Annotated in this window: 218 protein-coding genes, 1 tRNA gene, 1 rRNA gene and 1 riboswitch; of the genes, 100 read left to right on the plus strand and 120 right to left on the minus strand. The window is 65.7% G+C overall.

Going from position 1 to position 225470, the window contains the following annotated elements; genetic code table 11:
* Positions 1-162 precede the first annotated feature (162 nt).
* Positions 163-277, plus strand: a 5S ribosomal RNA gene (gene rrf, locus ACODTW_RS08185).
* A 97-nt stretch (positions 278-374) separates the two neighbouring features.
* Positions 375-451 (plus strand) — tRNA-Met (locus ACODTW_RS08190).
* A 118-nt stretch (positions 452-569) separates the two neighbouring features.
* Here the strand turns inward: ACODTW_RS08190 and ACODTW_RS08195 are convergent.
* Positions 570-1730: a cytochrome P450 gene (locus tag ACODTW_RS08195; protein ID WP_488945479.1), complete on the minus strand. Its 1161-nt coding sequence runs from the start codon at positions 1728-1730 to the stop codon at positions 570-572.
* A gap of 145 nt (positions 1731-1875) precedes the next feature.
* On the opposite strand from ACODTW_RS08195, the gene ACODTW_RS08200 reads away from it, so the two are divergent.
* The gene (locus ACODTW_RS08200) at positions 1876-2331 is read left to right on the plus strand and encodes an Lrp/AsnC family transcriptional regulator (RefSeq protein WP_488945480.1); all 456 of its coding nucleotides are present in this window, start codon (positions 1876-1878) and stop codon (positions 2329-2331) included.
* Between the two features lie 82 nt (positions 2332-2413).
* Here ACODTW_RS08200 and ACODTW_RS08205 read toward each other — a convergent pair whose 3' ends face one another.
* The 9 genes from ACODTW_RS08205 to ACODTW_RS08245 all read right to left on the minus strand — a co-directional run bounded on the left by ACODTW_RS08205 (position 2414) and on the right by ACODTW_RS08245 (position 12822).
* The gene (locus ACODTW_RS08205; RefSeq protein WP_488945481.1) at positions 2414-3994 is read right to left on the minus strand and encodes an HD domain-containing phosphohydrolase; all 1581 of its coding nucleotides are present in this window, start codon (positions 3992-3994) and stop codon (positions 2414-2416) included.
* Positions 3991-5577, minus strand: a complete 1587-nt coding sequence (locus tag ACODTW_RS08210) for an HD domain-containing phosphohydrolase (protein ID WP_488945482.1) — start codon at positions 5575-5577, stop codon at positions 3991-3993. The genes ACODTW_RS08205 and ACODTW_RS08210 overlap by 4 nt, the downstream gene beginning before the upstream one ends.
* 158 nt (positions 5578-5735) lie before the next feature.
* Complete coding sequence (locus ACODTW_RS08215; RefSeq protein ID WP_488945483.1) at positions 5736-6923, minus strand: ABC transporter permease; 1188 nt, start codon at positions 6921-6923, stop codon at positions 5736-5738.
* 16 nt (positions 6924-6939) lie between these two features.
* Complete coding sequence (locus ACODTW_RS08220) at positions 6940-8097, minus strand: ABC transporter permease (protein ID WP_488945484.1); 1158 nt, start codon at positions 8095-8097, stop codon at positions 6940-6942.
* Entirely contained in the window at positions 8094-8783 is a 690-nt protein-coding gene (locus ACODTW_RS08225; protein WP_488945485.1) for an ABC transporter ATP-binding protein, read from the minus strand. The genes ACODTW_RS08220 and ACODTW_RS08225 overlap by 4 nt, the downstream gene beginning before the upstream one ends.
* Before the next feature lie 69 nt (positions 8784-8852).
* Positions 8853-9890, minus strand: a complete 1038-nt coding sequence (locus ACODTW_RS08230) for an efflux RND transporter periplasmic adaptor subunit (RefSeq protein ID WP_488945486.1) — start codon at positions 9888-9890, stop codon at positions 8853-8855.
* A gap of 306 nt (positions 9891-10196) precedes the next feature.
* On the minus strand, positions 10197-10655 hold the full coding sequence (locus tag ACODTW_RS08235) for a GNAT family N-acetyltransferase (RefSeq protein ID WP_488945487.1): 459 nt from the start codon (positions 10653-10655) through the stop codon (positions 10197-10199).
* 119 nt (positions 10656-10774) lie between these two features.
* Positions 10775-12349: an ABC transporter substrate-binding protein gene (locus ACODTW_RS08240; protein WP_488945488.1), complete on the minus strand. Its 1575-nt coding sequence runs from the start codon at positions 12347-12349 to the stop codon at positions 10775-10777.
* A gap of 5 nt (positions 12350-12354) precedes the next feature.
* The gene (locus ACODTW_RS08245) at positions 12355-12822 is read right to left on the minus strand and encodes a GNAT family N-acetyltransferase (RefSeq protein WP_488945489.1); all 468 of its coding nucleotides are present in this window, start codon (positions 12820-12822) and stop codon (positions 12355-12357) included.
* A 285-nt stretch (positions 12823-13107) separates the two neighbouring features.
* Between ACODTW_RS08245 and ACODTW_RS08250 the strand changes: the two genes are divergently transcribed.
* Both ACODTW_RS08250 and ACODTW_RS08255 read left to right on the plus strand, forming a co-directional pair.
* Positions 13108-13776, plus strand: coding sequence for a glutathione S-transferase family protein (locus ACODTW_RS08250; RefSeq protein WP_488945490.1), 669 nt, complete (start codon positions 13108-13110; stop codon positions 13774-13776).
* A 101-nt stretch (positions 13777-13877) separates the two neighbouring features.
* On the plus strand, positions 13878-14579 hold the full coding sequence (locus ACODTW_RS08255; RefSeq protein WP_488945491.1) for a hypothetical protein: 702 nt from the start codon (positions 13878-13880) through the stop codon (positions 14577-14579).
* A 105-nt stretch (positions 14580-14684) separates the two neighbouring features.
* On the opposite strand, the gene ACODTW_RS08260 is transcribed toward ACODTW_RS08255, so the two are convergent.
* Entirely contained in the window at positions 14685-15971 is a 1287-nt protein-coding gene (locus ACODTW_RS08260) for a DUF445 domain-containing protein (RefSeq protein WP_488945492.1), read from the minus strand.
* 41 nt (positions 15972-16012) lie between these two features.
* Positions 16013-16936 carry an SDR family oxidoreductase gene (locus ACODTW_RS08265; RefSeq protein ID WP_488945493.1) on the minus strand — a complete coding sequence of 308 codons (924 nt, stop codon included), beginning with the start codon at positions 16934-16936 and terminating at the stop codon, positions 16013-16015.
* Positions 16937-16987: 51 nt separating this feature from the next.
* Here ACODTW_RS08265 and ACODTW_RS08270 point away from each other — a divergent pair, with 51 nt between their 5' ends.
* Complete coding sequence (locus ACODTW_RS08270) at positions 16988-17800, plus strand: hypothetical protein (protein WP_488945494.1); 813 nt, start codon at positions 16988-16990, stop codon at positions 17798-17800.
* Between the two features lie 27 nt (positions 17801-17827).
* On the opposite strand, the gene ACODTW_RS08275 is transcribed toward ACODTW_RS08270, so the two are convergent.
* Positions 17828-18553, minus strand: a complete 726-nt coding sequence (locus ACODTW_RS08275) for a proteasome-type protease (protein WP_488945495.1) — start codon at positions 18551-18553, stop codon at positions 17828-17830.
* 344 nt (positions 18554-18897) lie between these two features.
* Between ACODTW_RS08275 and ACODTW_RS08280 the strand changes: the two genes are divergently transcribed.
* On the plus strand, positions 18898-19761 hold the full coding sequence (locus ACODTW_RS08280; RefSeq protein WP_488945496.1) for a phasin family protein: 864 nt from the start codon (positions 18898-18900) through the stop codon (positions 19759-19761).
* A gap of 101 nt (positions 19762-19862) precedes the next feature.
* On the opposite strand, the gene dapB is transcribed toward ACODTW_RS08280, so the two are convergent.
* Complete coding sequence (gene dapB, locus ACODTW_RS08285; RefSeq protein WP_488945497.1) at positions 19863-20660, minus strand: 4-hydroxy-tetrahydrodipicolinate reductase; 798 nt, start codon at positions 20658-20660, stop codon at positions 19863-19865.
* Positions 20661-20721: 61 nt separating this feature from the next.
* Positions 20722-21645, minus strand: a complete 924-nt coding sequence (locus ACODTW_RS08290; protein ID WP_488945498.1) for a zinc ABC transporter substrate-binding protein — start codon at positions 21643-21645, stop codon at positions 20722-20724.
* Positions 21646-21777: 132 nt separating this feature from the next.
* Here ACODTW_RS08290 and znuC point away from each other — a divergent pair, with 132 nt between their 5' ends.
* The 6 genes from znuC to ACODTW_RS08320 all read left to right on the plus strand — a co-directional run bounded on the left by znuC (position 21778) and on the right by ACODTW_RS08320 (position 26403).
* On the plus strand, positions 21778-22620 hold the full coding sequence (gene znuC, locus ACODTW_RS08295; protein WP_488945499.1) for a zinc ABC transporter ATP-binding protein ZnuC: 843 nt from the start codon (positions 21778-21780) through the stop codon (positions 22618-22620).
* The gene (locus ACODTW_RS08300; protein ID WP_488945500.1) at positions 22620-23429 is read left to right on the plus strand and encodes a CPBP family intramembrane glutamic endopeptidase; all 810 of its coding nucleotides are present in this window, start codon (positions 22620-22622) and stop codon (positions 23427-23429) included. Before znuC ends, ACODTW_RS08300 begins: the two co-directional genes overlap by 1 nt.
* Complete coding sequence (locus tag ACODTW_RS08305) at positions 23422-24207, plus strand: metal ABC transporter permease (protein ID WP_488945501.1); 786 nt, start codon at positions 23422-23424, stop codon at positions 24205-24207. Before ACODTW_RS08300 ends, ACODTW_RS08305 begins: the two co-directional genes overlap by 8 nt.
* Positions 24208-24575: 368 nt before the next feature.
* The gene (locus tag ACODTW_RS08310) at positions 24576-25271 is read left to right on the plus strand and encodes an RNA polymerase sigma factor (protein ID WP_488945502.1); all 696 of its coding nucleotides are present in this window, start codon (positions 24576-24578) and stop codon (positions 25269-25271) included.
* On the plus strand, positions 25268-25795 hold the full coding sequence (locus ACODTW_RS08315; RefSeq protein ID WP_488945503.1) for a hypothetical protein: 528 nt from the start codon (positions 25268-25270) through the stop codon (positions 25793-25795). Before ACODTW_RS08310 ends, ACODTW_RS08315 begins: the two co-directional genes overlap by 4 nt.
* Entirely contained in the window at positions 25792-26403 is a 612-nt protein-coding gene (locus tag ACODTW_RS08320; RefSeq protein ID WP_488945504.1) for a periplasmic heavy metal sensor, read from the plus strand. The genes ACODTW_RS08315 and ACODTW_RS08320 overlap by 4 nt, the downstream gene beginning before the upstream one ends.
* Before the next feature lie 94 nt (positions 26404-26497).
* On the opposite strand, the gene ACODTW_RS08325 is transcribed toward ACODTW_RS08320, so the two are convergent.
* From ACODTW_RS08325 to ccmA, 3 genes are all read right to left on the minus strand, one after another.
* Positions 26498-27919, minus strand: a complete 1422-nt coding sequence (locus ACODTW_RS08325; protein WP_488945505.1) for a peptidoglycan DD-metalloendopeptidase family protein — start codon at positions 27917-27919, stop codon at positions 26498-26500.
* Between the two features lie 204 nt (positions 27920-28123).
* Positions 28124-28789, minus strand: a complete 666-nt coding sequence (gene ccmB, locus ACODTW_RS08330; RefSeq protein ID WP_488945506.1) for a heme exporter protein CcmB — start codon at positions 28787-28789, stop codon at positions 28124-28126.
* Positions 28786-29502, minus strand: a complete 717-nt coding sequence (gene ccmA, locus ACODTW_RS08335) for a heme ABC exporter ATP-binding protein CcmA (protein ID WP_488945507.1) — start codon at positions 29500-29502, stop codon at positions 28786-28788. Before ccmA ends, ccmB begins: the two co-directional genes overlap by 4 nt.
* Positions 29503-29771: 269 nt before the next feature.
* Between ccmA and ACODTW_RS08340 the strand changes: the two genes are divergently transcribed.
* The 5 genes from ACODTW_RS08340 (at position 29772) to ACODTW_RS08360 (ending at position 33871) form a co-directional block, all read left to right on the plus strand.
* Positions 29772-30161: a hypothetical protein gene (locus ACODTW_RS08340; protein ID WP_488945508.1), complete on the plus strand. Its 390-nt coding sequence runs from the start codon at positions 29772-29774 to the stop codon at positions 30159-30161.
* Between the two features lie 117 nt (positions 30162-30278).
* Positions 30279-31406: a type III PLP-dependent enzyme gene (locus ACODTW_RS08345; RefSeq protein WP_488945509.1), complete on the plus strand. Its 1128-nt coding sequence runs from the start codon at positions 30279-30281 to the stop codon at positions 31404-31406.
* 287 nt (positions 31407-31693) lie between these two features.
* Positions 31694-32389, plus strand: a complete 696-nt coding sequence (locus tag ACODTW_RS08350) for a TorF family putative porin (RefSeq protein WP_488945510.1) — start codon at positions 31694-31696, stop codon at positions 32387-32389.
* A gap of 320 nt (positions 32390-32709) precedes the next feature.
* Positions 32710-33138 carry a flagellar basal body rod protein FlgC gene (locus ACODTW_RS08355; RefSeq protein ID WP_488945511.1) on the plus strand — a complete coding sequence of 143 codons (429 nt, stop codon included), beginning with the start codon at positions 32710-32712 and terminating at the stop codon, positions 33136-33138.
* A 121-nt stretch (positions 33139-33259) separates the two neighbouring features.
* Positions 33260-33871 (plus strand): hypothetical protein, encoded by a 612-nt coding sequence (locus tag ACODTW_RS08360; protein WP_488945512.1) that lies wholly within the window; start codon positions 33260-33262, stop codon positions 33869-33871.
* A 10-nt stretch (positions 33872-33881) separates the two neighbouring features.
* Here ACODTW_RS08360 and ACODTW_RS08365 read toward each other — a convergent pair whose 3' ends face one another.
* The 6 genes from ACODTW_RS08365 to rpmB all read right to left on the minus strand — a co-directional run bounded on the left by ACODTW_RS08365 (position 33882) and on the right by rpmB (position 38088).
* Positions 33882-34772 carry a diguanylate cyclase gene (locus tag ACODTW_RS08365; protein ID WP_488945513.1) on the minus strand — a complete coding sequence of 297 codons (891 nt, stop codon included), beginning with the start codon at positions 34770-34772 and terminating at the stop codon, positions 33882-33884.
* Entirely contained in the window at positions 34769-35998 is a 1230-nt protein-coding gene (gene tgt / locus ACODTW_RS08370; RefSeq protein WP_488945514.1) for a tRNA guanosine(34) transglycosylase Tgt, read from the minus strand. The genes ACODTW_RS08365 and tgt overlap by 4 nt, the downstream gene beginning before the upstream one ends.
* Positions 35999-36043: 45 nt before the next feature.
* On the minus strand, positions 36044-36442 hold the full coding sequence (locus tag ACODTW_RS08375) for a type II toxin-antitoxin system VapC family toxin (RefSeq protein ID WP_488945515.1): 399 nt from the start codon (positions 36440-36442) through the stop codon (positions 36044-36046).
* On the minus strand, positions 36439-36834 hold the full coding sequence (locus ACODTW_RS08380) for a helix-turn-helix domain-containing protein (RefSeq protein ID WP_488945516.1): 396 nt from the start codon (positions 36832-36834) through the stop codon (positions 36439-36441). The genes ACODTW_RS08375 and ACODTW_RS08380 overlap by 4 nt, the downstream gene beginning before the upstream one ends.
* A 36-nt stretch (positions 36835-36870) precedes the next feature.
* Positions 36871-37653 (minus strand): queuosine precursor transporter, encoded by a 783-nt coding sequence (locus ACODTW_RS08385; protein ID WP_488945517.1) that lies wholly within the window; start codon positions 37651-37653, stop codon positions 36871-36873.
* A 138-nt stretch (positions 37654-37791) separates the two neighbouring features.
* Positions 37792-38088 carry a 50S ribosomal protein L28 gene (gene rpmB / locus ACODTW_RS08390; RefSeq protein ID WP_054166970.1) on the minus strand — a complete coding sequence of 99 codons (297 nt, stop codon included), beginning with the start codon at positions 38086-38088 and terminating at the stop codon, positions 37792-37794.
* Positions 38089-38351: 263 nt separating this feature from the next.
* Between rpmB and ACODTW_RS08395 the strand changes: the two genes are divergently transcribed.
* From ACODTW_RS08395 to ACODTW_RS08410, 4 genes are read left to right on the plus strand one after another with little or no spacing between them, the layout of a single operon-like run.
* Positions 38352-38597 carry a hypothetical protein gene (locus ACODTW_RS08395; protein WP_488945518.1) on the plus strand — a complete coding sequence of 82 codons (246 nt, stop codon included), beginning with the start codon at positions 38352-38354 and terminating at the stop codon, positions 38595-38597.
* 31 nt (positions 38598-38628) lie between these two features.
* Complete coding sequence (locus ACODTW_RS08400; RefSeq protein WP_488945519.1) at positions 38629-39111, plus strand: tRNA (cytidine(34)-2'-O)-methyltransferase; 483 nt, start codon at positions 38629-38631, stop codon at positions 39109-39111.
* 36 nt (positions 39112-39147) lie between these two features.
* Complete coding sequence (hemF, locus tag ACODTW_RS08405; RefSeq protein ID WP_488945520.1) at positions 39148-40047, plus strand: oxygen-dependent coproporphyrinogen oxidase; 900 nt, start codon at positions 39148-39150, stop codon at positions 40045-40047.
* A 14-nt stretch (positions 40048-40061) separates the two neighbouring features.
* Complete coding sequence (locus ACODTW_RS08410; protein ID WP_488945521.1) at positions 40062-40679, plus strand: histidine phosphatase family protein; 618 nt, start codon at positions 40062-40064, stop codon at positions 40677-40679.
* A gap of 15 nt (positions 40680-40694) precedes the next feature.
* Here ACODTW_RS08410 and ACODTW_RS08415 read toward each other — a convergent pair whose 3' ends face one another.
* From ACODTW_RS08415 to ACODTW_RS08425, 3 genes are all read right to left on the minus strand, one after another.
* The gene (locus ACODTW_RS08415) at positions 40695-41348 is read right to left on the minus strand and encodes a TerC family protein (RefSeq protein WP_488945522.1); all 654 of its coding nucleotides are present in this window, start codon (positions 41346-41348) and stop codon (positions 40695-40697) included.
* Positions 41349-41718: 370 nt separating this feature from the next.
* Entirely contained in the window at positions 41719-42051 is a 333-nt protein-coding gene (locus ACODTW_RS08420) for a hypothetical protein (protein ID WP_488945523.1), read from the minus strand.
* A 211-nt stretch (positions 42052-42262) separates the two neighbouring features.
* A complete protein-coding gene (locus ACODTW_RS08425; RefSeq protein WP_488945524.1) occupies positions 42263-42736 on the minus strand; it encodes a DUF721 domain-containing protein in 474 nt (157 codons plus the stop codon).
* Positions 42737-42764: 28 nt separating this feature from the next.
* On the opposite strand from ACODTW_RS08425, the gene mutY reads away from it, so the two are divergent.
* Together mutY and ACODTW_RS08435 are read left to right on the plus strand one after the other, a co-directional pair.
* Entirely contained in the window at positions 42765-43841 is a 1077-nt protein-coding gene (mutY, locus tag ACODTW_RS08430) for an A/G-specific adenine glycosylase (protein ID WP_488945525.1), read from the plus strand.
* A 37-nt stretch (positions 43842-43878) separates the two neighbouring features.
* On the plus strand, positions 43879-44562 hold the full coding sequence (locus tag ACODTW_RS08435; RefSeq protein ID WP_488945526.1) for a DUF1194 domain-containing protein: 684 nt from the start codon (positions 43879-43881) through the stop codon (positions 44560-44562).
* Positions 44563-44598: 36 nt separating this feature from the next.
* Here the strand turns inward: ACODTW_RS08435 and ACODTW_RS08440 are convergent, their stop codons facing one another.
* The 3 genes from ACODTW_RS08440 to ACODTW_RS08450 all read right to left on the minus strand — a co-directional run bounded on the left by ACODTW_RS08440 (position 44599) and on the right by ACODTW_RS08450 (position 48172).
* A complete protein-coding gene (locus ACODTW_RS08440; protein ID WP_488945527.1) occupies positions 44599-45567 on the minus strand; it encodes an FAD:protein FMN transferase in 969 nt (322 codons plus the stop codon).
* Complete coding sequence (locus ACODTW_RS08445) at positions 45557-47653, minus strand: 4Fe-4S binding protein (RefSeq protein ID WP_488945528.1); 2097 nt, start codon at positions 47651-47653, stop codon at positions 45557-45559. The genes ACODTW_RS08440 and ACODTW_RS08445 overlap by 11 nt, the downstream gene beginning before the upstream one ends.
* Before the next feature lie 78 nt (positions 47654-47731).
* Entirely contained in the window at positions 47732-48172 is a 441-nt protein-coding gene (locus ACODTW_RS08450; protein ID WP_488945529.1) for a pseudoazurin, read from the minus strand.
* 212 nt (positions 48173-48384) lie between these two features.
* Here ACODTW_RS08450 and adh point away from each other — a divergent pair, with 212 nt between their 5' ends.
* Positions 48385-49905 carry an aldehyde dehydrogenase gene (gene adh, locus ACODTW_RS08455; protein ID WP_488945530.1) on the plus strand — a complete coding sequence of 507 codons (1521 nt, stop codon included), beginning with the start codon at positions 48385-48387 and terminating at the stop codon, positions 49903-49905.
* A 143-nt stretch (positions 49906-50048) separates the two neighbouring features.
* Positions 50049-50438, plus strand: coding sequence for a DUF779 domain-containing protein (locus tag ACODTW_RS08460; RefSeq protein WP_488945767.1), 390 nt, complete (start codon positions 50049-50051; stop codon positions 50436-50438).
* Positions 50439-50991: 553 nt separating this feature from the next.
* On the opposite strand, the gene acnA is transcribed toward ACODTW_RS08460, so the two are convergent.
* The 3 genes from acnA to ACODTW_RS08475 form a co-directional block, all read right to left on the minus strand.
* Positions 50992-53700, minus strand: coding sequence for an aconitate hydratase AcnA (gene acnA / locus ACODTW_RS08465; protein ID WP_488945531.1), 2709 nt, complete (start codon positions 53698-53700; stop codon positions 50992-50994).
* 209 nt (positions 53701-53909) lie between these two features.
* Positions 53910-54245, minus strand: a complete 336-nt coding sequence (locus ACODTW_RS08470; protein ID WP_488945532.1) for a HigA family addiction module antitoxin — start codon at positions 54243-54245, stop codon at positions 53910-53912.
* 9 nt (positions 54246-54254) lie between these two features.
* Positions 54255-54545, minus strand: a complete 291-nt coding sequence (locus ACODTW_RS08475; protein ID WP_488945533.1) for a type II toxin-antitoxin system RelE/ParE family toxin — start codon at positions 54543-54545, stop codon at positions 54255-54257.
* A 275-nt stretch (positions 54546-54820) separates the two neighbouring features.
* On the opposite strand from ACODTW_RS08475, the gene oppB reads away from it, so the two are divergent.
* The 7 genes from oppB to ACODTW_RS08510 all read left to right on the plus strand — a co-directional run bounded on the left by oppB (position 54821) and on the right by ACODTW_RS08510 (position 61158).
* Complete coding sequence (gene oppB, locus ACODTW_RS08480) at positions 54821-55744, plus strand: oligopeptide ABC transporter permease OppB (protein ID WP_488945534.1); 924 nt, start codon at positions 54821-54823, stop codon at positions 55742-55744.
* 66 nt (positions 55745-55810) lie between these two features.
* Positions 55811-57649 carry a M2 family metallopeptidase gene (locus ACODTW_RS08485; RefSeq protein WP_488945535.1) on the plus strand — a complete coding sequence of 613 codons (1839 nt, stop codon included), beginning with the start codon at positions 55811-55813 and terminating at the stop codon, positions 57647-57649.
* Between the two features lie 25 nt (positions 57650-57674).
* Entirely contained in the window at positions 57675-57911 is a 237-nt protein-coding gene (locus ACODTW_RS08490; protein ID WP_488945536.1) for a hypothetical protein, read from the plus strand.
* Positions 57912-57915: 4 nt separating this feature from the next.
* Positions 57916-58176, plus strand: a complete 261-nt coding sequence (locus ACODTW_RS08495; RefSeq protein ID WP_488945537.1) for a DUF2442 domain-containing protein — start codon at positions 57916-57918, stop codon at positions 58174-58176.
* A 25-nt stretch (positions 58177-58201) separates the two neighbouring features.
* Positions 58202-59116, plus strand: a complete 915-nt coding sequence (locus ACODTW_RS08500; RefSeq protein WP_488945538.1) for an ABC transporter permease subunit — start codon at positions 58202-58204, stop codon at positions 59114-59116.
* A 12-nt stretch (positions 59117-59128) separates the two neighbouring features.
* Positions 59129-60139 (plus strand): ABC transporter ATP-binding protein, encoded by a 1011-nt coding sequence (locus tag ACODTW_RS08505; protein ID WP_488945539.1) that lies wholly within the window; start codon positions 59129-59131, stop codon positions 60137-60139.
* Between the two features lie 17 nt (positions 60140-60156).
* Positions 60157-61158 (plus strand): ABC transporter ATP-binding protein, encoded by a 1002-nt coding sequence (locus ACODTW_RS08510; RefSeq protein WP_488945540.1) that lies wholly within the window; start codon positions 60157-60159, stop codon positions 61156-61158.
* Between the two features lie 194 nt (positions 61159-61352).
* Here ACODTW_RS08510 and ACODTW_RS08515 read toward each other — a convergent pair whose 3' ends face one another.
* Genes ACODTW_RS08515 through def form a run of 4 tightly spaced genes read right to left on the minus strand, consistent with a single transcriptional unit; the run spans position 61353 to position 64545 of the window.
* On the minus strand, positions 61353-62387 hold the full coding sequence (locus tag ACODTW_RS08515; protein WP_488945541.1) for a COX15/CtaA family protein: 1035 nt from the start codon (positions 62385-62387) through the stop codon (positions 61353-61355).
* 59 nt (positions 62388-62446) lie between these two features.
* The gene (locus ACODTW_RS08520) at positions 62447-63070 is read right to left on the minus strand and encodes a thiamine phosphate synthase (protein ID WP_488945542.1); all 624 of its coding nucleotides are present in this window, start codon (positions 63068-63070) and stop codon (positions 62447-62449) included.
* Positions 63070-63990 carry a methionyl-tRNA formyltransferase gene (gene fmt, locus ACODTW_RS08525; protein ID WP_488945543.1) on the minus strand — a complete coding sequence of 307 codons (921 nt, stop codon included), beginning with the start codon at positions 63988-63990 and terminating at the stop codon, positions 63070-63072. Before fmt ends, ACODTW_RS08520 begins: the two co-directional genes overlap by 1 nt.
* Before the next feature lie 48 nt (positions 63991-64038).
* Entirely contained in the window at positions 64039-64545 is a 507-nt protein-coding gene (gene def / locus ACODTW_RS08530; RefSeq protein ID WP_488945544.1) for a peptide deformylase, read from the minus strand.
* A 163-nt stretch (positions 64546-64708) separates the two neighbouring features.
* A riboswitch (TPP riboswitch) is annotated at positions 64709-64809 on the plus strand.
* Here def and thiO point away from each other — a divergent pair.
* The 3 genes from thiO (at position 64803) to ACODTW_RS08545 (ending at position 66938) form a co-directional block, all read left to right on the plus strand.
* Positions 64803-65951 carry a glycine oxidase ThiO gene (thiO, locus tag ACODTW_RS08535; protein ID WP_488945545.1) on the plus strand — a complete coding sequence of 383 codons (1149 nt, stop codon included), beginning with the start codon at positions 64803-64805 and terminating at the stop codon, positions 65949-65951. Its footprint overlaps the riboswitch before it by 7 nt.
* Before the next feature lie 12 nt (positions 65952-65963).
* Entirely contained in the window at positions 65964-66164 is a 201-nt protein-coding gene (gene thiS / locus ACODTW_RS08540; protein WP_488945546.1) for a sulfur carrier protein ThiS, read from the plus strand.
* Positions 66165-66167: 3 nt separating this feature from the next.
* Positions 66168-66938, plus strand: a complete 771-nt coding sequence (locus ACODTW_RS08545; protein ID WP_488945547.1) for a thiazole synthase — start codon at positions 66168-66170, stop codon at positions 66936-66938.
* Positions 66939-67057: 119 nt separating this feature from the next.
* Here ACODTW_RS08545 and ACODTW_RS08550 read toward each other — a convergent pair whose 3' ends face one another.
* The 4 genes from ACODTW_RS08550 to ACODTW_RS08565 all read right to left on the minus strand — a co-directional run bounded on the left by ACODTW_RS08550 (position 67058) and on the right by ACODTW_RS08565 (position 70760).
* Complete coding sequence (locus ACODTW_RS08550; protein ID WP_488945548.1) at positions 67058-68260, minus strand: BaiN/RdsA family NAD(P)/FAD-dependent oxidoreductase; 1203 nt, start codon at positions 68258-68260, stop codon at positions 67058-67060.
* Positions 68261-68291: 31 nt separating this feature from the next.
* Positions 68292-69710, minus strand: a complete 1419-nt coding sequence (locus ACODTW_RS08555) for a pentapeptide repeat-containing protein (RefSeq protein ID WP_488945549.1) — start codon at positions 69708-69710, stop codon at positions 68292-68294.
* A gap of 132 nt (positions 69711-69842) precedes the next feature.
* Positions 69843-70262, minus strand: a complete 420-nt coding sequence (arfB, locus tag ACODTW_RS08560; protein WP_488945550.1) for an alternative ribosome rescue aminoacyl-tRNA hydrolase ArfB — start codon at positions 70260-70262, stop codon at positions 69843-69845.
* Between the two features lie 66 nt (positions 70263-70328).
* Positions 70329-70760, minus strand: a complete 432-nt coding sequence (locus ACODTW_RS08565; RefSeq protein WP_488945551.1) for a hypothetical protein — start codon at positions 70758-70760, stop codon at positions 70329-70331.
* 250 nt (positions 70761-71010) lie between these two features.
* On the opposite strand from ACODTW_RS08565, the gene ACODTW_RS08570 reads away from it, so the two are divergent.
* From ACODTW_RS08570 to ACODTW_RS08590, 5 genes are all read left to right on the plus strand, one after another.
* Positions 71011-71559, plus strand: a complete 549-nt coding sequence (locus ACODTW_RS08570; RefSeq protein ID WP_488945552.1) for a DUF1579 family protein — start codon at positions 71011-71013, stop codon at positions 71557-71559.
* Between the two features lie 151 nt (positions 71560-71710).
* Positions 71711-73138, plus strand: a complete 1428-nt coding sequence (locus tag ACODTW_RS08575) for a homospermidine synthase (RefSeq protein WP_488945553.1) — start codon at positions 71711-71713, stop codon at positions 73136-73138.
* 110 nt (positions 73139-73248) lie between these two features.
* Positions 73249-73944: a hypothetical protein gene (locus ACODTW_RS08580; protein ID WP_488945554.1), complete on the plus strand. Its 696-nt coding sequence runs from the start codon at positions 73249-73251 to the stop codon at positions 73942-73944.
* 139 nt (positions 73945-74083) lie between these two features.
* Positions 74084-74374 carry a type II toxin-antitoxin system TacA family antitoxin gene (locus tag ACODTW_RS08585; RefSeq protein ID WP_488945555.1) on the plus strand — a complete coding sequence of 97 codons (291 nt, stop codon included), beginning with the start codon at positions 74084-74086 and terminating at the stop codon, positions 74372-74374.
* Between the two features lie 2 nt (positions 74375-74376).
* Complete coding sequence (locus tag ACODTW_RS08590) at positions 74377-74901, plus strand: GNAT family N-acetyltransferase (protein ID WP_488945556.1); 525 nt, start codon at positions 74377-74379, stop codon at positions 74899-74901.
* 7 nt (positions 74902-74908) lie between these two features.
* Here the strand turns inward: ACODTW_RS08590 and ACODTW_RS08595 are convergent, their stop codons facing one another.
* Complete coding sequence (locus ACODTW_RS08595) at positions 74909-75538, minus strand: TetR/AcrR family transcriptional regulator (RefSeq protein WP_488945557.1); 630 nt, start codon at positions 75536-75538, stop codon at positions 74909-74911.
* Positions 75539-75644: 106 nt separating this feature from the next.
* Here ACODTW_RS08595 and ACODTW_RS08600 point away from each other — a divergent pair, with 106 nt between their 5' ends.
* Together ACODTW_RS08600 and ACODTW_RS08605 are read left to right on the plus strand one after the other, a co-directional pair.
* A complete protein-coding gene (locus ACODTW_RS08600) occupies positions 75645-76199 on the plus strand; it encodes an Mpo1 family 2-hydroxy fatty acid dioxygenase (RefSeq protein WP_488945558.1) in 555 nt (184 codons plus the stop codon).
* Between the two features lie 7 nt (positions 76200-76206).
* Positions 76207-77214, plus strand: a complete 1008-nt coding sequence (locus tag ACODTW_RS08605; protein ID WP_488945559.1) for a 2-dehydropantoate 2-reductase — start codon at positions 76207-76209, stop codon at positions 77212-77214.
* 58 nt (positions 77215-77272) lie between these two features.
* Here the strand turns inward: ACODTW_RS08605 and secB are convergent, their stop codons facing one another.
* The 4 genes from secB to ACODTW_RS08625 form a co-directional block, all read right to left on the minus strand.
* Positions 77273-77785: a protein-export chaperone SecB gene (gene secB, locus ACODTW_RS08610; RefSeq protein ID WP_488945560.1), complete on the minus strand. Its 513-nt coding sequence runs from the start codon at positions 77783-77785 to the stop codon at positions 77273-77275.
* Positions 77786-77873: 88 nt separating this feature from the next.
* A complete protein-coding gene (locus ACODTW_RS08615; protein ID WP_488945561.1) occupies positions 77874-78440 on the minus strand; it encodes a hypothetical protein in 567 nt (188 codons plus the stop codon).
* A gap of 103 nt (positions 78441-78543) precedes the next feature.
* Positions 78544-78849 (minus strand): type II toxin-antitoxin system RelE/ParE family toxin, encoded by a 306-nt coding sequence (locus ACODTW_RS08620; protein ID WP_488945562.1) that lies wholly within the window; start codon positions 78847-78849, stop codon positions 78544-78546.
* Between the two features lie 3 nt (positions 78850-78852).
* Entirely contained in the window at positions 78853-79080 is a 228-nt protein-coding gene (locus ACODTW_RS08625; protein WP_488945563.1) for a hypothetical protein, read from the minus strand.
* Positions 79081-79232: 152 nt separating this feature from the next.
* On the opposite strand from ACODTW_RS08625, the gene polA reads away from it, so the two are divergent.
* From polA to thpR, 3 genes are all read left to right on the plus strand, one after another.
* Positions 79233-82142, plus strand: coding sequence for a DNA polymerase I (gene polA, locus ACODTW_RS08630; protein WP_488945564.1), 2910 nt, complete (start codon positions 79233-79235; stop codon positions 82140-82142).
* Positions 82143-82221: 79 nt separating this feature from the next.
* Positions 82222-83262: an aldo/keto reductase gene (locus ACODTW_RS08635; RefSeq protein ID WP_488945565.1), complete on the plus strand. Its 1041-nt coding sequence runs from the start codon at positions 82222-82224 to the stop codon at positions 83260-83262.
* The gene (thpR, locus tag ACODTW_RS08640) at positions 83234-83830 is read left to right on the plus strand and encodes an RNA 2',3'-cyclic phosphodiesterase (RefSeq protein WP_488945566.1); all 597 of its coding nucleotides are present in this window, start codon (positions 83234-83236) and stop codon (positions 83828-83830) included. Before ACODTW_RS08635 ends, thpR begins: the two co-directional genes overlap by 29 nt.
* Positions 83831-83836: 6 nt before the next feature.
* Here thpR and ACODTW_RS08645 read toward each other — a convergent pair whose 3' ends face one another.
* A complete protein-coding gene (locus tag ACODTW_RS08645; protein ID WP_488945567.1) occupies positions 83837-85297 on the minus strand; it encodes a methyl-accepting chemotaxis protein in 1461 nt (486 codons plus the stop codon).
* A gap of 38 nt (positions 85298-85335) precedes the next feature.
* Positions 85336-85599 carry a hypothetical protein gene (locus tag ACODTW_RS08650; protein ID WP_488945568.1) on the minus strand — a complete coding sequence of 88 codons (264 nt, stop codon included), beginning with the start codon at positions 85597-85599 and terminating at the stop codon, positions 85336-85338.
* Between the two features lie 338 nt (positions 85600-85937).
* Here ACODTW_RS08650 and rlmN point away from each other — a divergent pair, with 338 nt between their 5' ends.
* Positions 85938-87140: a dual-specificity RNA methyltransferase RlmN gene (rlmN, locus tag ACODTW_RS08655; RefSeq protein WP_488945569.1), complete on the plus strand. Its 1203-nt coding sequence runs from the start codon at positions 85938-85940 to the stop codon at positions 87138-87140.
* A 203-nt stretch (positions 87141-87343) separates the two neighbouring features.
* Here rlmN and ACODTW_RS08660 read toward each other — a convergent pair whose 3' ends face one another.
* The 3 genes from ACODTW_RS08660 to ACODTW_RS08670 form a co-directional block, all read right to left on the minus strand.
* The gene (locus ACODTW_RS08660; protein WP_488945570.1) at positions 87344-90484 is read right to left on the minus strand and encodes an efflux RND transporter permease subunit; all 3141 of its coding nucleotides are present in this window, start codon (positions 90482-90484) and stop codon (positions 87344-87346) included.
* A 112-nt stretch (positions 90485-90596) separates the two neighbouring features.
* A complete protein-coding gene (locus ACODTW_RS08665) occupies positions 90597-91694 on the minus strand; it encodes an efflux RND transporter periplasmic adaptor subunit (RefSeq protein WP_488945571.1) in 1098 nt (365 codons plus the stop codon).
* A gap of 364 nt (positions 91695-92058) precedes the next feature.
* Positions 92059-92382 carry a hypothetical protein gene (locus tag ACODTW_RS08670; RefSeq protein ID WP_488945572.1) on the minus strand — a complete coding sequence of 108 codons (324 nt, stop codon included), beginning with the start codon at positions 92380-92382 and terminating at the stop codon, positions 92059-92061.
* Positions 92383-92638: 256 nt separating this feature from the next.
* Between ACODTW_RS08670 and ACODTW_RS08675 the strand changes: the two genes are divergently transcribed.
* Entirely contained in the window at positions 92639-93472 is an 834-nt protein-coding gene (locus ACODTW_RS08675; protein WP_488945573.1) for a CAP domain-containing protein, read from the plus strand.
* Positions 93473-93626: 154 nt separating this feature from the next.
* Here ACODTW_RS08675 and ACODTW_RS08680 read toward each other — a convergent pair whose 3' ends face one another.
* Positions 93627-93815 (minus strand): zinc-finger domain-containing protein, encoded by a 189-nt coding sequence (locus ACODTW_RS08680; protein ID WP_488945574.1) that lies wholly within the window; start codon positions 93813-93815, stop codon positions 93627-93629.
* 206 nt (positions 93816-94021) lie between these two features.
* On the opposite strand from ACODTW_RS08680, the gene ACODTW_RS08685 reads away from it, so the two are divergent.
* The 6 genes from ACODTW_RS08685 to ACODTW_RS08710 all read left to right on the plus strand — a co-directional run bounded on the left by ACODTW_RS08685 (position 94022) and on the right by ACODTW_RS08710 (position 99402).
* Positions 94022-95002 (plus strand): ABC transporter ATP-binding protein, encoded by a 981-nt coding sequence (locus ACODTW_RS08685; RefSeq protein WP_488945575.1) that lies wholly within the window; start codon positions 94022-94024, stop codon positions 95000-95002.
* A 4-nt stretch (positions 95003-95006) separates the two neighbouring features.
* Entirely contained in the window at positions 95007-95873 is an 867-nt protein-coding gene (locus tag ACODTW_RS08690) for a ChbG/HpnK family deacetylase (RefSeq protein WP_488945576.1), read from the plus strand.
* A 106-nt stretch (positions 95874-95979) separates the two neighbouring features.
* Positions 95980-96516: a hypothetical protein gene (locus ACODTW_RS08695; RefSeq protein ID WP_488945577.1), complete on the plus strand. Its 537-nt coding sequence runs from the start codon at positions 95980-95982 to the stop codon at positions 96514-96516.
* Between the two features lie 5 nt (positions 96517-96521).
* A complete protein-coding gene (locus ACODTW_RS08700; protein WP_488945578.1) occupies positions 96522-97043 on the plus strand; it encodes a hypothetical protein in 522 nt (173 codons plus the stop codon).
* A gap of 59 nt (positions 97044-97102) precedes the next feature.
* Complete coding sequence (locus tag ACODTW_RS08705) at positions 97103-98566, plus strand: coniferyl aldehyde dehydrogenase (protein ID WP_488945579.1); 1464 nt, start codon at positions 97103-97105, stop codon at positions 98564-98566.
* A 56-nt stretch (positions 98567-98622) separates the two neighbouring features.
* Entirely contained in the window at positions 98623-99402 is a 780-nt protein-coding gene (locus ACODTW_RS08710; RefSeq protein ID WP_488945580.1) for an N-formylglutamate amidohydrolase, read from the plus strand.
* On the opposite strand, the gene ACODTW_RS08715 is transcribed toward ACODTW_RS08710, so the two are convergent.
* Entirely contained in the window at positions 99403-99579 is a 177-nt protein-coding gene (locus tag ACODTW_RS08715; RefSeq protein WP_488945581.1) for a hypothetical protein, read from the minus strand. It abuts the gene before it with no gap.
* Between the two features lie 194 nt (positions 99580-99773).
* Here ACODTW_RS08715 and ACODTW_RS08720 point away from each other — a divergent pair, with 194 nt between their 5' ends.
* Both ACODTW_RS08720 and ACODTW_RS08725 read left to right on the plus strand, forming a co-directional pair.
* Positions 99774-100082 (plus strand): DUF1244 domain-containing protein, encoded by a 309-nt coding sequence (locus tag ACODTW_RS08720; RefSeq protein WP_488945582.1) that lies wholly within the window; start codon positions 99774-99776, stop codon positions 100080-100082.
* 357 nt (positions 100083-100439) lie between these two features.
* Positions 100440-102659: a TonB-dependent receptor gene (locus ACODTW_RS08725; RefSeq protein ID WP_488945583.1), complete on the plus strand. Its 2220-nt coding sequence runs from the start codon at positions 100440-100442 to the stop codon at positions 102657-102659.
* Positions 102660-102771: 112 nt separating this feature from the next.
* Here ACODTW_RS08725 and rnd read toward each other — a convergent pair whose 3' ends face one another.
* Complete coding sequence (gene rnd, locus ACODTW_RS08730) at positions 102772-103926, minus strand: ribonuclease D (RefSeq protein ID WP_488945584.1); 1155 nt, start codon at positions 103924-103926, stop codon at positions 102772-102774.
* Positions 103927-104066: 140 nt separating this feature from the next.
* Here rnd and ACODTW_RS08735 point away from each other — a divergent pair, with 140 nt between their 5' ends.
* The 3 genes from ACODTW_RS08735 (at position 104067) to ACODTW_RS08745 (ending at position 107725) form a co-directional block, all read left to right on the plus strand.
* Positions 104067-104861 (plus strand): substrate-binding periplasmic protein, encoded by a 795-nt coding sequence (locus ACODTW_RS08735; protein ID WP_488945585.1) that lies wholly within the window; start codon positions 104067-104069, stop codon positions 104859-104861.
* A gap of 124 nt (positions 104862-104985) precedes the next feature.
* The gene (gene aspS / locus ACODTW_RS08740) at positions 104986-106797 is read left to right on the plus strand and encodes an aspartate--tRNA ligase (RefSeq protein ID WP_488945586.1); all 1812 of its coding nucleotides are present in this window, start codon (positions 104986-104988) and stop codon (positions 106795-106797) included.
* Between the two features lie 133 nt (positions 106798-106930).
* Entirely contained in the window at positions 106931-107725 is a 795-nt protein-coding gene (locus ACODTW_RS08745; protein WP_488945587.1) for a MerR family transcriptional regulator, read from the plus strand.
* 18 nt (positions 107726-107743) lie between these two features.
* On the opposite strand, the gene ACODTW_RS08750 is transcribed toward ACODTW_RS08745, so the two are convergent.
* The 4 genes from ACODTW_RS08750 to ACODTW_RS08765 are packed head-to-tail and all read right to left on the minus strand — an operon-like array spanning position 107744 to position 111135.
* Positions 107744-108262, minus strand: a complete 519-nt coding sequence (locus tag ACODTW_RS08750) for a phosphoglycerate mutase family protein (RefSeq protein ID WP_488945588.1) — start codon at positions 108260-108262, stop codon at positions 107744-107746.
* Complete coding sequence (xerD, locus tag ACODTW_RS08755) at positions 108259-109257, minus strand: site-specific tyrosine recombinase XerD (RefSeq protein WP_488945589.1); 999 nt, start codon at positions 109255-109257, stop codon at positions 108259-108261. Before xerD ends, ACODTW_RS08750 begins: the two co-directional genes overlap by 4 nt.
* A gap of 2 nt (positions 109258-109259) precedes the next feature.
* Positions 109260-111014 (minus strand): hypothetical protein, encoded by a 1755-nt coding sequence (locus ACODTW_RS08760; RefSeq protein ID WP_488945590.1) that lies wholly within the window; start codon positions 111012-111014, stop codon positions 109260-109262.
* Positions 110998-111135: a hypothetical protein gene (locus tag ACODTW_RS08765; protein ID WP_488945591.1), complete on the minus strand. Its 138-nt coding sequence runs from the start codon at positions 111133-111135 to the stop codon at positions 110998-111000. Before ACODTW_RS08765 ends, ACODTW_RS08760 begins: the two co-directional genes overlap by 17 nt.
* Before the next feature lie 271 nt (positions 111136-111406).
* Here ACODTW_RS08765 and ACODTW_RS08770 point away from each other — a divergent pair, with 271 nt between their 5' ends.
* Positions 111407-111967: a shikimate kinase gene (locus ACODTW_RS08770; RefSeq protein WP_488945592.1), complete on the plus strand. Its 561-nt coding sequence runs from the start codon at positions 111407-111409 to the stop codon at positions 111965-111967.
* A gap of 22 nt (positions 111968-111989) precedes the next feature.
* Positions 111990-113105, plus strand: a complete 1116-nt coding sequence (aroB, locus tag ACODTW_RS08775; protein ID WP_488945593.1) for a 3-dehydroquinate synthase — start codon at positions 111990-111992, stop codon at positions 113103-113105.
* Positions 113106-113124: 19 nt separating this feature from the next.
* On the opposite strand, the gene ACODTW_RS08780 is transcribed toward aroB, so the two are convergent.
* The gene (locus ACODTW_RS08780) at positions 113125-113766 is read right to left on the minus strand and encodes a CoA pyrophosphatase (RefSeq protein ID WP_488945594.1); all 642 of its coding nucleotides are present in this window, start codon (positions 113764-113766) and stop codon (positions 113125-113127) included.
* 16 nt (positions 113767-113782) lie between these two features.
* The gene (locus tag ACODTW_RS08785) at positions 113783-114400 is read right to left on the minus strand and encodes a DUF1285 domain-containing protein (protein WP_488945595.1); all 618 of its coding nucleotides are present in this window, start codon (positions 114398-114400) and stop codon (positions 113783-113785) included.
* A 132-nt stretch (positions 114401-114532) separates the two neighbouring features.
* On the opposite strand from ACODTW_RS08785, the gene ACODTW_RS08790 reads away from it, so the two are divergent.
* The 4 genes from ACODTW_RS08790 to ACODTW_RS08805 are packed head-to-tail and all read left to right on the plus strand — an operon-like array spanning position 114533 to position 121302.
* Positions 114533-115549, plus strand: a complete 1017-nt coding sequence (locus ACODTW_RS08790; RefSeq protein ID WP_488945768.1) for an AAA family ATPase — start codon at positions 114533-114535, stop codon at positions 115547-115549.
* A 17-nt stretch (positions 115550-115566) separates the two neighbouring features.
* On the plus strand, positions 115567-116472 hold the full coding sequence (locus tag ACODTW_RS08795; RefSeq protein WP_488945596.1) for a DUF58 domain-containing protein: 906 nt from the start codon (positions 115567-115569) through the stop codon (positions 116470-116472).
* Positions 116473-116476: 4 nt separating this feature from the next.
* A complete protein-coding gene (locus ACODTW_RS08800) occupies positions 116477-119221 on the plus strand; it encodes a DUF4159 domain-containing protein (protein WP_488945597.1) in 2745 nt (914 codons plus the stop codon).
* A complete protein-coding gene (locus tag ACODTW_RS08805) occupies positions 119218-121302 on the plus strand; it encodes a hypothetical protein (protein ID WP_488945598.1) in 2085 nt (694 codons plus the stop codon). The genes ACODTW_RS08800 and ACODTW_RS08805 overlap by 4 nt, the downstream gene beginning before the upstream one ends.
* Positions 121303-121365: 63 nt before the next feature.
* Here the strand turns inward: ACODTW_RS08805 and ACODTW_RS08810 are convergent, their stop codons facing one another.
* A complete protein-coding gene (locus ACODTW_RS08810; protein WP_488945599.1) occupies positions 121366-121917 on the minus strand; it encodes a DUF1003 domain-containing protein in 552 nt (183 codons plus the stop codon).
* Positions 121918-122168: 251 nt separating this feature from the next.
* Positions 122169-123638 carry a DegQ family serine endoprotease gene (locus tag ACODTW_RS08815; RefSeq protein ID WP_488945600.1) on the minus strand — a complete coding sequence of 490 codons (1470 nt, stop codon included), beginning with the start codon at positions 123636-123638 and terminating at the stop codon, positions 122169-122171.
* A 790-nt stretch (positions 123639-124428) separates the two neighbouring features.
* Here ACODTW_RS08815 and ACODTW_RS08820 point away from each other — a divergent pair.
* Both ACODTW_RS08820 and ACODTW_RS08825 read left to right on the plus strand, forming a co-directional pair.
* Positions 124429-125106, plus strand: coding sequence for a winged helix-turn-helix domain-containing protein (locus ACODTW_RS08820; protein WP_488945601.1), 678 nt, complete (start codon positions 124429-124431; stop codon positions 125104-125106).
* The gene (locus tag ACODTW_RS08825; RefSeq protein ID WP_488945602.1) at positions 125099-126493 is read left to right on the plus strand and encodes a sensor histidine kinase; all 1395 of its coding nucleotides are present in this window, start codon (positions 125099-125101) and stop codon (positions 126491-126493) included. Before ACODTW_RS08820 ends, ACODTW_RS08825 begins: the two co-directional genes overlap by 8 nt.
* Before the next feature lie 50 nt (positions 126494-126543).
* On the opposite strand, the gene ACODTW_RS08830 is transcribed toward ACODTW_RS08825, so the two are convergent.
* Entirely contained in the window at positions 126544-127287 is a 744-nt protein-coding gene (locus ACODTW_RS08830) for a hypothetical protein (RefSeq protein WP_488945603.1), read from the minus strand.
* Positions 127288-127623: 336 nt separating this feature from the next.
* On the opposite strand from ACODTW_RS08830, the gene ACODTW_RS08835 reads away from it, so the two are divergent.
* From ACODTW_RS08835 to ACODTW_RS08875, 9 genes are all read left to right on the plus strand, one after another.
* Positions 127624-128442: a phage capsid protein gene (locus tag ACODTW_RS08835; RefSeq protein ID WP_488945604.1), complete on the plus strand. Its 819-nt coding sequence runs from the start codon at positions 127624-127626 to the stop codon at positions 128440-128442.
* Positions 128443-128703: 261 nt separating this feature from the next.
* Positions 128704-128973, plus strand: a complete 270-nt coding sequence (locus ACODTW_RS08840; protein ID WP_488945605.1) for a hypothetical protein — start codon at positions 128704-128706, stop codon at positions 128971-128973.
* 57 nt (positions 128974-129030) lie between these two features.
* Positions 129031-129603 (plus strand): phage connector family protein, encoded by a 573-nt coding sequence (locus tag ACODTW_RS08845; protein WP_488945606.1) that lies wholly within the window; start codon positions 129031-129033, stop codon positions 129601-129603.
* Positions 129600-131495, plus strand: coding sequence for a phage tail protein (locus tag ACODTW_RS08850; protein ID WP_488945607.1), 1896 nt, complete (start codon positions 129600-129602; stop codon positions 131493-131495). The genes ACODTW_RS08845 and ACODTW_RS08850 overlap by 4 nt, the downstream gene beginning before the upstream one ends.
* Positions 131495-132019 (plus strand): hypothetical protein, encoded by a 525-nt coding sequence (locus ACODTW_RS08855; protein ID WP_488945608.1) that lies wholly within the window; start codon positions 131495-131497, stop codon positions 132017-132019. Before ACODTW_RS08850 ends, ACODTW_RS08855 begins: the two co-directional genes overlap by 1 nt.
* Positions 132020-132224: 205 nt before the next feature.
* Positions 132225-134591, plus strand: coding sequence for a glycosyl hydrolase family 28-related protein (locus ACODTW_RS08860; RefSeq protein ID WP_488945609.1), 2367 nt, complete (start codon positions 132225-132227; stop codon positions 134589-134591).
* The gene (gene terL / locus ACODTW_RS08865) at positions 134591-136051 is read left to right on the plus strand and encodes a phage terminase large subunit (RefSeq protein WP_488945610.1); all 1461 of its coding nucleotides are present in this window, start codon (positions 134591-134593) and stop codon (positions 136049-136051) included. The genes ACODTW_RS08860 and terL overlap by 1 nt, the downstream gene beginning before the upstream one ends.
* Before the next feature lie 258 nt (positions 136052-136309).
* Entirely contained in the window at positions 136310-136621 is a 312-nt protein-coding gene (locus ACODTW_RS08870; RefSeq protein ID WP_488945611.1) for a hypothetical protein, read from the plus strand.
* The gene (locus tag ACODTW_RS08875) at positions 136618-137055 is read left to right on the plus strand and encodes a cell wall hydrolase (RefSeq protein ID WP_488945612.1); all 438 of its coding nucleotides are present in this window, start codon (positions 136618-136620) and stop codon (positions 137053-137055) included. Before ACODTW_RS08870 ends, ACODTW_RS08875 begins: the two co-directional genes overlap by 4 nt.
* Before the next feature lie 319 nt (positions 137056-137374).
* Here ACODTW_RS08875 and ACODTW_RS08880 read toward each other — a convergent pair whose 3' ends face one another.
* Positions 137375-137596: a hypothetical protein gene (locus ACODTW_RS08880; RefSeq protein ID WP_488945613.1), complete on the minus strand. Its 222-nt coding sequence runs from the start codon at positions 137594-137596 to the stop codon at positions 137375-137377.
* A 406-nt stretch (positions 137597-138002) separates the two neighbouring features.
* Here ACODTW_RS08880 and ACODTW_RS08885 point away from each other — a divergent pair, with 406 nt between their 5' ends.
* The 3 genes from ACODTW_RS08885 (at position 138003) to ACODTW_RS08895 (ending at position 140782) form a co-directional block, all read left to right on the plus strand.
* Positions 138003-138362 (plus strand): DUF952 domain-containing protein, encoded by a 360-nt coding sequence (locus ACODTW_RS08885; RefSeq protein ID WP_488945614.1) that lies wholly within the window; start codon positions 138003-138005, stop codon positions 138360-138362.
* Positions 138359-139417, plus strand: a complete 1059-nt coding sequence (locus ACODTW_RS08890) for a quinone-dependent dihydroorotate dehydrogenase (RefSeq protein WP_488945615.1) — start codon at positions 138359-138361, stop codon at positions 139415-139417. The genes ACODTW_RS08885 and ACODTW_RS08890 overlap by 4 nt, the downstream gene beginning before the upstream one ends.
* Positions 139418-139573: 156 nt before the next feature.
* Positions 139574-140782 carry an EAL domain-containing protein gene (locus tag ACODTW_RS08895; protein WP_488945616.1) on the plus strand — a complete coding sequence of 403 codons (1209 nt, stop codon included), beginning with the start codon at positions 139574-139576 and terminating at the stop codon, positions 140780-140782.
* Positions 140783-140825: 43 nt separating this feature from the next.
* Here the strand turns inward: ACODTW_RS08895 and ACODTW_RS08900 are convergent, their stop codons facing one another.
* The 5 genes from ACODTW_RS08900 to ACODTW_RS08920 are packed head-to-tail and all read right to left on the minus strand — an operon-like array spanning position 140826 to position 144341.
* Positions 140826-141737 (minus strand): peptidylprolyl isomerase, encoded by a 912-nt coding sequence (locus ACODTW_RS08900; RefSeq protein WP_488945617.1) that lies wholly within the window; start codon positions 141735-141737, stop codon positions 140826-140828.
* Positions 141738-141797: 60 nt separating this feature from the next.
* Entirely contained in the window at positions 141798-143057 is a 1260-nt protein-coding gene (locus tag ACODTW_RS08905; RefSeq protein ID WP_488945618.1) for a hypothetical protein, read from the minus strand.
* Positions 143054-143446 carry a helix-turn-helix domain-containing protein gene (locus ACODTW_RS08910; protein WP_488945619.1) on the minus strand — a complete coding sequence of 131 codons (393 nt, stop codon included), beginning with the start codon at positions 143444-143446 and terminating at the stop codon, positions 143054-143056. The genes ACODTW_RS08905 and ACODTW_RS08910 overlap by 4 nt, the downstream gene beginning before the upstream one ends.
* Complete coding sequence (locus tag ACODTW_RS08915) at positions 143443-143676, minus strand: type II toxin-antitoxin system RelE family toxin (RefSeq protein ID WP_488945620.1); 234 nt, start codon at positions 143674-143676, stop codon at positions 143443-143445. Before ACODTW_RS08915 ends, ACODTW_RS08910 begins: the two co-directional genes overlap by 4 nt.
* A gap of 56 nt (positions 143677-143732) precedes the next feature.
* A complete protein-coding gene (locus tag ACODTW_RS08920) occupies positions 143733-144341 on the minus strand; it encodes a TetR/AcrR family transcriptional regulator (protein WP_488945621.1) in 609 nt (202 codons plus the stop codon).
* Between the two features lie 247 nt (positions 144342-144588).
* On the opposite strand from ACODTW_RS08920, the gene ACODTW_RS08925 reads away from it, so the two are divergent.
* The 7 genes from ACODTW_RS08925 (at position 144589) to ACODTW_RS08955 (ending at position 156592) form a co-directional block, all read left to right on the plus strand.
* Positions 144589-147528, plus strand: coding sequence for a 2-oxoglutarate dehydrogenase E1 component (locus tag ACODTW_RS08925; protein WP_488945622.1), 2940 nt, complete (start codon positions 144589-144591; stop codon positions 147526-147528).
* Positions 147529-147580: 52 nt separating this feature from the next.
* The gene (gene odhB / locus ACODTW_RS08930; RefSeq protein WP_488945623.1) at positions 147581-148804 is read left to right on the plus strand and encodes a 2-oxoglutarate dehydrogenase complex dihydrolipoyllysine-residue succinyltransferase; all 1224 of its coding nucleotides are present in this window, start codon (positions 147581-147583) and stop codon (positions 148802-148804) included.
* A gap of 138 nt (positions 148805-148942) precedes the next feature.
* The gene (locus tag ACODTW_RS08935; RefSeq protein WP_488945624.1) at positions 148943-151234 is read left to right on the plus strand and encodes an ATP-binding protein; all 2292 of its coding nucleotides are present in this window, start codon (positions 148943-148945) and stop codon (positions 151232-151234) included.
* Positions 151235-151427: 193 nt separating this feature from the next.
* Complete coding sequence (locus ACODTW_RS08940; protein WP_488945625.1) at positions 151428-152087, plus strand: OmpW/AlkL family protein; 660 nt, start codon at positions 151428-151430, stop codon at positions 152085-152087.
* Positions 152088-152251: 164 nt separating this feature from the next.
* Positions 152252-153374, plus strand: a protein-coding gene (prfB, locus tag ACODTW_RS08945) for a peptide chain release factor 2 (protein WP_488945626.1) whose coding sequence is annotated in 2 segments (ribosomal slippage) — positions 152252-152320 and positions 152322-153374 — 1122 coding nt in all. Because the reading frame shifts where the segments join, the coding sequence is not laid out codon by codon here.
* A gap of 183 nt (positions 153375-153557) precedes the next feature.
* On the plus strand, positions 153558-155183 hold the full coding sequence (locus tag ACODTW_RS08950) for a PAS domain-containing sensor histidine kinase (RefSeq protein WP_488945627.1): 1626 nt from the start codon (positions 153558-153560) through the stop codon (positions 155181-155183).
* Positions 155184-156100: 917 nt separating this feature from the next.
* Complete coding sequence (locus ACODTW_RS08955) at positions 156101-156592, plus strand: helix-turn-helix domain-containing protein (RefSeq protein ID WP_488945628.1); 492 nt, start codon at positions 156101-156103, stop codon at positions 156590-156592.
* Positions 156593-156622: 30 nt separating this feature from the next.
* Here ACODTW_RS08955 and ACODTW_RS08960 read toward each other — a convergent pair whose 3' ends face one another.
* From ACODTW_RS08960 to ACODTW_RS08995, 8 genes are all read right to left on the minus strand, one after another.
* Positions 156623-159718 carry a hypothetical protein gene (locus ACODTW_RS08960; protein WP_488945629.1) on the minus strand — a complete coding sequence of 1032 codons (3096 nt, stop codon included), beginning with the start codon at positions 159716-159718 and terminating at the stop codon, positions 156623-156625.
* Between the two features lie 3 nt (positions 159719-159721).
* Positions 159722-160864 carry a P-loop NTPase family protein gene (locus ACODTW_RS08965; RefSeq protein ID WP_488945630.1) on the minus strand — a complete coding sequence of 381 codons (1143 nt, stop codon included), beginning with the start codon at positions 160862-160864 and terminating at the stop codon, positions 159722-159724.
* 204 nt (positions 160865-161068) lie between these two features.
* Complete coding sequence (gene sucD, locus ACODTW_RS08970; protein WP_488945631.1) at positions 161069-161941, minus strand: succinate--CoA ligase subunit alpha; 873 nt, start codon at positions 161939-161941, stop codon at positions 161069-161071.
* A gap of 1 nt (position 161942) precedes the next feature.
* Positions 161943-163139 (minus strand): ADP-forming succinate--CoA ligase subunit beta, encoded by a 1197-nt coding sequence (gene sucC / locus ACODTW_RS08975; RefSeq protein ID WP_488945632.1) that lies wholly within the window; start codon positions 163137-163139, stop codon positions 161943-161945.
* A gap of 406 nt (positions 163140-163545) precedes the next feature.
* Entirely contained in the window at positions 163546-163860 is a 315-nt protein-coding gene (locus tag ACODTW_RS08980) for a hypothetical protein (RefSeq protein ID WP_488945633.1), read from the minus strand.
* Between the two features lie 357 nt (positions 163861-164217).
* Positions 164218-164532 carry a hypothetical protein gene (locus ACODTW_RS08985; protein WP_488945634.1) on the minus strand — a complete coding sequence of 105 codons (315 nt, stop codon included), beginning with the start codon at positions 164530-164532 and terminating at the stop codon, positions 164218-164220.
* Between the two features lie 634 nt (positions 164533-165166).
* Positions 165167-166132, minus strand: coding sequence for a malate dehydrogenase (mdh, locus tag ACODTW_RS08990; protein ID WP_488945635.1), 966 nt, complete (start codon positions 166130-166132; stop codon positions 165167-165169).
* 405 nt (positions 166133-166537) lie between these two features.
* Positions 166538-166993, minus strand: a complete 456-nt coding sequence (locus ACODTW_RS08995) for a nuclear transport factor 2 family protein (protein WP_488945636.1) — start codon at positions 166991-166993, stop codon at positions 166538-166540.
* 110 nt (positions 166994-167103) lie between these two features.
* On the opposite strand from ACODTW_RS08995, the gene ACODTW_RS09000 reads away from it, so the two are divergent.
* Entirely contained in the window at positions 167104-167970 is an 867-nt protein-coding gene (locus tag ACODTW_RS09000; RefSeq protein WP_488945637.1) for a helix-turn-helix transcriptional regulator, read from the plus strand.
* Between the two features lie 3 nt (positions 167971-167973).
* Here ACODTW_RS09000 and ACODTW_RS09005 read toward each other — a convergent pair whose 3' ends face one another.
* From ACODTW_RS09005 to ACODTW_RS09015, 3 genes are read right to left on the minus strand one after another with little or no spacing between them, the layout of a single operon-like run.
* Positions 167974-168240, minus strand: a complete 267-nt coding sequence (locus ACODTW_RS09005) for a hypothetical protein (protein ID WP_488945638.1) — start codon at positions 168238-168240, stop codon at positions 167974-167976.
* 38 nt (positions 168241-168278) lie between these two features.
* The gene (locus ACODTW_RS09010; protein ID WP_488945639.1) at positions 168279-168545 is read right to left on the minus strand and encodes a hypothetical protein; all 267 of its coding nucleotides are present in this window, start codon (positions 168543-168545) and stop codon (positions 168279-168281) included.
* 60 nt (positions 168546-168605) lie between these two features.
* A complete protein-coding gene (locus ACODTW_RS09015) occupies positions 168606-168944 on the minus strand; it encodes a hypothetical protein (RefSeq protein ID WP_488945640.1) in 339 nt (112 codons plus the stop codon).
* Between the two features lie 107 nt (positions 168945-169051).
* On the opposite strand from ACODTW_RS09015, the gene ACODTW_RS09020 reads away from it, so the two are divergent.
* Entirely contained in the window at positions 169052-169642 is a 591-nt protein-coding gene (locus tag ACODTW_RS09020) for a TetR/AcrR family transcriptional regulator (protein ID WP_488945641.1), read from the plus strand.
* A gap of 9 nt (positions 169643-169651) precedes the next feature.
* On the opposite strand, the gene ACODTW_RS09025 is transcribed toward ACODTW_RS09020, so the two are convergent.
* The 3 genes from ACODTW_RS09025 to leuD all read right to left on the minus strand — a co-directional run bounded on the left by ACODTW_RS09025 (position 169652) and on the right by leuD (position 172013).
* Positions 169652-170041, minus strand: coding sequence for a GNAT family N-acetyltransferase (locus tag ACODTW_RS09025; RefSeq protein ID WP_488945642.1), 390 nt, complete (start codon positions 170039-170041; stop codon positions 169652-169654).
* A gap of 109 nt (positions 170042-170150) precedes the next feature.
* Positions 170151-171272 carry a 3-isopropylmalate dehydrogenase gene (leuB, locus tag ACODTW_RS09030; RefSeq protein WP_488945643.1) on the minus strand — a complete coding sequence of 374 codons (1122 nt, stop codon included), beginning with the start codon at positions 171270-171272 and terminating at the stop codon, positions 170151-170153.
* Positions 171273-171401: 129 nt separating this feature from the next.
* On the minus strand, positions 171402-172013 hold the full coding sequence (leuD, locus tag ACODTW_RS09035) for a 3-isopropylmalate dehydratase small subunit (RefSeq protein ID WP_488945644.1): 612 nt from the start codon (positions 172011-172013) through the stop codon (positions 171402-171404).
* Between the two features lie 199 nt (positions 172014-172212).
* On the opposite strand from leuD, the gene ACODTW_RS09040 reads away from it, so the two are divergent.
* Positions 172213-172587: a VOC family protein gene (locus ACODTW_RS09040; protein ID WP_488945645.1), complete on the plus strand. Its 375-nt coding sequence runs from the start codon at positions 172213-172215 to the stop codon at positions 172585-172587.
* A gap of 292 nt (positions 172588-172879) precedes the next feature.
* Here the strand turns inward: ACODTW_RS09040 and ACODTW_RS09045 are convergent, their stop codons facing one another.
* From ACODTW_RS09045 to ACODTW_RS09065, 5 genes are all read right to left on the minus strand, one after another.
* Entirely contained in the window at positions 172880-173851 is a 972-nt protein-coding gene (locus ACODTW_RS09045) for a tripartite tricarboxylate transporter substrate-binding protein (RefSeq protein ID WP_488945646.1), read from the minus strand.
* A 59-nt stretch (positions 173852-173910) separates the two neighbouring features.
* Positions 173911-175419 carry a tripartite tricarboxylate transporter permease gene (locus tag ACODTW_RS09050; RefSeq protein ID WP_488945647.1) on the minus strand — a complete coding sequence of 503 codons (1509 nt, stop codon included), beginning with the start codon at positions 175417-175419 and terminating at the stop codon, positions 173911-173913.
* A 3-nt stretch (positions 175420-175422) separates the two neighbouring features.
* A complete protein-coding gene (locus ACODTW_RS09055) occupies positions 175423-175869 on the minus strand; it encodes a tripartite tricarboxylate transporter TctB family protein (protein ID WP_488945648.1) in 447 nt (148 codons plus the stop codon).
* Positions 175870-176062: 193 nt separating this feature from the next.
* Positions 176063-176965, minus strand: coding sequence for a type 2 periplasmic-binding domain-containing protein (locus ACODTW_RS09060; protein WP_488945649.1), 903 nt, complete (start codon positions 176963-176965; stop codon positions 176063-176065).
* A 102-nt stretch (positions 176966-177067) separates the two neighbouring features.
* Positions 177068-177967: a LysR family transcriptional regulator gene (locus ACODTW_RS09065; RefSeq protein WP_488945650.1), complete on the minus strand. Its 900-nt coding sequence runs from the start codon at positions 177965-177967 to the stop codon at positions 177068-177070.
* A 114-nt stretch (positions 177968-178081) separates the two neighbouring features.
* Here ACODTW_RS09065 and ACODTW_RS09070 point away from each other — a divergent pair, with 114 nt between their 5' ends.
* Positions 178082-178672 (plus strand): HD domain-containing protein, encoded by a 591-nt coding sequence (locus ACODTW_RS09070; RefSeq protein ID WP_488945651.1) that lies wholly within the window; start codon positions 178082-178084, stop codon positions 178670-178672.
* On the opposite strand, the gene ACODTW_RS09075 is transcribed toward ACODTW_RS09070, so the two are convergent.
* Together ACODTW_RS09075 and ACODTW_RS09080 are read right to left on the minus strand one after the other, a co-directional pair.
* Positions 178669-179181, minus strand: a complete 513-nt coding sequence (locus tag ACODTW_RS09075) for a DUF2059 domain-containing protein (protein ID WP_488945652.1) — start codon at positions 179179-179181, stop codon at positions 178669-178671. The two genes, ACODTW_RS09070 and ACODTW_RS09075, sit on opposite strands and share 4 nt — an antisense overlap.
* A 71-nt stretch (positions 179182-179252) precedes the next feature.
* Positions 179253-180296, minus strand: coding sequence for an ABC transporter substrate-binding protein (locus ACODTW_RS09080; protein ID WP_488945653.1), 1044 nt, complete (start codon positions 180294-180296; stop codon positions 179253-179255).
* A 242-nt stretch (positions 180297-180538) separates the two neighbouring features.
* Between ACODTW_RS09080 and ACODTW_RS09085 the strand changes: the two genes are divergently transcribed.
* Entirely contained in the window at positions 180539-181675 is a 1137-nt protein-coding gene (locus ACODTW_RS09085) for an acyltransferase family protein (protein WP_488945654.1), read from the plus strand.
* A 41-nt stretch (positions 181676-181716) separates the two neighbouring features.
* Here ACODTW_RS09085 and ACODTW_RS09090 read toward each other — a convergent pair whose 3' ends face one another.
* The 15 genes from ACODTW_RS09090 to ACODTW_RS09160 form a co-directional block, all read right to left on the minus strand.
* The gene (locus ACODTW_RS09090) at positions 181717-183558 is read right to left on the minus strand and encodes a DUF885 domain-containing protein (protein ID WP_488945655.1); all 1842 of its coding nucleotides are present in this window, start codon (positions 183556-183558) and stop codon (positions 181717-181719) included.
* 97 nt (positions 183559-183655) lie between these two features.
* On the minus strand, positions 183656-184060 hold the full coding sequence (locus tag ACODTW_RS09095) for a hypothetical protein (protein WP_488945656.1): 405 nt from the start codon (positions 184058-184060) through the stop codon (positions 183656-183658).
* Positions 184061-184119: 59 nt separating this feature from the next.
* Entirely contained in the window at positions 184120-184938 is an 819-nt protein-coding gene (locus ACODTW_RS09100; RefSeq protein ID WP_488945657.1) for a ferritin-like domain-containing protein, read from the minus strand.
* Entirely contained in the window at positions 184935-185102 is a 168-nt protein-coding gene (locus tag ACODTW_RS09105; protein ID WP_488945658.1) for a hypothetical protein, read from the minus strand. Before ACODTW_RS09105 ends, ACODTW_RS09100 begins: the two co-directional genes overlap by 4 nt.
* 352 nt (positions 185103-185454) lie before the next feature.
* A complete protein-coding gene (locus ACODTW_RS09110) occupies positions 185455-185799 on the minus strand; it encodes a HesB/IscA family protein (protein ID WP_488945659.1) in 345 nt (114 codons plus the stop codon).
* 16 nt (positions 185800-185815) lie between these two features.
* On the minus strand, positions 185816-186205 hold the full coding sequence (locus ACODTW_RS09115) for an SUF system Fe-S cluster assembly protein (RefSeq protein WP_488945660.1): 390 nt from the start codon (positions 186203-186205) through the stop codon (positions 185816-185818).
* A 15-nt stretch (positions 186206-186220) separates the two neighbouring features.
* Positions 186221-186703 (minus strand): Fe-S cluster assembly sulfur transfer protein SufU, encoded by a 483-nt coding sequence (gene sufU / locus ACODTW_RS09120; RefSeq protein WP_488945661.1) that lies wholly within the window; start codon positions 186701-186703, stop codon positions 186221-186223.
* 10 nt (positions 186704-186713) lie between these two features.
* Positions 186714-187985 (minus strand): aminotransferase class V-fold PLP-dependent enzyme, encoded by a 1272-nt coding sequence (locus ACODTW_RS09125; protein WP_488945662.1) that lies wholly within the window; start codon positions 187983-187985, stop codon positions 186714-186716.
* Positions 187985-188878 (minus strand): GNAT family N-acetyltransferase, encoded by an 894-nt coding sequence (locus ACODTW_RS09130; RefSeq protein WP_488945663.1) that lies wholly within the window; start codon positions 188876-188878, stop codon positions 187985-187987. The genes ACODTW_RS09125 and ACODTW_RS09130 overlap by 1 nt, the downstream gene beginning before the upstream one ends.
* A gap of 3 nt (positions 188879-188881) precedes the next feature.
* Positions 188882-190156: a Fe-S cluster assembly protein SufD gene (gene sufD, locus ACODTW_RS09135; RefSeq protein ID WP_488945664.1), complete on the minus strand. Its 1275-nt coding sequence runs from the start codon at positions 190154-190156 to the stop codon at positions 188882-188884.
* Positions 190156-191037 (minus strand): GNAT family N-acetyltransferase, encoded by an 882-nt coding sequence (locus ACODTW_RS09140; protein ID WP_488945665.1) that lies wholly within the window; start codon positions 191035-191037, stop codon positions 190156-190158. The genes sufD and ACODTW_RS09140 overlap by 1 nt, the downstream gene beginning before the upstream one ends.
* 6 nt (positions 191038-191043) lie before the next feature.
* Positions 191044-191802: a Fe-S cluster assembly ATPase SufC gene (gene sufC, locus ACODTW_RS09145; protein WP_488945666.1), complete on the minus strand. Its 759-nt coding sequence runs from the start codon at positions 191800-191802 to the stop codon at positions 191044-191046.
* Positions 191803-191904: 102 nt separating this feature from the next.
* Positions 191905-192201: a GIY-YIG nuclease family protein gene (locus tag ACODTW_RS09150; RefSeq protein WP_488945667.1), complete on the minus strand. Its 297-nt coding sequence runs from the start codon at positions 192199-192201 to the stop codon at positions 191905-191907.
* A gap of 108 nt (positions 192202-192309) precedes the next feature.
* The gene (gene sufB / locus ACODTW_RS09155; protein WP_488945668.1) at positions 192310-193791 is read right to left on the minus strand and encodes a Fe-S cluster assembly protein SufB; all 1482 of its coding nucleotides are present in this window, start codon (positions 193789-193791) and stop codon (positions 192310-192312) included.
* Positions 193792-193830: 39 nt separating this feature from the next.
* Positions 193831-194283, minus strand: a complete 453-nt coding sequence (locus tag ACODTW_RS09160; RefSeq protein WP_488945669.1) for an SUF system Fe-S cluster assembly regulator — start codon at positions 194281-194283, stop codon at positions 193831-193833.
* A gap of 763 nt (positions 194284-195046) precedes the next feature.
* Between ACODTW_RS09160 and ACODTW_RS09165 the strand changes: the two genes are divergently transcribed.
* Complete coding sequence (locus ACODTW_RS09165) at positions 195047-195460, plus strand: helix-turn-helix domain-containing protein (RefSeq protein ID WP_488945670.1); 414 nt, start codon at positions 195047-195049, stop codon at positions 195458-195460.
* Here ACODTW_RS09165 and ACODTW_RS09170 read toward each other — a convergent pair.
* The 3 genes from ACODTW_RS09170 to rho all read right to left on the minus strand — a co-directional run bounded on the left by ACODTW_RS09170 (position 195438) and on the right by rho (position 199128).
* Positions 195438-197237: a M3 family oligoendopeptidase gene (locus ACODTW_RS09170; RefSeq protein WP_488945671.1), complete on the minus strand. Its 1800-nt coding sequence runs from the start codon at positions 197235-197237 to the stop codon at positions 195438-195440. The genes ACODTW_RS09165 and ACODTW_RS09170 overlap by 23 nt on opposite strands.
* Before the next feature lie 97 nt (positions 197238-197334).
* Positions 197335-197541: a hypothetical protein gene (locus tag ACODTW_RS09175; protein ID WP_488945672.1), complete on the minus strand. Its 207-nt coding sequence runs from the start codon at positions 197539-197541 to the stop codon at positions 197335-197337.
* A gap of 321 nt (positions 197542-197862) precedes the next feature.
* Positions 197863-199128, minus strand: a complete 1266-nt coding sequence (gene rho / locus ACODTW_RS09180; protein ID WP_488945673.1) for a transcription termination factor Rho — start codon at positions 199126-199128, stop codon at positions 197863-197865.
* 512 nt (positions 199129-199640) lie between these two features.
* On the opposite strand from rho, the gene ACODTW_RS09185 reads away from it, so the two are divergent.
* The 3 genes from ACODTW_RS09185 to ACODTW_RS09195 all read left to right on the plus strand — a co-directional run bounded on the left by ACODTW_RS09185 (position 199641) and on the right by ACODTW_RS09195 (position 201257).
* Positions 199641-200261: a response regulator gene (locus ACODTW_RS09185; protein WP_488945674.1), complete on the plus strand. Its 621-nt coding sequence runs from the start codon at positions 199641-199643 to the stop codon at positions 200259-200261.
* Entirely contained in the window at positions 200251-200781 is a 531-nt protein-coding gene (locus ACODTW_RS09190) for a hypothetical protein (protein ID WP_488945675.1), read from the plus strand. The genes ACODTW_RS09185 and ACODTW_RS09190 overlap by 11 nt, the downstream gene beginning before the upstream one ends.
* 176 nt (positions 200782-200957) lie before the next feature.
* Positions 200958-201257 (plus strand): hypothetical protein, encoded by a 300-nt coding sequence (locus tag ACODTW_RS09195; protein WP_488945676.1) that lies wholly within the window; start codon positions 200958-200960, stop codon positions 201255-201257.
* Between the two features lie 44 nt (positions 201258-201301).
* On the opposite strand, the gene ACODTW_RS09200 is transcribed toward ACODTW_RS09195, so the two are convergent.
* A complete protein-coding gene (locus ACODTW_RS09200) occupies positions 201302-202105 on the minus strand; it encodes a polyphosphate kinase 2 family protein (protein ID WP_488945677.1) in 804 nt (267 codons plus the stop codon).
* A gap of 372 nt (positions 202106-202477) precedes the next feature.
* Between ACODTW_RS09200 and ACODTW_RS09205 the strand changes: the two genes are divergently transcribed.
* On the plus strand, positions 202478-204658 hold the full coding sequence (locus tag ACODTW_RS09205) for a M3 family metallopeptidase (protein WP_488945769.1): 2181 nt from the start codon (positions 202478-202480) through the stop codon (positions 204656-204658).
* Positions 204659-204772: 114 nt separating this feature from the next.
* On the opposite strand, the gene ACODTW_RS09210 is transcribed toward ACODTW_RS09205, so the two are convergent.
* The 3 genes from ACODTW_RS09210 to ACODTW_RS09220 form a co-directional block, all read right to left on the minus strand.
* Positions 204773-206800 (minus strand): M24 family metallopeptidase, encoded by a 2028-nt coding sequence (locus tag ACODTW_RS09210; protein WP_488945678.1) that lies wholly within the window; start codon positions 206798-206800, stop codon positions 204773-204775.
* A gap of 337 nt (positions 206801-207137) precedes the next feature.
* Entirely contained in the window at positions 207138-207470 is a 333-nt protein-coding gene (locus ACODTW_RS09215) for a YnfA family protein (RefSeq protein ID WP_488945679.1), read from the minus strand.
* A 7-nt stretch (positions 207471-207477) separates the two neighbouring features.
* Positions 207478-208353, minus strand: a complete 876-nt coding sequence (locus ACODTW_RS09220) for a 50S ribosomal protein L11 methyltransferase (protein WP_488945680.1) — start codon at positions 208351-208353, stop codon at positions 207478-207480.
* 297 nt (positions 208354-208650) lie between these two features.
* Here ACODTW_RS09220 and ACODTW_RS09225 point away from each other — a divergent pair, with 297 nt between their 5' ends.
* On the plus strand, positions 208651-210918 hold the full coding sequence (locus tag ACODTW_RS09225; protein ID WP_488945681.1) for a TonB-dependent receptor: 2268 nt from the start codon (positions 208651-208653) through the stop codon (positions 210916-210918).
* 383 nt (positions 210919-211301) lie between these two features.
* Positions 211302-212414, plus strand: a complete 1113-nt coding sequence (locus ACODTW_RS09230) for an alkaline phosphatase D family protein (RefSeq protein ID WP_488945682.1) — start codon at positions 211302-211304, stop codon at positions 212412-212414.
* 289 nt (positions 212415-212703) lie between these two features.
* Here ACODTW_RS09230 and ACODTW_RS09235 read toward each other — a convergent pair whose 3' ends face one another.
* The 4 genes from ACODTW_RS09235 to ACODTW_RS09250 are packed head-to-tail and all read right to left on the minus strand — an operon-like array spanning position 212704 to position 217275.
* Positions 212704-214788 carry a TonB-dependent receptor gene (locus ACODTW_RS09235; protein ID WP_488945683.1) on the minus strand — a complete coding sequence of 695 codons (2085 nt, stop codon included), beginning with the start codon at positions 214786-214788 and terminating at the stop codon, positions 212704-212706.
* Positions 214789-214817: 29 nt separating this feature from the next.
* Positions 214818-215555: an ATP-binding cassette domain-containing protein gene (locus ACODTW_RS09240; protein WP_488945684.1), complete on the minus strand. Its 738-nt coding sequence runs from the start codon at positions 215553-215555 to the stop codon at positions 214818-214820.
* Complete coding sequence (locus ACODTW_RS09245; RefSeq protein WP_488945685.1) at positions 215548-216288, minus strand: ABC transporter permease; 741 nt, start codon at positions 216286-216288, stop codon at positions 215548-215550. The genes ACODTW_RS09240 and ACODTW_RS09245 overlap by 8 nt, the downstream gene beginning before the upstream one ends.
* 3 nt (positions 216289-216291) lie before the next feature.
* Complete coding sequence (locus ACODTW_RS09250; RefSeq protein WP_488945686.1) at positions 216292-217275, minus strand: ABC transporter substrate-binding protein; 984 nt, start codon at positions 217273-217275, stop codon at positions 216292-216294.
* A gap of 350 nt (positions 217276-217625) precedes the next feature.
* Between ACODTW_RS09250 and ACODTW_RS09255 the strand changes: the two genes are divergently transcribed.
* A complete protein-coding gene (locus tag ACODTW_RS09255; protein ID WP_488945687.1) occupies positions 217626-219008 on the plus strand; it encodes a porin in 1383 nt (460 codons plus the stop codon).
* Between the two features lie 248 nt (positions 219009-219256).
* Here ACODTW_RS09255 and ACODTW_RS09260 read toward each other — a convergent pair whose 3' ends face one another.
* Together ACODTW_RS09260 and ACODTW_RS09265 are read right to left on the minus strand one after the other, a co-directional pair.
* A complete protein-coding gene (locus ACODTW_RS09260) occupies positions 219257-219943 on the minus strand; it encodes a response regulator (RefSeq protein WP_488945688.1) in 687 nt (228 codons plus the stop codon).
* 370 nt (positions 219944-220313) lie between these two features.
* Positions 220314-222059, minus strand: a complete 1746-nt coding sequence (locus ACODTW_RS09265; protein WP_488945689.1) for a methanol/ethanol family PQQ-dependent dehydrogenase — start codon at positions 222057-222059, stop codon at positions 220314-220316.
* A 367-nt stretch (positions 222060-222426) separates the two neighbouring features.
* Between ACODTW_RS09265 and ACODTW_RS09270 the strand changes: the two genes are divergently transcribed.
* Positions 222427-223833 carry a diguanylate cyclase gene (locus ACODTW_RS09270; protein ID WP_488945690.1) on the plus strand — a complete coding sequence of 469 codons (1407 nt, stop codon included), beginning with the start codon at positions 222427-222429 and terminating at the stop codon, positions 223831-223833.
* A gap of 3 nt (positions 223834-223836) precedes the next feature.
* Here the strand turns inward: ACODTW_RS09270 and ACODTW_RS09275 are convergent, their stop codons facing one another.
* Together ACODTW_RS09275 and pedF are read right to left on the minus strand one after the other, a co-directional pair.
* Entirely contained in the window at positions 223837-224685 is an 849-nt protein-coding gene (locus ACODTW_RS09275; RefSeq protein ID WP_488945691.1) for a substrate-binding periplasmic protein, read from the minus strand.
* 126 nt (positions 224686-224811) lie between these two features.
* On the minus strand, positions 224812-225234 hold the full coding sequence (gene pedF, locus ACODTW_RS09280; protein ID WP_488945692.1) for a cytochrome c-550 PedF: 423 nt from the start codon (positions 225232-225234) through the stop codon (positions 224812-224814).
* Positions 225235-225470: the final 236 nt, after the last annotated feature.

A 225470-nucleotide genomic window follows, 5' to 3' on the forward strand; every position in this document is an offset into this window, starting at 1 on the left:
CGCAGCAATGCGTGAAGCTTAGCCTTACTAATCGCTCGTCCGGCTTGATCCACTTACCATCCACAAGATGGTGCCGCTCACGCGCAGCGGCAAACCCACACACATCAATCACTACATCAGCACACCATCACACCTCACAAAACCAACCCTGTTACGCGCCGACCTGGTGGTCATAGCGAGGGCCCCCCACCCGATCCCATCCCGAACTCGGCCGTGAAACCCCTCTGCGCCAATGGTACTTTGTCTCAAGACACGGGAGAGTAGGTCGCCGCCAGGTCCGCCCGTAACAGGTATAAACTTCACGAAATCCAACAACACAAACGCCGCCCACATTGGGCGGCGTTCCCTTTTCCACCGGCTCAACGCCGGTCTGACGCGGGGTGGAGCAGCCCGGTAGCTCGTCAGGCTCATAACCTGAAGGCCGCAGGTTCAAATCCTGCCCCCGCATCCAACAAAACGCCGCCAGATCAATGGTCTAGCGGCGTTTTGCCTTTCCGGGACGCGTACGCACCGCAAGGCGTGGAAGCACAGTTGGATACGCGGGTTGGGCAAATGCCACCCTTTGCGGGTCAGGGCACGCGCCAGGACAGGGTCAGTTGCCGCGGCTGACGAAACTCATAACCTTCGGGTGGCGTGGTCGCATCATTATCGACCGACAGTGACGGCAACATCTCCAGCAAGCGGGCCAGCGCGATGCGCGCCTCTGCCTGCGCCAGCCGGAAACCCAGGCACAGGTGTGCCCCCGTGGCGAAACCCAGATGCGCCGAAGGATTCCGCCGGTTGATATTGAAACAAGCCGGCTCAGGGAAGACCGACGGGTCATGATTGGCCGCCGCCAGCATGCAATTGACGATCGCCCCTTCCGGCAGGGCGATGCCCTTATAGATCGTATCCGTGACGACATGACGCGTGGCTGACTGCACCGGCCCCAGCCAGCGCATGGTTTCGTCCAGGACGCGGGGGATCAGGCCCGGATCGGCGCGTACATGGTCAAAGATCAAGGGGTGCTGCGACAGGGCCCACAGGCTGTTCAGGATCAGCGCTTCGACCGTCGAAATGCCACCGAAGAAGATGATGGACAGGTTCCGCCTTATCTCCTCATCGTCCAGCGCGCGCGCAGCCTCGCTGGACAGAATCTCGGCCAGGACAGAGGACCCGGTCCCGGCCCGGGCCGCCGCCATCTCCCCGGCCAGATAATCGTGCAATTCGGTCACGTTGCCCTGTGCCCGCGCCTCGATATCCGGATCGCGGCCGAAGTTGGCCAGCGCCGCCTCGAAACTGTCGTACCAGGCGCGTAGGCGCGGCTCGGCGGCGATATCAAGACCAAAGCACAGCAGGATGGTCTGGATGGGCAGCCGGCTGGCCAGGGCACTGCGCAGTTCCACGCGGCCCGCGGCGGCGAAGCCGGCGATCAGCGCCACCGTCGCGGCGTCGATTTCCGTTTCCAGACGCTGACGGATATTGGGCGGCATGAAGATGGGTTGCAGGGCACGGCGATAGCGGCGCTGATCGGCACCTTCGGATGTCAGCATCTGTGTGCCGAAGGTGCGCTGGATGATGGAATGGTCGGAAACGGTGGTGAAACGCGCCGTGTCCATGATGATGTCCCGCACATCCTCATACCGGGTGGCCATCCACATGCCGAGCCCCGGGACCCAGACCAAAGGCGCCTGTTCCCGGCAGGCCGCATAGAAGGGATAGGGATTGCGCGCCAAGTCTTCCAGCTCCATCCGGGCCCTCCCGCATTTCCGATGTCATTGACTGCTCTGAAGGATATCGTCGGACCTGCGGGGGAAGTCACCCGATTGCAGACAGAAAGACCTATTCTGTGACACAATTAGTCAGAAATAGGCTGAATCGTGATGGAGAGAGCCGATGATCGATGCGGAGGGGCGCAAAATCCTTCAGGAACTGCTGAAGGACGGACGCGTGTCGAATGTCGATCTGTCGAAACGGGTGACCATGTCCGAATCCTCCTGCCTGCGCCGCACCCGCGCACTGGAAGAGGATGGTGTGATTGCGGGTTACCGCGCCGTGGTGCGACCGGAAAAGCTGGGCTATGCGGTGTCGGCCTTCGTCCTGGTCAATCTGGATCAACGGGTGGAGACGCAGACCCAGGCCTTTCAGAATCTGGTCGGGCGCGACCCGCGCATCGCCGGTGGCGCCGCCATCACGGGCGCCCATGATGTCATCCTGCATGTACATGTACGCGACATGGATGATCTCAGCCACCTGACCATGGACACCATCCTGCAACTGCCCAGCGTGCGGGATATCTCCACCTGCATCGTCATGCGGGAGCTGAAGGAAGACAAGGGGCCGCGGCTATAGCCGGCAGCCGGCCGGAGACAGACGCCCCGGCGGAACCGATTCGGCCGGCCGCATCGGTGCCTCCAATCACGGCGCCTTGATTTCAGCCGGCGGCACGACGTCCGGGCTGCATGAGGTTGGGGGTGAAGCCGTTCTTCTCGACCACACGACAGCAGGCGTCCACGGCCTGGGGGTCGAGTTTGCTGCCGCTAAGGCGGCGGATCTCTGCCAAGGCCTCATTCAATCCCATTGCGGGGCGGTAAGGGCGATCGGAAGAGATGGACTCGACGATGTCGGCCACGGTCAGGATACGGGCCTCCAACAGGATCTCCGATCCTTTCAGACCGTGGGGATAGCCCGATCCGTCCAGATATTCATGGTGTTGCCGGGCAATCTCGGCGATGGGCCAGGGGAATGGCACCTTGCTCAGCAACTGGTAGCCCACTTCCGGATGCCGCTTGATCAGCGCGAATTCCGCCTTGTTGAGCCGGGCCGGCTTGGTCAGGATTTCTGCGGGCACTTCGATCTTGCCGAGATCATGCACCGCCGCCGCCAGACCCAGTGCATGCAGACGCTCCGCATCCAGGCCCATTTCCCGCCCGATGGCCACGGCCAGCATGCTGACATGCTTCTGATGGCCGGCGGTATAGGGATCGCGCTGTTCAAGGACGCCGGCAATGGCCCCCAGCGCATCTTCCAGCGCCTGCCGCAGCGCGGCTTCCTGTTCGGCCTGCTGTTGAAGAAATAGCTGGTTGGCCTTGGCTGTGCGTCGGGATTCCACACCAAACATCAGCGTGGCGGCGAATTCCTGGAACAGGTCCATCTCTTCATGCCCGAAGGCATCGGCCGTGGCGCTGTAGATGCTCATCACGCCGACAACCTGGCCATCCAGGACCAGGGGCATGCCCAATGACGATGCGATGCCGTAACAATCCGCCCGCGTCCGCCAGGGCAGGAAACGCGGATCGGTCGAGGCATGGTTGTTGACCACCGGATGGCGTTCCCGCGCGGCCCGGCCTGCCGGACCATCGCCCAGGGGGCCGGGCGCCCAGGAGACGCGCAGCCCATCCGTATATGCCTTGGCAGAGCCGGCACTGGCCACGACGCGCAAGGTCCGCTCCGCGTCAAATTCGCACCAGCCGATCCAGCACAGGGGATATTCATTCCCCATGGTCACGGCCTCGCACACCGTCTGGAGCAGCTCTTCCTCCGTGCCGGCCTGGACCACGGCACCGCTGGCGCGATGCAGGGCCGCCAATGTCCATTCCCGGCGGCGCAGCCTTTCGGTCACGTCACGTTCCGCCGTGATGTCGTCGAAACTGACGACGACGCCGACGGTGTTGCCTTCCTGGTCGCGCAGCGGCCGTTTGCTGGTGCGCAGCCAGGCAGGCTTACCCTCCCGCACATAGGGTTCCTCGAACACCACGTCCAGCCCTTCGGCCATGACGCGGATGTCGTCGGCACGATAGCGGCTGGCCAGATGAGCGGGGTACAGGTCCTCGTCCCGTTTGCCGACGATGGTGTCGATCGGCAGCCCCAGATCCCGCGCCACGGCCTGGTTGCAGGCGAGATAGACGGAATTGAGGTCCTTGATGATGATGCGCTGGGGAATGTCATTCAGGACGGCGCTCAGCAGCACATGGTCTGGAAGACCGTCAACGCCGGAAAGGGGCTTTTCGCTCATCGGCCGCCATCCATGGGAATGAATTCGGGGTAGCCTTCCTGCTCTATCAGCCCGACACAGGCCTGCACGACGGTGGCGTCGTAACAGGTACCGGACAGCCGGCGCAGCTCGCCCACCGCATAGGCCTGGTCATGGGCCCGACGGAAGGGGCGGTGGGACAGCATGGCCACCAGACTATCGGCGACCCGCAGGATCCGGGCCTCCAGCAGGATGTCCTCTCCCGTCAGTCCCTGGGGATAGCCGCTGCCATCCACATTTTCATGATGCTGGCGGACGATATCGGCCACGGCCCACGGCAGCTGGACATCGCGCAGGATTTCGAAGCCCGCCTCTGGATGCAGTTTCACCAGTTCGAACTCCTCGCTGGTCAGGGCCCGGGGACGGTTCAGGATTTCGGCGGGGGTCTGGATCTGCCCGACATTCTGGACAGTCGCCGCCAGCCACAAACCCCGCAACCGTTCCGATCCCAGGCCCAGCAGACGGCCCAGCCGCATCGACAGGTCGCGCACATGCCGGGCATGGGACCGCGCCATGAGATCGCGTGAGTTCAAGGCGGCGGCAAGAACATCGATGGTCTGTTCCAGGGCCCGGGTCAGGGCCGCGTTCTTCGCTGACAGTTCCTGTTCCGCCCGTCGACGCTCCGTGATGTCGCGCATGAAGGCGATGATATAGTCACCCGACGCGTCATAAACAGCATTCACCTCCACCGGCCAGATTTCGCCGCTGGCTGTCCGGTGATCGGTTTCATAGATCATGTGGCCCACCGCCTTGATCCCGGCCGCCTGGGTCAGCCAGTGCGTGGGCGACGGGTCCGGCTTCAGGTCCCAGAGATGCAGTGACTTGATCGCCTGAAGGCTGTAGCCCGCGCGGCGGGCATAGGCCTCGCTGGCATCCAGGATCGAGCCGTCGGCCCCGATCTTCACGATGAATTCGACCGGGCTGGTGGCCAGGCCGTGCTCCAGCGCCAGACGTTCCAGTTCCACAACGGCACGGGCCTGCTGGCCGATCTGCCGGTCCAGCTGCAGGGCCATCAGCCAGCCGAACAGCAAGGTGGCGCTCAACTGCACGGCAAAGATCGTTGGGCCCAGGGTGGTAAGCAGATTAAAACCGGTCACGCCGGGGGCGACGAACAGCATTTCCCCCGCTGTCACCGTGCCTGTGACCGTGCCCATGATGAAAAGCGGCCAGAAGCCCTGGGGCAGGCCCGGCACAATCCACCGGGATACGGCAATGGCCGCCAGAAGATTGCAGGCGATGTTGGCCATATCGGCCGTGGGGACGGTGTCGCCGGATGCCAGGCGTACCAGGATGGCCGTCACGGCGGTCAGCAGGCCGTAGCGGGCGCCCCCGAACAGGACGGTCAGGCCTATTGCCGCACCGCGCAGATCCAGCGCGGCCATGGCGGGTCCATCGATATGGTAGGACATGGCGCCGATCGTCAGCAGGACCGTCAGCACATCGCGCAGTACGGCCCGCGCGGGCACTGCCACGTAATTTTCGATCAGGCGGTCGGAGGCCAGATAGAAGACAAACAATGTCAGAGTGATGCCACCCCCGGAAAGAATGGCCGTGAACAATTCCATGATAGAGCCCCGGTCCCCATGCCCCGGCGGAAAAGAGGCAACGCAATTATGTGTTTATCGATCCTTTACGATGATTAACAGCTAAGCAAAAGCATATGCCCCGCCAGTGGCGGCCCGGACACGACCGGCGGGGCATGGTCGGACCCGATCAGGCGACCTCAGGCCTGACTGAAGGCTGCGGCAATGGGCAGTCGGGCGGCCCGCAAGGCCGGGAAGAAGCCCCCGATCAACCCGACCAGCAGGGCCAGGATGATGCCCTGCATCACCAGGGCCGGCGTCAGGCTGAAGCTGAACACGATCTGGGTGAAACCTTCGCCCAGGGTCGAGGTGCTGAACCCGTCGAACAGCAGATAGGTGATGACGGCACCGAACAGGCCGCCGATCATCGACAGGACCAGGCTTTCCAGCAGGGTGGCGATGAAGGAAGGGAAGCCGCCGAAGCCCAGGCAGCGCAGGGTGGCAATCTCCCGCGAGCGGGACGCGACGGAGCTGTACATGGTGTTGAGCGCCCCGGCCAGTGCGCCCAGCGCCATGGCAATGGCCAAAGGCCAGCCGGCATTCCGGATCAGCTTGATCGTGTTCGACGACTGGCCGGCGAAGAAGCCCTTTTCCGACGCGACGGACAGTTTCAGGCGCGGCTCGTTCTCCACATAGGTGCGCAGGGCGTCGATCGCGTCCTTGTTCTCCAGCCGCACGCGCACGGTCTGGAAGCTGTTGCCACGGCGGAACATGCTCTGCACCACCGTCACATCGCCCCACAGCTCGCTTTCGAACACGGCGCCATGCATGGAGAAGGTGCCGACGACCGTCCAGGTGGCCGTGCCCAGCTTCACCTCCTTGCCCAGTTCGAACCCGGCGAATTCGCGTGTCAGGCCTTCGCCCACCACGATCTCGTTGCTGCCGGGGGCAAACATGCGGCCCTGGGTGATGACCAGCCCGTCGCGCAGGCCCGGCCCGTCGGCACCGATGCCGCGCATGGGCAGGTTGGCCTTCAGCCCCGTCGACCGCTTGATGCCGTCGACGATGACATAGAGTTCGGCGGACAGCAGCGGATTGCCGTCGGGCTTGCGCACGATGCCCGGTGCCTCGCCGATCAGGCGTACCTGATCCAGCATGAGCACGGAGTTGATCTCCTGCTGCGAACCGTCGCGCAGCAGGATGGCGATATTGTCGGAGCCCGACCCGCTGATGGTCCGCTGGAAGCCCGCGGCCATGGCCAGGAAGGACAGCAGCACGCCCACGACCAGGGCCACGGCCACGATGGTGGACAGGGATGGCAGCAGCCGCTGTGGCAGGCTTTTCAGGTTGATGGTGGTGACGGCGACGATCTGGTTCAGGATGCGCATGGCGTGATCCCCCCTCTCACTGCCGCCCCAGGGCGGTGACGATGTTGAGCCGCAATGCGTTCCAGGCCGGCACCAGACCGGTGACCAGACCCAGCCCCAGCATGATGGCGATGCCCAGCAGCAGATAGGGCAGGCTCAGTTCCAGGCCTGGTATGCCGATGGATTTCTTCAGGACGGAAAGCAGCACGGCAGCCAGCCCCAGGGCAGGCAGGGCGCCCAGCGCCGACAGCATGACCGATTCCCCCAGCACCAGCTTGAAGATGCGGCCTGACGGGAACCCCAGCGTCTTCATCACGCCGATCTCCCGCGTGCGCTCGCGCACCGCCATGACCATGGTGTTGCCGACGATCATCAGGATGGTGACGAAGGCGGCTCCCACCACCATGGTGATGATCAGGCTGATATTGCCCAACTGGGCCGCGAAGGCCTGGCTGAAGGCCTTTTCCGTGTCGGTGGACGTCTCCGCCGGGGAATTGGCGAACATCTCATCGATGGTCTTGGCGATCTTCATGTTCAGCGATTTGTCCGCCGTTTCCAGGATGACATAGCCGATGGTGTTCTGGCCAAAGGTCACGGACTCGCTGAAATACTCATAATGGAACAGGGCGAAGTCGGTATTCGCCTCCTCCCGTGCCGGTTCCATGATGCCGGCGATGGTGAATTCCCAGGACTGCTTGCCCGTGTTCTTGTTGGTGTAGATGTTGGAATTCAACGGGATGCGGTCGCCGACCTTCCAGCCGTTCTTTTCCGCGAACTTGCGCCCGACCAGCAGGCCCGTGCGGTCGGCCAGGAAGGCAGCGCGCTGTTCCGCCGGCAGCCTGATGTCGCTGGCATAGACGTCCAGATAGGATTCCGCATCGATGGCGAAGGTCATCACCAGGTTCTTGGGATCCTGGTAATAGCCGCCGAACCAGTTGGCGTGGCTGGCGCGCACCACCCCCTCCACCCCGCGGATGCGGCTGATATAGGCCAGTGGCATGGGCTGGGTGAAATTGATCTTGTTGACGGTGACCAGCCGGTTTTCCCCGGCAGAGCCGCCGATATTGTCGAAGCCGTTCTGGATGCCGGCCAGCACACCGAAGATCAGGAAGGCGAAAAAGATCGCCACGATCATCAGGATGGCCCGCAGCTTCTTGGAGAACAGGTTCGCCAGGATCAGGGAGAAGTCGGTCATGCCGCCACCTCCTGTTCCACGAACCGGCCCTTGTCCAGATGCAGGACGCGGTTGGCATACCGGGCGGCTTCCGGATCGTGGGTGACCATGATGATGGTCTTGCCCAACTCGCGGTTCAGCAATTGCAGCATCGACAGGATTTCGTCCGCGGTCTTGCGGTCCAGGTCGCCCGTCGGCTCGTCGCAGAGCAGCATGGCGGGGTCGGCGACGATGGCGCGGGCGATGGCCACGCGTTGCTGCTGACCGCCCGACATTTCGCTGGGGAAGTGCCGGGCGCGGTCGGCCAGGCCGACGATCTTCAGCGCCGCTTCCACCCGTTTGCGCCGGTCGCCGGCCCCCAGCCGGGTCAGCAGCAGCGGCAGCTCGACATTGCGGGCCGCGTTCAGCATGGGCATCAGGTTGTAGAACTGGAAGATGAAGCCGACATTGGCGGCCCGCCAGGCCGACAATTGCCCCTCGCTCATCTTGTCCAGCCGCTGCCCGGCAAAGCTCAGTTCGCCCGCCGTGGGCCGGTCGATGCCGCCCAGCAGGTTCAGCAAGGTGGTCTTGCCCGACCCGCTGGGACCCATGATGGCGATGAAGTCCCCCGTCTCGATCTGCATGTCGAGATGGTCGAAGATCGTGATCGTCTCACGCCCCTTCACGAAGCGTTTGGCGGCTTTCTTGATGGTGATCAGTGCGGTCATGGCTGCTGTTCCCCCAATTGCCGGCCATTCCCGGGCCGGGATCGCTGTTCGGTATTGCCGCGGCCCTGATCAGCCGGCGGGCTTGGCGTCCAGGAAGGTGACCTTGGCCCCCATGTCGGGCAAGACGCGGCCGTCGCGCTCGGCCAGCGCGATGCGGACCTTGATCGTGGCCTTGTCCCGGTTGGCGCGCGGCACCACGGCGATGACGCTGGCCGGGATTTTCCAGTCGGGATAGGCGTCCAGGATGGCCTCTACCTTCTGCCCGGCGCGGACGCGGCCGATATTGGCCTCATTCACATCCACTTCGATCTCCAGGCTGGCCATGTCGACCAGGGTACAGACGCCGGTACGGGTGAAGCCGCCGGATGACATGGGGGAGATGATCTCCCCCGGCTGGGCATTTTTGTCGATGACGACGCCATCGAAGGGCGCGCGGATGATATGGCGGTCCACCGTCTCCGTCTGCCGGTCGACGGAGATCCGGGCGATCTCCACGTCGGCCCTGGCGCCCTTGATCTGGGCGCGCAGGGTTTCGGCGCGCGCCTGGGCGCGGGTCAATTCCGCTTCCGACGCGTTGGCGGCCTTGGACAGGGAGGAGGTGCGCTGCAGCACCCGTTCGGCATCCTTCAGGTCGGCGCCCAGGCCCTCGATATGGGCCTGGGCGGAGGCGACGCGGGCCTTGGCCAGATCCAGATCGATGCTGGCGAGCGTGGAATCGAGCCGTGCCAGTTCCTGGCCCTTGGTTACCACCATGCCTTCATCCACCAGCACATCCTGCACCCGGCCCGTCAGCTCAGCCGATACGGTGGCGGTGCGGCGGGCAACGACATAGCCCGACGCGACCAGACCGCCTGCGGGGCGCGGGGCCGCCACCGCCGGCATGCCGGTCCCGGCCGGGCCGGTATTGCCGGCGGTGGCCGACGTGGCGGGCGGCAGGGCCGGAGGTGCCATGAACTGCGTGACGATCACGGCGACGACGGCACCGACGCCGACCAGTGCCAGCAGGCTTACCGTCCACAGTCGGGCAGGGCGCGGTGGTGACACTTCCGTCATCGCCGTGCGGTCGATCTTCAGCGAATTCAGCAGGTCCCGTTTATCGTCCATCATATCCCGTCCAATATTCCATCCGGCGCCTTGGCCATCGCCGGCATCCCCCGGAATGGCAGGCGCGCCGGTCGGGGCATCAGGATGGAGCGGATTGGATTTTTGGAAAGGGGCCGCGGATTGCACCTGTCAATACGCGAAACCGGCACCGGCCTTCGTGAAACCTGCATCTCCATCCTGGCAGCCCCCCGGCTCCCCGGATGCGGCGACCCTAACATGGTTAGCGCTATTTAACAAAACCATGCGCCGGCCCGGAACGATCGCAAGCCAACTTTCGCGCAATCACTGGGATGGCAGGGTGAATGAAACTCAGCCCGATATTTTCATCGTGTAGCGGACAAGCGAATCAGGTGCGCCGATGACCTTGTCGTAAAGGGCACGGGCAGCAGTATTGTTCTGCCATGTTGTCCAATAGACACGCGACCAGCCATTTTCCCGGGCCATGTCGAAAATTCGGTTCAGCATGGCCATGCCGATGCCGCGGCGCCGATATTCCGGCGCGATGAACATATCTTCCAGATAGCAGAAGGGCTGCAGCGACCAGGTATTGGCGTGAAGGATCAGGTGGCAGAAACCAACCCCCTGCCCTTCGGCATTGCGGGCAATCAGCCCGCGCATGGTGGAGGCCGGATCCAGCATCCGGGCCCAGACGATATCCGTGGTCAGCGGCGCGACATTCACGTCGTAGCGGGTCAGGTACCGGGCCCAATGGCGACGCCAGTCCGCCTCATCCTCAGGGACGGGTGGGGCGATGGTGTATTCCGCCATGGCCACTTGCTCCCTTGATCGCTTCGGAAATTCGGAACGCGAATACTGCTAACATGTGATATTACCGGCTGTCACTACCCGTTATGAGGGAATTGTCGGGTGGCTACAGGGACCTAACGTTATTTGCTGTCGGGGAATATCTCCATCGCCAGTGTCAGGCCATCCACCCGCCCGCCAAAGTGCAGGCCCTGACGGATTGCCCACATCCGACCGGCATGGGCCAGGGGGATCAAGGCCACTTCCTGGTTGGCCAGCAGTGCCAGGCGTCGGATCAGGACGCTGCGTTCGGCCGCGTCGGGGGCCTGCTGCTGAAGCTGCGCGATCAGTTCGTCGGCTTGGGCATTGCTGAAGGCACCGCGATTATAGCTGCCTGGGCCGGTCGATGCCTTGCCGCTGGCCAGCAGGTTCCGGGTCAGCGTGACGAAGTCGCCGGCGAACAGATTGATGGACCCGACATAAAGCTGGAAATCACCGGTGCTGATCCGCTGCACCAGCTGACTTTCCGGCATCGTGACGACGCTGGCCCTCACCCCGACCTGTTGCAGATACCGGGCGATGGCCTGGGCGAAGCGTGCCGCGTAATCCTGCACCAGGATGGTTGTGTCGAAGCCATCGGCGTACCCGGCCGCGCGCAGGAGACGCCGGGCCTGATCGGGATCGAACGGATTATCGATCAGATCCGGCTGATAGCCCTCCATCCCGGCTGGCATCAGCTGTGAGGTCGGCAGGGCGCCGATGGTCAGCGTACGCTCGATGATGGCCGTGCGGTCGATCGCCAGCGACAGGGCCCGCCGCACCCTTGCGCCGGCCAGTGGATTGGCGCTGCCATCGGGGTTCGGCCGCTGGTTCAGCTGCAGCTGGAACGTGCGGGAAATGGGGCCGACCACCAGTTCGATGTCGTCGCGCCCCCGCAAGTAGGCGGCATTCTCCGCCGGCACCATGTCGATAACATCTACCGTGCCGAAGGCCAGGGCACGGCTGCGCCGGGTCGTATCCTGGATTTCCAGGATCTCGACCTGGCTCCACGGTGCCGGTGGTCCCCAATAGCGGGAAAACCGAGTCAGCAGGGCCTTTTCCCCGGCCTGGAAGCGGGTCAGGCGGTAAGGCCCCGTCCCGTCGGCCTGTCCAGGGTCGGTAAAGGGCTGCTGGCTTGTGTCATCACCGCAGCCTGCTGCATTGAACCGTCCCGTCCAGCCCGGCGGCGCATCCATGATCCAGATGCCGACCAGTTGACGCGGCACATCCATGGCCGCCAACTGGGACCGGATCCGCAGGCGATGCGTGCCGATGGCCTCCACGGTCGAGAACTGGCGGACGCTGGCGGCCAGGGGAGAGGACGGCATGCGCAGGATACGGCACAGGCTGTAGACAACGTCATTGGCCTCCAGCCGTCCACCCCGGTGGAACTGCACGCCGTGGCGCAGGTCGAACAGCCAGCTGCCATCGGCCTGTGCGGTCCAGGTGACGGCCAGCCCCGGCTCCAGGTCCAGGTTCGGACGGCGCCCCACCAGCCCTTCATAGATATGGGCCATCAGGTTGCGTGTGGACAGATTGCTGGTGGGGTGGGGATCGACGTAAAGCCCGATGCTCTCCAGTCCCATATGCAGTGTCGCCGGTTCCGATGCGGCCGGCAGCGTCCATCCGGCCAGCGCGGCCAGACATGACAGCAGCAGCAGGAGGCGCCGGTAACCCAATGCGGTCAGTCCCGTTTATTCAGCGGGATTGTGTAACGGACGAAACCGTCGGCACCGCCCGTGACCTTGTCATACAGCATACGGGCCGTGGCATTCGTGCCTTCCGTATGCCAGAAGACTCGGTTCCAGCCGGCGGTGCGGCCCAGTTCCTCCAGATGCCGGATCAGGCTGCGACCCACCCCGCGGCCCCGCGCGGTCTGCGTCGTGAACAGGTCTTCCAGATAGCAGACGGGATCGGCCGACCAGGTGTGGGGATGCAGAACGTAATGGCACAGACCCAGAAGCGTGCCGTCTGCCCCTTCGGCCACCAGACCATTGACGGGAAAGGCCGGGTCCAGGACCCGGGCCCAGAGGGTGGCGGTCACGCGGGCGGGCACCTCTGCCTTGTAGAAGGCGCAGTAATCTGTCCAGAGCCCCAGCCATGCCTGGTGATCCCCCGGCTGGGCCGCGCGTACACGCACAGCATCCGTCATCACATTCTTCCCTCGACAGGGGCCATTGCCGGCCATCACAGGCTCTATCGCATCCTTGCCCGTCACTGTCCATGCGCGTTCCGGTGGCGGGCTTTATCAGCGCGGGTGCCGGTACCGCGCCGGCGTGGGCGGAGCGTCGGAAAACCGGTTGTTCCCAAGCCTCTGCGGTCATTTGTTTCCGCCGGACCCGCTTGTCAGACCCCGGTCCCCTGTGGCACAGCTTTGCAGGCCGGGACCGGCCGCCAGGGGCGTGGCGGCGGCCTGGGCTGCGGGATCGGAAAACTGATGCGGACACTCTTTCACCACCCCCTTTCGGCCTTTTCGCGCAAGGTGCGGGTGGCGCTGGCGGAAAAGCGGCTCGACTTCGCGCTGGAGATCGAAAAGCCCTGGGAGCGGCGGGAAGAGTTCATGCTGCTGAACCCGGCCGGGGAGGTGCCTGTGCTGGTGGAGGGTGATGGCGCCGTCATCGCCGATCAGGTGGCCATCTGCGAATATCTGGAAGATGCCTATCCCGCCCATACGCTGCTGGGCCGCGATGTGCTGCAACGGGCGGAGGTCCGCCGCGTCGTCGCCTGGTTCGACGTGAAGTTCAAGGCCGAGGTGACGGACCTGCTGGTGGGCGAGAAGCTGTTCAAGCGCTTTTCCGGGCAGGGCACGCCGCAGGCCCAGTCCATCCGCGCCGGTCTGGCCAATATCCATTATCATCTGGATTATATCGGCTGGCTGGCCGAACGGCGTACCTGGCTGGCCGGTGACCAGTTCAGCTGGGCCGACATCGCAGCCGCCGCGCAATTGTCCGCCGTGGATTATCTGGGTGACGTGCCCTGGGACGATCATCCGGAGGCCAAGGATTTCTATGCCCGCGTGAAGAGCCGGCCCAGCTTCCGGCCCCTGCTGGCGGACCATCAGCCAGGATTGCCGCCGCCCAAGCATTACGCCGACCTGGATTTCTGATCCTTACCCCATTCTTGTCGCAATTCGGCCGCACCCCGCGGGGTAGGATGAAATTGCAGACGGGGGGATATCTACCCCCTGACAAGAATGGAGAAAATCCCATGCGCCGGTCGTTGGCCATTGCCTGTCTTATCCCCTTCCTGGCCGCCGCCACCCCGTCGGTGTCGGCCCAGGTCGCCCCGCCGCCCGTGACGGACAGCGTGTCGCTGTCGCTGTCGGTGGAAGATTGGGTGAAGACGGAGACGGCCCTGGTCACCCTGGTGGTGGATATCGCCGGCAATGGCAATGGTGGCACCGTGCGCGGCGACACGCTGAAGGCCGTGGCCGGCATCGCCGACAAGGCCGAATGGCGCATCATTGCCATGGTTCCGCAAAGCGACAGCGCCGGGCTGGAACGCTGGCAGGCACAGCTCCAGACCCGCCTGCCGGAAAGCCAGCTGGCCTCCCTGAACGACCGCGCCAAGAAGGCCAGCCGGCCGGGACTGCAGGTGCGGGTGGGCGACATCGCCTTCGACCCGACCCTGGCGGAGACGGAGGCGACCCGTGCCGCCCTGCGCGACAAGCTCTATGCCCAGGTGAATGCTGAACTGAAGCGGCTGAACGCGGCTTTCCCCGGCCGCACCTATCGTGTCGGCCGCATCGACTTCACCGAACAGGGCATTCGTGACATCACGGTCACCGGCGCCCGCGCCAAGCCGATGATGATGGAAGCCGCCGCCCCGATGGCCGATGCCTTGCCGGGCGTGCAGGACAAGCTGATTGTCGGTGCCCGCGTCACCCTGTCGGTCTTCGCGGCGCCATAACCGGGGCGGCGGGCCTTTGCGCCGCTGTTTTCGTCCCCACCAAACCAGCCCCTTGTCAGCAGATTGCCAACCTGCCGGCAAGGGCGCCGCCCGCACGACCGGACCCTATTGGAGCAGGGTGGCCAGCCCGCTGTTCAGCGCGTAAAGCACCCCGCCGATGGCGGCGCCCAGCAGCGTGCCGTTGATGCGGATGAACTGCAGGTCGCGCCCGACCCGCAGTTCCAGGCGCTGGGTGAAGGCATCCACATCCTGTTTCTTCAGGGTGCTGGCCACGAATTCACGGATGGCCTGACGCCAGCGGGGCAAGGCGGCTGTGAAGGCCTGTTCCACGGCCTGGTTCAGCCGGTCGCGGACGGGCGGCTCCTGCATGGCCTCTGCCAGCGATTCGGCGATGCCGTGCAGGGCGCTGCGAATATGGCCATCGGGCCGGTCCAGGTCGGCCAGCGCGGCATCGCGCAGCCCGGCCAGAAGATCATGCAGCAAGGGCCCGGCCGCCCTCGGCCCGACGAACTGACGCAATGCCTCCAGCAGCCGCTGGGCCAGCTCGCTGCCTTCCGCGATTTCGTCGGGCAGGGCGCGCAGCCAGTCGCGCAGCTCCTTGCCGGCCGGCGCATAGGCGCTGCGCAGGTCGAACAGATGGCCCAGGATGGCTTCGTTGATGGTGTCGGCCATGGATTTGTCGATGGAAGACGGCATCCACCAGCGCGATTTCCCCGCCACGGCCGCTTCCACCCGGCCGCGCTGGTTATGGACGAAATGGATCAGCCGGTCCGCCACCTCCTGCAACAGCGGTTGCAGCGCGCTGCTGTCCACGAAATGGCGCAGCGCACCCGCCAGGGCGGGGCGCAGGTCGGCCTGGGCCAGGCCCGCCGCCAGCGCCCGGCCCAGCGCGTCGGCCAGGGGCGTGTCGCCCTGCCGGTTCAGCAGGCCGGGCAGCATGCCTGCCACCAGATCCACCAGCTTGTCCCGGTCAGCGGGATCGGCCAGCAGGCCGGCAATGCGGGCCGCCGGGTCCATGCGCCGCACCTGTTCCACCAGCATGGAAGGTTCCAGGAATTCCCGGTCGATATAGGCGGCGATGCCGTCGGCGATGCGGTCGCGGTTGCGCGGCACCAGGGCCGTGTGCGGGATGGGCAGGCCCAGCGGCCGGCGGAACAGGGCCGTGACCGCGAACCAGTCGGCCAGGCCCCCCACCATGCCGGCCTCTGCCACGGCGCGCAGGGCCGGGGCGATGCTGGCGGGCAGGAAAGGGGCGTGGCTCAACGCCCAGCCGCCGGCTGCCAGCGCCAGGCACGAACCGGCCAGCCAGCGATGCCGGCTGAGATCGGCAGACAGAACGGCGTCCTCATCGGGCACGGCGGCGGGGGGCGGGGTAGGGATGGTGTCGCTCATCCCGCCAGTCTAGCAAGCGCCCCGGAATCCGGCGCGGGGATTTACCGGGCGGTTACAGGATCGATACCATTTGTCTCCGCCGCCAGCTGCGCTGCCAGCCCCTCGCGATAGCTCGGATAGCGCAGGCTGTAGCCAAGATCCTGTTTCAACCTGTCGTTCCGCACCCGCCGGCTGTCGGCATAGAAGCTGGCAGCCATGGGCGACAGGGTCGCGGCATCGAAAGGTTCCAGGGGCGGCGGTGGTACGCCCAGCAGGCCGGCCGCGTAGGCCACCACATCCGCCGCGGGCGCGGGTTCGTCATCCACGACATTGCAGGCCGTGCCCGGATGCGGTCGGGCCATGGAGGCCAGCAGCGCCCCGCCGATATCATCGGCATGAATGCGGCAGAAGACCTGCCCCGGCTTGTCGATGCGCCGGGCCGTACCCGCGCGCAGGGCGTCGATGGCGCTGCGCCCGGGGCCATAGATGCCGGGCAGGCGGAAGATGTGGACGGGGACGGCCCGGTCGCGCCACAGCGACAGCCATCCCGCTTCCGCGCTGACCCGGCGGAGCCCCCGGGTGCCGGTGGTGGCCAGCGGCGATGTCTCGTCCACCCAGCTGCCGTCACTGTTGCCATAGACGCCTGTCGTCGACAGATAGCCGACCCAGCGCAGCAGATGCGCCCGCGCCGCAATGTCGGTCCCGTGCATGTCCAGAACCGGGTCGCCTTCCGCATCCGGCGGCACGGACGACAGCAGGTAGTCCGTGCCGTCCAGGGCTGCGGCGATGTCCTGCAAAGGCTGGCCGCGGTCGAACGTGAAAGCGTCGATCCCCTGCGCCCGCAAAGCCGCCGCCTTGTCGGCGCCCCTTACCGTGCCGGCCACCCGCCAGCCCGCGCCGCGCAGACGGCTGGCCAGGCGCAGGGCCGTGTAACCCAGGCCGAAGATGAACAGGCGCCCGGCGGGCGCGGAAGGCGGGTCGATCATGAAACTTTTGACACTTGCCAGCGTGAAGCGGATGGGGATTTGTAGCGCGTCATGAACCAGCCGCTCAATGCCGCATGCGCTGTCGCCCTGACAGCCCTCGCCCTTCTGGTCCTGCCGCCGCTGGCGCAGGCCGAAGATGGACCCATTTTCGCCAGCCGCACCCATTGCGTGGAACGGGCGGAAGCCCTGCCTGATTTTGCCCTGGCCGAAGCCAAGCTGTGGGAACGCCAGGGCGGGGGTGCCGATGCGCGCCTCTGTCAGGCGCTGGCCCAGATGCTGCGGGGCGATTGGGAGACGGCCGCCCCCCTGCTGGAAGCGTCCGCCACCGAACTGACGCGCGAACCGCTGGTCGCCCGCGCCAACCTGTGGAGCCGGGCGGCAACGGCCTGGTCCAACATCCACAAGAATGACAAGGCAGAGGCTGCCATCGGGCAGGCCCTTGCCCTGACGCCCAAGGACCCGCAGCTGCTGCTGGATCGGGCCATCCTGCGGGCGGGCGCGGAGCGGTACTGGGATGCCGTGGCCGACCTGAACAAGGTGATCGAACATGCGCCCAAGCTGACGGAGGCCTGGCTGCTGCGTGCGCAGGCCTACCATGTGCTGGCCCAGGATTCGAAATCCATGTCCGACGTGGTCCAGGCCCTGCAGCTGTCGCCGCAGAACAGTGAAGCGCTGCTGCTGCGCGGCAATCTCTATGCCGCCAAAAGCGACATGGTCCATGCCAAGCAGGATTGGGAAAGTGTGCGCCGTGTGGCCGCTGGATCGCCGGCCGCTGGCGTCGCGCTGGAGAATCTGAACGCCCTGGACCGGGCCCAGACCGAACAGAAGCGCGAGACCAAAAAGAAGGAGATACCGCCCCGCTGATCAGGGCGGTATCTCCCCACCGTTTCATCACTTCGGCAGCAGCGTGTCCATCCATGGCCCGTTGGGCAGGCGGTTGGCCAGATCGGTGATGTGCTTGTTCCACCAATGGCGCTGTTCGACCAGGTGGTCATAATCGAACTGATCCTCCCGCCATTTGCGGTCGGCCGTGTGATAGGTCAGCAGGTCGATCGGATAGCCCACATCGGCGGAGCTGTAGCGCGTGCTGTCGAAGGACAGATAGGCCAGCTTCAGCGCCATGGTCATGCTGGTATCGTGCTTCAGGGCGCGGTCCAGGATGGGCTTGCCATAGGTGGTGGCGCCGATGGACAGATAGGGCGTGCGCTCGTCCACCTCGATCCAGTTGCCCTCCGGATAGATCAGGAACATGGTCGGTTCCTCATCCTTGGACAATTGGCCGCCGATGATGGCGTGCAGGTTGAACTTCAGGTGCGAGTCTTCCAGCGCTGCCTTGTCCTCAGCCGCGACGGTACGCAGACAGGCGGCAAAGGCGTTGGCCGCGTCCAGCATGGTGGCAAAGGGCTTGGCCTTCTTGGCCGCCATCTCCCGTCGCAGATAGGCCAGCGTCTTGTCGCGCACGCTGCGCAGACCCGACGTCATGACGAAGAACTGTTCCTTGCCGTTCTTGATCAGCGTCACCTTGCGGGCGGCGGTGACCTGCGTGCCGGCCGTGATGCGGCCGTCGGCAAGGGCGATCAGCCCGTCCTTGATCTTGATTCCCAGACAATAGGTCATGGTGGTCCTGGCGCTGGCGGTTGCGGGCGGAAAGGGCCGGCATCCTGTCATCGGGCCGGGTGTTTTGAAAGCCCCAGGGCTGCAATCCCGCCGCGACCACACGACATGTGGAACGCTGCGCGCCCTATCCGTAAGGACAGGTGATATTCGTGTTGCACTGCACAAAAGCGCCTTGACTCTGGTCCATCGTACCGATATAAATCCACCAATGCTGCATTGCAGCACGACCCGGTGGAAAGGGATGGCGGCAGGGTCCGTCACCCATTGGGTCCAGAAATAGCGGCGACCGGTGCCGGGGCTGCGCCTAGCGGACCGGCAACGACAGAGCGCGAAGGAGATAGCAGATGGCAACACGCACGCCGAAAGGGACCGTGACGCGCCCGACATCGACCAAGGCTGTCGTGAAGAAGGCGGCATCCGTTCCCCCGGCCATTGAAGCCGCGGCCATTGAAACCGCACCGGAAGCGGCAGTGCCGGTTGACGCGGCCCCGGCCGTGACGATCCCGGTGGAGGTGCCGGCCCCTGTGGCTGATGTGCCCGTTCCGGTTGCTGTGGCCCCGGTAGAGCCGGTGATCGAGACGCCCGCCGTTGAAGTGCCGGTGGCCGAACCTGTGGCCGAAGCCGTGACGCCCGCCCCCGTGGCGGAGGCGCCGGTGCCGGCGGAAGTTCCCGCGGCCAAGCGCGCCGCCCCGGCGCCCAAGAAATCAGCGGTCCCCCCGGCCGCTGTTCCCGCCACCCCGGCCCCTGCGGCTGCGGCGGTGGCCAAGTCCGCCCCGGAAGTGCCCGTGGCGAAGAATGTTGAACAGGCTATCGCCCAGACCAAGGAAAAGGTGGAAAAGATGAGCAAGCAGGTTTTCGCCACGTTCGAAGATGTCGTCGGCTTCCAGAAGGACAATGTGGAGGCTTTCGTGGCTTCCTCCACGATCCTGACCAAGGGCTTTGAAGCCCTGTCGAAGGAACTGGTTGCCTTCACCCAGGCCCAGTACGAACAGTCCGTCTCCACCGCCAAGGCCCTGATGGCCGTCAAGTCGGTGAAGGAACTGGTCGATCTGCAGACCGAATTCGCCAAGACCTCCTTCGACGCCCTGGTTGCGGAGGCTACCAAGGTCTCCGAAACCGGCATCAAGGTCGCCAACCAGGCCGCCGAGCCGATCACGGCCCGCGTGAACGCCACGGTGGAAAAGCTGTCCAAGCTGAAGGCCGCCTGATCGGCGCCTTCCCCTTGACGGAATGACAAACGGGGTGCCGGCGACGGCGCCCCGTTTCGTTTTTGGGGCCCGGGGTTGTTTACCCCGGGCCCCGGCCCCGGTCACAGCCCCAGCACGTCATCCATGGAATAGAGCCCCGGCGCCTTGCCGCCGGCCCACAGGGCGGCGCGGACGGCGCCGCGGGCGAAGATGGCCCGGCTGCCGGCCTTGTGCGACAGTTCCAGCCGTTCGGCCTCCGTCGCGAAGATGACGGTATGGTCGCCCACCACATCGCCGCCGCGCAGGGTGGCGAAACCGATATCGCCGCGGGTGCGCGCGCCCGTGTGGCCGTCGCGCACGGCATCCTTCACCTCGGCCAGAATGACGCCGCGCCCGTCGGCGGCGGCGCGACCCAATGCCAAGGCGGTGCCGCTGGGCGCGTCGACCTTGTGCTTGTGGTGCATTTCCAGGATTTCGATATCCCAGTCGGGGCCCAGCGTGGCCGCCACCTTGCGCACCAGCCCGGCCAGCAGGGTGACGCCCAGGCTGAAATTGGCGGACACGACCAGGGGGGCCTTGGCGGCGGCTTCGGCCAGCCTTGCATGGTCGTCGGCGGACAGGCCCGTTGTGCCTACGATCAGGGCCGTGCCATGGGCGGCGGCCAGCTCGGCATGGGCCAGCGTCGCGGCGGGGGCGGTGAAATCGATGACGGCATCGCTGGCGGCGAACAGGGCGGCGGCATCATCGGTGATGGCGATGCCCAGCGGGTCGGCGCCCACCAGGGTGCCCAGGTCGCGGCCGATGGTGGCGGCACCCGGCCGTTCAGTGGCGCCGGCCAGGGTCGCCCCCTCTGTCGCCAGCACCTCGCGGATCAGCATCTGCCCCATGCGGCCACCGCCGCCCACGATCCCGATACGCATCGCCCACTCCCGGCCGCTATTGCACAATGGTCAGCAGCGATAGCACGGGTTGCGCCCCGGATCAGCCCCCGGAAAGGCAATCCACCAGTGAGCGCAGGTTGAAGCGCATCAAAGCAGGGTACAGATCAGGCCCGTCCGGGATGTTGGCTCCTTCCGGGTCCAGCACGCCCGTACGCGCCCCCGTACCCTCGGCCAGGGTGTGGACCAGCGCCGGCTCGAACTGCGGTTCGGCGAAGATGCAGGTGGCTCCCACCTCCTTCACGCGGCGGCGCAGTTCCGTCAGGCGGGCGGCCCCCGGTGGCTGGTCCGGGGTGACGGTGATGGTCCCGGCCGCATGCAGCCCGTACCGGTCCTCCAGATAATGATAGGCGTCATGGAAGGTGACGAAGGGGCGTGTGCGCAGCGGCTCCAGCGCCACCATCATCTCCGTGTCCAGCCGGGTCAGCATGTCGTGCTGGGCCGCGGCATTGGCATGGTAGGTGGCGGCATGGGCCGGGTCCAGGCGCGACAAGGTTTCGGCCAACGCGTCGGTAATGCGCATGGCGTTGCGCGGGTCCAGCCAGACATGCCCATCAACCGACAGATCGCCGCCAATGGCCTGACCGTGATCATGCCAATCATCCCAGGCCCCGCCCGCGCGCGTCGGCAGCAGGGGCAGGCCCGGCAGGCGCATCACCGTCATCACCTCTGCTGCCGTGGCCAGGGTGGTCAGCGGCTTTTCCAGGAAGGTCTCCAGCGCCGGACCGGTCCACACTACCAGCTGCGCACCCGCCAACGCCTTGGCATCCGACGGTCGCAGGGCAAAGGCGTGCGGACTGGCCGCCCCCCGCACCAGCAGATAGGGTTCTCCCACCCCCCGCATGACCCCGGCGGCCAGCGAATGCAGCGGCTTCACCGACACGACCACTTGCGGCGGTGCGGTGGCGGCTGCCGGCAAGGGCAGGCCGAGAACCAACAGGGCCAGGATCAGGAGGCGGCGGAACATGGGGAGGAGCCTTGACGCGATGAGAGCCCTGCAGATGTGTTATAATGTAACATTTGTCAAGGCGGGCAGCATGGCGTAAACCCTGCGGCAGGCGCAGGCCAGACCGCCAGTGCTATTATGGGAGCCCTGCCATTGTCCGCCGTCCTGCTGAAAGCCGAGGGGTTAAGCCTGTCGCGCGGCGACCGCACCGTGCTGGACAATGTCGGCCTGACGGTGGGGGCGGGGGAGATCGTCACCCTGATCGGGCCCAACGGGGCGGGCAAGACCAGTCTGGTCAAGCTGTGCCTGGGGCTGATCCAGCCTGATGCCGGCCGCATCGAACGACGTCCGGACCTGCGCATCGGCTATATGCCGCAGCGTCTGGCCGTGGACCCGGCGCTGCCCCTGCGGGTCGACCGCTTTCTGTCGCTCTGGTCGAAGATCGACCGGGCGGAGATGCTGGCGGCCCTGACGGAGGTTGGGGCTGCCCATGCCATCGACCGGGCCATCCAGACCCTGTCGGGGGGCGAACTGCAACGTGTGCTGCTGGCGCGTGCGCTGCTGCGCCGCCCGGACCTGCTGGTCCTGGATGAACCGGTGCAGGCGGTGGATGTGCATGGGCAGATCGCCCTGTTCGAACTGATCGGGGATATCCGCAACCGGCGTGGTTGCGGCGTGCTGCTGGTCAGCCACGACCTGCATCTGGTCATGGCGCGCACCGATACGGTGATCTGCCTGAACCGGCATGTCTGCTGCCAGGGCAAGCCGGACGACGTGTCGCGCCACCCTGAATATGTCGCCCTGTTCGGCCGCCACGCGGAAGCGCTGGCCATCTACCACCACAGTCACGATCATGCGCATGCCGACGATGGTTGTGTGGTGGCCCCGGGGCAGGAGCACACGCCGCACAGCCGTCACCATGATTGCGGCCATGACCATCATCAGCATGGCCATCACGACCATGGCGGAGGCCATCACGATCATGGTGCCGGCTGATGGTTCCCCTGGCCACCCTGGCCGGATTCGTCCTGCTGGCCTATGGCCTGTCCTGGGTGCTCTGGCTGCCGCTGGTGCTGGAGCCCGCGCCGGATGGCGGCGCGCGCGCTCTGGTCTGGCACTGGGCGGGCAGCATGGGGCCGTGTCTGGCGGCGCTGTTCGTTTCGGCCCGCCGGGGGCGTGCGGCCCTGCGGGAATGGGCGCAGGGACTGATACGCTGGCGGGTGTCACTGCCGCTGCTGGCGGCCGTGCTGCTGGGGCCGCTGCTGGCGCTGGGCGTGGCTCAACTGGCGGCAGGGCCGCTCGGTGGACCGGCGCCGGACGTGGTGGGCATGGTCCGCTGGCCGGAATGGCCCTTTGCGACGCCGTGGCTGTTCCCGCTGGGCCTGCTGCTCTTCGTCGGTGTCGGGGAGGAGGCGGGATGGCGCGGATTTCTGCTGCCAGCCTTGCTGCCCCGTCTGGGCTTTCGCGGGGCGGTGACCGTCGTGGCCGTGATCTGGGCAGTCTGGCATCTGCCCTTGTTCTGCTTCCGGCCTACGCTGGCGGCCATGGATGCGGCCGGAATCGCCGGCTGGGCCTTCAGCATCCTGGTTGGATCGGTGCTGACCGGCTGGATCTGGGTCCGCTCGCATGGATCATTGTGGCCCGTCATCATCCTGCACACCACGCTGGACCTGGCCTTCACGGCCGCCGCGGCGACCCCTGTCAGCAATATGGTGATCGGCATGGGGCTGACCTTGCTGGCCGTGCTCTGCCTGCGGCGGATTCCATCTGCATCAAAATCACTGCCTGGGGGACGCCATGGATGATTTCCTGATCCGGGCGCTGGCCGCCGGCATCGGTCTGGCCCTGGTGGCGGGGCCGTTGGGCTGTGTCGTGGTCTGGCGGCGCATGGCCTATTTCGGTGACACGCTGTCCCATTCGGCCCTGCTGGGCGTAGCGCTGGGCTTCCTGGCCGGGATCGGCGCCAGTGCCGGCATCATCATCGTCTGTCTGGCCATCGCTGTCGCCCTGACCTTGTTGCAGGAACAAAGGCGACTGGCCAGCGACACGCTGCTGGGCATCATCTCCCATTCCACCCTCAGTCTGGGACTGGTGGCCGTCGCGGTGCTGGGCTCTGTCCGCGTCGACCTGCTTTCGTATCTGTTCGGCGACATCCTGGCGGTGGACACGGGCGCGCTCTACGCCATCTGGGGCGGGGGCGCTGTGGTGCTGGCGCTGCTGGCCTGGATATGGCGGCCCTTGCTGGCCCTGACGGTGGACGAGGATCTGGCGCGTGTGGAAGGTGTGCCCGTTCGCTGGGTGCGCCTGGGCTTCACGATGCTGATCGCGGCCACCATCGCGCTGGCCATGAAGGTCGTGGGCATCCTGTTGGTCACGTCCCTGTTGATCATCCCGGCGGCCACGGCCAGGCGTTTTGTGCGCACGCCGGAGGGGATGGCCGGTCTGGCGGCCTTGTGCGGGGTCGGGGCCGTGGCGGCAGGGCTGGCCGCCTCCATGATGGCCGACCTGCCCACGGGGCCGGCCGTGGTGGCGGCCGGTGCGGTGCTGTTCCTGCTCAGCCATCTGCTGCCGGCCCGCGCCTGATCCTTGGTCGCGCCAGAAAACAAAACCCCCGCCGTCCGGACAGGAGCGGCGGGGGCAAGGCGACTCTGGAGAGAGGAACAATAGGGACCACCTCCGGTCCCGGCCGCCGCCTGAAGGGGCGGGGTGGCGGGGGCCGGTGGGCCGGAGGTGGCGACCCTTGCATCGCCGGGACCTGGGCCGGATGGGGCGTCCGTTGCCGGGACCCTGCACCGAAGCCATTGGGGTGGGATGCGGCATTCGGTGGCGATATGGCTTATACGCAACAGGCAAGTGAATCCTGTTCGCCGTCGCAAATATTTTTTCCATGCCCTGCAAATTCGGGCGGAAACCGGGCGACAGTCCCATAGGCCTTTTCGCGTGGAAGGGGCATGCTGGCGACGAAGCGGCTCCCGTCACCGCTGGACCTGCCGGGGCGTGACGCCCGGCAATCCAGTGCCGCCGGACGGGATCGACAGGATGAAAAGCAGGTGACCGTGACCCGGATGCCGGCTGCGGAACAGGTATTGGACGACGACACGCTGCTGGCGCGCATTGCCGATGGCGATCGTGGAGCCTTCACGGTGCTGGCCATGCGGCACAGCGCCCGTGCCCTGTCCGTTGCCCAGCGTATCCTGGGTGGTGCGGCGGAAGCCGATGAAGTCGTGCAGGAGGCCTGGGTCAAGGTCTGGACCAAGGCCGGCCAATGGCAGGCAGGCGGATCGGCCCGGTTTTCAACCTGGCTGCACCGGGTGGTGGTCAATCTCTGTATCGACCGCCGCCGCCGCCAGGGGTTCGAGGCGCTGGACGATGCGCCGGACGTGGCCGATCCGGCGCCTGCCGCCGGTACGCTGATCGCCCGGCGGCAATTGTCCGAAACCATGAAGGCGGCTCTGGCCGAGCTGCCGGAACGGCAAAGGGCAGCCGTGGCCCTGTGCTATTACGAGGAAATGAGTGCCGCCGAGGCCGGGCGGGTCATGGAACTGTCAGTACCGGCCGTGGAATCACTGCTGGCCCGTGCCCGCCGCGCCCTGCGCGGCCGGCTGACCGCCCTGGGGATTACGGGCGTGGGGGAGGATGAGGAATGAAACAGTCTGATGAGCGGACAGCGGGGATGGAGGCCATGGGGATGGCCGCCTTCCTGACGCTGCTGGAGCAATACGGCGCCGAACCGCGCCGCTGGCCCGACGCGCTGCGCGCGCCGGCCGGGAAACTGCTGGAAATGTCGTTGGAAGCCAGGGCGGAACAGCAACGTGCCGCCATTCTGGACGCGATGCTGGACAGGGCGGACGCTCCCGCTGTCAGCGAGGCGCGGGTCGCCCGCGTCGTTGCCGGCGCGCTGGCCGATCTGCCGGTCCCGGGCCTGGTGCGCCGGCGCGCCCCTTTTTCGCTACGACCAGGTGGGTGGCTGGCGCCGCTGGCAGCGTTCTGGCCGCGGGCGGCGGGGCTTGCGGCCTGTACCGCGGCCGGCGTGCTTGTCGGCACCATCACCCCGGCCAACACGGCCGCCCATTATTCGGAAGCAGGCGCCGACGTTACCGCGACGGCCGGCGTGGCTGATCTGCCCAGCGCCCTGCTGACCCCGTCGCCGATCGAGAGCCTGTTCCAATGAACCGCGACCGTGTGATCAAGACCGCGCTTCTGGCGTCGGTCGGCCTGAACCTGTTCCTGGCGGGAACCATCGTGCCGCGCTGGTTGTCGCCCAAACCACCCCATGAACGGCCCATGGCCGGACCGGAGGGCTTTGGTCCCGGCGGTGGCGGGGGGGCCTTCTTCGCCATGCGTCGCATGATTGATGATCTTCCGCCCGCAGATGCGGCCATCCTGAAGGAACATTTCGGCAGCGATGTGGATAAGCTGCGCGAGATGGGCAAATCATTACGGGATCGGATTGATCGCCTGCGCGATCTGGTGAAGGCCGATCCGTTCGACCCTGCCGCCCTGCGGGCGGAGATGGAGAAGGCGGCGGCTGATCGCGACGCCTTCGAACGCAGCCAGATGGAATCGGTGATCGAAGCGCTGGGCAAGCTGTCGCCGGAGGGGCGCAAGCGTCTGGCGGAGATGCCGCCGCCGCGCCTGATGGGGGAACGGCACGGGATGGGGCCGGGTGGTCCCGGCGGTATCCCCATGGACCCCGATCGCGGCCCCATGAACATCCCGTCCGACGGACCGCCGCCGGGGCCCGGCGGCGATGCCCCGCCGGAAGGCCCGCCGCGCTGAACCGGCAGGACCCGGGCTGACGGGAGATCAAAATGCAAAGCGGCGGGTCCGATGGCCCGCCGCTTTTCCTTTTATCCCAACGATAAACGGGGTTTCAGCCCTCGCACACCCGGCGGCCGCGTTCCATGAAGCGCAGCGGGTCCACGGGCCGTCCTTCCAGCATCACTTCGTAGTGCAGATGCACGCCCGACGCGCGGCCGCTGTCACCCACCAGGCCGACATTGCGGCCGGGCTCCAGCATGTCGCCCTTCTTCACCAGCACCTTCTTCAGGTGTGCGTAGCGGGTATGGACGCCAAAGCCATGGTCGATCTCGACCATGTGGCCATACCCCTCGTCATAGGTGACGGCGACCACCCGGCCGCTGGCGGGCAGGGCGACGGGCGAGCCTTCCCGCGTCACCAGATCCAGGCCGGTATGCCCCGCCCACTGATTGTTGAACGGGTCCAGCCGGCTGCCGAATCCGGAGGAGACATAGAAATTGTCGACCGGCGGCGAAAGCGGCAGATAGTTCTTCAGCGCCCGCAGCTTGGCCTGACGCTCCAGCCGCGACTCCAGTTGGGTCAGCGCCACGCGCGCTTCCGGTGGCAGGCCGGCTACAGGCAATTCCGGCAGCCCGATCAGGGGACCGCCGACACCGCGCGGCAGGGTATCCACCGCCCCCAGCACCTTTTCCAGATTGATGCCGGTATCGCGCAATTCACCTTCGATGGCGCCGATCCGCAGGTCGGCATGCTCCGACAGGCGGGTCAGCAGGGCGACCTGCGCCGTGGCGACGTTGCTCATCTTCTGTTCGTTGCCGGCCAGCTCGGCGGCCATCTGGTCGCGTTCTGCCCGCGCGGTTTCCGCCTCCCCCTGCCAGCGCAGCGACTGGGCCTGCGCCTCCGACAGGGCGTGGGCCAGACCCTCGCCCGCCAGGGCCAGGGCCGGGGGCTGGTCCGGGCTGGTGGTCGCCCCGTCGATGGCCAGCGTCAGGGCCGAGATCGCGGCCTGGGCACGGCGGGTGGCCACGTCCTGGCTGACATCGGTGACCATCTGCAGCGATTCCTGGGCGGCGCGCAGATGGCTTCCGGCCTCATCTGCGCCGATGCGCAGGGGGGCCAGTTCGTTGCGCACCGCGGCCAATACCTGACGCGGGGTGCGGCTGGGGTCCTTTTCCGCCTGGACCAGGGCGTCCAGGGCGGCCTTGATCCGGGCGCGCGATTCCGTCTCTTCCGCCAGGGCCGAATCGAGCGCGCCGCGGGCATTGTCCAGGTCGGCGGCGACACGGGACAGTTGCTCCCGGCTTTCGGTCAGCTGCTGTGCCAGGGCCTGGGCCCCCTGGTCGACCTGGAAGATGCTGCTACGGCTGTTGGACAGGGCCGCCGCCGTGATGATCCAGCCCAGGCTGGCCAGCGCCATGCCGGCCAGTGCCGCGCCAAGCAGCAGCGGCCGCTGGCTCGTCGCCAGCGTCATGGACCGGACATTGTCATCATCGACAATGATGACCTGATGGCTGCGGCGGAGAAATTTCAGCAAGTAGCCTCCCGTCAGTGCCGATGGGCCCGGTTTGCCGACGGGAAACCCGTCATGGCCGGCCTTTTGGCGGCGCCTTCGTCCGCGGTGCCGACACTGTCGCCGGCAGATTGGATTTTAGGCAAACACCACCCGGAAGGGCAAGGAAGGAATCGCCAACGATGTATGCCAAAAGGATATTCAACCGCCCAGATGCAGCAGGCGGCTTCAATCCAGGGCGGCACGCAGCGCGGCCGAGGCGGCCCAGGGCGACAGGGGCAGGGCCGCGGCCAGCAGGCCCGACAGCAGCAGCAGATGCGGCCGGGCTGCCTGACCCGTCAGCGTGGCATCAATGGCCGCGGCGGCGAAGATCAGGGCGGGGATATAGAGCGGCAGCACCAGCAAGGGCAGCAGGACGCCACCGCGCCGCGCGCCCAGGGTCAGGGCGGCACCGATGCCGCCGATCAGGCTCAACAGCGGGGTAACCAGCAGCAATGTGCCCAGCAGGATGGGGAAGCCGTCGGCCGGCAGGTTCAGGAACAGGGCCAGCAGCGGGGCGGCCAGGATCAGCGGCAGGCCCGTCACCACCCAATGGGCCAGAATCTTGGCTGCCGCCACGGCTTCCAGTGGCAATGCGGACAGGGACAGCAGTTCCAGTGACCCGTCTTCCAGATCCGACTGGAACAGCCGGTCCAGCGACAGCAGCGAGGCCAGCAGGGCCGCGACCAGGATGACGCCGGGGGCGATCCGGGCCAGCACGCCCGGTTCCGGCCCGATGCCGAACGGGAACATGATGACGCAGAGCACGAAGAACAGCACGACCATGGCGGCGTCCGACCCCTGGCGCAATGCCAGGCGCAGGTCGCGGCGCAGCAGCCGCAGGAAACCGCTCATTCCCCGGCCCCCGCCGCCATGGCGGCTTCTTCCTCCGTCTCGTCGTCGTCGGTGGCACCGAACGCGCCCAGGTTCAGGGTGACGGCACCCGGCAGGTCCATATCGCTGTGGGTGGACAGCACGACCATCCCGCCCGTGGCCCGGTGCGCCGCGATCAAGCCCTCCAGCCGCGACAGCGAATCACGGTCCAGCGCCGTCGCCGGTTCATCCAGCAGCCAGAGCGGGGCCACGCTGGCCGGGACCAGGGCCAGGCGGGCCAGGTTGATGCGCTTCTTCTGGCCGGCGGAAAGGTAGCGGCCCGGCATGTCGGCCACATGCGACATGGCGACGGCGCCCAGCGCCCGTTCCGACCGGCCATCGCTATCCGGCAGCCCGTCCATGCCCGCCCAGACCGCCAGATTTTCCAAGGCCGTCAGGGTCGGCTTGACCGCGTCCAGATGTCCGGCATAGCGCAGCCGGGAGCGGTGCGCGTCGGGGTCATCGGCGATGTCGGCCCCGTCCCAGAGCAGTTGACCCGAAAAGGGCCGTGACAGGCCGGCCAGCAGGCGCAGCAGGCTGGACTTCCCCGACCCGTTCGGTCCGACCAGGACAAGGGCGCCGCCCGGCGGCAGCATGAATTCCAGATCGGCGAATACCACCCTTTCGCCGCGCAGACAGGTCAGGCGGCGGGCGACAAGGCCCTGCGGGGCATGCGGGGACAGGCCGTTGGTCACGTTGGTCGGCTCCGATGGCTGGCGGACGCATGGGCGGGCACGATGCCAGAACCGACGGCAAAAGGGGTGATAAAATGCAGTGAAAGGCGCCCTATGTCGCGCCGACAAAGAAACGGCCACCGCGGGGGCTGTTGCGGTGGCCGTAATTCATCGGTCCGGGGCAGGACCGATCGGAACGGGCAAACCTCTCCGGTGGGGCCTGGGAGATCTGCCGAGACGGGGTGTCTCATACGTCTCGATGTTCCCAGGGACGAAGATGGAAAGTCCGCATGGCCAAAGTCGTGCGGGAAAGTGGCAAAATTTTGATTTGTGCCGCATGCGCGCCGCCTATGCGGAATTTCACGATCCGGAAACAAAAAACCGCTTTCTCCCTCGGGGCTTCGGCCCTATATAGCGCCAATCGCAGCGCACGTGCCTATGGCCCCCACACCCGCCCGATGGTCATTTTCAAGACTGGGCGGAGCCGTCAACCCGGTGGGGTTATGCAACGACGTAAAGCGTATCCTCGTCCGTCCCTTAAACAAGGCGGCGAATTGGAGGCTACGATGGATGTTGTTGTTGTCGGAGGGCCGGCCGCGCCCTTCGTGTCTTTTCATTCGATTGGCCGCGCCCCCTGCCATGGGGTGGCGGTTGCTCCTGGCGTCATGACCAGTATCTGACCCGCCTGGGCCGGCCGCGTTAGGCGGCACGCTTGGGCGGAACCGGACCCTATGGGTCCGGCAGAGAGCCATTCACCCTGTTGCATCACCCGCTTTCATGCCGCCTCGGAGTCATCGATGACCGAGAAGATCACCCGATTCTTCGCTGAACAGACCCCCGCTACCCCGTGTCTGGTCGTAGATCTGGACGTCGTTGCCGATAATTACGGCAAGCTGGCGACCGCCATGCCCGACAGCCGCATCTTCTATGCCGTGAAGGCCAACCCGGCGCCGGAGATTCTGCGCCTGCTGGCGTCCAACGGCTCCTGCTTCGACACGGCCTCGGTGCCGGAGATCGAATATTGCCTGGAAGCCGGAGCCTCTCCCGACCGCATCTCCTTCGGCAACACCATCAAGAAGGCCGCCGACATCCGCACGGCGCACAAGCTGGGCGTGGACCTGTTCGCCTTCGACAGCATCGAGGAACTGGAGAAGATCGCCGAGTGCGCCCCCGGTGCGCGCGTCTTCTGCCGCATCCTGACCTCGGGCGAGGGTGCCGACTGGCCGCTGTCGCGAAAGTTCGGCTGCGAGCCTTCCATGGCCCGCGACCTGCTGGTCCAGGCGGCATCCATGAATGTCGTGCCCTATGGCGTTTCGTTCCATGTCGGCAGCCAGCAGCGCGACCTGCGCCAGTGGGACATCGCCCTGTCCACCGCAGCGGAGATTTTCCGCCATTGCGAGGAAAAGGGCGTGATGCTGAGCATGGTCAATATGGGCGGCGGCTTCCCCACCCGCTACCTGAAGGACGTGCCCACCAGCCAGGCCTATGGCGAGGCCATCAATGACAGCCTGCGCCGTCATTTCGGCAATCGCCTGCCGGAGACCATCATCGAGCCGGGTCGCGGCATGGTCGGCAATGCCGGCATCATCCAGTCGGAAGTCGTGCTGATCTCCCGCAAGTCGGCCAATGATGACAAGCGCTGGGTCTATCTGGATATCGGCAAGTTCGGCGGTCTGGCCGAGACCATGGACGAGGCCATCCAGTATCCGATCCAGACCGAGCGGGAAGGCCCGGCCGAACCGGTGATCCTGGCCGGCCCGACCTGCGACAGCGCCGACGTGCTGTATGAAAAGGCGGAATATCATCTGCCGACCTCGCTGAAGATCGGCGACAAGGTGACGATCATGGCCACGGGCGCCTACACGACCACCTATTCGGCGGTCAATTTCAACGGGTTCGCCCCGCTGAAGGCCTATTACATCTAAGCTTCTATCGAACCGTCATCCATCGGATCGAGATGCAAGCCGCCCTGAAAAGGGCGGCTTGTGGCTTTTCTGTGGCCAGATGATGGAAAATTAAGCAGTTTTCAGGTCACTGCGTATTTATTTTGCAACAGTCGGGGGGATTGTTGCAAAGCAGCATGCGCGGCTTCTAGGCGTTGCGGTTGAAAATCCCCATAATCGGTCCTTGGAAGGGCCTGTCGCGTTTCTGGCATCAATATTGCTGAACGTGGTGCGGACCTTAACCATAAATGCCTCATAAGGAGTGGTTCATGCGTTTCTCCCGGTTGCTCGCCTCCACCGCGATTGTCGCCACCATGCTGGGCGCCACCGCCGTTGCGCAGGCCGCTGACGCGCCCTTCACCTTCTCCGGTACGGCCGCCATCACCAGCGACTATGTCTTCCGCGGCTACAGCCAGACCCAGGAAGACCCGGCGTTCCAGGCCGGCCTGACCGCCAGCCACGAAAGCGGCTTCTTCGCCTCCGTCTGGGGCTCGAATGTCGATCTGGGTTCCGACGCTGATGTCGAGGTCGATCTGGCCGTTGGCTTCACCAACTCGGTCGAAAACCTGACCTACACCGTCGGTGGCTATTACTACACCTATCCGGGTTCGGACGGTGCCGCCGACTTCAACTATTTCGAAGGCGGCCTGGATCTGGCCTATGCCATCGACAAGGTCACCCTGACGGGCAAGATCTACTATTCGCCGGAGTTCTACGGCGCCGCCGGCGGCGATGCCTGGTACTTCAACGGCGGCGCTTCGGTCGCTGTGACGGAAACGGTCTCCATCTATGGCAATATCGGCTATCAGGATCTGGAGAACGGTTCCAACTACAAGGATTACACGGCTGGCGTGGCTGTGAAGCTGGAGCCGTTCACGCTGGATGTGAAGTATGTGGATACGAGCGTGAAGGGCGACACCCTGGCCGACGATCGCTTCGTTGCCTCGCTGACCTACGCTTTCTGATAAGGGCGGGCATCTGCCCGTTCGATCAATCATCACGGTCCGGGTTGCGGCCGGCTCCCATCATGGGGGCCGGCCGTTGCCTTTTATACCAATTTCCGGTGAGCCGGACTCATCGGGAATTGGTACGGCGGCGACTGCCACAGCACCGCGCATGCGGCGTAGTCGAGCCGCCGGATGGCGGCGCTGGCGATTGAAGCCCGGTGATCGGTTGCGATCACCGGGACACGGGTATCAGGGGCAGTCTATCCTTTCCGCCGCTTGCGCGGGGCTGTCGGCTGATGGAAGATGGACAGCGTGCCCGGAGAAGGAGCCGGCCTTTCATGTCGATCAGCAGCACCTCCATTGCGCTGTCCGGCGCCCTGGCCCAGACCCAGCGGCTGGCCGGTTCAGCGAACAATGTTGCCAATATACGCAGCACCGGGGCCATCCCGGCGGCCGATGGCAGCGTGCAGCCAGGGCAGAAGCAGGCCTATCAGCCGGTCAGCACGGGCCAGAGCAGTGTGACCGGCGCCAATGGGCAGGGACAGGGAACGCGCGTGGTGTCGAAGCCGACGACGCCCGCCTATCTGCCCGAATATCAGCCGGACAGCACGGACGCCAACGACCAGGGCCTGATCGCGGCCCCCAATGTCGACATCACCCGGGAAAGCGTGGATCAGGTTGCCTCCCTGCGGGCTTTCCAAGCCAATCTGGCCACCATCCGCACCCAGGATGAACTGGAACGCAGTGCCATCGATACGCTGGCCTGATTCCGTTCCTTTCCAGCCTTGCCCCGCAGCCGGCGCAGAGGCAGGATGCCCGCCATGAAACCGCCATGGCGCGACGGCATCCTGAAGCCATTCGCGTCGATGACAGATCAGGATCACGCCCATGTTGCGCCGTTCGCTGCTGACCCTTGCCCTGGCCGCTCCGCTTGCCCTCGCCCTGGCGGCCCCGCTGGCTATCGTTACGCCAGCGCAGGCGCAACCGGCCGGCACCGATATCAGTGTGGGTGAACCCATCGTGCTGGATGTCGCCAGCATTGAGGTGCAGGCCGATTATGTGCCGCCGATGAAGGCGCCGAATGTCGATCATCTGATCGCCCTGACCCCGTCGGATGCCGTGCGCCTGTGGGCGACCAAGCGCCTGAAGGCCGGCGGCAGCCAGGGCCGCGCCCGAATCATCATCAAGGATGCGTCGGTCAAGGAACAGGAACTGGACCGGACGACGGGCATCAAGGGCTGGTTCACCAAGGACCAGTCGCAGAAATATGAAGGCAAGATCCAGGTCGATATCGTCATTGACGGCACGTCACGCGGATTCTCCGGCAGCGTCTCGGCCGCCGTCGCCCGTGCCACCACGGTGGCGGAGGATGTGACCCTGGCCGAACGCGAAAAGACCATGACGCAGCTGGTCCGCGATCTGGCGGCCGATCTGGATGTCGAACTGGACAAGAGCATCCGGGCCAACCTGTTCCCGGTGATCATCATCCAGGCACAGTAACGCCTGTTCTTCACGCAGCCGGTGGGGCCCACGCCTCCACCCGGTTGCGCCCGCCATGTTTGGCGGTATAGAGCGCCTGATCCGCGCGGTCGACAAGCTGGTCCACGCTCAACCCCGTCACCGCTTCCGCCGCGCCGAAGCTGGCCGTGACATGCAGCACCTGTCCATCGGCCAGCTGTACCGGCGTGGCGGCCAGATCGGCGCGCAGCCGCTCCAGCACGGCCAGCGCTTCGGGCAGGGCCGTGTCCTTCAACAGGATCAGGATTTCCTCGCCCCCCATGCGGAAGGCCTCGTCCATGGCGCGGATACCGCTGTTCAGGCAACCGGCCGCGGCCACCAGCACGCGGTCGCCCGCTTCGTGCCCATAGGTGTCATTGACCGACTTGAACTTGTCCAGATCGCACAGGGCGACACAGAAGGGCTGGCCCGTCCGGGCGAAGCGCGCCAGTTCGCGCGCGACCTCCTCGCTCAGGCCCGTGCGATTGCGCAGGCCCGTCAGCGGATCAATGCCGCTGCCGGCCACCGACAGCGCCTTCTCGATGCGGCGGCATTGCTGGATGAATTCGTCGAATCGCTCCAGCACGGCATCATAGGACCGGTAATTCGGCGGGTCCCCCTCCGCCGCGCGCATCAGCAACAGCCGGCCCATGCGGTGCAATTGGTCGTGCAGCTGCACCAGCCGGTCAAAGGCTGGCTGGTGCGCCATGCTGCCGGACTTCACCCGCCGGACCCAGGTGGCGAATCCGGGCGGCTCCGGCGCCGCCTCGGGCCCCGACCGTCCGCTCTCCCGCGCGAACAGGGCGGCGCGGTGCCATTGCGTCAGCCAGCGCAGATGCTCGTCCACCACGGCCGACAGGCCGGCATTCGTGGTGGACGCGGCATTGTCGCCGGCCTCGCTCATGCCGCGGTCCCTTCCTGGTCGCCGGGCTGCCACACCCATTTGCGCCGCGCCTCGGCCAGGGTGCCGGTGACGATGGCGGCGCGGATGTCGCGCATCAGGCGGTTCATGGTGTGGACATTGTGCATGGTCAGCAGCTGCATGCCCAGCATCTCCTCCGCCTTCAACAGATGGTGGATATAGCCACGACTGGCCGTGCGGCAAGCAAAGCAGCCGCATTCAGCGTCGATGGGGCCGTCATCATCCTTGAAGCGGGCATTGCGCATGTTCAACCGCTCCCCTTTCACGCCGGGCGCCAGGGCCCAGCCATGGCGGGCGATTCGCGTGGGGCTGACACAGTCGAACGTGTCGATGCCCAACGCCACCCCCTGGAAAATATCGACGATGCCGCCGATGCCCAGCAGATGCACGGGCCGGTCGGGATGGACATGGGCCATGGCCATGGCCACCACATCATGCATCTGTTCGCGCGTGGCCCCCAGGCAGCCGCCCACGGCCGTGGCGAAGAAATCGCGGCTGGCCGTGTATTCCGCACTCTCCTTGCGCAGATCCTCATACACCCCGCCCTGCACGATGCCGTACATGGCCTGGGGCAGGCCGTTGGCGGAGATACCGCCGAAAGAGCGGAAGGCCGCCAGGGACCGGTCGCCCCAGCGGTGCGACATCTTCATGGAACGGGCCGTGTATTTGCGGTCGACATGGAAAGGCGTGCATTCATCCAGTTGCACGACGAAGTCCGGGCCCAGCTTGCGCTGGATATCGATGGACTTTTCCGGGGTCAGGAACAGTTTCTCCCCGCTGGTATAGGACCGGAAGGTGGCCCCTTCCTCCGTGATCTTCAGCAGGGTCTTTTCCCGCGTCGTCGTGCGCCTTCCCTTCACCTCGTCCGCCACCGACCCATGGCCCATGGCGAAGATCTGGTAACCGCCGCTGTCGGTCAGCATCGGCCCGTGCCAGTTCATCATCTTGTGCAGGCCGCCCAGCTTCGCCACCAGATCGGCACCCGGCTGGATCATCAGGTGATAGGTATTGGCCAGGATGATGTCGGTCTTCTCCTCCCGCATCTGCTCCGTGGTCATGCCTTTGATGGCCGCCTTGGTGCCGCAGAAGATGAAATTCGGCGTCTGGATGGCGCCATGCGGCGTGGACAAGGTGCCGATACGGGCCTTGCTGCCGGCCGGGTCGCGATGCGTGATGTCGAAGGAAAAGCCGGGATAGGTGGAAGACATTTCGACGGACGTACTTTCAGGATTGGGGCAGTGCCGCACCGGCCATCAGGCGGGCAGGGCCGTTTGCATATCGGTATTGGCGAAATCCGCGCCTTTGTACAGAAGCGGCAGCGAATGGCTGGCCGCCAGCGCGTAGCTGGCGCAGTCGCCCATGTTGAGGCTGGCCTTGTGCCGGCCCTTGCCGAAGCGGCGGAAGGCATCAACGGCGCGGGCGGCCTGATCGCCATCGAAGGGGATGATGCGGATGGCATAATCCTCGATCAAGCCATCCACCTCGCGTAATCCGGTTTGTCCCAGCCGGGATAGGGCGACGAAGGATAGCTCCATCATTGAAACCGCCGACATGATACTGCCGGGCGCTGCGACCAAACAATCCGAGTAACTTTTGGCGTCCGGTTCGCGCAGGATGATGGCGACAAGGGCCGACGTATCAACGGCCATCATTTTGGTAGGCCATCCGCGTCATACATGTCGTCCAGCATTTGCCAGGGGGAGCGCTCGTCCAATACAGGAAGGCGGCTGATCCGTTCCAGCCGGGCCTTCACGCGTGCTGCACGCTCGGCGACGCTGAAGTCGGTCTTTGGCGGCGGTGCGGAATGGCGTACACCGCCCGGCACGAACACGGCACCCGCCTGCTCCAGCGCCGTACGGGTTCGGCGCACGATCTCCGCCGGTACCTTGGCCGTGCCGCCTATGCCTTCCAACCGGCGCAGGGCCGGCAGCGGTACGCCGGCGCGCGCGGCCAGGTCCCGCTGTGCCAGACGCAGCAGGGAACGGGCGGCCCGAAGCTGTTCGGCGGTCACCGGCTCCGGCGGAGGGGGGAAGGCGTTGTCCATGCGGGGAAGTCTAGCAGCGGGCGCCGTTCCGCTCAATCACACCGGCAGCCCGCCGACCCGCCGCACCATGCGCCGCGACAGGTACATGAAGGGCGTGTCCAGCAGGGACAGCACGACGCGCATGCCATAGGTGCCCATTATATAGGTGTGCAGCAGCGCGTCCCAGCCCACGGGATCAGGCGCGAAGACGACCCAGGCCAGGACGGAGAAGATCACGTTGTCGACCAGGGCCGACAGCATGGTGCTGCCATTGTTGCGCAGCCACAGATGCCGATCGCCCGTGGCGCCGCGGATGCGCTGATAGACCCAGACATCGAACAACTGGCTGGTCAGGTATGCCGTCATGCCGGCCGCGAACAAAGCGGGGGCCGGCGTGAACAGGGCGGAGATATGGTCCTGCATGGGCAGGGCCCATTCCATGTCACTGCCCGCCTGCTCCGCACTCATCGGCCGGAAACCCAGCGTGATGATCATGAAGATCGTGAACAGCAGATAGGCGGCAAAGCCCAAGAACACGGCCTTGCGCGCCGCATCCCGCCCATAATGTTCGGTCAGGATGTCGGTCGCCAGATAGGTTGACCCGAACAGCACCGTGCCCATGGCGACGGGATGGTCGTAAAAGCCGAACTGCACGGCCTTCAGCACCTCCACATTCGCCGCGATGACGGCGGTGGCGATGTAGAGATAAAGCCCGGCCGCCCCGAACAGCCGCGTCATAGCCAGGATCGTGCCGAAGCAGAACAGCGCCTGGAACAGCAGCAGCCCTTCCGGCGGCAGGCCGTTCAGGAAGGCGATCAGATCGGCAGGGGACAACGACATGGAATGGGCCTCGGCATCGGCACGGGCGGCAATGGCGCCGTCCGAAAACGGCAGCGGCCCCGCGAAACGATCCCCGATGGGATGTCTCGCGGGGCCGACGATACCGTCAGCAGCGATACTGGAACCGGAAGACGCCGATCAGGCGGCGGTCTTGGCGGCCAGAACCTTCTGGATCTGCTTCTTCACCTTGCGGGCATCGACGTCCAGCTTGGCGTCAGCGATGTCCAGCAGGGCGGCGTCCAGGCCACCCTTGTGCTCGATCGTGCGGATGCCGTTGGTCGACAGACGCAGACGGACCATGCGGCCCAGGGCGTCGGACATCAGCGAGGTTTCCTGCAGGTTAGGCAGGAAGCGCCGGCGGGACTTGTTGTTGGCGTGGGAGACGTTGTTACCGGTCTGCACACCCTTACCGGTCACGGCGCACTTGCGGGACATGGAACACCTATTCTCTTGCTGCTGGCGGCCACGGAACCAGGACCGGGGCGCACCTAAGACGAAAAACACCTTGTCGGCCAGGGCTGCCCCCAACCAACGAAGCCGCGTTGATAGACGAGGGGGACACGAGAGTCAAGCCCATGGACAGGTGCCGATACCAGCAATTCCGCCATGCGGATGCAGGACAGCCCCTTTCCCCCGAACGGGTTTGCTTATAGACTTCGCCGACGATCCCGCCAACAGATCCAGGACAGGGAGGGCACATGGCAGAGACGCGCGTCAATTCATCCTCGGCCGGCACGACCGGCCTGGGCGGTACTGTTGTCGAAGGCGGCCAGCGCCGCACCTCCACCGTGGCCGTGACCGGTCCCGGTGGCCGTCCCATCGCCATGGGCCGGCCCGGCAATCGCTGGCCCAATGCCAAGGAACTGGCGGCCTTGATCGTGGACGGGATGCTGCGCCTGCCCGCCCGCTATCGCCGTGGCATGTATCTGGACGTGCTGACCTGATCTGAAGGACGGGTCCGCCCCCGAATCGCCCTTGCCCCGTCTTGCCCTTTACCAGCCCGACATTCCGCAGAATGCCGGCACCCTGTTGCGGCTGGGTGCCTGCACCGGTGTCGGGGTCGATATCATCGAGCCCTGCGGCTTCATCCTGGACGACAGGCGCATGAAGCGTTCCGTCATGGATTATGCCGATCATGTCGATCTGGAACGCCATATCAGCTGGTCGGCGTTTCAGGCCCAGCGGCGCGGCCGGCTGGTGCTGCTGACCACGCGGGCGGCCGTTCCCTATACAAAGGTGGCCTATCGTCCTGACGATATCCTGCTGCTGGGCCGGGAAAGTGCCGGCGTGCCGGACGATGTGTTTGACGCGGCCGATCTGCGGGTGCTGATCCCCATGCGGCCGGGCACGCGATCCCTGAACGTGGCGGTGGCGGCCGCCATGGTCCTGGGTGAGGTGCTCCGGCAAGTGGACAGTTCTGCCGATTCCCCCATGGCAAGGCCGGGCCCGACAGGGTAAACCCTGCTACCCGCTTTGTGCCGTCGAGAAACGCCCATGCCCACGCCCCTGCCATCCCCCGAGATCCTGGCCGACCGTCAGGCCCAGGCCAAGGCCTGGTTCGAAACCCTGCGCGACCGGATCTGCGCTGCGTTCGAAAAGCTGGAGGATGATCTGGCCGGCGGCCCGCATGGCGACCTGCCCCCCGGCCGGTTCGAGCGCAAGGCGTGGGAGCGGCCCAACCATGATGGTGGCGAAGGTGGCGGCGGCGTCATGGGCATCATGAAGGGCCGCGTGTTCGAGAAGGTGGGGGTGAATGTCTCCACCGTGCATGGCACCTTCTCCCCGGAATTCCGGGGGTCGATCACGGGGGCGGCCGGCGACGGGCAATTCTGGGCCAGCGGCATCAGCCTGGTGGCCCATATGCGCAGCCCCCTGGTGCCGGCCGTGCATATGAATACCCGCATGCTGGTGACCAGCCAGAACTGGTTCGGCGGCGGGGCCGACCTGACGCCGATGTTCCTGGAAGGGGTGCAGACGGAAGAGGACAAGGCCGAATTCCATGCCGCCCTGAAAGCCGCCTGCGACGCGCATGGCGCGGACTATTACGCGCGGTTCAAGGAATGGTGCGACCGTTACTTCTTCCTGCCCCACCGCAATGAACCGCGCGGCGTGGGCGGCATTTTCTATGATCAGCTGGACAGCGGCGACTGGGCGGCTGATTTCGCCTTCACCCGCGCCGTGGGCCAGGCCTTCCTGGAGGTCTATCCCCGTATCGTGACCCGGCGCATGAACCAGGTCTGGACCGAAGCCCAGCGCGACCATCAGCTGGTGCGCCGCGGCCGCTATGTCGAATTCAACCTGCTGCATGACCGCGGCACCCTGTTCGGTCTGAAGACCGGCGGCAATATCGAGGCCATCCTGATGAGCCTGCCGCCGGAAGTGAAATGGCCGTAAGGCGGGTGCAGTCCATGGACATGATTCTGGAACGCCGCGTCATTGCGGATCATCCCATCCTGCTGGTCCGTCACGGCCAGACGCATTGGAACGTGGAAGGCCGCTGTCAGGGGCAGATGGACAGCGACCTGACGGAAACCGGCCGCGTGCAGGCCGATCAGGTGGGCCGCATTCTGGCGCGGTTGATCGGCACCCTGCCGGGCGGACGCGACGCGGTTCGGCTGGTATCCAGCCCGCTGGGCCGCACGCAGGCGACGACGCGCATCATCAACCGCCATCTGGACCTGCCCGTCACGCTGGATGCGCGGCTGGCGGAGGTGTCGTTCGGTGATTGGGAAGGTATGACGCGGACGGAGATCGAGGCGGCAAACCCCTGGCTGGCCGCCCATGGCCCCCATGGCTGGCAGTTCCATGCCCCCAATGGTGAGCGCTATGATGGGGTGCGGGCGCGGCTGCTGGGCTTTGTGGCCGATGTCGCGGCCCCGACCATCGCCATTTCCCATGGCATGAGCGGCCGCATCCTGCGCGCCCACTATGCGGGCCAGGATCCGGACACGGCCTATCGTCTGCCGGTGCCGCAGGACCGGGTGTTCCGGCTTTCGCCCGCCGGGGTGGAGGAGTTGGGGGCGTAAACGCCCCCGCCAGGATCAGCCGGCCAGACGCCCGACCAGGGGCAGCACCTGCTCGCCCCCGGCGATGATCATGTTGATGGCCACATAGAAGATCACGGCCAGACCGACATAGGCGATCCAGTGGAAGCGGGACAGCAGCTTGGCGATGGCTGTCGCGGCCGCCCCCATGAAGGCCACGGACATGGCCAGACCCAGGATCAGCACTTCCGGGTGCTCATGCGCGGCACCGGCCACGGCCAGCACATTGTCCAGTGACATGGACACGTCGGCGATGATGATCTGCATGATCGCCTGACCGACCGTCTTGCCGCCATTGGCGGGCAGCTTTTCAGCAGCCGGATTGTCATCGACGGGGTTCACGGCCTCGTCCGCGACCTCGGCCCCCAGATCCTCGCCCTTCTGCTGCCTGATCTCGCGCCACATCTTCCAGCAGACCCAGAGCAGCAGGATGCCGCCGGCCAGCGTCAGGCCGACAATGTCCAGCAGCTGCGTCGTCAGCAGGGCGAAGATGATGCGCAGCACGACGGCCGCCGCGATGCCCCAGAAGATCACCTTCGTGCGCTGTTGCGCGGCCACGCCGGCCGCCGCCATGCCGACGACGATGGCATTGTCGCCGGCCAGCACGATGTCGATCAGGATGACCTGCCACAGGGCATTCCAGAACGACATTTCAAAAAACATTTCCATCGCGAGAAGGGCCCCCACGCCCCGAACTGCCGTCAATTGCGTACCGGTGGCCCGGTGTTCCGCGTCACCGGTATTAGCATGGGCATCGCCGCTCTGGCGATGGGGAACAAAAAAGCCCGCCCCTGCGGAAGCAAGGGCGGGTTTCTAAGTCTTGGCAGTTGGATCCTGCATGAATAATGACAGGACGAAATAAGCATGGTCAGAGATGCCAATTTTGTCAAATAGAATCTAAAATAAAAATTCATAGATTATTTTCTATACTCAAATAAATCAAAATAAAGATCCTGTGCGGCAAATTAAAATTGCCGCGCATATATAAATCTTGTCTTTTCAATTGGATGGACGGAGGCCGTCAGGCCTGGGGAGGACCCGTCGACCACGGCCGATGCGCAACCTTGACCGGCTGGCCCGCATGATAGAGGCGGGCTTCCGGCGCAGCAGGCGTGAATTTGTCATGACAGGAAGGGGTCGCTGCATCGAACCCGCCACCGCCGGCTCCGTCATCGTCACCGGTGGGAATGGGGAGTTCTGGCGATGCGGCCAGAACGATGGCATTTGCCTCGTCATCCTGGCTTTGGGCAGGGTCAACGGGTGTGGCGGGGGACTGCAGCTGGTTGGCGACGGGGACTGCCGGGATCAGGTCAAGCCCATGGGCCACCGCTGGCGGTACCAGCAGCATGAACAAGCTCAGGACCAGGACAAGCAACCGCTGGACGGCCACGCGTTTTACCCTTCCATCGTCCCCTGTACGGGGCCGCTTGCATCTTACAATGGGGGTTCGCGGACCGGACGGCAAGGTCCGTCCGGGCGCATTGGCGGACGCGGATGTGATGACAGGTTGAAAGCGCCATCATGGACAGGCTGGAACGACCGCAAGCCCGACCGGTGTCACAGGCCTACCCGGCCACCGCGCGGCCCAGCCGTTCCAGCACGGCGCGCAATTCCTCATTCTCGATGGGGGCGGTGGCGGCGTTCAGGGTCGCTTCCTGTACCGGGTCCAGCCGTTTCAGCGGCTTCATGGCATAGTTCTTCTGCGGCAGGGCGGGGCCTGCATGCACCAGTTTCAGCCGGGCCACGGCGCGCCAGCCCATGAAGGCGTTGATCTTCTCCAGGATCTGCGGCTCTTCATGCTGGACCAGCAGGGCGGCAGCACTGGACACGCGGATATGCAGGACGGCATTCTCCCGCCGGCCGGCCGGGAAGACCAGCTTCAGCGGGCCCGTCTGTTCGGCCAGACGGCTGCCGACGATGGCGGCCCAGTCGGTCAGCAGGGCACCGAAGGCAAGCCCGTCCTTGCCCAGCGCCTTGCCGGCGATGGAATTCAATGTACGTCCAAGCCGTTGCGGTCCGTAACCACTGGGTTCTTTCATGTCCGTCCGATCTTCCCCTGAAGCTGCCATGAAAGCAGAAAGTACGGCCGCCGGCCAGTCCGCCGACCTGCCGGCCCGTCTTCTGGCCTGGTACGACCGGCATCGACGCGTGCTGCCCTGGCGGTCGGCGCCGGGGCAGGTGGCCGACCCCTACCGAGTCTGGCTGTCGGAAATCATGTTACAGCAGACGACGGTGGCCACCGTCGGCCCCTATTTCCAGGCTTTTCTGGGCCGTTGGCCCACGGTCGCCGATCTGGCGGCGGCCGATCTGGATGATGTGCTGCGCGCCTGGGCGGGGCTGGGCTATTACGCGCGGGCCCGCAACCTGCACAAATGCGCGCAAGCCGTGGCGCGCGACCATGGCGGCCGCTTCCCGGACAGCGAGGAAGGCCTGCTGTCCCTGCCCGGCATCGGGGCCTATACGGCGGCCGCCGTGCTGGCCATCGCGTTTGACAAGCCGGCCACGGCCATGGATGGCAATGTCGAACGGGTAATGGCCCGGCTGCATGCCGTGACCGACCCGCTGCCCGGATCAAAGCCCACGCTGCGCGCCCATGCTGCCGCCCTGGTGCCCGACCGCCGGCCGGGTGATTACACCCAGGCCCTGTTCGACCTGGGCGCCACCATCTGCGCCCCGCGCAAGCCGCGCTGCATCCTGTGCCCCTGGGCCGATGCCTGTGCCGCGCGCCGCCTGGGCATCGCCGACGATCTGCCGGCCAAGCTGGCGAAGGCCGCCAAGCCCGTGCGACGGGCGCTGGCCTTCGTCCTGACCGACGGGCGCGGCCATGTCGCCCTGCGCCGCCGTCCGGAAAAGGGCCTGCTGGGCGGGATGATGGAGGTGCCGACGACCCCGTGGGAAGCCGCCCCTTTGCCCAGCCTGCCGGCGGGTGTTGCCCATGCGCCGCTGCCGGGGATCGCCTGGTCATCGCTGCCGGGTCAGGTCCGTCATACTTTCACCCATTTCGAGTTCGAGATTGGCGTGGTGATGGGCCGGGTAGCCGGTGCCGGCGCCGGGGCGGATCTGGTCTGGGTTGCCCCGGACGCGCTGGGTGACGAAGCGCTGCCCACCGTCATGGTGAAAATCCTGCGGCACGCCCTGCGCTGAGGGTGGCCAGACGTGGGCGGAGGCCCCGAGCAACCAAGTGACCCTTCTGTCGCGCCGTTCCATCCTGACGGGGTTGGCCGCCCTGCCGGCCGTGCCTGCTGCCCTGGCCGCACCCGCCTTGCCGCGCGTGGATGTGGCGCTGCTGATGGCCGTGGACGCGTCGGCCAGCATCGACAGGGGATTGCTGGATTTCCAGTTGCGCGGCCATGCCGCCGCCTTGCGTAACAAGGCCGTGGAACAGGCCATCGGGCGCAGCAGCGACGGCGTGGCTATCATGCTGGCCCAGTTCGCGGGGCCACAGAGCCTGACCACGCTGGTCCCCTGGCGGGTGCTGCGCAGCGGGGCGGACTGCGAGGGCTTTGCCGCCGCCATCGACGCCGCCCCCGGCGTGGCCATGGGCGGATCGACGGCGCTGGGTGATGCCGTGGTCCAGGCCGTGGCCGTGCTGGACAATGCGCCTTATCGCACGGACCGACGCACCATCGACATTGTCTCCAACGGGTTCAGCAATGCCGGCACCGATCCGCGCTCGGCCCGCGGCTATGCGGCCGGGGCCAATGTCACGGTGAATGCCCTGGCCATCCTCAACGAATATGACTGGCTGGAAACCTATTATGGGGAGAGCGTCATTGCCGGGCGTGGGGCCTTTGTCCGCACGGCCGATGATCTGGACGCCTTTGCCGGGGTGCTGCTGGGCAAGCTGGTGACGGAGATGGTGTAGCAGAAATTCCGTAGGTCGCTGGCGCTCTCCCGCGACCTACGGGGTGTTGATCATCTGCCAGTCGCCTGCGGCTGACAGAAGCCAGGCCCGTTCTCCGCCACCCGCCCGCAGCAAGGATGCCGCCCGCTCCACGGGGGCGGCGGCGATGGCGGTGGACAGGGCATCGGCGGTTGTGGCTTCGGCCGCGGCGACGCTGACCTGGGTCCAGCCCGTGGCCGGTCGTCCCGTGGCGGGATCGAAAATATGGCCAAAGCGGCCCCCGGCATCGACCAGGGTGCCGCGCGGGGCCGATGTGGCCAGTGCCCGGCCCGACACGGGCACTGTGGCCAGCAGCCGGGCCGCATCAGCCGGGTCGGCAATGCCCAGATGCCAGTCGCTGCCATCGTCGCGCCGGCCGATGCCGCGCGGTTCGCCCATATCGACCAGCATATGGCCGATGCCATGGGCCGCCAGCAGGCCCACCACCTTGTCGGTGATATAGCCCTGGGCGATGCCGTTCAGGGTCAGGCTCATGCCGGGCGGCAGGGTGATGCGGTCGCCATCCACCCGCACCCGCCGCCAGCCCACTTGGTCCCGGACGGCGGCCAGCGCCCCCGCCGCCACCGTGCCGGTGCGGTACAGGTCCCAGAGCGGCTGCACCGTGGGGTCGAAGGCGCCATCCGTGGCGGCAGCCATAGTCAGCGCCCGGCCCAGCAGGTCTGTGAAATCCACTCCCGCGTCTGACAGAACACCGGTGCGGTTCAGCCGCGACAGGGCGCTGTCGGGCCGGTGCAGGCTGAACAGATCCTCCATCGCGTCCACCAGGGCCACGACCTGCCCGATCAGCATCCGGGCGGCGTCCGGAGCCACGCCATGCAGGGTCAGGCTGGCCGGCCCGCCCATGGCCTGGCCCGTCCAGATGACGGGGGCGGGCTGGTGCTGCCAGGCGGCGATGCTGGCCCCGGCCAGGGCGACACCGGCCAGGCGCAGGACACGGCGGCGGGATAGGGGTTTGTCAGGTGGCATGGGTATCACTTCCCCTGGCCCCGATGCGGGCGGCGGCCCCGGCCCCGTGCTTTGCAGCGACGACCAGCGGCACGCAGCGCCCCTTGTCGGCATAGATGCCCACACAGTCCAGGCACTGGAAACATTCGTCATAGCGGATGGATCCGTCGCGGCGGATGGCCCTGTACCGGCAGCGGGCCGTGCACAGCTGGCAGGGGCTGCCACAGGCTGGCCGGCGCGGGATCCAGTCCAGCAGCTGCAACCGCCCCGCCAGCGCCAGGAAGGCGCCCAGCGGACAGACATAGCGGCAGAAGGGCTTGAACATCACCGTGCCCAGCAGCAGCCAGAACCCGGCATAGATCACAAAGGGCAGGTCGCGGATGAAGGTCAGGGTGACGGCCGTCTTGAACGGTTCCACCTCCGCCGCCTTTTCCGCCTGGGTCGGCACCAGCAGGGCTACGCCGACCAGCACGGCCAGCACCGCGTATTTGACCAGCACCAGCCGTCCATCCAGCCGGCCCGGCAGCTTCAGCACGGGCAGGCGCAGCAGCCGGCCCAGCACATCGGCAAATTCCTGCAGGGCGCCGAACGGGCACAGCCAGCCGCAGAAGGTGCCGCGCCCCCAGACGATGGCGGTGACGGCGACATAGGCCCACAGCAGCAGGGAAATGGGATCATAGAGCAGGAAGCTGAAATCCAGACCGGTGCGCGCGCCCTTCACCAGCCCCAGCACGGTGACGATGGATAGCTGACCTTGCGCATAGACGCCGATGAAACCCAATGTGGCCGCCAGAAAGCCCAGCCGGACGCCATAGAACAGCCGTTCCCGCCGCGACAGCCGGACCTGTGCGATCAGCCCGCCCGTCAGGCCCAGCAGCATCAGCCCCAGCACCGACAGTTCCGGTACCCGCGCGCCCCAGGCCAGCAGCCATTCCGGTGTCGGTGCCACCACCACGGGCGCCAGGAACAGGTCGGCGGGCAAGGCATAATCCAGGGGGAAGTCGCGGATTTCCTGATCGGGCCGGATCACGCCCTTGGATCGGATCACGCGCAGCGACAGGGTCCAGGGGCTGGCGGGGTCGAAGGCAGCTGACCCGTCGATGCGGAACAGGCGCACATCATCCACGGGCGGCAGGCCGGGCGTCAGGGTGTAATCATGCACCATGTCGCGGATATTGACGGGGAAGCCGCCCTGGCTGACGGCCAGCCGGTCGGGCACCGTGGCCGGCACGAAATCCGGCCCGATATAGGCGTAGCGCCCGCGCGACAGGACCAGCAGCGCCTCTTCCCCCGGCTGCAACCGGGCGCGCAGCTGTTCATATTGGGTATCGCCAAGCAATGACCGGCCGATGCCGGGGCTGTTCAGATAGGCGACCCACAGGTCGATGAAGGTGCCGTCGGGGTCCGCCAGCCCGTCCGGGTCCAGGCCGGCGAAGCCGGTGCCGTGAAAGGCGTCCTCCACGGCCCGGTTGCTCAGATGCAGGGGCCGGACATAGCCCCGGTCCAGCAGGGTGGCCCAGTCCATCACCATATCCCGGTCGGGGCGGGGGGTGGATTTGGGCTTGGGCGCGATGGCGGCCATCTTCACCTGCGCCACCTTGGTGGCCGCCCCCAGAATGGTCAGGTTGGCGATACGCAGGCTGGCCGTGGCCTTGGCGACCCCGTCCAGGGTCACGGATGTGCTGCCCTGCCGATCGGACGCGCCATATTGGCTGCCGATCTTGATGTTCTGGCGGATGGTCCGGCCGCGATACTGGGTCAGGAAATCGGCGAAGGGCTGGGGGCCGAGACCATCGACGAACACCGGTTCATGCTGTGACAGGATCTGCACATCCAGGAGCCGGCCCGTATCGTCCATGGAGACCAGCAGGTTCATGGGCGTGCCGGAAAAGCCCGGAATGGGCGTCAGGGCACCGGTCTCAAAGATATAGCCGGCGACCATGCCCGCCTTGATCAGCGGCCAGGCCGGCACCTCCCTGTCGCGCGGGCCCAGGCTGTAGCCATCGGGCAGCAGGCGCGCCAGTTCCTCCTCCCCAATGCCGGCGGCACGGGCGGCCGGCATCAGCAGCAGGCAGCAGCAGAGCAGAAGCAGGCAGAACCGGTGCATCATCGCCCCCGACGGTCGGCGGTAAGGCTAGGCCCCGCCCGCAACACCAGCCATTGCACTTTGGTGCGACGGGGTGGATCAGCCCCCGACCTTCGCCAGCAGAGAGGCCAGCAGTTCCTTGGCCTTGGCCGGATGGTTCACGGCCTTTGCCGCGTCGGCATTGACCGGGTCGCCCACGATGATGACGCCGACCATGCCCATGGCGTAATGCGGCTTGCATTTGTACCCGTACAGGCCGGGCTGGTCGAAGGTGACGCTGATCTCCTCATTCATCTTGCCGACAAAGGGCTGCACGCCATCGGGCAGCATGCCCTTGATGGCCTCGGCATTGTGGCTGGGGCTGGTGGGCAGGAAGCGCACCGTGTCGCCCGGTGCCACGGTCAGCATGGCGGGGTCGAAATGCATGGTGCCATTGGCACCGTTCAGCATCTTCACCTCATGCGTGGCGGCATGGGCGGGCAGGGCGCCGGCGCCCAGGGAAAGAAGAACAACTGCCGACAGGCTGAGGGACTTCATCATCGCGGAACCCCTTGGTTTTGCGGGTGAATTTTCACCATTGAAAAGCCGGATCGGGGGATGTCCGCAATTGCACCATGGTGTCAGGGGTAGTCCGTCCGACGTCCGTTCTTGGCACAAAGTCCAATTTACCAGGACCGGGGCCGGGCGCACCGTTGGGGTCGATCCGGACGCTGCTGTGGGCGTCCATAACCGACCTATGGGAGACCCCGCCCGTGCTGCACCAGGCCATCGAAAAGCTGAAATCCAGCATCGCCATCCGCGCCAGCTACGACAATTTCATCGGCGGCGAATGGGTGCCCCCCGTGCGGGGCCAGTATTTCGACAATGTCTCCCCCGTCACCGGCACCGTCTTCTGCCGCGTGGCCCGGTCGACGGCAGAGGATATCGAGCTGGCGCTGGACGCTGCCCACAAGGCCAAGGACAAGTGGGGCCGTGCCTCTGCCGCTGAGCGCGCCGGCGTCCTGAACAGGATCGCCGACCGCATGGAACAGCGCCTGGACCTGCTGGCCCTGGCCGAAACCATCGACAATGGCAAGCCCATCCGGGAGACGACGGCCGCCGACATTCCGCTGGCCATCGACCATTTCCGCTATTTCGCGGCCTGCATCCGGTCGCAGGAAGGCAGCCTGGCGGAGATCGACCATGACACGGTCGCCTATCATTTCCATGAACCGCTGGGCGTGGTCGGCCAGATCATCCCCTGGAACTTCCCCATCCTGATGGCCGCCTGGAAGCTGGCCCCGGCCATCGCCGCCGGCAATTGCGTCGTGCTGAAGCCGGCCGAACAGACGCCCATGGGCATCATGGTGCTGATGGACATCATCGGTGACCTGCTGCCGCCGGGCGTGCTGAACGTGGTCAACGGCTTCGGCATCGAAGCGGGCAAGCCGCTGGCCACCAACAAGCGGATCTCCAAGATCGCGTTCACGGGCGAGACCAGCACCGGCCGCCTGATCATGCAGTACGCATCGGAAAACCTGATCCCCGTCACGCTGGAACTGGGCGGCAAGTCGCCGAACATCTTCTTCGGCGATGTGATGGCGGAAGATGACGACTTCCTGGACAAGGCGCTGGAAGGCTTCGCCATGTTCGCGCTGAACCAGGGGGAGGTCTGCACCTGCCCGTCCCGCGCCCTGGTGGATGAACGCATCTATGACCGGTTCATGGAAAAGGCCATCGCGCGGGTGCAGAAGGTGAAGCAGGGCAGCCCGCTGGACCCCAGCACCATGATCGGCGCGCAGGCGTCGAACGACCAACTGGAAAAGATCCTGTCCTATATCGATATCGGCCGGGGTGAAGGGGCCAAGGTCCTGACCGGCGGCGGCCGCGCAGACCTGGGCGGCGAACTGTCATCGGGCTATTACGTCACGCCGACCGTTCTGGAAGGCCATAACAAGATGCGCGTCTTCCAGGAAGAAATCTTCGGCCCCGTCCTGGCGGTGACGAAGTTCCGGGGCGAGGAAGAGGCGCTTTCCATTGCCAATGACACGCTCTATGGCCTGGGCGCCGGTGTCTGGACCCGCGACGGCAGCCGCGCCTATCGCTTTGGCCGCAACATCCAGGCCGGCCGTGTCTGGACCAACTGCTACCATTTGTACCCGGCCCATGCGGCCTTCGGTGGCTACAAGCAGTCGGGCATCGGGCGTGAGACGCACAAGATGATGCTGGACCATTACCAGCAGACCAAGAACCTGCTGGTCAGCTACAGCCCGAAGGCCCTGGGCTTCTTCTGATGGGTGGCTGCGGGTTCCCGGTGGTTGGCCTCCCTTCGCCGGGAATCCCTGTTATCGTTTTCCTCCGCATGAAAACTTCAATGGCGGGTGGCGTTGAACGACGCCATCCGCCACTTTCTTTTCGAGCCTGAAGGAGCGAGATGATGGTGCCCCGTGTCCTGTCCACAGCCGCCGCCGAGGCCCTGATCGACAAGCTGCGCGCCGTCCACGGACCCTTGATGTTCCATCAGTCGGGCGGCTGCTGCGACGGGTCGGCGCCCATGTGCTATCAGGCGGGCGAGTTCAAGGTGGGCAGCCGGGATGTCTATCTGGGGGACATCCATGGCGCCCGCGTCTTCATCGGCGCCGCCCAGTTTGAATATTGGGAACATACCCAGCTGATCATCGACGCCGTCCCCGGTCGTGGCGCCGGCTTCTCCCTGGAAGCCCCGGAAGGCATGCGCTTCCTGACCCGCTCGCGCGTGTTCACCGATGCAGAGGCGGCGGAACTGGTGGCCGCGGGGCCGCCGCTGCGGGGAGATCAGGTGGGGTGACGCCACTTCAGGCAGCGGCTATAATACGCCCATGATTAGCGCCCCAGCCCCCTCTTCCAAGATACGATAGCCCCGGCAGCGCCGCCCACCTTTGGGCGACACGCGCCGGGGCATCGAGCTTGGAGAGGCACGATGTTCAAGGATATGAAGCGGGCGCGCCGCAGGCACGACCGTGCGCGCATGGTCGCCAAGGCCACCCGCGTTTACCCGTGCAGCGAGTTCCCGCAAAAGGTTGCCGATAATCTGGCGTCTTGTAGCTGTTGGATGTGCGGAAATCCCCGGCGTTGGGCGGCGGAGCCGGGGATGCAGGAACGGCGACAGGAAATCCGGGATCGGGATTGGGAACTGTGAGGAGGCACGGCACCATGCCTGGTGCCGCTCTCAAGTTTCAAACGGAGACGCTACCCGACGCTGCCGGGAATAGGCAGCTGTAATCCAAAAATCTGCCAGCTCGAAATGCAGGCGCCACAACAAAAAAAGGCCCGGCGGAGCGATCCGCCGGGCCTTTTTGCTGGAACCGCCGCCGGGTCACCCCGGCGGCGGAGACCCATCCTTACTCCGCAGCGGCGGCCGGGGCCGCCAGGTTGCGCAGCACGTACTGCAGGATGCCGCCATTCTTGAAATAGTCGACCTCGTCCAGCGTATCGATACGGCAGAACAGGTTGACCACTTCCGTCGACCCGTCGGCGCGGGTGATGGTCAGCTTCAGGTCCATGTGCGGCTTCAGGCCGGCTTCCACGCCTTCGATGTCGAAGGTCTCGGTGCCGTCCAGCTTCAGGGTGTGGCGGTTCACGCCGGCCGGATACTGCAAGGGCAGGATGCCCATGCCGACCAGATTGGACCGGTGGATACGCTCGAAGCTTTCGGCGATGACGGCGGACACGCCCAGCAGGCGGGTGCCCTTGGCGGCCCAGTCGCGCGACGAACCCGTGCCATATTCCTGACCGGCGAACACCACCAGCGGCGTGCCCTCGGCCTGATACTTCATGGACGCGGTGTAGATCGGCATCACTTCGCCGGTCGGCACATACTTGGTCAGGCCGCCTTCGACGCCGTCCAGCATCTCATTCTTGATGCGGATATTGGCGAAGGTGCCGCGCATCATGACTTCGTGGTTGCCGCGGCGGGCGCCGTAGCTGTTGAAGTCGGCGACGGTGACGCCGTTTTCCAGCAGATATTCACCGGCCGGGCTGGTCTTCTTGATGTTACCTGCCGGCGAGATGTGGTCGGTGGTGATGCTGTCGCCCAGGATGGCCAGTGCGCGGGCACCCTTCACGTCGGACACGGAGCCCGGATTCATGGTGATGCCATCGAACAGCGGCGGACGCTTTGCGTAGGTCGACTTGTCGTCCCACTTGTAGGTCATGCCCTCGACGGTCTTGATCTTCTGCCACTGCTCTGGCCCCAGGAACACGTTGGCATAGCGGCTGACGAACATTTCGCGCGTCAGGAACTGGGCGATCGTGTCCTCGATCTCCTTGTTCGTCGGCCAGATGTCCTTCAGGAAGACGGGCTGGCCGTCCTTGCCGGTGCCGATCGGGTCCTTGGAGATGTCCAGGTGCAGCGTGCCGGCCAGGGCATAGGCCACCACCAGCGGCGGGGACGCCAGGTAGTTGGCGCGGACCTGCGGGGACACGCGGCCTTCGAAGTTGCGGTTGCCCGACAGGACGGACGCAACGGTCAGCTTGCCCGCGTCAACGGCAGCGGCGATCGGGTCCGGCAGCGGACCGGAATTGCCGATGCAGGTGGTGCAGCCATAGCCGACCAGATTGAAGCCCAACTGGTCCAGGTACGGGGACAGGCCGGCGGCGTTCAGATAGTCGGTCACGACCTGGGACCCAGGCGCCAGCGAGGGCTTCACCCACGGCTTGGTCTTCAGGCCCAGCTCAACCGCCTTCTTGGCGACCAGACCGGCGGCGAACAGCACCGACGGGTTGGAAGTGTTCGTGCAGGACGTGATGGCGGCGATCACGACATGGCCGTGATCCAGCTTGTAATCGGCACCGGCAACGTCGGTCGGCTGGCTGACGGGGCGGCCGGCAACGTCGGTGGCCAGGAATTCGCCGAACTCCTTGGTGACGTTGGACAGCAGCACGCGGTCCTGCGGGCGCTTCGGGCCGGCCAGCGACGGCTCGACCGAATCCAGATCCAGTTCGAGGGTATCGGTGAAGACCGGATCGGGCGAGGACGCATCGCGCCACATGCCCTGGGCCTTGGCATAGGCCTCGACCAGCGCCACGCGGTCGGCGTCGCGGCCGGTGAAGTGCAGGAAGCGGATCGTCTCGGCGTCGATCGGGAAAATGCCGCAGGTGGCGCCATATTCCGGGGCCATGTTGGCGATCGTCGCACGGTCGGCCAGGGTCAGCGCGTCCAGGCCGGGGCCATAGAACTCGACGAACTTGCCCACCACCTTCTTCTTGCGCAGCATCTGGGTGACGGTCAGCACCAGATCGGTGGCCGTGGCGCCCTCACGCAGCTTGCCGGTCAGCTTGAAGCCGACGACTTCCGGGATCAGCATGGAGATGGGCTGGCCCAGCATCGCGGCTTCCGCCTCGATACCGCCCACGCCCCAGCCCAGCACGGCCATGCCGTTGACCATGGTGGTGTGGCTGTCGGTGCCGACCAGCGTGTCCGGATAGGCCACGGTGGCGCCCGACTGGTCCACGTCCGTCCACACGGTCTGGGCCAGATATTCCAGGTTCACCTGGTGGCAGATGCCGGTGCCCGGCGGCACAACGCGGAAATTGTTGAAGGCCTTCTGGCCCCAGCGCAGGAACTCGTAACGTTCGCCATTGCGCTGGAATTCCAGCTCCACATTCTCGTCAAACGCCTGCGGCGTGCCGAAGGCATCGACCATGACCGAATGGTCGATGACCAGATCGACAGGCGTCAGCGGGTTGATCTTGGTCGGGTCACCACCCAGCGCCACCATGGCTTCGCGCATCGCGGCCAGATCGCAGACGGCGGGCACGCCCGTGAAATCCTGCATCAGCACGCGGGCGGGACGATAGGCGATCTCGCGGTCGGAGCGCTTGTCGACCAGCCACTGGGCGACAGCCTTGACGTCGTCAACACTCACCGTGCGCCCGTCTTCGAAGCGCAGCAGGTTCTCCAGCAGCACCTTCATCGAGAAGGGCAGGCGCGACACGTCGCCCAGGCCGGCCTTCTCCGCTTCGGGAATGCTGAAATAATCAACGGACTTGCCGCCGACGGTGAGCGTGCGGCGGGTCTTCAGGCTGTCATGGCCGGTGGTCGTGGACATCGGGGGGTGACTCCTCCAACGGGGTCGCGGGGTAAACGGCAGACCGCATCTCGCCCCGGCTCCAGCGTCCGGGACCGTCAATCCGCCAGGATGGCGTTTTCGGTGCGTGGTTTAGCGCTTTTTGCGATGCGGGGAAAGGGCGGCTTGGGGGGATCAGCCCCCCATTTTCGCACATTTCGATCAAGGTAGGGGTCTGTTGCGAAACGATCTTAATTAGGTTCCACCGTTCCCTGGCCGCCATCGGCAACCTGATAGCGTTCCACCTTAATCTCGGCGGCACGCTTGCGGGTCTGGGCGATATCGTAGCTGTTCTGCATGCGCATCAACGTGTCCATGGAGATGCCGAAGGCCTTCTCCAACCGCAGGGCCATTTCCGGCGAAAGCTGCGCCCGCTCGTTCAGAAGCGTGGACAAGGCTGCCCGCGTCACGCCCAGGATGCTGGCGGCGGCCGTCACAGTCAGGTTGAGGGGCTCGATGACCTCATGCCGGATGAAACTCCCCGGATGGGCGGGGCTCTTCAGGCGAATGCCGGCGATGGCGTTCATGGAACACTCCTAATGATGGTCCACATAGTCCAGGTCGATGATCTCCACCTCCGCCCGGTCGATTGCGAAGGTCAAACGCCAGTTCTTGGTGACGTGCAGGCTCCAGGTTCCTTTGCGGTCCCCCGTCAACCGATGGGCCTTCCAACTGGGTACCGCCAGCAACTCATCTTCCCTTTCCATATCCTGCAGGAAGGAGAGCATGCGGATGAGCTTGGGAACTGCGGCGGCCGGCAACCCGCTGGTATCGTCTTCCTCCATCAACCGGCGCAGACCCTTATGAATGACGTTTCGGATCAGCACCGGCTTCCACCGGATTGGATAGCGTCAAGCTACACTACACCCCCCTTGCTCCGCAGGCATAGTGTTTGGACCGGGCCTGAAAATTGCCCAAACTGCGCCCCACTGATTGGTGAACGGCTACCCCCTGCCCCCGATCTTGAAATAATATCTCTTTTGCCCGGGCATGGTTGACAGGGGCGGCATTTTCACAGAGATGTCATGCCGTCCGCGCGGGATGCGTTCGTTGCATGGCTGCTACCATGCCGGACGGAAGGCGCGATGGAGGAACCTTATCGATGCTGTCTTACACCGTCCGGCGCCTGCTGGAAGCGATCCCGACATTGCTGGTGATCGTGGCCCTGTCGTTTTTCCTGATGCATTCGGCACCGGGCGGGCCGTTCGACAGCGAACGGGTCCTGCCGCCGGAGATCGAGGCGAACCTGAAGGCGTCCTATGATCTGGACAAGCCGGTATGGCAGCAGTTCGTTCTGTATCTGGGCAAGGCGCTGCAGGGCAATTTCGGGCCGTCCTTCACCTATAAGGACTTCACCGTCTCCGAATTGATCAGCACCGGCTTCCCCGTCTCACTACGCCTGGGCCTGTCGGCCATCACGCTGGCTGTCATCATTGGCTGCACGCTGGGCATCATCGCCGCCATGCGCCAGAATACCAAGTCGGACTATACGATCATGGGCTTTGCCATGATCGGCATCACCATTCCCAATTTCGTCATGGCGCCGCTGCTGACCCTGGTCTTCGGCATCTATCTGGGCTGGCTGCCCGTGGCTGGGCTGGGCGAGGGGTCGGTGCGCAATCTTGTGCTGCCTGTCATCGCCCTGTCCCTGCCGCAGATCGCCATCATCAGTCGCCTGACCCGTGGCGGCATGGTGGAGGTGCTGCGGTCCAACTTCGTGCGCACGGCCCATGCCAAGGGCCTGCCGGAGCATGTGATCATCACGCGCCACACGCTGCGCGCGGCGCTGCTGCCCGTCATCTCCTATCTGGGGCCCGCCATCGCCGGTCTGGTGACGGGGTCGGTGGTGATCGAACAGATTTTCGGCCTGCCGGGCATTGGCCGCTATTTCGTGCAGGGCGCCATCAACCGCGACTATACGCTGGTGATGGGCACCGTCATCACCTATGGCAGCCTGATCGTGCTGATGAACCTGGCTGTCGATCTGGTCTATGGCCTGATGGACCCGCGCGTCCGTTACGACTGACCTTTTTCTCAACAAGAACAATCCGTTCAGCAAAGAAACCGCCAGTTCAGCAAAGGACTTGGACCCATGCGCATCACCCATCATCTGCGAGCCGGCGTCGCCATCAGCGCGCTGGTCATCCTGGCAGCCTGCGGGCCGCAGGGCGGCGACAAGAAGGAAGCCCAGGCCGCGAAGCCCACGGTGGAGGAGGCGGTGGCCTTCGTCGCCAAGGCCGAGGCCGAACTGGGGGCCGCGCGGGAAAAGACCTCGCGCATCTCCTGGGTGCAGAACACCCACATCACGCCTGACACGCTGAAGCTGGCGGCCGATGCCGGTTCCGAATACAGCGCGCTGGTCGCCCGTCTGACGGCGGAAAGCAAGCGTTTCGTGGGCCTGGACCTGCCGGCCGACGCGGCCCGCAAGCTGAACCTGCTGCGCCTGGAAACGGCGCTGCCGTCGCCGGTCGATCCCAAGCTGAACAAGGAACTGGCCGAACTCGACAGCAAGCTGGGTGAGCTTTATGCGACGGGCAAGGTCTGCCGCGAGGATGGCAGCGATTGCAAGACGCTGGACGAGATCGATGACATCTTCCGCTCGTCGCGCGATGAGAAGGAGTTGAAGCGCCTGTGGGCCGGTTGGCACAAGGTCGGGCAGGAGATGAAGCCGCTGTACCAGCGCGAGGTGGAGATCGCCAATATCGGCGCCAAGGAGCTGGGGCTGCCGGATGCCGGCGTGCTGTGGCGGTCGGGCTATGACATGGCGCCCGAAGCGTTCGAGGCGGAGGCCGACCGGCTGTGGGGCCAGGTGAAGCCGCTCTACACCGCCCTGCACTGCTACGCCCGCGGCAAGCTGGGCGAGAAGTATGGCACCGACGTGGTGCCGCAGGACAAGCCGATCCCGGCCCACCTGCTGGGCAATATGTGGGCCCAGGAATGGGGCAACATCTATGACATCGTGGCGCCGAAGAAGGCCGCCGCCAATGTCGATGTGACGGGCCTGCTGACCAAGGCCGGCTATGATCCGATCAAGATGACGAAGTCGGCGGAAGGCTTCTTCACGGGTCTGGGCTTCCAGCCCATGCCCCAGACCTTCTGGGAACGCTCGCAGCTGACCCGCCCGCGCGACCGCGAGGTCGTGTGCCATGCGTCCGCCTGGGATATCGACGACAAGGACGATATCCGCATCAAGATGTGCATGCGCGTGAATGGCGACGATTTCCAGACCGTCCATCACGAGATGGGCCACAACATCTATCAGCGCGCCTACAAGGCCCAGTCGACCCTGTTCCGCAACGGCGCCAATGACGGCTTCCATGAGGCCATCGGCGATTTCATCGCCCTGTCGGTGACGCCGGGCTATCTGGTCAAGCTGGGCCTGCTGGACAAGGAACCCTCGACCGAGGGCGATATCCCGCTGCTGTTGCAGCAGGCCATGGACAAGGTGGCCTTCCTGCCCTTCGGCCTGTTGATCGACAAGTGGCGCTGGAACGTCTTCAACGGCAACATCAAGCCGGAGGATTACAACAAGGCCTGGTGGGACCTGCGCACCAAGTATCAGGGCGTGTCGTCGCCCGTGGAGCGCACGGCGGCCGATTTCGATCCGGGCGCCAAGAACCATGTGCCGACCAGCGTGCCCTATGTGCGCTATTTCCTGGCCCGCATCCTGCAGTTCCAGTTCCACAAGGCGGCCTGCGATCAGGCCGGCTTCACGGGTCCGCTGCACCGCTGCTCCATCGCCGGCAATGAAGAAGTTGGCAAGCGTTTCAACGCCATGCTGGAAATGGGCGCGTCCAAGCCCTGGCCGGAGGCGCTGAAGGCCTTCACCGGCACCGAGCAGATGGATGCGTCGGCCATGCTGGCCTATTTCGCGCCGCTGAAGGAATGGCTGGACAAGCAGAACGAGGGCAAGAGCTGCGGGTGGGAGTAAGGTCCCGTCGAGTGGGGGACAGGCGATGCCGACTTTGCGGCGGGAAGGGAAATGGAAGCTGTCGGTCTATGGGCCGGGTGACCATCCACCGCCGCATTTCCACATCATCGGCCCCGACCATGACGTGATCGTGCATGCCGTCAGCTTCCAGCCCCTGGGCGGGACGCTGACGGGGGTGCCGGAAGAATTGTTGAATTGGGCCAGAACCAATCAGGATGTTATCCTGGCCATGTTCCAGGCCCTGAACCCGACAAGGAGGTGATGGGATGCGTACACCGCGGATCAAATCCGTCACCACCTTGCCGGGGTTCAAGGTCCGGTTGGAGTGGGACGTCGGCCATGTTTCGGTCGTCGATATCTCCGACATCATCGACCGGTACGACATCTTCGCCCCGATCCGGGAAAACCCGGCGCGGTTCGATCAGGTGACGATTGGGGAATATGGGTACGATCTGCACTGGTCGGACCTGATGGAAATACCCTGCACCCAGCTTTGGCGGCGGTCGCAGGTCCAGGCCGCGGAATAGTGTCGTAGGGAAAGAGCAGACGACGATGGTTCAAGACATCACCGGCGGCGCCAAACGGGCGGCGCTGATCGAGAAGGCGGCGGAAGAGGTTCAGGGCCGGTCGCTCTGGCAGGATGCCCGTCGGCGCCTGTTTGCGAACAAGATGGCCGTGGCCAGCATGATCGTGCTGGGCATCATCGCTTTCATGGCCGTCTTCGCCGATGTCCTGTCGCCGCATGCCTATGACGAGGTCTATTGGGACTATATCGGCATCGGCCCGACGCTGGAAAACAGCCACTGGTTCGGCACCGATGCCAATGGCCGCGACCTGTTCATCCGCACGCTCTATGGGGCCAAGGTGTCGTTGATGGTGGGGATCGTCACCACCTTCGTGGCCCTGGTGATCGGTGTGATCTACGGTGCCATGGCCGGCTTCTTCGGCGGGCGCATCGACAGCATCATGATGCGCATCGTCGATGTGCTTTATTCCATGCCGCTGATGTTCTTCGTCATCATCCTGGTGGTGGTGTTCGGCCGGCACATCATCCTGGTCTTTGCCGCCATCGGCTGTGTCGAATGGCTGACCATGGCCCGCATCGTGCGCGGCCAGACCCTGTCGGTGAAGCGCAAGGAATATATCGAGGCGGCCCGCGCCGCCGGCGTGTCCACGCCCAACATCATCCGTCGCCACATCATCCCCAATGTCATCGGCCCCGTCATCGTCTTCGTGACCTTGCTGGTGCCCGTGGTGATCCTGGTGGAAAGCTTCCTGTCCTTCCTGGGCTTGGGCGTGCAGGAACCGATGACCAGCTGGGGCGTGCTGATCTCCGAAGGGGCGGCGCAGATGGAAAACGCCCCGCACATGCTGATCTTCCCGGCTTTGTTCCTGGCGGTGACGCTGTTCTGCTTCAATTTCATCGGTGACGGTCTGCGCGACGCGCTGGACCCGAAGGACCGCTAAGGGGCGCCGGATATGACCGCAGTTTTGGAAGTCCGCGACCTGTCGGTCCGTTTCGCCACGCCCGATGGCGAGGTGTCGGCCGTCAATGGCGTCAGTTTCGATGTGAATGAAGGCGAATGCGTCGGCATCGTCGGGGAAAGCGGGTCGGGCAAGAGCCAGCTTTTCATGTCGGTCATGGGCCTGCTGGCCCGCAATGGCCGTGCGCTGGGATCGGCCAAATATCGCGGCACGGAACTGATCGGCATGCCGGTCAAGCAGTTGAACAAGATTCGCGGCGACAAGATCGCCATGATCTTCCAGGACAGCATGACCAGCCTGACCCCGCATCTGCGCATCGGAAGGCAGATGACGGAGGTGCTGATCCAGCACAAGGGCATGAGCGAAGCCCAGGCCGTCAAGCGCGCCCTGGAAATGCTGAACCTGGTGCGCATTCCGGAGGCGGCCCGCCGTCTGGCCCAGTATCCGCATGAATTGTCGGGCGGCATGCGCCAGCGCATCATGATCGCCATGGCGCTGCTGTGCGAACCCGAACTGCTGATCGCAGACGAGCCGACGACGGCGCTGGACGTGACGGTGCAGGCCCAGATCCTGGACCTGATGGCCGACCTGAAGCGCGTGACCCGGGCCGCCATCGTCCTGATCACCCATGACCTGGGAACCGTTGCCGGCCTGTGCGACAAGGTGCAGGTCATGTATGGCGGCCGGTTCATGGAAACCGGCACGGTGCAGGACATTTTCTATGAACCCGCCCATCCCTATGCGGCCGGCCTTCTGTCCTCCATGCCGCGCCTGACGGAGGTGCGGTCTTCGAGGCTCTACGCCATTCCCGGTCAGCCGCCGAACCTGCAACGCCTGCCCAAGGGCTGCCCGTTCCAGGAACGCTGCGACCATGTGCATGACCGCTGCATCAGCGAACTGCCGCTGCTGCGCGCCGTGGCTCCCGGCCATGACAAGGCCTGTCACCTGTTCAGTCTTCAGAACCCTGTTACCGACCCGGCGGCCCCGTCGCTGGTCGTCGCCTGATTGCCGGAGTTGATGCCATGTCCAAGGAACTGCTCCGCGTCTCTGACCTGAAGGTCCATTTCCCCATCCGCACCGGCGGCGTGCTGATCGGCCAATACACGCCGCTGAAGGCCGTGGACGGCGTCTCCTTCACCCTGGATGAGGGGGAGACGCTGGGCATTGTCGGCGAGTCGGGTTGTGGCAAGTCCACGCTGGGCCGGGCCATCCTGCAGCTGATCAAGCCGACTGCCGGACAGGTCGTGTTCATGGGCTCCGACCTGACGGGTGTGGGGGCGGAGGTTGTGCGCCAGAAGCGCGCGGAGATGCAGATCGTCTTCCAGGATCCGCTGGCCAGCCTGAACCCGCGCATGACCATCGGCGACATCATCGCCGAGCCGCTGACCGTCTTCCGCCCCAAGATGGGCAGGGAGGAGCGCAAGGCCCTGGTCAAGGACATGATGGCCAAGGTCGGTCTGCTGCCGCAGATGATCAACCGCTACCCGCACGAATTCTCCGGTGGACAGTGCCAGCGCATCGGCATTGCCCGCGCCATGATCCTGAAGCCGAAGATGGTGGTCTGCGACGAGCCGGTGTCGGCGCTGGACGTGTCGATCCAGGCACAGATCGTCAATCTGCTGATGGATCTGCAAAAGGAGATGGGCCTGTCGCTGCTGTTCATCAGCCACGACCTGTCCGTCGTCCGTCATGTCAGCCACCGGGTCATGGTGCTGTATCTGGGCCGGGTGATGGAGATCGCGGACCGCGACGCCATCTATGCAGCACCGCTGCACCCCTATACCCAGGCGCTGATCTCCGCCGTGCCGGTGCCGGATCCGGATGTGGAAAAGGGCAAGGAACGCATCGTGCTGGGCGGCGACCTGCCCAGCCCCATGAAGCCGCCCTCGGGCTGCGTCTTCCGCACCCGCTGTCCCAAGGCATCGGATGTCTGCGCCAGCGCCGTGCCGGTGCTGGAGGAAAAGGCGCCGGGCCATTTCGTGGCCTGCCACCATTGGGGCGTGCCGGATAAGAAGCTGGTGTAATACCAATCTCCCTTGATCGTGACCGATCAAGGGAGATTGGTATGTCGTGTTCCCTCACGCGCCGGGCGGCGGCATCCGCCGCCTTGGCTAACGGCGCATGGGCGCCGGGCCGACGGTCGTCGGCCTCCAATCCGCCAAGGGTCAAACCCTCGGCGGATTGGTATTGCGGATGTGTCAGCGACCGACCGGCCGCCTTACCGCCGCAGCGTGTGCAGCGACCGGATCAGCAGGGCCAGCACCACCAGCGCCCCGCCCTGATGGGCGGCACCCAGGGCCACGGGGACAGCATGCAGCAGGGTGGTGATGCCCAGCACCACCTGCCCCAGGAAGCCCAGCGACAGCCACAGGGAAGCGCGCTTGGCCACGTCCGGCAGGTCCGTGCGCTGTCCGATGCGCCATGCATAGGCGATGCCCACACCGGCCGTCAGGATGGCCAGCCAGCGATGGGTGAACTGCACGGCGGCCGTGTTTTCCAGGAAGTTCAGCCAGGCCGGCGACAGGTTCCACATTTCTGATGGGGCGAATTCATCCCCCATCAACGGCCAGGTATTATAGGCAAAGCCCGCATCCAGGCCCGCGACAAAGGCCCCCCAGACGATGGTGACGGACACCAGCGCCAGGGCCGCCAGCCCATGGGTGCGTAGGCCCGCCCGTTCCGGCCGTGACGCGGCGTCGGGATGGCGCAGGCCCAGCGCCACCTGGATCAGCAGGGCATAGAGGATCAGGGCCGTGCCCAGATGCAGGGCCAGCCGGTAATGGCTGACATCGGTGCGCACCGACAGGCCCGACTGCACCATGAACCAGCCGATGAAGCCTTGCAGCCCACCCAGCAGGAACAGGCCCACCAGCTTCGGCAGCATCGACCGGCTGACCTGTCCCTTGACCACGAACCAGATCAGCGGCAGGGCGAAGACCAGCCCGATCAGCCGGCCCCACAGGCGGTGGAACCATTCCCAGAAGAAGATGTGCTTGAATTCCTCCAGGCTCATCCCCCGGTTCAGCACCTGATATTCGGGGATCTGCTGGTACTTCTGGAACTCTGCCATCCACTGCGCCTCGTTCAAGGGCGGCAGGGCGCCCGTGATGGGCTTCCATTCGGTGATGGACAGGCCGCTTTCCGTCAGGCGCGTGATGGCACCGATGATGGCCATGACAAAGACCATGCCGGCGCACAGCAATAGCCAGTTGGCGACGGCACGACGGCCGGGGACGGAAGCGACGGCATTCATGGGTGGATCATTCGCTGGAAAAACGGATACGCTGATATGGGGTCAGGCAGGGGCGGCGGTCAATCGCCGCCCTCGCGGCCTGCCGTCGCAGCCAGGGCCGCCAGCAGGCCCGCCATGCTGCCCGGATCGCGCATGGGCCCGCCCATGACGGCTGCACCCGCCGCCCCGGCGCGGATGCAGTCCCCCAGGGTCGCTGCGTCGACGCCGCCCAGCGCCAGCGTGGGCAAGGGCAGGCTGGTCAGGGGCGCCGGCCCCAGGGCGGGGCCATAGCCGGGCTTGGACGCCGTCAGGAAGATCGGGCTGAGCGTGGCGTAATCCGCGCCGTCCCGCGCCGCCGCCATCACACCGGCCCGGTCATGACACGACTCACCGATCAGAGCCCCCGGTCCCAGGATCGCCCGCGCCGTGACGATGTCCGCCCCGTCGGGCAGATGCACCCCGTCACACAGGGCAGCCAGCGCCAGATCGCCATGAATGGTCAGCACCCCGCCCACGGCCGCCAGCACAGGGCGCAATAGCGTCAGCAGCGCGGATTGCTCGTCGCGCGGCAGGTCCTTTTCCCGCAGGCTGACCCAGCGGCAACCCGCATCCACACAGGCCGCCACCGCCGAAACCAGATCGCCCCCGGCCTGGTGCCTGTCGGTGATCAACAGCAGCGGCGGATGGGGCAGGGGGCGGCGCATCAGGCCGTCAGCTTCTGCCCAAGGGCATGGGGGAAGCCACGCAGGAAGGCGGCCCCGTCGACGGGGCCCTTGCCCGGCCGCTGCACCCGGATCAGACGCAGGGCACCTTCACCACAGGCCAGGGTCGGCCCGGCATCGATCAGGGTGCCCGGTGCGCCCGACCCGGCCACGGCTTCGGCTGCCAGCACCTTCAGCTTTTCCCCGCTGGCCAGATCGATCCAGGTGCCGGGCCAGGGCGTCAGGCCGCGCACCTGCCGGTCCAGTTCCACGGCTGGGCGCGTCAGGTCCAGGCGGCCTTCATCCTTGGACAGTTTGGCGGCATAGGTTACGCCTGCCTCGGGCTGCGGCACGGGCGTCAGGCTGCCGTCATTGAGGCCGGGCAGAGCTGCCACCATCAGGCGGGCGCCCATTTCGGCCAGGGCGTCGTGCAACTGGGCGGCGTTCATCTGCGCCGTGATGGGCAGCGCTTCGGTCAGCAGCATGGCGCCCGTGTCCAGCCCGGCATCCATCTGCATGATTGTCACGCCGGTTTCGGCATCGCCGGCCAGGATGGCACGCTGGATGGGGGCGGCCCCGCGCCAGCGCGGCAGCAGGCTGGCATGGACATTGACGCAGCCCAGGCGCGGCGCGTCCAGAATGGCTTGCGGCAGGATCAGACCATAGGCCGCGACGATGGCGCAATCCAAGTCCAGGGCCGCGAACGCCGCCTGTTCCTCGGGCTTGCGCAGGCTTTTGGGCGTGCGCACTTGGATGCCCAGGGCGTCTGCCCGGCGATGCACGGGGCTGGCCTGCAATTGCTGGCCGCGGCCGGCGGGGCGGGGCGGCTGGCTGTAGACGCACACCAGTTCATGCCCGGCATCGACCAGCGCATCCAGGATGGCGACGGAAAAGTCGGGCGTGCCCATGAAGGCAAGACGCATGGGGAGCCTCTTTGGTCCGGTATGTCCCTGATAACGGGCGGCCGCCCGTTACTTCCGCGCCTTGTTGTACTTGCGCAGGATCATGTTGCGCTTCAGCGACGACAGATGGTCGATGAACAGCACGCCGTTCAGATGGTCGATCTCGTGCTGGATGCAGGTGGCCAGCAGGCCGTCGGCATCCATCTCCTGCACTTCGCCGGCGCGGTCGACATAGCGCACGCGCACCATCTTGGGCCGCGTCACCTCGGCATAGATTTCCGGGATGGACAGGCAGCCTTCCTGGGTCACGGCCAGTTCGTCCGATGTCCACAGCAGTTCCGGGTTGACCATGGCCAGCGGGTTGGGCTTTTCCGTCTTGTGGTCGTTGACATCGACCACGATCAGCCGTTCCAGCAACCCGATCTGCGGCGCGGCCAGACCAATGCCCGGCGCCTTGTACATCGTGTCCAGCATGTCATCCATCAACTGGACCACGCGCCCGTCGACATTGTCGAGCGGCTTGCACTTGGCCTTCAGCCGGGTGTCGGGGATGGTGATGATGGGCAGCAGCGACATGGGGCCTTCGTCCGGCGTAAAGCGTAAGGGGGTGGGACAATATATCCCTCTCTGCCGCAAATATGCCCGGAAAGCCTTGGGGTCAAGCGCGAACAGGGTGGGGCCGCCCATGCCCGCCATCCAGCCCTTGCATTGCGTCCATGACAGGGCCATGACATAACGCATGGACCCTGGGGTGCCGCTGTCATACCGACGGCGGCTGAGATCACACCCATAGAACCTGATCCGGATCATGCCGGCGAAGGGAGAAGGCGGAAATGAAGTCATATAAACCTGTGGACAAGCCGCGCGTCGCCATCATCGGCGGGGGCATCATCGGCATGGGCATCGGCTGGCGTCTGGCCCAGGCCGGCGCGCAGGTCGACATCTTCGAACGCGACAAGGCGGGCCAGGCTGCCAGTCGCGCCGCCGCCGGCATGCTGGCCGCGGGCGTGGAGGCAGAGCCGGGGGAACAGCCCTTGCTGCCGCTCTGCCTGGACAGTCAGGCGCGCTGGCCCGGTTTCGCGGCGGAGCTGCAGGCACTGACGGGCCTGCCCGTGGGCCTGCGCAATGACGGCACCCTGGTCGTTGCCAGCACGCGGGACGAGGTTGAGCTGCTGCGGTCCAATTACGAATTCCAGCGCGGACTGGGCCTGGACCTGACCTGGCTGACGGGGGCGCAGGCCAAGGAAAAGGAACCGTTCCTGAACCCGCGCACGGCCGCTGGCGTGTTCAGCCCCAAGGATGGGCAGGTGGATAACCGCCTGACCTGCGCCGCCCTTCGCGTGGCGCTGGAGAAGACCGGCGCCCGGCTGTATGAGGGGGCGGAGGTGACGGGCCTGGATGTGCAGGCCGGCCGGGTGACGGGTGTGCTGCTGGGTGAGCGCCGCGTGCCGGCCGATATCGTGGTGCTGGCGGCCGGCGCCTGGTCGCGGCAGATTGCGGGACAGGTCAGCCCGCCGCCCGTGCGACCCGTGAAGGGCCAGATGATGTCGCTGTCCATGGACCCGGCCCACCCGCTGCTGACCAGCGTCGTCTGGGGCCCCAAGATCTATCTGGTGCCGCGTGCCGATGGCACCCTGATCCTGGGTGCCACGACGGAGGAGAAGGGGTTCGACGACCGGCTGACGGGGGGCGGCGTGCTGGCCCTGCTGGATGCCGCCTGGCGCACCCTGCCGGGGGTGGAGGAACTGCCCATTAAGGAGATGTGGACGGGCTTCCGCCCTGGCTGCCGTGACGACGCCCCCATCCTGGGCCTGGCGCCGGGCCTGGACGGGCTGGTGCTGGCCACGGGCCACCATCGCAACGGTATCCTGCTGGCCCCGATCACGGCCGATACCATATCTTCCCTGATCCTGACGGGCCGTGTTGATCCGTCCATCCGCGCCTTCGGGGCCGACCGTTTCGCGGCGGCCCAGGCGGCGTAAGGGAACAAGCCGATGATCATCCTGAATGGCAAGAACCGGGAACCGGACGATTACGCCCTGACCGCCGTCATGGCGGCGGACGGCATTGATCCGGGTGCGCGCGGCATTGCCGTGGCCGTGAATGACAGCGTCGTGCCGCGCGGACGCTGGGCCGATACAATCCTTTCCCCCGGTGACCGGGTGGAAATCGTCAAGGTTTTGCAGGGTGGTTGAGAGATGACCGATCCGTTGAAGATCGCGGGCAAAAGCTTCCAGTCGCGTCTGTTCCTGGGCTCCGCTGGCTATCCCAACCAGCAGGTGTTCCTGGACAGTCTGACCGCGTCGGGTGCGGAAATCCTGACCGTGTCCGTTCGCCGCGCCGACCTGACGGGCTATGGCGAGGGGTTGCTGGATCTGGTGGCCGGCAAGGTCTGGCTGCTGCCCAACACGGCCGGCTGTTCCACGGTCAAGGATGCCGTGCTGACGGCGCAGTTGGCGCGCGAGGCGATGGACACGAATTGGATCAAGCTGGAACTGATCGGCGACCGGGAGACGCTTTATCCCGATGTCGAACAGTTGCTGCGTGCCGCCGACGAACTGGTCCGCGACGGGTTCGTGGTGCTGCCCTATTGCACCGATGACCCCATCGTCTGCCGCCGGCTGGCCGATGTCGGCTGTGCCGCCGTCATGCCGTTGGGCGCGCCGATCGGCACCGGTTTGGGCATCCTCAACCCTTACAATATCGAAACGATCTGCCGGAACAGTGTGGTTCCCGTCGTTCTGGATGCCGGGATCGGCACGGCCAGCGACGCGGCGCTGGCCATGGAACTGGGCTGCGATGCCGTGCTGCTGAACACGGCCGTGTCGAAAAGCACCGATCCGGTGAAGATGGCGGCCGCCATGCGCGCCGGCGTCGATGGCGGCCGTCTGGCCCGTCTGGCCGGCCGCATCCCCAAGCGCCACCGGGCCGAGGCATCCAGCCCGGAACTGGGGCTGATTGGCTCGTAACAGGGGTTATTTTGAGGGCGGAATGATGCCGGGGCGGGATTACGGACCGCCAGTCGCTGGCCCTCACCCTCCCATTGTCCGGCGCGTTTTGGGGGGCGGCAATGCCGTGTCAACGACGGTTACGCGGCCAAGCCCGCCGCGTGCCCGCTGCTCCAGGCCCATTGGAAATTATAGCCGCCCAGCCAGCCGGTGACGTCCACCGCCTCCCCCACCACGTACAGGCCGGGGATTTTCTTGGCTTCCATAGTCTTGGACGACAATTCGGCCGTATCAATACCGCCCGCCGTCACCTCCGCCGTGCGATAGCCTTCGGTCCCGTCGGGATGCACGGTCCAGGCGTGCAATGCCGCCGCCACGGCGGACAGGTCGGCATCCTTGATATCGGCCATCGGGCGGCTGACCAGGGGGGCCGGCCCCAGCAGGCCCACCTCGAACAGACGTTCCGCAAAGCGGCGCGCCAGCAGTTCCCCCAGGATGGTCTTCAGTTCCGCCTTCGGCCGCGTGCGCTTCAGGCCCTTCAGATGGTCGGCCAGGGGCTGATCGGGCGACAGATCAATGGCCACTGCCTGCCCTTCCCGCCAGAAGCTTGAGATTTGCAGGATGGACGGTCCCGACAGGCCGCGATGGGTGATCAGCAGCGCTTCGCGGAACCGGCCCTTGCCACAGGACACCGTCGCCTCCAGCGGCACGCCCGACAGGCCCTCCAGCTTCTTCAGATCATCGGGCGCGAAGGTCAGCGGCACCAGCGCCGGGCGCGGCTGCACCACCGACAGACCCCAATGACGGGCCAGCCGGAAGGCGAAATCCGTAGCCCCCATCTTCGGAATGGACGGGCCGCCCGTGGCCAGGATGAAGCTGTCGGACGTGAAGGTCCCGTGGCTGGTGGTCAGCGTGAAGCCGCCACCGGTCCCCGGCACCACATCATCAATCCGGCATTCGGTACGGATCGCCACACCGGCATCGGCGCATTCGGCCAGCAGCATCTCCAGGATGCGGCCCGCGCCATCGTCGCAGAACAGCTGGCCCAGCTTCTTTTCGTGCCAGCCGATGCCATGGCGTTCGACCAGCCCAATGAAATCATGCTGGGTATGACGGCGCAGGGCGGAAATGCAGAAATGCGGATTTTCCGACAGGTAGCGATCGGGCTTCGCTTCCAGATTGGTGAAGTTGCAGCGCCCGCCACCGGAAATCAGGATCTTCTTGCCGACCTTTTCCGCATGGTCGATGACCAGCACGCGCCGTCCCCGGCGTCCGGCGAAAATGGCGGCGTACAGCCCGGCGGCCCCGCCACCGGCGATGATGATGTCGTAATGCGTAACCATGAATGGTCGGTAGCAGGGAACCGGCCCGGGATCAATCATCCCCTTCCAGGTCATCGTCGGGCAGGCCTTTGGCATTGGCCAGCTTGCACTTGCTGAAATCCACGCCGCGCATGTCGGCATTGGTCAGGTTGGCATCCGTCAGGTCGGCGAATTTCATGCTGACATTGCGAATCTGGGCCTGGCGCAGATCGGCCCCGGTCAGGTTGGCCCCCGTCAGGTCGGCGCCGACCAGGATGGCCTTGCCCAGCCGCGCGCGTTCCATGTTGGTCTGCCAGTCATGGCCCTGGATATTGATGGGGGCGGCCAGCGCCCCCGTCATGTCCGCCCCCACCATCATGGACCGGATCAGGCGGGCGCCGCGCAGATTGGAATTGCGCATATTGGCCCCGCGCAGATCGGCCGATGACAGGTCGGCCATCAGCAGGGCCGACCGCGACAGGTTGGCATTGCGCAGCACGGCCCCGCGGAAGATGCCCGCCGACAGCGTCATGCGCGACAGGTCCACGCCGGTCAGGTCCTTGCCCGACAGGTCCAGCTGCTTGCCCTGGGCGCCATTGGTTTCGATCCATTTGGCGTGCGCCACCAGCATTTCGGCCAGGCTTTCCTCCATCCCGGCCAATTGCTCGACAGTCTTGATATCCTCGATATTGGCCAGCGTCAGGTCGACCCCGTCCAGGATGGCGCCGATCAGGTTGGCGCTTTTCAGGTTGGCATGGCGCAGCACGGCCCCGGTCAGGATGGCGCCCTCCAGGTTCGCCCCTTCCAGATTGGCTTCCGTCAGGTCGCAGCTGGTCAGGTCACAGCCGGTCAGGTTGCTGTCGGACAGGTTGGCCTTCACCAGGATCGACCCGCGCAGGTCGGCATCGCGCAGGTCCGTCTGCATGACGAAACTGTCCGACAGCCGCGCCTTGGACAGGGTGGCGCGCATGATCACGGCCTTGGACAGGTCGGCTTCGGAGGAGGCCTGCACCGACACCAGCTCCCCATTGCGCGCCAGGGCCAGGGTGCCGTTGCGGAAATCGGCGGAGGTCAGGTTGCAGCTGATCAGCACGGCGCCGCGCAGGATGGCGCCCCGCATGTCGGCCGCCGTCAGGTCGGCATGCATCAGGTCCGCCTCCGTCAGGTCGGCGGCGTAGAAATTGGTCATGCGCAGATCGGCGCCGCGCAGCAGCGAATTATGCAGCTTGGCCCCGGTGAAATCGGCCGAGGCCAGCACCGAACCCGACAAATCCAGGTTGGACAGTTCGCACAGCTTGAAATGTGCCCGCACGCCCTGGATGCGCTGTTCCACAAAGGCCTGATGCTGCTTCAGCAGCACGTCAACCTCGGCCTGTGTGATCTTGTTGCGATAGACGCCCAGCCGTTCATCCAGCAGCGACGGCGATTTCTGGATCGCCACCTTGCTGAGATCGACACGCGGGCTGTCGCTGGTACGGGTGAACTTGGTCATGGAGGCTGGATGCGTTTCCAAACGGCCACAGCGGACGCGGCGGGATGTAAACGCATTAAGACATGAACCCCGTACCACGCAAAGGGGTATTGCGAATGGCTGGGTGCAACTTCACCACTTCGTCACAACCTTTCAGTCCGTATCCACCCGCCCCCGCATCTTCTTCACCCCGGACCGGGTGGATTTGGCGTCCAGCCGCCGGGTCTTGGAGGCCAGGGTGGGCCGGGTCGGGCGGCGCGGCGCCTGACGTTCGGCCGCCTTGGCCAGAATCTCGACCAGCCTTGCCTTCGCATCCTCGCGGTTGCGTTCCTGGCTGCGATGGGCCTGTGCGACCAGAACCAGCACGCCCTCTGCCGTCAGCTTGCGGCCCGCCACCCCGCGCACCCGCTGTTTCAGCCAGTCGGGCAGGGAAGGGGAGTTGGCGACGTCGAACCGAAGCTGGACCGCTGTTTCCACCTTGTTGACATTCTGCCCGCCCGGACCGCCGGCGCGCAGGAAACTCTCCTGCAGCTCCTCCTCGTCGATGGCGATATAGGGGGTGATGGGGATCATGGGTCCGGTTCCGCTGGCACTTCCCGTCAACAACAGGAAAGCGGCGGTGGCGTCAAGACCCTGGCGTCAAGGCCCCGGCGGCGCGTCCGGCTTGCGGTCGGGGACGGGGGAGGACTGCGCCGGGGTGGGGGCGCCTTTCTTGCGGCCATGGGTGATGCGGGGTTCCGGCATCGCATTATCTGGCGGGCGCGGGCCCTCGATCGTCATCGGCGGCACCGACGGCTCCTGCAAGGACCGTTGCAGCCGTTCCGAATCCAGACGGCGGTCGTTCAGGTCACGGGCCTGCATCGGGTCGGGCGGGCGCACCTGATCGGCGGCCGAGGGCGGGCGCAGCATGTCGGACCGCATCCGATCCAGCTCCGCTCCGGTGGCGCTGCCGGTGTTGGGCAGGCCGGGCAGCGGCGGTGGCGGCTGCAGCAAAGGGTTCTCCTGCGCCCCCACCGGGGGGAACAGGGCCAGAAGGGCGACCAGCGCCGGCAGAGCAAGGTTCCTGGACATGGCCATCATATGGGCATCCCCGCCGATACGCACAGGGGGCGGCAGGCAGATAGGCGGAGGACACGATGCCGGCGGCCAATGGCACGGGAGACGATGGCCGCGGCCGGAATGAAATATCAAGCAAGTCTATTTCGTCATGATAACTGTCAAACTCAAAGTCTTCACCGGCCTTGTGCAACGTGCATCTTCAACTATAGACTTGATATCGGGTGGGTGTGATCAAATTTGCAACGACTTTGGAAGAAATAACATGAAACAACTGAAACAATTCTTGGCGGGTGCTCTGGCGGCACTGGCCGTCACCCTGCCCGCGCTCTCCCAGCAGGCGCCGGAAAAGCCGAAAGAGCTGGCCGTGCTGGCGCTGGAGGAAGGGGTGTGGGATGCCGACATCACCTTCCCGTCGCGCCAGGAAGGCGTACCCGATGGCAAGGCCAAGGGCGTGCAGGTGAACCGCCTGCGCTCCGATGGCAACTGGATGCTGAATGAATTTTCGGTGGACGGCACGCCCTATCAGGGGACGGGCGTCTGGGGTTTCGATCCCAAGGCCGGTGAATATATCGGGATCTGGACCGACAATAACGACCACCGCATCCGCAACGATCGCGGCCGCTGGGACGCTGCGACCAATACCATGACCTGGACCGCAGACATGGTGCAGGCCGACGGGCAGGTGATTCCCCTGAAATTCACGGAACTCTTCCAGGGGCGTACACGAGTATTTCATATGGACGCCATTGCGCCCAAGACCGGCAAGGTGATACCTCTGGTTCACATCGTCTTCACTAAACGTGAAGCATGATATAGCATAGCGATAGTTTCACACCGGGCACGGTCCCATCCATCGGGCGGGGCCGTGCCTTTCTGTTGTCCTGCGTCAAGTCTGAAGCACGTCAACCCCACAAGCCATGAGGCTCCCATAGGCGGGTAATAGCCCCGGAGAACCCACGAAAATGACCCAATATCAGAAGCATTGTGCCCTTCCCGGGCGTCTTGTGATGGTAGGTTTCGGCAGCATCGGTCAAGGTGTCCTGCCGCTGATTCTGAGGCATATCGACATCAAACCTCAGAACATCACCATCGTCACGGCGGACGAGCGCGGCCACGGTGAGGCTGACTATTTCGGCATCAAGTTCGTCAAGGAACCGCTGACCCGGCAGAATTACCGGGCCGTGCTGGACCCCCTGATCTCCAAGGGTGATTTCCTGCTGAACCTGTCGGTGGATGTCTCGTCCATCGCGCTGGTGGAACTGTGCGCTGAACGCGGCGCGCTCTATCTCGACACCTGTATCGAGCCCTGGGCCGGTGGCTATACCGACGCCAGCCTGTCGCCCTCCATGCGCTCCAACTACGCGCTGCGCGAACAGGCTTTGGCCATGCGGTCGAAGCTGGGCACCAACGCGCCCACGGCCGTGCTGACCCATGGCGCCAATCCGGGCCTAGTGTCGCATTTCGTGAAGCAGGCCATGCTGAACATCGCGGAGGATACGGGCCGCGACATCAGCAGCGTGCCGACCGACCGCGCCGGCTGGGCCAAGCTAGCCCACGAACTGGGCCTGAAGGTGATCCACATCGCCGAACGCGACACCCAGGTCTCCTCCATCCCCAAGAAGCGGGGGGAGTTCGTCAATACCTGGTCGATCGACGGCTTCATCTCCGAAGGGTGCCAGCCGGCCGAAATGGGCTGGGGCACGCATGAGGCGACGTTCCCGCCCGACGGCATCCGCCATGATTTCGGCTGTCAGGCCGGCATCATCCTGAACCGGCCGGGCGTGACCCAGCGCGTGCGCACCTGGACCCCGATGGAAGGCCCCTTCCACGGCTTCCTGATCACGCATAGCGAGGCGCTGTCCATCCCGGACTATCTGACGGTGCGTGACGAGGCCGGCAACGCCGTCTATCGCCCGACCTGTCACTACGCCTATCACCCCTGCGACGACGCGATCAAATCGATCCACGAATTCGCCGGCAAGAACTTCGTCCAGCAGGAAACCCAGCGTCTGATGATGAAGGAGATCATCGACGGCGTGGACGAGCTGGGCGTGCTGCTGGCTGGCCATGAGAAGGGCGCCTACTGGTTCGGCTCCCAGCTCACCTGTTCGGAAGCCCGCCAGCTGGTGGAATTCAACAGCGCCACCAGCCTGCAGGTCACGGTCGCCGCCTTGTCCGGCATGATCTGGGCCATCGAGAACCCGGACCGCGGCATCGTCGAAGCCGACGACATGGATTTCCAGCGCTGCCTGGATATCTGCATGCCGTATCTGGGGCCGGTGGTCGGCGCCTATACCGACTGGACCCCGCTGGAAGGGCGGAACAAGTTCTTCTCGGAGGATCTGGATACGTCTGATCCGTGGCAGTTCAAGAATATTCGGGTGGTGTGAGGGTTTGGGGCGGGGGCTGAAAGGCCCCTGCTTTCGAAATATCTCGATGGTAAGAATATCCGATGCCTATAGATAAAAGAGAAAGAATTCACATTGGAATTCGCCAATGGATGGCGAAGCTAGACGATTTCCCTGGATGGCGCGAATGGAATAGAAGAAAATTTAATACCACGATGTTTTTCGATGAAAGCGCATCCGTCAATGAAGTTGAAGAATTTAGCTTTTCGAAAGATATTGAGAAACAACACGCAATAGTTATGTCTTATTTTTCTCTGGAAAATTCAATTTCGGACTTGAAGGACATCGAGTTTTATTTTAGGCGCTATCCATTTAGGGGATTGCCAATACAAAAACACACGCATTTGGTAAATGTATGCGAGATGTATTTCGGAAAATTCTATGAATTCTCAGAGAGAGTAAAATGCCATTTTGATAATATCAAGATCCACAACTCAGAAATAATCCAAAATTATGGTAAATTTATTGCGCTGTTTAAAAAGGAATTTAACTCCGAGATAAAAGAACGGAACTTATCGCATCACCATAGGAAGTTCCAAGATCTAGCAATAGATAGGCTTTTCTTGACAGAGACAATGACGGAATCTGTTGAATATCAGTCACTAAAAAAATTAGCAGACACTCGATACAGAGAGATTAAATCTGAATGGATCAAGAGGGTGCGCACGAAGAGCTCGAGAGCGGAGCTTTATCTTGATGCTGTGGCTGAGTTCACAGTAAATGCGTGCGACTTCCTGCAATTTACTGATGTGACTTCGAAGGGCTGTACAGATACGGTAATCCCCTGACAGTCGTCTTCATCGGCGTGTTCGTCTGACGACTGGTTTCCCGGTGGTTGCTGGCATCTCTTTTGGCTGCTTCAGAGTACTGCTTGCATCCACCGGCCAATGGCCGTACATTTTTCCTCCTAAATTGGAGCTTTCCCCCATGCCCACCGCCACCCCAACCCGTACCCGCGCCGAGCGGCTTGAAGCCCGCGTCACCGCAGAGCAGAAGCGACTGATCGAGCAGGCAGCGGCGTTGCAGGGGCGCAGTGTCACAGATTTCGTGCTGTCCAGCGTGCAGGAAGCTGCAAAGCGGACCATTGAGGAACATCAGCGCCTGGAACTGTCGCTGCGCGACAGTCAGGCCTTTGTCGAAGCGCTGTTGAACCCGCCGGCACCCAATGACCGGCTGCGGGAGACGGTGGCGCGTTATCGGCAGACCATGGGCGTCTGACCTTGGCGGACGACTTGCCCTGGCGCATTGAAGCGCTTGCCGCCCATCACGACCGGGCATCATTTGATTGCGGCATCGACGCGCTGAACCGCTATTTCCGGATGCAGGCGGGACAGGATGCCCGTCGTCATGTCGCGGCCCCCTTCGCCCTGCTGGATGAGATGGGGATCGTCACCGGCTTTTACACCCTGTCCGCCACCGCCGTGGGACTGGCCGAACTGCCGCCCGCACTGACCAAGCGCGTGCCCCGCTACCCGTCGCTGCCGGCCACGCTGCTGGGACGGTTGGCGGTGGATCGCCGGGCACAGGGACAAGGCCTTGGGCGGTTGTTGTTGGCCGATGCGCTGCACCGCGTCTGGCGCAGCGAGATTGCATCCTTTGCCATCATTGTGGACGCAAAGGATGAGGGGGCTGCGGACTTCTACCGCCGCGAAGGGTTCGTTGCCTTCCCTGATCGACCGCTGAAACTGTACATACCGATGGCCTTGGTGGCCGGGCTGTTCGGCAAAGGGGCGTCGGCTACTTAGCGCACCCCTACCCCAAATACCCCGCCAGCAATCGCACCCACAGCGCCCGGAGCCCCGGATGGTCCGGCACCGGCCCGGCGGCCAGTTCCTGCATGGCCATGCCGCGCAGCATATAGATGGTCAGCACCATCAGGTCGGCCATTTCCGCCACCGCACCCCGTCCCGGCGCCAGGGTGAGGCCCCAGTTGGCGCCGATGGTGGACAGGAAGCCGGCGAAGATGGGGGCCAGACGGTCGCGCAATTCCGCATCCGTGCGCGCGGCCAGCGCCACCTCGAACAACAGATCGCGGTGGCGGCCGGTATAGAAGCGGGTCCAGGCCGCCTCGATCATCGCCGACAGGCGCTGGTCCAGGGGCAGGTCGGGGGAGAAGCCGGGCGTCAGGGCGCCGGCCGCCGCGACCGCATCGCGCAGCAAGCCTTCCGCGGCCAGGGCCAGCATTTCCGCCTTGGTGTCGAAATGATGGGCCCAGGCCCCGCGTGACACGCCGGCCCGGTCCAGGATCACCGACAGCGACGCCCCCGCCTGCCCATGGTCCGACAGCGCGTCCAGCGTCGCCGCCACCAGCCGCTGCCGCATCTCCCCCCGCCGATCGGCCTGGCTGCGCCGAACCGGTCTTTCCTTCACGCCTTCGTCCATGGAAGCCCCAACCGTTTGCCGCTTTCATCATTGCCATGAAAGCCGCTCCGATGTAAAAACAAACCAATCGGTCTGTTTTTACATCTTCATGGGGAGGAAACAAGGGATGAGCACGCAGAATGTCGGCCGTCTGGCCCGCAGCATGGCCTTCTATTCGGCCTATCACCGGCACCCGAAGAACCGGCTGACCCATTACTTCGGCGTGCCGACCATTGTTTTCGCCGTCATGCTGGCTTTGTCCTATGTGACCGTGCCGGTGGCGGGCACGACCGTCAGTCTGGCCCTGCTGCTGATGGCGGCGCTGGCGGCCTATTATGTCTATCTGGATGCGCTGATCGGCGGCACGCTGGCCCTGATCTCCATCCCGCTGCTGATGCTGGCCGACCATCTGACCACGCAGCCGCCGGCGGTCAGCGCCACAATCGGGCTGGTCGCGTTTTTCGGCGGCTGGGCCGTACAGTTGCTGGGGCACAAGTTCGAGGGCAATAAGCCCGCTCTGACCGCCAATCTGTTGCAGATCTTCGTGGCGCCCCTGTTCCTGACGGCGGAGGCCTATTTCGCCATCGGCGTGCGCAAGGATGTGGAGGCGGAGGTAGAACGGCTGGTGGCCGACGGGATCGGCGGCCCCGGCGCACTGGGCCTGCCCGCGCATCAGGCCTGATCGCATCATGCCGGCTGGTCGCCGTATCCTGATCGCCGGGGCCGGCAGCGTCGGCTGCTATGCCGGTGGTTGTCTGGCGCTGGCCGGACGTCCCGTCACCCTGCTGGGCCGCCCGTCCCTGCTGGACCGCATTGCCACGCGCGGCCTGCGTTTCAGCGATCTGGAGGGGTGGTCGGGCAATGTCGGCGCCGGCCCCCGCCTGCGGCTGGAGGTGGAGGCGGCGTCGGCCATGCGCGATGCCAGCCTGATCCTGGTCACGGTGAAATGCGCCGACACCGCATCCATGGCCGACCTGATCGCCACCCACGCCCCACCCGACGCCATCGTGGTCAGCTTGCAGAACGGTGTCGGCAATGCCGATATCCTGGCGGCCCGGCTGGGCGCACACCGTGTGCTGGCCGGGATGGTGCCGTTCAACATCGTGCAACTGCCCGATGGCCGCTTCCACCGCGGCACGGGCGGGCAGATCACCATCGATGGCCGCCAGCCCGGCGTGCGTTGTGAGCTGGACGTTCCCGGCCTGCCCGTGGTGGAAAGTGCCGCGATGGACGCGGTGCTGTGGGGCAAGCTGCTGATCAATCTGAACAATGCGCTGAACGCCCTGTCGGGCCTGCCGCTGGCCCAGCAGCTGGCACAGCGCCCCTGGCGCCGCCTGCTGGCGGCACAGCAGCGGGAAGGGCTGCGGGCCCTGGCCGCCGCCGGCATCCGCCCGGCCACGCTGGGACCGCTGTCGCCCCGGCTGCTGCCCTATGTGCTGGTGCTGCCCGATGGGCTGTTCCGGCGCGTGGCGAAACGGATGCTGTCCATTGATCCGCTGGCCCGGTCGTCGATGTGGGAGGATCTGGAACGGCACCGCCCGACGGAGATCGACCGGTTGCAAGGGGCCGTCATCGATCTGGCCGCCCGCCACGGCCTGCCGGCACCTGTCTGCACCGCCGTGCGCGACCGGGTGCGGCAGGCGGAAGCGGCCGGCACGGGGTCGCCCGGCCTGTCGGCCGACCAGATCGGCGCCTGAATCAAAAAGAGCCCGCGCCGGTGACCGGGCGGGCCCTTTTTCTTGCCGTCGAACCCGATCAGGCGTTGCCCTGGGCCTCGCCCATCTGGGACTGCTGGGCCAGGACCTGACGCCGATACAGTTCCACGAAATCCAGCGGCTGCAGCAGCAGCGGCGGGAAGCCGCCCTGGCTGGTCACGTCGGCGATGATCTGGCGCGCGAACGGGAACAGCAGGCGCGGCCCTTCGATCAGCAGCACCGCGCGCTGCTGCTCCGGCGGCAGCGGCGGCAGGGTGAACACACCGGCATAGACCAGCTCGGCGATGAAGGCCGTGGCGTCGCCCACCGTCGCCTCGGCCCGCAGGCGCATCTGCACCTCGGCCACGTTTTCCGCCAGACCCTGGGCCTGCAGATCGACCTGCAGGTCGATCTTGGGCTGTTCGGTGGCGGCGGCCAGGATGCGCGGGGCGTTCGGGTTCTCGAACGACAGGTCCTTCACATACTGAAGATTGACGACGAGCGAGGCAGGGCCGGCGGAACGGGCGTCGGCGGCGTCGGCCTGGGTACCGTTGTCAATGGACTCGTCGGACATCAAAAAACTCCGGCTGGAAGGAATGGGTATTAGCCGCCGGACCTAGCACGGAACGCCCCGTTCGGCAACCGGCCCCACGCCCCGCCCGTCAGCTTTCCGCCGGTTTCAGCAGCCGCGCCATGGCCAGCCCGGCCAGCGCCCAACCCGTCACGTCGCCGGCCGCATAGTAAAGGAAATGCGGCCAGGGGGCGAAGAACCAGATCGGCTCGCTGAACCGCGCGATGAAGCCGACGGCCAGCCCGATTCCCGCCACGCTGACCCAGCGCGCACCATAGCTGCCGGCCCCGCCGCGGGCGACCAGCCAGCCAACCAGGGCCGCAGACAGGATGAAATGGATCAGGCCCGTCCCCATGACCTTGGGGTCCATGAAGCCCGCGCCTTCGGCCCGGTAATGCAGCATGAGCACGGGGCCGGCGGCAAAGGCGGCCTGCGACTGGGCAAACGCCTCTTCACTGCTGTCATCGCCGGCGGGCCAGAGATAGGTGCCCGTGGGCAGATCGGCCGCCTTCAGCGCCGCCACGACCGGTTCCGCCGCCGTCGGCGGCAGGATGGATGTCACCGTGCGCGCCATCGGCAGCATGCCGAACCAGATCCAGCCCCAGAAGAACAGGATGAAACCGCCCGCCAGGGCCGACAATGCCAACCGCTTGCCCATGACCAATCCCCCTTTGGTTTGCTTGGGTGAATTATGGTTAACAGCCTAACCTGCTTTTGGGGCGGCGGCCAGCGGACCGTAACGCCAAGCCTTTCCGGTGTGATCAGGAACGGATCGTGGTGATGGGCAGATTGGGGACGTCCTGCCGACCATCGACAACATGCAGCACGGTGATCCCAGCGTCCGTAATGTCGTAGAAAATCAGATACTTCCCATAGGGGAAGACATGCATGCCGGTGATCAGATCATCACGAATACGCCCCAGGCGGGGCATGGTGGCCAGGACGGCCAGCTTTCTGCGGAGTTCATCCAGCCAATTCCTGGCTGCTGGTTCATTGACCGCCTTTATGGTCAGGACGATGTCCTGGATTTCCAGCAATGCGTCGTCGGCGATGACATAGCTGGGCATCGCTTATTCTTTGCCGGGAAAAAGCCTGTCTTGCAGGGTCGCCAGAGCGGTCTCCCCATCAACGACATGGCCGGCAGCCGCCATTGCCCGTCGTTCGGCCAGGGTCGCCCGCAAAGCCCCCCGTTGCCGTTCAGCCGCCGCCTGTTCCAGCAGGCCAACAGCAATGGCTTCCTGTGCTTCGTCAGGAAGACGGGACAGCTCAGCAAAGGCGCGTTCAAGAAGCCGGTTCATGAAGGGATTTTAGCGTCCCCGCGGATGTCTCGCCACCACAAACCAGGAGCACCGTGCTTGCTGGTGGCCGGCGGGCTTCGCCCCCTCGACAGCGGGGCGCGCTTGGTCCATGTTCCGGGCAGCAAGAACACAGCCGGAACGACAGGCCGCCCATGCCGACCGACACCGCCCCCACGCTTCCGCCCGCCGATGGCACCCCGCTTTATCTGGTGGATGGGTCGGGCTTCATCTTCCGCGCCTATCACGCGCTGCCGCCGCTGAACCGGCCGGACGGCACGCCGGTGAACGCCGTCATGGGCTTCACCAATATGCTGATGCGGCTGCTGGCGGAACTGAAGGCCGATGCGGTGGCCATCATCTTCGACAGCAAGCGGCTGAATTTCCGCAATGAATTCTATCCGGAATACAAGGCCCACCGGCCCGACCCGCCCGAAGACCTGCGGCCGCAATTCGCCATCATCCGCGAGGCGGTGGAAGCCTTCAACCTGCCCAGCATCGAGCTGGAAGGGTATGAGGCGGATGACCTGATCGCCACCTACGCCCGCCAGGCCCGCGCGCTGGGCCGGCCCGTCACCATCGTGTCGTCGGACAAGGACCTGATGCAGCTGGTGGATGATGGCATCCGCCTGCTGGACCCGATGAAGAACCGCCTGATCGGCCCGGACGAGGTGTTCGAGAAGTTCGGCGTGCCGCCGGAAAAGGTGGTGGATGTGCAGGCCCTGGCCGGCGACAGCGTCGATAATGTGCCGGGCGTGCCCGGCATCGGCATCAAGACGGCGGCGCAACTGATCACCGAATATGGCTCGCTGGAGGTGCTGCTGGAACGCGCGGGCGAGATCAAGCAGGCCGGCCGGCGGCAGAAGCTGATCGAGAATGCCGATCTGGCCCGCATTTCCAAACGGCTGGTGAAGCTGGAGGAAAATGTCCCCGTGCCCGTGCCGGTGACCGACCTGAAGGTGCGGGAACCGGATGTGGGCCGGCTTTTGTCGTGGCTGGGCGTGCAGGGCTTCCGGTCGATCATCGCCAAGGTGAAGGCGGAGATCGCGGCCGACGGCACCCTGGCCGATGGCGCCGCCATCCAGGCCGCCGCCGGTGGTGGCGGGGAGCAGCAGCGCCGCGACCTGCGCGCCGCCCTGGATGGCCGCAGCTACGCCCCCAGCGCCGCACCCGTGGAGGCCCGCGCCGACGCCCACATCCCCCGCCCGGAGACGGTGGAACATATCCTGGTCGATCATGAGGAGGCGCTGGCCGCCTGGGTCGCTGAAGGGATCGAGGCCGGGGTCGTGGCCGTGGATACGGAGACGGACGGGCTGACGCCGATGCGGGCGCGGCTGGTCGGCATCTCGCTGGCCACCCGGCCGGGCCGTGCCTGTTACATCCCCGTGGGCCATATCGATCCGTCGGCGCCCAAGGAAGGGGCGGGCGGGCTGGATTTCGGTGACGGCGCCCCGCCGCCCAAGCAGATCCCCCTGACCCGCGCCCTGGAAATCCTGAAGCCGCTGCTGGAACATCCGGGCGTGCTGAAGGTCGGGCACAATATCAAGTTCGACTGGCAGATGTTCGCCAAGCATGGCGTTACCGTCGCCCCGCATGACGACACCATGCTGCGATCCTATGTCATCGGCGGTGGCCGGCATGGGCATGGCATGGATGAACTGGCCCAGCGCCATCTGGGCATCACCACCATCTCCTTCGACGAGGTGACGGGCACGGGCAAGGCGCGCATCACCTTCGACCGGGTGCCGCTGGACAAGGCCACGGCCTACGCGGCGGAGGATGCGGACATCACGCTGCGCCTGTGGCATGTGCTGCGTCATGACGTTCTGGCCGATCATATGGTCACGGTCTATGAGACCATCGAGCGGCCGCTGGTCCCCGTCGTGGCGCGGATGGAGATGGAGGGCGTGCTGGTCGACCGGCAGGTCCTGAAGGAACTGTCCAACGATTTCGCCAAGCGGCTGGTGGAGCTGGAGGCCGAGATCCACAAGCTGGCGGGCCGCGAATTCAATGTCGGCAGCCCCAAGCAGCTGGGCGAGATCCTTTTCGACGAGATGAAGCTGTCGGGCGGCAAGAAATCCGCCAAGACCGGCGCCTGGTCCACCGACAGTTCCGTGCTGGAGGAACTGGCCGATCTGGGCATTCCCATCTGCCAGAAGGTCATGGACTGGCGGCAATTCGCCAAGCTGAAATCCACCTATACCGACACGCTGGGCGAACAGATCAACCCTGTGACCGGCCGCGTCCATACCAGCTTCGCGCTGGCCGCCACCTCCACCGGCCGCCTGTCCTCCACCGACCCCAACCTGCAGAACATCCCGATCCGGACGGAGGAAGGGCGCAAGATCCGCCGCGCCTTCGTGGCCGCCCCCGGCCATCGCATCATGTCGGTGGACTATAGCCAGATCGAATTGCGGCTGGTGGCGGAAATGGCCGGCATCCCGGCCCTGCAAAAGGCCTTCCGCGACGGCATCGACATCCATGCCATGACGGCGTCCCAGGTGTTCGGCGTGCCGCTGGACCAGATGACGTCGGAAATCCGTCGCCGGGCCAAGGCCATCAATTTCGGCATCATCTATGGCATTTCCAGCTTCGGCCTGTCGCGCCAGCTGGGCATCGCGCCGGGAGAGGCCGGGGCCTTCATCAAGGCCTATTTCGAACGGTTCCCGGAGCTTCAGGCCTATATGGACAAGACTAAGGCCGAAGCCGCTCGCGACGGGTTTGTGCGCACCCGCCTGGGCCGCAAATGCTGGATCCCCGGCATCCAGGAAAAGGGTGCCCGCAAAGCCTATGCCGAGCGTCAGGCCATCAACGCCCCCATCCAGGGCACGGCCGCCGACATCATCAAGCGCGCCATGATCCAGATCCCCGGCGCCCTGGACGATGCCGGGCTGAAGGCGCGCATGCTGTTGCAGGTGCATGACGAATTGCTGTTCGAGGTGCCGGAGACGGAGCTGGAGGCCACATCCGCCCTGGTCCGCCGCGTCATGGAACAGGCCGTCGATATCGGCATCCCGCTGGTCGCCGAAGCCGGCATCGGCCTGTCCTGGGCGGAGGCGCATTGACGCGGGCGCGGGGCGTCGGCTGGTTTTGGCCGCCCCAGTTCCCCATATTCGCACAGCGCAAACCCATTCAGGATCAATCATGACCCTTCGTCGTCTTGGCCGTACCGATCTCCAGGTTCCCGCCCTCTGCCTGGGCACCATGACCTGGGGGCGGCAGAATACGCCGGAAGAAGGCTTCGCCCAGATGGACATGGCGCTGGACCATGGCCTGTTCTTCTGGGACACGGCGGAGATGTATTCGGCCCCGCCCATCGCCGCCACGCATGGCCGGACGGAGGAGATCATCGGCGAATGGTTCGCCCGTACCGGCCGCCGCAACGAGGTGCTGCTGGCCAGCAAGGTCATCGGCAATGGCGATGGCATTGATTATATCCGCGGCGGCAAGGCCCGCGCCGACCGCCGTAGCATCGAGCAGGCGGTGGAAGACAGCCTGCGCCGCCTGCGCACCGACCATATCGACCTGTACCAGTTGCACTGGCCCGACCGGAAATCCGACCGGTTCGGCCGGCAGGTGCCCTATCCGCTGGCGGAGCCGGACGAGGTGCCGATCGAGGAGACGCTTTCCGTCTTCGCCGACCTGATCCAGGCCGGCAAGGTGCGCCATGTCGGCGTGTCGAATGAGACGCCCTGGGGCACCATGCGCTATATCCTGGCCGCTGAACGGCTGGGCCTGCCCCGCATCGCCAGCATCCAGAACCCCTATAATCTGCTGAACCGCAGTTTTGAGATGGGGCTGTCGGAAGTGGCCGTGCGCGAGGATGTGTCGATGCTGGCCTATTCGCCGCTGGCGGCCGGTACGCTGGCCGGCAAATATCTGGACGGGGCCATCCCGGCCGGCTCCCGCCGCGCCATCGACCATCGCAAGTCGCGCTATGACCAGCCGCGCGGCGATGCGGCGACAAAGGACTATCTGGCCATTGCCCAGGCCCATGGGCTGGACCCGTCCGCCATGGCCATCGCCTTTGTCGCCACCCGGCCGTTTGTGACCAGCACCATCATCGGCGCCACCAGCCTGGATCATCTGCGGGTTGCCATCGATGCCGGCACCCTGACCCTGTCGGCCGAGGTGCTGGCGGCCTTGGATGCCGTCCATGCCGGCAATCCCAACCCCTGCCTCTGACGACCGGGGGGCCGCCATGCTGCGCCTGTTCATCGGCCTGCCCATGCCGGAGACAGTGACGGAGAGGCTGTCCAGCCTGGCGGCGGGCCTGCCCGGGGCCCGTTGGGTGGCGCCGGAAAATTACCACCTGACCCTTCGCTTTCTGGGAGAGGTGGATGAAGGCACGGCCCAGGATATTGACGAGGCGCTGAACCTTGTCACCGGGCCGTCCTTCCCCCTGGGCCTGTCGGGTCTGGGCAGTTTCGGCAAGGGGCACAAGCAGCATGCGCTGTGGGCGGGGGTGGCTGCGTGCGACCCGCTGCACCATCTGCGCGACCGGGTGGAATCGGCCCTGGTCCGGGCGGGTTTGCCGCCGGAGGAGCGGAAATTCAGCCCGCATGTGACGCTTGCCTATCTGCAGGAGACGCCGGCGGCCAAGCTGGCCACCTATATGGGGGCCAATGGCCTGTTTCAGGCCGGCCCCTTCATGGTGGACCGCTATTGTCTTTATGAAAGCGTGCTGGGCCGGTCCGGCCCGACCTACCACATCCTCCAGGATTATCCCCTGGGCGGGTGGCAGCCGGGCTGAAACGGATCACGCCGCGTCGCGCAACTCCTTGATGAAGCCATCCAGGCGCTTGTTCATGTCGGCGGACATGCGCTCCGTCTCCTCCGCCGTGGCGTGGGTTTTGCCGACCGCAGCGGCGATTTCCGTCGCGACATCGGCCATCTGGCCGACGACATGGCCCAGCGAGGCTGTACGGTTGGACACGGTCTGGATGGACCGGCTGATTTCCAACACTGTCGCTTCCTGCTGCTGTACCGCGTCGGAGATTTCACCGGCACCGCTGTCCAGTGCCGTCACGGCGTCGGCCACGCCGGCGATGGCGTCCACGGCGGCGCGGGTGGCGGCCTGGATTTCCGCCACCTGACGGCTGATATCCTCCGTGGCGCGGCCCGTCTGGGTGGCCAGGCTCTTCACCTCCGACGCCACCACGGCGAAGCCCTTGCCAGCTTCACCGGCGCGCGCCGCCTCGATCGTGGCGTTCAGCGCCAGCAGATTTGTCTGGCTGGCGATATCGGCGATCAGTTGCACGACATTGCCGATGCGCGTCGCCGTCTCCGACAGTTCGGCCACGCGTTCGCGCACCTTGTCCACCTCCACGGCCGTGCCGCGGGCCTGACTGGCGGCCCCGCTGGCCGTGCGCGCCACCTCGGCGATGCTGGCGGCCATTTCTTCCACCGCGGCCGCCACGCTGGCGGCATGGCCTGTCGCCTCCTCTGCTTCGGCGCGGGCGCTGCGGGTCACTTCGCCCGTGCTGGCCACGGTCGTGCCCAGATGGTCCGCTTCCTGCCGCAGGCCGCGCACGGCACCGTCCAGGCGCAGGGTCAGGCTTTCCACATCGACCACGAACCGGTCCGCCAGCCCCTTGCGCAGGGCCATACGTTCCTCGCGCTGCCTGGCGGCGGTGTTCAACTGCTCATCCTTCAGGCGCGCGGCCTCCGCTGCCGCCGATTCGGCCTTGCTGCGGGCATGTTCGCTGTAATGGAAGGCATGTTCCAGGTTCCAGGACAGCCACAGCAGCACCGCCGTCTCCGCCACCACCACCAGGGCATGCACGATGACACGCAGCAGGCTGCCCTGACCGTCGGGGAAAACCAGGGCGGGCAGCAGGAAGCTGAGCGTCAGGTGATGGACGGCCGTGACGCCGGCGCCCACCAGGATGACCCGCCAGTTGCAGAAGGCGGTCAGCATGGCCAGCACGGCGAAATAAAGGAAATGCGCGTCGATCTGCCAGGGGCCGGCCGCCGCGGCGACCAGCACGGACACCTGGGCGACAGACAGGACCGCCATCAGATATTCGATGCCCGGCCGCTGCATGTTCACGAACCGCGCACCCGTGCCGACGGCCGCGATCAACAGGGCCGACAGCAAGGGCGACACCCAGCCGATCCGATCCAGGATGGTGGAGACCAGCGTCAGCGGCACACAGGCCCACAGGAAGGCCGTGAAAAGGTTGAGCGCTACGGCCCGGATGCGATCGATGGGTGACATCGGCGGAATTCCAATATGATGAACGGGGAAGCTTGTCGTCAGGTGCCGCAACCGACCAGTGACCCGGCCAGCAGAAGCGCCGGCGCCCGTGCCAGCCGTCCGGCACTTTCCGGATCAGGCACCGTCACCAGCCAGAAGGAAGGCCCCAGGCCTGTCAGGCTGCCACTGTCGCGCAAGGCCACGCCTGCATCGGACAGCAACGCCAGCTGATTGGATTCATCCATCCATGGCGGCAGCAGGACCGCGAAGGTCTTGCCCTGTTCAGGTACGGCCGACGCCGCAACCAGAAGCGGTGCAAGCAAGGTCGTGACCGCAAGACAGAAGATGGCGAAGTTGGACCGGGTTTGCATGCTTGCGGGAAATGGAAATGGCAGGATACGAGCTTGTCTCACCGTTCACTATGAACCAAACCCCTTGAAAATGCGTGAATGCTGATATGACCCTGCGGATAGTTTTGGTGGAATTTGGCTAATGGGATTAACGATTTGCCTCCCGAAGCGGCGTTCGACTTTCCAGCCTTTTCCAATCGGGTTACCTGTTTATGATACATGCCTATGTGGGCAACCTGCGCCGCCCGCAGGCCACCCCTTTGCGGGAAGCCCTTTGACACAGGCACGGCCTTGCGCCATTTAACCGCATCATGGGCATCGAAAATCACAGCAGCAGCTTCGCACCGGCGGCCCCGCGCGCCGACGGTCGCATCAACCTTGTCGGCCTTTCCCGCGAAGAGCTGGAAAGCACGCTGACCGACGCCGGATTCGAGAAGTTCCGGGCGCGTCAGGTCTGGCACTGGATCTATCATCGCGGCGTCACCGACTTCGCCCTGATGTCGACCCTGGCCAAACCCGCGCGGGAGAAGCTGGCCGAACGGTTCCTTGTGGACCGTCCGATGCCCATCAAGGATCTGAAATCCGTCGATGGCACGCGCAAATGGCTGTGCCGCATGCATGATGGGCAGGAGGTGGAGGCCGTCCACATCCCGGAAGAGGATCGCGGCACGCTCTGCGTTTCCTCCCAGGTAGGCTGTACCCTGACCTGCCGCTTCTGCCACACAGGCACGCAGCGTCTGGTGCGCAACCTGACGGCGGACGAGATTGTGGGACAGGTCATGCTGGCCCGCGACCATCTGGAAGAATGGCCCAGCCCGCCGGACGGCCGCATGCTGTCCAACATCGTCATGATGGGCATGGGCGAACCGCTCTATAATTACGACCATGTCGCCAAGGCGTTGAAGATCATCATGGATGGGGAGGGTATCTCCATTTCCAAGCGGCGCATCACGCTCTCGACCAGCGGTGTGGTGCCCATGATGAAGCGCGCGGGCGAGGAACTGGGCGTCAATCTGGCGGTCAGCCTGCATGCCGTGAATGACGAGCTGCGCGACCGCATCGTGCCCATCAACCGCAAATATCCCATCAAGGAATTGATGGATGCGGTGCGCACCTATCCCGGCCTGAACAATGCCCGGCGCTGCACCTGGGAATATGTCATGCTGAAGGGTGTGAATGACAGCATGGCCGATGCGCGCGAGTTGGTGCGCCTGATCCGCGGCATTCCGTCCAAGATCAACCTGATTCCCTTCAATCCCTGGCCCGGTTCGCCGTTCGAGCGCAGCGATTGGGAGCAGATCGAGAAGTTCAGCGATTATGTGAACGAGGCCGGCTATGCCAGCCCCATCCGCCGCCCGCGCGGGGATGACATTCTGGCCGCCTGTGGTCAGTTGAAAAGCGAAAGCCAGCGGCCGACCGCGTCGCAGAAGGCAGCACAGCTGGAACAGCACAAGATCCTGGCCGCCGAATACGCGGCCCAGATCGCCGAAAAGGAAGCGGCCCTGGCGCTGTAACGGCCATGGCGCGCTTCGACCGGTACATCATGCTATCGGCATGAAATCCGGGCCGATGGTGCTGGTCCTTACCCTTCCGAACGCGCCTGCGTTTGGGAGGGTGAGGGCTCTCCCGCTCCAAACCATCCCCCCAGGCCGGCGACCGCCGACCCGCGCATGAGGAAGATGCCCCAACCGCCGGTCCATGTTACCGGCCGTTGGCTTCATTCCGCGGGCACCTGCGGCGGGGCGTTGTGCAGGCGTTCCTCCTGCTCGATCTTGCGGCGGATAATGCCGATGGGCTGTACCCCGCGGGCGAACATGGAATAAAGCACGGGCGTGATGAACAGGGACAGCAGCGTCCCCACCGTCACGCCGCCGACGATCACCCAGCCGATGGCCATGCGGCTTTCGGCACCGGCCCCATGGGCCAGGGCCAGCGGCATGGCGCCGAACACGGTGGCGATGGAGGTCATCAGGATGGGGCGCAGACGCAGGCGCGCCGCTTCCACCACGGCCTCCAGCAACTCGTGGCCTTCCTCACGCAACTGGTTGGCGAATTCCACGATCATGATGGCGTTCTTGGCGATCAGGCCGATCAGCATGATCAGGCCGATCTGGGTGTAGGTGTTCAGCGACATGCCCGTGAGCTGGATGGCCAGCACACCGCCCAGACCGGCCGGCAGAACGGACCCCAGGATCATGGCCGGCAGGCGGAAATTCTCGAACTGGGCGGCCAGCACCAGGAAGGCCACCAGCATGGCCATGCCAAAGGCGAACCAGATGGCGCTGCTGGCTTCCTGCTGCAGACGGGCGGCCCCTTCGAAATTCAGCCGGGCTTCAGCCGGCAGCACTTCCGCCGCGGCGCGCTGCACCTCCTTCATGGCGTCGCCCATCACGGCCCCTTCGGTCAGGTTGGCCGTAATGGTGATGGAGCGCAGGCGGTTATACCGGTTCAACTCCGTCGGGCCGGCCACGTCGCGCACCGTGATCAGGTTGGCCAGCGGCACAAGCTGGCCCGTGCCGGCGGCCGACGTACCACGCACGAAGATGTTGGACAGGTCGCGCGGGTTGCCGCGGTCGGCCGCGTCGGCGCGCAGCACCACGTCATATTCTTCGCCCCGGTCCAGATAACGGGTGACCTGCTTTTCCCCCAGCATGGTCTCCAGCGTGCTGCCAATGACGGTGACGGGCACGCCCAGGTCGGCGGCGCGGTTGCGGTCGACCGTCACATAAAGCTGCGGCTTGGTCTCGTCATAATCAGCGGAAAAGCCGGTCAGGCCGGGATATTGCTGCAGGCGGGCGATCATGGCGTCGCGCCATTCGGCCAGTTCCTCAAACGTGTTGCCGCCGATGACAAACTGCAACTGATTGGCCGATGCGCTGCCACCCAGGCCCGAGGGCAGGATGGGCACGATGCGCGAACCGGGCATGGCGGCGAATTTGGGCCGCAGCTCGTTCACCAGATCGGGCACGGAACGGTTCACGACACGGTCGGACCAGGCCGGCGGACGGATGACGACCATGGCGCGGTTGACACCGGAATTGCCGCCCCAGCCGGGGTTGACGATGGTCAGGATGCTGTCCAGCTCGCCCGATTTGACATAGGGCTGCAACAGTGCCTCGACCTGGTTCACCTCGCGCATGGTGTAATCCATGCTGGCCCCTTCCGGGGCGGAGATGGAGATGCGGGCGACGCCGCGATCTTCCACCGGCGCCAGTTCGCTGGGCAGGCCCAACGCGATCAGCACCGTCAGGCCCAGGCCCGCGGCCATCAGGGTCAGCACCAGGGTGCGCGCGTCCAGCGCCTGTTTCAATGTCCTGATATAGAAGTTCGTCACGGCATCCAGGGCGGCCTCGCTGTAGCGGAACAGGCCGCGCGCCGGTTCATGCCCGCGCAGCAGCTTGGACGACAGCATGGGCGACAGGGTCAGCGCCACGATGCAGGAGAAGCCGATGGCCGCCATCAGCGCCATGGCGAATTCCCGGAACAGGCGGCCCTGGTCGCCGGGCAGCATCGACAGGGGCGCGATCACGGCGATCAGCACGGCCGTGGTGGCGATGACGGCAAAGCCGATCTGCCGCGCCCCGCGATAGGCGGCCAGCAGCGGCGGCTCCCCCTCCTCGATCCGGCGGGAGATGTTCTCCACCACGATGATGGCATCGTCCACCACCAGACCCACGGCCAGCACGAAGGCCAGCAGCGTCAGCACATTGATGGAAAAGCCCAGCGCCGCCATGACGCCGAAGGCCGCCACCAGCGACACGGGGATGGCGATGACGGGGATCAGCGTGGCGCGGAAGGTGCGCAGGAACACCCAGACCACCAGTACCACCAGCCCGATGGCCACCGCGATGGCGTGGAACACCTCATAGATCGACTGGCCGACGAAGGTGGCGTCATCCTGGCGGACTTCCAGCTTCATGCCCGGCGACAGGGTGCGGCGGAATTCCTCCATCAGCTTGCGCACGCCGTTGGACACTTCCATCGTGTTGGCCGTGGATTGGCGGATGACGCCCAGGCCGATGGCGCTGCCGCCATTGCTGCGGAAATCGCCGCGATCATCGCGGGCGGCGACCTCCACCTTGGCCACCTCGCCCAGACGAATCCAGTTCTGCCCGTCCTGACGGATCAGGATGGCCGCGAACTGATCGGGACGGTTCAGGCGGGTGTCGGTGCGCACGGTGAATTCGCGCTGGCTGCTTTCGATGCGGCCAGCGGGCAGTTCGGTATTCTCCCGCCGGATGGCGGCTTCCACGTCCTGAACCGTGACATGGCGCGCGGCCATGGCGTTGCGGTCCAGCCAGACGCGCATGGCGAAGTCACGGCGGCCACCCACGCGCACCGATGCCACACCGGGCACGGTTCCCAGCGCATCCAGGAAATAGCGGCGGGCGAAGTCGGTCAGTTCCAGCTGGTTCATGCGATCGGAAGACAGCGTCATCCAGAAGATGGGATTGCTGTCGGCGTCGACCTTGCTGATTTCCGGCAGGTCCGCCTCTTCGGGCAGGGCGTCGGTGATACGGCCCACGCGGTCGCGCACATCGTTGCTGGCGGCATCGATATCCCGGTCGATCTCGAACTCCACCGACACGGACGAGCCGCCCTCGCGCGACCGGGAGCGGATGGTCTTCACCCCCTCGATGCCGTTGATGACACCCTCGATCCGCTCTGTGATCTCGTTATCCACCACTTCGGCGCTGGCGCCGGGATAGGAGGTGGAGATGGAGACGATCGGATAGTCGATCTTCGGCAATTCGCGCACGGGAAGGCGCTCATAGCCCAGGACGCCGAACACGACCAACATGGCGCTGATCACGAAGGCCAGCACAGGACGTTGGATGGAGATGTCGGAGATGACCATGACGGGCTTCCCACCTGGAACGCATCGATGATTTCAACAATCGCGGCCGCATCCGGCGGCTGCGCAACCGATACAGGTGCCGGCAGGCGGCCATCGCCGCCCCGGCAGGCCTTTACAGGCTTGGACGCGAGGCCGATTGCGCGGCTGCGCCATCGCTCACCGTTTCCGGCTGCACCGGCACTCCGTCGCGGATCTTCTGGATACCGCGCGTCACCACCAGTTCGCCGCCCTGCAGGCCGGCCGTGATCTCCACCTGGCCTTGCGACCGGGCGCCGATGCTGACGGGACGGCGTTCGGCCTTGCCGCCAGTGACCAGGAACACGAACTGCCGGTCGCCCACGGGCACCAGCGCTTCCTCCGGCACCAGCACCACATTGGTGCGGTTGTCCAAGGTCAGGCGCACGGTCATGAACATGCCGGGCCGCAGGCGGCCGTCATGGTTGTCGATCTGGGCCAGGGCCGCCACTGTGCGGGTGATCGTGTCGATGCGGGTGTCGATGGCCGTGACCAGGCCCGTGACGGGCTGGTCGGGATAGACGGACGTGGTCGCCGCAATCTCCATTCCCTGGCGCAGATTGCGCAGGGACGCTTCCGGCACCGTGAATTCCAGCTTCACCGTGCGCGTATCATCCAGCGTCGTCACCGGGTCGGCCGGCCGCACCAGGGCGCCAGGGCTGACCTGACGCAGGCCGGCATAGCCGGTAAAGGGCGCACGGATGGTCAGATCCTGCAAACGCGCCTGGGCGGCGCGCATGGCCGCCTCGGCGCCCTGCAATTGCAGGGACAGTTCATCGACGCGGGCCTGGGCCACATGCTGGCTGGACAACAGGGCACGGGCGCGGTCCAGCAACTGCGCCGTATTGCGCCGCGTCGCCTCGGCCACGGCCAGGTTGGCCCGGACCTCCGTATCGTCCAGTTCCACCAGGGTAGATCCGGCCTGGACCAGCTGGCCCTCGGTGAAATTGATGGACCGAACCAGACCCGCCGTCTTGGCGGTCACGGTCACCGCCTCGTTCGCGTGCAGGGTGCCGACGGCGTCGAACACCACAGCAATGTCGCCACGCGTTGCCGGAACCGCCACGACATTGATGGGGCGGATGGTGGCTTGCTGCGCCGTGTCGGCGCTGCCGCCACGACCCGTCACATACCAGACCCCGCCCCCAATGGCGACGATGGCAACGGCAGTGGCGATCTGTAGGGGCAGACGCATGTCTCTGTCCGGTGTTATTGGCACCCGCTGGAAAGCCGGGTGCGGTCAATGGATTGATAGGGAACCAATTTTATGCCGAGCGGCAGAAACTGGCTCCCGTTAAATGTCGTTGGCAGCCATCTGGTCAAGCCCGACTAACGACATGCGTCTTTCGGTCCAGCCTGCTCACACTTGAGCAACTAGACGGACGGGGCCAAACCTCCAACCCCCCAATTGTTACGCGATGGTAACCGGCCGCGATAGGGGACAAACTTTTACAATTGCATGGAAATCCCCATGCAAATGACCGCCTGGTACGGCGGTCGCGCAGCGGAACCTTTGCGAGGGAGCGACCTTTGCGGGGGAGCGGGGGTGGGATGCGGAATCAGGCGGCGCTTTGCGCGCGGCGTTCCATCAGTTCACGCAGAAAGGCCCGGTCGATGGACGGATAGCGCGACGGCATCTCCCGTTCGATCCGGTCCATCAGGTCGGAAGCGGCCAAGGGACCGTTGGCTTCCTCATACAGCAGGAACCAGGCGGCGTAGGTGCGGCCCTGGATACGCTGATCGTCGCCATCCTTCATGTCCGGCAACACCCAATAGCCAAACCGACCGTCCGCCCGCTCACCCACGAAGGGCAGCTTGGTGACCGGCAGTCGCAGACCAGAGGTCCTGCGGGCAGCATCGTTGTTGGTGCGTGACGGTGGCATGGTCAATCGGCGGCGTCGGGCAGGTTGAAGTTTAAGGGCGGAGGCGATCTGTGTTAAACTGCCATTTACAAGTAATCGATAACTTGTCGATCAATAACTACTATATACTGTGCGAGTCGGGATGCAATCCCCCAGGAAGCTAAGGCAAACCCGCGTTATTGTCGAACCTCCAGAAGGATATGACCGAAGGGTCGGGGCAGGGCGTCGCGCACTGCTTAAAGCCATAGGGGTGGGCCTTGGGCTGGCCGCGCTGCCGATGCGCGGCGGCCTTGCGCGGATCATTTCCGGTCTGGTCACGGATTACGCATTGCCGGCCGCCGACATGGTTGGCTATGCGGCGGCATTCGCGGCTTTCCATGAACGAGAGGCGGTGGCGGGCGACTGGCGCCGTCCGGACCTGCCGCTGCCCGTGATGGAAACGGCCTGTCTGGAGGCAACGGGTGCAGAACGGCTGGCCGCCGGGGCCGGTACCCTGCTGGTCGATGACGGCTTGCGCTGGATTGCGCGCTATTATGCCGCACAGCTGGCGATGGGCATGGTTCTGGAACATCAGGATGCGGGGGGGCGGCATGCGGCCGACCGGGTCGGCATCCTGCACCGGCGTCTGGTGGGGGCATGCGCCGAAAACCTGTACGCCAACAACCTGTTTGATGACGGCCGCCCCGCAGCGGCGGGCCGGCTGGCACTGGACAATCTGATGCAGTCGCAGGGGCATCGGCGCAACCTGCTGGACCCGCGCTGGACCCATGCCGGGTACGGGGCTGCCCAGGGGCCGGATGGCGTGGTTGTGGTGCAACTGTTCACCGAGCAGGTGGCCCTTCTGGCCGACGATCTGCCCCTGGTGGCGACGGCCGCCGCCGCCGTGCCGCCGGGGGCCCTGCGCCCGCAAAGCGGCGGGTTCGAGGGGGTGGCCTTCGTCCCGCTGGACCGGCAGCCGCAGGCCCGCGATTTCCAGCGGGCGGACAGGATCAAGCTGCCGGCGGCGCCCGGCCGCTTTCGCAGCTTCTTTGCACAGTCCCAGCCCGGGACGGGGACCACGGCGCGCTACACCATCCATCCAGGACCGATGCTGCTGGTGCAACCCGCCTGAAGGGGTGTGGCATCAGGGCGCCGGATGGCGGCGCCCGGCGCCTGAGGGATGGTACGAGCCAGGCCGGCGACCGCCGGCCCGCGCACGCGTGTGCGAGCAAGCCAAGCCGCCGGATGGCGGCGCCCGGCGCCTGAGGGATGGTGAAAAGCCGAAATCAGTGCCCGTGACCGCCGCCGGCTGCCTTGCCCTCTTCGGTCTGGATATAGCGGCGACCGCAATAGGGGCAGTCCACCTGGCCCGCCGGGGCCAGGGTCAGGAAGACGCGCGGATGACCCAGGGCCCCGCCGCCGCCATCGCAGCCGACGGTGTCTTCGTCGATATAGATGGTCTCATGCGGCTGCATCGTCATTGTTCCTTGAAGGCGATCGAAAAGGGTCCGTCTTGCGGTGCGGCGCATCATACCCTGGCGGACTTTTTGTGCAAGACCGCGGGCGCCATCACAGCGCGCACTCCGGACCTTCGCTAAAATTGACCCGCCGTCGCACCCGGTGTACGCCAATCCCATGTACCGGCCACGGCGCCGCCGTCCTTTTCGGGAAGAAAGAACCCATGCCCGACAGTCTCAGCCCCGCCCACGCCATTGCCGCCAGCGTCCCGGCGGCGGCCATCGAAATCCAGGACCTGCGCAAGACCTATCGCGGGACGCCCAAATCCCCGCCGAAGGAAGCGCTGAAGGGCATTTCGCTGACCATTCCGCGCGGTTCGATCTATGGCCTGCTGGGCCCCAATGGTGCCGGCAAAAGCACCACCATCAACATCCTGGCCGGTCTGGTGAATAAGACCAGCGGCAAGGCGTCGATCTGGGGCATCGATATCGATGAACATCCCCGTTCCGCCCGGGCCGCGATCGGCGTCGTGCCGCAGGAACTGAACCTGGACCCGTTCTTCACCCCGCGGGAGATCCTGGACCTCCAGGCCGGCCTCTATGGCGTGCCCAAGGCGCAGCGCCAGACCGACGCCCTGCTGGAAGCCGTGGGCCTGAAGGACAAGGCCAATGCCTATGCCCGCACCCTGTCGGGCGGCATGCGCCGCCGCCTGATGGTGGCCAAGGCCATGGTGCATGCCCCGCCCGTGCTGGTTCTGGACGAGCCGACGGCCGGCGTGGACGTGGAACTGCGCCAGAGCCTGTGGGCCCACGTGCGGGAATTGAACAAGGCCGGCACCACCATCGTGCTGACCACGCATTATCTGGAAGAAGCGCAGGAGCTTTGTGACACCATCGCCATTGTCAATCACGGCCAGGTAGTGGCCTGCGAATCGACGGAAAACCTGCTGGGCCGCCTGGACAGCAAGGAGATGGTGGTGACGCTGGATGCCGATCTGGCGGTCTTGCCGCCGGCCTTCTCGGGGCTCGATGCCACCCTGGACGGGCCGCGCCGCCTGACCATTCATTACAAGCCCAGCCAGACCCGTGTGGCCGACCTGCTGGGTGCCATGGCCACGGCCGGGCTGGCGGTCAAGGATCTGTCCATGGTGGAAAGCAATCTGGAGGATGTGTTCCTGCAGCTGACCCGGACGCCGGCGGCCTGATCCCATGGCGGTTACGCATGCCGTCACGGTCATTGCCGATGATTATGCCCTGTCGGCGGGCGTGACGGCCGGCATTCTTGCCTTGGGCCGTGACGGGCGGCTGTCCGGTACCGGCGCCATGGTGCCCAGTCCGCGCTGGCCGGAGGATGCGCGGCCCCTGCGTGACATGCCGGCCGGGTTCCAGACCGGGCTGCATCTGACCCTGACCGGGGCGCTGTCACCCCTGGGGCCGATGCCGCTTCTCTGCCCCACAGGGCGGCTGCCCGGCGTTGGTCGGTGGCTGGCCCTGTCGCATGCCGGCTGCCTGCGGGCCTCGGCCGTGCGGGCCGAACTGGCGGCGGAGATCGACCGGCAGCTGGATGCGTTCGAAACAGCGATGGGACGGCCACCGCATTTTGTCGACGGGCATCAGCATGTGCATCTGCTGCCCGGCATCCGGCCCCTGGTCCTGGCGGCGCTGCAAAGGCGCCATGCCGGGGGGGGCGTCTGGCTGCGCGACTGCTATGAGGCGCCGTCACGGGTGCTGGCGCGCGGGGTGGCCACGGGCAAGGCCCTGTTCATCACGGCCCTGGCCCGCGGTCTGGCCCAGGATGCGGCGCGTCACGGTGTCGTGACGAATCGGGGATTCACCGGCATCTACGATTTCAAGGCGCCCTTTTCCGCCCTGGTGCCGCGTTTCCTGTCGGGCATGGGGGCGGCCGCGGTGATGATGGTTCATCCGGCCCTGCCCGATGATGAACTGGCGGCACTGGATCCCGTGGTCGCCGCGCGGCAGGCCGAGATGGCCTATCTTTCAGGTCCGGCGTGGCCGGCCGCCCTGACACGGGCTGACAAAAGTATCTCGAATGGGGCTGTCATCCCTTTCGGTTAGGTTGTGGCGTGGGACAAACGCCAGATGCGATGTTATAATCTCAAAGACCGCCGGCCCGGGGCAGCCGGTCGATCCGCCGGAAAGCGCGTTACACGGAATTGCCGCATTGGAAATCAACACCGTCCTCTTCGTTATCGCTCTGCTATGCGCAATCGGTGCTGTCAGCATCGCTCTGGTGCGCCAGGTGCTTTATTACTCGCGCCGCGCCCATATTGGCCGGGTCATGGAAAGCAACCGTGAACTGGCGCGCAAGCAGGAGGAACTGACCAAGGCCTATCGCGACAATCAGGAGGCCGTGCGTCACAATGAGGTGGAGCGCAAAGCCGCGGCCACGCAGTTGGCCGAGGCGCAGCGCCGGGTGAAGGCGGCCCGGGACGAGAATTACATGATCGTGCATGAATTGGGGGAGCCGGCCGGGTCGCGCCGCCTGTTCGTGGTGCAGATGTCGCTGGGCAGCACCCTGACCTTCAACCAGAACACTATCAAGGACAGCAAGTTCCGCAATGTCCGTCATGCGGTTGAGGTGTGGGCAGAAAATGCCGACGATGCGCTGCGCATGGTGCGGAGCAGCTTCCCGCCCGATGGCGGCTTCAACCTGTCCAAGGCCCTGCCCGCCGCGCAGGCGGCCATGGCTGCGGAGTAACGGGCATGCTGACCCAGGTCGCCTTCATCCTGCTGATGCTGGTTTCCATCGCCTATGCGGCCGCCGTCATGCGCAAGATCGAAAGCGATGTCGGTCAGTACCAGCGTGACCTGCGCGCCGTGGAGGATGACCACCATCGGCTGGACGTGGCCTGCAACACGCTGCGCAGCCTGAATGGCCAGGTGGAAGAGGAGCTGGCCAGGGGCAAGGCCGATCTGGCGCAGCTTCAGGATGCCAAGGCCCAGGTCGATGCCGAACTGGCCGCCCTGGCGGAGGCGCCCAAGCAGCGCCTGTTCATGCTGGACCGTGCCACGCTGGGCCATGGCAAGCTGTGGGAAGTGACGGTCACCAATACCGCCGGGCCTGGGGCAGGTCTGCCTGAAGATACCGCCATGGAATGGGCCAACGGTCGGGTCTATATTGTACCGGGAACCACTGACCGGGATGCGAAGATGCGCGCCGAACCGCGCTTCCTGCCCTCCATGGGCTTCCGCATCATGAAGGTGGAAAGGTTCCGTCGCGCCTGAGACCGGAGCGGGCTGCTGCCTGACCGGCCCCGGTCGCCCGCGACAGGGGAGGTTGCGTGATGAACGACGCCATCATCGAATTCCCTTCCGGTCAGGTCCGGCAGCGCACGGCCATGGCCGCGGATCAGCAGCTGGCCGGTGCCTTCGCGAAGCTGCAGGTGGCTTGGCAGCATGATGGTGGTCTGTCGGTGGGCCGGCGGGCCGGTGCCCTGCATGATCTGGCCAAGGCCCTGCTGAAAAATGAGTCCGCGCTGGTCGATGCCGTGTCGGCGGATTTCGGCCACCGCTCCCCGCATGAAACCCGCATGGCGGACATCCATGCCAGCCTGTCGGCCATCCGCCACACGGCCCGGCATTTCCGCCGCTGGATGCGCAGCCGGTCCGTGCCCGTGGCGGCCAGCTTCCTGCCCGGACGCGCTGCCGTTGACTGGGTTCCGCGTGGGGTCGTGGGGATCGTCAGCCCCTGGAACTATCCCATCCACCTGTCGCTGGTGCCGTTGGCCGCCGCCGTTGCCGCCGGCAACCGCGTGCTGTTGAAGCCGTCGGAGATCACGCCCCGCACCTCCGCCCTGCTGGCGCGCCTGGTGGCAGAGGTGTTCGACCCGGGGGAGGTCGGTGTCGTCTGTGGCGGGTCGGAACTGGCCCAGGCCCTGTGTCACCTGCCGCTGGATCATCTGCTGTTCACCGGCTCCACCGGTGTCGGTCGGCAGGTCATGCGCGCGGCTGCCGACAATCTGGTGCCGGTCACGCTTGAACTGGGGGGCAAATCGCCCTGCATCGTGGCGCCCGATTTCCCGCTAGAACTGGCGGCCCGGCGCATTGCGGCGGGCAAGCTGCTGAATGCCGGCCAGACCTGTGTGGCGCCTGACTATGTCCTGGTGCCCCGGGGGCGGGAACTGGGCTTCATCGACCATTTCGAACGGGCGACGGCCGCCCTGTACCCGACGCTGGAAGGCAATCCCGACTATACCGCCATCGTCAACGATCAGCATTACAACCGGCTTGTCGGACTGATCGAAGACGCCCGGCGGCGGGGCGCCCATGCCCGCATCATCAATCCGGCATCAGAGGCCTTGCCGGCCAATCGCCGTAAGCTGGCACCCACCCTTCTGTGGCATGTGCCGGACGGGGCCGCCGTGATGGCGCGGGAGATTTTCGGTCCCATCCTGCCTGTACTGACCTATGACCGGCTGGAGGATGCGGTGGCCCTGGTGAATGAGCGTCCGGCCCCGCTGGCCCTGTATCTGTTCACCAACAGCCGCGACGATCGGCGCCTGGTGCTGGACCACACACGGTCAGGCGGGGTGACGATCAATGACACCCTGCTGCATGCCGCCCAGGATGCCCTGCCTTTCGGGGGTGTCGGGGAAAGCGGCATGGGCGTCTATCATGGCGAGGCGGGCTTCCGTACCTTCAGCCATGCCCGCGGGCGGTTCATGCAGCGCCGTTTCAATCTGATGGGATTGGTGCGTCCGCCTTACGGACCCCGGCTGGACCGGATCCTGCGCTGGTTGCTTCGCTGACCATACCAACCTTTGGCGTGGTTTCCCCCGCTGCCGCTTTCGGTTAAGCAGGGGGTATGGATATTTGCGCCCCCTCTCTGCTGGGTCCTGACGATCCGGCCCCCGTCCGCATCCTCAATCCGGACAGCGCCGCGTCGCTGCTGCTGGTCTGCGACCATGCCGGTCAGGCTGTGCCCGCCGCTCTGCACGGAATGGGTGTCCCGTCCGAGGAAATGGATCGCCATATCGGGTGGGATATCGGTGCGGCCGCCGTCACCGAAGGCCTGGCGCGGCGGCTGGCCGCCTGCGCCGTGCTGACGGTCTATTCCCGCCTGGTGGTGGATTGCAACCGGTGGCCCGACAGCCCGACCCTGATGCCGCCGATCAGCGACGGCACGCCCGTGCCGGCCAATCTGGACCTGACAGAGACGGCGCGACAGCTGCGGCTGGAGGCCCTGTACCAGCCCTATCATGATGCGATCGCCGGGGAGCGGGCCCGTATTGCCGCCCGCGGACAGGTGCCCGTCCTGATCTCCATCCACAGCTTCACGCCGCAGATGAACGGGTTCCGCCGGCCCTGGCATGTCGGCGTGCTGTGGAACCGCGACGGGCGCATGGCCCTGCCCATGCTGGATGCGCTGCGGGGCGAGGGCGACCTGATCGTTGGGGACAATGAACCCTACAGCGCCCGCACCGGCACGGATTTCACCATCGTCCACCATGGTGAACAGGCGAACCTGCCTGTGCTGATGTTGGAAATCCGCCAGGACCTGATCGCCGATGCGGCCGGCGCCGATGCCTGGGCCGATCGGTTGGCCCGTCTTCTGCCCGGCATCATCAGACAGGCCATGGGCTGATCAGCGCGTGGCCGCGGCCTCTTCCAGCAGCGCGCGGATATCCAGCGACTGCAGGGCGGTCAGGGCTGCCGACAATTCGTCGGCGCAGCGATGAAGTTGCTGGGCGTGGTGGCTCAGGTTGGCAGCGTGCGTGGCCAGATGACCATGGGGCAGGCGGGTGCGCATATCGATGACCATGGGCTTCTCCATGTGCAAGTGATGACGATACTTCAGGATAGGTAATCTGCTCTTGATTTCGATCATGCATGGTTCTGAAATAGTCTCAAGCTGCAAAGATAATTGTTTTTTCTACTAAAATTTTATCGAAATTCCATTTGAGCAACCGGCGTCCTTGCCCATATGTGGGGTGATTGCCGACCACGGAGCCCTTCATGGACGACCAGACCAATATCGACCGCGCCCGCATCGAGCTGGAAGCCGCCGCTTTCCGCCGCCTGCTGGATCATCTTCGTACCCGCACCGACGTGCAGAATATCGACCTGATGAACCTGGCCGGCTTCTGCCGTAACTGCTTGGCCAAATGGTACAAAGCCGCCGCCGAGGAACGCGGTGAGGCGCTCAGTTATGATGCAGCGCGGGAGCTTGTGTACGGCATGCCCTATGAGGAATGGAAGGCCCGCCACCAGATCGAAGCCAGTCCCGCGCAACTGGATGCCTTCGCCAAGAACAGCGCGCACTGACCGGAAAGGGCCGGAGTCGCGCCCGGCCGGGCGGCCCTTTCTCCTCCATAACGTTCCATGCCCCTGTTTCCAGCGTTGGAAAGGCCGATCCTGGCGCATGGTCGGCATGCCTGTTGTGCATGCTGCAAGCGCGAAAGCAAGGCGCCGCCTCGATTGTGCCGCGCAACATTGCAACAGTGTTGCCGAGACTTCACACAAACAACACGCACAAATGTTTCGCTTCGGCGTATCCACCCGGCCGCTGAACCGGCCACGCCCTGGCCCGGCGTCGCCGTCACTGGACGGGCGCTGGCGGGATGCTGGGCCACCCGATGGCGGGCCGGCGGCCGTTGATATGACCCGAGAGAAGAAACAGAGATGCAATCCAATCTGAAGCTGGCTTTGCTGGCCGGCCTTTCCGCCACCACGCTGGCCCTCTCCGTCGCCGCCCAGGCGCAGACCACCAGCGACACGCTGGAAGAGATCATCGTGACGGCCCAGCGCCGCGCGGAGAACCTGCAGGAAGTCCCGATGTCCGTCGCCGCCATTTCCGGCGAGGGCTTGCGCGACCTGCTGGCCGGTGGTGCGGACATCCTGGCCCTGTCGGCCAAGGTGCCGGGCCTGTATGCGGAGACCTCGACGGGCCGCATCTTCCCGCGCTTCTATATCCGCGGCCTGGGCAACAATGACTTCTATCTGGGCGCCTCTCAGCCCGTCTCCGTCATCATCGACGATGTCGTGATGGAGAATGTGGTGCTGAAGAGCAGCCCGCTCTATGACGTGCGCCAGGTGGAAGTGCTGCGCGGGCCGCAGGGTTCGCTGTTCGGCCGCAACACCACCGCCGGCATCATCAAGTTCGACAGCATCGCGCCCAGCCAGGACACGTCGGGCCGCGCGACCATGACGCTGGGTTCCTACGGCACGGCCACGCTGGATGCCGGGATGGGCGGCGCGCTGATCGAGGACAAGCTGTCCATGCGCGCTTCGCTGATGTACCAGCGCCGCGACAATTACGTGACCAATGCCTATACCGGCCGCAAGCTGGGCGGGCATCAGGACATTGCCGGCCGCGTGCAGTTCCTGCTGACCCCGTCGGACGATACCAGCGCCCTGCTGAACCTGCATGGCCGCAGCCTGGATGCCACGTCGTCGCTGTTCCGCGGCAACGCCCTGACCAAGGGCTCCAACGAACTGAACAGCAACTACAAGAAGCGCACCGTCTCCTACAATGACGGTGACAACAACGATCAGGCCTATGATGGCTGGGGTTCGTCGCTGAAGATCGACCATGATTTCGGCGCCGTCACCCTGACCTCCATCACCGGCTATGAGACGACGGACGGGTACAGCCGTGGCGACACGGACGGCCTGCCCCTGAACGCCGCCGAAAGCCAGGGCAATATCGACGATCTGGACCAGTGGACCCAGGAAATCCGTCTGGCCAGCAATGGCGACGGCCCGCTGAACTGGCAGGTCGGCGGCTTCTACTTCAATTCCGACGAACAGCTGTCCTTCCGCCCTTACCGCTTCTTTGAAACGGGCGGCGCCTCGGGCTTTGTCACGCTGCGCAACCAGAATGAAAGCTGGGCCGTGTTCGGTCAGGCCGGCTATCAGCTGACGTCCGACCTGAAGTTCACGGCCGGCGTGCGATATACCGAAGACGACAAGGAAATGGATGTGCTGAAGGCGCTGACCGCCGGTACGTTCAAGTCCATCGAGAATGGCACCAATCAGGTGCAGGGCGCCTATACGGGTGTCCGCCATGTCGACCTGTCGGACAACAAGGTCAGCTGGGATGCCAGCCTGTTCTATGACGTGACGGATGACGCGGCCCTGTTCGCCCGCGTTGCCCGCGGCTTCCGTGGCCCGACGATCCAGGGTCGTACCGTGTCCTTCAATGGCCCGCCGACGACCGCCACCTCGGAGACCATCATCTCCTACGAGGCGGGCGTGAAGTCGACGCTGCTGAATGACAAGCTGCGCCTGAACGGTGCCGTCTACACCTACACCGTCAACGACATCCAGCTGACCGCGTTCGATGCCAACGGCACGGCCCGTCTGCTGAATGCCGACAAGGGCGAAGCTGTCGGCTTTGAGGTGGATGCCGAGCTGGCCGTCACCCGCAACTTCACCCTGACCGCCGGCGTCACCTATACGGACACGGAGATCAAGGACAAGGCCGTCAGCTCCAGCACCTGCAGCCCCGTCACGGTCTGCACCGTGCTGGACCCGGTGGTCAGCGGCCGCGCCATGATCGACGGCAACCCGTTCCCGAACGCGCCCAAGTACATCCTGAACTTCACGGCGCGTTACGACATCCCGCTGGACAATGGCGGGACGCTGTTCGCCTTCACGGACTGGAGCGTGACCGGCAAGACCAACTTCGTGCTGTATGAATCGGCCGAGTTCTACAGCAAGGGCGATTTCGAAGGCGGTCTGCGTCTGGGCTACAAGGCCCCGGGCGACGCCTATGAAGTGGCAGCCTTCGTCCGCAACATCACGGACGAGCAGAACATCAAGGGCGTGATCGAAAACTTCATGGCCCCCGTGGTCAGCGATCCGCGCACCTTCGGCCTGTCCCTGTCGGCCAAGTTCTGATGACAGCCCCCGGCGGCCGGACAACCGGCCGCCGGACGGGATGTGGACATGCAAACGGCCCCGGCATCACCGCCGGGGCCGTTTTGTATGAACGATCAGCGAATATCCGCGATCACTTCGCCAGATCGACGATCTTCACCTTCTTGCCGGCGATGGCGAGCGCCAGCTTGCCCTGCTTCAGGCGCAGTGCCGCTTCACCGAACACCTCACGACGCCAGCCCTTCAGGGCATCGACATCGGCATTGTCGTCGCCGGCGATGGCTTCCAGATCGGCGGAATTGGCGACCAGACGGGACGCGACGTCATTATCGTCGCAGACCATCTTCAGCAGCACGCGCAGCAGTTCCACGATGGGGGCGATGCCCGATGCGGGTTCCACGCGCGGTTCCGGGCGCGGCAGGGCGCTGTCGGGAATGGCCAGTGCCGTGTTGATGGCGGCCAGCAGTTCCGCGCCGTAGCGGCCCTGGGCCATGCCCGGCCCCAGCCCGCGCGTGCGGCCCAGATCGTCGATATTGGTCGGCGCATGGGCGGCGATTTCCATCAGCGCCTCGTCCCGCAGGATGCGGTTGCGCGGCAGGTCCTTGCGCTGCGCCTCCCGTTCCCGCCACGCCGCCACTTCCTTCAGGATGGCCAGGAAACGCGGCTTCTCCGTCCGCACCTTCAGGCGCTTCCAGGCGTCTTCCGGCGCCGTGCGGTAGGTTGCCGGATCGGTCAGGATCGCCATCTCGTCTTCCAGCCAGACCTCCCGCCCCGTGCGGTTCAGCTTGGCGCGGATCTTCTCGTACGCCGGGCGCAGATGCGTGACGTCGGACAGCGCATATTGCAGCTGCCGGTCGGTCAGTGGCCGGTGCGACCAGTCGGTGAAGCGGCTGGACTTGTCGATGCGGGCTGGTGTCAGCTTGGTGATCAGCGTCTCATACCCGACCGAATCGCCAAAGCCACAGACCATGGCCGCGACCTGGGTATCGAACAGCGGGGCCGGTACCGATCCCATCAGGTTGACGAAGATTTCCAGATCCTGCCGGGCGGCGTGGAACACCTTCAGCACCGACGGGTCGGCCATCAGGTCGAACAGCGGCTGCAGGTCGATGCCCGGGGCCAGGGGGTCAATGGCGGCGGCATCCTTGGGCCCGGCGACCTGCACCAGGCAAAGCTGCGGCCAATAGGTTTTTTCCCGCATGAATTCGGTATCGACGGTGACGTAATCGGCGCCACGGATACGGTCGATGAAGGCGGAAAGGTCTTCGGTGGTCGTGATCAGAGTCATGGGCGTGAGTGATACAACAGTCGCTTGCCCCTGTCGAATGCGGATATCCGGCAAGCCGACATGCGCCCATGCGGATAGGTATCGGGCAGGCCCCGCCAGGGTATAGGGTGGGTGCGACAGGATATCCCAGGGAGGCCACCATGCCGGGGCCAGGGGCCAAACGCACAAAGGCCGGTGCGGTCACGATTTGTGACCGTCGGCGCCTTCTGCTTGCCGGCGCCGCGATGATGGTTCCCGGCATCTGTACCGCCGGCGGCGCACCGGGGTCCTGGCTTGTCTATTGCGCCGATGACTTCCCGCCCTACTGCTGGGCCGACCGGGTGCGCGGGGCCATGGGCATGGATGTTGATATCATCCGTGCCTTGCTGGACCGTGTCGGCGATCCTTACATCATCGAACCCATGGCGTGGTCGCGGGCCTTGGCGGGGCTGGAGCAGGCCCGCTGCGACATGCTGTTCGGCCTGTTGCCGACACCGGAACGACGCAAGGAATTCTGCATGGTCGGTTCCTTCCGCGACGGGGAGATCGCGTTTGCCGTGCGTGAGAACAGCCGGCTGACCTATGACCGACTTGAGGACCTGACGGGCCTGACCATCGGCACGGCCCTGCGCAACAGCTATGAACCGGCTTTCGACAACGCCACCCATTTCCGGCGCGACCCGGCGCGCACCGATGAATTGTCGCTGCTGAAGCTGGTGGCGGGCCGCGTCGACATGGTGGTCGGCGACCGCTTCGCCCTGGAATGGAAGGCGCGGCAGATCGGCATCGCCGACAAGGTCCGGCTGCTGCCCAGGCCCCTGGCCATATCCCCGCATTATGTCGGCCTGCCCTTCGACCGGACCGACAAGGCCAACCGCCTGCAGGCGGCATTGGATGCGGTTCTGGCCGATGGCGGGATCGATGCCATCATCCAGCGCTGGCGTGCGACAGGGTAGCAGCAAAGCGCTTGCCGGCCTTGACAACCAAGCCCCGTCCGGTGTGGTGTGCGGCTTCGTGCCGACGGGTCATTCCGCCGGCTTACCCTTTCTGTTGCCCATTCGCACCCGGGATCGATCCGCCATGCACGCCTATCGCTCGCATAATTGTGGCCAGCTCCGCCTGGACCATGCCGGTCAGACCGTCCGCCTGTCCGGCTGGATCAACCGCAAGCGTGACCATGGGCAGTTGCTGTTCGTCGATCTGCGCGACCATTTCGGCATTACGCAGCTGGTCGTCGACACCTCCTCCCCGCATTTTGCGGTGCTGGAAGGTCTGCGCCTGGAATCGGTGGTGACCATCACCGGTGAAGTGGTGGCCCGCACGGCGGAGACCATCAACGAGAACCTGCCCACCGGCCATATCGAGGTGGTGGTGCGCGATGTGTCCGTGCAGTCGGCCGCCGACCCGCTGCCGCTGCAGGTCAACAGCGAGCAGGATGCCGGCGAGGAACTGCGCCTGCGCTACCGTTTCCTGGACCTGCGCCGGGAGAAGATGCAGAAAAACATCCTGCTGCGCAGCCACGTCATTGCGTCGGCCCGCCGCCGCATGATCGAACAGGGTTTCGTGGAATTCCAGACCCCGATCCTGACGGCCAGCAGCCCGGAAGGTGCGCGCGACTTCCTGGTGCCGAGCCGTAACCATCCCGGCAAGTTCTACGCCCTGCCGCAGGCGCCGCAGCAGTTCAAGCAGCTGCTGATGGTGTCGGGCTTCGATCGCTATTTCCAGATCGCCCCCTGCTTCCGCGACGAGGACAGCCGCGCCGACCGTTCGCCGGGCGAGTTCTACCAGCTCGATTTCGAGATGAGCTTCGTCACCCAGGAAGACGTGTTCGCCGCGATCGAGCCCGTCATCCACGGCATCTTCGAGGAATTCAGCGGCTTCACGGGCACCAAGCGCAGCGTGACGCCCTACCCGTTCGTGCGCATCCCCTATGCTGAATCGATGCTGAAATACGGCAACGACAAGCCGGACCTGCGCAACCCCCTGGTCATCACCGACGTGACCGAGGTGTTCAAGCGCGACGACGTGGAATTCAAGGCCTTCAAGGGCGTGATCGAGAAGGGTGGCGTCGTCCGCGCCATCCGCGCGCCGTCGGTCGGCGACCAGCCGCGCAGCTTCTTCGACAAGCTGAACGACTGGGCCAAGGGCCTCGGTGCGCCCGGCCTGGGCTATATCCTGTTCGAAGCCGCCGGCGGCAAGGGCCCCATCGCCAAGTTCGTGCCGGAGGCCGCGCAGGCCCATCTGCGCGAACTGGTCGGCCTGAAGGATGGCGATGCCGTCTTCTTTGTTTGCGACCAGGTCGGCCCCGCCGCCAAGCTGGCCGGTCTGGCCCGCACCAAGATCGGCGAGACCTTGGACCTGATCGAGAAGGATACCTACAAGTTCTGCTGGATCGTCGACTTCCCGATGTTCGAATATGACGAAGAGCGGAAGAAGGTCGACTTCAGCCACAACCCGTTCTCCATGCCGCAGGGCGGGCTGGACGCGCTGCTGAACCAGGATCCGCTGACCATCAACGCCTATCAGTACGACATCGTCTGTAACGGCGTGGAACTGTCCTCGGGCGCCATCCGCAACCACAAGCCCGAGATCATGTATAAGGCGTTCGAGATCGCGGGCTATCCGGCCGAGGTCCTGGAAGCCAAGTTCGGCGGCATGCTGTCGGCCTTCAAGCTGGGCGCCCCGCCGCACGGTGGTTCGGCGCCGGGCATCGACCGCATGGTCATGCTGCTGGCCGACGAACCGAACATCCGCGAAGTCATCGTCTTCCCGCTGAACCAGCGTGCCGAAGATCTGCTGATGCAGGCCCCGAACACGGTCACGCCCGACCGCCTGAAGGAACTGCACATCAAGCTGGACCTGCCCAAGCCGAAGATCACGACGGCCGAGTAAGCGTCACCCGTTCAGAAAAAAGCCCGTCGCTGGGGAGCCAGCGGCGGGCTTTTTTCTTTCCAGCCGCCTGCATTTTCCCGCTTGCTCCTGACGCAGCGTCAGGTCCGACAAGGGGCGGGCAAGGAGCATGAGAATGGACAAGGCATTATCCATCGGCGAACTGGCGGAACGGTCGGGCGTTTCGGTCCGCGCCCTGAGGCTGTATGAGGCGGAGGGGCTGATCAAGCCGGTGCGCACCCAGGCCGGGCGGCGTGTCTATCAGACGCGCGACGTGGAGCGGTTGCAGCAGATCCTGCTGTTGAAAAAGGCCGGCTGCACGCTGGCCCAGATCCGCAGCCTGCTGGACCGGCGGCCCTTCGATCCGGCCCGGCTGATCGATGCCCAGATCGCCGCATTGGAACAGACCGAACGCGGTCTGGCCCAGGCCCTGTCGCTGCTGCGGACGGCCCGCCGGCAGTTGCAGGAAGGGGAATGCCTGTCCGTCGATGCCCTGTGCGACCTGATCAAGATGGGAGAACAGAGCATGAGTGAGGAAGTCTGGAAGCCGGTCCTGGACCGGTACTACACGCCGGAGGACCAGGAGAAATGGCGTCAGGCCAAAGCCGTCTTCGGCCAGGCAGAGCAGGCCGAATTCACGGCCCGCTGGGCTGACCTGATCGCGGAGATCGAAGCCGCCATCGCCTGCAAGGTGGCGCCGGAGGATGAGCATGCCACACGGCTGGCCGTCCGCTGGTACGAACTGCAAAAGCCGCTGGTGGAACAGGTGGGGGTGGAGGTCTGGAACAAGGCCAGCCGCATGTATCAGGAAATGGACCAATGGCAGACGCCCCAGGTCCAGGCCCCGTTCAGCGCGGACGTCTACGCCTTCGCGATCAAGGCCGCCGAGGCTGCCCGCGCCAAGGGCCTGATCCCGCCGCGACAGGGGTAGCAGGGGGGGGTGGCCCCCCTATGGGCACTGGCTTTCCGCCCCGTACCGCTCCTCCCGCAATGTCCTCGTCGCCATGTCCCAGCGGAAAAGGCGGTCATAGGCGCATTCCGGCAGGTCGGGCAGGGTGGGGCCGCCCAGGGCGCGCAGGATGGCGGGGACGGTGTTGCCATGGCCGACGACCAGGGCCACCTGACCCGCCTGCAAGGCCCCCAGCCTTTCCGCCGTGGCGCAGACGTGGGACGGAAGATCGCCCGGCGGGATGGCCACCGGCTCTGCCGTGACTCCGGCCAGCGCTGCCGCCGGGGCTGCTGTCTCCGCCGTGCGTCTGGCGGGACTGGTCAGGACCAGGTCCGGTGGGGTTGTCCGCAGCAGGTCGGCCAGTGCCTGGGCGCGGCCCTGCCCCTCTGCTGTCAGGCCTGGATCGGTCCCGGTGGATTTCTCCGCATGCCGGACCAGGATCACCTGCTGCGCCGTGGCCGGCAGGGCCAGACACAGCGACAGGGCAAGGGCGGCGGCCAGATGGGTCCGGTGGGTCACTTCTTCTTCCCCGACAGCGGGTGGTGTTTCTCCACCGTCTGCTTCAGCCGTTCGCCCACGACATGGGTATAGATCTGGGTCGTGCCGATATCGGCATGGCCCAGCATCTTCTGGACCGACCGCAAATCGGCGCCATGGTCCAGCAGGTGGGTGGCGAAGCAATGGCGCAGGACGTGCGGGCTGACCTTGGCGGGGTCCAGACCCGCCTCAATGGCCAGATCCTTCAGCAACTGCCCGAAGCGCTGCCGCGTCAGCACGCCGGCCGTGGCGCGGGACGGGAACAGGAAGGCCTGTTGCTTGCCCTCCCGCCCCTTGGTCATGAAGAAGGGCCGGTCGGGCAGATAGGCGGCCAGGGCGTCGCGCGCGGGCGCCGACAGGGGCACCAGCCGCTCTTTCCCGCCCTTGCCGCGCACGATCAGGGCGCGGGCATCGCGGGTCAGGGCATTCATGGGCAGGCCGACCAGCTCCGACACGCGCAAACCGGAGGCATACAGCACTTCCAGCAGCGCATTCAGCCGCCTTCCCTCTGGTGCGCCACGGGCCGATGCGGCGGCCAGCAGGGCGGTGACATCGGCTTCCGACAGGATCTTGGGCAGGGCACGACCCTGCTTGGGCGTGTCCAGGACGCTGGCCGGGTCTTCGGCCCGGTGCCCTTCGGAGACCAGGAACTTGTAATATTGGCGCAGGGACGACAGACGACGGGCGACAGTGCGTACGGCCGACTTCGCCTTGATCTGGTCGGCGGCCAGATGGTCCAGGTAGGCGCGCAGATCATCGGTGCTGGCGCGGTCCAGGGCCGGGCCTTTCTGCCGTGCCAGGAAATTGGCCACATCCGTCAGGTCGCGGCGATAGGCGTCGCGGGTGTTGGCCGATGCCCCGCGTTCGGCCACCATCATGTCCAGAAAGGCATCGACCCAGGGCGGCGGCGGGACAGGGGCCTTGCGCGGCCGGCCCGGCCGCACCTTCGCCCCCATTCCCGTCGCCGGTCCCGTCATGGTCACGCCGCCGGCCGCAGCAGCGTGGCGATGGCCTCCGCCCCGATGCGGCGGGCCTGATCGGCCATACCGGCCTTGGACATGTTGGTCAGCAGGGAAGCCAGATCCAGCGCCGCCATGCCAGCCGGGCCATCGCTGCCCAGGCCAACGACGGCATCCAGCGCCACGGCGCCCTTCACCTGACCCGGCGGGGCACCGCCATCCGCCAGCGGCGGCAAGGGCGCTTCCGCCCCGCCATGCAGGGCCGTCAGCAGGATCAGCACCCCGTCGGCCGTGTCGCGGGCCGCATCCCCGCCCAGCTCGCGAACCCAGCGCACCTGATCGAAATCCGTCTCCCGGATCAGACCATGGGCGGCGGCCAGCGGCCACAGCCGGGCGAAGGCACCTTCATCCTTGCTGACATTGAAATCGTCGCGGGCCAGATTGATCCAGGGTGTGGCCCCGATATTCTCCCCCTGCAACAGATGCAGTCGGGCGACCAGCGGGGCCACGGACGCGAAACCGACCGTCAGCTTGAACTGCCGCGCCTCCTCCAGCAGCAGGGCACCATAGGGCCCGGCCTGCTGTTCGGTGCTGCTGGCCAGCATGGCGATCTTGAACAGCCCGGCCTTGGCGGCGGGCGTGGGCTCATCGCGCAGCGCCTTCAGCACCTGGGCCCGGAACAGCGGCGTCGGCTTTCTGGCGCCGGCCAGTGTCAGCGCCTTGGGGTCGGGCTTGGTCACGGCGTCATAGACGGTCAGCAGGCCGGCCTGATCCAGGCTGCCCAGGGCCACGGCCTTTTCCGCCGCCGCCAGACGCTGCGGCACGGGCAGGGTCGCCATGCGGGCCAGCATGGCCAGCGGCCCCGCCCCGCCGATCTTCATGTCCGGCGGATAGGGACGGTTGGATGCCAGGATCATGGCCAGTTGCGTGGCCGTCGGCTCCGTCACGCCCTTAACCGGGGTCTTGGTGCCGGCCGCCGCGGCTTCGGCCAGACGGGCGAAGATATCGTCCTTGTCGCCCTGTTCACGCATCAGGTCCAGGCCCAGCATGACGCCCTGGGTCTGGCCGCCCGCCACCTGACAGACGATCTGCCATTTCTGCCAGACGGGATGCTGGAACTTGCCCAGCAGGACATTGGCCTGATCGCAGGCCGCCTGCCGGTCGCCGGCGAAATACTGCATTTCCAGCCAGACCAGCGCCGTTGCCTCATCCTCCAGCACCGATGGTGCCACCGAACGCAGGGCATCGGCCGCGTCGGCATTGGCGATGCGCAGCAGGGCTTCGGCGCGCAAGGCCGCCAGGTCGCGCTTCTTTTCTCCCGCGCCGACGCCATCGGCCGTGGACAGCAGCACCTGGGTGGTGATGGCGCGGAGCGCCGGGCTGGTCAGGCCGGCGGGAATGCTGGCGATCAGACTTTCCACCTCGTTACGCGGCAGGCCGCGCCACAGGTCGGCGGACAGGCCGCCATTGTCGGGGCCCAGGGTGCCGGCCAGTTCCGGGTCCAGCGCCTTCAGCTCCTCCACCATCACGCCCTTGGGCGACCGCGCCTCTGCCGGCGCCTCCGCACCGGTGGCGGTGGCGGGGCTGTCGGCCGGGATGGCCGCATCGGGGGCGTCCGTAGGCGGTGGGAACAGCGACAGCGGCGCGCCCGTCGGGATGGACGGCACGGGGGCAGGATCGGCCTGCTGCTGGGCCGATGCCATGGGGGCCAGCAGCACCAGTCCCAGGGCCGTCAGGCAGCCGAAGCGGCGCGCGCGCTCAGCTGAAACGGTCATTCGGGATCACCCGTTCCACCGGCTGCGACGGCGCGGGCAGGTCCATGCTGGCCAGCACGGCAAAGCCGCCGACACCGACAAGCAGGACAACCACCAACAGGATCTTGATCAGCATGCTCATGAATAACCGGGTCCCGGTGCAAGGGTTACCTGTCCACATCGACCAGACGCTTGCATCGTCAGCCATGCGTCGGCAACCGGGTCCGGCTCCGCTTTCCACTTGGCTCGCAGGGTTGGGCGTGGGTGCCCGCGCATGCTATGGAAACGTCCGTTCCGGTGGCCTTGCCCGCACCATAGCGCCCGCATCATGGGCTGGCAATCGCGCCACCATCAGCCATCCTGGTTACGCCCCAGGTCAAACCCTCTGGCGCCCACCCCTGGATCTGACGCCCATGACGCCTGTGCCCATGCCCCCCATTCCCAAGACCCTGGTTCTGATCGGCCTGATGGGCGCCGGCAAGACCAGCATCGGCAAGCGGTTGGCAGCCAAGCTGGGCTTGCCCTTCGTCGATGCCGATCATGAGATTGAACGGGCGGCCGGCTGCACCATCCAGGAAATCTTCGACCGGTTCGGGGAGGCGGGTTTCCGCGACGGGGAACGGCGCGTCATCGCCCGCCTGCTGGAACAGCCGGTGCAGGTGCTGTCCACCGGCGGCGGTGCCTTCATGGATGAAGCCACGCGGGGGCTGATCCGCGACCGCGGGATTTCCATCTGGCTGCGCGCCGACCTGGATTTGCTGGTGCAGCGCACGGCGCGCCGCGACCATCGGCCGCTGCTGCGCCAGGGCGACGCGCGCGCCGTGCTGGGCCGGTTGATGGAGGCGCGTTACCCCGTCTATGCCCAGGCCGATCTGACCGTCGACAGCGACGACAGCCCGCCCGACGTAACCACGGATCGCGTCATCGCCGCTGTCCGCCAATGGCTGGGCGCTGCCGACAGCAGTGCCGCCTGACCGATTATCCGGGATCAAGACCATGAATGCCGCCCGCACCATCGTTCCCGTCGCGCTCGACGACCGTTCCTATGACATCCATATCGGGCCGGGCCTGATCGGGCAGGCGGGTGCGCTGATCCAGGCCGTGGTGCCGGGCCGGGCGCTGGTCGTGCTGACCGACAGCGCCGTGGCCCAATTCCACCTGACGCCCCTGCTGGACAGCCTGCGCAGCCGTGGGGCCAGGGTTATGGACCCCATCATTGTGCCTTCGGGCGAGGCCAGCAAGGACATGGAAAAGCTGGGCGAGGTGATGGACGCCCTGCTGTCGCGCGGGATCGAGCGCAAGACCGTGCTGGTGGCGCTGGGCGGCGGGGTCGTGGGCGACCTGGGTGGCTTCGCGGCCGCCATTGCGCTGCGTGGCATCGACTTCATCCAGGTGCCGACGACGCTGCTGTCCCAGGTGGACAGTTCGGTGGGCGGCAAGACCGGCATCAACAGCCGCCATGGCAAGAACCTGATCGGCGCCTTCCATCAGCCGCGTCTGGTCCTGGCCGACACCGACAGCCTGAAGACCCTGCCGACGCGTGAGGTGCTGGCCGGCTATGCCGAGGTGGTGAAATACGGGCTGATCGACCGGCCGGATTTCTTCACCTGGCTGGAAGCCAACGGCCCGGCCCTGGTCGCCGGCGACGATGCCCTGCGGACGGAGGCGATCCGCGTCTCCTGCGCCGCCAAGGCGGAGATCGTGGGCCAGGACGAGAAAGAGGCGGGCCTGCGGGAGCTGCTTAACCTGGGCCACACCTTCGGCCATGCGCTGGAGGCAGAAGCCGGCTATGGCAGCGCCCTGCTGCATGGCGAATCGGTGGCTATCGGCATGGTCATGGCCTTCGACCTGTCCGTGCGCATGGGCCTGTGCCCGGCCGAAGACCTGGCCCGCGCCCGCGCCCATCTGGCCGCGGTGGGCCTGCCCGTGTCGGCCAAACATCTGGGCAACGGCACCTGGACGGCGGAAAAGCTGGTCGCCCACATGGCCAAGGACAAGAAGGTCAAGGATGGCCGCGTCACCTTCATCCTGGCCCGCGGCATCGGCAAGGCGTTCCGTTGCGCCGATGTGGATCTGGCCGACGTGACGGCGGTGATGGCGGATTACGTGTGAGGTCAGGGGCGAGAGGCGCTTACCCCAACTCCCCCAGTACCTCGCACAGATTGATCAGCATCCCCGCCGTGGCACCCCAGATATAGCGGTCCTGATAGGGGAAGACCCAGAAATGGCGCAGCGCGCCCTTATATTCCCGGCTCTCCCGCCGGCGTGAACTGGGGTCCAGGATGAAGGACAGCGGGACCTCGAACACGTCCGCCACCTCGTAAGGATCGGCCTGCAGGGTGAAGGGCGGGCGGACATGGGCCACCACGGGCACCACGCGGAAACCCGTGCGGGTGATGTAGGTATCCAGATGGCCCAGCACCTCGATATGGCCGCGCGGCAGGCCGATCTCTTCTTCCGTCTCGCGCAGGGCGGTGGCGACCGCATCCTCGTCCGCGGGTTCCACCCCGCCGCCGGGAAAGCTGATCTGGCCGGCATGGGCGGCCAGATGCGCCGTGCGCTGGGTCAGCAGGATGGTGGGGCCTTCGGGCCGGTCGACCAGCGGCACCAGCACGGCCGCATCGCGCAGGGCCGCTGGGACCTCCAGGCCGGGATTACCGTCCAGGTCGCCGCGCATGCCCAGCAGGCGTGACGGGTCCCCCCGCCGCCGCTGGAACAGCGTGCGGATGTCGTCAATGGCGGGGCTGCCCGCCCTTGTATCGGCCTCGATCAAGATACCCCAGCGCCCTTCACGCCTCGGTCACCCGGCCCAGTGGGAAGAATCTCCCCTCGCTCCAGACCCCGATCATGTCCCCATCATCCCCGGATACCGCCCGTTCAACCAGTTCATAGAAGATGGCACGGTTGATGCGGGCTTCCAATGGTGTGTCGATGGGCCCCTTCACCACGATATAGGGCCGGGGCTCCCCTGTCGCGGGGTCGGTGGTGACCCGGATGGGATAATCCGGACCGGCTATGACCTGCTGGTCCAGGTTGGTGCGGAAGATCAGACGCTGGTCCCGTCCCTCGCCCTCCACCTCCAGCCCCACGGCGATGAAGGGAGCGTCCTCCACATTGATGCGTCCGCGTTCGGCGGGCGTGATCAGCCAGAAATCACCGGCGGCATCACGCCGCAGCACGGTCGCGAACAGCCGGACCATCGGCAGGCGGCCGATGGGGCTGCCGTGATAGGTCCAGGTGCCGTCGGCGCGGATGGTGATGGGATAGGCCTCGTCCTCGGCGCTGGGGCTACGCGGACCACCACCCGACAGGGCGCGCAAGGCGGCCTCCGGTGTTGTGGTTCCATTCTCGGGGGCCGCAGTGGCATCCCTATTCTGCTTGCTTTCCGGCATGGTGGAACGGACCATTCGTCGATATTGCGCGGTACGGCCTGTGCCGCATTGATAACATAGTCGTGGGGCCAAGCTTCTGGTACCCAGGTGTGCCAGCCCAGATCGACGGGCGGTGTTGCAATTGATGGGCGACGCGAAGGGAAGATGATGGTGGTGAACGCTCTGGACGCCGGTCGTGGCACCGATCCGCAGGCGCTGTTGCGCGATGTGGAAGCGCTGGGGCACCTCTTGTCAGAGGCGCGTCAGGCCATCGGCCGTGTCATCTTTGGTCAGCAGCAGGTGATTGACCTGTCGCTGGTCACGCTGCTGGCCGGCGGGCATCTGCTGCTGATCGGCGTGCCGGGTCTGGCCAAGACGCGGCTGGTCGAAACGCTGGGCACCGTCATGGGCCTGGATGACCGCCGCGTTCAATGCACACCCGACCTGATGCCGGCCGATATCCTGGGGTCGGAGGTGCTGGAGGAAAGCGAGGATGGCCGCCGCGCCTTCCGCTTCATCCCCGGTCCCGTCTTTGCCCAGCTGCTGATGGCCGACGAAATCAACCGCGCCAGCCCGCGCACCCAGTCGGCCCTGTTGCAGGCCATGCAGGAAGGCCGCGTGTCGGTGGCCGGCCATTACCACCCGCTGCCCCGGCCCTTCCATGTGCTGGCCACACAGAACCCGCTGGAACAGGAAGGTACCTATCCGCTGCCCGAGGCGCAGCTGGACCGGTTCCTGTTGCAGGTGGATGTCGATTATCCCGACCGCGACAGCGAACGCCGCATGATGATCGCCACCACCGGGGCGGTGTCGGAGACGGTGACGCCCGTGCTGTCGGGACCGGACCTGATCGCGGCCCAGGCCCTGGTCCGCCGCGTGCCCGTGGGTGACAGCGTCGTGGATGGCATCCTGGACATGGTGCGCAATGCCCGCCCGGACAGCAGCGCCCTGGACAGCGTGCGCCGGCATGTGGCCTGGGGCCCCGGCCCGCGTGCCAGCCAGGCCCTGATGCTGGCCGCCCGCGCCCGCGCCCTGCTGGATGGCCGCCTGACCCCGTCGCTGGACGATGTCGTGGCCCTGGCCAAACCTGTGCTGCGCCACCGCATGGCGCTGAATTTCGCGGCCCGCGCCGATGGCATCACCCTGGACGGGGTCATCGATCAATTGACCGCGCCGCTGGCGTGACAAGGGGGATCGCCGGCATGGACAGTTCCGGCCGCCACCTGCCCGCATCGATCCGCGCCCAGCACCGGGCGGAGGATCTGGCCCGCCGCCTGCCGCCCTTGCTGGTGCAGGCGGAACGTATCGCCGCGACCGTGGCCCAGGGCGCGCATGGCCGCCGCCGCACGGGCACGGGCGAGACCTTCTGGCAGTTCCGCCGCTATCAGCCCGGCGATGCCTATAACCGCATCGACTGGCGCCAATCGGCCAAGACCGCCCATGTCTTCGTGCGCGAGAATGAATGGGAGGCGGCGCAGACCGTCTGGATCTGGCGCGATGACAGCCCGTCCATGAACTGGCGGTCGGGACGCGAGTTGGACACCAAGCGTCACCGCGCCGACCTGATCGCCCTGGCGCTGGCGGCCCTGCTGCTGCGCGGCGGGGAACGGGTGCAACTGGCCGGCAGCGACGTGCCGCCGTCGGCCGCCCGCTCCATCCTGCCGCGTCTGGCCGACTGGGTGACGGGACAGGCCAACCATCATTATCGCGGCCATGGCCTGCCGCCGGCTGAGGTGCAATTGCCCCGTCATGCCCAGGCCGTGCTGATCGGCGACCTGCTGTCGCCCCTGGACGAGATACAAGCCGCCGTGGGCCGGCTGGCGGCACGCGGGGTGCGCGGACATCTGGTGCAGGTGCTGGATCCCGGCGAGGAGACCCTGCCCTATGAAGGCCGCGTGCGCTTCAAGGGGCTGGAAGGGGAGGGATCGCTGCTGGTCCCGCGCGTCGATGGTGTGCGCGATGCCTATCTGGACCGGCTGGCGGCCCAGCGTGACGGGCTGGCCGCCATTGCCCGCACCGCCGGCTGGACCCTGACCCTGCACCGCACGGACAGGCCGCCGCAGACGGCGCTGCTGTCACTGTGGGCGGCGCTGGCGGGGGAAGGGTGAGGTCATGCTGAACCTGGGTCCCATCGCCTTTGCCGCGCCCTGGCTGCTGCTGGGGCTGGTTGTGCTGCCGGCCCTGTACTGGCTGCTGCGGGTCACACCGCCCACGCCGCGCACCATCGCCTTTCCCGCCATCCGCCTGCTGGCCGATCTGGAAAAGCGGGAGGAGACGCCGAACCACACGCCGCTGTGGCTGCTGATCCTGCGCATGCTGCTGGCGGCTTTGGTCATTCTGGCCTTGTCGCGGCCGCTGTTGAACCCGGCGGCGTCGCTGCCGGGTGGCGGGCCGCTGCTGCTGGTGGTCGATAATGGCTGGGCGGCGGGCCGCGACTGGCCCGCGCGGCTGACGGCACTGGACAAGCTGATCGATCAGGCCGACCGGCAGGGGCGGCCTGTCGCCCTGCTGCCCACGGCGCCGTCCGCCAATGGTGACGCGCCGGCCCTGGTCGGCCCCATGGCCGCCGGTGCCGCCAAGCGTCAGGCCCAGACCCTGGCGCCGCATCCCTGGGCCGTGGATCGGGCGGCGGCCTTGAAGGCGCTGGACGGGTTCAGGCCGGATGGCGTGCCCTATATCGTCTGGTTGACGGACGGGGTCGCGGCGGCCGGACCTGCCGGCGTGCAGGACCCGGCCATGGCCGATCTGGTCACCACGCTGCGCCGCATGGGCGCGCTGGAGGTCCGTGGCGACGGGCCGGAACGCCCGGCCCTGCTGGTCCGCCCGCCGCAGGTGGAAGGGGCCAGCCTGAAGGTGCCCGTGGAGCGCGCTGATGCCGGCCTGCCCTTGCCCATTACCCTGCGCGCGCAAGGCGCTGACGGGCGGTTGCTGGGGGCGGCCCAGGTGACGCTGGCGGCCGGGCAGAACCGGGTGGAGGTGATGCTGGACCTGCCGGCCGAGCTGCGCAACGATCTGGCTGCCCTGCGCGTGGAGGGGCAGGAGACGGCGGGCGCCGTGCTGCTGACCGACGAACGCTGGCGCCGCCGGCCCGTGGGGCTGGTGTCGGGCCGCGCTGACGGTGAACAGCCGCTGCTGTCCGACCTTTATTATCTGGACCGTGCGCTGGCACCCTATGCGGAGATACGCAAGGGCACCATCGCGGAACTGCTGGACCGGCAGCTGGCCGTGCTGGTCCTGGCCGATGTCGGGTCGCTGGCGGAGCCGGAGGTGGCGCGTCTGGCGGCCTGGATTGATGGCGGCGGCGTGCTGCTGCGTTTTGCGGGCCCGCGTCTGGCGCAGAATGCCGACAGCCTGATCCCCGTGCCGCTGCGCGCCGGCGGCCGCGCGCTGGGCGGGGCGCTGTCCTGGGAGGTGCCGGCCGGGCTGGCGCCCTTTGCCGATGACAGCCCCTTCCACGGTCTGACCGTACCGGCCGATGTGACGGTGAAACGGCAGGTACTGGCCGAACCGGGGATCGATCTGGCACCCCGCACCTGGGCCCGGCTGGCCGATGGCACGCCCCTGGTCACGGCCGAACGGCGGGGCCGCGGGGCGCTGGTCCTGGTCCATACCTCGGCCGGGCCGGACTGGTCCAACCTGGCCCTGTCGGGGCTTTATGTCGACATGCTGCGCCGGGTCGTGGCCCTGTCGGCCGGGGTGGAAGGCGGGGAGGCGACGGGAACCCTGCCGCCGCGCGCCCTTCTGGATGGGTTTGGACATCTGTCCGATCCGCCGGCCACAGCCTTTCCCATCGCCGCCACCGATCTGGCCAAGGCGCCGGGCCCGCGCCATCCGCCGGGCTATTACGGTCCGGCCGAATCGCCCCGCGCCCTGAACCTGTCGGCCACCGTCCCTGCCATGACCACGCCGGATGCGTTGTTGGCGGGCGTGCCCCAGGGGCTGTACGCTGGCGGCACGGAAACCGAACTGAAACCCACCTTGCTGACCATGGCGCTGATCCTGGGCCTTATCGATCTGCTGATCGGCCTGTCCTTGCGCGGACTGCTGCCGCTGCCGGCGCTGCTGCGGCGGGGGGCCACGCTGGGGCTTGGCCTGTTCCTGGCCGTTGCCGCCCTTGCCCCCGACGCGCGGGCCGCCGTCGTTGATGACAGCCGCGCCATCGAGGCCACGGCACAGAACTGGCTGGCCTATGTGCGCACAGGCGACGGCGCGGTCGACGGGATCAGCAAATCCGGGCTGGAAGGGCTGGGCCGTGTCCTGGCCGACCGCACGGCGGTGGAAATGGCGGGCGCCATGCCTGTCGATCTGGAACAGGACGAGCTGTCCTTCTTCCCGCTGATCTACTGGCCCGTGACGGAGGGACAGACGGCCCTGTCCGACAAGGCGCGGGAGCGGCTGAACCAATATATGCGCCAGGGCGGCATGGTCCTGATCGATACCCGCACGCAGACCAACAATGGCGAAGGGCCGGGCGGCCCGGCGCTGGAGGCGCTGCTGCGCGGGCTGGACATTCCGCCGCTGGCCCCCGTCGGGCCCGACCATGTGCTGACCAAGGCCTTCTATCTGCTGGCCGATTTCCCCGGTCGCTATTCCGGGGGGGAGGTCTGGGCAGAGGCGCGGGAAGATAATGCCAGCAATGACGGCGTTTCCTCCGTCATCATCGGGTCGAACGACTGGGCCGCTGCCTGGGCCATGGATGAACGCGGTCGACCGCTCTACCCCGTTGTTCCGGGACCGGAACGACAGAGGGAAATCGCCTATCGTGTCGGCATCAATATTATCATGTATGCCCTGACCGGCAATTATAAGGCCGACCAGGTGCATGTGCCGGCCATCCTGGAAAGGCTGGGGCAATGACCGGGCAGGATATCGCCTTTGCCCCGCTGCTGCCCTGGGCGGCGCTGCTGCCGCTGGCCCTGCTGGCCCTGCTGATCGCTTCCTACGGCCTCTACCGCCGGGCGCGCGGCAGCTGGTGGCGGCTGGCGGCCTTGGCCACCATCATTCTGGCGCTGGCCAACCCCTCGCTGGTGACGGAGAAGCGGGAACCGATCAAGGACGTGGCGGTCATCATCATCGACCAGTCGCCCAGCCAGAAGATCGGCCAGCGGATGGAGCGGACCGAAAAGGCCGCTGCCGCTGTGCAGGAAAAGCTGGCGCGTCTGCCCGATCTGGAGGTGCGGGTCGTTCGTGCCGGCGGGGGCGATGGGGCGGAGGTGGAGGAAACCCGCCTGATGGAGGCGATGACGCGCGCCGTGTCCGACGTGCCGCGCAGCCGTCTGGCCGGCGCCATCCTGATCACCGACGGGCAGGTGCATGACGTGGCGGCCAATTTGCCGTCCCTTCGCGATTTCGGCCCTGTCCATGCCCTGCTGACGGGTGACAAGGATGAAGGCGACCGCCGCCTGACCATCGTGCAGGCGCCCAGCTTCGGCATTGTCGGCAAGGATGTGACCTTCACCATCCGCGTCGATGACCTGCCCGCCGCGCGTGACCGGGAGGGGGAGGTGGCCGCCGTCACCATGCGCCAGGACGGGCAGGATGTGCAGACCCTGTCCGTGCCGCTGGGCCAGGATGTGCCCATCACCGTGCCCCTGTCACATGGCGGTTTGAACATCGTGGAACTGACGGCGGAGGCGGGCTCGCGCGAGCTGACCCTGGCCAATAACCGGGCGGCCGTCGTCGTCAATGGTGTGCGTGACCGGCTGCGCGTGCTGCTGGTGTCGGGCGAACCGCATGCGGGGGAGCGCACCTGGCGCAATCTGCTGAAGGCCGATCCCGCCGTGGATCTGGTGCATTTCACCATCCTGCGCCCGCCGGAAAAGAATGATGGCACGCCCATCCGTGAATTGTCGCTGATTGCCTTCCCGATCCGTGAATTGTTCGAGATGAAGCTGTCGGAATTCGACCTGATCATCTTCGATCGTTACAAGAAGCGTGGCGTCATCAACAATATGTATTTGGCGAATATTGCCGAGTATGTGGAGAAGGGCGGCGCGTTCCTGGAGGCCAGCGGCCCGACATTCGCCACGCCCCTGTCGCTTTACCGGTCGCCCATCGGCACCGTCCTGCCGGCCGAACCGACGGGCAGGGTGATGGAGGAGCCGTTCAAGCCGACGGTGACGGAAATCGGCAAGCGCCATCCGGTGACGGCCGGCCTGACCGATGCGCCCGACGGGGTGGGCCCCTGGGGAAGCTGGATGCGGCAGATCGACGTGTCTGCCGACAAGGGCAGCGTGGTCATGTCGGGGGCGGAAGGACGGCCGCTGCTGATCCTGGACCGGGTCGGGCAGGGGCGCGTGGCGCAACTGGCGTCCGACCATTTCTGGCTGTGGTCGCGCGGCTATGAAGGCGGCGGGCCGCAGGCGGAACTGCTGCGCCGGCTGGCCCACTGGCTGATGAAGGAGCCGGAGCTGGAGGAAAATGACCTGCGCACGGCGGTCGATGGCAGCCGCATCACCATCACGCGCCGGTCGTTGGAGCCTGATACGCGACCGGTCACGGTCACATCGCCCGCCGATGTGGCCCAGCAGGTGGAAATGCGGGAGACGGGGACGGGGCAGGCCACGGGCACCGTCATCGCGTCGGAGCCCGGCATCTGGCGGGTGACGGATGGGGAGAAATCGGCGCTGGCCGTGGTCGGGGCTGTCAATCCGCCAGAGCTGGCCGATGTCAGATCGACGCCGGAACCATTGTCGCCAGCGCTGAAAGCCACGGGCGGCGGGGCTTACTGGCTGGGCGGCGACGGGGCAAATATCCCCAGCATCCGCCGCGTCCGGCCGGACCGGGATGCGGCCGGGACGGGCTGGCTGGGTCTGCGCGGCAATGGCGACCATGTGGTCACGGGGGTCACACAGACGCCCTTGCTGCCGGCTTTGCCGGTGCTGCTGCTGGCGCTGGGCATGCTGCTGCTGGCCTGGCGGCGGGAGGGTCGGGGATAGTGTAGGGAGGGTAAATCGGCCATACAATCCGGATTGTATGGACCATACATTTGCCGCAGCCGGCTATTCCCGCGCCTCCAGCCGTTCCATGGCGGCACGCAGCAGGGTCAGTTCCTCCTGCTGGCGGTTCAGCATGGCTTCGATATCGTCGGTGCGCAGGCGGTCCAGCTTTTCATGCAGGGCCATGATCTCCAGTTCCGCCTTCAGGTTGATCTCGTAATCCATGCTGGCCTGGGCCCGGTCCTTGGACGCCTGACGGTTCTGCGACATCATGATGATGGGGGCCTGGACGGCGGCCAGCGTCGACAGGATCAGGTTCAGCAGGATGAAGGGATAGGGGTCCCAGCCGAAGGTCCACCAGGAGGCGTTCAGCAGCATCCAGATGGTCATGCAGAGGCCGAAGCCGATGACGAAGGACCAGGAGCCGCCGATGGCTGCCACTTTGTCGGCCATCCGGTCGCCCAGGCTCATGCTCTGTTCCAGATCGGAATGGCTGCCGCGGACGATGGAGCGGCGATGGGCGATGCGGGTCAGCACCCGGCGTTCGCGCTCGCTCAACAACCCCTCCCCATGGGTCAGAAGCTGTTCGGCCAGTTGTTTGATCTCGCCATTCATGGTGCGCGTCCTTCTGATACGCCGGCACTCTATCGGTTGTCGCTGATGCGGTGAAGACGCCCGAAGGCCGTAGTGTGTTCCCGGAATGGAAACGGGGCGGATGGTTGCCCGTCCGCCCCGGTTGGATTGGGAAGTGATTGGCGCCTTCTGCCGCGATATTTGTCATATCGGCGCTGACCGCGCCTCACACTGGGCCCCGGCTTTCGCCGGGGTGACGGGAGAAGGGGTGGGCGTGAGAGTGTCGGGCCCCATCACCCCTGGGTAACGGGGATGGTCAGGAAGGCGGTGGCGTCGCCGCGCTTCACCTGGACAAGGGCGTTCTTGCGGCCGGCCTTGAATGCTGCCTTCACCTGTGCTGCCACGTCGCCCGGCTGGTTGACGGGGTTGTTGTTGACGGATGTGATGATGTCGCCGGGACGCAAGCCCTCCACCCCGTCGCCCACATCCAGGACGACGACGCCGGTCGCGTCATCGGCCAGACGCAGACGCTGGCGCCAGGGGCCGGTCAGGCTGGACAGTTTCAGGCCGGCCACTTCTTCGCCGTCCTGCTTCTGCGTCTCGTTCCGAGCCAGACGCTGCTGCGGCTGGCCGGGAGCCTGTTCGACGGCCACGGTCAGGGTCTTTTCCTTGCCATCGCGCCAGACGGCCATATCCAGTTTCGTGCCGGGCTTGACCATGCCGACATTGCGGGCCAGATCACGGGTGTCCTTGATGGGCTTGCCACCGGCCGACAGCACCACGTCACCCGCCTTCAGGCCGGCCTTTTCCGCCGGGCTTTTCGGTTCCACCGCGGCGATCAGGGCGCCGCCTTCCTTGGCCAGGCCCAGACTGTCGGCCAGTTCCTTGGTGACCGCCTGCAGGTTCACGCCCAGCCAGCCGCGTTCGACCTTGCCATCCTGCTTCAGCGCTTCCACCACGGGCTTGGCCAAGTTGGACGGGATGGCAAAGCCGATGCCGACCGACCCGCCATTGGGGGTGAAGATGGCCGTGTTGATGCCGATCACCTCTCCCGCCATGTTGAAGGTGGGGCCGCCGGAATTGCCGGAATTGATGGAGGCATCCAGCTGCAGGTAATCATCATAGGGGCCGGAGCCGATATTGCGCGACCGGGCCGAGACGATGCCCGCCGTCACGGTGCCGCCCAGACCGAACGGATTGCCCACGGCCACGGCCACATCGCCGACGCGCACCTTGTCGCTGTCGGCAAATTTCAACGCGGGCAGCGGCTTGTCGGTCTTCACCTTCAGCACGGCCAGATCGGTGCGTTCATCCTCGCCGATGATTTCCGCCTCCCGCTCCGTCCCGTCACTGAAGGAGATGGTGACCTGATCGGCGTCGGCGATGACATGGCGGTTGGTGACGACATAGCCTGTGCTGTCGAAGACGAAGCCGGAGCCCAGCGCCCGGGCCACGGGGGCGCCACGGCCTTCGCCGCGGCCACCCTGGCCCGGCAGGCCCGGCACGCCGAAGCGGCGCAGGAATTCCTCAAACCCCGGCGGCAGATCGCGGGCATTGGCGCGGGTCGGGGCCGTCTGGGCGGCGGTGATGGTCACCACGGCGGGCGACACCCGTTCCACCAGATCGGCGACACCGCCATTGGCCATCACTTCCGCCGGGGCCGCATGGGCGGTCTGGATCGTCGCGGGGGCCAGCAGGGCGGTACCGGCCAGCAGGGCCATGGCCAGATTGCGGCGGAAGCTCCGTGCGGTGGCAAGCGACATCTTGGTCTCCATTCTTTACTGCCTGGGGCACCGGTTCTGGCCGGTCCCGATTTCGATGGTTGCAGCCTGACATGGGTCTGCCCACAGGGTCCTGACAGGCGCATGAATTTGCTGTCATCAACAACAGGGGGCCGATTGTCGGTTCATCGGCCCGGGATTCAAGGGGTAGACAGATGAAACTTTGTTCATCTTCCCGAAAGGTGGCTGTCAGCGGGCCGAAGATAAGGTGCAGTCATGGATCGACGGGCACCCGAGCCCCACACCCCCCGCCCCTCGGTCCATATGAGAGGTTGGCGGGGACCGCTTCCCCACTCTCCGGTCCCCGCCGCACCCCTCTTGGCAGCAGTACATCGTAGTCTCTCTCGTCCCCTGTGGCCGGGCGGCCCCCACCGCCCGGCCATATCTTTTTTGATGTTCCCTCATGCGCCGGGCGGGCGCATCCGCGCCCTTGGCTTACGCCGCATGTGCGGCGGGCCGGCGGTCGCCGGCCTGCAGCGGTCGGGGACCGCTGCTCTGCCTTTTCGGGGATGTTGGATGTGTCCAGTTTCGGGTTCCCGCGGAAAGTGCCGAGGCGAAAGATCGCACAAAGGTGCCTTCCCCTTGATGAGCGGGGATCCAGGGGCCACAGGAACGACGCTTGGGTGCCCTTGGCCCCTGGACCCCCGCTTTCGCGGGGGAGGCAGGGGAAAGCGGGGGGCAGGGGGATAGGAAGCCAGAGCCATGAGGGAAGAACATCAACAGGCGACGGCGTTTGTCTTCCCCACCCGTCCCGGTTTAGGATGCGCGCATCATGAAGATCCTTGTCATCGAAGACGACCGCGCCACCGCCGATTATCTGGTCAAAGGCCTGAAAGAGGCCGGGCATGTGGTGGACCATGCCGATAATGGCCGCGACGGGCTGTTCCTGGCGGCCAGCGAGCCCTATGACGCGCTGATCGTGGACCGTATGCTGCCCGGCCGTGACGGGCTGTCGCTGCTGGAGGTGCTGCGCACCACGGGCAATGACACGCCGGCCCTGGTCCTGTCGGCGCTGGGCAGCGTCGATGACCGGGTGAAGGGGTTGCGTGCCGGGGCCGATGATTACCTGACCAAGCCCTTTGCCTTTGCCGAGCTGCTGGCCCGGCTGGAGGTGATGCAGCGCCGGTCCCGCGGCGGGGCCGCCGCCCCCGTCACCAAATTGCAGATCGCCGATCTGGAGATGGATCTGCTGGCGCGCAGCGTGAAGCGGGCGGGCAAGGCTGTCGACCTGCTGCCGCGCGAATTCCAGCTGCTGGAATATCTGATCCGCAATGCCGGCAATGTGGTGACGCGCACCATGCTGCTGGAAAATGTCTGGGATTATCATTTCGATCCGCAGACCAATGTCATCGACGTGCATATCGCCCGGCTGCGCCAGAAGATCGACAAGGACCATCCGGTCCCCCTGATCCATACGGTGCGCGGGGCGGGATATGTGATCCGTGAGTAGGTTCAGCTTCCTGCGCAGCACGTCATTCCTGCGCACCACGTCCTTCCGGCTGGCGGCCTTCCATCTGGGGCTGTTCACCCTGTCGGTGGTGGTGGTGCTGGCCGTCGTCTACTGGTTCACGGCCGGTTTCATCAACCGCCACACGGAAGAAACCGTGCTGCGCGAGGTGGAGGAACTGAACCAGGCGCTGACCGAGCGGGGACGCATCGGCCTGCTGCGCATGGTGTCGGAACGCGCATCCGACGGGCGCACGGACATGATCTATGCCCTGACCACGCCCAGCCACGACATCATCGCCGGCAATCTGGCCAATTGGCCGGCCGGCGATGCCGCCCCCGGCTGGGTGGAATTCGACATCAAGACCCGCAGCGATCCCGGCCGCAAACGCCAGGCCGTGGCCGTCATCATTCCCGTGCCTGATGTCGGCTGGCTGCTGGTCGGGCATGACATGACCGACCGTTACCTGCTGCGTGGGCAATTGCTGACCGGCCTGATCTGGGCCGTGTCGCTGGCGCTGGCCGTCGGCACGGTGGGGGCCGTGTTCATGAGCCGGCGCGTGGCCGAGCGGATCGAGAGCATCAACCGCACCATCGACCGCATCACCGCCGGTTCCTTTGCCGACCGCATGGATGTGACGGGATCGGGAGACGAGATCGACCGGCTGGTCATGAAGCTGAACCGCATGCTGGATGAGATCGGCCGGCTGATGCTGGGCATGCGGCAGGTGACGGACAATGTCGCCCATGACCTGCGCACGCCGCTGTCGCGCCTGCGGGCGCGCCTGGAACTGGCGCAGCGGGATGAGACCCTGTCGGATGGGCAATACACGACCCTGGAGCAGGCGATTGCGGAGATCGACCGGCTGTTGGGCGTGTTCAACGCCATCCTGACCATCGCGGCGGCGGAGACGGGACGGGCGCGCACCGATTTCGAACCGGTCGATCTGGCCGTGCTGGCGGCGGAGGTGGCGGAGCTTTACACACCCCTGGCCGAGGAACGCGGCCTGACCATGGATGTGTCGGCCCCGGCCGCCGTGATGGTGCAGGGCAGCCGGCAATTGCTGGCCCAGTTGATCAGCAACCTGATCGAGAATGCCGTGAAATACAGCCCCGAACAGGGGCATGTGGCCGTGTCCGCCGGGCTGGATGCCGGCCGCCCCCTGCTGTCGGTGGCCGATCAGGGACCGGGCATTCCCGCCGATCAACGCGACAAGGTGCTGGAACGGTTCGTGCGGCTGGAAGCCCATCGCGGCACGCCGGGCCATGGGCTGGGCCTGTCGCTGGTGGCTGCCGTGGCCCGGCTGCATGATGCCATCCTGACCCTGACGGATGCGCGCGACGATGCGACGGCACCGGGCTTGAAGGTGGAACTGCGGTTTCCGGGGTGAGGGGGGGCCCGTCCAAAGGTTGACGCGGGTGAGGGCGGACGGTCTCCCGGTCAGGCAGCGGCCGGGAACCAGCGGTTACCCATCCAGTTGTCGGCCGCGCGGCGGATACGGTCGGGATAATCCGCCACGGGGGGCAGCAGCAGGGGCAGGTGCAGACGCGCCACGGTTTCGCGCACGCCATCCCAGGTCAGGGGCAGGCCCCACAGCCGTGCATGCCGGGCGATTTCCATCTCCTGCCCCCAGAAATAAATCTGCTGGGGGCGGCAGTTTTCTGCCATGCGCCGCACCTCCTCCACCCGGCCGTCATTCATCAGCGGCTGCCAGATATCGGGCATCAGCAGATCGACGGGCAGGTCCGGCACATAGTCATAGGCGCTGGCATTGACGATGCGGATCTTGGCCCGCGCATCGTCCGGCAACTGCTCCAGCACCTTCAATGCCGCGATCATTTCCAGCACATCGGTTGACAATTCCACCACGGTCACGGCGGTGACGGCCGGGTTCAGCGCCGTGGCGGCCGCACACCAGCCCATGCCCATGCCCATGATCACCACATGACCCGCCGCGTGGAGACAGCCCAGCTCCTGGCTTTCAATCTCCATCGGGGTCATCGACATCCAGGTTTCGGTCACGCCGTCCGGGCGCAGGCGCAGCAGGGCGGCCATGTCCGTGACCAGCATGGCCGGGCTCCAATAGCCTTTGCACAGCACCATCCCCGCCTTCTGGATGCGCCAGGGGCCAATCTCCATCGCGGCATAGTGCGGGATGAAAAGCGGGGGATGGTAGATGTTCATGGGGTGCGCTTCTTCCTGTGGTTGCTGTGGTTCTATACCCTAACAGGGGCGATGTTTCAGGGGGGAAGCATTTTTCTGTTGACGTATAGGGATAATAATCCTATATCTGAACTCACCAAGGCCCGAGCTGTACCCAAGGCGAACCGCCGGTGGCCGTGCCTGGTCGTATCGTCCCCGTTGGCCTGACAGTTTCACTGGCGCCGGCAACCATTGATATCAATGGTCGGCAGCCAATGAGGCGGCTTATGGCCCCCCCACCCAATCGCTGCCCGACATGCGGCCGGACTCGTCCGGCAACCGCGACGGCTGCCCCGACAATAGGAATGAGGTCGCAGGATGTCCATCGACATCGAGAAGTCGTTCGTCAAGCAGTACGAACGCGAAGTGCATGAGGCCTATCAGCGCCTGGGTTCCAAGCTGCGGGCCACGGTCCGGTCCAAGAACAATGTGCAGGGCGCCACCACCGTCTTCCAGAAGGTGGGCAAAGGTGTGGCCAGCACCAAGTCGCGCCATGGCAATGTGCCGGTGATGAACCTGGACCATGGCACCGTGGAATGCGCGCTGGCCGATTATTATGCCGGCGACTGGGTCGACAAGCTGGACGAACTGAAGACCAACATGGATGAACGCACCGTCATCGCCAATGCCGGCGCCTATGCGCTGGGCCGCAAGACGGACGAGCTGATCATCGCCAGCCTGAATGCCGGCGGCAATGTTGCCGGGGCCGACACGGACGGGCTGACCAAGGACAAGGTGCTGACGGCGTTCGAGATGCTGGGCGCGGCCGATGTGCCCGATGATGGCCAGCGTCACGCCATCGTCGGCTGGAAACAGTGGAGCCAGCTGCTGGGCATTCCGGAATTCGCCAATGCCGACTATGTGGGCGTGGACGAGCTGCCCTGGCGCGGAACGCAGGCCAAGCGCTGGCTGGGCACGCTGTGGATGCCGCATTCGGGCCTGACGCTGGGGGCCGGTGCCGTCCGCCTCTGCCACTGGTACCACAAGACCGCCGTGGGCCATGCCAGCGGGTCGGACGTGTCCTCCGACATCACCTGGCACGGCGACCGGGCGGCGCATTTCGTCAACAACATGATGTCCCAGGGCGCCTGCCTGATCGACGCCACGGGCGTCGTGACCCTGCGCTGCAAGGAATAAGCGAAGTCTTTGCGTTCCCTCAGGCGCCGGGCGGGCGCATCCGCGCCCTTGGCTTACGCCGCATGTGCGGCGGGCCGGCGGTCGCCGGAGTTGTTTTTGTTCCCTCAGGCGCCGGGCGGGCGCATCCGCGCCCTTGGCTTACGCGCCATGTGGCGCGGGCCGGCGGTCGCCGGCCTGGGACGGCATCGGTCAACACCGATGCCGTCGGTGCAGGACACCAGACGCTGCGTCTGCTTCCCTTTTTTCGAAGGAACCAAGCCCATGTCCTATCAGTCGCGGGACCTGTCGGTCCTTGCCTATGCCAATGGTTTCACGCTCTGGCATTACGCCAGCGCCGATGCTCACACCGCCGTGCGCGTCACGGGCTATTTCAACGCGGCCAGCCATATGGTGCGTGTCGGCGACATGATCCTGGCCAATACCGGCGTCGGCGGCACGCCCGTCACCGGCATCCTGCTGGTCAATGCCAATGCCGGCGGGGTGGTCGATACGGCCGACCTGACCGTCATCGGGGCCAGCGATACCGATTGAGGTTTGCCGGGCCTGCGCTGAAGCGGCTCTTTCCCTTTCCCATCAAAGGATAACCCCATGGCCTATTCCGCTGTCGGGCTGTGCGCCCGTGCGCTTTTGAAGGTCGGGGCCGGCCCGATCACGTCGTTCCAGGACGGCACGGCCGAAGCGGAACTGGCCGCTTCCCTCTATGCCCCCACCCGCGATGCCCTGCTGGCAGCATATGGCTGGAGCTTTGCCACCCGGCAGGCGGGGCTGGTGCGGCGGGTGGAGGTGCCGGCCGCCGATTTCGCCCATGGCTTCGCCCTGCCGGATGATTTCCTGCGGGCGCTGTCGCTGGGCAGCGGCGGCCGGGGGCGGGGGCTGTCCTACCGTATTCAGGGGGCGGCCGTGCTGGCCGATGCCGAGGCCGTCACCCTGACCTATGTCGCCCGCGTGGCGGAAGCCGGTTTCCCCGCCTTTTTCGATGCGGCCCTGATCGCCCGGCTGGCGGCGGAATTCTGTGTGCCGCTGACGGAGAACACGGCCCGCGCCGAAATCCTCCAAAAGGCGGCGGAGGCGGAGTTCCGCCGGGCCCGGCTGACCGATGCCAGCCAGGACAGCCAGGACGGATTTGAAGATTTCTCCCTGATCGAGGCGCGATTGTCATGAGCCGGCTGAAATCGGTGAAAACCAGCTTCACGGGTGGCTGCGTCAGCCCGGACCTGCTGGGCCGCGGCGACCTGGCCGCGTTCGAGAATGGGGCGCTGGCCCTGACCAATGTGCTGATCGAACCCACGGGCGGGGTGCGCCGCCGGCCGGGCACGGGGCATATCGCCAATGTGCCGGGGCCGGGGCGGATGATCGCGTTCGCCTTCAGCACCGAACAGACGCATCTGCTGGTCCTGACCGACCGGATGTTGACCGTGTTCGGCGATGATGCGGTGCAGGCGGTGCTGCCCACGCCCTGGACGGGCGAGCAGCTGGCCAATCTGAACTGGGCGCAGAGCGGGGATGTGCTGCTGGTCTGCCATCCCGAGGTGGAGCCGCGGCGCATCAGCCGGCGGGGGGCGGGGCAATGGACCCTGGAACCCTGGGCCTTCGCCGAAGAGGCGGGGCGGCCGCGCATCCCCTTCTATCGCTTTGCCGAGGCCGGCATCACCATCACCCCGTCGGGTGTGACGGGGCGGGTGAGGCTGCGGGCGTCGGCCCCCATTTTCGGGCCCGATCATGAGGGGGCGCCGTTCCGCCTGCATCGCAAGCCGGGGCGCATCGCCATCGTCCGCTCCACCACCGAGGCGGAGATGGACCTGGCCGACACGCTGCCCCACACCAATCCCACGGCGGACTGGGACGAGGCTTCGTTCAGCGCCCAGCGCGGCTGGCCCCTTTCCGTCGCGTTCCATCAGGACCGGCTGGTCATCGGCGGATCGCGCGACCTGCCCAACCGGCTCTGGCTGTCGAAATCGGGCGACCTGTTCAATTTCGACCTGGGCGAGGGCGAGGATGACAGCGCGATTGAGTTCGCCATCCTGTCGGATGAGGTGAACCCCATCCGCGCCGTCTATTCCGGCCGGCATCTGCAGGTTTTCACCAGCGGCGGGGAATGGGCCGTGACGGGCCAGCCCTTGACGCCCGCCGCCATCCGCCTGGACCGGCAGACCCGCATCGGCAGTGTGACCGACCGCAACATCCCGCCGCAGGAGGTCGATGGCGGCACCCTGTTCGCGGCCGGCGACGGGTCGATCCGCGATTTCCTGTGGACCGATCTGGAACAATCCTATTCGGCCGCCGACATCACGCTGACCACGCGGCCCATCCTGCCCGGCACCGTCGATCTGGAATATGACCGGCGGCGCCGGCTGCTGCTGGCGGTGCAGGCGGACGGGACGCTGGCCGTGCTGACGCTTTACCGCAATGAACAGATCCGCGCCTGGACGCGGGTGGAGACGGCGGGGCGCATCCTGTCCACGGCCCTGGTGGGTGACCGGCTGTACTGGCTGGTCGACCGCGACGGGCGGGTGGGGGTGGAGGTCTGGGACGATGACCTTTACGTCGATGCCGGGCTGGCGGGGCAGGTGGCGACGCCGACGCGCCGCTGGGCGGGGCTGGAGCATCTGGACGGGCGCGAGATTGCTGTGCTGGCTGACGGGGCCGTGGTCCAGGCCGCCCCGCCGGCTGCCGGGCGCATCCGGTTGCGCATGGCCGCGGCCAAGGTGCAGGCGGGGCTGGCCTTTACCCATGAGATCGAACCCATGCCGCCCAATCTGCTGGCGGCGGAGGGACAGGGACGGCGCGCGCGCCTGCTGGCGGTGACCTTCCGGCTGAAGGACACGCCCGCGCTGCGCGCCGACCTGGGGCGGGGGCCGGTGGAGGTGCCGTTGCGGCGCGCCACCGGCCCCGCGCTGATGAACGCACCGGCCCCCGCCTTTACCGGCGACCGGCGGCTGACGACCCTGGGCTGGTCATCCAGCCGGGCTGAACCGCCCTGGCGCATCGCGGAGGACCGGCCGCTGCCCTTCACCCTGCTGTCCGTCACCCATGAGCTGAAGGTGAATGAATAATGGGAGGCATCACCACACCCGTCCTGGCCACGCTGGGCGCCGTCAACAAGGTGGAACGTGCCGTCAAGGGCACCAAGAGCCTGCTGGGCGGCGGGTCCAAGGCCAGGCGCCGGGAACGCGAACAGCTGGAGGCCGAGCAGGCGGCGGAGACGGCCGACCTGACCGCCCGGCAGGAGGCCGACCGCACGGAACTGCAACGAGAGAATGCCCGTGAGGCCGAGCGCATCCAGGCCGAAAGCGACATCGCCGAGGCCAAGCGCAAACGGTCGGTGCGGCAGGAAACGGGCAGCATCCGCGCGCAACTGGGTGCCCAGGGCATCAGCAGCGGCGACGGGTCGGGCGAGGCGCTGGTCCTGGGCCGGCTGAACGCGGCCGAGGAGGAGCGCCAGGGTGCCGCCCGCCTGGACGCGCTGAAACGCGCCGCGCTGAGCGATGAGGAAGAGGCGCTGAACCGGCGCAACCTGCTGGAACTGACGCGGGCTCAGGAGAAGCAGCGGCTGGAGCGGCTGGCGCGGGGGGTGTAGGGGGGCTCCGCCTCCCGCCTTTTTTTCCGTCATCCCGGCGAAAGCCGGGACCCAGGGGCCACAAGATCAACCGTCTTCTCAGCGGTGATCGCCGCGGCTGTCAGGTCGGGCCCCTGACTCCTGGGTCCCGGCTTTCGCCGGGATGACGGGAGTAAATCTGCGTCCTTCCCGCATCCCCATCCCCCCATAAATCCGAGGTACCCCCATGCCAACCGCCCCTGTTCCGGCGGCGAGCCCTGTTGCGCACTATGTTGCCGATGGGGTCGCAAGCCGTTTTTCCTTTGCCTTTGCCGTCTATAGCGCCGGCGACCTGCTGCTTTACCTGGATGCCGCTCCGCATGCTTCCGGCTTCATGCTGGAAGGGCTGGGCGATCCGGCCGGTGGGGCGGTGCAGTTTGATGCGGCCCCGGCGGCCGGCACCATCGTCACCATCGAGCGCCGGGTGGCGCTGGACCGGCAGGCCGATTTCCTGGAAAGCGGGCCGCTGGCGGCGAAAAGCCTGAATGAACAGCTGAACCGCCTGACCGCCATGGTCCAGCAGCTGGCCGCCGATCAGGCGCGCATGCTGAAGGCGCCGGGGACGGACCTGCCTGCGTCCACCCTGCTGCCCGACCGCACCTTGCGCGCCGGCAAGGCCCTGGGTTTCGATGCCAATGGCAATCCCGTGGCGCTCGCCCCCAGTGCCGTGCCGGCCACGGGGATGGTGGCCGCATTGGGGGCGGGGGCCGTCAGCCGGGCCGTGCCGGACAAGCTGCGCGATCTGGTCTCCGTCCGGGATTTCGGCGCGTCGGGTGACGGGATCAGCGATGATACCAACGCCATCCTGGCCGCACTGGCCGCGCACCGGTCGGTGTTTGTGCCGGCCGGCACCTATCGCACCTCCGCCCCCATCATTCTGGGCTATGGCCAGACCCTTTATGGGGAGGGGGAGGGCAGCGTCATCCAGGCGCGCGCGGCCGCCTTCGATCCGGTGAACCTGCCCACCTATCCCAGCGGCTTCAATGCTGTGGAGCTGGTGGATGGCTATGCCAGCCTGCGCGACCTGCGCATTGTCGGTGGGGCCACGGGCGTGAAGATCTATGGCCGCGACGGGCCGGCCGTGAAGAATGTCGTGGAGAATCTGTCCATCTGGGATGCCATCAACGGCGTCGTCCTGGACGGCTATACCGACACCGACCGGCCCTGTTACTGGAACCATGTGGCCCGCGTGCTGGTGGCGCGGCCGCAGGCGCATGGCGTGCTGCTGACCGTGGAAGGCGAGGGCGATACGCCCAATGCCAACAAGTTCCAGGATGTCCGCGTCTATTCCCTGTCGGCACCCATCAGCGGCTGCGGTTTTTTCATTTCGGCGGGGCGGTTCAATAACAGCTTCACCGATTGCGAGGCGAACCTGCATCCGGGCGGGCAGGCGTGCCTGCGCCTGGGTGCCGCCACCGATCAGAACCTGATCGTCAATTTCTATGCCGAAAGCCTGGGCGCGCTGCCCGGTATCCGCATCGACAATGGCAGCCAGAATACCAGCATCGTCAACCTGTTCAGCGCCACGGGCGGGCAGCCCATCTGGGACACGTCGGCCACGCGCGCCTACACGACCATCAATGCGGGATATCCGCTGCGCAACCTGCTGAAGGAAACCCATATCACCGACCTGCGGGTGGAGGGGTTTAGCGTCGATACCAATTATGTGGAGCCGGCCAGCGGCGGGCTGGTCCAGGCCGACCTGACATCGACCACGCATCTGGTGTCGGCCTTTGGCGGGGCCGTGGAATTCCGCCTGCCCAAGGCGGACACGGCCAATGGCCGCATCCTGCATATCAAGAAGACGGACAGCAGCGCCCATGCCGTCAGCGTGACGGAGCTGGGCGGGCCGGGGCCGGATGGACGGCCGGTGCTGCTGTCATCGCGCTATGACCATGTGTCGGTCGTGTCCAATGGTGCTGGATGGTGGGTGACGGCGCGGACGGGACAGCCGGGCAATGCCGAATTCCGGGACGAGGGCGGGCTGTTCGAACCTGACCTGATGAAGGACCTGTATCTGGTCAGCGGGGACGACGGGGATGTGGAGGTGCGCCTGCCCAGCCCGTCCGCCATCCAGGCCGTGGGAAGGCGCGTCACCATCAAGAAGTCCGACAGTTCCGCCGGGCTGGTGACGGTGAATGCCGCCACGGGTACCGGCCCGGACGGGCGTGCCTGGATCCTTGCCAAGCAATATGAACAGGTGACGGTGTTTTCCAACGGTGCCGGATGGTGGGTGACATCGGCCAGCCGGTCGCCGGCCACGGTGCAGTTCCATGAGGCGGCGGGCCTGTTCCAGCCCGATCTGGGGGCCGAACATTATCTGGTGTCGGCCTTTGCCGGGCCGGTCGAACTGCGCCTGCCGGCGCCGACCGCAGCCAACAGCGGCACAAGGCTGTCGGTGAAGAAGACCGACCCGTCGGCCAATGCCGTGAGTGTGACCAGTGGCGATGGCACGGGCGGCCCCGATGGCGGACCCAAGACCCTGTCGGCGCAATATGCCGGGCTGATCCTGCTGTCCAACGGGGCGGCCTGGCACATTATCGGACGAACATGATGGAAGAGGGGAAGAAGAGTTTCCGCGACTTCCTGGCGATCTGGAACGGTGAACAGGGGCTGGAAACGCCCGGCCTGCACCGCGATCTGGCCGATTGGCTGGAAGATCGCTGGCGCACGGGAAGGCGGGAATTGCTGCTGCTGGCCTTCCGCGACAGCGGCAAATCCACCCTGGTCGGGCTGTTCTGCGCCTGGCTGCTGTATCTGGACCCCAACCGCCGCACCCTGGTGCTGGCGGCGGAAACCAGGCTGGCCAAGAAGATGGTGCGCACGGTCAAACGCATCATTGAACGCCATCCGGACTGTCAGGGCATGAAGCCGGCCAAGCCCGACCTGTGGGGGTCAGAGGAATTCACCATCAACCGCGACAAGGTGATCCGCGACCCGTCCATGCTGGCCAAGGGCATCACATCCAATGTCACCGGCAGCCATGCCGATATCGTGGTCTGCGATGATGTGGAGGTGCCCAATACCAGCGACACGCCCGACAAGCGCCAGGAACTGCGCCAGCGGCTGGCGGAGATCGCCTATGTGCTGTCACCGGGGGGTACCCAGCTTTATATCGGCACGCCGCACGCCTTCCATTCCATCTATAGCCGCAAGCCCAACCGGGCCGAGGGGGAGGAGGAACCGTTCCTGGATGGGTTCGAGCGGCTGGAAAAGCCGATCTTCACCGCGGATGGCGACAGCGCCTGGCCCGAACGGTTCCCGCCGGACGCCATCGAGCGCATCCGCCGGCGCAGCGGCGTGAATAAATTCGCCAGCCAGATGCTGCTGCTGCCCGTGTCGCTGGTGGATGGGCGGCTGGATGCCGACAAGATCATCCCCTATGCGGGCGAGCTGTCCCGCAATGGCGCCGCACTGAAGCTGGGGCGCTGGCTGCTGCGGGGCCTGCGCGTCTGGTGGGATCCGGCCGTGGGGCTGCGTGACAAGAAGCGGCGGCGGGCCGGCGACGGGTCGGTCGCCGTGCTGCTGGGCGATGATGGGGAAGGGCGCTTCTTCATCCATCGCGTGCTGTATCTGAGCGTGCCGCCGGGGTCGGAGGAACTGGCCGGCCGCGTGCAGTGCCATGAGCTGGCCCGGATGCTGAGAGATTACAGCGTGCCGCAGATCCATGTGGAAACCAACGGCATCGGCGCCTTCCTGCCCGAAACCCTGCGCGCCGTGCTGCGCGAGGAGGGGGTGGCGACGCAGGTGGTGGCGCAGCGATCCACCCAGGCCAAGGTGGACCGCATTCTGGGCCGGATCGATGCGCCCCTGCATGACCACCGGCTTTACGCCCATGAAAGCGTCGTGGCCGGCCCCTTGCTGGCCGAAATGCGCGATTGGCGGCCGGGCGGGAAGGGCCATGATGATGGACTGGACGCCGTGGCCGGTGCCATCAGCACCTGTGCTCCACCCCGCCCGCCCGACGCCGCCCGCCGGGCCATCACCCTGGTCGACAGCAATTTCATCGTTTGAAACCAATCTCCCTTGATCGTGACCGATCAAGGGAGGTTTCGCGTTCCCTCAGTCGCCGGGCGCCGCCATCCGGCGGCTTGGCTTACGCGCCCATGGGGGCGCGGGCCGGCGGTCGCCGGCCTTCAATCTTGATCGTGACCGATCAAGGGAGATTTCGCGTTCCCTCAGTCGCCGGGCGCCGCCATCCGGCGGCTTGGCTCACGCCGCACGCGCGGCGGGTCGCCGGTCGGCGGCCATCATAGTGAAAGGATATCCATCATGCCCGCCGCCCCCCCACCCCTGGACCTGATCTGGTGGATCACGGCCATCGAGGTCCCGGCCCTGGCCGGCCTGTTCTGGCTGGTGCAGCAGACGCGCCGGGAGGCCGATCAGGCGCTGGACCCGATCCGCCGTGGCCTGGAGACGACATCGATCCAGCTTCGCGAGGCGCTGGCCGCCTATAAGCTGGAAGTGGCGAAGAACTATGCCTCCATCACGGTCGTCACGGCGCTGGAGGACCGGTTGACGGCGCATCTGCTGCGTATCGAGACCAAGCTGGATGGCCGTCTGGCCGATGGGGGTGTGCGATGACCCGCCCCGCCCTGCGTGCCGAGCCTGACGGTCCCGTCATCCGGTCCGACCCCGATACCGGGACCGACGCGCTGGCCCGTGCCATCTGGGCCATGGGCCGTCATCAGGGTGTGCGGGCCATGGAGGCCCTGGCCGCCGTGGCCCATAATGCCCGGGCGGTGCAGCCCGGACGCACCCTGGCCGGGATTGTCCGCGACGGGGTGCTGTTCCCGGTCTGGAACCCGGCCGATCCGGACCATGGGGCCATGCTGTCGGTGGACAGCAACAACCCTGCCTTTGCCGCTGCCCTGCGCGTGGCCCGGCGCATCGCCGTATCCGGCGATCCCACCGCGGGCGCCACGCGGTTCCATGCCGAGGGCGCGGAGCCGCCCGCCTGGGCGGCGGGCCGGTTGCCGCATCTGCTGCTGTCGGGTTTCTGCTTCTATCGGGAATAACGCCATCGGTCATAATTCATGGCCGATGGTACGACGGCGACCGCCGCCGCGCCGCTCGTGCGGCGTAGCCAAGCCTATGTATGTAGGCGCCGCTGGTATAACAGCGCAATCTCATGATCGCGACCGATCCAGGGAGATGGCGTGTTCCCGCAAGTGCCGGGCCGGCGGCCTTCCATCTGCCAAAGTGAAGGAGCGTGGCCGACGGGAATAAAGAAACGCCGTCTTCGACAGGGTCGAAGACGGCGCAAGGCAGGAACTACGGAACAGGAAAGAGATCAAAGATGAAAGGACCCTCTCGGTCCAGAAAAGGCCGCCGCAGTCAGTCGGCAGCCCGTAACATGGCCGTGTAAACGGCCATCACCGCCTCGATGCTGATCTGTCCAGCGCGGGCGCCGGCGGTCAACATCTCTTGCGTTGGCTTAACAGGAACAGCCGTCAGGCCACGAATGCCCATCTGCTCCACTTCATTCAAAGCGAAACGCATACGATCACTCAGCATCGCTTCATTGACTTCAGGGAACATGCGGGCCGCGTCCTTCATGACGGTTACTCCTGGAACTGTATTGGGTGGCCAGGTGGTCGCAACACCCATCCGCCCTGTGGATGAATAACTATAGGCGGGGGGTGCGGACTTCCACCACTGTGCAGACGTATAGTTTTCAAAACTATTCATAAGTACATGGTTATACCCGTGTATGCGCGTGGCGCTTGCAATGCCGCCCACAGGCGCCGGGTTATGCGCGTTCCCTCAAGCGCCGGGCGCCTGCGTCCGCAGGCTCGGGCTTACGCGGGCATGGGCCCGCGCGGCGGCAGTCGCCGCCGTATCACCGGTCATCAATTATGACCGTTGCTATAAGTATGGTCCGGCGGCGCGGCCGTGCTGGCGAATGCCGGGCTTTCGGATTAGGTTGGCCGCGACACGATCCCACCCGTCTTCCATGGACATCATGGCCGCTCCCATCTTCCATATGTGCCGCGCCGATGAATGGCAGGCCGCCCTGGCCCTTGGCCGCTATGACGGCTCCTCCCAGGACAAGGCCGACGGCTTCATCCATTTCTCGACAGGCGCGCAGCTGCCGGAAAGTGCCGCCCGGCACCGCAAGGGTCAGGCGGGCCTGCTGCTGCTGACCGTCGATCCGGACGCTTGTGGTGCGGCGTTGAAGTGGGAGCCGTCGCGGGGCGGCCAGCTGTTTCCCCATCTTTATGGTCCCCTGCTGCCGGCGGCCGTGACCCGAGTCGATCCGCTGCCCCTGGCGGATGACGGTCTGCATGTGCTTCCCCCGCATGCTACGGAAGGTGTCGCATGATCGATTTCTATCCGCTGGTCCGCCCCCTGCTGATGGCGATGGACGCCGAGAAGGCGCACAACCTGACCATATCCGCCCTGAAGACGGGCCTGATGCCGGGCGGCGGGCGCACCGATCCGGACGCGCTGGCCACATCCGTCTTCGGTCTGGATTTCCCCAATCCCATCGGGCTGGCGGCCGGGTTCGACAAGAATGCGGAAGTGCCGGACGCCATGCTGCGCCTGGGCTTCGGCTTTGTCGAATGCGGGACGGTGACGCCGCGGCCGCAGGACGGCAACCCCAAGCCGCGCCTGTTCCGCGTGCCCACGGCCCAGGCCGTCATCAACCGCTTCGGCTTCAACAACCAGGGCCTGGACGCCTATGCGGCGCGGCTGGAGGCCCGCTGGGGCCGGCCGGGCATCGTGGGCGCCAATGTCGGCAAGAACAAGGATACGGTGGACGCGGCCAGCGACTATACCGCCTGTATCCGCCGCGTGGCTCCGCTGGCCAATTATCTGGTCGTCAATGTCTCCTCCCCCAACACGCCGGGCCTGCGCACGCTGCAATCGCGCGACGCGCTGGCCGACCTGCTGGGCCAGTGCCTGGAAGCCCGCGCCAGCACGGGCGTGACGCCGCCGCTGCTGCTGAAGGTCGCCCCGGACCTGACGGATGAAGACAAGGCCGATATCGCCGCCGTCGTGCTGGACAGCGGCATCGACGGCATGATCGTGTCCAACACCACCCTGGCCCGGCCCGCCGCCATTCCGGCAGCATTGGCGGCCGAAGCCGGCGGCCTGTCGGGGCGGCCGCTGCTGGAGGCATCCACGCGCGTGCTGGGCGAATTCTACAAGCTGCTGGGCGGCAAGCTGCCGTTGATCGGCGTGGGCGGCGTGGCGTCAGGCACCGACGCCTATGCCAAGATCCGCGCCGGGGCCAGCCTGGTGCAGCTTTATTCGGCGCTGGCCTATCAGGGGCCGGGCCTGGTGACGCGGATCAAGACGGAACTGGCCGGGTGCCTGGCTGCGCACGGCTTTGCCCGCGTGGCCGATGCCGTGGGGGCCGATCACAGAGTCTGATCGCTTTTCCCGGTGATCGTCACCGATCACCGGGCCTCGATCGCCGGCGCCAACATCCGTTGGCTTGGCTTACGCCGCACGAGCGGCGCGGCGGCGGTCGCCGCCGTACCGGGAGGCATATATTATGTCCCCCGGTATAAACGTGGGGATTGGTGCATGCATTGGTTCCGCCATCTGGTGTTCGCCGCCGTCTATGTGGCCCTGGCCCTGGTCGTGGCGCTGACCCTGCCCCTGTCGGGGGGCGACGGGCATCTGTCGCTGCTGTTCGGGCTGGTGATCCTGGTCTTTGGCGGGCTGCTGCATGAATTCTGGGCCCGGCGCGAGGAACGCGCCCGGTTGGAAGTCCGGCTGTGGGACCTGGAAAGTCTGGTGGAGGAACAGCAGGCCGAACTGACCGCCCTGCGCGGGCCCGCCCCGCCCGTGCATGCCGAGCGCGGAGAGGTGGCGGCCGTGCTGTCGGAGGCGCGCGTGCTGGAGCGGCTGGCCGACCGGTTGCCGCCCGCGCCGCGCGGCGCTGTGCCGGCGGTGGCGGCGGCGGAGGCCGGACCCCTGTTCGCCAGCCGCACCCCGCCGGCCGTCGCCGACGACGCCCTGGCCACGCTGGATCAGGTGCGCGAGGCGTTGCGTACCGACCAGGTGGATATCTTCCTGCAGCCGGTCGTCAGCCTGCCGCAGCGCAAGCACCGCTATTACGAACTGTTCTCCCGCATCCGTGCCGGCCTGGACGCCGGCGGCCAGCCGCATTACCTGCTGCCAGAGCAATATCTGGGCGTGGCGGCCGAGGCGGGCCTGATGGCCACCATCGACAATCTGCTGCTGTTCCGCTGCATGCAGCTGCTGCGGGAGACGGAGAAGCGGCACCAGAATGTCGGCTTCTTCTGCAACATCTCCGCTGCGACGCTGAACGATGCCGCCTTCATGCGGGAATTCCTCAGCTATATGGGGCAGAACCCCAACCTGACCACCAAGCTGGTGTTCGAGCTGTCGCAGCATGACCTGATGCAGGGCGGGCTGTTCGCCACGGGCTTCCTGGATGGCCTGCGCCGCCTGGGCTTCCGCTTCTCCATGGATCAGGTGACCAGCCTGGACCTGGACTGGAACGAGCTGGCCCGGCACGAAATCCGCTTCGTCAAGCTGGACGCGGCCCGGCTGCTGGACCCGGATGGCCGCTTTGCCGACCCGCGCGTCGTGCGCGACCTGCGCCAGCAGCTGGACCGCAACAATATCGACCTGATCGTGGAGAAGATCGAGACGGAGCCGCAGCTGGTCGAGCTGCTGGATCTCTATATCGATTTCGGCCAGGGCTATCTGTTTGGTGAGCCGCGGCTGGCAAGGAAGCAGCAGGCGGAAGCCGCGCGGGGGTAGGGCCCCCGGCCGCCGTCTGCGGCCGACCGGGGGGCTGCCTTGCTTACGGCTTCACCGCGCGCACGGGCGGCATGGCGTTGCACAGGTCGATATGCTCGGCCGCGCGCACGAAGAAATCATCCTGGCGGAAGCGCCGGGCCTCGCGCCATTTCACATAGCTCTCTGACTGTCCGGACAGGACCTCGATCTTCTCCCGTTCCGCTTCCGGCACGTCGGCGGCCAGACGGACGGATGTGATCGGTACGCGCTGGTCGGGGTTTTCATAGAAACCCAGGGGACCCGTGCCGCGGGGCAGCGCCGTCAGCAGTTCCATCCCCTTCAGCACGCGCCCGACCAGGGTGATGACCCGGTCCAGCGGGCGCGGGGAATGGCCGATGACGGTGTAAAGTTCCGCCCCGCTGCCGCTGTCCAGCGGCAGGCCGCGCCCGACCCCGACAATGCCATAGCAATGGGCCATCCACGCCTCCCCCGATTTCGGATCGCGGGCGGCGGGGAAGATGTCGCTGATCCCCACTTCCGGCGCGTAGGCGTCGGGGTCGGGCAGCTTGGCAAAGGGCAGGGTTTTGGCCCCGCCCTTGACCGTGAATTCCGGCGCCAGCTTGTCCAGGGCCGTCTTCATCGGCTTGGGCGTCTCATCCGGCATGCCCCATTGGGTCACGTAATTATCCTGGACGCGCACGATGAAGGTGCCGTCATACCAGTTCTCCCGCGCCAGCTTGCGCATGTTGTCCACATGCACGGGCGCGAATCCGGGGGCCAGTTCAATGACCACGCGGCCGGCGGGAAGCTGGAGATAAAGCGTGTTCTCCGGCACGGGCGCCCGCCAGTCCGATGCGGGCGAGGCCGCCAGCACCTCTGCCGGGGTCGGGCGTTTGGCCGGGGCGTCGGCGGACAGCGCAGGCGAGGCGGCCAGCAGCGACAGGGCGGCGACCGGGACAAGCAGGAAGGGGCGCATGGGGATTTCTTCTGGTTTGGATTGCCGAGTGTGGCAGTGTTCCAGAAGTGGCGGGCCCCCTCAAGGTCCGACGGTCTTGCCCGTGAACGGGTTCCAACCTTTGGCCGCCAGCACGGCCCAGGCTGTGGCGCCCAGATGCGGCTGGTGGAAATAATAAAGGTCGGCCTCCTTGCTGTCGGGGCCGATGGCGAAGCCGGTCGTCACCCTGTCCCCGCGCGTGGCCCAGAGATAGCCGCCGGGGCTGATATCGGCGGTCAGGCCGGACAGCAGCGCGTCGGCGCGGGCAGTGTCGCCGGCGATGCGCCAGGCGAGTGCCGCCTGCGCGGTGCCTTCCACCCAGACCCCGTCACGGTCGGCATTGAAATCATAGCCGCCGGCCAGCCCATGCGCCCGGTCGGCATAGGCAAGTGCGCGGCGCCAGTCGGGCGGGGCATCGGGCAGCATCAGGGGCCAGAGCTGGGCATCCAGGCCGGAATTACCGTCATTCACGGTGACCCCGTCGGGCAGGGTGCCTGTGGGGAAATAACCGGCGTCGGCCCGCCAGATCCTGGTCAGGAAGCCCGTGGCCGCCGCCCGGCCCGCCACCCAGTCGCCACCCTTGGCGCCGGCCCTTTCCAGCCAGGCGAACAGACCCACCAGATCGACATTATGTTCGGTGGATTTCCAGGTCAGGCGCACGGAGCCGGTATCATAGCCATGGATGCCGCCGGTGAAGCCGCCCGGCCCCCTGGTATCGGCCGTGTTGGCCAGGGCCCAGGCGCCCAGCTTTGCGGCCCCGTCGCGGTATTTCGGCTCCCCCAGCGCGTCGGCCAGGGTCAGCAGGGCCAGGCCGGCCCAGGCGACATTACCCGTGGCCGTGGCCACCTGATAATCATCTTCCTGCCAGGACTGACGCTTGGCGTTCCACCAGCCGTTGGGCGGGACGGGGAATTCCTGCTGCGGGCCGGCGCGGTAGGTGTTGCGCAGACGGCCCTGCGGGCCCAGCCGGTCATTGTCCACCGCCGACAGCAGCGCGTCGCCGATGCGCCTGGCCTTCCCCGCGCGGCCGCAGGCAACCAGGGCGATGGCGGCCAGGGCATTATCATAGGTGAAGGCGGCATTCTTCAGCACATCCAGCGTCGGCGCGCCCTGTCCGGAGACATCGTCGTAGGAGCGCAGAAAGGCCGGCCCCTTGCCGGGCACGGCGTCGATGGCGACGGTCAGCGATCCGCACAGACGGTTGGACAGCAACGTGGCATCGCGGACTTGCCCTGCGGCGGGCAGTGCCAGCAGAAGGCTGAGGACCCCGGCCGTAAGACGGCCAATGACGGTACCGGTCATTCCGCGCGTTCGGTGGGCAAAAGGTTTTCCAGCGGGACCCGAAGCGTCTTCGACAGCTTAACCATGGCATCTACGCTGCCCGGCTTGCGCCCTGATTCGATCTCCGACAGGTATGAAGGCGAGATATCGCATTCCTTGGCCAAGGCACGCTGACTAAGGCCACGATATTGGCGGAAGGCCTTGACCGGATGCATGCCGTCCAGAATCTGTTCCGCCAATTCGAAAGGCAGCAATTCATCCTCACCACGCAGGATGCGCTCTCGTGCCTGGCGGATATCGTCAATGTCCGCCGCATCCTCCAAGGCCGCCGCCATAGCCTCGAAATCGGCGCGGCTCAAGGTAACGGTGTCGGCATCTTCCCGAAGAGGGCGGATCGTGATCGCGTTCATCGGTAGACTTCCTTTCGGTGCCCGACACGGACAATGGTAATTCTCAACTCACCTTGATTGATTTCATACAAGGCGCGCCATTGGCCATGCCTGATGCGTCCCTCCCCTTTGCCGAACGCCTTGGCCCAGGGATAGGGCTTGTAGGGATCATCAGTAAACTGGCCGATCTTTGCCCGCAGGGCCTTTCCATCCTGCACCGGCATGCCTTGGATTACCTTCAGCACGGACATCGGTATGAAAAGCTTCATCCCGGTATCATCGCCAATAGCGAGCGCGCTGACAAGCGCTATCCCCGCGCGCGCAGACCGGCCGCCAGGGTTTCCACCAGTTCGGCCATCAGCAGGTCCGGATCGGCATTGCTGATGGGGGCGATGTTGCCGGACACGATGCCTTCCACCAGCCCGTTGACCGAGGCCCAGGCCGTGGCGGCGGCGCGTTCCAGCCGGGCCGGCGTGGCGTTGGGGATCAGCGGCGATACCGCCGCCTCCACCCCCCGGCGCAGGCGCGTGATGCGTTCCAGCTGCCATTCGGGTAGGGGTTCGGTCAGCACGGGTGGGCGATTGTCGATCAGGGTCTGGAACAGGTTCAGGTTGGAGCGCGCGAAGGAGAGATAGGCATTGGCCAGGGCCAGCAGCCGCGTTTCCACCGCCGCGTCGGGGGGCACGGCATCATCGGCCGCCTTCATCACCACCTGCAACCGGTCCAGCAACTCGGCATTCAGGTGCAGGCGCACCGTGTCCAGATTTGGATAGAGATTATAAAGAGTGCCGACGGAACAGCCCACGGCGTGGGCCAAAGTCCTTGCTGTCAACGCGGCCAGCCCGTGGTCAGCCACCAGTTTGCGGGCTTCGTGCAGGACGGCTTTGGCGAGTTCGGCGCGGGGCTGACGTGTCATGGGTGAAAATTCCCTGGAATTCCCTGGATATGGCACCGATTGAGACTATGTTTAGCACGGTCGCGCGGTTTTCAATCGACCTTTGTCTCTATGGTCATGCTACCCGTGCTCACGGCAAAAGGCTGCCTAGGCAGACCTGCATATTGATGACACCGATGCACTGACGTAAAACCGTCGCGGAATTTCAAGCCTTTGCACCCTGGCCTGACATATCCCTGTGTCACGGCTTTTCCGACCGGAACCCCAAATGGCCCCCTACGATCAAGCCCCGAGCGAGCGCCTCTCCTTCCTTTTCGGCGCCAACGGAACCTTCATCGCGGAACTCTACGCCCGCTACCGGCAGGACCCGACCTCGGTCGACGCGAGCTGGCAATCCTTCTTCGCCGAACTGGGCGATGACGGACATGCCATCCTGGCCGAACTGAACGGCGCGTCGTGGGCCAAGGCCACGGCGAAGGTGATCGGTGCCCCCGATCCGGACGCGCCCCCGCCGGCCAAGCCCGGCAAGGGTGACAAGGCCGCCCCGACGCCGGCCGCCGCGGCCCCCGTTGTGCAGGGTTTCACCCCCGAACAGGTCCGTCAGGCGCAGCTGGACAGCATCCGCGCCCTGATGCTGATCCGTAATTACCGCGTGCGCGGCCATCTGCTGGCCAAGCTGGACCCGCTGGGCATGGACAAGCGGGCCGACCATGTGGAGCTGGATTACCGCCATCACGGCTTCACCGACGCCGACCTGGACCGTCCGATCTTCATCAATCAGGTGCTGGGGATGGAGGTCGCCACCCTGCGCCAGATCGTCGACGCCCTGCAGCGCACCTATTGCGGCCATATCGGCGTCGAGTTCATGCATATCCAGGACCCCGAGCAGAAGGCCTGGATCCAGAGCCGCATCGAGGGCATCCGCAACCAGACCGATTTCACCACCAATGGCAAGAAGGCCATCCTGCAGCGCCTGACGGCCGCCGAAGGGTTCGAACGCTTCTGTCAGGTGAAGTGGACGGGCACCAAGCGGTTCGGCCTGGAAGGCGGCGAAGTGCTGGTCCCGGCGCTGGAACAGGTGATGAAGCGCGGCGGCCAGCTGGGCCTGCAGGAGATCGTGCTGGGCATGGCCCACCGTGGCCGCCTGAACGTGCTGGCCAATGTCATGGGCAAGCCCTTCAAGGCCATCTTCAGCGAGTTCCAGGGCAATCCCGCGAACCCGGAAGATGTGCAGGGCTCCGGCGACGTGAAGTACCATATGGGGACTTCCAGCGACCGTGATTTCGACGGCAACACCATCCATCTGTCGCTGTCGCCCAACCCGTCGCATCTGGAAGTCGTGAACCCGGTCGTCTGCGGCCGCGTGCGCGCCAAGCAGTGCCAGATTTCCGGCCAGGTGCCGCCGTCGGACGAAAGCCGCAACCAGGTGCTGGGCGTGCTGCTGCATGGCGACGCCGCCTTTGCCGGCCAGGGTCTGGTGCCCGAAACGCTGCTGCTGTCCGAACTGAAGGGCTACCGCACGGGCGGCATCATCCATTTCATCATCAACAACCAGATCGGCTTCACCACCGCCCCGCAATATAGCCGTGGCGGCCCGTACCCCACGGAAGTGGCCAAGTCGATCCAGGCCCCGATCTTCCATGTCAATGGCGACGATCCCGAAGCCGTCATCCATGTCAGCCGCATCGCCATCGAATTCCGTCAGAAGTTCCTGAAGGATGTCGTGGTCGATATCGTCTGCTATCGCCGCCAGGGCCATAATGAGGGCGACGAGCCGGCGTTCACGCAGCCGCTGATGTACAAGACCATCGCCAAGCAGACGACGACCCGCGCGCTCTACGTCAACCAGCTGGTCGCCGAGGGTGTCATCACCCAGGCGGAGGGCGACGCGTTCGTGGCCGAGTTCAATGCCCAGATGGAGCAGGAATTCCAGGCCGCCAATTCCTACAAGCCCAACAAGGCCGACTGGCTGGAAGGCAAGTGGGCGGGCCTGTCCCCGGCCCCGGCCGATGTCGCCCGCGGCAACACTGCCGTCGGCATGGACCTGCTGAAGGAAGTGGGTCTGGCCCTGTGCAAGACGCCTTCGGACTTCAATGTCAATTCCAAGGTCGCCCGCCAGCTGAAGGCGAAGCAGGAAGCCATCGAGAGCGGCCAGGGCATCGACTGGGCCACGGGCGAGGCGCTGGCCTTCGGCACGCTGCTGGTCGAAGGTTATACCGTCCGCCTGTCTGGCCAGGATGTGGGCCGCGGCACCTTCTCCCACCGCCATTGCGTGCTGGTCGACCAGGTGAACGAGAACAAGTTCGTTCCCCTGAATTTCATCCGCCCGGACAAGCAGGCGACCTTCGAAGTGCATGACAGCCCGCTGTCGGAAGCGGCCGTGCTGGGCTTCGAATATGGTTTCTCGCTGACGGAACCGCGCGCCCTGACCATCTGGGAAGCCCAGTTCGGCGACTTCGTCAATGGCGCCCAGGTCATCATCGACCAGTTCATCAGCAGCGCCGAATCGAAGTGGCTGCGCATGTCTGGTCTGGTCATGCTGCTGCCGCACGGCATGGAAGGCCAGGGTCCGGAGCACAGCTCCGCCCGTCTGGAGCGCTTCCTGCAGGGCTCGGCGGAAGATAACTGGCAGGTCTGCAACATCACGACCCCGGCCAATTACTTCCATGCCCTGCGCCGGCAGATCCATCGCGACTTCCGCAAGCCGCTGATCATCATGTCGCCGAAGTCGCTGCTGCGTCACAAGCTGGCCGTGTCGCCGCTGGAGATGTTCTCCGCCGACCAGACCTTCCACCGCGTTCTTTACGAAACGGGCGTGGATCTGGTGTCGAACGACAAGATCCGCCGCGTCGTGCTCTGCTCCGGCAAGGTCTATTACGACCTGTTCCAGGAGCGCGAGAACCGGGGCGTCAAGGACATTGCCATCGTCCGCCTGGAACAGCTCTATCCGTTCCCCGCCGACGCGCTGGCCCTGGAACTGGCCAAGTACCCGAATGCCGACGTCGTCTGGTGCCAGGAGGAGTCGGAGAACCAGGGTGGCTGGCTGTTCGCCGATCGCCGCATCGAGAAGGTGCTGACCAGCATCGGTCACAAGGCGGGTCGTCCGAAATATGCCGGCCGTCCGGATTCGGCCGCCCCCGCCACCGGCCTTCTGAAGCGCCACAACCAGGAGCAGGCAAAGCTTCTGGACGACGCGCTGACGATCTGATCCGCCGACAACCCCATCCAAACAGACCATCCAAACACGAAGGCCACAGAACATGGCGACGGAAATCAAGGTGCCCACCCTGGGCGAATCGGTCACGGAAGCGACGGTTGCCCGCTGGCTGAAGAAGGTCGGCGACGCCATCAATGTCGACGACGCCCTGGTGGAACTGGAAACCGACAAGGTGACGCTGGAAGTCAACGCGTCGGCCGCCGGCGTGCTGAGCGAGATCGTCGCCGGTGAAGGCGCCAATGTCGCCGTCGGCGCCCTGCTGGGCACCATCGGTGAAGGGTCGGGCGCCGCCCCGGCCCCGGCCGCCGCGGCGGCTCCGGCTGCCGCCCCCATCCCGGCCGCGGTTCAGACCGCGCCGGCCGCCACGGCCCCGGTCATGCCGGCCGCCGCCAAGATCGCCGCCGACAATGGCGTCGACACGGGCGCCATCGCCGGCACCGGCAAGGATGGCCGCGTGACCAAGGGTGACGTGCTGGCCACGATCGAGACGGCGAAGGCCGCCCCGGCCCCGGTCGCCGCCCCTGCGCCCAAGCCCGCCCCGGCCCCGTCGGGTCCGCGCGCCAAGGCTGACCGCGAGGAACGCGTGCGCATGACCCGTCTGCGCCAGCGCATCGCCGAGCGCCTGAAGGAAGCGCAGAACACGGCCGCCATGCTGACCACCTTCAACGAGGTGGACATGACGAACGTGATCGCCATGCGCAACCAGCTGAAGGACGCGTTCGAGAAGAAGCATGGCGTGAAGCTGGGCTTCATGTCCTTCTTCGTGAAGGCCTGCCTGGTGGCCCTGAAGGAGCTGCCGGCGGTGAACGCGGAGATCGACGGCACCGACCTGGTCTATAAGAACTATTACGACATCGGTGTTGCCGTCGGCACGCCGCAGGGTCTGGTGGTTCCGGTCGTCCGCGATGCCGACAAGCTGTCCTTTGCCGGCGTGGAAAAGACCATCGGCGAGCTGGGCAAGAAGGCCCGTGACGGCAAGCTGTCCATGGAAGACCTGTCGGGCGGCACCTTCACCATCTCCAACGGTGGTGTCTATGGCTCGCTGATGTCGACGCCGATCCTGAACACGCCGCAGTCCGGCATCCTGGGCATGCACAAGACCATGGACCGCGCCGTCGTCGTGAACGGCAAGGTCGAAGTGCGTCCCATGATGTATCTGGCCCTGTCCTATGACCACCGCATCATCGACGGCCGCGAGGCCGTGACCTTCCTGGTGCGCGTCAAGGAATGCATCGAGAACCCGGAGCGCATCCTGCTGGATGTCTGACCGGTTGTTCTGGACCAACGGAAAGGCCGCTCCCACCGGGGCGGCCTTTTTTGTTGCCCGGCGCCGGGCGCGAAGCCGCCCGTGACAAGCGGGCGGGGACATGGTTGAACTGTTCGCAGGGCAGTGCGGGTGGCTGGTATGGATTTGGTGGTTACCCTGGACATCACGACCCAACTGGTCACCTTTGCGGTGGTCGGGCTGGGGCTTGGCGTCGCCATGATCATCTATTGGTGGCGGCAGCGGGCCGTGCCGGGCCTGGGTCTGCTGACCATCGGTGTCATCCTGGGGGCCAGCGGCGTGGCGCTGGTGGCGGGGCGCGCGTTCTTCCCGCTCTGGATCTCGGTGATGGCGGGCAATGCCATTGTCGGCTCCTCGCATGTCGCCCTGCTGGGGGGGCTGCGGCTGTTCTATGGAAGGCCGGCGCGCACGGGCCTGGTGGCGGGATCGCTGGCGCTGGTGACCGCCGTCCTGACCTATGACGTGTTCACGCGCGACGACATCATCCTGCGGTCGGTCATCACCACCATCTGGCTGGTCTGCATGAAGCTGCTTGTCGCCTATGAATGCTGGCGCTATGGCCGCACCGCGACGCCCCGCCTGTGGGTGGTGATGGTGGTGATCTTCGGCAGCATGGCCGTGGTGATGACCTACCGCATCATCGATATCCTGATGCATCCCCAAGCCGGGGGACTGTTCGCGGCCAATCCGGCCGCGTCGCTGAATTTCCTGCTGGCCACGCTGGGGCTGGTGGTGGGCTCCATCGCCATCATGGTCATCAGCAACGAACGATTGCAGCACCGGCTGGAACAGGAAGCGGCCGAGAATGCCCGCGTGGCGCAGGAGCGCGACCGTGCCGCCCAGACGGCCGACGCGGCCAACCGGGCCAAATCGGTGTTCCTGGCAGCCGTCAGCCACGAGATCCGCACCCCCGTCAATGCCGTGCTGGGCGGGCTGGAAATCCTGGAAAGTCAGCCCGTGGCCGGCGGGGCCGCGCAGCGCAAGGTGCTGGAGGTGATGGAAAAGGCGGGCCAGTCGATGCTGGCGCTGCTGGACGATCTGCTGGACATCACCCGGATCGAGGCGGGGCACCTGTCGCTGGTGCCGCAGCCGGTGGACCTGCACCAGCGCCTGCATGACGCCATCGACCTGATGGCGGGCCGCGCCTCGGCCAGCGGCCTGTCGCTGGATCTGGTGATTGCCCCCGATGTGCCCCGCCATGTCAGCGTCGATCCAGCGCGCCTGCGTCAGATCCTGCTGAACCTGATCGGTAACGGCATCAAGTTCACCGAGCGGGGCGGCCTGCGGGTGGAGGTGACGCGCCGGCCCCCGCCCGCGACGCGCCCCGGCGGCGCCCCACCCGCCGCGGTGGCGCTGCGCATCACCATCGCGGATACCGGCATCGGCATCGACCCGGACAAGCTGCCGCGCATCTTCGACGCCTTCTATCAGGCCGAAGCCGGAAACAGCCGCCGCTTTGGCGGGGTCGGGCTGGGCCTGGCCATCTGCAAGCGGCTGATCGACATGATGGGCGGTGCCATCCAGGTGGACAGCGCGCCCGGCCATGGCACGGTCTTCACCCTGGACCTGCCGATGCCCCTGGCCGCAGCACCCGTGCAACCCACCGGCGCCCGCCTGCTGCCCTACTGGACCAGCCGCCCGCAGATCCTGCTGGTCGAGGATGACCAGGTGAACCAGTTTGTGGCGAGCCAGCTGCTGACCCGCCAGGGCATTCATGTCACGACCGCGGAAGATGGGGAAACGGCCCTGCGCCTGCTGGAGAGCCTGCCGGTCCGGCTGGTGCTGATGGATATCGGCATGCCGGGGCTGGACGGGTTCGAGACGACGGCGCGGCTGCGCGCGTCGGGCGGGCCCATGGCCGATGTGCCGGTCGTGGCCCTGACGGCCAATGTCCTGCCGGAAACGGTGGCCCGCAGCCGCGCGGTGGGCATGCAGGGATTCCTGTCCAAGCCCATCAAGCTGGAAGAGATGCTGGCGATGCTGGCCCGGCACATCCCGCCGGACGGTGTCGGTGCGGTTGCGGTGGGAGGGGCGGCGGAGGTGGCGGCGGCGCCGGCCGCGCGCCCGGCCGATACGGGCCCCCTGGCCGGTTTGCGCAGCAAGCTGGGCGGACCCGCCATCGACACATTGCTGACGCTTGCCGCACAGAATGTTGCTGAGGCGCGCCAGCATCTGCGACCCGTCGACAGTGACGGTCCGCAGCCGGATGTGGGGGCGATCCGGCGGCTGGCGCTGCGCCTTGCCGACGGGCTGGATGCCGTGGGTTTTCCCGCAGATGCGCAGGCTTTGCGCGATTGTCTGGCCCTTTTGCGGGCGGGTCAGCCCATGAATACGGCCCTGGCCGCCATGGATGCCATCCTGGCCGATGCCCAGGCCCGACTGCCCCGGCCACGGGCCACTGCGGCGGAATGACCCGCCCCGCAGCGGCGGCGGTTTCCAATGTTTCACTATTCGACAGCCATTTTGGTCGCACGATAAATTGATCCAAGTCAGAGAAGCATCCGCGTCGAAGGCCTATAAACGGTCCTCGAAGACGACGCATGAAGCTGCGCCAAAATATGCCGAAGGAAACATTCCGCCGGCAGACAATATAGGAGCCTATTCCATGAAGAAGTTCGCTGTTCCGGCGGTTGCCGCCGCGCTGACTGTCGCCGCCGTTGCCGCCATGCCCGCCCAGGCCGAGAAGGCCGCCGGGGATCTGCTCGTGCGTGGCCGTGTGATCTATGTCACCCCCGACGAGAGCAGCAGCCTGAAGCTGGGTAGCACCGCCATTGCCGGCAAGGCCTCGGTTGACGACTCCGTCGTGCCGGAGCTGGATTTCAGCTACTTCTTCACCGATAACCTGGCCGCCGAACTGATCCTGGGCACGACCCACCACAATGCCATCGCCGCCAAGGGCTCGCCGCTGGGCGCTTCGGTCGATCTGGGTGATGTGTGGCTGCTGCCGCCGACCCTGACCCTGCAGTACCATTTCAACCCGAAGGGCAAGATCAGCCCCTATGTCGGCGCCGGCATCAACTACACCATTTTCTACGGTGAGGATCCGGGCGCTGCCAAGAGCATCAGCTATGACAACAATTTCGGCGTGGCGGCCCAGGCCGGCGTCGATGTCGAGCTGAACAACAAGTGGTCGCTGAACCTGGACGTCAAGAAGCTGTGGCTGAAGACGGACGTGACGGTCGATGCCGGTCTGGCTTCCAAGATCTATGCCGATACCAAGCTGAACCCCTGGATCATCGGTGTCGGCGTCGGTTACCGCTTCTGATTTGATGGTCTTCTGAACGGGACCGTCCCAGAGACTGGGGGCGGCCATGTTGGGAAGGGGCTTGGCCTCGGCGGCATCCGGGGGTACATAAGCCGCTTCGCAACGTGGCCGCCCCCGGGCCTTTTTGGGGGTCGGCCTTGTCATTCAAGATCTGGAGCACGCCCATGCGCGCCGAAATCCAGGCGGTGACGGAGGCTGTCGAACAGTCTCTGGTCCTGCTGAGGAGGCATCTTTGACTGGGAGAAATCCCTGTTCCGCCTCGACGAGCTTGTCGCACTGACCGAAGACCCCAACCTCTGGAACGACGCCGAGCGCGCCCAGAAGCTGTTGCGGGAAAAAAACCAGCTTGAGTCCGGCCTGACCGGTACCCGTCAGCTGGAACGCGATCTGAAGGACAATCTGGAACTTCTGGAAATGGCCGAGGCCGAGGGTGATCAGGATATGATCACCGACGCTGAGAACGCCATTCTGGGCCTGAAGGATCGTGCCGCCAAGATGGAGCTGGAAAGCCTGCTTTCCGGCGAGGCCGATGCCAATGACGCCTTCCTGGAAGTGAATGCCGGCGCCGGTGGCACGGAGGCCCAGGACTGGGCGCTGATCCTGCTGCGCATGTATACGCGCTGGGCCGAACAGCATGATTACAAGGTCGAACTGCTGGACGAGACCAACGGCGAAGAAGCCGGGATCAAATCGTCCACCATCCAGATCAAGGGCCACAACGCCTATGGCTGGCTGAAGTCTGAAACGGGCGTGCATCGTCTGGTGCGCATCAGCCCGTTTGACAGCCAGGCGCGGCGCCACACCTCCTTCTCCTCCGTTTCCGTCACCCCGGTGATCGACGACAAGATCAATGTCGAGATCAACGAGAAGGATGTGAAGGTCGATACGTTCCGCGCCAGCGGTGCCGGCGGCCAGCACGTCAACAAGACGGATTCGGCTGTGCGCTTCACCCACATTCCCACCGGGATCGTGGTGTCGTGCCAGCAGGAACGCAGCCAGCACAAGAACCGGGCCAAGGCCTGGGACATGCTGCGCGCCCGCATCTATGAAATGGAACTGCGCAAGCGCGAGGAAGCGGCCAACGCCCTGGAAGCCACCAAGACCGATATCGGCTGGGGCCACCAGATCCGTTCCTATGTGCTGCAGCCCTATCAGTTGGTGAAGGACCTGCGCACCAGTGTGGAAACGTCCGACAGCGCCGGCGTGCTGAACGGCGACCTGGACCGGTTCCTGCAGGCGGCACTGGCCCAGCGGCTGAACGGTCACGGCGACGCTCAATCGACCTGATGGCGATCATCACCGGCAGTTGATTGCGGAGGCCCGGCAACAATCTGTTGCCGGGCCTTTGTTTTTCCAGCAAAAATGGCCGTCACCATCCGCTGTGTCCGGGGCGGACCCATCATTCCCCGGTCCGCGCGAATAAGACGTCCCGCGTCCGCGCCGCAGGGACAATAGGGGGAAACCGTCAAGATGGTGTCGGACAATATGGGACTGGAGCCGGGCCTGGACGGAATGGCCGGTGAGAACCGGCTGTTTGCAGCCTATTTCAACAGCACCTCGCAGGTCCTGATCGTCCTGGATGGCGCCGGCACGGTGCTGGCCGCAAACCGGGCTGCCCTGCGCGTCGGTGATCTGGGACCGGCCGCGGTGACCGGCATGCCCTTGTGGGAGACGCCCTGGTGGCGGGGTGCGCCAGAGGCTCGCGACCGGCTGCATTCTGCGGTGCAGGCGGCCTGCCAGGGGGCCACCGTCCGTTTCGATGTGGCGACGGGCCCCGAAACGGGCGCTCCCCTGGTATTTGACCTGTCGGTCACGCCCATCGTGCGCGACGGTGCCGGTACGGTCCGCCTGATGGTGGAAGGGCGCGACGTGACGGAGGCGCGTGACATTGAACAGGCGCTGCGCACCAACGAACAGCGCCTGCGCGACATAGTCGAAGGATCGGTACAGGGGATTGTCGTCCATCAGGACAACCGCATCTTGTTCTGCAACCCCGCCTATGCCCAGATATTAGGCTATCCGTCGGTGCTGGACGTGCTGGGCACCGATCTGACCAGGATCATCCCCGAGGAAGGACGCGAGCAGGCCGAGCGGGCCTGGAAGATCCTGCTGTCCGGCGGCAAGCTGCCCATCATCCGCGGCGCCCCCAACCTGAAGCAGGATGGCAGCCTGATCCAGGTCGATGTGCTGGCCCGCCGCATTGTCTGGGATGGGCATTATGCCATCCAGGCCACCGTGGTGGACGTCACGGCCCAGACAACGGCCGCCGCCGCAGAGGCGGCGCGGCTGGCCGCGGAAGCCGCCTCGCAGACCAAATCCGCCTTCATCGCCACGATGAGCCATGAATTGCGGACGCCGCTGAACGCCATCCTGGGTTTTGCCGGCATGATCGCCAGCGGGGAACGCGGGCGGGCCGCCGATCAGCGCCATGCCGAGTTTGCCGGCGACATCATCGTGGCGGCCCGGCATCTGCTGTCCGTCATCAACGACATGCTGCATCTATCCAAGATCGAGGCCGGTCGCCTGATTCTGGAGCCGTGCTGGATCCCCGTGGAAGGGGAATTGCGGCAAGTCCAGCGCATTGCCCTGGGGCTGGTCCAGGACAAGACGCTGGATATCGGTGTCAGCCTGCCGGAAGGCGCGCCAGTGCTGCTGCGCGCCGATGAGCGGGCATTGCGTCAATTGCTGCTGAACATCATCGGCAATGCCGTGAAGTTCACGCCCGACGGTGGGCGCATCCGTCTGGCCGCGGATATGGACCCTGCCGATGGCACATTGACCCTGTCGGTGACAGATACCGGCGTCGGCATCCCCGCCGATGATCTGGAACGGATCTGGCGTCCGTTCGAACAGGTCGGGCGGGTGCAGGACCATCAGAACGGCACCGGCCTGGGCCTGTCCATCGCGCGGGCGCTGGCGGAACTGCATGGGGCTGCGGTGTCGGTCGACAGCGTGCTGGGACAGGGGACGACCTTCCGCTTCCGCTTCCCCGCCGATCATGTGGCCCGTGGCGCCATATCGCGTCACGAGACCAGCAATGATGCCGAAAGAAGCTCAGCCCACACTGTCACGGGCCACACCGTCACGGGACCCTGACCGTCCCGGCGGATGATTGACCATCTCCGCCGCGATCTGACGCCGGGTGGCGCCGTCGGCGCAGTCAAGCCAGGCCAGGAACGCCACACGCTGCGACAGCTCCGCCGCATGGCGCCACGCATCATGCATGCCGCGAGAGGACGGTGCCACCCGGGGCGCTGATGGCGGGGGCCGGCAGTTCATCGAACCACCGCTGTGTCGCGGTCCGTCCCGCACGCACCCCAGGGGCGAAATCCAGTAACGGAAATATAACTCTTTCCGTGTATCGCTGCTGTCACTGGCCGTGATGGGAACATGCGGAAATTTCCTCTGGCGGTCCGACGGCCGTGCGGGGGCGGGGGTGCGTTGGCCAGACAGGGACACGCTCGCATCACCCTTGTTCAATCAGAAGGCGAAGAGGACATTTTCAGCAAAATTTGCCGAAAATGGCTGCCTTCCGCGGAGATAAAACCAGCACTGTCGACTTTGACAAGCGGACGACTTTTCAGTCACCATCAATAGCTTCCCACTGGATGGAGACATAGGCCGAACGCCGTTCGTACAGCTTCAAAAGAACCAGACTGGAAGACAGTAACAGCCGCTCCTGGTGCTGAGACGGCTGCTGTCGTGTCATGTTCCGATCTTTTCTGACGCCGAATTTGTCGGGTTCCGCGCCTGGATTGATTGGAATTGGCGTGACTTTCCGTTGCCGCTCTGGCCCTGGCCTCCATGCCGAAAGGATTCTATCGCTCGAAAATGACTTTACGCATCGAAAAACGGGAATTCAACGATAATCCGTCGCGAGTTCGCACATATTCCGTTACGCGGAACCGCGAAAACTCGGAACCGGGATATGCATACGGTTGTGTGCTTTTCCGCTCCGACAAGCTGCGGGGTCAGCCCCTGCGGGGGATTGTTCCAGGCCAGGGGGATGCGACGTGAGCAACAGCATCGCAATGCGACTGCGGGAGCTGCGGCGGAGAATCGGCTTCGTCCGGCGCGCCGACATGGCCACCCATCTGGGCCTGCCCAACTCAACCTACAGCGCTTATGAAGGGGAGGCGGGCCCGCCGAAGGTGGAATGGCTGGTCGAACTGGCCCGCCGGGGTGTCAACCTGAACTGGCTGCTGACGGGCGACGGGGAAATGCTGCTGCCGCCGCATGCGGTGTCGCCGCCCCCGGCTGATGCGCCCGTGGTGGTGACGGCCACCACCGCCCCGAGGACACCGCCGGAGTCGGAGGTCGACGCCTATCTGCTGGCCGCCATGATCCGCCGGGTGGAGCGGGAGGAGCGGGAACGCGGGCGCAGCCTGACGGCATTGGAGAAGGGGGAGATGATCGCCCGGCTCTATGCCGCGTCAGCCCGCCTGACGGAAGCCGAACTGGCCACCCACCCGCTGGGGCGTGCCGCGGAGGCGCCGGAGCGATAGGGGGGAGGAGGGGGCGGCGCCTGCCGCCCCTCAGCCCTTGTTCTTGCGTCCGGTCCGGCGTTTGGGCCTGGCCCGGGGCGTTTCGGCCGGTTCCGGCATCCAGACGCGGCGGATGGCCAGGGCGATATCCGGGTCCACCCGCTGCAACGCGGCCGGATCACGGCCCGCGGCATGGAACAGGGCCGCAGCCTCCATCAAGGCGGCACGCGTGGCATAGCGCGGCGACAGTTCATCGCGCAGCAACCCCGCCAGATCTTTCAGCAGACCGGCATCGGTCAGTTTCGCCGCCAGTTCATCCAGCAGGCCGTTGAGGAAGGGGGTGAAATCCACCTCGTCGGTCCCACCGCCGGACAGGGCCCGTACACAGCCCGCGATTGCGGCATAGGCTGTGGCCCGGCCTTGTTCTTCGGAGAGGGTGATAGCCGCGGTGGCGGTGAGTTCATCTACATGCGCATATTCCGCGTCATCGAAGTGCGGCCAAGCCCTGCGCAGCAGGGGCAGGTCATCGGCCCAGCGGTTACGCCGCAGCAAGGCGGGTGCCAAATGCCAGAGGTTTCGGGGTGCGCGTCTTGCATTGTCACCGGTGGAAAGCTGCGTCAGCAGAGGTAGCCACTGCTCCGCCGCCCACCGAACATCATCATCCCGGTTAAGGGCGGCGGCGCTTCTGATCAGCCAATAGAGAGCATTGTCAGCGCCGAAATGGTCTCCTCGCGATGCCGCCAGCGCGAAAGTCTCCCAGGCGCGTTTGATGGCCGCTTCATGCTGGCCGGAAAGGCTCAAACTGACGGTCATGATCCGCAGGCATTCCGCCTGTTCATAATCGTCGCCGATCTCCGCCGCGATGGTTGCGGCATCCTCTGCGGTTGCAGTCGCCTCCTCATACCGGTCGAGTTGAAGCAGGTTCCAAGCGGCGGTACGCAAGGCTCTAGCCTCCTCGTCGGGTTGGTCGGTTTGATGCGCAAGGGCTGCGGCCTGGCTGGCTGTCGCAAAAGCCTCATCATGACGGCCAAGCTGCCCGAGGCTCCAGGCGGCATAGCGCAATGCAGGAGCTTGCTCGTCGTGTCGACCGGTTTGATGCGCGAGCGCTGCTGCCTCGTGGGCTGTCGCAACCGCCTCCTCATGGTGGCCAAGCTCCCCGAGGTTCCAGGCGGCATGGCGCAAAGCAACAGCCTGCTCGTAGGGATGGTCGGCTTGATGTGCAAGTGCTGCGGCCTGCTGTGCAGTTGCCACGGCTTCCTCGTGCCTTCCGAGCCTCCCGAGACAGAATGCCGTATGGCGCAAGACGATGGCTTGCCGAGCTATCCAGTCCTGCTTGTGATCCGTGTCCAACTCCAAGGCACGGCTAGCCACCTTAAAGGCGCGGTCGGCCGCTGCGATGGCATCGGCGTCCTGTTCAATCTGAATGTGTGTCCAAGTCAGACGGCGACTTACCAGTTCCTGGTCCAGCAAGTCCCCATCCAAATTCACAATTTCCCAGGCGGCTTTCAGGCTGCTCAGTCTTTCTGGCGCCTGGGACGGGTAGAGTGCCGACATGAGCAGCAGGGCCGTCACCTGTCCGTCACGATTGTCGGCCTGCCGGAACTGTTCTTCAATCGCCCGCGTCTCCTGCAAGGCCTTGTCGTCAACGCCCGCCAGATAATGGGCGATGGCCAGCAGCAGCCGGTGCCAGATGGACAGGGACGCGGGAACCTCATGCCGGGACAGGCGGGTGCAGATATCGGCCGCGACCGCGCGATCAAGGCCGATCCCGTCCATATCCTGGGCCAGCAGGTTGCGCCATTCGGGCGCCATCCGGCCGATGGCGGTCAGGCAGCGGCCAACCAGTTCGCCTGCTATCGCCTCACGATCCCGGATTTCCCCAAGAGGAGGTGCTTTTTCCTGGTTGGCCAGGGACAGCAGGAAGCGGGCCTCCGGTCCCTTGCCGGACAGGGCCAGGCGCATGGCCTGTTCGCGCTTTTCCGGATTGTTGAAATAGAGCTTCAGGAATTCGGCGATGGCTTCGAACGGGCTGTAATCCTGCCCATGCAGCAGATGGCGCTTGCGGTAATAATGGGCGAAGACGCGGTCTTCGACGCGGTAGAGCGTTTCCTTGCCATCCGTGGCCCGATCCCCGACCACAATGCGGCCGGCCTGCAATTCGCGGAAGGCGCGGGCGATGTCGGATTGTTTGGCGCCCACCCGGTCGGCCAGGGCCGATTGTGAACAAGGTTCCCCCCCGCGCAGCAGGGCATCCAGCAGGCTTTGCGCCCGCCCGCCCAGCGACTGAATCCGGTCCTGGTAATAGGGGGTCAGTTCATCGACCAGCTTGTCCAGCAGTTCCGCCGTGGTCAGCGCATCATCATTCAGCAGCACATCGCCCAGAATCACCGACAGGCGCGGGTTGCCGCCGATGAAGGTGGCAATGGCCCGCGCCTTCGCCTCCCGCTCCGGCGTCAGTTCCTGCTGCCGCTCCTGCACCAGTTTGCCCAGATAGGCGACGCAATCGGCCTCGCTCCAGCCATGCAGCTCAACCGGGGTGAATTGCCGGAACAGGGGTGCCGCCGGAAGATTGTCGATGTCACCCGCGGCGGACCCGGCCAGCAGCATGACCCGGTTGCCGGAATCATTCAGCCAATGGCGCAGCGTCGCCTGTTCCACCCGTTCGGGAAAGGCCTTGGCCAGCAGCATGTCCAGGTTTTCGACAATGGCCACCAGAAGGCCCTTGCCGGTGCCGAAGGTGGCATCAAGTGCCGCGTCCAGATCGGCCCTTGCCTGTTCCCAAAGGCCGCTGCGTTCCCATTGCGGCACGACGCTTTGCGGCGGTTCACGCAGAAAGACGCGCCGGATTTCCCGCAGAAGCAGATCCGGCGCATTGATGTTCATCTGTTCTTCCGGCAGCAGCGCCACGCCCACGCTTTCCCCCGCCGCCCGCCGACCCGACAATTCCAGTTGGGTCAGGCGCATCAGGAAGCTTTTGCCAAAGCCGCGCGGGGCCCGGACGATCACATGGCTGCGGGCGCCGCCGGCGGCCAGATTGCTGTCCACAATCCGCAGGATGGCATTCAATTCGGCATCCCGGCCCGTGCGAAGGCGCAGGATCGTCGCGTCGTCAATATCGTGGGGATTGAAACGGAAAATGCCAGACATGGCCTATGCCCCCAACCACAGGCGGACAAGGGGGGATGTGGGCGACACGCCCTGTGTATGGCTGATGGTCAGGAAACCATCTTCGCGCAGCATCGCCGCGAACATATCAGCCTCCGCCTTCACGATTTTCGTCAGCTTGGCCATGAAATCCGCATGCGGCATGGGGGTGGCCTGTTCGCAGATCTGTCGGATCAGCGTGCGGATGGGCGTGACCTTTGGGGTGTAGCCCTTGATCCGTTCATCAAACTGCCCCACGAACACCGTTTCGAACTCCGGCATCAACCGGTCCTGCAGCAGGGTGTTGAAGGCGTCGCCGCCGGGCGGCGGGCCTTCATACTGAAGGTGCTGCATGGCATATTGAATGATGGCGGGATAAAGTGCCGGCAGGGCGCCGACCAGCCATCCCGTCATGTCCTCACGCCACCAGGACAACCCGGCGCCCGTCGCCAGTGCCGACACCATCCCGGATGCTTCACCGGCGGAAAGCGGCAGAAGGTCGAAACGGTTCAGATCGCGGAGCAGGTTCCCGTCAATATTGTGACGTCGGACCCAGCTGTGCATGCCGATGGAGCCGGTGATCAGCATCGGCATGCCCTGTTTGCGCCAATAGGTGAGTTGCCCCAGCAGTGATTCGATCTGTGAGGCGGTCGCGCCTGCCTTCATGGCATGGTCGCAAAGGTCGACAACCTCATCCAACAACAGGATAGGGCGCTTTTCCAGCTCCAGCGTTTTGATCTGGTCGCCGATGAAACGGCCGATGGCAACGCTGTATTCGCTGAGGTCGTGCTGCTGGGGTGAACCCTGCGGGGCCTTCCCCTTGGAGCGCAGCCAGGGCAGAACCGCGTCGAGGATGATCGCCGGGATGGTCTGCGCGTTGTTCAGCGCCTCTGTAATCTCTTTCCCGCAGCCCGACCGAGCCAATGCCTTCAGATATTCCTTAAAGAAATTTCCCAGGTGACCGATGCTTTGCACGTCCATGGCGATGACATGGCGGTCCCTCTCCGCCAGCCGCGTCGACACCGCTCTCATGACGCTGGATTTGCCGATGCGGCGCAGCCCGAACAGGCTGGCGCTGTCGCCGCGTAACAGCGTGTCGATGATGCGGCGTTCGACATCTGCACGGGGCAGATAGTCTGCACCCTCCACGCTGTTCCCATACCGTATCCGCATGAGGGGACCTATGATCAATGGCTCATATCTGCCTTTGCTCATACCTTCCTGATGCCGGATCGTCAATTATGACTTCTGACAGATATCTGTGAATGGACATATGTGAAGGGCATAAACAAAAACCCCCGCCGGATCGCTCCGGCGGGGGTTTTCATTACTGCAACGCTGTGAGCCGAAAAATCAGCCCAGCGCCTTCACCATGGTCGAACCCAGGCTGGCCGGGCTTTCGGAGACATGGATGCCGGCGGCGCGCATCGCCTCGACCTTGAATTCGGCCGTGTCGTTGCCGCCGGAGATCACGGCACCGGCATGGCCCATGCGGCGGCCCGGGGGGGCCGTGCGGCCGGCGATGAAGCCGACGACGGGCTTCTTCAGGCCCGACGCCTTGATGTACTCCGCACCGTTCACCTCTGCGTCACCACCGATCTCGCCGATCATGATGATGCCTTCGGTTTCCGGATCGCGGGCGAACATTTCCAGCGCGTCCACGAAGTTCGTGCCGTTGACCGGATCGCCGCCGATGCCGATGCAGGTGGTCTGACCCAGGCCCGCGGCCGTCGTCTGCGCCACCGCTTCATAAGTCAGCGTGCCGGAACGGGAGACGATGCCGATCTTGCCACGCTTGTGGATGTGGCCCGGCATGATGCCGATCTTGCACTCGTCCGGGGTGATGACGCCCGGGCAGTTCGGACCGATCAGACGCGTGCCGCTGTTGGCCAGGGCCCGCTTGACGCGGACCATGTCCAGCACCGGGATGCCTTCGGTGATGCAGACCACCAGCGGCAGTTCGGCATCGATGGCTTCCAGGATGGCGTCGGCCGCGAAGGGCGGCGGCACATAGATGACCGAGGCGTTGGCGCCGGTCTTCAGCACCGCGTCCGACACGGTGTCGAACACCGGCAGGTCCAGGTGCTTGGAACCGCCCTTACCGGGCGTGACGCCGCCGACCATCTTGGTGCCATAGGCGATGGCCTGTTCGGAATGGAAGGTCCCCTGCGCGCCGGTAAAGCCCTGGCAGATGACCTTGGTGTCTTTGTTGACGAGAACGGCCATGTTACGCAGCCTCCTTCACGGCCTTCACGATCTTTTCCGCGGCGTCGGCCAGATTGTCGGCCGACAGGATCGGCAGGCCGCTGTCGGCCAGGATCTTCTTGCCGAGATCGACATTCGTGCCTTCCAGGCGGACCACCAGCGGAACATGCAGGGACACTTCACGCGCGGCGGCGACAACGCCTTCCGCAATGACGTCGCAGCGCATGATGCCGCCGAAGATGTTGACCAGGATGCCTTCGACATTCGGATCGGACAGGATCAGCTTGAAGGCGATCGTCACGCGTTCCTTCGTGGCGCCACCACCGACGTCCAGGAAGTTCGCGGGCTCGCCGCCATACAGCTTGATGATGTCCATGGTGGCCATGGCCAGGCCGGCGCCGTTGACCATGCAGCCGATGTTGCCATCCAGCTTCACATAGTTCAGGCCGTGCTTGGTGGCTTCCGTCTCCGAGGCTTCCTCTTCCGACGGGTCGCGCAGCTCTTCCACGTCGGCATGACGGTAGAGCGCGTTGTCGTCGAAATTCACCTTGGCGTCCAGCGCGATGACGTCACCGGCACCGGTCACGACCAGCGGGTTGATCTCCACCATGCTCATGTCCAGGTCGATGAAGGCCTTGTACATGGCGCTCATGAACTTGGCGGCCGCATTGACCTGCTTGCCTTCCAGGCCCAGGGCGAAGGCGACCTTGCGGGCGTGATAGCCCTGCAGGCCTTCGACCGGGTCGATGGCGACCTTGGTGATCTTTTCGGGGTGGCTGTGGGCCACTTCCTCGATCTCCATGCCGCCTTCGGTGGAGGCGACGATGGTGACGCGCGAGGAGCCGCGATCCAGCAGCATCGACAGATACAGCTCGCGCTTGATGTCAGCGCCTTCCTCGATATAGAGGCGGCCGACTTCCTTGCCTTCCGGACCGGTCTGCTTGGTGACCAGCACCTGGTTCAGCATGGCGGCGGCGTTGGACTGCACATCATCCACGCTCTTGACGACGCGGACGCCGCCCTTGCCGTTCGGGTCGTTCTTGAAACGACCAGCGCCGCGGCCACCGGCGTGGATCTGCGACTTGACCACCCAGACGGGGCCACCCAACTCGGTGGCGACCTTGGCGGCTTCTTCCGGCGTGTAGGCAACGCCGCCACGCGGCACGGCGACGCCGTATTTCTTCAGCAGGCCCTTGGCCTGGTACTCATGGATATTCATTGGTCAGCCGTCTTGCTCTGGATGGGAGACGGGCCGGCCAAGCGGGGGGTCCGCAGGGCCGCGCGCGGGGCTGATCCCTGCGCGGGCGGCACTTTAGCACTATGCCCAACGGGATCAACCATCCAAAGGTCCCGGACAGGCCCCCCGAACATAGCGAAAATGCCGTGGCGATGGCAGTGAGCGGGGCGGGTGGCATGGCGCAAACCCTTGCGCTGCAACAGGCGCATGCCGCATCTGCACAGGAATCCACCCCGCGCGCGCAGGGGTGCCATGTAATGCGTACAAGTCCGCTACCGGCCCCCGGCGGCCAAAACGCGGCGGGGCGGGCGACCATGTGGCGATGGGCAGGGGCCATGTCCGGTCCGCCGGACGCGGCCCCTGGTCCGATCCACGGGTCCGGGAAGGATCAGCCGCCGCGGCTCTTGAAGGCCTTCAACTGCTTGTTGAAGTTGGCGGCCAGCTTCTCCATGCGCTCGGTCGACTTGTTATAGCCTTCCACATCCATCTTGCCACGCTTGCCTTCGGCGGTCAGGCAGGCCTGATATTCTTCCGTCGCGGCGATGTAGGACTTCACGGCTTTCACGGCATCGGCCATCTGGGCTTCCGTTGCGGTGGACCCATCGGGCAGCGCCGGCGGTTCACCCTGTTCACAACCCGCAAAGGCGGCGGGCGCGAAGATACCGGACAGAATCGTGGTGATCAGGATTGCTTTCTTCATCATTGGACACCCCCACAGAACTATAAAATTTTAGGAAACATTAATTCCCATCCCGCAATGGAATCGGATTTTTGTTTCCTGGCGTTTTTATTGGGTGCCAAGTTATCCCCAAATGACTAATTATTAGGCGTGTTCGCCATTTTCTCCCTAAACTTAAGGATAAGGATAGTTTCAACATCACCGCCCGTCAATTCCATCGGGCATGGAGAAAAACACAAAAGGCCCGGAAATCGGCTGATTTCCAGGATCGGGCACCGGTCTGTGAAAAATCGGGACGGGCGGCGCATCGGCGCCCCCTTGGACAGAAAACCCCGCACCGGTAACCGGCGCGGGGTCTGTCTCCAGCCAGGACGGCTGAAATCAGCCGTTGCGGGCCTTGAAGGTCTTCAGCTGCTTGTTGAAGTCAGCAGCCAGAGCTTCCATGCGGGCGGCGGACTGGTTGTAGGCGTCGATATCGACCTTGCCACCCTTGCCGGCTGCTTCCAGGCAGGCCTGGTATTCTTCCGTGGCCACGATATAGGCCTTAACGGCCTTCATGGTCTCGGCCATCTGGGCCTCGGTGGCCGTGGCGCCATCCACCAACTTCGGCGGCATGCCCTGCTCGCAGCCAGCGGCGAAGGCGGAGGTGGCGGACAGGGTCAGCAGGGCGGTGGCGAACAGCAGGGCGGTCTTCATTGGGATATCCTATTCCTTCGTCAAGGCCGTCGAACTGCGGGGGACGGCGGTCGCGGGTTTAGCGTCAAGCAAGGCCAAGGGCAACGGCTTCGCGCCTGTCACAAGGGCGGAACCGCCATTCCCGGCAATGTCAAATGAGCCGACCCGGGACGCGTGCGCCACAGGCCGAGAGGTGTGGGATATGGCTTCGCAAGGTCTTTCCGTCGCATCAGGGAGGACCCGGTGTGGCGGCCTTGTCGTGGCGTGGACTATAGGCGGCACCCGTAACCGAATAGTTAATTTTATGAAGGGAACCTATCCTTTCGTCGTGCGACAATGCAGACCAGTTCTGCAACGTCCGCAATCATCCGATACTATGTCTTTGCAAATAATTCGCGGGATTTTATCTAATATTTTATCTATGGACGCTTCGTTTCACCGCCGGCCGGGCGCAGGAAACATCCGAGACAATATGTGATGCCGACGGTCATAATTTATAACCGTCGGTACGGCGGCGACCGCCGCCGTACCGCTCGTGCGGCGTAAGCCAAGCCAGCCGATGGTGCGAGAGGCCGCGGAAAAGAAAAACCCCGCGCCCGGAAAACCCGGGCGCGGGGTCATTCAACCTCATCCGGCCGGACGGCCGGGAGCGGGATCAGCCTTCGGCCGAAACCTTCTTGGTCACATCGACCAGCACCTTAACGGCGTCGACCGACTTGTCGAAATTGGCCTTCTCCTCGGCGGACAGCTCGATCTCGATGATCTTTTCCACGCCCTTGGAGCCGATGATGGTCGGCACGCCGATATAGAGGCCGTCCACACCATACTGGCCGGTCAGCTTGGCGGCCACCGGCAGGACGCGCTTCTTGTCCTTCAGATAGCTTTCGGCCATGGCGATGGCGGAAGCGGCCGGGGCGTAGAAGGCGGAGCCGGTCTTCAGCAGGCCGACGATCTCCGCCCCGCCGTCACGGGTGCGCTGCACGATCTTGTCCAGCTTCTCCTGCGTGGTCCAGCCCATCTTCACCAGGTCGGGCAGCGGGATGCCGGCGACGGTGGAGTAACGGACCGACGGGACCATGGTATCGCCATGGCCGCCCAGCACGAAGGCGGTGACGTCTTCGACCGACACGCCGAATTCTTCGGCCAGGAACCAGCGGAAGCGGGCGCTGTCCAGAACGCCGGCCATGCCGACCACCTTCTCCGGCGGCAGACCCGACACTTCCTGGAACAGGCCGACCATGGCGTCCAGCGGGTTGGTGATGACGATGACGAAGGCGTTGGGGGCGTGTTCCTTGACGCCGGCGGCCACGACCTTGATGACCTTGGCGTTGATGCCGACCAGATCGTCACGGCTCATGCCCGGCTTGCGCGGCACGCCGGCGGTGATGATCACCACGTCGGCGCCGGCGATGTCGGCATAGTCGGACGTGCCCGAATAACCGGCGTCGAAGCCCTGGACCGGCGACAGTTCGGCGATGTCCAGCGCCTTGCCCTTGGCAACGCCCGCAAAGTCCGGAATGTCGAGCAGGATGACGTCACCCAGCTCCTTCTGACCGGCCAGCAGGGCCAGCGTGCCGCCGATCTGGCCGGCGCCGATCAAGGCGATCTTCTTGCGTGCCATGGGAATTTCCCTTCGATTTGGTTCGGGACAGGAAACAAGATTGCGTTGGGAACATTCGGCGCGCGCTGATGAATAGCTGCGGTGCGGAATGACCCTGGCCGGCGTGATTAGCCTGAAACAGCCGTTCGGGCAAGCCGACAAGGGTCGTGGGTGGGGGGTGGCTGGCAAGCGCCCAGCGCAGGGCGCCCATGCGCCGCGGCCCGGCGCCGGTAGCGGCCACCGCATCGTTACAGAATACCTCGGTATTCTACCAATCGGCCAAAGGCTTGAGCTTTGGCCGATTGGAGGCCGGCCACCACCGGCTTGGCGCCCCCATGCGCGCGCCAAGCCGGCGGATGGTGGCAAGCGGTGCTTGAGGGAACAAGGAAATCTCCCTTGATCGGTCACCATCAAGGGAGATTGGGGCTACCCCCGCGGCTTGGGCTGCCACATGGCGTTGACGATGACCCAGCGGTCGCCGAAGCGGCCCAGGTGGAAATAATCGATGAACCAGGGCGTCTCCACCCGCGCCACGGCCGTGTTGCCGGCCACGTCCAGCACGCGGACCGTGCGGTCCCATTTCTCCTTCGGTGTCTTCAGCACGCCCTGGCGGGTCAGTTCCACCAGCTCGTCCTTGCTCATGCGGCGCAGGGCCAGCAGCTCGTCCGTATCCGGCTGACTGCGCACGGCGCGCTTGGCCAGATCAGGATGCAGAGAGCGGGCGACGCGGGCGGGGTCGCCCTCCAACTGGCCATCGACATAGTCATAGGCCGTGGCCTCGATCGCTTCCAGGGTGGCGGCGTCGGGCGGTGGCAGGGTCTGGGCCCCGGCGGCGGGGGACAGCAGAAATGCGGCGAACAGCAGGCAGGCGGACAGGCGCATAAGGGTGGCTCCGGAGATGGGCAAGGTTCTGGACCCTTCCTGTGATTGACGCCGCCTGTCGCCAAGCCTGAAACTGTCGCCTGATCGGATCGGGCAGGGGATTGAGCGGAATGGGCAGGCGGGTGGGGGCGACGGACGGGCTGGCGGCACTGCTGCAGGGCCTGCGCCTGGACGCGATGCACCTGGACGGGGTGCGGGTCACGCCCTTGTCGCCCGCCATCCGGCCCCACCGGTCCGGCGGGCCCGTCTTCCTGTTCGCGCGGGAAGGGGCGGCGCATATCACCCTGGCCCAGCCCGATGCCGCACCCGTGCTGATCCGGCGCGGCAGTTTTGCGGCTCTGCCCCATGGGCACGGATTCCGCTTGTCGCCCGCACCGGACCACGCCGCCGCGTCCCTGTTGATCGGACAGGCCATGATGGGAGAGGGGGCCGGTGCGGCCCCCTTGCTGGACCGTCTGCCGCCATTGCTGTTCATGTGCCCGTCGCGCACCCTGGGCGTCGACTGGCAGGACGGCACCTTCGCCCTGATCGAAGAGGCGGCGGCGCAGGGCGATGTGGCAGGGCGTCTGGTGGCGCAGCGGCTGCTGGAGTCGCTGTTCATCATCGCCGTGCGCCGATTCCTGGAAACCAACGAAACCTACGCCCTGGGCGCCAGTCCCACGGCCACGGCCATCGGCCGCGCCCTGATGCTGTTGCAGGACCGGATGGCGGAGGATTGGACCCTGTCGGCGCTGGCCGCCGCCTGCGGCCTGTCACCGGCCACCCTGACCCGGCGTTTCCAGGCCCTGGTGGGGGAGGCGCCGATGGCGCACCTGACCCGGCTGCGCATGGAACGGGCGGCACAATGGCTGAAGACCGGGGAGGGCAAGGCGGCCGCGGTGGCGGCCCGCCTGGGATACCGGTCGGAGGCCGCCTTCGCCCGGCGGTTCAAGGAATTCCACGGCATGGGGCCCGGTGCCTTTCGCCGCGCGGGATAAGGATCAGTCGCGCCCGCCCCAGCGCCAGCGTATGTCGCCGTCCGTCCGGTTCCGGATGATCCACAGGAACAGGCCGGTACACAGGCCCAGCCAAGTCACGCCAATCAAGGCCGGCCAGGGCAAGGGCAGGTCGGACGATGCCGATCGGCAGGCCAGCATACCGAGGCCCAGGATGAGACCGTAGGCCAGGGACGCCAGCCAGCCCTCCCAGGATACGGGCGTGTAGCCAAGGCCGTAGAGCTTTGGTCGGAACCACATGCGTTGTTCCATCACATCTTCCTTCAAGATGGGACAAGGCGGGATAAGGATCAGTCGCGCCCGCCCCAGCGCCAGTGCATGTCCCCTTCCGTGCGCCCTTCGATGAACCAGAAGAACAGGCCCGTGCAGACCGCCGTCCAGGCCAGGGCGATCAGACCGGGCCAGGGGTGCGGCATGTCGCCGACCATGAATTTCAACACCACCATGCCGGCCGCCAGGACGACAGCGAAAGCCAGGATCGACAGCCAACCTTCCCAGGTACGCGGGGAAAAGCCGTAGCCGAAACGCTTCGGGCCGAACCAGCGACGCCGCTCCATCACAACTTCCTCCGGCAAGATGATGTGATGGACATTACTCCTTTTGCGCGAGTTCGGCAATCAGACTCGGTCCGCCCCGCGGAAGCCCGACAGGACGTAACGAGGGAAGGTGACGACCTGTTCCAGGCTGACCCGGCCCAGGAAATCCAGCGGCCCGTCGAACGGTTCCGGCACCACCGCCTCGCGCTTGTGGCCGATACCCTGCATCACCAGCCCGATGGGCAGGGCCAACAGAGCCAGGCCGCCCAGGGACCAGTCGCCCTGGACCAGACCCAGCCACAGGCAAGCGGGGATGGCGGCGGCCATGAAGGGGGCGGACAGGAAATGCAGGATCAGGTTCACCCGGTCCCGATGCCGGGGCTCATAGCCCTGCCACTGCCGCTGCAACAGCGTCCTCATAAGTGATCTCCCCAGGGACAATCCGCACCTTGCCCACTGTGGGCGGCGGTGCGATCTTAACGGTGATTAGATTGGCGACCAATCTAAACAGTGTCAAGATGCGATGGATGCATATGCGACAGACCCCCTATCACCATGGCGATCTGCGCCGGGCCCTGGTTGAGGCGGCGCTGGCGGAACTGCGCGAACAGGGACCGGACGGGCTGTCGCTCAGGGCCTGTGCGCGCAGGGCCGGGGTGACGCCGGCCGCCCCCACGCATCATTTCGGCAATGCCGATGGCCTGCTGGATGCCCTGTCGGTGGAAGGGTTCGCGCTGCTGACCCAGGCGCTGCGGCAGGCCAGGCAGGCGGCGGCGGGGGCCGATGCGGCGCTGGCGGCCTGCGGCATGGCGTACCTGGATTTCGCCGCGCGGGAGCCGGCTTTGTACCGGCTGATGTTCCGGCGCTGTGCCGCCCCACATCGCGGCCCGGATGATCCGCTGCGTGTGGGCGGGGCGGAAGCGGCGGCGGAGGTGGGCATGGCCCTGGCAGGTGCGCTGACGGCGCGCAGCATGGGGACCGAGGATCTGGCGGAACGCACAAGGCTGGCCTGGGCGGGCGTGCATGGGCTGGCCCTGCTGCCCTTGCCGCCCGACGATGCGGGGCCGTCACCGGACCGGATGGTCAATCGGCTGATGGTGGCGCTGCTGGCACCGTGACGCCGGTCATCACGGTTCGGCCAGGCGTGTCAGGTCATCCCCGCTGATCCCCATCAGGGTCACCGGTTCCGTCACCGCACCCAGGGCGCGATAGAACAGGGCGGCGCGGATATTGGCGGGGCGGGCGTGCCAGGACAGCCAGTTCAGCCCGTCGGCCCGCGCCAGCCGGGCAGCGGCGGACAGCAGGGCACGGCCGATGCCGGACCGGCGCGACCCCGGCTCCACATAGAGATTTTCCAGCACCAGCCCGCCCGTGGCCGACTGGCTGTCATAGCCGCGGGTCAGCAGGGCCAGACCGGCGGGACGGCCGGCGCGTTCGGCGATCAGGCAGGTGAACAGGGGCCGGTCGCCGAATCCTTGGCGCCGGAACAGGGCCGGGGTCAGGGCGGGCGGGTCCATGCCTTCTTCCGCCGACAGGGCGGCGATCAGGGCACAAACAAGTTCGGCGTCCGCTTGGGTTGCCCCACGGACGCCGATCTCAGCAGGCGCTTGCTGCTTGTCCACCGGATCAGGCGGCGGCGGCAGCCAGCTTGTCCATCTCGCGCAGGATGCTGTCGGCCATGACGGAGGTCGAGCACTTGGCCATGCCCGGCTGCATGATGTCGCCCGTGCGCATGCCGGTGTTCAGCACATTCTCCACCGCCGTTTCCAGGATGTCCGCCTCGGCCTGCAGGTCAAACGACCAGCGCAGGGCCATGGCGAAGGACAGGAACATGGCGATCGGGTTGGCCAGATCGCGGCCGGCAATGTCCGGGGCCGAACCATGCACCGGCTCATACAGGGCCTTGCGCTTGCCATTGGCATCGGTCGCCCCCAGCGAGGCGCTGGGCAGCATGCCGATGGAACCGGTCAGCATGGAGGCTTCGTCCGACAGGATGTCGCCGAACAGATTGTCGGTGACGATCACGTCGAACTGCTTGGGATTGCGCACCAGCTGCATGGCGGCGGCGTCGGCCAACATGTGGCTCAGCTCCACATCGGCATATTCGGCCTTGTGCAGGGCGATGACTTCCTGACGCCACAGCAGGCCGGATTCCATCACATTGCCCTTGTCGGACGAACAGACCTTGTTGCCGCGCTTGCGCGCCAGTTCGAAGGCCACGCGGGCGACGCGCTGGATCTCGTGCGTGTCATAGACCTGGGTGTTGATGCCGCGACGCTCGCCATTGGGCAGGGTGGTGATGCCGCGCGGTTCGCCGAAATAGACGCCGCCGGTCAGTTCGCGCACGATCATGATGTCCAGGCCGCGCACGACGTCGGGCTTCAGCGTGGAAGCATCGACCAGTGCGTCGAACACCTTGGCCGGGCGCAGGTTGGCGAACAGCTCCATCTCCTTGCGCAGGCGCAGCAGACCGGCCTCCGGGCGCTTGTCGAAGCCCAGATTGTCCCACTTCGGACCGCCCACGGCGGCCAGCAGCACGGCGTCCACGGCCAGGGCGCGGGCCATGGTCTCGTCCGTCAGCGGCGTGCCATGCGCGTCATAGGAGCAGCCGCCGACCAGGCCTTCTTCGACCGCGAATTCGATGCCGCGCTTGCGGGCATACCAGTCGATGACGCGGCGGACCTGACGCATGACCTCGGGACCGATCCCGTCGCCCGGCAGCAGAAGGAGCGAACGCTTCGTCGACATTGGAATACCTCTGTATGTTTGCTTGGCAGTAGCGGCTGTCGTCCGGCCGCCGGTGATGTCATAGACCTTCGCGGGCACGACGCCAAGAGGCGCCGCACCCCACCTTCGGATGGTGCTGGCCCGATTGGGTCAGGAAGCCCAGAGCCAGGGCTGGCCCTGCTTGGCCGTGCCTTCGAACGCGTCGATGGCGTCGGCGTTGCGCAGGGTCAGACCGATATCGTCCCAGCCATTCAGCAGGCACTGGCGACGGAACGGCTCCACGTCGAAGCCGATCTTCTCTCCGTCCGGCAGGGTGATTTCCTGCGCTTCCAGATCGACGGTGAAGGTGGCGTTGGCGCCATTGTCGGCGGCGGCCATCAGCTTTTCCACCACCTCGGTCGGCAGGCGGATGGGCAGGATGCCGTTCTTGAAGCAGTTATTGAAGAAGATGTCGGCAAAGCTGGGCGCGATGACGCAGCGGATGCCGAAATCGGCCAGCGCCCAGGGCGCATGTTCGCGGCTAGAGCCGCAGCCGAAATTGTCGCCCGCGACGACGATCTTGGCCTGGCGATAGGCCGGCTTGTTCAGCACGAAGTCGGGCACCTCGGCGCCATCCTTGAAGCGCATCGAGGCGAACAGGCCGGCACCCAGGCCCGTGCGCTTGATCGTCTTCAGATAGTCGGCCGGAATGATCATGTCCGTATCGACATTCATGAGACGCAGCGGGGCGGCGACGCCGGTGAGCTGAACAAACTTTTCCATGGGGACAATCCGACCGAAAAGAGGATCAAACGGCCCCCGTTTTGCCATGCGGCCGGTGTGCGGCGCAATACATGATCGTTGGAAGGCAGCCCTGCGACAGAAGCTTGCGTGGAATTCGACCTTGGCCGGGATGGCAAGTGGGTGCCGGCATCACTATCTTAACCTTAACCAAGAAGGTCATAAGTGGAGGTTCGGCGCCATGCGTGTGTTTCGGATCACCTTGTCGGTCGGGGATATCGACCATGCGACCCGGTTCTATCAGGCGCTGCTGGCCCAGCCCGGCAGCCGCGTGTCGCCGGGCCGGCAGCATTTCGACCTGGGCCAGATGGTGCTGGCCTGCTACGCGCCCTCCGCGGAAGGGGACCCGTCCCCGCCCACGCCGCTGTCCCAGCCCCTGCATTTCGCCGTCCATGATCTGGCGGCGTTTTACGAGCGCGCGACGGTCGCCGGTGCCCTGTTCGGGCCCGACGATGCCATCACCGACGATAAATGGGGCGAACGCGGCTTCACCTGCCGCGACCCGTTCGGCAATCCGCTGCGCTTTGTGGAGGCGGGGACGGAGTTTGCGGGGTAGGGGCCGCTCTTTGGTCTGCAGGTCGGTGTGATTTCAACCATCACGCCCCCGTCACCCCGGCGAAAGCCGGGGCCCAGCGTGAGGCGCGGTCAGCGCCGATAAGACTCATATCGCGGCAGACGCCGCTCTACGCCTGGGCCCCGGCTTTCGCCGGGGTGACGGGAGAAGGGGCGGAAAACGACGTGCCCACAGCTTAACTTTGCGCCCATGAGCGCCCATGGGCCTTCGCCGGGATAACGGAAGAAAGGAGCGGGGCGGTACCATCTGGACCGCCCCGTCCCGCCCCCCCCCCTCAATCCGCATAGACCCCGGCGGCGGTGATGACCGGCTTCCAGCGGTCGATTTCCGATGCCACGAAATCGCCCAGCGCCTTGGGCGTGGCGCGGGCCTCTGCCACCGGCTCGGTGCCCAGTTCGTTGAAGCGCTGCTTCACCATGTCGTCCTTCAAGGCCACCTTCAGGGCATCCGACAGCTTGTTCACAACCGCGTCGGGCGTGCCCTTGGGGGCGTAGAGCCCGTGCCACACGGCCACTTCCACCCCCGGCAGGCCGGCTTCCTTCGTCGTCGGCAGGTCGGGCATGGAGGCGACGCGGGTGGGCGTGGTTACCGCATAGGCCTTGACGGCACCGCCCTTGATCTGCCCGGTCGTGTTGGTGGTCTGATCGCAAAGCAGGTCCACCTGACCGGCCACCAGATCATTCATCGCGGGCCCTGTGCCCTTATAGGGAACGGTGGTCAGCGGCGTGGCCAGCGCCTGCATGAACAGCATGCCGCACAGATGCGATGCCGCACCCACGCCGGCATTGGCCAGGGTCACCTTGTCCGGGTTGGCCTTCACATAGGCGACCAGTTCCTTCAGGTCCTTGGCCGGGAAATCCTTGCGCGCCACGATGGTCATGGGCACGTCGGTGACCAGGCCCACGGGGGCGAAGTCGGTCTTGGCATTATAGGGCAGCTTGCGATAGAGCGTGGCCGAGGTGGCCTGGCCGATATGGTGCAGCAGCAGGGTGTAGCCGTCGGGATCGGCCTTGGCCACGCGCGCCGCCCCGATGGTGCCGCCGGCCCCGCCGACATTTTCCACCACCACCTGCTGGCCCAGAGTCTTGCTCATCGACTGGGCAACCAGACGGGCGACGGTATCGGTCGGCCCGCCGGCGGCGAATGGCACCACCATGGTGACGGGGCGGGTCGGATAATCCTGGGCCGGGGCCGTGGCGACCCCGATCAGCAAGGCCGCCACAAGGGCGATGGGTGCGAAGCGCATGGATCCTCCTGTTTGTTTGTTATCGGTTGATGGTTGCAACGCCCGGCATGGCGGGACGCTCACTCTTCCTCGTGGAACACTTCCTCGCGCCGTTTGCGGACCGAGGGCAGCAGCACCAGGGCCAGTAGGATCACGGCCACGACCAGCAACGCCGCCGACAGCGGCCGCGTCACGAACACCGTCGGGTCGCCTCTAGCGATCAGGAAGGACCGGCGCAGGTTCTCCTCCATCAGCGGGCCCAGCACGAAGGCCAGCAGCAGAGGGGCGGGTTCGAACCCGTTCTTCAGCAGGAAATAACCTACGCCGCCGAACAGGGCGACCAGCATGACATCCACCCCCGACGAATTGATGGAATAGACGCCGATGCAGCAGAACATCAGGATGGCCGGGAACAGGATGCGATAGGGCACCTTCAGCAGCCGCACCCAGACGCCGACCAGGGGCAGGTTGATGATGACCAGCATGGCATTGCCGATCCACATGCTGGCGACCATGCCCCAGAACAGGGTCGGATTCTCGGTCATCACCTGGGGCCCCGGCACGATGCCCTGGATGGTCATGGCACCCACCATCATGGCCATGACGGCATTAGGCGGAATGCCCAGGGTCAGCAGCGGGATGAAACTGGTCTGCGCGCCGGCATTGTTGGCGCTTTCCGGCCCCGCCACCCCTTCGATGGCGCCCTTGCCGAAGCGCGACGGCGTCTTGGACAGCTTCTTTTCCAGGGTGTAGCTGGCATAGGGCGCCAGCACGGCCCCGTTGCCGGGCAGGATGCCCAGGACCGAGCCCAGGGCCGTGCCGCGCAGCACGGCGGGAAAGCTCTGCTTGATATCGGCCCAGGTCGGCATCAGGCCCGTGATCTTCGCCCCGATCACCGATCGGTCCTGGGTCTTTTCCAGATTGCGCAGGATTTCCGCCACGCCGAACAGGCCGACGGCCAGGGTGGTGAAATTGATGCCTTCCGCGATCTGGGGGATGTCGAAGGTCAGGCGCTGTTCACCGGTTTCGATGTCCGATCCCACACAGCCCAGCAGCAGGCCGACAATGATCATGGCCACGGCCTTCAGCACCGATCCCGATGCCAGCACGGTGGCCCCGATCAGCCCCACCAGCATCAGCGCGAAATATTCCGGCGGCCCGAAATTCTGCGCAAACGCGGCCAGCAGCGGCCCGAACAAGGCCACCAGCAGGGTGGCGACCGATCCGGCGAAGAAGGAGCCCAATGCTGCGATGGCCAGCGCCGGCCCCGCCCGCCCCCGCTTCGCCATCTGGTGCCCGTCCAGCGTGGTGACGACGGACGAGGTTTCGCCCGGCATGTTCACCAGGATGGCCGTGGTGCTGCCGCCATACTGGGCGCCGTAATAGATGCCGGCCAGCATGATCAGGGCCCCCAGCGGGTCCAGATAGAAGGTGATGGGCAGCAGGATGGCGATGGTGGCAATGGGCCCCAGGCCCGGCAGCACCCCGATCAGGGTGCCGACCAGCGCGCCGGTGAAACACAGCGCCAGATTGATGGGGGAGGCGGCGGCCCCGAATCCCATGGCAAGGTTAGAGAACACATCATTCATGGTTCACACCCGCGGCCAGAGGGGGAAGGGCAGACCAAGCGCCAGCACGAACAGCCCGACGGCAAACAGGATCAGCACCACGCTGACCACCGCCAGCTCGCGCCATTTCGTGTCCTCCTCCGCGATTGCGGCGATACCGAACAGCAGTGCGGACGCGATGACCAGCCCCAGTGGCCGGATGGCCAGGCCGAAGGCGACGATGGCACCCAGCAGCGGCAGCGCCTGGCGCCAGTGCAGCCGGTCCAGCGGCGGCCCGTCCAGCACCAGCGACCGGGCGGCGATGACCAGCCCCAGCAGGCCCGTCAGCGCGGCCAGCACGGTGGGGAAATAGCCCGGCCCCATGCGGGATGCCGTGCCCATCTTCAATTCACCCAGCTGGCTGAAGGCCAGGATCGATAAAAGGATCAGGGCGATGCCGCCCACCAGATCCTGGGGGCTACGCACGCGCATGGCGCACCTCCCCCGGACAGCGGAACCCCTTGAACGCGGAAAATCGCATTCGTCCGTCCCTCCCTGTTGTCCCCCGGTTTCTTGGCCGGTCGTGATGCCGGATGCCGGGGTGACTGGCTGTGCGCCAGGATCAACAGTAACAAGGCAGACCCCATGTCGCAATGTCGCAAGGGGCGGCAAAAGGCGTGGCAGATCAGTTGATCGGCTGGATCGACACGTCCAGCCACAGGCGACTGTCGTTCAGCGGCGTTTCCGGCGGCAGGTCGGGGTTTTTCAGCCGGAAGACCCGCGCGCTCTGATAGCGCGTGATGGGGAAGATCATGGATGTGGAGGGATGATCCTGCATGAAGCGGCGCAGGTCCCCGTGGGCGACCATCTTCCGCAACCCGTCGGTCAGGCGCCGGGCCAGTTCCGGTTCGTCCGGTGCCACGAACAGATACATGGGCAGGGGGTAGACCAGCAGCAGCCGGTCATAGACCATGATGCCGGGGTCCTTCATGGCCGCCACCTCCCCATCGATCTCGTTCAGGGCGCGAGGAAGATAGTCGCAGCCGCCATCATGCAGGGCCGGATAGGCCAGATCGATCCAGGCCATTTCCACCACGCGCAGCCCGGCAGCGCGCAGCACGGTCGTGTCGGGCCAGAAGGCCCCCTGGCAGGCCTTCAGCTTGCCCAGCTGTTCCAGACTGGTGATGGCATCGAATTCGGCCTTGCGGTCGGTACGGATGACCAGCGCCCGCTGCCCTGTCAGCCCCATATCCAGCGGGATGCGGATGGGCGGCACCATGGATTCGCGCTGGATGTTGGTCGTGGTCCAGAGCAGGTCCAGCCGATGATGCTGCAACTGTGCCAGCAGACGCGCCTGGGGCACATCCTCCGGCACCTTCTGCAGCCGGGCCGGCCCATAGCCATCGGCGGTATCCGCCAGCAGCCGTTCGATCAGGTCAAGATAATAGGAGCGGACATTCGCCCCGGCAGGGGAGGCATTATGTTCGATGCGATAGACCTTCACGCCGCCCTGTGTGTCGGCGGCAAGCCCTGCCCCTCCGGGCGCCAACAGCACCGCAAGCAGCAGAATGGCCGCCAGCCACCGCATCCAGGATCTCCCGCCCGTCACTTCCCCGTGGCTGCATACATTGACATGTATGCATATGCCCAGCGGCATCATAACCCACGAGCGCAAATACCGCGCCCTTCATCAGGCGGACAGGTCCGGAAAATTTGCCGCTACATGGTCCACGAACAGCCGGATGCGGGGCGACAGATGGCGGCCGGCGGGCCACAGGATATGGAACTGCCCGACCGGGCGCACATGGTCGGCCAGAATAGAGACAACCCGCCCCGCGGCCAGGGACCCGGCCGCCACAAAGCAAGGCAGGCAGGCGATGCCCAGCCCGCTTTCGGCCAGGAACAGCCGCGCCGCGGCCGTATCGGCCACGGCGGTGACCGGCAGGTCGGCGGGCGGATCGTCGGGACCAGGGGCCAGCAATGGCCAGGGTTCGGGCCGGCCGGTTGCGGGGTGACGATGGTGCAGACAGGCATGGCGGGTCAGGTCAGCCGGGCTGTCGGGCACGCCGCGATCCGCCAGATAGGCGGGCGACGCCACCAGCACATGCCGGAAGCCGCCCAGGCGACGGCTCATCAGGCGCGAATCGGACAGGGGGCCGGTGCGGATGACGGCGTCGAAACCGTCTTCGATGATATCCGCCAATTGATCACTGGCCGCGATTTCCAGCCTGATGTCAGGCCAGCGCCGCTGGAAATCCGCCAGCAGCGGCAGCAGGGCCGCTTCGGCCACCGCGGGCAGGCCGACGCGCAGGGGCCCGCGCGGAGCCTGACGCGACAGGGCCAGCTCCGCCTCCGTCTCCGTCATTTCGGCCAGGATGCGCTGACAGCTTTCCAGATATAGCCTTCCCTCCGGCGTCAGGGTCAGGCTGCGGGTGGACCGGTGGAACAGGCGCACGCCCAGCCGTTCCTCCAGCCGGGCCACGGCCTTGCCCACGGCTGACGCGGAGACACCGGCCTGCCGCCCAGCCTCCACGAAGCTGCGGTTTTCCGCCGCCTGCATGAACAGATGCACGCCGCCAAACCGATCCATGATCACCTTCCATTACGGACAATATTGTCCGTAATGATCGGAAGCCTAGCCGATTTTTCCCGCCATGACAGCGCCCTATGCTGCCGCCCGCTGATGATGAAGGGGAGGATGGCCATGGCAATGGCCCGGATCGTGTCGTTCGTTCTGGAACTGGACCGGCTGAAGGCGGTGACGCGCAAGGTGCGGCCGCGCGGGCTGGACCGGTATGAGAACTCTGCCGAACATAGCTGGCACCTGACGCTGCTGGCCCTGTCGCTGGCCCCGCATGCCGGGCCGGGCGTGGATATCGACCGGGTGCTGCGCATGCTGCTGGTCCATGATATCGGGGAGATCGATACCGGCGACACGCTGTTCTTCATCCAGGAGGGGCGGGCGGAACGCAAACAGGCCGAGGAACAGGCCGTCGCCCGCATCACCGGCCTGCTGCCGGACGGGCAAGGGGATGTCCTGCTGAAACTGTGGCAGGAGTTCGAGGCGGGAGAGACGGCCGAGGCGTGCTTTGCCCAGGCCCTGGACCGGGCCATCCCCGTGCTGATGAACCTGAACAATGACGGGCAGAGCTGGCGCGAGAATGGCATCACCCATGCCCAGGTCATGGCCCGCGTCGGCCCGCCCATCGCCGCCGGCTGCCCGTCGCTGTGGGAATATCTGGTCCAGCGGCTGGACGCCGCCCGCGATGCGGGCTGGTTCGGGATCGCGGGTTAAAGCCGTTTCGGCACCGCCAGACCGCGATCCTTCGCGGCTTTCGTGAAACTGTCCCAGGCCCGGTCGGCCACCCCTTCGGCCCAGGCCTGGCCCAGCGCCATGCTCTGTTGCAGGATGGTGGGGGACAGGGTCACCAGCTTGCGCGCCACGGGCGAACGGTAGAAGGCGATCAGCTGATCCAGCTCGGCAGCCGTGAAATGGGCGGCATAAAGGCCGGCGATGCCGCGTGTCAGGTCGGGCAGGGCGGCACGGGCCCGCGGCGTGAAATGGTCACGCACCAGGATCGTCACTTCCGGTTCCCGCCCCGGATTGGCCTGGGCCAGCACTTCCTCCGCCTGCCGGGTGACGATGGACAGCGTCTGGTCGGCCAGGGCCTGCGCACCCGACAGGTCCAGCAGGGTGCGGGCCTTTTCCAGGCGCAGCTTGTCATCCGCCGCACCGGCCGCGGGAGCGGACAAGGGCGCCAGGCAGAAGAGCAGGGTCAGCAGGCAGGCAAATATCTGACGCACGCGGGTCACCCCTTCAACTGGCGGAGGGCGCACAGCCTAAAGAGTGCGGAAGGGGCGGAAAAGCACCATTATCAGCCGGTCAGCAGCGGGGAGACCGACAGCTCATATCGGCGGTTGCGCTGCCGGAAGCGGCTGAAATCGGTGCGTCCCCAGCCGTCGCCGCCAAAGCGGGCCAGATAGGGGGCGATCTGGTCGCGCTCCAGCGCCGCCAGGGTCAGGCTTTGCGAGATGCCGCCGACGGCGGCAAAATCCAGGCCGTCGGCATGGTCACGCAGCCAGGCCAGCGCCCAGGCCCCCAACAGAAAATGGCCGCCGACCGACAGATGCAGCCGCCCGTCCACCACGGCCTGCAGCGCTTCCTCCTGCCAGTTCATGCCCACCAGGCACAGATCCCTGCCAGGCTGGCGGCCCAGGACCTGGGCCGCTTCCATGGCACCCAGCGCCATGTCGTCATTGGCGCACCAGATACCTTGCACCTGCGGCTGCCGGCGCAACAGGGACAGCGTGCGCTCCCGCGCCTCATCCCGGCTCCAGTTCAGGGGCACATGGTCCAGCAGGACCGCATCGCCATCCTCCGCCAGCGCCGCGCGCAACCCGTCGGACCGTTCCTGTCCCGCCGGCGTCGCCACAATCCCCCCCAGCGCCAGGATCTGCACGGGGCCGCCCTTTCCTGCCGGTCGGCGCGAACGGCAGGCGGACAGCAATGCCCGGCCCATCATATGGCCCGCCCCCAGATTGTCGGGAACCAGGCTGCCCAGCAGCAGCGGGCTGCGTTCACGCGGCTGACCCATCATCGCCACGTCGTCCGCCGCCAGACCGCTGAACACGATCAGCGACGGAATACCGGCGGCCAGGGCGGCGGTCAGGAGCGGCTGGGCCGTGCGATGTTCGTTCACCACCAGCAGATAGTCGGGCCGCTGCGCGATGATCGCCTCGCCCTCGGTGATGATGGTCTGCCGGTCGCGCTCGGCCCAGTCGGTGATCAACTCAATGTTGAACTGGTGGGCGGCGGACCGCATCACCAGATCGACCATCTGCCAGAACCGGTCGCTGCGCCGCCCTGGATTGACGAAGCCAACCCGCAATGGTGCCGCCACGATAGCCCGCGCCGGCATGGCGCAAGCCACCATTGCCGATTGGAGCAGAATGCGTCGTGAGAGCAATTCGATCACGGGGCTGGCCTGCGCCGATTGAACATGATGGCGCATACTAAACCATTTCCGCACGGCGGAACATACGTTTGAATGCGATGCGTTGGCCGCTTGTGGCTGCATACGAAGTCATGTTGCGTTAACCATGCCGGGATGCCCTAGATACCACCAACCGGTCGAAGTACCGATGGTCAGGGGGGAATAACATGGGCGTCAATGCAGCGGGCCGGTTCGACCGGCCCGAATTGGACCTTTTACGGTTCATGGCCTTTATCGGCGTATTTGGCTTTCATTATATCGACTACGCGCCGTTCGACCATGCGGGCCATCCGATCTTCATGGGATTTTGCACCGTCGGTGCCTTTGGTGTGTCAATTTTCTTCCTGCTGTCAGCCTATCTGATCACGGAGCTGCTGACGCGGGAGCGGGCGCGGACGGGCCGGGTTGCCATCAAGGCCTTCTTCGTCCGACGCATCCTGCGCATCTGGCCGCTCTATTTCACCATGCTGTTCGGCCTGCTGGCGCTGGGCCTGGTGGTGCCCAAGGTGGCGCCCAGCGAATGGCCGGCGGTGCTGTCCTTCGTGCTGTTCGCCGGCAACTGGTACGTGACGCTGAAGGGCTGGATCGCCGGCTCCTTCGACCCGCTATGGAGCATTTCGGTGGAGGAGCAGTTCTATCTGCTGGTGCCGTTTGCCCTGGCGCTGCTGGCGCCGCGTCGCGTGGCGGCCATCTGTGTGGCCGTGATCGCCGTGTCCTATGCCGCCATCTGGAACTATGCCGTCCATCCGGTGGAAGGCGACAATGGCATGTGGACCGACAGTCTGGTGCAGTTCCAGTTCTTTGCCGCGGGCACGCTGCTGTCGCTGGGCCTGCGGGGCTGGGCGCCCGGCTGGTCACTGCCGGTGCGGCTTGGTGTGTTTGCGGCCGGGCTGGGGGCCTGGTTCTGGGCCCTGCTGGGCTTTGGCGTGAAAAGCTGGGATGCGCACCCGACGCCGGTGGGTGCCTTGGCCGGCTGGGGGCTGGTCCTGGCGGGGGCCGTGCTGATCTTCCTGGCGCTGCTGGGTCTGGACCGGCGCTATGCGCCGCGCTGGCTCACCTATTGGGGCCGGGTTTCCTATGGCCTGTACCTGTTCCATTCCCTGGTGCTGTACCTGACCTTCGGCCTGCTGCTGGGCTGGTTCGGCACACCCGCACTGATGGATAATGAACAGGGCGGGCCGGTGCTGTGGGTCGGGTCAGCGCTGGTGTTCGTCGTGCTGTTCACCATGGCGCACGTCTCCTACCGCTGGCTGGAAAGCCCCTTCCTGCGGCTGAAGGACCGGTTCGCCGTGGTGCATCGCTGACGTCCTGGGGGGGCCGGTCACCCGCCCCCCCAGGCGTGCGATCACGCGGCTGCCTTGCGGCTTTCGACCCAGGCGTCGACCACCGCTTCCAGGATCGGCAGGGTGACGGCGCCGTTGGTCAGCACCGCGTCATGGAAGCCGCGGATGTCGAATTTCGGCCCCAGCGTGGCCTTGGCCTTTTCCCGCAGCTCCAGGATCTTGTTCATGCCGATCTTGTAGCCCAGGGCCTGGCCCGGCCAGACGAAGTAACGGTCGATCTCCGTCTTGTTGTCGGCCAGCGGGTTGGCGGTATTCTCGTTCATCCAGGTCACGGCCTGTTCACGCGTCCAGCGCTTCGCGTGGATGCCCGTGTCCAGCACCAGACGCCCGGCGCGGAACAGTTCGGAGATGATGCGCCCGGCCTCTGAAATGGGGGCCTTGTAGAAGCCGTACTCCTTGGTCATGCGCTCCGTATACATGGCCCAGCCTTCGCCATAGGCCGTGTCCCAGGCATATTTGCGGAAGGTGGGCATGCCTTCCGTCTCCTGCGCGATGGCGATCTGCATATGGTGGCCGGGCAGGCCCTCATGATGGCACAAAGCCTCCAGATCATGGCGGGTCTGCACCGACATGTCGGACAGGTTGGCATAGAACACGCCCGGCCGGCTGCCATCGGGGGAGGATTGCTCATAGAACGCGCTGGGCGTGGCGTTCTCGCGATACGCCTCCACCGCCTTCACCACCACCTTGGCCTTGGGCAGGGTGCCGAACATCTCCGGCAGGCGGGCCGCCATTTCGTCGATATAGCGCGTGGCCGTGGCCAGATATTCCTGGCGGCCGGCATCGGTGTCGGGGAAGCGGTTGGCCGGGTCGTTGCGGACGTAAGTGAAGAAATCCTGGACGCTGCCCTTGAAGTCCAGGCGCGCCATGGCCTCACGCAACTCGCCATGCAGGCGCGCCGTCTCCTTCAGACCCAGTTCGTGAATCTCGTCCGGGGACAGTTCCAGGCCGGTATGCACGCGGACCTGGGATTTGTAGAAATCCGCCCCGTCGGGCAGGGCCCAGACGCCGTTGCTGTTCTTCTGCTGCGCCGCCATTTCCGCGACAATCTTCAGGAAGCGCTGATAGGCGGGCAGCAGGCTGCCGGTCATGGCCTTCACGCCGGCCTGGATGATGGATTTCTTCGAAGCGTCGGGGATGGCCAGCTTGCCCACCTTCTCCTTCAGGTCGGCCAGCAGGGGGTTATCCTGCTTGGCCTTCTGGTCGAAGGGCTTGCCGGCGATGACGTTGCGTGCCGCCTCGGCAATGCGGTCAAAGCTGAAGGCCGGGGGCAGCACGCCCTTGGCCGCCTGGCGGCGCATGGTCTCGCCGGCAATGTCCATGACGGCGGCGGCCCGGTCCAGACGGGCGACGTAATCTTTGGCGTCCTGGGCCGTGGTCACGGCGTGGTAGCCGATCAGGAAGGACGGGATGGAGGTATGCGGGCCGTCCAGATGGCTGACCGCGTACAGGTGATGGCGCCAGCGATACCCGTCGATCTGCCGACGCAGCCCGGCGGAAAACATCATGTGGCTGATGCGGGCCACGGGCGACAGGGCGTTGAAATCAAACGCGGCCAGCCCATCCAGCTGTGCCATGGCGAGGCGCAGGCTTTCCTGCTGGAACCCCTCGTCGGCCAGGGTCCAGCTGTCATGGGGACCGGGCAGGCCCATGCGCGTGCGCTGTTCCGGGCTGCGGGCCAGATCATCCTGCCAGCACTTTTCCAGGAAGTCGTTCAGCGCCTTGTCAGCCGGCCCCTCCTGTCCCGCCAGGGCCAGACGGGGCATCACGCCCTCCAGCGCGATGGCCGTGGCGGACAGGGCGAAAAGGCCGGACAGGGCGGTGCGGCGGGTCAGGACGGGCATGTTGGCTCCGGTTGATGACGATGGGATTGCCGGGCGCCATCCTACCGTTTCCGTCCTCTCGGCCAAGCGGACCATTGTAACGCAGGTGTAACGAGCCTCAGAATTTCACTGCCGGCTTCCCGTTGTCGATGGGGGCCGTGGGGCGGCCCTGGGTGACGGTGGAGCCGGGGCTGCGCATCACGCTTTTGCCGGCGTCGGGGTTGGGCGTGTCGGTCATCCGGTCCAGGCGGCGGTTGGGCAGTTCCGGCGGGCCGTAGATCTGCTTCAGGCGGTTATATTCCTGGCGGTGATGCTCCCATTCCTCCTGGAAGTCGGGCTCGTTGCGCCGGCCGCGCACGATGATCTCCTCCTCCACCGCGGGCGGGGACGCCTGAGACGAAGCGGGCGGCGGTGGCGTCTGCGCCTTCACCGCCAGGGCCGCCATCAGCAGGAACAGGATAGCGAACAGCAACAGCAGCGCCGCCTCCACCATCAATCGCATCAGATCCCCCACCCTGGTCATGCGGTGCAGCATGACACAGGTTGGTTAATTTGAACATAGTTCATAAGCGATAGGGAGGATCAATTCCCGGCCAGCGGCTCGTACCAATCGGACGGCAGGCCGGCCAGTTCACGCGACAGCCCGTTGAAGGGGCGCTTCAGCTCGCCCTTGAAATGGGTGCGGACCAGGTCCTGCCACCAGGGGCCGGCCTCTTTCCCCATGGCCCGGGCCGCGACCTGGAACCAGCGCCGGCCTGTGGCGACATGGCCCACCTCATCGCGCAGGATGATGTGCAGGACCTCCACGCTTTCATGGTCGCCGGCCCTGGTCAGGCTGTCGATGATGCCGGGGGTGACATCCAGGCCGCGCGCTTCCAGCACCATGGGCACCACGGCGAGGCGCGCGGCCAAGTCATGCGCCGTGCCTTCGGATGCCTGCCACAACCCGTCATGGGCCGGCAGGTCGCCATAGGCAGCGCCCAGGCTGGCCAGACGGCCGGCAACCAGGGAGAAGTGCAACGCCTCCTCCTCTGCCACGCGCAGCCAGTCGGTGTGGAAGGAGAGGGGCAGGGGTGTGCCGTCGGGCAGATGCTGGAACCGGGCCAGGATGTCCCAGGCCAGATCAATGGCGTTCAACTCGATATGGGCGATGGCGTGCAGCAGCGCGATGCGATTGGCGATGCTCTGCCCCCGGCCGCGCTTGGGCATGTCCTTGGGATGCCGCAGTTCCGGTTTGGCGGGGCGGGCGGGCCGGGCCGGCGGGTCGGCGCGGCCCAGGTCGGTGATGGCACCGTCGCGCCAGGCGGCGGCAAACGCGCGGGTCAGACGGGCCTTTTCCGTGGCGTCGGCTGTGGTCAGGACGGCGACGGCGGCAGAGGAGAGGGTGGGGGGAAGGGTCACGGGTGACGCATGAAGTAATTGAAGCCGAACACGAAGACCAGGAACAGAACGGCCATCGCCGGCAACTGGATCGCATCGGGCAACAGAGTCGAGAAACTGAACAGCGACGCGCAGGCGAAGCCAAGGAGACTGGCTTTCGGGATTTTGCGAGGGCGCGGCGGCATGGGTGGGCTCTGTTGGGGATCAAGCTGACCACAGCTTACCCTATTTCGTCACCGGGGTGACGGGTGGAAAGTGTCAGCCGTAGGTCAGGTCGAGCCACCGGCGAGCCCTGACAAGCGACGGCGTCAATAAATGTCAGGGCTCGCCGGTGGCTCGACCTGACCTACGATACTGGATGCGGCCTACCCGATTTCGTCATCCCGGCGAAAGCCGGGACCCAGGCATCAAGCGGCGTCTGCCGCGATAAGAATCATATCGGCGCTGACCGCGCCTCACGCTGGGCCCCGGCTTCCGCCGGGGTGACGGCGGAGAGTGCCAGCGCCCATATGTTCGCGCCGCCGCTCCCCCCCCCCTTCACACCGAAAAACTCTCCCCGCATCCGCAGCGGGCCTTTTCGTTGGGGTTCTTGAAGGTGAAGCCGGACTGGAACTTGTCGTCGGCATAGTCCATTTCGCTGCCGATCAGGAACATGGTGGCGGCGGGGTCGATCAGGATGGTCACGCCCTTGTCCTCCACCACCTCCTCGAACTTCTTCTTCTCCTCGGCATATTCCACGAAATAGGACATGCCGGAGCAGCCGCGCGTCTTCACGCCCACGCGCAGGCCGATGATGGGCTTTTCGGAGCGGGCGATCAGTTCCTTCACCCGTTCCGCGGCGGCGTCGGTGATGGTCAGGGCCTTGGGCAGGCTGCGGGCCATGATGTCCTCCTCAACCTTAAAACATGTTGAGCGCGATGCGGGCATCGTCGCTCATACGGGAGGGATCCCAGGCGGGTTCCCAGATCAGCTCGACATGCACGCTGGCCACACCGTCGACGGCGGCCACGACCTGCTGCACCTGACCCGGCATTTCGCCGGCCACGGGGCAGGCGGGGGCGGTCAGGGTCATGTCGATCTCGACATCGCCATCCGCATCCACGTCGCAGCGATAGATCAGGCCCAGCTCATAGATATTCACCGGGATTTCCGGATCATAGACGGTGCGCAGCGCCTCCACCACGCGGTCATACAATGGCGCGTCGGCGGGCAGCTTTTCATCATCCGGCAGGTCGATGGGCGAGCCCATGGAGACGTCGGGGGCGATGGGGCGGGTGTTCTGGGTCATCTCTCGGTCCCCGGATCAGAATGACGCGTTTTCGGTGGAGGTGGTGGCTTCGCCATGCAGGGCGGCATTCATCGTGTGCCAGGCCAGCGTGGCGCATTTCACCCGCATGGGGAATTCGCGCACGCCCGACATCACGGCCAGCTTGTCCGTGGCATCCTCGTCCAGGGTGCCATGGTCGCCCTGCTCATCCTCGTCCTTGGTGCACATGTCGTGGAAATAGCCGAACAGGGCCTCGGCCTCCTTGATCGGCTTGCCGCGCAGGATCTCCGTCATCAGGCTGGCGCTGGCCTGGCTGATGGCGCAGCCGCGCCCGTCGAAATGCAGGTCCTGGATGATGCCGTCGTCGCCCACGGTCAGATAGATGGCGATCTTGTCCCCGCACATGGGGTTGTCGCCGCGGGCCGTGCGGTTGAAGGCGGCGGGCCGGCCGAAATTCCGGGGGTTCTTGCCATGGTCCAGGATCACTTCCTGGTACAGGTCACGAAGATCATCGAACATTGGTGTCGCCTTACCCGAAGAATGCTTTACAGGCCTGAACCGCTTCCACCAGCGCATCCACCTCGGCCTCGGTATTATAGAGGCCGAAACTGGCCCGCGCGGTGGCGCCCACCCCGAACCGGTCCATCAGCGGTTCGGCGCAGTGCCGTCCCACCCGGACCGCCACCCCGCCGCGATCCAGCAAGGTGCCGATATCGTGCGGGTGGATGCCATCCATGGTGAAACTGAGGATGGCCGCCTTGTTGGGCGCTGTACCGATGATGCGCAAGCCTTCCACCTCCGCCAGCCGGTGGGTGGCATAGGCCAGCAGGCGCTGTTCATGCGCCTGGATGGCGTCCATGCCCAGCGCCGTCACATAGTCGATGGCGGCCCCCAGCCCGATCCCTTCCACGATGGCCGGCGTTCCGGCCTCAAACCGGTAGGGCGCCTCGCGGTAGGTCGTCTTCTCGAAACTGACCGTGCTGATCATGTCGCCGCCGCCCTGCCAGGGGGGCATGGCGTCCAGCAGCTCCTTGCGGCCATACAGCACGCCGATGCCGGTGGGGCCATAGAGCTTGTGGCCCGTGAACACGTAGAAATCGGCGTCGATGGCCTGTACGTCGACCGGCTGATGCACGGCGGCCTGGCTGCCATCGAAGGCGACGGTAATGCCCTTGGCATGGGCCAGCTTCGCGATGCGTGCGGCCGGGTTGACCGTGCCCAGGACATTGCTGGCATGGGTGATGGAGACCAGCTTCACGTCGGGCGTCAGCATCGCCTCATAGGCGTCCATGTCCAGGCTGCCATCATCCAGCACCGGCACGACCTTGAGATTGATGCCGATCCGGTCACGCAGCAGCTGCCAGGGCACGATATTGGCGTGATGTTCCATCCAGGAGATGATGACCCCATCGCCTGCCTTCAGGAACGTGCCGCCCCAGCTGTTGGCCAGCAGGTTGAAGGCCTCAGTCGCGTTGCGGGTGAAGACGATGTTCTCCCGGCTTGGCGCATTCAGGAACGCCGCCACCTTGTCGCGCGTGGCCTCATAGAGGTCGGTGGACCGCTGCGACAGGAAATGCACGCCGCGATGCACATTGGCATAGTCATGTTCCAGCAGGTGCGACATGGCGTCGATCACCTGGCGCGGCTTCTGCGCAGAAGCGCCATTATCCAGATAGACCAGCGGCTTGCCGGCGCGGCCCTTTTTCTCATGCACCAGCCGCGTCAGGATCGGGAAATCCTGGCGCACGCGCATGACGTCATAGGGGGCATTGCCCAGGGTCGGGTGCATCTCATCACGCATCATTCATCCCCGATGGCCCGCCGCAACCAGTCGCGGCCGTGGCCCAGAAGGTAGTTTTCGACCCGCATCTGGCGGGTATAGCCATGCCGGATGAAAAAGCCCGGCTGCTGGAAATCCAGCGGCATGATTGTGGACCAGCGGCAGCCGGCATCCCGTCCCGCCGCTTCCAGTTCGGCCAGCAGGCGGCCGCCGATACCGCGCCCCTGCCATTCCGGCACCACCTGCACATCCACCAGCGTCAGGTGCGCCCCGTCGATCACGGCGAGGCCGGCACCGACCCGCTGCCCGGCGGCGTCCACCGCCTCTACGCTGGTTTCGCTGTAGGGGGTGGGAATGGTCAGCAGCCAGTGGGCGTCCAGCCCATCCTCCACCGCGCGCACATCCGCATCTTCCGGCGCCTCGGCCCGGTGCAGATAAAGGCCGGCGGGCAGGGGCAGGGCGGGGGCCGTCGCCAGGGACGATTTGCTGAAATAATGCCGGTCATGGCCCCAGGTGAAATCGGGGAACACGCCCTGGCTGACAAAACCGAAGCGCGGATAATAATCCGGCCCCTGGAAGCCCATGGTGGACAGGTAAAGCCGGCGGGCGCCGCCGGTTACGGCCGCATTCTCCGTCGCGCGCAGCAGGGCCGCACCCAGACCCTGGCCGCGCCAGGGCGCATCCACCCACAGCACATGCATATAGGCGTCGGCACCGTAGAGCCACAGCACCCCGCCCGCCTGGATGCGCCCGCCCGCGTCGCGGATGAACAGGCCCACGGCCCGCCGATCCACACCCAGGGCGTCGCGTTCCGCCGCCATGGCCCGACCATGCAGCCACACCGCCACCTCCCCATCCGCCGGGTGGCGGTGGGTGAAGCGGATGGCGTGGCGGTTGGTCAGGCTGTCGGGCATGGGTCAGCGCGCCCCCATCCAGGCTTCGGCGCGGGCGCGGAAATAGGTCCGCACCGTCTCGTCGATGATCTCCTCCAGCGCTTCGTCCAGGAAGGCGCCGATCAGCAGCACGCGGGCCGCGTCGCGCGGGATGCCGCGGGCGCGCAGATAGAACATCTGGTCCTCGTCCAACTCCCCCGCCGTGGCGCCGTGGCTGCACTTCACATCGTCGGCATAGATCTCCAGCTCCGGCTTGGAGTTGATCTCGGCATTGTCCGACAGCAGCAGGGCGCGGTTCAGCTGATAGCCATCCGTCTTCTGCGCGTCGGGCCGCACGATGATCTTGCCCTGGAACACGGCCTTGGCATTGCCGTCGATGACGCCCTTCACCACCTCGCGGCTGGTGCAATGGGGCTTGGCATGGTCGATCAGGGTGGTGATGTCGCTGACCTGGCTGCCGCCGATGGCATAGGCACCGGACACGCGCGCCTCGATCCCCTCCCCATCCAGCACCTGCCGCGCCTCGTGCCGGGACAGGCGCGCGCCCAGGTTCAGCACGAACGTGTCATAGGTGGCGCCACCGGCCAGATGCGTGACGACATTGGCCAGATGCCAGGCCTCAAGGCTTTCGGCCTGCAGCTTGTAATGATGCAGGCGGGCGTTCGCGCCGACGCGGATATCGGCCGCGATATTGCTGACATAGGCGCCTTCATTGCTGCCGACATGATGTTCAACGACCGTCGCCTCAGCCCCGTCGGCCAGATCGATGGTGATGCGCGGGTTCCACAGGGGTGTCCTGCCGTCAACGCCAGCGGCGATGAAGACCAGCTCCACCGGCCCCGCCAGCTTCATGCCGGCCGCGACGCGCAGGGCCGCACCATCGGTGGACAGGGCATCGTTCAGGGCGCGGAACGGGCCATCGGCCAAGGCGTCGGCACCGTTGCGCAGCGTGGCCGACAGGCTTTCCAGCACCACACCGTCCGGCAAATCGCCCACGCGCGACAGGTCGGCGCGGAACTGCCCGGCCACGAAGACCAGACGCGGGCCCGGTGCCTCCAGCGCCGTGGGGATGGCATCCACCGTCACCCTGGCGGCATCCGGGGCCGGGGCCAGGGACAGCTTGTCCAGCCCGCGCAGGCTGGTGAAGCGCCACGCCTCCACCCGCGTCGTCGGCAGGCCCGCCTTGGCGAAACGGTCCAACGCCTGGGCACGGTGGTCGGCAACGGGCAGGGACGGCGCCAGCGCCACCACCTGTTCCACGAAGCCCTTGCCGGTTTCCTTCAGTTCGTCGCGCATCATCACAGCTTCATTTCATAGAAGTTCATGTTCATGCCCGGTACGCCATGTTCGACATAGCCGAAGCGCTGGAACCCGTGCTGAGGATAGAAGGTGGGGGCCTGGCAATCCATGGTCTCCACCCCCGCCCGGACACAGCCCAGGCGGCGGCCTTCATCCAACGCTGCCGCCAGCATGGCGAAACCCGTGCCGGTGCCGCGCAGCTTCTCATCCAGCCAGACCATGTCGACCATGAAGTCGCCGTTCACGGCATAGCAAAGGGCGCCGCCCCGCGGGGCGTTCGTCGCCCTGTCGCGCACATAGGCCGCCACCAGTTTCACGGGCGCCCCCAGCAGGGCCTGCCGGCGTTCATCGGTGATGCGCCAGATGTCACGGCCCAGGGTCTTGGCCGGCGGTTCATGCAGGCTGACAGACAGGCCGGTGGCGGACGATGCCTTCACATCCGGCTGCACGCGCTTTTCCATCACCGTGTAATCGCCGCCATTGATGTGCTGGCGGATCACCTGTCGCACGCCGAAGCCATGACCCAGATAGGGGGCGGGATCGTCATGGGCGCGGGTGATCATCACTAGGCGCGATACGCCGCGCCGCGCCAGTTCCACCTCTGTCCGGGTCAGCAGCGCCGCCACGACGGCCGGATGGTCCGCGCCCGGTATCGACCAGATGCCCCAGAAGCAGTAAGCGTCGGTCCCCCATTGCACCAGTGACAGGCCCGCCACCGGCACCCCCGTCTCTGCATCGCCGACGACCAGCACAAAACGGCTGTCGGACGGGGGCAGATGGGTGGCGTTATAGGCCATCAGGGCGCCCAGCACGATTTCCGCGTCGGGGCCGGTGACCGGCACGTCATGTTCGATGCTGATGCGAACGTCGGGGGCCGTCATGATCGATCACGCCGCCTCGGTCACGCCGAATTCGGCATAACCCTTGGCTTCCAGCTCCAGCGCCAGATCCTTGCCGCCGGTCTTCTGGATTCGGCCATTGGCCAGCACATGCACGACGTCGGGCACGATATAGTCCAGCAGGCGCTGGTAATGGGTGATGACCAGCATGCCGCGTTCGGGCCCGCGCAGGCGGTTCACGCCTTCGGCCACGATCTTCAGCGCGTCGATGTCCAGGCCGCTGTCGGTTTCGTCCAGGATGGCCAGCTTCGGCTGAAGCACGGCCATCTGCAAAGCCTCGTTGCGCTTCTTCTCGCCACCGGAGAAGCCCACATTGACGGCGCGCTTGATCATCTCATCCGTCATGGACAGATCCTTGGCCTTGGCCCGGATCAGCTTCAGGAACTGCATGGCGTCCAGTGGCGTTTCCCCGCGCGTCTTGCGCACGGCGTTCAGCGCTTCCTTCAGGAAGGTGGTGTTGCTGACGCCGGGGATTTCGACGGGATATTGGAAGGCCAGGAACAGGCCGGCGGCGGCGCGCTCCTCGATCTCCATGGACAGCAGGTCCCGGCCGTCGAAGGTGACGGAACCTTGCGTGATCTCATAGCCCTCGCGGCCCGCCAGCACATAGGACAGCGTGCTTTTGCCCGCCCCGTTGGGGCCCATGATGGCATGCACCTCGCCCTTATTGATGGTGAGATCGACCCCCTTCAGGATCGCCTTGCCATCGACCGAGGCATGCAGGTTCTTGATTTCGATCAGGGACATGACACTGCTCCACGATTAGGGGGATGGAGGTCTCTCCTCTTCCCGTCATCCCGGCGAAAGCCGGGACCCAGGGTCACAGGCGCCAACCTTTCCATCCGCACCTCAAATCAGATTTCCATAGAGATCGAGCCATTGAGGATTCTGCTTCTCAATCAACTCGATCTTCCAAGCTCGCTTCCATTCCTTCAGACGCTTCTCGCGTTGGATGGCATCGTCGATACGGTCAAAGACTTCATAATGTACGAGGATTTTCACCCCGTAATCCTTGGCAAAGCCGTCGACCAATCCCTCCCGATGCTCCCAAGTTCGTCGCGCCAGATCGCTTGTCACACCAATATAGAGAGTGCCGTTGCGGGCACTGGCGAGGATGTAGACGTATCCCTGCTTGCCATTCTCCATTCCCTGTTCCTGCGCAATGGGGCGTATACCCGCTGTGCCTGTGACCCTGGGTCCCGGCTTTCGCCGGGATGACGGGAAAGGAGCGACAAAAAAGAGCGGGAAGGGCCCTCACCCCACAGACCCCTCCAGGCTGATCGCCACCAGCTTCTGTGCTTCCACCGCGAATTCCATGGGCAGTTCCTTCAGCACTTCCTTGCAGAAGCCGTTCACGATCAGGCCGACCGCGTCTTCTTCCTTCAACCCGCGCTGGCGGCAGTAGAAAAGCTGGTCTTCGCTGATCTTGGCCGTCGTCGCCTCATGCTCCACCCGGGCCGTGCGGTTGCGGCTCTCGATGTAGGGCACCGTATGGGCTCCGCACTTGTCGCCGATCAGCAGGCTGTCGCACTGGGTGAAATTGCGGGCGTTCTCCGCCTTGGGCAGGACGCGGACCAGGCCGCGATAGGTGTTCTGCGCACGGCCGGCGGAGATGCCCTTGGAGATGATGGTCGAGCGGGTGTTCTTCCCGATATGGATCATCTTGGTGCCGGTGTCGGCCTGCTGCATGTTGTTGGTGATGGCGACCGAATAGAACTCGCCCACCGAATTGTCGCCCTGCAGGATGCAGCTCGGGTATTTCCAGGTGATGGCCGAACCGGTTTCCACCTGGGTCCAGCTGACCTTGGAATTGCGGCCGCGGCAGGCGGCGCGCTTGGTCACGAAGTTGTAGATGCCGCCCTTGCCATTCTCGTCGCCTGGATACCAGTTCTGGACCGTGGAGTACTTGATGGTGGCGTCATCCAGGGCCACCAGTTCGACCACGGCGGCATGCAGCTGGTTCTCGTCACGCTGCGGGGCCGTGCAGCCCTCCAGATAGGAGACGTAAGAGCCTTCGTCGGCGATGATCAGGGTGCGCTCGAACTGGCCCGTATTCTTCGCATTGATGCGGAAATAGGTGGACAGTTCCATGGGGCAGCGCACGCCCTTGGGGATATAGACGAAGGAGCCGTCGGTAAAGACGGCGCAGTTCAGGGTGGCGAAGTAATTGTCCGAATAGGGCACGACCGTGCCCAGATACTGGCGCACCAGATCGGGATGGTTATGCACCGCCTCGGAGATGGAGCAGAAGATGATGCCCTTCTCCTCCAGCTTCTTCTTGAAGGTGGTGGCGACCGACACGCTGTCGAACACAGCGTCCACCGCGATGGACGGGCTGTCACCCGCCCCTTCGACGCCGGCCAGGATGGCCTGTTCCTTCAGCGGGATGCCCAGCTTCTCATAGGTCTTCAGCAGTTCGGGATCGACCTCGTCCAGCGACTTCGGGCCATCCTTCACCTTTGGTGCGGAATAGTAATAGCTGTCCTGATAGTCGATGGGCGGATAGTGCAGCTTGGCCCAATCCGGCTCTTCCATGGTCAGCCAGTGGCGATAGGCCCGCAGCCGCCATTCCAGCAGCCATTCCGGCTCCCCCTTCTTGGCGGAAATGAAGCGGACGATGTCCTCCGATAGGCCCTTGGGCGCCGTTTCGGATTCGATATCGGTGAAGAAGCCGTACTTGTACTTCCCCTCCGCCAGGCTCTTGACCTGCTCGATCGTCTGTTCAGTGGCGGCCATATCCGTCGCTCCCCTTCAAACCCCTTGCGTCCCCGCTGTTCAACCGGCCAGCGCCGCGCGGGGCGCGGGCGGCTGGTAATCGAACAGGCTGGGGGCGGCCATGTCGGCCAGCGTCACATCCTCCAGCGCCCGGCGCACCGCGCCGTTCACCTTCTCCCAATGATTCTTGCGCGAGCAGAGCCCCTGCACGCCACAGCCGCCGCTGCCGCCATCGACGCAATCGGTCAGCGCAATCGGCCCCTCGATCGCCTCGATGATGTTCACGACGCTGATCCGGTCGGGCCCGCGCGACAGGCTGTAGCCGCCGGCAGCACCGCGGTGCGAATGCAGCAGGTCGCCACGGGTCAGCAGCTTCAGCAGCTTCTGCACCGTGGGCATGGGCAGGCCCGTGCGATCGGCCAGCGAGGTTGCCGTGTGCAGCGCGCCGTCGGCATGCGCCAGGGTGGTCAGGACCACCACGGCGTAATCCGTCATTTTGCTGAGCCGCAGCATGGGCTTGTCGCGAACCTTTCTCAATACAGGACCAATCTGGTCCCGATTAAGTGAGCCGACACGACGCGTGAGTCAAGTGTCGGCCATCCCGGGTGCGGCACGGGAGGCATGCAGTAGCGCGATTTGGGACACAATGCCAGTTCCCCGTGATCGGTACCGATCACGGGGCCTCAGTTGCCGGCGCCGCCATCCGGCCGCTTGGCTACGCCGCACATGCGGCGCGGCGGCGGTCGCCGCCGTACCCGGTCCTGACAAGGCAAGCTTGTCAGGACCGGGCATCTGCCAAGCTGGAAAAAGCCATGCGGCAGGCGGGCAGCTTTCGCACCACGACATACTTGATTGGGCGTTGTCAGGGGCGGCGGATGGGCGCACGCTTTGTCTCATGACGGGGGCCGTCAGGACCAATCCCCGCCATAACCGACCGATCCTGATGAAGGGCGGCCGGACAATCGGCCGGATTTGCAGCGGCGAAGCCCCCGCCACAGCGCGGTTTAACATGGCTTGTGCCCATCCGGCTGAGGCCGACAGGCCGTAGAAGAAACGGCGGGTCCGTTCGTTCGCGAACGGCCCGCCGTCTTCATTTGGGGACGGTGCCAGCCGCCCATCACCGATCCCGTCCGGTCTACCTCCGCTGCACCTGTCCAACACGCAAATGGACAGGTCCGGCAATGGCCGTATCCGTGCCATTTTTCGGCCCGGTGGTCGCCATCTGATGACGGTTTCCTGTCCGCCTGGACCCTTAAACCCACGCGGAGCGTTCCCCATGTCGATCAGTGGCACCCTGGCCCGTGGCACCCTGGCGGCGGCCCCATCCTTCCTGCCGTCAACCCATTCCCCGCCGCCCCTGCTGCGGGATGAGCTTGACCTCAGGGTGGACCGGCATGCGGCCTTCTGGGCTGGTCAGGCCGTGCCGCTGACCCGCACGGAATTTGCCATGGTGCGGCTGATGGCCCAGCGGCCGGACGCGCTGGTGACCTACCGTGACCTCTATGATCTGGTGCATGGGCCGGGCTTCATGGCCGGCAAGGGGGCGTCGGGCTACCGCGCCAATGTGCGTGCCTTCATCAAGCGCATCCGCAAGAAGTTCCGGGACATTGACGATGGCTTCGACGCCATCGTCAATGAACCCGGTAAGGGCTATCGCTGGCGGGAGGTTACAGGGACTCCAGCTCCGTGATGAAGCTGTCCAGCAGGCCCAGGCCCTTGTTCCAGAAGGACGGGTCCTTCAGGTCCAGCCCGAACGGGGCCAGCAGGTCCGCATGGTGCAGGGTGCCGGCGGCCGACAGCATGGTCATGTATTTGTCGGCGAATTCCGGGCCCCGGCCCTGGGCTGCGGCTTCCTGATAGGCGGCGTACAGGCTGTTCACCAGACAGTCGCCGAAGGCGTAGGCATAGACATAGAAGGGCGAGTGGACGAAGTGCCCGATATAGGTCCAGTAGGGCCGGTAGCTGTCTTCCCAGCGGAAGGCGGGACCTAAGCTTTCGGTCTGCACCTCCATCCAGATCTCGGCGATGCGCTCGGCCGACAGCTCGCCCTCGCGCCGTTCTGTGTGCAGCTTGCGTTCGAACTGATAGAACGCGATCTGGCGGATGACGGTGTTGATCATGTCCTCCACCTTGCCGGCCAGCAGCGCCTTGCGCTTGGCCGGATCGGTGGTGGCGTCCAGCAGGCCGCGGAAGGTCAGCATCTCCCCGAATACCGAGGCGGTTTCGGCCAGGGTCAGCGGCGTTGATGCCTGCAGATGCCCCTGCGCGCGGCACAGATACTGATGCACGCCATGGCCCAGCTCATGCGCCAAGGTCATCACGTCGCGCGTGCGGCCCATATAGTTCAGCAGCAGGTAAGGATGGGCCGAGGGCACCACCGGGTGCGCAAAGGCGCCGGGATTCTTGCCGGGTCGGGCCGGTACGTCGATCCAGGGATTGTCGAAGAATTTCTGGCCGATCTCCGCCATGGCGGGGCTGAAGCGGTGATAGGCGTCGCGGACGATGCGCTTGGCGTCATCCCACGGGATCTTGCGGTCGTCATCGCCGGGCAGGGGCGCGTTGCGGTCCCAGTAATCCAGCTGGTCCTGACCGAACCACCTGGCCTTCAGGCTGTAATAGCGATGGGACAGGCGCGGGTAGGCGGCGCGGACCGAGGCCAGCAGCGCGTCCACCACCTCGTCCTCTACCTGGTTGGCCAGGTTGCGGGACGACCAGGGGTTGGCGTAGTGGCGCCAGCGATCCTCGATCTCCTTGTCCTTGATCAAGGTGTTCATGATGTGGGCGAAGATGCGCTGGTTCTTGCCCAGCACTTCGCCCAGCGCCTGGGCCGCGTCGCGGCGCACGGACGGGTCGGTGGAAGACAGCAGGTTCAGCGCCTGGGCCGAGGTCAGATCCTCGCCCCGCACATTGAAGCGCAGATCGGCCAGATGCTCGTCGAACAGGCGGGTCCAGGCGGCACGGCCGGCCACATGCTTTTCATGCAGCAGCTTCTCCACCTCGTCCGACAATTGGTGCGGGCGGAAGATGCGGGTGTCGCGCAGGAAGGGGCCATAGGCGGCGAGCGCGGGATCGGCCAGCTTCGCGGTCAGCACCGCGTCTTCCAGCCGGTTGATCTCCAGCGTGAAGAACAGCATGTGGACGGAAATGCCCGTCACCCGCTCGCTCATCCCCTGATAGAACCGGCCGACATTGGGATCGGCCATGTTGGAGGCATAGAGCAGGCCGGCAAAGGACATGATCTTGGACAGGACTTCGTCCAGCCGTTCATAGTCGGCAATCGCCGCTGCAAGTTCCCCGCCGGTCAGGCTGGACAGCTTGCCCGCATAACGCGCGGCAAAGGCGGCAGCATCCTTTTCCGCCTGATCCAGATCGGCCGCCAGCGCCGGGCTGTCGGGGCCGGCATAGAGGTCGGACAGGTCCCAGGCGGGCAGATCGCCCAGGTCGGCATGGTTCAGGCTGTCAGGCATTCGCCCCCTCCGGCATTGGTCACTTGCCGGTTGCATATGGCATGGCAGGGGCGTCAGTTCAATCGGCAGCGGACACCACCGGTCCGCCGCCGGCCGGTCAGGCGGCGGAGATTGCCCCGGCCGGTCGGCCGCAATCATTGCTGGCGATGCGCCCGGCCATGACATGGACGATGTCCAGCACGTCCTGCACGGCCACGCCGTCGCGATCCATCAGCAGCTGTGCGATGGGATCGGCCAGCAGTTCCCGCAGGCTGACTTCGCCCAGCAGAGCGGGGTCGAGAGGGGGGAGATCGAGAATATCCATAGGCGTCCTCCTGTCCGTGGCCCGGGGCCAACCAAAGCGGTTTCACGAGGCAACGGTGTGATCATGCGCCGGTTCCATGACATTTCAACGGCGGCATGAGCGATTTCCCGAACCCTATCCGTTTGCGCTGACGGGCACCGTGATGGCTGTCACGGCCAGCCGGGAAATGCCTGGAAAGCGGCTCGAACAAAGGGGCTATGCCAACCGGATGGGTCGTTATGACGGTACGCGGCCGGGGCGGAATCCCTGCATGCACGCATGAAAAAGGGCCGCCCCGGTTGCCCGGCGGCGGCCCCTTGCGAACGGTCTGGGGATGGCCCCTTACTGGTTCATGCTGTCGAAGAAATCGTTGTTGGTCTTCGACTGCTTCAGCTTGTCGATCAGGAATTCGACCGCGTCCTGCGGGCCCATCGGGTTCAGGATGCGGCGCAGGATCCACATCTTGGCCAGGGCACCGCGATCGACCAGCAGATCTTCCTTGCGCGTACCGGACTTCTGGATGTCCAGGGCCGGGAAGATGCGCTTGTCGGAGAGCTTGCGGTCCAGGACGATTTCGCTGTTACCCGTGCCCTTGAACTCTTCGAAGATCACCTCGTCCATGCGGCTGCCGGTATCGATCAGGGCCGTGGCGATGATGGTCAGCGAACCGCCTTCCTCGATATTGCGGGCGGCGCCGAAGAAGCGCTTGGGACGCTGCAAGGCGTTGGCGTCCACACCACCGGTCAGCACCTTGCCCGACGACGGCACCACGGTGTTGTAGGCGCGGCCCAGGCGGGTGATGCTGTCCAGCAGGATGACCACGTCGCGCTTGTGCTCCACCAGGCGCTTGGCCTTTTCCAGCACCATCTCCGTGACCTGCACATGGCGGGTGGCAGGTTCGTCGAAGGTCGACGACACCACTTCGCCCCGCACGGAACGGGCCATGTCCGTCACTTCTTCGGGACGTTCATCGATCAGCAGGACGATCAGATAGACTTCCGGGTGGTTGGTGGCGATGGAATGAGCGATGTTCTGCAGCATCACCGTCTTACCGGTGCGCGGCGGCGCCACGATCAGGGCGCGCTGGCCCTTGCCCAGCGGGGCGACCAGATCGATCACCCGCGTGGTCATGTCCTTCTTCTTGCCCGTCGGATCGACCTCGACCTCCAGCTTCAGCCGCTCGTCGGGATAGAGCGGGGTGAGGTTGTCGAAGTTGATACGGTGACGCACCTTGTCCGGGTGGTCGAAATTGATGGTGTTGACCTTCAGCAGGGCGAAATACCGCTCCCCATCCTTGGGCGCGCGGATCTGGCCTTCCACCGTATCGCCGGTGCGCAGGCCGAAGCGCTTCACCTGATTGGGGGAGATGTAGATATCGTCGGGCCCGGGCAGATAGTTGGCTTCCGGGCTGCGCAGGAACCCGAACCCGTCGGGCAGCACCTCCAGCACGCCTTCGCCATAGATGGGCACGTCATTTTCGGCCAGCTGCTTCAGGATGGCGAACATCATGTCCTGCTTGCGCAGGGTGCCGGCATTCTCGATCTGCAGCTCCTCCGCGAAGGCGAGCAGCTCTGCGGGGGTCTTGGCCTTGAGTTCCTGGAGATTCATCGGATCTGGCTTCGGTCGGCCATAGGGCCGGTTGCGGGGGAGGGGCGCGCCCTGGGTTCATCCCACGGCATGCGTCCGGATTGAGGCAGGATCACGGCCAGGAGGCCGGATATAGCGGGATTCTGTCTGAAAGCCGGAGGCAAGGGGTGGGGGCGAAGAGACGGGCGAAAGGAGGGGGATTTGGTGGACCTGCACGAACGGCACGTCCAGCCGAGAGCCGTGACGAATGACCTTCCACGGAGGGAGGATCACTCGGCGAGTCGCCCCGTACCCATCGGGAACGGGAAGCCGGGCACCTTGGGAACGGCCCGATATCGGCTTCAGCCTCTTACCGGGAGCCATCGTTAGCCCAGCAGAGCGGCCAAGTCAAAGCAAAAGACACATTCGGCCGGTTGCGACATGGCGCCGCCCGGAGCTCTAGGCATCGGCGGTCGTTATCTAAATGGAGACTTTGCACAATTGCGTGTTGCTGTAATATATCAAAACCGACGCTCACCATTAGGCCGGATACCATGCGCCTGCTGATTGCCGACGATCATGACCTTTTGCGTGACGCGCTCCGCTCGCATTTCGAGCGAGAGGCACCGGGCACCACCGTGCAAGGTGTCGGCACCGTCAGCGAAGCGCTGAAAGTGCTGGACGATGGCGCGCCTTTCGACATGCTGCTGCTGGATCTGCGGATGCCGGGCATGAACGGTCTGAACGGTCTGGTACGGCTGCGCGAACGCTATCCCTCGCTGAAGATCGCCCTGATGTCGGGCGAGGCCAAGAACGAGGATATCCGACTGGCCATGGCCCATGGCGCCGTCGGGTTCCTGCCCAAGACCCTGCCCGGCTCCATCCTGTTGCAGGCCGTGCAGCGCATGGCGGCGGGCGAAGTGTTCATGCCCGACAACCTGCCGGAAAGCGCCATGGCGGCCGACGGCAATGCGCTGAACAGCACCTTCACGCGGCGGGAGCGTGAGGTGCTGGACTTCCTGCTGAAGGGGCAGTCCAACAAGGAGATCGCCCGCGCGCTCGACCTGGAGGAGGTGACGGTGAAGCTGCATATCCGTGGCCTGTGCCGCAAGCTGGGCGCCAAGAACCGTACCCAGGCCGCCATGCGCGCCGTGGAGCTGGGCCTTGCCCGCTGATCCGGCCGGCGGGGCCGGCAAGCCCGCTCCCGCGCTGGATGGCAATGGTCTGCCGCGGGGGCTTCGCCATGATCTGGTGAATGCCCTGAACGCGCTGCTGGGCTTCGCCTCCTTCCTGGAAACCGACCTGCCGGAAGGCCAGTCCCGCGATTTCGCCCGCCGCATCATCCAGGCCGGGCGGCAGGCCATGGAACTGGCCGAACGCATCCCCTCCAGTTCCCGCGTGGCCGCCGTCCGGGTGCTGATGGTTTCCCCGGCCCAGGACGCGGATACACTGGTCCTGGAACTGGACGGCTATGGCTGCGACGTGACCCTGGTGTCCACCCCGGCCAAGGCCGTGCAGGCCCTGCGCAAGGCACCCAAAGCCTGGGACGTCATCCTGGCCGACCAGCCGGGTCCCGCCGACAACGGGCCCTTGCGCGAAGCGGCCGGCGGCATGGAGATCATTCCCCGCGTTGATGGGGCCACCGCGGCCAGTCTGGCGCTGGTTCTGCGTGCAGCCGGCACGGCCATCGCCTGATGTATCGGCCCGCCCGACCGGGGGCGGGGTGGGCATTGCCGGAATGTTGCAGTCCTATGCGATTGGCTAGTGTCGCTGATCCCGGTTTCGTGCGATTCTGACGTTGGTATGGCCGCTCCGGTCATGCGAACATGGCCGGTGTCCTCATGTTTTGCCGCCTCTCCCCGATTCTGATCATGCTGGGCCTGATGTTGGTCGCAGCGCCCGCTGCCCTGGCCGGTCCCTGTACCGCGCCGGTCATCAATGGCGGCATCGACAGCGGTCAGGCCGACCGGATCGACAGCGACCGGGCCGCCCTGCTCAGCTTTGAAGCCTGTCTGGCTGAACAGCAGGAACTGGAAAGCGCCTTCAACAGCGATGCGGCGGGCCTGACCGCCATGCGCCGGGAAGCTGCGGCCAATCTGCGCCGTACCTTGGACGCCTGGCAGCGCACGCGCCGGGCCGCCGATGCTACGCCGCCGGCACGGCGTTCCTGACCCCTCAAGGGTCGGCGGGCGCCTGTTGGCGCCCGCGTCACCGATCACTTCTTCTTCAGCAGCTTTTCCGCTGCGGTCTTGACCGCCGGGTCCAGCTTGGGCGGGCTGATATCCACATCATGGGACAGGTGTGCCACCACCTGGCGCAGCACTTCCACCCGCGCATACCATTTGGCATTGGCCGGAACGGCCACCCAGGGGGCGTTGTCCGTGCTGGTGCGGGCGAACATCTCGTCGACCGCCTCTTCATATTCCTTGCGCCGGTCGCGGTTGCGCAGATCCTCCGTCGTCAGCTTCCAGCGCTTGTACGGATTGTTCAGCCGCTCCCGGAACCGCTCCAGCTGTTCTTCCGGCGTGATGTGCATGAACAGCTTGATGATGCGCACGCCATCATCGGTCAACTGCCGCTCGAACTCATTGATCTCGTCATAGGCGCGGCGCCATTCGTGCGGCTTGGCGAAGCCTTCGATCCGTTCCACCATCACGCGCCCGTACCAGGACCGGTCGAAGATGGAGAAGGTGCCGGGCCGGGGCAGGCGCTGCCAGAAGCGCCACAGATAATGGCGACCCTGTTCCTCCGGCGTCGGGGCGGCGATGGGCCACACATGGGCGCCGCGCGGGTCCAGATTTTCCGTCAGGCGACGGATGGCCCCGCCCTTGCCAGAGGCGTCCCAGCCTTCGAACACGATGATGGCGCGGCGCTTGGAATGCCAATAGGCCTGCTGCACATGCAGGACGGTTTCCTGCAGCTTCTCCAGTTCCTTCTGGTAGGCGGCCTTGTCGACGATGCGGTGGCCCGTCATGTCCAGATCGGACAGGCGGGGATAGGCGTGGGCGGTGTCGGACATCTTTACTCCGGGACCGAAACAGGGGGTGGCCGGAAAATACCGGGCCATCCGGGTCATATTGCAGTTTAACGACGGCAGGTTGAATGTAAAGCACGGCCCCCCGCGCCTAGCCCTTTGCACCGGCGGCAGCCAAGCGGAAGAAGGCGGCCGGCAGTCGACTTTTCGGGAATATTATTAACCGACCGCATCAATATTGTGCCCATGCTGGTACGGTTGTGGCGCATGCGCCGGCCACCCTGTCTGTCCGCTGCTTCCGCCTTTGTCGCTGCTTATTGTAACAGAACTGTTACGGCCCTTGTCACGCATGCCGGCTTGTCGGACCCATGTCGCATCGGACAAACCCTGAGCAAATAAAGGGGACAGGCAGTGAAGATGGTGTTGAAGTGCGGGGCCTCGGCCCTGATCCTGGGCCTTGTCGGGGCGATGGCCCCGGCTGGTGCGATGGCGGCGGACGCCCCGGTGCAGGTGGCGCAGGTGGAGACGAACAAGGTGAGCAGCGACAATCCCTTTTTCCAGCCCTGGAAGACCCGTTTCGGCATTCCGCCGTTCGACGCGATCCGGCCGGAACATTTCAAGCCCGCCTATGAAAAGGCCATGGCAGACCATCTGGCCGAGATCAAGGCCATTACCGACAACAAGGACGCGCCAACCTTCGCCAACACGATCGACGCCCTGGAAAAGAGCGGCGATCTCTATGGCAAGGTGGCCCGTGTGTTCGGGAACCTGACCGCGTCCAACACCAATGACGAGTTGCAGAAGATCCAGCGCGACATGGCGCCGATCCTGGCAGCCCATAACAGCGCCATCAACCTGAACGCCTCCCTGTTCGGCCGTGTCGACGCGCTGTACCAGAAGCGCGACAGCCTGAAGCTGACGGCTGAACAACGCCGCGTTCTGGAACGCTATTATCTCGACTTCGTGCGCGCGGGCGCCAAGCTGGAAGGCAAGGACCGCGAGCGCATGGCCGAGATCATGAAGCGCCTGGCCGTGCTGTCGACCCAGTTCTCCCAGAACGTTCTGGCCGACGAGAAGGATTATATGCTGGTCCTGACCAGCGAGGCCGATCTGGTCGGCCTGCCGGAATTCGTGCGCGCCGCCGCCGCCCAGGCCGCCAAGGAGCGCGGGCAGGAGGGCAAATATGTCATCACCCTGTCGCGGTCGTCGATCGAGCCGTTCCTGACCTTCTCCGCCAGCCGGCCCCTGCGCGAGCAGGCCTGGAAGGCGTGGGTGGCGCGTGGCGACAATGCCGATGCCCAGGACAACAACGCCAATATCAAGGAGATCGTCCAGCTGCGCATCGAACGCGCCAACCTGTTGGGCTACAAGACCTTTGCCGAATATAAGCTGGCCGACACCATGGCCAAGACCCCGCAGGCCGTGAATGATCTGCTGGTCCAGGTCTGGGAACCGGCCAAGATCCGCGCGGCGGAGGAAAAGGACGATCTGGCCAGGATGGCGGCCAGCGAAGGTCAGAATATCAGCATCGAGCCCTGGGACTGGTTCTACTACGCCGAAAAGGTGCGCAAGGCGAAGTACGACCTGAACGAGGAGGAGATCAAGCCGTACTTCCAGCTGGAAAAGATGCAGGAGGCCCTGTTCTACACGGCCGGCCAGCTGTTCGGCGTCACCTTTACCGAGCTGAAGGATGCCCCGCGCTATCACCCGGACGTGAAGGTCTATGAGGTGAAGGACCGCAAGGGCAACCATGTCGCGGTGTTCATGGCCGACAATTTCGCCCGGCCGTCCAAGCGCAGCGGTGCCTGGATGTCGTCCTTGCGCGATCAGGAGAAGCTGGCCGGCGATATCCACCCCATCGTCCTGAACAACAATAATTTCGCCAAGGGGGCGGAAGGTCAGCCCACACTGCTGTCCTTCGACGATGCCACGACCCTGTTCCATGAATTCGGCCATGGGCTGCACGGCATGCTGTCGAACGTGACCTATCCGCAGCTGTCGGGCACGTCGGTGCTGCGCGACTTCGTGGAATTCCCCAGCCAGATCCTGGAACATTGGATCGCGCAGCCGGAAATCCTGCAGCGCTATGCCGTGCATTACAAGACGGGCAAGCCCATCCCGAAGGAGCTGCTGGACAAGATCCTGGCGGCCCAGACCTTCAACCAGGGCTTTGCCACCGTCTCCTACACCTCCTCTGCGCTGGTGGACATGGCCTATCACAGCCTGACCGACGCCAAGGATCTGGACCCCGACACGTTCGAGCGGGAGACGCTGGCCAAGCTGGGCATGCCGAAGGAAATCGTCATGCGCCACCGCAGCCCGCATTTCACCCACGTCTTCTCCGGCGACGGCTATTCGGCCGGCTATTACAGCTATATGTGGGCGGAAGTGCTGGATGCCGACGGGTTCGACGCCTTCAAGGAGGCCGGCAACATCTTCGATCCGAAGCTGGCCCAGAAGCTGTACCAGGAAGTCTACAGCGCCGGCGGGTCGAAGGACCCGATGGACGCCTATGTCGCCTTCCGCGGCCGCGCGCCCAAGGTCGACGCGCTGCTGCGCAACCGCGGCCTGCTGGGGGTTGGTTCGCGGGTGAACTGATCGACGGCTTGGAGCGGATATGACAAGGGCCGGCGGAGCGATCCGCCGGCCCTTCTTTGCCATCCTGCTTTCCCTGCTCCTCGTCACCGGGATCACGGGAGAAAGCAAACCGCCTTACACCGCTGCCGTCGCCTGTTCCAGCCAGGCCAGATCGGCACCCGTCACCAGCGGCGACAGTTCGGCCCGCACGCGGGCGTGGTAGGCGTTCAGCCAGGCCACTTCCTCGTTGGTCATCAGGCTCTTGTCCAGCATGCGCGTGTCGATGGGGCAGAGCGTCAGCGTCTCGAAGCCCAGCATGGGACGCTCGGCGCCCGGAATGGCGACAGGCACGACCAGTTCCAGATTCTCCATCCGCAAGCCATAGGCGCCGGCCAGGTAATAGCCGGGCTCGTTGGAGAAGATCATGCCGGGCAGGATGGTAACGCTGTTCAGCTGCTTGCCGATGCGCTGCGGCCCTTCATGCACCGACAGGTAGCTGCCGATGCCATGGCCCGTGCCATGGTCGTAATCCAGACCGTTGGCCCACAGGAACTGCCGGGCCAGCGTGTCCAGCTGGCTGCCGGCCGTGCCGGCGGGGAAGCGGGCGCGGTTCAGCGCGATATGGCCCTTCAGCACCAGGGTGAAGTGACGCCGCGCATTGGCGCCGACATCGCCCACGGCCAGCGTGCGGGTGATGTCGGTGGTGCCGTCCAGATACTGCCCGCCGCTGTCCAGCAGGAAGACGCTGTTATTTTCCACCCGGCGGTTCGTCGCCTCATTGGCGCGGTAATGCACGATGGCGCCGTTGGGGCCGGCCCCGCTGATCGTGTCGAAGCTGGGGCCGCGGAAATCGGCCCCGCCGCGGCGGCACTGCAACAGCGTGTCCACCACGGTCAGTTCGTCCAGATGGCCCTTCGGCGCCTCCGCGTCGAACCAGCGCAGGAAACGGATCAGGGCCACGCCATCGCGGCGATGGGCGGCCTTGGCGCCGTCGATTTCCACCGGGTTTTTCACGGCCTTGGGCAGGACGCAGGGGTCGCCGCCCGGATCGACCTTGGCCCCGGCACGGGTCAGCCGGTCCACGACCCACAGCGCGGCCGTGGCCCCGTCCAGCCGCACCTTGGCGCCGGCCGCCCCCAGCGTGTCCAGGGCGGCGGCCAGCTCGTCCGGTGCCCGGATCGACACCTGATTGCCCAGATGTTCCTCCAGCCCCGGCGCCAGCTTGCGCCGGTCCACGAACCAGTCGACCTGCCCTTCGGCATTGATGGTGGCGAAGGACAAAGGCAGCGGCGTGCAGGGCACGTCGGCCCCGCGCACATTCAGCAGCCAGGCGATGCTGTCCGGCTGGGTCAGCACGGCGGCATCGGCCTTCAGCGCCGCCAGGGCCTGGGCGATGTCGCCGCGCTTTTCCGTGGCGGACCGGCCGGCAACGGAAACGGGCTGGATATTGACCACGCCCAGCGGGGCCGGCGGCTGGTCCGTCCACACGGCGTCGATGGGGCTGCCCTCTGTCGCGACCAGCTCGATCCCGGCCGGGGTCAGGCTGGCGCGCATCTTGTCGGCCCAGGCACCCGTATGCATCCAGGGATCAAAGCCCAGCTTTGCCCCAGCCGGCAGGTTGGAAGCGGCCCAGTCGCCGTGGAATTCCTCGATCAGATGGTGATAGCTGAACAGGGCGGGGGAGACCTCCTGCCGCACCTGGATGGTGTAGCGGCCATCGGCGAAGACGGCGGCCTTGTCCAGCAGCACGACCACGGCGCCGGCCGACGCGGTGAAGCCGCTGATCCAGGCCAGGCGCGACCCGCGCAGCGGCACATATTCGCCCTGATATTCATCGGCGCGCGGCACCACAAACCCGTCCAGGCCCCGGCGCTTCAGTTCGGCGCGCAGGGCGGCCAGCCGGGCGGCATGGTCGCCCCTGGCCGGGTCGGCGGGCCGGTCGATGGTGGCGCGCAGGGCCAGCAGCTGCTCGCTCAACGCCTCGCTGCGGCGGGCGGAGACCAGATCCAGCCAGGCATCGGGCAATTCCCCGTCGGGCGCGGCATTGACGCCGGCAATCAGGTCACGGATGGCGGCGACGGACCGGTCGATCCCGTCGGCATGCAGCAGATCGGCCAGGACGGCATCGCCCTGATAGGCAGCGTTAGGGGTGCTGACAGACACTTTATGGCTCCCGCGAGCTTTATTGGTGCCGCCACGCTAGTGCGCCGGACGCAGGCGCGCAAGGGGTGTGGGGAGGGGTGGTGCGGCATCTACCATCGCTGCGGCAGAGCCTTGTGCATTCTGTATCGTCTGGCCGCCACTACGCAATCATGGGCGTCAATGACGGCTCGTTACGTGCCGTCTTAGGCGTTCTCACTGTCATCCCGGCGAAAGCCGGGACCCAGGGGCCAAGCGCCCGACCTTTCGGCAGCGTCGATCGATGCAGTGTCGACCGTCACCCCTGTGGCCCCTGGGTCCCGGCTTTCGCCGGGATGACGATAAAATTCAGCAGTGCCCTTTAAGCACCCCTCGGCCCCCACAGGATCAACCCCGCACCCATCAGGCAGAGTGCCGCCCCGCCCAGGTCCCAGCGGTCGGGCATCTTGCCTTCCACCAGCCATAGCCAGCAGAGCGAGGCGGCGATGTAGATGCCGCCATAGGCCGCATAGGCGCGGCCGGCAGCGTCGGCCGGCGCGCGGGTCAGCAGGGTGGCGAACAGGATCAGGCTGGCCATGCCGGGCAGCAGCCAGAGGGGCGAGCGGCCGTCGCGGGCCCAGGCCCAGAAGGCAAAGCAACCGGCGATTTCCGCCAGTGCGGCCAGGACATAGAGCAGCAGCGTCCCGGACGCCATGGGCCCGTCAGCCCTTCAGCACCAGGGTCGACCAGTCGCCCAGCCGGTAACGCTTGACCAGGCGCAGGCCCTGGGCGCGGTGGGCGTTGATGACCAGCGGTTCCTGATGGTGCAGCAGGCCGGACAGGATGGCCGTGCCGCCGGGTGCCAGGTACTTGCGCAGATCCGGGGACATGCGGGCCAGCGGACGGGCCAGAATGTTGGCGACGATCAGGTCGAACTTGCCATGTTTGCGCACGGCCTCGGCCGCGTAGCCATTGGCGGCGTACAGCTTCACCAGCTTGTGTACGCGGTTCAGCTTGGCATTTTCCGTCGCGATCTCGATCGACAATTCATCGATATCGACGCCGATCACGGGCTTGTGCGCCAGCTTGGCGATGGCGAAGGCCAGGATGCCCGACCCGCAGCCCATGTCCAGCGCGTCGCGGAAGCCGCCGCGGCCGCGCGCCGTCAGTTCGGAAATGGCGCGCAGGCAGCCCTGGGTCGTCGCATGTTCGCCTGAGCCGAAGGCCATGGCGGCTTCGATCTGCAGGCCCAGCTTGCCCTTGGGCACCGGCTTCTTGTGGTGGCTGCCATGGATGAAGAAGCGGCCGGCCGTGATGGGCGGGAAGGACAGGTAGGTCTGGGTCACCCAGTCGATGGGGGCCAGCGGTTCCTTGGTCAGTTCCGGTTCGGCAATGCCATGGGCGGCGGCCAGCACGGCCAGCTTCAGCCCGATGCGGCTGATGTCCGGCTCGTTATAGGAGGTGCATTCGATCAGCCATTGGCCGCCCTCCTGCAACTCGAAGGTCGAAACGGCATCGACATGGGGTTCCACCATATCGGCGAAAACGGGAACCAGCGCCTCCGGCACCTCGAACGCGACACGCCACATCGGCTGCATGAACCCTCTCCACCTGATCCGGAACGGAATGACTGCAACATCGGATGGGCTGTTCTATCCGCATCACCCCCTTGCCGACAATGGGGCCTTGTGACAAGGCCGTCCCTCCAAAATGGCGATCCGTCAGCGACTTACCTTCCGCAAGGGAAGGCGTGCGTGGGTGTTTCCTGTTACGCAACCGCTCAACATAACCATCATCTTTCTGGCGTTAACATGTCAAATCACTGAAATGGAACAATGATATCCGCCCTTTTGTGCGCCGCAACATCCATGACGGCGACCAAAGGGATGCCCATAATGAATCATCATCGTCTTGTGCTGGGGACGGCGCTTGCCACCCTGTTCGCCTTCTCCCCCGCCATCGCGCAGACCGCGACCCAGGTGGCCGACGCCTCTGCCACGACGGATATGCTGGAAGAGATCGTTGTTTATGGCCGCGGCCAGACCCGCCAGGTACAGGGCGTCACCGCCGCCGCCATCGCCATCGAGGCGCCGGGCAGCAGCCCGCTGAAGGCCATCGAGAACCTGCCGGGCGTCAGCTTCCAGTCGGCGGACCCGTTCGGCGCCTATGAATGGTCGACCCGCCTGACCATCCGCGGCTTCAACCAGAACCAGCTGGGCTTCACCCTGGACGGCGTGCCGCTGGGCGACATGTCCTATGGCAATCATAACGGCCTGCATATCAGCCGCGCCATCAGCAGCGAGAATATCGATCTGGTGACCGTGGCCCAGGGTGCCGGCGGCCTGTCCACCGCGTCGTCGTCCAACCTGGGCGGCACGGTGCAGTTCACGTCGCGCAACCCGTCGGACAAGGCCGGCGCCTATGTCGCCGGCACGTTCGGCAGCGAGAAGACCGGCCGCGGCTTCGTGCGGCTGGAAACGGGCGAGCTGGAGACGGGCACCAAGGCCTATCTCAGCTATACCCGCCAGAATGCCGACAAGTGGAAGGGCGACGGCACCCAGCGCCAGGACCAGCTGAACTTCAAGGTCGTGCAGGATGTCGGCGAAGGTCAGGTCAGCGCCTGGCTGAACTGGTCCGACCGCGCCGAAAATGACTATCAGGACCTGTCGCTGGCGATGATCAACCGCCTGGGCTATGACTGGGACAATTTCGCCAAGAACTGGGCCCTGGCCGTCAAGGTCGGCGACATTTACAACGGCAACGTCAAGGGCCCTTACCCCGCCCCGGTCCAGACCGTGGACGATGCCTATTATGACGCCGCCGGCCTGCGCAAGGACACGATCGGCGCCGTCAATTTCACCTATCCCATCACCGACGCGGTGAAGGTCGACGTCACCGGCTATGGCCACAAGAATGACGGCCAGGGCCTGTGGTACACGCCCTATGTGGTGACGCCGGGCGGCGCGCCCATGTCGGTGCGCACCACCGAATATGCCATCGAACGCTTTGGCGGCATCGGTCAGCTGACGGCGGAAGTGGGCGACCACACGATCAGCGGCGGCGTCTGGTTCGAACAGAATGATTTCAACCAGGCGCGCCGTTTCTATGCCCTGACCAGCCGCGACTACAACACCCGCTCCTCCACCAAGTTCCAGAGCGGGCCGATGGCCACGCAGTGGGAATATAGCTTCGACACCGACACGACCCAGTTCAACCTGGCCGACAGCTGGAAGGCCACGGACGAGCTGACCGTGACGGCCGGCTTCAAGTCGCTGAAGGTGGAAAACACGGGCACGACCATCGTCGGTCCCGTCAAGAACGGCACCATCCAGGCCAAGGACAATTTCCTGCCCCAGGCCGGTTTCGTCTATGAACTGAGCGACGAGTACCAGTTCTTCGGCTCCTATGCCGAAAACATGCGCGCCTTTGAAAGCTCCGGCACGGGTGGCCCCTTCTCCACCACCAAGGAAGGGTTCGACGCCATCAAGAACAAGCTGAAGCCCGAAACCAGCCGTACCTTCGAGCTGGGCTGGCGCTTCAATGTCGGCATGGTCCAGGGTGTCGTCGCCGGCTATGACGTGAAGTTCGACAACCGCCTGCTGGGCGTGTCGCTGGGCTCCGGCATCCAGGGCAACCCGTCGGCCCTGCAGAATGTCGGCTCCGTCTCCCTGCGCGGTCTGGAAGCGGCCGCGACGGTGCAGATCACCGACGATTTCTCCGTCTTCGGTTCCTACACCTATTCCGACAGCCAGTATGACGACAATGTGCTGGACAGCACGGGCAAGGTCATCGCCGCCATCGACGGCAAGACCGTCGTCAACTCGCCCAAGAACCTGCTGAAGGGCGAGGTGAAGTATGACGACAAGAACCTGTTCGCGTCGCTGTCGGCCGCCTATACCGGCAAGCGCTACTACACCTATCTGAATGATATGCCGGTCGACAGCTACACGCTGGTCGATTTCTCCATGGGCTATCGTTTCGAAGGCAATGCCTGGCTGGAAGGCACGGAGCTGCAGGCCAACATCACCAACCTGTTCGACAAGAAGTATGTGTCGACCATCGGTTCCAACGGCTTCAGCAACAGCGACCCGACGGGCGAGTCCCAGACCCTGCTGGCCGGCGCGCCGCGCCAGTTCTTCGTGTCGCTGAAGAAGCAGTTCTGATCGGTGGGCGGCAGGCTCAGGTGAAGGCCGCTATTCCCTTGAAGGCGCTAAGCTGAGGATTTTGCACAATATTGCTTTCCCCTTGATGAGCGGGGATCCAGGGGCCAAGGGCACCGAACTGTGGTTCATGTGGCCCCTGGACCCCCGCTTTCGCGGGGGAGGCAGGAAAGTGCTGAAGACTGAGATACTGCTCACGCGCCTTGCTTGGGGGATCCCGGTACCGGTCCGTTTCGGTTCCACCTGAACCTGACGCTCTTTGCTGCTTCCGGGGCCGGCTCGCCAGCCCCGGCTTCGTCTTCTCTTTACCCCTTCATCATCGCCTTGATACGGGGCGGGCCCTGCCCGTCCCGTCTTTTCATTTTTTAAGACAGGATGATGCCGTCATGACCCGTTCCCTGCTTGACCGCCGCATGCTGCTGACCGGCATGGCGGCGGCCCCCCTGGTTGCCGGTGCCGCCCAGGCCCAATCCGTCCGCCGCCTGCCGGCCGACAAGGTGCTGTCCCGCATCGCCTTTGGTTCCTGCGCGCATCAGAGCAAGGAACAGCCGATCTGGGACGCCATCCTGGCGGCCAAGCCCGACCTGCTGATCCTGCTGGGCGACAATGTCTATCTGGACACGCGCAATGTCGACGACATGAAGGCCAAATACGCCCTGCTGGCGGCCAAGCCGAATTTCCAGAAGGTGCGGAATGAGATCCCCATCGTCGCCATCTGGGACGATCATGATTTCGGGGAGAATGACGCCGGCGGCGACTATCCGATGAAGGCGGAAAGCCGCAAGCTGTTCTGCGATTTCTGGGGAGAGGCCGCCGACAGCATCCGCCGCAGCCGCGCCGACGGCATCTATACCGAATACCAGTTCGGGCCCAAGGGCCAGCGCTTGCAGATCATCCTGCCCGACCTGCGCTGGAACCGCACGGCGCTGCAGACCATCGACATGGGCGGCAAGGATTATGAGACCTGGGCCAAGGCCCGCCACGCTGCCGGCCAGACCGTCCCCGGCCCCTATGAACGCCTGCCCGACGATGCAGCAACGCAGATCGGTGAGACGCAGTGGCGCTGGCTGGAGGACCGGCTGGCCCAGCCGGCGGACCTGCGCATCCTGGCGTCCAGCCTGCAGGTCGTGTCGGACTTTCCGGGCTGGGAGGCCTGGATCAATTTCGCCCATGACCATGAAAGGCTGATCGACGCCATCCGGCGCAAGAAGGCCCATGGCCTGTTCTGCATTTCCGGCGACACGCATTATGCCGAAATTTCCCGCCTGGACCTGAATGTTCCCTATCCGTTGTGGGATTTCACCTCGTCGGGCCTGACAGAGGTGTGGCCCGTACTGCCGCCCAACGCCCGCCGTGTAGGCGAGGCGTACCGGGCGCAGAATTTCGGCCTGATCGACATTGACTGGAAGGCGAAGTCTGTCGATGTGAGCATCCGCGACGTGGCGGGGGCCGAGCAACTGCGCCAGGGGCTGAAGTTCGCGGATCTGCGGGTGGGGTGAGGGGGCGTTGCTCTCTCCTGTCCCTGTTTTCTGCCTCCCGTTTTCCTTTAGGGGCGCTGACTTAGTCTATTGCCCCTCCTTTGCCTCCCCCTTGATGAGCGGGGGTCCAGGGGCCAGGGGCACTGACATGTGGTTCCTGGTGGCCCCTGGATCCCCGCTTTCGCGGGGAAGGCACCCTATTCCAAGGGACGAAGTCAGCGCCTCTGCGTGACGGCGGGGGAGCCTCGCGTGGTGCCCAGGGCTGAACGATGTGCTTCGCCCCCGCTCACCCTACGGGCACGCCCCCCCCTTACAACCTGACCTTCACCCCCGCCATCACCTGCCGTTCCGGGCCGATATTGGTCAGCCCGTCGCTGCGCCGGCCGGTTTCCACGCGCTTGCCGGTGATGTTCTCAGCCGTCACGTAGAATTCCAGCTCCGGCCCCACCCGCCAGCCGGCATAAAGGTCGCCCACCACATAGCCCGCCAGCGTGCCCAGGTTGCGGCTATCCTCAAACTGTTTGCCCGATGCGCGGGCCTGGGCGCGCAGGGTCAGGGCGGGCACGGGTGTCCAGGTGAGGTCCAGCGTGCCGGAATGGCGCGGGGACTGGCCCAGCCGGTTGCCCTTCAGGGCCGCCATGGACCCCGGATCGGTGATCTCGCTGTCGCTGAACAGATAGGCGGCGTGCAGGCGCAGGTCAGCCGTGGCCTGCCAGCCCAGTTCCAGTTCCACCCCATTGACCACGACCCGGCCCAGCCCGCGCCGCTGCGCCAGGCTGCCGCCGGCCGGCACGAAGATGCCCAGCTCGGCATTGGTGCCGGCCGTGGTTTGCAGCACGACATTGTCCACCGCATTTTTCACCAGTACGTGGAAGGCGGTGGCGCTGGCGGTCAGCCCGGCGGCAGGCGTCAGGCGCACGCCGCCTTCGATGCCGCGCATCCGTTCGGGTGCCAGCGCGGCATTGGCCTCCGTAATGTCATTGCCGACGCGGAAGGGGCGGTACAGCTCGTTCAGGGTGGGCAGGCGGAAACCGGTATAGGCGGCGGCGCGCAGGCCGAGCATCTCACCCGCCTGCCAATCCACCCCGGCGCGGCCATTGGCGACGGTGCCGTCACGCTTGGCAAACTGGTCATTGCGCAGCACGGCCCCCGTGGCGATGTCGCTTTCCGTGCGGTGCCCGTCCTTGTTGGTCCAGGCATCCAGCCGCCCGCCGGCAGAGATTGTCAGGCCCGGCACGCCCGTCCAGGCATGTTCGATGAACAGCCCGGCCAGATCCTGCTGTCCGCCGGCATCGCGCAGGCGGGTATATCTGCCGGCACTATAGGTGAAGCGTTCCTTGGTCCGCCCATCGGTCGTGCGCAGATCCGCACCGATATCGGTTTCATGCCCGTCAGCGGGGCTGAAACCCACCTGCACGATGCCGCCCTTGGCCGTGGCGGGCACGTCATACTGGTCCAGCGACGGGGTTTCGGCCGTGCGTGTGGCGTTCACGCTGGAAAAGGTGCTGGCAAAGGACCAGTCGCGCCAATAGGCCACGGCCTGCCAGTCGACCTTGCCTGCTTCCCCCACCAGACGCAGGCTGGCCTCCTTGGCGTCGGTGCTGTTTTCCGTATAAGGCGTGCCGTTGCCGCGGCTTTCCTTGAAGCCCGACAGTTTGGCCGTGGCCGACACGCCGCCGATGCGGGTGGCGATGGTGCCATCCACGGCATAGGCGTCGCTGCCGGCGCGGATATCGATGGGGCCGCGCCGCGACGGTTCCACCAGCTTCACCCCGTCGGTGCGAAAGGCGCTGCCGGCGACGCCGACATGCCAGCCATCGGAAGTGCCGCCCACCGACGCCTGACCCAACCAGGTTGACTGGCTGCCGCCCGCCACTTCCATGTCCAGCCCGTCACGTTGCTTGGTGTCGATGCGGATGGTACCGGCCAGGGCGGCATTGCCCCAGGGTCCGGCCCCGCCGCCGCGCGTGATGGTGACGCTGTCGGCCATGCCGGTGGGCAGCCGGCTCCAATAAACCCAGCCGCCGAACGGGTCGTTGGCCGGCACCCCGTCCACCAGCACCAAGGTGCGTCCGGCGCCGTTGGGACCGATGCCGCGCAGCGACACGCCTTGGGCCGTGGGATTGGCCGTGCGCGATCCGGACCGTCGGAACAGGCTGAAGCCCGGCACGGCGCGCAAGGCCTCGTCCAGCCGCCGTTCCGGGGCCGTGGCCAGGGTGGCGGCATCAATCACCGTGGGGCCATAGGCGCGTTCATAGGGCTGCACGCGATCACGCCGGCCGGTCACGATGATCTCCGCCACCTGCATGTCGTCGGCGGCCTGCGCGGCCGGAACGGCCAGCAGCAGCAGGACGAGCGCGGCGGCGCCGGTTCCCGGGCGGGGGGTGGGGGCCATGATGCTTCCTTCCCAATTTGCTTGCCCGGTCAGATCCGGGGACCGGCCGAGGCCGTAAGCTGTTGATGCAAGCCGTGGATATGGTCAAGCGCTGTCGTCAGTTGCGCGCCCGTGCGGGCGCCCCGTTCGCCGCCGGGCCGGCATTCGCCCAGCACACGGGCGGGCTGTCCGTCCAGAAGCAGCACGCGGTCGGCCATCTGCACCGCCTCCTCCAGATCGTGCGTGACCAGCAGCATGCCGGCCCCCGGATGCCTCGCCAGCCAGTCCAGCAGCAGCGCGCGCAACCGTTCGGCCAGGGCGACATCCAGCGACACCAGCGGTTCATCCAGCAGCAACAGGTTGCCCCCGGCCGCCAGCATGCGGGCCAGTGCCGCCCGGCGCTGCATGCCCAGGCTGACCTCCGCCGGGAACTTGTCCTGGCTGGCGGCCGGCAGCCCCACCTGTTGCAGCCAGTCGGCGGCGACAGGCACCTGCCGGTGGGCAGGGGGCAGGGCCAGCAGCACATTGGTCGTCAGATCGCGCCAGGGCAGCAGGCAGGGTTCCTGGAACTGCACGGCGACCGTCAGATCCGGCGCTGTTATCCGGCTTCCCTGGAAATCCTGATCCAGTCCGGCCGCGATCATCAGGGCGGTGCTTTTGCCGCAACCGCTGGGCCCGACCAGGGCCACCACTTCGCCGGCCGCCACGGTCAGGGTCAGGCTGGCCAGCACGGGCGCGTCGGCAAACCGTTTCTCCGCGATCTCCAGGTGCAGCAGGGTCTCAGCCATGGGAACCCCGCCAGCGCCCGGCCCGCCGTTCCAGCGGCGCCATCACGGCCAGTTCCAGCACCTGCGCCACGGCCACGAAGGCGAGCGTGTAGGCCAGCAGGGTGGACACGTCGAACAGCTGGAAGGCCATATGGATCTTGAACCCCACCCCATCGCCGCGCCCCAACAACTCCACCACCAGCACGATCTTCCAAACGAGCGACAGGCCGTTGCGGGCGGCTGCGAACAGATAGGGTTGCAGATGCGGCAGCAGCAGATGGCGCAGCCGGTCCAGGCGCGTGAAGCGATAGGCATCGGCCATGCGCGACAGGGCGGGGTCCAGGGCGCGGGCCCCGGCACGGACCTGCACCACCACGTTGGGGATCTTGTTCACGGCCACGGCGGCGATGGCGGCGGCCTCCGTCAGGCCAAACCACACATAGGACAGCACGATCACCACCAAGGCCGGCAGGTTCAGGGCCAGCATCAGCCAGGGGCCCAGCAGCCCGTCGATGCTGCGTGACCGGCCCATGGCGATGCCGATGAAGGTGCCCAGCGACAAAGCCAGGGCGAAGGCGGCGGCCACGCGCGCCAGCGTGATGCCCAGATGCAGCCAGAGCTGACCGCTGCCCGCCTCCCGCGCCAAGGCAGCGGCCACGGCGGCGGGGCCGGGCAGGGTGGGGCCGCCCACTGCCAGGGCCGCCCCCTGCCAGATCAGCAGGATCAACAGGATGGACAGGCCGGCGCGCAGCAATTCCTACCCCCAGGACAGGGGCCAGAAGGTGCCGTCGGGAATGGCGGCGGCATCGCCCACCAGATCCCGCCCGCCCAGTTCGGCCAGGATGGCGAACAGCCGGGCCGCATCCGCCCGCTCGGCTTCCGTCCAGCTGCGCGGGATGCCCTGGCGGAAGCGGTCGCGCAGATGCGTCGCGGCGGCATCGTCATCGGCCCCCAGCAGCGGGCGGATCTCCGTCCAGGCGGTATCGTCTGCCGCCATGATCTCCTTGGCCTGGCGCGACAGGCGGGTGAAGGCGGACAGGCCATCGGCGTTGCGCGCGGCCCAGTCGGCGCGGAAGACATAGCCCAGCGACGGCACCTCCGTCCGCAGGCCCAGATCGCGGGCCAGATCGGCCACGCCGATCAGTTGCCGCATCCCCGCCGCTTCCAGCTTCGCCGCATAATGCCAGTAGGTCAGCACGGCATCCAGGCGGCCGGCCTGAAGCTGCTGCGACAGCAGCGGCGGGGCGGCGAACAGCGGCGTGGATTGGGCTGCCAGGTCGATGCCGTGCCGGCGCGCGGCCTGGGCGCGCAGCAGCAGCCAGCCCTTGTCGACGGGGCTGCCGGCAATGCCGATGCGCCTGCCCGCAAGATCGGCCACGGACCGGATGGGGCTGTCGCCCGGCACGATGACGGCCCCCACGGCGCAGGAATAGGGGATGAAGGACAGGTCGAGGCCGGCCGCGCGTTGGCGCGCCACCCACAGCCAGTCGCTGGCGATGATATCCACCCCGCCGGCCAGCAGCGCCACCTGGGCGGCCTGCGCGCCCGCCAGTTCCTGGATGGACAGATCGACGCCCAGCACCCGGTCCAGCCCGCGCGCCCGCGCCACGGCGATTTCCCATTGCACGGTGCCAAAGGGCAGAAGGCCCAGGCGCAACGGTGGCGCAGCGCTTGCGGCCGGTGCCGCCAGCATGGCGGCCGCCCCCGCCAGGAAGGCCCGGCGGCAGACCCTGATGCCCATCGCTTCCTCCCCGGAAGATTGTTCGTTGCGGTCATGCTACGGGGGGGATGCCGGGGGGCCTATTAGACCATGGGATAAGGGGGGGAGGGAGGCGCCTTACTTGCCGGCGCCGGGAAGACGCGGTTTGAAAATGATCCTCTACCTACCTTCTGTCCTTCCTTCCCCGCCAACTAATCCATCCAAAGTCCAATAAACCAACGTCCAATATCACCGCCCCCGCATCCTCCCTAACGTGGTGACGCGATTACTTCGCCAATTTCATCAATGCCTGCGACGGCCCGGCTTCCTGCCGGTCCGAACGGGATCGTCTTGCCCGATGCTTCGGGCCAATCACCGACTGGGAGGGAGAAATGCGTCTGCGCGATGTGCTGCGTCTGGGGGCGTGCGGTCTGGCGCTGGGTTTTGCCGTGGCGGGGCCGGCGGCAGCCGACACCACGGACGACCTGCTGAAGCAGTTGAAGGCCAAGGGCATCCTGTCTGAGCAGGAATTCCAGGCCCTGTCCGCCCGTAAGGCGGAGGAGGAGAAGACGACCAAGGCAGCCCCGGCCGCGGCTGCGGCGCCGGCCGGCAAGACCATCCAGGCCAGCGACAGCGGCGTGGGCTTCAAGGTCGGCGGGGTGGAGGTGAAATTCGCCGGCTCCGTCAACGGCTTCTACGTCTATGACAGCGCCGACAGTCCGGGCGCCGCCAAGACTGTCGTGGGCGGTCTGGCCAGTGTGGCCGGCAACGATACCAGTTCGGTGCGCAACGGCCTGCTGCCCGGCTTCCTGAAGGTCGATGTGACGACACAGCAGGGCGGCTGGGATGTGGGGGCGCATTTCGGCATGTATCCCGGCATCAACAGCGTCAATTGGGCGGGCGGTGCCAATTCCGGCGGCCAGCCGACGGCGCTGACCACGTCGGGCATCGATTTCCGCCAGACCTACCTGACCTTCGGCAAGAAGGATCTGGGCGAGTTCAAGATCGGTCGCGATATCGGCCTGTTCGGCCAGGATGCCATCCTGAACGACATCACGCTGCTGGGCGTGGGCACGGCGGCGGGCAATGCCACCCCGTCCAACACCTCGCTGGGCCGCATCGGTCTGGGCTATATCTATACCGACTTCCAGCCGCAGATCACCTACACCACGCCCAGCTTCGGCGGTTTCACCCTGTCGGCCGGTATCTTCCAGCCGCTGGCGACGGCGGGCCAGAACGAGTTGAACGATACGCCCGGCTATCAGGCCCGCGCCGCCTATGACATGAAGTCCGGCGGGGTGACGCTGCATGCCTGGGCCGGGGCCATCAGCCAGGATCATGATCCGGCCCTGGCCGGCGGCCCGGATTACAAGGGCGAGGCCGTGGATGTCGGCGCCAAGGTCGGCTTCGGCGGGGCCAGCCTGCTGGGCTATTACTATACCGGCAAGGGCGTGGGCACGACGGGCCTGTTCGTGCTGTCGACCGATGCCAAGGGCAACCGCCGCGACAGCGACGGCTTCTATGTCCAGGGTGCCTATACGATCGAGAAGCTGACGCTGGCCGCGTCCTACGGCGAAAGCCATCTGGACCTGGCCAAGGGTGAGGTCAACCCGACCCTGCTGGACGCCAACAAGTCCTGGGTGGGCACGGTCCATTACGGCCTGACCGACTGGGTGACCCTGGTGGGCGAATATATCAACACCAAGTCCACGGCCCATGGTGGCAACGAGGCCACGTCCGACACGCTGGCGCTGGGTGCCATCCTGTTCTTCTGAGGGTGGTCCGTTCGGAGGGCGCCATTCAACACAGCGCGGGCCCATAGGCACTAAGTTAAGCTATGGGCACGTCGTTTTCCGCTCTTTCTCCCGTCACCCCGGCCTTCGCCGGGGCGACGGGGAGAGAGGGCTGAACAGGGGTAACGGACCTCTTAACTTGGCGCCTATGGGCGGGTGAGGGCGGCCATCCGCAAACACGCAAAGGGCCGCCCGGTGCGAACGGGGCGGCCCTTCTTCTTATCGCACTGTCACTGCACGTTGGCGCGCTGATGCGTCTGGGCGGCACCGGCGGGGGGTGTAAAATTGACCTTGTTGGCCAGGATCACGGCCTGGGTGCGGCTGAACACGCGCATCTTCTGCAAGATGGCGGAAACATGGGCCTTCACCGTCGTCTCCGTCACATCCAGTTCATAGGCGATTTCCTTGTTCAGCCGGCCGGCGACAACCAGTTCCAGCACCTTGCGCTGCTGTGGGGTCAGGGTATCGATGCGGCGCAGAATTTCCTGATCCTCTCCGGTCGGGCCGGCGGGTGCGGGCGCATCCTCCAGATCGGTCGGCATATAGACATCGCCGTTCAGCACCTGGCGCAGCGCCTCGGCGATGGCGCCGCGGGGCAGGGATTTCGGCACGAAGCCGGCAGCCCCGTGGCGCAGGGCGTCATTGACCAGTTGCCGGTCGCAGGTGGCCGACACCATAACCACGGGCAGGGCCGGATAGCGGGCCCTTAACGACGAAAGGCCGGCGAAACCATTGTTTCCCGGCATGTTCAGATCCAGCAGGACCAGATCGAAATCGCCTTCGCGATCGATGATCCGCACCACCTCGTCCAGGTCCGATGCCTCGAACAGCTCGCACCGGTCCAAGGCCACGGCCAGCACCGTGCGCAACCCGTCGCGCACCAGCGGATGATCATCCGCGATCAGCACCTTGCCCATCTCTTTCCTCCCCGTCGCTCTGTTGCCGAGCTGTATTTTGTGGGCGGAAGTCAGAGTACAGCCGGGGGCAGAAACTGCGCACAATCCTTTAGTATGAGCGTGACAAAAGACGGGGGCATCCGCCGGACGCCCCCGTCTTTTTGCTGCCCCCTCAAACGCCGGGCGCTGCCGTCCGGCAGCTTGGCTTACGCCGCATGGGCGGCGCGGCGGCGGTCGCCGCCGTCTTTTTGCTGTTCCCTCAGGCGCCGGGCGCCCGCATCCGCGGGCTTGGCTTACGCCGCATGGGCGGCGCGGCGGCAGTCGCCGCCGTCGAACGGTCATGGGGAATGACCGTTCGCGGGGACTGTTACCTCAGGCGGCAGGGCCGTGATCAGGCCTTGGGCAGCTTGAACACCCAGAGCGAGCCGCCCTGGTTGATATGCTGGATGGACTTCGCCACCTCGCCACCCCACAGCGGGACGGCGCCGCCCCAGCCGGACAGCACGGCCACATATTGTTCGCCATCCTGTTCCCAGGTGATGGGGCTGCCCACCACGCCGGAACCGGTGTTGAACTTCCACACTTCCTGGCCGGTCTTGGCGTCGAAGGCCTTCAGATAGCCTTCCGGCGTGCCGGTGAAGACCAGATTGCCGGCCGTGGACAGGACGCCGCCCCACAGCGGGGCCTTGTTCTTATATTCCCACTTGATCTCGCCTGTGGCGGGATCGATGGCGCGCAGCACGCCGATATGATCCTCATACAGCGGCTTGATGTTGAAGCCGGCGCCCAGATAGGCGGCACCCTTCTTGTAGTTGATGCCTTCGTTCCAGATATCCATGCCCCATTCATTGGAGGGGACATAGAAGAAGCCCGTGTCCTGGCTGTAGGCCATGGGCATCCAGTTCTTGCCGCCCAGGAAGGACGGGGCGGCGAAGACAGACTTGCCCTTGGTCTGGCCCTCGGCCGCTTCCATCGGGTTGCCGGGGCGGTTGGCCGGGTCGTAGATCGGACGGCCCTTCTTGTCGAAGCCCTTGGCCCAGGTGACCTTGGACACGAACGGCGTGGCGGAGATGAACTTGCCGTTGGTGCGGTCCAGCACGAAGAAGAAGCCGTTGCGGTCGGCCTTGGCGCCGGCCTTGATGATCTTGCCGTCCTTCTTCAGGTCGAACGGAATGAATTCATTGACCCCGTCAAAGTCCCAGCCGTCATGCGGCGTGGTCTGGAAATGCCACTTGATCTCGCCCGTAGTGGGATCGATGGCCAACGTGGAGGAGGTATAGAGATTGTCGCCGGGACGCAGATGGCTGTTCCAGGGGGCGGGGTTGCCCGTGCCCATATAGATCAGCCTGGTTTCGGGATCATAGGTGCCGCCCAGCCAGGTGGCCCCGCCGCCCTGCTTCCACATGTCGCCCGGCCAGGTGGCGTTCTGCTTGCCGGTGACGGTGCTGTCCTTGCCGTTCAGCTGCCCCATATGGCCTTCGATGGTGGGGCGCGACCAGACCAACTCGCCCGTCTTGGCGTCACGCGCCTCCACCTTGCCGATGATGCCGAATTCGCCGCCGGAATTGCCGGTGATGATCTTGCCATCCACGATCATCGGCGCGGCGGTATAGCTGTAGCCGGCCTCGTACTCCGCCATCTTCTTGGACCAGACGACCTTGCCCGTATCCTTGTTCAGGGCCACCAGCTTGGCGTCCAGCGTGCCGAAATAGACCATGTCGCCATAGATGGCGGCACCGCGGTTCACCACGTCACAGCAGGGCATGATGCCGTCGGGCAGGCGCGCATCATATTGCCACTTCTCCTCGCCCGTGCGGGCATCCACGGCCCACATGCGGCTGTAGGAGCCGGTGATGTAGATGACGCCGTCATGGACGATGGGCTGGGCTTCCTGGCCACGCTGCTTTTCCCCGCCGAAGGAGAAGGAGAAGGCGGGCACCAGCTTCGCCACGTTCTCCGTGTTCAGCGTCTTCAGCGGGCTGTAGCGCTGGGCCTGCGGTCCCATGCCATAGGTCAGCACGTCGCCGGGCGTGGCGGCGTCGTTCATCAGGTCGGCGTCGGTGGGACCGGCGGCGAACACGGGCGTGGCGGCGGCCAGCCCCAGCACGGCGCAGGTTGCCAGCAGAATGCGCTTCATGGCGTCTTGTCTCCCTGTTGGGTCCGGTGGCGGCGGCACGGTGCCTGCAACCCGCGTCCGGTTTCAGCAGAACCCGCCCGCAAGCCCCCGTCCGCGACAGGGGCTCGACCCTGTACGGCCAGATATTTCAGGGGGATGGGAAGGCGGTGTGGTTTGTTGACGGGGCTCAAGGTAACGCCGCCGGGCAGGGGGCAAAATTGAACCTTGGTATCAGCGGGCCCGGGACGGGGCGGAAACGGCCCTGGCCGAAGAATGTATTTGCCCGAGGTAATGCCAATGTATGATAGGCAGACCATCACCGGCTGTCCTTCATGGCCGGGCCACATGCATTGGCCGGCCGCCGCCAGGGGATATTCAGGGACCGACCGTGACCGAAACACCATGCCGCCCCGCGCAACGCACAACGTCGCCGACCGAACCCGCCCGGTTCCTGCCAGCCTTGCTGCGGTGCCTGCTGGTTCTGCTGGCCGTGGCCCTGCCGGTCGGTGCCCAGACACCGGCCGATCCGCCCCCCATCCCCTATTGCGTCGATCCCGACTGGCCACCTTACGAGGTCATCAACCCGCACGGCGTGCATGAAGGGATCGCCGCCGACCTGTTGCGGCTGGCGGCGGAGCGGTCCGGCCTGTCGGTGCGGCTGGTGCCGACCAAGGACTGGGACGACAGCATCGCCACGGCCCAGCGCGGCGATTGCGCCTTTCTCAGCTTCCTGAACCAGTCGGCCAAGCGGGAAAGCTGGCTGGTCTTCACCGCGCCCTTGTTCACCGACCCCAATGTCATCATCACGCGGGAGGACCAGCCCTTCGTCGCCGATCTGGCGGGCCTGTCGAACAAGACCATCGTATTGCCCAGCGGTACCGCGATCGAGGAATGGGTGCGCCGCGACTTCCCCAACCTGCGCGTCATCCTGGCGCCCAGCGAGGCGGTGGCCTTCGAAATGGTATCAAACCGCGAGGCCGATCTGACCATCCGGTCGATGGAGGTTGCCGTCTATACCATCAAGAAGCAGGGCTGGTTCAACCTGAAGGTCAACGGTCTGGTGCCGGGGTACGAGAACAAGCTGCGTATCGGTGTACGCAAGGACCAAGCCGGCCTGCGCGATGTGCTGAACCGCGGCATCGCCACCATCACCACCCAGGAACGCACGGAGATTGCCAACCGCCACGTTTCCATCAATGTACAGACGGCCATCGATTACCGGCTGCTGCGCAACATCGTCCTGGTTTTTTCCGTCCTGCTGCTGACCAATCTTCTGTGGGCGATGAAGCTGCGCAAGGTGAACCGGCAACTGCGCCGCCTGTCGCGCCGCGACAGCCTGACCGGCCTGCACAATCGCACCGCCCTGGATGAGCAACTGGTGACGGAGATCGATCGGGCCCTGCGCCATGACAGCCCGCTTTCCATCATCATGATCGATCTGGATCTGTTCAAATCGGTCAATGACCAGTTGGGCCATCTGATGGGCGACCGGGTGCTGGTTGCCATCGCCGGATTGCTGAAATCCGCCACGCGCAGCATCGATACGGTGGGCCGCTGGGGCGGGGAGGAATTCCTGATCCTCTGCCCCGACGCCAATGCCGCCCAGGCGATGGTCATCGCCCAACGCATCTGCGCCACGGTGCGGGCCTTCGGCTTTCCCACGGGCTGGACCCATACGGTCAGCGCCGGGGTCGCCGAATTGCAACCGGGGGAAAACCAGCAAAGCCTGCTGCAACGCGCCGACGCGGCCCTGTATCGGGCGAAGAATGGCGGACGTGACCGCGCGGAACTTTAGCCCCTATGCCCCCGGCGGGACGTGGGTGATGGCATAGCGGGCGAAAGTGGCGGCGACGGTGCCGTCGGCCAGCAGGCCCGCGATCAGGTCTTCCAGCCGGTAGCCCAGGTCGCGGCTGTCGGCCTTCACGGCCAGACCGATATCCCAGCCCTGTTTGGCCAGACCGGGGAAGGGGCCGCGGCGGACGGACAGTTTGTGGTCGGCCCCTTGCAGGCCCAGTTCCACCTGGGCCAGGGTCGCCATCACGGCGCCGGCCTGTCCCTGGGTCAGGTCCCGCATGGCGGCCGACGCCGTCAGGTGATGGACCACATCGCCGCGCAGCCGCCCGCCGAAGGCGCCGGTCAGGTAGAAGTCGGGCACGCTGTCGGTTTCCACCGCGATGGGGCTGCCGGCCAGATCACCCATGCCGCCTCGGCAGTCGGTGCGCTGCGGATCGCAGGCCAGCGCGAAGCTTTCCCGGTGATAGGGGGCGGTCAGCACGGCCATGTCGTTGCGCAGGCCGAATTCCCGGTCGATGGGTACATGCATCATGACGTCGGCCACGGGCTCGCCCAGGACGGAGCCCTTCCAGACGGCGTTGCGCAGATCGTCATCCATATTCTCGTCGGCCGTCAGTTCCATGAATTCCGCCACCACACCCAGCCGGGCCGCCAGTTCCCGGCCCAGATCGACATCGATGCCGAGCAACTGCCCGTCACGGCGCCAGGACCAGGGCGGGTTGTCGCGATAGACGGCGATGCGCAGGCTGCCCTTTTCCATCACCTTGTCCAGGGGCGCGGCCGTGCCGGGACGCGCAAACCCCGCCGCAAGCGGCAGGGTCGCGAAAAGGGCCATGAGCTGGCGTCGGGTCATGGGAAATTCCTTGAGAGCGGTTGACGGGACCGGAAACCGCTCCGGCGGCGACTGCCGCCGCGCCGCTCGTGCGGCGTGAAGCCAAGCCGCGGATGCGGCGCCGGCGCCTGAGGAACATGAAAGGCTTCACTGTGGCTGGGTTTCCAGCCAGGAACGGATGGCCCAGCCGGCTTCCTGGCCCAGCACGGGACCGAAGGCGGGCATATAGACCTTGCCATCGCGCGACGCGCCCTTGCGGAAGCGTTCGGAGAACCATTCATCGCCCGGATCGCCTTCATCCAGGAAGCGCAGATCGGGGGCGATGCCGCCGGAAATGGCACCCAGCCCGTGGCAGCGGGCGCAGTTCTGGTTATAGGCCGACGCCCCAATCTCGATGGCGCGGGGATTGCCGCGATAGGGGTTGCTGGCGCGCCAGTCGGGGCCCAGCTTTTCCAGCCCGTCAGTATTCACGGGCTGGGGCGTGACATCGCCATGCGCGCCGGCCGGCAGGACGGCAAGGGTGGAGAGCAGGGCGGCGGCCAGCAGGCCGGCGACGAGACGGGACGACATCGGCAACATCCTCGGGTGATGGCTCGGGTTTGGGCGACCGCACTGCCTGGGACCCGGGGGCCGGGTGCGGCGAACGATCGGAAGCCTAACGATTCCGCCGCCCTGTACTTATTGGACTTTGGTGCCACGCCGGTTTCCGCCCACCGAAACCGACGTGGCGGTCTGATGCCATAGTCCTATGGCCCGTTCCCATGGCTGCCGGATAGGCTTGGTGCCAAGGGCTGGCAAAGGCCCAC

The sequence above is a fragment of the Niveispirillum sp. FG148 genome (assembly GCF_057809655.1).

Coding starts and splice junctions, on each gene's coding strand:
- ACODTW_RS08745 (WP_488945587.1), top strand. CDS start 106,931: ATGGACAAGGCATTATCCATCGGCGAACTGGCGGAACGGTCGGGCGTT.
- ACODTW_RS08980 (WP_488945633.1), bottom strand. CDS start 163,860: ATGATGAAGAAAGCAATCCTGATCACCACGATTCTGTCCGGTATCTTC.
- mutY (WP_488945525.1), top strand. CDS start 42,765: ATGAAAGCAGAAAGTACGGCCGCCGGCCAGTCCGCCGACCTGCCGGCC.
- ACODTW_RS08510 (WP_488945540.1), top strand. CDS start 60,157: ATGTCCAAGGAACTGCTCCGCGTCTCTGACCTGAAGGTCCATTTCCCC.
- ACODTW_RS08925 (WP_488945622.1), top strand. CDS start 144,589: ATGGCCCCCTACGATCAAGCCCCGAGCGAGCGCCTCTCCTTCCTTTTC.
- ACODTW_RS08195 (WP_488945479.1), bottom strand. CDS start 1,730: ATGGAGCTGGAAGACTTGGCGCGCAATCCCTATCCCTTCTATGCGGCC.
- ACODTW_RS08550 (WP_488945548.1), bottom strand. CDS start 68,260: ATGGTTACGCATTACGACATCATCATCGCCGGTGGCGGGGCCGCCGGG.
- secB (WP_488945560.1), bottom strand. CDS start 77,785: ATGTCCGACGAGTCCATTGACAACGGTACCCAGGCCGACGCCGCCGAC.
- ACODTW_RS08800 (WP_488945597.1), top strand. CDS start 116,477: ATGCTGAACCTGGGTCCCATCGCCTTTGCCGCGCCCTGGCTGCTGCTG.
- ACODTW_RS08320 (WP_488945504.1), top strand. CDS start 25,792: ATGAACCGCGACCGTGTGATCAAGACCGCGCTTCTGGCGTCGGTCGGC.
- sufB (WP_488945668.1), bottom strand. CDS start 193,791: ATGGCCGCCACTGAACAGACGATCGAGCAGGTCAAGAGCCTGGCGGAG.
- ACODTW_RS08915 (WP_488945620.1), bottom strand. CDS start 143,676: ATGTCCGTGCTGAAGGTAATCCAAGGCATGCCGGTGCAGGATGGAAAG.
- ACODTW_RS09060 (WP_488945649.1), bottom strand. CDS start 176,965: ATGCGGTGGCTGGCGGCCATTCTGCTGCTTGCGGTGCTGTTGGCGCCC.
- ACODTW_RS08210 (WP_488945482.1), bottom strand. CDS start 5,577: ATGGAATTGTTCACGGCCATTCTTTCCGGGGGTGGCATCACTCTGACA.
- ACODTW_RS08565 (WP_488945551.1), bottom strand. CDS start 70,760: ATGTCCAGGAACCTTGCTCTGCCGGCGCTGGTCGCCCTTCTGGCCCTG.
- ACODTW_RS08280 (WP_488945496.1), top strand. CDS start 18,898: ATGGCAACACGCACGCCGAAAGGGACCGTGACGCGCCCGACATCGACC.
- sufU (WP_488945661.1), bottom strand. CDS start 186,703: ATGTTCGATGATCTTCGTGACCTGTACCAGGAAGTGATCCTGGACCAT.
- ACODTW_RS08595 (WP_488945557.1), bottom strand. CDS start 75,538: ATGGACGAAGGCGTGAAGGAAAGACCGGTTCGGCGCAGCCAGGCCGAT.
- ACODTW_RS08950 (WP_488945627.1), top strand. CDS start 153,558: ATGGTGTCGGACAATATGGGACTGGAGCCGGGCCTGGACGGAATGGCC.
- ACODTW_RS09095 (WP_488945656.1), bottom strand. CDS start 184,060: ATGACCAGGGTGGGGGATCTGATGCGATTGATGGTGGAGGCGGCGCTG.
- ACODTW_RS08910 (WP_488945619.1), bottom strand. CDS start 143,446: ATGAACGCGATCACGATCCGCCCTCTTCGGGAAGATGCCGACACCGTT.
- ACODTW_RS08770 (WP_488945592.1), top strand. CDS start 111,407: ATGACGCCTGTGCCCATGCCCCCCATTCCCAAGACCCTGGTTCTGATC.
- ACODTW_RS08545 (WP_488945547.1), top strand. CDS start 66,168: ATGACCGATCCGTTGAAGATCGCGGGCAAAAGCTTCCAGTCGCGTCTG.
- sucD (WP_488945631.1), bottom strand. CDS start 161,941: ATGGCCGTTCTCGTCAACAAAGACACCAAGGTCATCTGCCAGGGCTTT.
- ACODTW_RS08385 (WP_488945517.1), bottom strand. CDS start 37,653: ATGTCGTTGTCCCCTGCCGATCTGATCGCCTTCCTGAACGGCCTGCCG.
- ACODTW_RS08860 (WP_488945609.1), top strand. CDS start 132,225: ATGCCAACCGCCCCTGTTCCGGCGGCGAGCCCTGTTGCGCACTATGTT.
- ACODTW_RS08275 (WP_488945495.1), bottom strand. CDS start 18,553: ATGACCTATTGTCTGGGAATCAAGATCAAGGACGGGCTGATCGCCCTT.
- ACODTW_RS09235 (WP_488945683.1), bottom strand. CDS start 214,788: ATGGCCCCCACCCCCCGCCCGGGAACCGGCGCCGCCGCGCTCGTCCTG.
- ACODTW_RS08875 (WP_488945612.1), top strand. CDS start 136,618: ATGACCCGCCCCGCCCTGCGTGCCGAGCCTGACGGTCCCGTCATCCGG.
- pedF (WP_488945692.1), bottom strand. CDS start 225,234: ATGTCGTCCCGTCTCGTCGCCGGCCTGCTGGCCGCCGCCCTGCTCTCC.
- ACODTW_RS08675 (WP_488945573.1), top strand. CDS start 92,639: ATGCGCGGCGGCCTTGCGCGGATCATTTCCGGTCTGGTCACGGATTAC.
- ACODTW_RS08815 (WP_488945600.1), bottom strand. CDS start 123,638: ATGTCGCTTGCCACCGCACGGAGCTTCCGCCGCAATCTGGCCATGGCC.
- ACODTW_RS08635 (WP_488945565.1), top strand. CDS start 82,222: ATGACCCTTCGTCGTCTTGGCCGTACCGATCTCCAGGTTCCCGCCCTC.
- ACODTW_RS08570 (WP_488945552.1), top strand. CDS start 71,011: ATGAAACAACTGAAACAATTCTTGGCGGGTGCTCTGGCGGCACTGGCC.
- ACODTW_RS08440 (WP_488945527.1), bottom strand. CDS start 45,567: ATGCCACCTGACAAACCCCTATCCCGCCGCCGTGTCCTGCGCCTGGCC.
- ACODTW_RS08410 (WP_488945521.1), top strand. CDS start 40,062: ATGGACATGATTCTGGAACGCCGCGTCATTGCGGATCATCCCATCCTG.
- ACODTW_RS08920 (WP_488945621.1), bottom strand. CDS start 144,341: ATGACACGTCAGCCCCGCGCCGAACTCGCCAAAGCCGTCCTGCACGAA.
- ACODTW_RS09115 (WP_488945660.1), bottom strand. CDS start 186,205: ATGACCCAGAACACCCGCCCCATCGCCCCCGACGTCTCCATGGGCTCG.
- ACODTW_RS08735 (WP_488945585.1), top strand. CDS start 104,067: ATGCCGGGGCCAGGGGCCAAACGCACAAAGGCCGGTGCGGTCACGATT.
- ACODTW_RS08805 (WP_488945598.1), top strand. CDS start 119,218: ATGACCGGGCAGGATATCGCCTTTGCCCCGCTGCTGCCCTGGGCGGCG.
- ACODTW_RS08810 (WP_488945599.1), bottom strand. CDS start 121,917: ATGAATGGCGAGATCAAACAACTGGCCGAACAGCTTCTGACCCATGGG.
- leuB (WP_488945643.1), bottom strand. CDS start 171,272: ATGTCGACGAAGCGTTCGCTCCTTCTGCTGCCGGGCGACGGGATCGGT.
- ACODTW_RS09000 (WP_488945637.1), top strand. CDS start 167,104: ATGGGCAGGCGGGTGGGGGCGACGGACGGGCTGGCGGCACTGCTGCAG.
- dapB (WP_488945497.1), bottom strand. CDS start 20,660: ATGCGTATCGGGATCGTGGGCGGCGGTGGCCGCATGGGGCAGATGCTG.
- ACODTW_RS08685 (WP_488945575.1), top strand. CDS start 94,022: ATGCCCGACAGTCTCAGCCCCGCCCACGCCATTGCCGCCAGCGTCCCG.
- ACODTW_RS08310 (WP_488945502.1), top strand. CDS start 24,576: ATGCTGGCGACGAAGCGGCTCCCGTCACCGCTGGACCTGCCGGGGCGT.
- aspS (WP_488945586.1), top strand. CDS start 104,986: ATGCACGCCTATCGCTCGCATAATTGTGGCCAGCTCCGCCTGGACCAT.
- ACODTW_RS08665 (WP_488945571.1), bottom strand. CDS start 91,694: ATGCGTCTGCCCCTACAGATCGCCACTGCCGTTGCCATCGTCGCCATT.
- ACODTW_RS08235 (WP_488945487.1), bottom strand. CDS start 10,655: ATGGCGGAATACACCATCGCCCCACCCGTCCCTGAGGATGAGGCGGAC.
- ACODTW_RS09020 (WP_488945641.1), top strand. CDS start 169,052: ATGCATATGCGACAGACCCCCTATCACCATGGCGATCTGCGCCGGGCC.
- ACODTW_RS08355 (WP_488945511.1), top strand. CDS start 32,710: ATGTCGATCAGCAGCACCTCCATTGCGCTGTCCGGCGCCCTGGCCCAG.
- ACODTW_RS08245 (WP_488945489.1), bottom strand. CDS start 12,822: ATGACGGATGCTGTGCGTGTACGCGCGGCCCAGCCGGGGGATCACCAG.
- ACODTW_RS09205 (WP_488945769.1), top strand. CDS start 202,478: ATGGTGTTGAAGTGCGGGGCCTCGGCCCTGATCCTGGGCCTTGTCGGG.
- ACODTW_RS09250 (WP_488945686.1), bottom strand. CDS start 217,275: ATGGGCATCAGGGTCTGCCGCCGGGCCTTCCTGGCGGGGGCGGCCGCC.
- def (WP_488945544.1), bottom strand. CDS start 64,545: ATGTCGCTGCTGCCCATCATCACCATCCCCGACACCCGGCTGAAGGCC.
- ACODTW_RS08585 (WP_488945555.1), top strand. CDS start 74,084: ATGCCCACCGCCACCCCAACCCGTACCCGCGCCGAGCGGCTTGAAGCC.
- ACODTW_RS09265 (WP_488945689.1), bottom strand. CDS start 222,059: ATGAAGCGCATTCTGCTGGCAACCTGCGCCGTGCTGGGGCTGGCCGCC.
- ACODTW_RS08350 (WP_488945510.1), top strand. CDS start 31,694: ATGCGTTTCTCCCGGTTGCTCGCCTCCACCGCGATTGTCGCCACCATG.
- ACODTW_RS09140 (WP_488945665.1), bottom strand. CDS start 191,037: ATGACGGCCCCCGACGTTCGCATCAGCATCGAACATGACGTGCCGGTC.
- fmt (WP_488945543.1), bottom strand. CDS start 63,990: ATGCGTCTTGCCTTCATGGGCACGCCCGACTTTTCCGTCGCCATCCTG.
- ACODTW_RS08670 (WP_488945572.1), bottom strand. CDS start 92,382: ATGCCACCGTCACGCACCAACAACGATGCTGCCCGCAGGACCTCTGGT.
- ACODTW_RS08935 (WP_488945624.1), top strand. CDS start 148,943: ATGGATTTGGTGGTTACCCTGGACATCACGACCCAACTGGTCACCTTT.
- tgt (WP_488945514.1), bottom strand. CDS start 35,998: ATGTCTTCCACCTATCCCGGCTTTTCCTTCGACATCACGCATCGCGAC.
- ACODTW_RS08500 (WP_488945538.1), top strand. CDS start 58,202: ATGGTTCAAGACATCACCGGCGGCGCCAAACGGGCGGCGCTGATCGAG.
- ACODTW_RS08840 (WP_488945605.1), top strand. CDS start 128,704: ATGTCCTATCAGTCGCGGGACCTGTCGGTCCTTGCCTATGCCAATGGT.
- ACODTW_RS08880 (WP_488945613.1), bottom strand. CDS start 137,596: ATGAAGGACGCGGCCCGCATGTTCCCTGAAGTCAATGAAGCGATGCTG.
- ACODTW_RS08760 (WP_488945590.1), bottom strand. CDS start 111,014: ATGACCGTTTCAGCTGAGCGCGCGCGCCGCTTCGGCTGCCTGACGGCC.
- ACODTW_RS08460 (WP_488945767.1), top strand. CDS start 50,049: ATGGTGCCCCGTGTCCTGTCCACAGCCGCCGCCGAGGCCCTGATCGAC.
- ACODTW_RS09170 (WP_488945671.1), bottom strand. CDS start 197,237: ATGCCTGACAGCCTGAACCATGCCGACCTGGGCGATCTGCCCGCCTGG.
- ACODTW_RS08725 (WP_488945583.1), top strand. CDS start 100,440: ATGCAATCCAATCTGAAGCTGGCTTTGCTGGCCGGCCTTTCCGCCACC.
- ACODTW_RS08900 (WP_488945617.1), bottom strand. CDS start 141,737: ATGCGCCCCTTCCTGCTTGTCCCGGTCGCCGCCCTGTCGCTGCTGGCC.
- ACODTW_RS08820 (WP_488945601.1), top strand. CDS start 124,429: ATGAAGATCCTTGTCATCGAAGACGACCGCGCCACCGCCGATTATCTG.
- aroB (WP_488945593.1), top strand. CDS start 111,990: ATGAATGCCGCCCGCACCATCGTTCCCGTCGCGCTCGACGACCGTTCC.
- ACODTW_RS08615 (WP_488945561.1), bottom strand. CDS start 78,440: ATGGGCAAGCGGTTGGCATTGTCGGCCCTGGCGGGCGGTTTCATCCTG.
- ACODTW_RS08845 (WP_488945606.1), top strand. CDS start 129,031: ATGGCCTATTCCGCTGTCGGGCTGTGCGCCCGTGCGCTTTTGAAGGTC.
- thiS (WP_488945546.1), top strand. CDS start 65,964: ATGATCATCCTGAATGGCAAGAACCGGGAACCGGACGATTACGCCCTG.
- ACODTW_RS08505 (WP_488945539.1), top strand. CDS start 59,129: ATGACCGCAGTTTTGGAAGTCCGCGACCTGTCGGTCCGTTTCGCCACG.
- ACODTW_RS08700 (WP_488945578.1), top strand. CDS start 96,522: ATGCTGACCCAGGTCGCCTTCATCCTGCTGATGCTGGTTTCCATCGCC.
- ACODTW_RS09230 (WP_488945682.1), top strand. CDS start 211,302: ATGACCCGTTCCCTGCTTGACCGCCGCATGCTGCTGACCGGCATGGCG.
- sufD (WP_488945664.1), bottom strand. CDS start 190,156: ATGATGCGCGACGAACTGAAGGAAACCGGCAAGGGCTTCGTGGAACAG.
- ACODTW_RS08375 (WP_488945515.1), bottom strand. CDS start 36,442: ATGATGGCCGTTGATACGTCGGCCCTTGTCGCCATCATCCTGCGCGAA.
- ACODTW_RS09065 (WP_488945650.1), bottom strand. CDS start 177,967: ATGGATCGGTTTGGCGGCGTGCATCTGTTCATGCAGGCGGCGGAAAAC.
- ACODTW_RS08645 (WP_488945567.1), bottom strand. CDS start 85,297: ATGTCACCCATCGATCGCATCCGGGCCGTAGCGCTCAACCTTTTCACG.
- ACODTW_RS08605 (WP_488945559.1), top strand. CDS start 76,207: ATGCCGGCTGGTCGCCGTATCCTGATCGCCGGGGCCGGCAGCGTCGGC.
- ACODTW_RS08885 (WP_488945614.1), top strand. CDS start 138,003: ATGGCCGCTCCCATCTTCCATATGTGCCGCGCCGATGAATGGCAGGCC.
- xerD (WP_488945589.1), bottom strand. CDS start 109,257: ATGACGGGACCGGCGACGGGAATGGGGGCGAAGGTGCGGCCGGGCCGG.
- ACODTW_RS08620 (WP_488945562.1), bottom strand. CDS start 78,849: ATGCCCAGCTATGTCATCGCCGACGACGCATTGCTGGAAATCCAGGAC.
- ACODTW_RS09175 (WP_488945672.1), bottom strand. CDS start 197,541: ATGGATATTCTCGATCTCCCCCCTCTCGACCCCGCTCTGCTGGGCGAA.
- ACODTW_RS08205 (WP_488945481.1), bottom strand. CDS start 3,994: ATGAGCGAAAAGCCCCTTTCCGGCGTTGACGGTCTTCCAGACCATGTG.
- ACODTW_RS08255 (WP_488945491.1), top strand. CDS start 13,878: ATGCGCCGGTCGTTGGCCATTGCCTGTCTTATCCCCTTCCTGGCCGCC.
- ACODTW_RS08425 (WP_488945524.1), bottom strand. CDS start 42,736: ATGAAAGAACCCAGTGGTTACGGACCGCAACGGCTTGGACGTACATTG.
- ACODTW_RS09080 (WP_488945653.1), bottom strand. CDS start 180,296: ATGCCGGCGCGGGCTATCGTGGCGGCACCATTGCGGGTTGGCTTCGTC.
- rho (WP_488945673.1), bottom strand. CDS start 199,128: ATGAATCTCCAGGAACTCAAGGCCAAGACCCCCGCAGAGCTGCTCGCC.
- ACODTW_RS08890 (WP_488945615.1), top strand. CDS start 138,359: ATGATCGATTTCTATCCGCTGGTCCGCCCCCTGCTGATGGCGATGGAC.
- ACODTW_RS09225 (WP_488945681.1), top strand. CDS start 208,651: ATGAATCATCATCGTCTTGTGCTGGGGACGGCGCTTGCCACCCTGTTC.
- ACODTW_RS09045 (WP_488945646.1), bottom strand. CDS start 173,851: ATGCGCTTCGCACCCATCGCCCTTGTGGCGGCCTTGCTGATCGGGGTC.
- ACODTW_RS09130 (WP_488945663.1), bottom strand. CDS start 188,878: ATGCCCGACAGCCTGACCAACCGCCACGCCATCCGCTTCACCCACCGC.
- rlmN (WP_488945569.1), top strand. CDS start 85,938: ATGGGCATCGAAAATCACAGCAGCAGCTTCGCACCGGCGGCCCCGCGC.
- ACODTW_RS08960 (WP_488945629.1), bottom strand. CDS start 159,718: ATGTCTGGCATTTTCCGTTTCAATCCCCACGATATTGACGACGCGACG.
- ACODTW_RS08345 (WP_488945509.1), top strand. CDS start 30,279: ATGACCGAGAAGATCACCCGATTCTTCGCTGAACAGACCCCCGCTACC.
- oppB (WP_488945534.1), top strand. CDS start 54,821: ATGCTGTCTTACACCGTCCGGCGCCTGCTGGAAGCGATCCCGACATTG.
- ACODTW_RS08850 (WP_488945607.1), top strand. CDS start 129,600: ATGAGCCGGCTGAAATCGGTGAAAACCAGCTTCACGGGTGGCTGCGTC.
- ACODTW_RS09055 (WP_488945648.1), bottom strand. CDS start 175,869: ATGCGCGTGCGTAGCCCCCAGGATCTGGTGGGCGGCATCGCCCTGATC.
- ACODTW_RS09005 (WP_488945638.1), bottom strand. CDS start 168,240: ATGGAACAACGCATGTGGTTCCGACCAAAGCTCTACGGCCTTGGCTAC.
- ACODTW_RS09160 (WP_488945669.1), bottom strand. CDS start 194,283: ATGCTGCGGCTCAGCAAAATGACGGATTACGCCGTGGTGGTCCTGACC.
- polA (WP_488945564.1), top strand. CDS start 79,233: ATGCCGACCGACACCGCCCCCACGCTTCCGCCCGCCGATGGCACCCCG.
- ACODTW_RS08450 (WP_488945529.1), bottom strand. CDS start 48,172: ATGATGAAGTCCCTCAGCCTGTCGGCAGTTGTTCTTCTTTCCCTGGGC.
- ACODTW_RS08215 (WP_488945483.1), bottom strand. CDS start 6,923: ATGCGCATCCTGAACCAGATCGTCGCCGTCACCACCATCAACCTGAAA.
- ACODTW_RS08315 (WP_488945503.1), top strand. CDS start 25,268: ATGAAACAGTCTGATGAGCGGACAGCGGGGATGGAGGCCATGGGGATG.
- ACODTW_RS09050 (WP_488945647.1), bottom strand. CDS start 175,419: ATGAATGATGTGTTCTCTAACCTTGCCATGGGATTCGGGGCCGCCGCC.
- ACODTW_RS09215 (WP_488945679.1), bottom strand. CDS start 207,470: ATGGCGTCCGGGACGCTGCTGCTCTATGTCCTGGCCGCACTGGCGGAA.
- ACODTW_RS09185 (WP_488945674.1), top strand. CDS start 199,641: ATGCGCCTGCTGATTGCCGACGATCATGACCTTTTGCGTGACGCGCTC.
- ACODTW_RS08445 (WP_488945528.1), bottom strand. CDS start 47,653: ATGCACCGGTTCTGCCTGCTTCTGCTCTGCTGCTGCCTGCTGCTGATG.
- ACODTW_RS09040 (WP_488945645.1), top strand. CDS start 172,213: ATGCGTGTGTTTCGGATCACCTTGTCGGTCGGGGATATCGACCATGCG.
- ACODTW_RS08395 (WP_488945518.1), top strand. CDS start 38,352: ATGGCAGAGACGCGCGTCAATTCATCCTCGGCCGGCACGACCGGCCTG.
- ACODTW_RS08265 (WP_488945493.1), bottom strand. CDS start 16,936: ATGATCGACCCGCCTTCCGCGCCCGCCGGGCGCCTGTTCATCTTCGGC.
- ACODTW_RS08260 (WP_488945492.1), bottom strand. CDS start 15,971: ATGAGCGACACCATCCCTACCCCGCCCCCCGCCGCCGTGCCCGATGAG.
- ACODTW_RS08995 (WP_488945636.1), bottom strand. CDS start 166,993: ATGCGCCTGTCCGCCTGCCTGCTGTTCGCCGCATTTCTGCTGTCCCCC.
- ACODTW_RS09010 (WP_488945639.1), bottom strand. CDS start 168,545: ATGGAGCGGCGTCGCTGGTTCGGCCCGAAGCGTTTCGGCTACGGCTTT.
- ACODTW_RS08710 (WP_488945580.1), top strand. CDS start 98,623: ATGGATATTTGCGCCCCCTCTCTGCTGGGTCCTGACGATCCGGCCCCC.
- rnd (WP_488945584.1), bottom strand. CDS start 103,926: ATGACTCTGATCACGACCACCGAAGACCTTTCCGCCTTCATCGACCGT.
- ACODTW_RS08625 (WP_488945563.1), bottom strand. CDS start 79,080: ATGAACCGGCTTCTTGAACGCGCCTTTGCTGAGCTGTCCCGTCTTCCT.
- ACODTW_RS08340 (WP_488945508.1), top strand. CDS start 29,772: ATGGCCAAAGTCGTGCGGGAAAGTGGCAAAATTTTGATTTGTGCCGCA.
- ACODTW_RS08690 (WP_488945576.1), top strand. CDS start 95,007: ATGGCGGTTACGCATGCCGTCACGGTCATTGCCGATGATTATGCCCTG.
- ACODTW_RS09200 (WP_488945677.1), bottom strand. CDS start 202,105: ATGTCCGACACCGCCCACGCCTATCCCCGCCTGTCCGATCTGGACATG.
- ACODTW_RS08220 (WP_488945484.1), bottom strand. CDS start 8,097: ATGACCGACTTCTCCCTGATCCTGGCGAACCTGTTCTCCAAGAAGCTG.
- ACODTW_RS08230 (WP_488945486.1), bottom strand. CDS start 9,890: ATGATGGACGATAAACGGGACCTGCTGAATTCGCTGAAGATCGACCGC.
- ACODTW_RS09125 (WP_488945662.1), bottom strand. CDS start 187,985: ATGCGTGATGAGATGCACCCGACCCTGGGCAATGCCCCCTATGACGTC.
- ACODTW_RS09105 (WP_488945658.1), bottom strand. CDS start 185,102: ATGCCGCCGCGCCCTCGCAAAATCCCGAAAGCCAGTCTCCTTGGCTTC.
- ACODTW_RS08485 (WP_488945535.1), top strand. CDS start 55,811: ATGCGCATCACCCATCATCTGCGAGCCGGCGTCGCCATCAGCGCGCTG.
- ACODTW_RS08360 (WP_488945512.1), top strand. CDS start 33,260: ATGTTGCGCCGTTCGCTGCTGACCCTTGCCCTGGCCGCTCCGCTTGCC.
- ACODTW_RS08895 (WP_488945616.1), top strand. CDS start 139,574: ATGCATTGGTTCCGCCATCTGGTGTTCGCCGCCGTCTATGTGGCCCTG.
- ACODTW_RS08830 (WP_488945603.1), bottom strand. CDS start 127,287: ATGAACATCTACCATCCCCCGCTTTTCATCCCGCACTATGCCGCGATG.
- ACODTW_RS08720 (WP_488945582.1), top strand. CDS start 99,774: ATGGACGACCAGACCAATATCGACCGCGCCCGCATCGAGCTGGAAGCC.
- ACODTW_RS08515 (WP_488945541.1), bottom strand. CDS start 62,387: ATGAATGCCGTCGCTTCCGTCCCCGGCCGTCGTGCCGTCGCCAACTGG.
- ACODTW_RS09165 (WP_488945670.1), top strand. CDS start 195,047: ATGTCGATCAGTGGCACCCTGGCCCGTGGCACCCTGGCGGCGGCCCCA.
- ACODTW_RS09025 (WP_488945642.1), bottom strand. CDS start 170,041: ATGGACCCGCCCGCCCTGACCCCGGCCCTGTTCCGGCGCCAAGGATTC.
- ACODTW_RS09015 (WP_488945640.1), bottom strand. CDS start 168,944: ATGAGGACGCTGTTGCAGCGGCAGTGGCAGGGCTATGAGCCCCGGCAT.
- ACODTW_RS08520 (WP_488945542.1), bottom strand. CDS start 63,070: ATGCGCCGCCCCCTGCCCCATCCGCCGCTGCTGTTGATCACCGACAGG.
- ACODTW_RS09195 (WP_488945676.1), top strand. CDS start 200,958: ATGCTGGGCCTGATGTTGGTCGCAGCGCCCGCTGCCCTGGCCGGTCCC.
- ACODTW_RS08765 (WP_488945591.1), bottom strand. CDS start 111,135: ATGAGCATGCTGATCAAGATCCTGTTGGTGGTTGTCCTGCTTGTCGGT.
- ACODTW_RS08290 (WP_488945498.1), bottom strand. CDS start 21,645: ATGTTCCGCCGCCTCCTGATCCTGGCCCTGTTGGTTCTCGGCCTGCCC.
- arfB (WP_488945550.1), bottom strand. CDS start 70,262: ATGATCCCCATCACCCCCTATATCGCCATCGACGAGGAGGAGCTGCAG.
- ACODTW_RS09255 (WP_488945687.1), top strand. CDS start 217,626: ATGCGTCTGCGCGATGTGCTGCGTCTGGGGGCGTGCGGTCTGGCGCTG.
- ACODTW_RS08600 (WP_488945558.1), top strand. CDS start 75,645: ATGAGCACGCAGAATGTCGGCCGTCTGGCCCGCAGCATGGCCTTCTAT.
- ACODTW_RS09240 (WP_488945684.1), bottom strand. CDS start 215,555: ATGGCTGAGACCCTGCTGCACCTGGAGATCGCGGAGAAACGGTTTGCC.
- ACODTW_RS08835 (WP_488945604.1), top strand. CDS start 127,624: ATGTCCATCGACATCGAGAAGTCGTTCGTCAAGCAGTACGAACGCGAA.
- ACODTW_RS09275 (WP_488945691.1), bottom strand. CDS start 224,685: ATGACCCGACGCCAGCTCATGGCCCTTTTCGCGACCCTGCCGCTTGCG.
- ACODTW_RS08380 (WP_488945516.1), bottom strand. CDS start 36,834: ATGGACAACGCCTTCCCCCCTCCGCCGGAGCCGGTGACCGCCGAACAG.
- ACODTW_RS08470 (WP_488945532.1), bottom strand. CDS start 54,245: ATGAACGCCATCGCCGGCATTCGCCTGAAGAGCCCCGCCCATCCGGGG.
- ACODTW_RS08225 (WP_488945485.1), bottom strand. CDS start 8,783: ATGACCGCACTGATCACCATCAAGAAAGCCGCCAAACGCTTCGTGAAG.
- ACODTW_RS09090 (WP_488945655.1), bottom strand. CDS start 183,558: ATGCCCGTCCTGACCCGCCGCACCGCCCTGTCCGGCCTTTTCGCCCTG.
- terL (WP_488945610.1), top strand. CDS start 134,591: ATGGAAGAGGGGAAGAAGAGTTTCCGCGACTTCCTGGCGATCTGGAAC.
- ACODTW_RS08555 (WP_488945549.1), bottom strand. CDS start 69,710: ATGACCAAGTTCACCCGTACCAGCGACAGCCCGCGTGTCGATCTCAGC.
- ACODTW_RS08200 (WP_488945480.1), top strand. CDS start 1,876: ATGATCGATGCGGAGGGGCGCAAAATCCTTCAGGAACTGCTGAAGGAC.
- ACODTW_RS09070 (WP_488945651.1), top strand. CDS start 178,082: ATGGCAATGGCCCGGATCGTGTCGTTCGTTCTGGAACTGGACCGGCTG.
- ACODTW_RS08250 (WP_488945490.1), top strand. CDS start 13,108: ATGCGGACACTCTTTCACCACCCCCTTTCGGCCTTTTCGCGCAAGGTG.
- ACODTW_RS08985 (WP_488945634.1), bottom strand. CDS start 164,532: ATGAAGACCGCCCTGCTGTTCGCCACCGCCCTGCTGACCCTGTCCGCC.
- ACODTW_RS08580 (WP_488945554.1), top strand. CDS start 73,249: ATGGCGAAGCTAGACGATTTCCCTGGATGGCGCGAATGGAATAGAAGA.
- thiO (WP_488945545.1), top strand. CDS start 64,803: ATGAAGTCATATAAACCTGTGGACAAGCCGCGCGTCGCCATCATCGGC.
- mdh (WP_488945635.1), bottom strand. CDS start 166,132: ATGGCACGCAAGAAGATCGCCTTGATCGGCGCCGGCCAGATCGGCGGC.
- ACODTW_RS08575 (WP_488945553.1), top strand. CDS start 71,711: ATGACCCAATATCAGAAGCATTGTGCCCTTCCCGGGCGTCTTGTGATG.
- ACODTW_RS08940 (WP_488945625.1), top strand. CDS start 151,428: ATGAAGAAGTTCGCTGTTCCGGCGGTTGCCGCCGCGCTGACTGTCGCC.
- ACODTW_RS09085 (WP_488945654.1), top strand. CDS start 180,539: ATGGGCGTCAATGCAGCGGGCCGGTTCGACCGGCCCGAATTGGACCTT.
- ACODTW_RS08715 (WP_488945581.1), bottom strand. CDS start 99,579: ATGGTCATCGATATGCGCACCCGCCTGCCCCATGGTCATCTGGCCACG.
- ACODTW_RS08680 (WP_488945574.1), bottom strand. CDS start 93,815: ATGCAGCCGCATGAGACCATCTATATCGACGAAGACACCGTCGGCTGC.
- sufC (WP_488945666.1), bottom strand. CDS start 191,802: ATGTCCCTGATCGAAATCAAGAACCTGCATGCCTCGGTCGATGGCAAG.
- ACODTW_RS08795 (WP_488945596.1), top strand. CDS start 115,567: ATGGACAGTTCCGGCCGCCACCTGCCCGCATCGATCCGCGCCCAGCAC.
- ACODTW_RS08870 (WP_488945611.1), top strand. CDS start 136,310: ATGCCCGCCGCCCCCCCACCCCTGGACCTGATCTGGTGGATCACGGCC.
- ccmB (WP_488945506.1), bottom strand. CDS start 28,789: ATGAGCGGTTTCCTGCGGCTGCTGCGCCGCGACCTGCGCCTGGCATTG.
- leuD (WP_488945644.1), bottom strand. CDS start 172,013: ATGGAAAAGTTTGTTCAGCTCACCGGCGTCGCCGCCCCGCTGCGTCTC.
- ACODTW_RS08490 (WP_488945536.1), top strand. CDS start 57,675: ATGCCGACTTTGCGGCGGGAAGGGAAATGGAAGCTGTCGGTCTATGGG.
- ACODTW_RS08905 (WP_488945618.1), bottom strand. CDS start 143,057: ATGACCGGTACCGTCATTGGCCGTCTTACGGCCGGGGTCCTCAGCCTT.
- ACODTW_RS08365 (WP_488945513.1), bottom strand. CDS start 34,772: ATGAGCGAGGCCGGCGACAATGCCGCGTCCACCACGAATGCCGGCCTG.
- ACODTW_RS09220 (WP_488945680.1), bottom strand. CDS start 208,353: ATGCAGCCGATGTGGCGTGTCGCGTTCGAGGTGCCGGAGGCGCTGGTT.
- ACODTW_RS08785 (WP_488945595.1), bottom strand. CDS start 114,400: ATGGTCCGTTCCACCATGCCGGAAAGCAAGCAGAATAGGGATGCCACT.
- ACODTW_RS09150 (WP_488945667.1), bottom strand. CDS start 192,201: ATGGAGAATGGCAAGCAGGGATACGTCTACATCCTCGCCAGTGCCCGC.
- thpR (WP_488945566.1), top strand. CDS start 83,234: ATGCCGGCAATCCCAACCCCTGCCTCTGACGACCGGGGGGCCGCCATG.
- ACODTW_RS08705 (WP_488945579.1), top strand. CDS start 97,103: ATGAACGACGCCATCATCGAATTCCCTTCCGGTCAGGTCCGGCAGCGC.
- ACODTW_RS08305 (WP_488945501.1), top strand. CDS start 23,422: ATGGATGATTTCCTGATCCGGGCGCTGGCCGCCGGCATCGGTCTGGCC.
- ACODTW_RS08495 (WP_488945537.1), top strand. CDS start 57,916: ATGCGTACACCGCGGATCAAATCCGTCACCACCTTGCCGGGGTTCAAG.
- ACODTW_RS08270 (WP_488945494.1), top strand. CDS start 16,988: ATGAACCAGCCGCTCAATGCCGCATGCGCTGTCGCCCTGACAGCCCTC.
- hemF (WP_488945520.1), top strand. CDS start 39,148: ATGCCCACGCCCCTGCCATCCCCCGAGATCCTGGCCGACCGTCAGGCC.
- ACODTW_RS08855 (WP_488945608.1), top strand. CDS start 131,495: ATGGGAGGCATCACCACACCCGTCCTGGCCACGCTGGGCGCCGTCAAC.
- ACODTW_RS08300 (WP_488945500.1), top strand. CDS start 22,620: ATGGTTCCCCTGGCCACCCTGGCCGGATTCGTCCTGCTGGCCTATGGC.
- ACODTW_RS08415 (WP_488945522.1), bottom strand. CDS start 41,348: ATGTCGTTCTGGAATGCCCTGTGGCAGGTCATCCTGATCGACATCGTG.
- sucC (WP_488945632.1), bottom strand. CDS start 163,139: ATGAATATCCATGAGTACCAGGCCAAGGGCCTGCTGAAGAAATACGGC.
- ACODTW_RS08790 (WP_488945768.1), top strand. CDS start 114,533: ATGGTGGTGAACGCTCTGGACGCCGGTCGTGGCACCGATCCGCAGGCG.
- odhB (WP_488945623.1), top strand. CDS start 147,581: ATGGCGACGGAAATCAAGGTGCCCACCCTGGGCGAATCGGTCACGGAA.
- ACODTW_RS09110 (WP_488945659.1), bottom strand. CDS start 185,799: ATGGCCCGCAGCCTGCCCAAGGCCCTGACCATCACCGACGCCGCCGCG.
- ACODTW_RS08660 (WP_488945570.1), bottom strand. CDS start 90,484: ATGGTCATCTCCGACATCTCCATCCAACGTCCTGTGCTGGCCTTCGTG.
- ACODTW_RS09260 (WP_488945688.1), bottom strand. CDS start 219,943: ATGGGCAAGGTGCTGATCGCGGATGATCATCCGCTGGTGCGCGACGGG.
- acnA (WP_488945531.1), bottom strand. CDS start 53,700: ATGTCCACGACCACCGGCCATGACAGCCTGAAGACCCGCCGCACGCTC.
- rpmB (WP_054166970.1), bottom strand. CDS start 38,088: ATGTCCCGCAAGTGCGCCGTGACCGGTAAGGGTGTGCAGACCGGTAAC.